The organism is Acidovorax sp. LjRoot118, from assembly GCF_964253575.1.
In the GTDB taxonomy this organism is placed as follows: Bacteria; Pseudomonadota; Gammaproteobacteria; order Burkholderiales; family Burkholderiaceae_C; genus Acidovorax.
In genome coordinates this window covers 5,099,682-5,323,241 of the sequence record NZ_CAXURB020000001.1, presented here as the reverse complement: position 1 = coordinate 5,323,241, position 223,560 = coordinate 5,099,682, and the positions used below count along the sequence as shown (strand labels likewise).

205 protein-coding genes, 1 tRNA gene, 1 other RNA gene and 1 riboswitch (2 of these 208 running past the window's edge) are annotated in these 223,560 nt (G+C 66.4%); of the genes, 138 read left to right on the top strand and 69 right to left on the bottom strand.

The window, feature by feature from the left end; genetic code table 11:
- The 9 genes from cysK to ACSQ9E_RS24970 all read right to left on the bottom strand — a co-directional run.
- On the bottom strand, positions 1-649 hold the 5' portion of the coding sequence (gene cysK / locus ACSQ9E_RS25010) for a cysteine synthase A (protein ID WP_436219460.1). 269 nt of this gene lie to the left of the window's left edge; 649 of the gene's 918 nt are visible here — the first part of the coding sequence; the start codon lies at positions 647-649; the stop codon falls past the left edge of the window.
- An 88-nt stretch (positions 650-737) separates the two neighbouring features.
- A complete protein-coding gene (gene rtcA, locus ACSQ9E_RS25005) occupies positions 738-1,826 on the bottom strand; it encodes an RNA 3'-terminal phosphate cyclase (protein ID WP_436219459.1) in 1,089 nt (362 codons plus the stop codon).
- Positions 1,826-3,655, bottom strand: coding sequence for a vWA domain-containing protein (locus tag ACSQ9E_RS25000; protein ID WP_436219458.1), 1,830 nt, complete (start codon positions 3,653-3,655; stop codon positions 1,826-1,828). Before ACSQ9E_RS25000 ends, rtcA begins: the two co-directional genes overlap by 1 nt.
- Before the next feature lie 12 nt (positions 3,656-3,667).
- Positions 3,668-4,732: an AAA family ATPase gene (locus ACSQ9E_RS24995; RefSeq protein WP_057200126.1), complete on the bottom strand. Its 1,065-nt coding sequence runs from the start codon at positions 4,730-4,732 to the stop codon at positions 3,668-3,670.
- A gap of 19 nt (positions 4,733-4,751) precedes the next feature.
- Positions 4,752-5,585, bottom strand: a complete 834-nt coding sequence (locus ACSQ9E_RS24990; RefSeq protein ID WP_428002520.1) for a nucleotidyltransferase domain-containing protein — start codon at positions 5,583-5,585, stop codon at positions 4,752-4,754.
- Positions 5,586-5,655: 70 nt separating this feature from the next.
- Positions 5,656-6,873 (bottom strand): RtcB family protein, encoded by a 1,218-nt coding sequence (locus ACSQ9E_RS24985; protein ID WP_436219457.1) that lies wholly within the window; start codon positions 6,871-6,873, stop codon positions 5,656-5,658.
- A 40-nt stretch (positions 6,874-6,913) separates the two neighbouring features.
- On the bottom strand, positions 6,914-7,726 hold the full coding sequence (locus tag ACSQ9E_RS24980; protein WP_436219456.1) for a hypothetical protein: 813 nt from the start codon (positions 7,724-7,726) through the stop codon (positions 6,914-6,916).
- Positions 7,727-7,775: 49 nt separating this feature from the next.
- Positions 7,776-8,513, bottom strand: a complete 738-nt coding sequence (locus tag ACSQ9E_RS24975) for a hypothetical protein (RefSeq protein WP_436219455.1) — start codon at positions 8,511-8,513, stop codon at positions 7,776-7,778.
- A 24-nt stretch (positions 8,514-8,537) separates the two neighbouring features.
- Entirely contained in the window at positions 8,538-9,677 is a 1,140-nt protein-coding gene (locus ACSQ9E_RS24970; RefSeq protein ID WP_436219454.1) for a slipin family protein, read from the bottom strand.
- Between the two features lie 721 nt (positions 9,678-10,398).
- On the opposite strand from ACSQ9E_RS24970, the gene rtcR reads away from it, so the two are divergent.
- On the top strand, positions 10,399-12,030 hold the full coding sequence (gene rtcR, locus ACSQ9E_RS24965; RefSeq protein WP_436219453.1) for an RNA repair transcriptional activator RtcR: 1,632 nt from the start codon (positions 10,399-10,401) through the stop codon (positions 12,028-12,030).
- Between the two features lie 10 nt (positions 12,031-12,040).
- Positions 12,041-12,477: RNase P RNA component class A (gene rnpB, locus ACSQ9E_RS24960), an RNA gene on the top strand.
- Between the two features lie 73 nt (positions 12,478-12,550).
- On the opposite strand, the gene ACSQ9E_RS24955 is transcribed toward rnpB, so the two are convergent.
- The 6 genes from ACSQ9E_RS24955 to ACSQ9E_RS24930 form a co-directional block, all read right to left on the bottom strand.
- Positions 12,551-13,786 carry a M48 family metallopeptidase gene (locus ACSQ9E_RS24955; protein ID WP_428002517.1) on the bottom strand — a complete coding sequence of 412 codons (1,236 nt, stop codon included), beginning with the start codon at positions 13,784-13,786 and terminating at the stop codon, positions 12,551-12,553.
- Positions 13,786-15,051, bottom strand: coding sequence for a YjgN family protein (locus tag ACSQ9E_RS24950; RefSeq protein ID WP_436219452.1), 1,266 nt, complete (start codon positions 15,049-15,051; stop codon positions 13,786-13,788). Before ACSQ9E_RS24950 ends, ACSQ9E_RS24955 begins: the two co-directional genes overlap by 1 nt.
- Positions 15,052-15,153: 102 nt before the next feature.
- Entirely contained in the window at positions 15,154-15,942 is a 789-nt protein-coding gene (locus tag ACSQ9E_RS24945) for an rRNA pseudouridine synthase (RefSeq protein WP_057200135.1), read from the bottom strand.
- Positions 15,935-17,602, bottom strand: a complete 1,668-nt coding sequence (locus ACSQ9E_RS24940) for an MBL fold metallo-hydrolase (RefSeq protein ID WP_057200136.1) — start codon at positions 17,600-17,602, stop codon at positions 15,935-15,937. Before ACSQ9E_RS24940 ends, ACSQ9E_RS24945 begins: the two co-directional genes overlap by 8 nt.
- 72 nt (positions 17,603-17,674) lie before the next feature.
- Positions 17,675-18,427: a maleate cis-trans isomerase family protein gene (locus tag ACSQ9E_RS24935; RefSeq protein ID WP_057200137.1), complete on the bottom strand. Its 753-nt coding sequence runs from the start codon at positions 18,425-18,427 to the stop codon at positions 17,675-17,677.
- 92 nt (positions 18,428-18,519) lie between these two features.
- Positions 18,520-19,482, bottom strand: coding sequence for a Bug family tripartite tricarboxylate transporter substrate binding protein (locus tag ACSQ9E_RS24930; protein ID WP_436219451.1), 963 nt, complete (start codon positions 19,480-19,482; stop codon positions 18,520-18,522).
- A gap of 99 nt (positions 19,483-19,581) precedes the next feature.
- Between ACSQ9E_RS24930 and ACSQ9E_RS24925 the strand changes: the two genes are divergently transcribed.
- Entirely contained in the window at positions 19,582-20,451 is an 870-nt protein-coding gene (locus tag ACSQ9E_RS24925; RefSeq protein WP_436219450.1) for a LysR substrate-binding domain-containing protein, read from the top strand.
- Between the two features lie 9 nt (positions 20,452-20,460).
- Here the strand turns inward: ACSQ9E_RS24925 and dkgB are convergent, their stop codons facing one another.
- Positions 20,461-21,273: a 2,5-didehydrogluconate reductase DkgB gene (gene dkgB / locus ACSQ9E_RS24920; RefSeq protein ID WP_436219449.1), complete on the bottom strand. Its 813-nt coding sequence runs from the start codon at positions 21,271-21,273 to the stop codon at positions 20,461-20,463.
- 40 nt (positions 21,274-21,313) lie between these two features.
- Positions 21,314-22,516 (bottom strand): MFS transporter, encoded by a 1,203-nt coding sequence (locus ACSQ9E_RS24915; RefSeq protein ID WP_436219448.1) that lies wholly within the window; start codon positions 22,514-22,516, stop codon positions 21,314-21,316.
- A 114-nt stretch (positions 22,517-22,630) separates the two neighbouring features.
- On the opposite strand from ACSQ9E_RS24915, the gene ACSQ9E_RS24910 reads away from it, so the two are divergent.
- Complete coding sequence (locus tag ACSQ9E_RS24910; protein ID WP_436219447.1) at positions 22,631-23,515, top strand: LysR substrate-binding domain-containing protein; 885 nt, start codon at positions 22,631-22,633, stop codon at positions 23,513-23,515.
- A gap of 10 nt (positions 23,516-23,525) precedes the next feature.
- Here the strand turns inward: ACSQ9E_RS24910 and ACSQ9E_RS24905 are convergent, their stop codons facing one another.
- Entirely contained in the window at positions 23,526-24,230 is a 705-nt protein-coding gene (locus ACSQ9E_RS24905; protein WP_428002510.1) for a glutathione S-transferase N-terminal domain-containing protein, read from the bottom strand.
- A gap of 127 nt (positions 24,231-24,357) precedes the next feature.
- On the opposite strand from ACSQ9E_RS24905, the gene dapF reads away from it, so the two are divergent.
- The 3 genes from dapF to ACSQ9E_RS24890 are packed head-to-tail and all read left to right on the top strand — an operon-like array spanning position 24,358 to position 26,951.
- Positions 24,358-25,236: a diaminopimelate epimerase gene (gene dapF / locus ACSQ9E_RS24900; RefSeq protein WP_436219446.1), complete on the top strand. Its 879-nt coding sequence runs from the start codon at positions 24,358-24,360 to the stop codon at positions 25,234-25,236.
- Positions 25,233-25,931 (top strand): DUF484 family protein, encoded by a 699-nt coding sequence (locus tag ACSQ9E_RS24895; RefSeq protein WP_057200144.1) that lies wholly within the window; start codon positions 25,233-25,235, stop codon positions 25,929-25,931. Before dapF ends, ACSQ9E_RS24895 begins: the two co-directional genes overlap by 4 nt.
- Before the next feature lie 21 nt (positions 25,932-25,952).
- Positions 25,953-26,951, top strand: a complete 999-nt coding sequence (locus ACSQ9E_RS24890) for a tyrosine recombinase XerC (protein WP_436219445.1) — start codon at positions 25,953-25,955, stop codon at positions 26,949-26,951.
- A 17-nt stretch (positions 26,952-26,968) separates the two neighbouring features.
- Here ACSQ9E_RS24890 and ACSQ9E_RS24885 read toward each other — a convergent pair whose 3' ends face one another.
- Positions 26,969-29,326, bottom strand: a complete 2,358-nt coding sequence (locus ACSQ9E_RS24885) for a putative bifunctional diguanylate cyclase/phosphodiesterase (protein ID WP_436219444.1) — start codon at positions 29,324-29,326, stop codon at positions 26,969-26,971.
- A gap of 288 nt (positions 29,327-29,614) precedes the next feature.
- On the opposite strand from ACSQ9E_RS24885, the gene lepB reads away from it, so the two are divergent.
- The 22 genes from lepB to ftsZ all read left to right on the top strand — a co-directional run bounded on the left by lepB (position 29,615) and on the right by ftsZ (position 55,926).
- Positions 29,615-30,280 carry a signal peptidase I gene (gene lepB, locus ACSQ9E_RS24880; protein WP_436219443.1) on the top strand — a complete coding sequence of 222 codons (666 nt, stop codon included), beginning with the start codon at positions 29,615-29,617 and terminating at the stop codon, positions 30,278-30,280.
- 52 nt (positions 30,281-30,332) lie between these two features.
- Complete coding sequence (locus tag ACSQ9E_RS24875) at positions 30,333-31,568, top strand: class I SAM-dependent rRNA methyltransferase (RefSeq protein WP_057200147.1); 1,236 nt, start codon at positions 30,333-30,335, stop codon at positions 31,566-31,568.
- A 219-nt stretch (positions 31,569-31,787) separates the two neighbouring features.
- On the top strand, positions 31,788-32,867 hold the full coding sequence (locus ACSQ9E_RS24870; protein ID WP_436219442.1) for a CobW family GTP-binding protein: 1,080 nt from the start codon (positions 31,788-31,790) through the stop codon (positions 32,865-32,867).
- 457 nt (positions 32,868-33,324) lie between these two features.
- A complete protein-coding gene (dksA, locus tag ACSQ9E_RS24865; protein ID WP_436219441.1) occupies positions 33,325-33,873 on the top strand; it encodes an RNA polymerase-binding protein DksA in 549 nt (182 codons plus the stop codon).
- A 53-nt stretch (positions 33,874-33,926) separates the two neighbouring features.
- A complete protein-coding gene (locus tag ACSQ9E_RS24860) occupies positions 33,927-35,648 on the top strand; it encodes an STAS domain-containing protein (RefSeq protein ID WP_436219440.1) in 1,722 nt (573 codons plus the stop codon).
- A gap of 77 nt (positions 35,649-35,725) precedes the next feature.
- A complete protein-coding gene (hslV, locus tag ACSQ9E_RS24855; protein ID WP_057200150.1) occupies positions 35,726-36,289 on the top strand; it encodes an ATP-dependent protease subunit HslV in 564 nt (187 codons plus the stop codon).
- Positions 36,290-36,395: 106 nt separating this feature from the next.
- The gene (gene hslU, locus ACSQ9E_RS24850) at positions 36,396-37,727 is read left to right on the top strand and encodes an ATP-dependent protease ATPase subunit HslU (RefSeq protein ID WP_436219439.1); all 1,332 of its coding nucleotides are present in this window, start codon (positions 36,396-36,398) and stop codon (positions 37,725-37,727) included.
- A gap of 252 nt (positions 37,728-37,979) precedes the next feature.
- Positions 37,980-38,408, top strand: a complete 429-nt coding sequence (gene mraZ, locus ACSQ9E_RS24845; protein ID WP_057200254.1) for a division/cell wall cluster transcriptional repressor MraZ — start codon at positions 37,980-37,982, stop codon at positions 38,406-38,408.
- A 9-nt stretch (positions 38,409-38,417) separates the two neighbouring features.
- Entirely contained in the window at positions 38,418-39,347 is a 930-nt protein-coding gene (gene rsmH, locus ACSQ9E_RS24840) for a 16S rRNA (cytosine(1402)-N(4))-methyltransferase RsmH (protein ID WP_057200152.1), read from the top strand.
- Positions 39,344-39,670 (top strand): cell division protein FtsL, encoded by a 327-nt coding sequence (ftsL, locus tag ACSQ9E_RS24835; RefSeq protein WP_057200153.1) that lies wholly within the window; start codon positions 39,344-39,346, stop codon positions 39,668-39,670. The genes rsmH and ftsL overlap by 4 nt, the downstream gene beginning before the upstream one ends.
- Positions 39,667-41,412 (top strand): peptidoglycan D,D-transpeptidase FtsI family protein, encoded by a 1,746-nt coding sequence (locus ACSQ9E_RS24830; RefSeq protein WP_057200154.1) that lies wholly within the window; start codon positions 39,667-39,669, stop codon positions 41,410-41,412. Before ftsL ends, ACSQ9E_RS24830 begins: the two co-directional genes overlap by 4 nt.
- On the top strand, positions 41,409-42,908 hold the full coding sequence (locus tag ACSQ9E_RS24825) for a UDP-N-acetylmuramoyl-L-alanyl-D-glutamate--2,6-diaminopimelate ligase (protein WP_436219438.1): 1,500 nt from the start codon (positions 41,409-41,411) through the stop codon (positions 42,906-42,908). The genes ACSQ9E_RS24830 and ACSQ9E_RS24825 overlap by 4 nt, the downstream gene beginning before the upstream one ends.
- Positions 42,905-44,338, top strand: coding sequence for a UDP-N-acetylmuramoyl-tripeptide--D-alanyl-D-alanine ligase (locus ACSQ9E_RS24820; protein ID WP_436220262.1), 1,434 nt, complete (start codon positions 42,905-42,907; stop codon positions 44,336-44,338). Before ACSQ9E_RS24825 ends, ACSQ9E_RS24820 begins: the two co-directional genes overlap by 4 nt.
- A 48-nt stretch (positions 44,339-44,386) precedes the next feature.
- Positions 44,387-45,565 (top strand): phospho-N-acetylmuramoyl-pentapeptide-transferase, encoded by a 1,179-nt coding sequence (mraY, locus tag ACSQ9E_RS24815; protein ID WP_057200156.1) that lies wholly within the window; start codon positions 44,387-44,389, stop codon positions 45,563-45,565.
- 2 nt (positions 45,566-45,567) lie between these two features.
- On the top strand, positions 45,568-47,652 hold the full coding sequence (locus ACSQ9E_RS24810) for a Mur ligase family protein (RefSeq protein WP_436219437.1): 2,085 nt from the start codon (positions 45,568-45,570) through the stop codon (positions 47,650-47,652).
- The gene (gene ftsW / locus ACSQ9E_RS24805; protein ID WP_436219436.1) at positions 47,652-48,932 is read left to right on the top strand and encodes a putative lipid II flippase FtsW; all 1,281 of its coding nucleotides are present in this window, start codon (positions 47,652-47,654) and stop codon (positions 48,930-48,932) included. The genes ACSQ9E_RS24810 and ftsW overlap by 1 nt, the downstream gene beginning before the upstream one ends.
- Positions 48,933-48,934: 2 nt before the next feature.
- A complete protein-coding gene (gene murG / locus ACSQ9E_RS24800) occupies positions 48,935-50,002 on the top strand; it encodes an undecaprenyldiphospho-muramoylpentapeptide beta-N-acetylglucosaminyltransferase (RefSeq protein WP_436220261.1) in 1,068 nt (355 codons plus the stop codon).
- A complete protein-coding gene (gene murC, locus ACSQ9E_RS24795) occupies positions 49,999-51,441 on the top strand; it encodes a UDP-N-acetylmuramate--L-alanine ligase (protein ID WP_305741827.1) in 1,443 nt (480 codons plus the stop codon). The genes murG and murC overlap by 4 nt, the downstream gene beginning before the upstream one ends.
- Complete coding sequence (locus ACSQ9E_RS24790) at positions 51,438-52,427, top strand: D-alanine--D-alanine ligase (protein WP_057200160.1); 990 nt, start codon at positions 51,438-51,440, stop codon at positions 52,425-52,427. Before murC ends, ACSQ9E_RS24790 begins: the two co-directional genes overlap by 4 nt.
- Positions 52,427-53,221 (top strand): cell division protein FtsQ/DivIB, encoded by a 795-nt coding sequence (locus tag ACSQ9E_RS24785; RefSeq protein WP_436219435.1) that lies wholly within the window; start codon positions 52,427-52,429, stop codon positions 53,219-53,221. The genes ACSQ9E_RS24790 and ACSQ9E_RS24785 overlap by 1 nt, the downstream gene beginning before the upstream one ends.
- A 61-nt stretch (positions 53,222-53,282) precedes the next feature.
- On the top strand, positions 53,283-54,512 hold the full coding sequence (ftsA, locus tag ACSQ9E_RS24780; RefSeq protein ID WP_057200162.1) for a cell division protein FtsA: 1,230 nt from the start codon (positions 53,283-53,285) through the stop codon (positions 54,510-54,512).
- 154 nt (positions 54,513-54,666) lie between these two features.
- Positions 54,667-55,926 carry a cell division protein FtsZ gene (gene ftsZ / locus ACSQ9E_RS24775; protein WP_428002500.1) on the top strand — a complete coding sequence of 420 codons (1,260 nt, stop codon included), beginning with the start codon at positions 54,667-54,669 and terminating at the stop codon, positions 55,924-55,926.
- 77 nt (positions 55,927-56,003) lie between these two features.
- Here the strand turns inward: ftsZ and ACSQ9E_RS24770 are convergent, their stop codons facing one another.
- Both ACSQ9E_RS24770 and ACSQ9E_RS24765 read right to left on the bottom strand, forming a co-directional pair.
- Positions 56,004-57,857, bottom strand: a complete 1,854-nt coding sequence (locus ACSQ9E_RS24770) for a sensor histidine kinase (RefSeq protein WP_436219434.1) — start codon at positions 57,855-57,857, stop codon at positions 56,004-56,006.
- A 12-nt stretch (positions 57,858-57,869) separates the two neighbouring features.
- Entirely contained in the window at positions 57,870-58,565 is a 696-nt protein-coding gene (locus ACSQ9E_RS24765) for a response regulator (protein WP_436219433.1), read from the bottom strand.
- Between the two features lie 297 nt (positions 58,566-58,862).
- Between ACSQ9E_RS24765 and ACSQ9E_RS24760 the strand changes: the two genes are divergently transcribed.
- The 9 genes from ACSQ9E_RS24760 to ACSQ9E_RS24720 all read left to right on the top strand — a co-directional run bounded on the left by ACSQ9E_RS24760 (position 58,863) and on the right by ACSQ9E_RS24720 (position 68,424).
- Complete coding sequence (locus ACSQ9E_RS24760) at positions 58,863-59,228, top strand: COG4315 family predicted lipoprotein (RefSeq protein WP_436219432.1); 366 nt, start codon at positions 58,863-58,865, stop codon at positions 59,226-59,228.
- Between the two features lie 60 nt (positions 59,229-59,288).
- Positions 59,289-60,113, top strand: coding sequence for a hypothetical protein (locus tag ACSQ9E_RS24755; protein ID WP_057200167.1), 825 nt, complete (start codon positions 59,289-59,291; stop codon positions 60,111-60,113).
- Between the two features lie 91 nt (positions 60,114-60,204).
- Positions 60,205-61,815 (top strand): DUF4384 domain-containing protein, encoded by a 1,611-nt coding sequence (locus ACSQ9E_RS24750; RefSeq protein WP_057200168.1) that lies wholly within the window; start codon positions 60,205-60,207, stop codon positions 61,813-61,815.
- Positions 61,812-62,405, top strand: coding sequence for a sigma-70 family RNA polymerase sigma factor (locus tag ACSQ9E_RS24745; protein WP_082607996.1), 594 nt, complete (start codon positions 61,812-61,814; stop codon positions 62,403-62,405). Before ACSQ9E_RS24750 ends, ACSQ9E_RS24745 begins: the two co-directional genes overlap by 4 nt.
- A complete protein-coding gene (locus tag ACSQ9E_RS24740; RefSeq protein WP_436219431.1) occupies positions 62,402-63,136 on the top strand; it encodes an anti-sigma factor in 735 nt (244 codons plus the stop codon). Before ACSQ9E_RS24745 ends, ACSQ9E_RS24740 begins: the two co-directional genes overlap by 4 nt.
- 57 nt (positions 63,137-63,193) lie before the next feature.
- Entirely contained in the window at positions 63,194-64,117 is a 924-nt protein-coding gene (gene lpxC / locus ACSQ9E_RS24735) for a UDP-3-O-acyl-N-acetylglucosamine deacetylase (protein ID WP_057200171.1), read from the top strand.
- Between the two features lie 9 nt (positions 64,118-64,126).
- On the top strand, positions 64,127-64,300 hold the full coding sequence (locus ACSQ9E_RS24730) for a hypothetical protein (protein ID WP_164470706.1): 174 nt from the start codon (positions 64,127-64,129) through the stop codon (positions 64,298-64,300).
- 132 nt (positions 64,301-64,432) lie between these two features.
- Positions 64,433-64,556: riboswitch (TPP riboswitch) on the top strand.
- A 115-nt stretch (positions 64,557-64,671) separates the two neighbouring features.
- The gene (gene thiC / locus ACSQ9E_RS24725; protein WP_436219430.1) at positions 64,672-66,567 is read left to right on the top strand and encodes a phosphomethylpyrimidine synthase ThiC; all 1,896 of its coding nucleotides are present in this window, start codon (positions 64,672-64,674) and stop codon (positions 66,565-66,567) included.
- 174 nt (positions 66,568-66,741) lie between these two features.
- The gene (locus tag ACSQ9E_RS24720; RefSeq protein ID WP_436219429.1) at positions 66,742-68,424 is read left to right on the top strand and encodes a methyl-accepting chemotaxis protein; all 1,683 of its coding nucleotides are present in this window, start codon (positions 66,742-66,744) and stop codon (positions 68,422-68,424) included.
- Between the two features lie 106 nt (positions 68,425-68,530).
- On the opposite strand, the gene ACSQ9E_RS24715 is transcribed toward ACSQ9E_RS24720, so the two are convergent.
- The 10 genes from ACSQ9E_RS24715 to gspG form a co-directional block, all read right to left on the bottom strand.
- The gene (locus ACSQ9E_RS24715) at positions 68,531-69,919 is read right to left on the bottom strand and encodes a GspE/PulE family protein (RefSeq protein ID WP_436219428.1); all 1,389 of its coding nucleotides are present in this window, start codon (positions 69,917-69,919) and stop codon (positions 68,531-68,533) included.
- A gap of 3 nt (positions 69,920-69,922) precedes the next feature.
- The gene (gene gspD, locus ACSQ9E_RS24710) at positions 69,923-72,532 is read right to left on the bottom strand and encodes a type II secretion system secretin GspD (RefSeq protein ID WP_436219427.1); all 2,610 of its coding nucleotides are present in this window, start codon (positions 72,530-72,532) and stop codon (positions 69,923-69,925) included.
- 4 nt (positions 72,533-72,536) lie between these two features.
- Positions 72,537-73,355, bottom strand: a complete 819-nt coding sequence (gene gspN, locus ACSQ9E_RS24705) for a type II secretion system protein N (protein WP_057200258.1) — start codon at positions 73,353-73,355, stop codon at positions 72,537-72,539.
- A gap of 17 nt (positions 73,356-73,372) precedes the next feature.
- A complete protein-coding gene (gene gspM / locus ACSQ9E_RS24700) occupies positions 73,373-74,047 on the bottom strand; it encodes a type II secretion system protein GspM (RefSeq protein ID WP_057200175.1) in 675 nt (224 codons plus the stop codon).
- Positions 74,044-75,297, bottom strand: a complete 1,254-nt coding sequence (gene gspL, locus ACSQ9E_RS24695) for a type II secretion system protein GspL (RefSeq protein WP_436219426.1) — start codon at positions 75,295-75,297, stop codon at positions 74,044-74,046. The genes gspM and gspL overlap by 4 nt, the downstream gene beginning before the upstream one ends.
- Before the next feature lie 50 nt (positions 75,298-75,347).
- Positions 75,348-76,346 (bottom strand): type II secretion system minor pseudopilin GspK, encoded by a 999-nt coding sequence (gspK, locus tag ACSQ9E_RS24690; protein ID WP_057200177.1) that lies wholly within the window; start codon positions 76,344-76,346, stop codon positions 75,348-75,350.
- Positions 76,346-77,062, bottom strand: a complete 717-nt coding sequence (locus ACSQ9E_RS24685) for a prepilin-type N-terminal cleavage/methylation domain-containing protein (protein ID WP_428002494.1) — start codon at positions 77,060-77,062, stop codon at positions 76,346-76,348. The genes gspK and ACSQ9E_RS24685 overlap by 1 nt, the downstream gene beginning before the upstream one ends.
- A gap of 17 nt (positions 77,063-77,079) precedes the next feature.
- Entirely contained in the window at positions 77,080-77,454 is a 375-nt protein-coding gene (gspI, locus tag ACSQ9E_RS24680; RefSeq protein WP_235514243.1) for a type II secretion system minor pseudopilin GspI, read from the bottom strand.
- Positions 77,451-77,876, bottom strand: a complete 426-nt coding sequence (locus ACSQ9E_RS24675) for a prepilin-type N-terminal cleavage/methylation domain-containing protein (RefSeq protein WP_057200179.1) — start codon at positions 77,874-77,876, stop codon at positions 77,451-77,453. Before ACSQ9E_RS24675 ends, gspI begins: the two co-directional genes overlap by 4 nt.
- A gap of 278 nt (positions 77,877-78,154) precedes the next feature.
- Positions 78,155-78,619, bottom strand: a complete 465-nt coding sequence (gene gspG, locus ACSQ9E_RS24670) for a type II secretion system major pseudopilin GspG (RefSeq protein ID WP_057200181.1) — start codon at positions 78,617-78,619, stop codon at positions 78,155-78,157.
- Between the two features lie 47 nt (positions 78,620-78,666).
- Between gspG and ACSQ9E_RS24665 the strand changes: the two genes are divergently transcribed.
- Positions 78,667-79,122: a type II secretion system protein N gene (locus ACSQ9E_RS24665; protein WP_057266225.1), complete on the top strand. Its 456-nt coding sequence runs from the start codon at positions 78,667-78,669 to the stop codon at positions 79,120-79,122.
- A gap of 263 nt (positions 79,123-79,385) precedes the next feature.
- On the opposite strand, the gene ACSQ9E_RS24660 is transcribed toward ACSQ9E_RS24665, so the two are convergent.
- From ACSQ9E_RS24660 to ilvA, 3 genes are read right to left on the bottom strand one after another with little or no spacing between them, the layout of a single operon-like run.
- Entirely contained in the window at positions 79,386-79,952 is a 567-nt protein-coding gene (locus ACSQ9E_RS24660) for a histidine phosphatase family protein (RefSeq protein ID WP_436219425.1), read from the bottom strand.
- A gap of 10 nt (positions 79,953-79,962) precedes the next feature.
- A complete protein-coding gene (locus tag ACSQ9E_RS24655) occupies positions 79,963-80,769 on the bottom strand; it encodes an adenosylcobinamide-GDP ribazoletransferase (RefSeq protein ID WP_428002493.1) in 807 nt (268 codons plus the stop codon).
- A gap of 28 nt (positions 80,770-80,797) precedes the next feature.
- On the bottom strand, positions 80,798-82,357 hold the full coding sequence (gene ilvA / locus ACSQ9E_RS24650) for a threonine ammonia-lyase, biosynthetic (protein ID WP_436219424.1): 1,560 nt from the start codon (positions 82,355-82,357) through the stop codon (positions 80,798-80,800).
- 380 nt (positions 82,358-82,737) lie between these two features.
- Between ilvA and ACSQ9E_RS24645 the strand changes: the two genes are divergently transcribed.
- The gene (locus tag ACSQ9E_RS24645) at positions 82,738-83,187 is read left to right on the top strand and encodes an OsmC family protein (RefSeq protein WP_057200184.1); all 450 of its coding nucleotides are present in this window, start codon (positions 82,738-82,740) and stop codon (positions 83,185-83,187) included.
- A 36-nt stretch (positions 83,188-83,223) separates the two neighbouring features.
- On the opposite strand, the gene coq7 is transcribed toward ACSQ9E_RS24645, so the two are convergent.
- The gene (gene coq7, locus ACSQ9E_RS24640) at positions 83,224-83,841 is read right to left on the bottom strand and encodes a 2-polyprenyl-3-methyl-6-methoxy-1,4-benzoquinone monooxygenase (protein WP_436220260.1); all 618 of its coding nucleotides are present in this window, start codon (positions 83,839-83,841) and stop codon (positions 83,224-83,226) included.
- 329 nt (positions 83,842-84,170) lie between these two features.
- Between coq7 and ACSQ9E_RS24635 the strand changes: the two genes are divergently transcribed.
- The 8 genes from ACSQ9E_RS24635 (at position 84,171) to ACSQ9E_RS24600 (ending at position 94,338) form a co-directional block, all read left to right on the top strand.
- On the top strand, positions 84,171-85,217 hold the full coding sequence (locus ACSQ9E_RS24635) for a porin (RefSeq protein ID WP_436219423.1): 1,047 nt from the start codon (positions 84,171-84,173) through the stop codon (positions 85,215-85,217).
- Positions 85,218-85,714: 497 nt separating this feature from the next.
- Entirely contained in the window at positions 85,715-87,295 is a 1,581-nt protein-coding gene (locus tag ACSQ9E_RS24630) for an ABC transporter substrate-binding protein (protein WP_057200186.1), read from the top strand.
- 132 nt (positions 87,296-87,427) lie between these two features.
- Positions 87,428-88,408: an ABC transporter permease gene (locus tag ACSQ9E_RS24625; protein WP_057200187.1), complete on the top strand. Its 981-nt coding sequence runs from the start codon at positions 87,428-87,430 to the stop codon at positions 88,406-88,408.
- A gap of 1 nt (position 88,409) precedes the next feature.
- Complete coding sequence (locus tag ACSQ9E_RS24620; RefSeq protein WP_057200188.1) at positions 88,410-89,627, top strand: M20 aminoacylase family protein; 1,218 nt, start codon at positions 88,410-88,412, stop codon at positions 89,625-89,627.
- A 71-nt stretch (positions 89,628-89,698) separates the two neighbouring features.
- Positions 89,699-91,276, top strand: a complete 1,578-nt coding sequence (locus tag ACSQ9E_RS24615; protein ID WP_428002491.1) for an ABC transporter substrate-binding protein — start codon at positions 89,699-89,701, stop codon at positions 91,274-91,276.
- A 112-nt stretch (positions 91,277-91,388) separates the two neighbouring features.
- A complete protein-coding gene (locus ACSQ9E_RS24610) occupies positions 91,389-92,300 on the top strand; it encodes an ABC transporter permease (protein WP_007856606.1) in 912 nt (303 codons plus the stop codon).
- A 32-nt stretch (positions 92,301-92,332) separates the two neighbouring features.
- A complete protein-coding gene (locus ACSQ9E_RS24605; RefSeq protein WP_057200190.1) occupies positions 92,333-93,313 on the top strand; it encodes an ABC transporter ATP-binding protein in 981 nt (326 codons plus the stop codon).
- Positions 93,310-94,338: an ABC transporter ATP-binding protein gene (locus tag ACSQ9E_RS24600; RefSeq protein WP_057266214.1), complete on the top strand. Its 1,029-nt coding sequence runs from the start codon at positions 93,310-93,312 to the stop codon at positions 94,336-94,338. Before ACSQ9E_RS24605 ends, ACSQ9E_RS24600 begins: the two co-directional genes overlap by 4 nt.
- A gap of 83 nt (positions 94,339-94,421) precedes the next feature.
- Here ACSQ9E_RS24600 and ACSQ9E_RS24595 read toward each other — a convergent pair whose 3' ends face one another.
- Complete coding sequence (locus ACSQ9E_RS24595) at positions 94,422-95,027, bottom strand: TetR/AcrR family transcriptional regulator (RefSeq protein ID WP_428002490.1); 606 nt, start codon at positions 95,025-95,027, stop codon at positions 94,422-94,424.
- 110 nt (positions 95,028-95,137) lie between these two features.
- Here ACSQ9E_RS24595 and fabF point away from each other — a divergent pair, with 110 nt between their 5' ends.
- On the top strand, positions 95,138-96,463 hold the full coding sequence (gene fabF, locus ACSQ9E_RS24590) for a beta-ketoacyl-ACP synthase II (protein WP_436219422.1): 1,326 nt from the start codon (positions 95,138-95,140) through the stop codon (positions 96,461-96,463).
- Positions 96,464-96,475: 12 nt separating this feature from the next.
- Here the strand turns inward: fabF and ACSQ9E_RS24585 are convergent, their stop codons facing one another.
- Positions 96,476-97,321 carry a MurR/RpiR family transcriptional regulator gene (locus ACSQ9E_RS24585; RefSeq protein WP_057200264.1) on the bottom strand — a complete coding sequence of 282 codons (846 nt, stop codon included), beginning with the start codon at positions 97,319-97,321 and terminating at the stop codon, positions 96,476-96,478.
- Between the two features lie 270 nt (positions 97,322-97,591).
- On the opposite strand from ACSQ9E_RS24585, the gene ACSQ9E_RS24580 reads away from it, so the two are divergent.
- Genes ACSQ9E_RS24580 through tal form a run of 4 tightly spaced genes read left to right on the top strand, consistent with a single transcriptional unit; the run spans position 97,592 to position 102,908 of the window.
- Positions 97,592-98,605: an ABC transporter substrate-binding protein gene (locus tag ACSQ9E_RS24580; protein ID WP_057266210.1), complete on the top strand. Its 1,014-nt coding sequence runs from the start codon at positions 97,592-97,594 to the stop codon at positions 98,603-98,605.
- Positions 98,605-100,839: an ABC transporter permease gene (locus tag ACSQ9E_RS24575; RefSeq protein WP_436219421.1), complete on the top strand. Its 2,235-nt coding sequence runs from the start codon at positions 98,605-98,607 to the stop codon at positions 100,837-100,839. Before ACSQ9E_RS24580 ends, ACSQ9E_RS24575 begins: the two co-directional genes overlap by 1 nt.
- A gap of 31 nt (positions 100,840-100,870) precedes the next feature.
- Positions 100,871-101,935, top strand: coding sequence for an ABC transporter ATP-binding protein (locus tag ACSQ9E_RS24570; protein ID WP_436219420.1), 1,065 nt, complete (start codon positions 100,871-100,873; stop codon positions 101,933-101,935).
- Positions 101,936-101,960: 25 nt separating this feature from the next.
- Positions 101,961-102,908, top strand: coding sequence for a transaldolase (gene tal, locus ACSQ9E_RS24565; RefSeq protein WP_436219419.1), 948 nt, complete (start codon positions 101,961-101,963; stop codon positions 102,906-102,908).
- A gap of 182 nt (positions 102,909-103,090) precedes the next feature.
- Here tal and ACSQ9E_RS24560 read toward each other — a convergent pair whose 3' ends face one another.
- Both ACSQ9E_RS24560 and ACSQ9E_RS24555 read right to left on the bottom strand, forming a co-directional pair.
- Entirely contained in the window at positions 103,091-104,500 is a 1,410-nt protein-coding gene (locus ACSQ9E_RS24560) for a sensor histidine kinase (RefSeq protein WP_057266559.1), read from the bottom strand.
- A 40-nt stretch (positions 104,501-104,540) separates the two neighbouring features.
- Positions 104,541-105,269 carry a response regulator transcription factor gene (locus ACSQ9E_RS24555; protein WP_057200196.1) on the bottom strand — a complete coding sequence of 243 codons (729 nt, stop codon included), beginning with the start codon at positions 105,267-105,269 and terminating at the stop codon, positions 104,541-104,543.
- Positions 105,270-105,513: 244 nt separating this feature from the next.
- Here ACSQ9E_RS24555 and ACSQ9E_RS24550 point away from each other — a divergent pair, with 244 nt between their 5' ends.
- The 9 genes from ACSQ9E_RS24550 (at position 105,514) to ACSQ9E_RS24510 (ending at position 113,426) form a co-directional block, all read left to right on the top strand.
- Positions 105,514-106,764 carry an ABC transporter substrate-binding protein gene (locus ACSQ9E_RS24550; protein ID WP_057266206.1) on the top strand — a complete coding sequence of 417 codons (1,251 nt, stop codon included), beginning with the start codon at positions 105,514-105,516 and terminating at the stop codon, positions 106,762-106,764.
- A 91-nt stretch (positions 106,765-106,855) separates the two neighbouring features.
- Positions 106,856-107,974 carry a carbohydrate porin gene (locus ACSQ9E_RS24545; protein WP_057200198.1) on the top strand — a complete coding sequence of 373 codons (1,119 nt, stop codon included), beginning with the start codon at positions 106,856-106,858 and terminating at the stop codon, positions 107,972-107,974.
- A 168-nt stretch (positions 107,975-108,142) separates the two neighbouring features.
- Positions 108,143-109,027 (top strand): carbohydrate ABC transporter permease, encoded by an 885-nt coding sequence (locus ACSQ9E_RS24540; RefSeq protein WP_057266202.1) that lies wholly within the window; start codon positions 108,143-108,145, stop codon positions 109,025-109,027.
- Positions 109,017-109,886 carry a carbohydrate ABC transporter permease gene (locus ACSQ9E_RS24535; RefSeq protein WP_057266200.1) on the top strand — a complete coding sequence of 290 codons (870 nt, stop codon included), beginning with the start codon at positions 109,017-109,019 and terminating at the stop codon, positions 109,884-109,886. Before ACSQ9E_RS24540 ends, ACSQ9E_RS24535 begins: the two co-directional genes overlap by 11 nt.
- Before the next feature lie 12 nt (positions 109,887-109,898).
- A complete protein-coding gene (locus ACSQ9E_RS24530; RefSeq protein WP_057266197.1) occupies positions 109,899-110,960 on the top strand; it encodes an ABC transporter ATP-binding protein in 1,062 nt (353 codons plus the stop codon).
- A 172-nt stretch (positions 110,961-111,132) separates the two neighbouring features.
- Entirely contained in the window at positions 111,133-112,104 is a 972-nt protein-coding gene (gene glk / locus ACSQ9E_RS24525; protein WP_436219418.1) for a glucokinase, read from the top strand.
- A 3-nt stretch (positions 112,105-112,107) separates the two neighbouring features.
- The gene (gene gloA2 / locus ACSQ9E_RS24520; protein WP_436219417.1) at positions 112,108-112,521 is read left to right on the top strand and encodes an SMU1112c/YaeR family gloxylase I-like metalloprotein; all 414 of its coding nucleotides are present in this window, start codon (positions 112,108-112,110) and stop codon (positions 112,519-112,521) included.
- Positions 112,522-112,781: 260 nt separating this feature from the next.
- The gene (locus ACSQ9E_RS24515) at positions 112,782-113,075 is read left to right on the top strand and encodes a DUF4148 domain-containing protein (protein WP_145699468.1); all 294 of its coding nucleotides are present in this window, start codon (positions 112,782-112,784) and stop codon (positions 113,073-113,075) included.
- Positions 113,076-113,132: 57 nt separating this feature from the next.
- A complete protein-coding gene (locus ACSQ9E_RS24510) occupies positions 113,133-113,426 on the top strand; it encodes a DUF4148 domain-containing protein (protein WP_428000083.1) in 294 nt (97 codons plus the stop codon).
- Between the two features lie 149 nt (positions 113,427-113,575).
- Here ACSQ9E_RS24510 and zwf read toward each other — a convergent pair whose 3' ends face one another.
- Positions 113,576-115,030 carry a glucose-6-phosphate dehydrogenase gene (gene zwf / locus ACSQ9E_RS24505; protein WP_436219416.1) on the bottom strand — a complete coding sequence of 485 codons (1,455 nt, stop codon included), beginning with the start codon at positions 115,028-115,030 and terminating at the stop codon, positions 113,576-113,578.
- 190 nt (positions 115,031-115,220) lie between these two features.
- Between zwf and pgi the strand changes: the two genes are divergently transcribed.
- Both pgi and ACSQ9E_RS24495 read left to right on the top strand, forming a co-directional pair.
- Positions 115,221-116,783 carry a glucose-6-phosphate isomerase gene (gene pgi / locus ACSQ9E_RS24500; RefSeq protein ID WP_436219415.1) on the top strand — a complete coding sequence of 521 codons (1,563 nt, stop codon included), beginning with the start codon at positions 115,221-115,223 and terminating at the stop codon, positions 116,781-116,783.
- 87 nt (positions 116,784-116,870) lie between these two features.
- Positions 116,871-118,085: an AGE family epimerase/isomerase gene (locus ACSQ9E_RS24495; protein ID WP_436219414.1), complete on the top strand. Its 1,215-nt coding sequence runs from the start codon at positions 116,871-116,873 to the stop codon at positions 118,083-118,085.
- Between the two features lie 9 nt (positions 118,086-118,094).
- Here ACSQ9E_RS24495 and ACSQ9E_RS24490 read toward each other — a convergent pair whose 3' ends face one another.
- On the bottom strand, positions 118,095-119,012 hold the full coding sequence (locus tag ACSQ9E_RS24490) for an SMP-30/gluconolactonase/LRE family protein (RefSeq protein ID WP_436219413.1): 918 nt from the start codon (positions 119,010-119,012) through the stop codon (positions 118,095-118,097).
- 102 nt (positions 119,013-119,114) lie between these two features.
- On the opposite strand from ACSQ9E_RS24490, the gene edd reads away from it, so the two are divergent.
- The 3 genes from edd to ACSQ9E_RS24475 all read left to right on the top strand — a co-directional run bounded on the left by edd (position 119,115) and on the right by ACSQ9E_RS24475 (position 121,957).
- On the top strand, positions 119,115-120,884 hold the full coding sequence (gene edd / locus ACSQ9E_RS24485; protein WP_436219412.1) for a phosphogluconate dehydratase: 1,770 nt from the start codon (positions 119,115-119,117) through the stop codon (positions 120,882-120,884).
- A complete protein-coding gene (locus ACSQ9E_RS24480; protein WP_436219411.1) occupies positions 120,875-121,531 on the top strand; it encodes a bifunctional 4-hydroxy-2-oxoglutarate aldolase/2-dehydro-3-deoxy-phosphogluconate aldolase in 657 nt (218 codons plus the stop codon). The genes edd and ACSQ9E_RS24480 overlap by 10 nt, the downstream gene beginning before the upstream one ends.
- Positions 121,532-121,657: 126 nt before the next feature.
- Entirely contained in the window at positions 121,658-121,957 is a 300-nt protein-coding gene (locus ACSQ9E_RS24475) for a DUF805 domain-containing protein (protein ID WP_305741878.1), read from the top strand.
- 134 nt (positions 121,958-122,091) lie between these two features.
- On the opposite strand, the gene groL is transcribed toward ACSQ9E_RS24475, so the two are convergent.
- Both groL and ACSQ9E_RS24465 read right to left on the bottom strand, forming a co-directional pair.
- Positions 122,092-123,741, bottom strand: a complete 1,650-nt coding sequence (groL, locus tag ACSQ9E_RS24470; RefSeq protein ID WP_305741879.1) for a chaperonin GroEL — start codon at positions 123,739-123,741, stop codon at positions 122,092-122,094.
- Between the two features lie 167 nt (positions 123,742-123,908).
- Complete coding sequence (locus ACSQ9E_RS24465; RefSeq protein WP_057200209.1) at positions 123,909-124,199, bottom strand: co-chaperone GroES; 291 nt, start codon at positions 124,197-124,199, stop codon at positions 123,909-123,911.
- 570 nt (positions 124,200-124,769) lie between these two features.
- On the opposite strand from ACSQ9E_RS24465, the gene ACSQ9E_RS24460 reads away from it, so the two are divergent.
- Complete coding sequence (locus tag ACSQ9E_RS24460) at positions 124,770-126,269, top strand: RCC1 domain-containing protein (protein WP_436219410.1); 1,500 nt, start codon at positions 124,770-124,772, stop codon at positions 126,267-126,269.
- Between the two features lie 136 nt (positions 126,270-126,405).
- Here the strand turns inward: ACSQ9E_RS24460 and ACSQ9E_RS24455 are convergent, their stop codons facing one another.
- The 7 genes from ACSQ9E_RS24455 to ACSQ9E_RS24425 form a co-directional block, all read right to left on the bottom strand.
- Positions 126,406-126,882, bottom strand: a complete 477-nt coding sequence (locus ACSQ9E_RS24455; RefSeq protein ID WP_436219409.1) for a copper chaperone PCu(A)C — start codon at positions 126,880-126,882, stop codon at positions 126,406-126,408.
- A gap of 28 nt (positions 126,883-126,910) precedes the next feature.
- Positions 126,911-127,558 (bottom strand): SCO family protein, encoded by a 648-nt coding sequence (locus tag ACSQ9E_RS24450; RefSeq protein WP_057265259.1) that lies wholly within the window; start codon positions 127,556-127,558, stop codon positions 126,911-126,913.
- Positions 127,559-127,681: 123 nt separating this feature from the next.
- A complete protein-coding gene (locus ACSQ9E_RS24445) occupies positions 127,682-128,044 on the bottom strand; it encodes a hypothetical protein (RefSeq protein WP_436176810.1) in 363 nt (120 codons plus the stop codon).
- 75 nt (positions 128,045-128,119) lie between these two features.
- Positions 128,120-129,457 (bottom strand): MFS transporter, encoded by a 1,338-nt coding sequence (locus ACSQ9E_RS24440; protein ID WP_436219408.1) that lies wholly within the window; start codon positions 129,455-129,457, stop codon positions 128,120-128,122.
- Between the two features lie 50 nt (positions 129,458-129,507).
- The gene (locus tag ACSQ9E_RS24435; RefSeq protein WP_436219407.1) at positions 129,508-130,596 is read right to left on the bottom strand and encodes a hypothetical protein; all 1,089 of its coding nucleotides are present in this window, start codon (positions 130,594-130,596) and stop codon (positions 129,508-129,510) included.
- A gap of 9 nt (positions 130,597-130,605) precedes the next feature.
- Positions 130,606-131,391, bottom strand: a complete 786-nt coding sequence (locus ACSQ9E_RS24430; protein WP_057205189.1) for an SDR family NAD(P)-dependent oxidoreductase — start codon at positions 131,389-131,391, stop codon at positions 130,606-130,608.
- Positions 131,388-131,912 (bottom strand): ester cyclase, encoded by a 525-nt coding sequence (locus tag ACSQ9E_RS24425; RefSeq protein ID WP_057205188.1) that lies wholly within the window; start codon positions 131,910-131,912, stop codon positions 131,388-131,390. Before ACSQ9E_RS24425 ends, ACSQ9E_RS24430 begins: the two co-directional genes overlap by 4 nt.
- Before the next feature lie 218 nt (positions 131,913-132,130).
- On the opposite strand from ACSQ9E_RS24425, the gene ACSQ9E_RS24420 reads away from it, so the two are divergent.
- Positions 132,131-132,847 (top strand): Crp/Fnr family transcriptional regulator, encoded by a 717-nt coding sequence (locus ACSQ9E_RS24420; RefSeq protein ID WP_057205186.1) that lies wholly within the window; start codon positions 132,131-132,133, stop codon positions 132,845-132,847.
- 9 nt (positions 132,848-132,856) lie between these two features.
- Here the strand turns inward: ACSQ9E_RS24420 and ACSQ9E_RS24415 are convergent, their stop codons facing one another.
- Complete coding sequence (locus tag ACSQ9E_RS24415; RefSeq protein ID WP_057205185.1) at positions 132,857-133,594, bottom strand: TetR/AcrR family transcriptional regulator; 738 nt, start codon at positions 133,592-133,594, stop codon at positions 132,857-132,859.
- 310 nt (positions 133,595-133,904) lie between these two features.
- Between ACSQ9E_RS24415 and ACSQ9E_RS24410 the strand changes: the two genes are divergently transcribed.
- From ACSQ9E_RS24410 to ACSQ9E_RS24385, 6 genes are all read left to right on the top strand, one after another.
- Complete coding sequence (locus tag ACSQ9E_RS24410) at positions 133,905-135,254, top strand: NAD(P)-dependent oxidoreductase (RefSeq protein WP_057205182.1); 1,350 nt, start codon at positions 133,905-133,907, stop codon at positions 135,252-135,254.
- A gap of 45 nt (positions 135,255-135,299) precedes the next feature.
- On the top strand, positions 135,300-136,607 hold the full coding sequence (gene preA / locus ACSQ9E_RS24405; protein ID WP_057205180.1) for an NAD-dependent dihydropyrimidine dehydrogenase subunit PreA: 1,308 nt from the start codon (positions 135,300-135,302) through the stop codon (positions 136,605-136,607).
- 195 nt (positions 136,608-136,802) lie between these two features.
- On the top strand, positions 136,803-138,260 hold the full coding sequence (locus ACSQ9E_RS24400; RefSeq protein ID WP_057205178.1) for an NCS1 family nucleobase:cation symporter-1: 1,458 nt from the start codon (positions 136,803-136,805) through the stop codon (positions 138,258-138,260).
- An 82-nt stretch (positions 138,261-138,342) separates the two neighbouring features.
- A complete protein-coding gene (hydA, locus tag ACSQ9E_RS24395; protein ID WP_436219406.1) occupies positions 138,343-139,794 on the top strand; it encodes a dihydropyrimidinase in 1,452 nt (483 codons plus the stop codon).
- Between the two features lie 22 nt (positions 139,795-139,816).
- Entirely contained in the window at positions 139,817-141,073 is a 1,257-nt protein-coding gene (locus tag ACSQ9E_RS24390; RefSeq protein WP_057205173.1) for a Zn-dependent hydrolase, read from the top strand.
- A gap of 250 nt (positions 141,074-141,323) precedes the next feature.
- Entirely contained in the window at positions 141,324-142,847 is a 1,524-nt protein-coding gene (locus ACSQ9E_RS24385) for a methyl-accepting chemotaxis protein (protein ID WP_436219405.1), read from the top strand.
- 57 nt (positions 142,848-142,904) lie between these two features.
- On the opposite strand, the gene ACSQ9E_RS24380 is transcribed toward ACSQ9E_RS24385, so the two are convergent.
- From ACSQ9E_RS24380 to ACSQ9E_RS24365, 4 genes are read right to left on the bottom strand one after another with little or no spacing between them, the layout of a single operon-like run.
- The gene (locus tag ACSQ9E_RS24380; protein WP_057205167.1) at positions 142,905-143,951 is read right to left on the bottom strand and encodes a bifunctional nicotinamide-nucleotide adenylyltransferase/Nudix hydroxylase; all 1,047 of its coding nucleotides are present in this window, start codon (positions 143,949-143,951) and stop codon (positions 142,905-142,907) included.
- A 13-nt stretch (positions 143,952-143,964) separates the two neighbouring features.
- Positions 143,965-145,665: an NAD+ synthase gene (locus ACSQ9E_RS24375; RefSeq protein ID WP_436176813.1), complete on the bottom strand. Its 1,701-nt coding sequence runs from the start codon at positions 145,663-145,665 to the stop codon at positions 143,965-143,967.
- 19 nt (positions 145,666-145,684) lie between these two features.
- Positions 145,685-146,872 (bottom strand): nicotinate phosphoribosyltransferase, encoded by a 1,188-nt coding sequence (pncB, locus tag ACSQ9E_RS24370; protein WP_436219404.1) that lies wholly within the window; start codon positions 146,870-146,872, stop codon positions 145,685-145,687.
- 31 nt (positions 146,873-146,903) lie between these two features.
- The gene (locus ACSQ9E_RS24365) at positions 146,904-147,758 is read right to left on the bottom strand and encodes a cysteine hydrolase (RefSeq protein ID WP_436219403.1); all 855 of its coding nucleotides are present in this window, start codon (positions 147,756-147,758) and stop codon (positions 146,904-146,906) included.
- 330 nt (positions 147,759-148,088) lie between these two features.
- Between ACSQ9E_RS24365 and ACSQ9E_RS24360 the strand changes: the two genes are divergently transcribed.
- Entirely contained in the window at positions 148,089-149,330 is a 1,242-nt protein-coding gene (locus ACSQ9E_RS24360; protein ID WP_057205158.1) for a diguanylate cyclase, read from the top strand.
- 28 nt (positions 149,331-149,358) lie between these two features.
- Here the strand turns inward: ACSQ9E_RS24360 and ACSQ9E_RS24355 are convergent, their stop codons facing one another.
- From ACSQ9E_RS24355 to metK, 3 genes are all read right to left on the bottom strand, one after another.
- The gene (locus ACSQ9E_RS24355) at positions 149,359-149,814 is read right to left on the bottom strand and encodes a hemerythrin domain-containing protein (RefSeq protein WP_436219402.1); all 456 of its coding nucleotides are present in this window, start codon (positions 149,812-149,814) and stop codon (positions 149,359-149,361) included.
- 37 nt (positions 149,815-149,851) lie between these two features.
- Entirely contained in the window at positions 149,852-150,037 is a 186-nt protein-coding gene (locus ACSQ9E_RS24350; protein WP_305741901.1) for a DUF1328 domain-containing protein, read from the bottom strand.
- 461 nt (positions 150,038-150,498) lie between these two features.
- Positions 150,499-151,680, bottom strand: coding sequence for a methionine adenosyltransferase (gene metK / locus ACSQ9E_RS24345; RefSeq protein ID WP_057205150.1), 1,182 nt, complete (start codon positions 151,678-151,680; stop codon positions 150,499-150,501).
- A gap of 132 nt (positions 151,681-151,812) precedes the next feature.
- Between metK and ACSQ9E_RS24340 the strand changes: the two genes are divergently transcribed.
- Both ACSQ9E_RS24340 and ACSQ9E_RS24335 read left to right on the top strand, forming a co-directional pair.
- A complete protein-coding gene (locus ACSQ9E_RS24340; RefSeq protein WP_436176815.1) occupies positions 151,813-152,682 on the top strand; it encodes a lysophospholipid acyltransferase family protein in 870 nt (289 codons plus the stop codon).
- A complete protein-coding gene (locus ACSQ9E_RS24335; protein WP_057205145.1) occupies positions 152,679-153,545 on the top strand; it encodes a lysophospholipid acyltransferase family protein in 867 nt (288 codons plus the stop codon). The genes ACSQ9E_RS24340 and ACSQ9E_RS24335 overlap by 4 nt, the downstream gene beginning before the upstream one ends.
- A gap of 14 nt (positions 153,546-153,559) precedes the next feature.
- On the opposite strand, the gene ACSQ9E_RS24330 is transcribed toward ACSQ9E_RS24335, so the two are convergent.
- Together ACSQ9E_RS24330 and yihA are read right to left on the bottom strand one after the other, a co-directional pair.
- On the bottom strand, positions 153,560-154,465 hold the full coding sequence (locus tag ACSQ9E_RS24330; RefSeq protein WP_436219401.1) for an alpha/beta fold hydrolase: 906 nt from the start codon (positions 154,463-154,465) through the stop codon (positions 153,560-153,562).
- Between the two features lie 56 nt (positions 154,466-154,521).
- Positions 154,522-155,271, bottom strand: a complete 750-nt coding sequence (gene yihA, locus ACSQ9E_RS24325) for a ribosome biogenesis GTP-binding protein YihA/YsxC (protein WP_057205140.1) — start codon at positions 155,269-155,271, stop codon at positions 154,522-154,524.
- A gap of 73 nt (positions 155,272-155,344) precedes the next feature.
- On the opposite strand from yihA, the gene ACSQ9E_RS24320 reads away from it, so the two are divergent.
- From ACSQ9E_RS24320 to ACSQ9E_RS24300, 5 genes are all read left to right on the top strand, one after another.
- The gene (locus ACSQ9E_RS24320) at positions 155,345-155,986 is read left to right on the top strand and encodes a c-type cytochrome (RefSeq protein WP_057205138.1); all 642 of its coding nucleotides are present in this window, start codon (positions 155,345-155,347) and stop codon (positions 155,984-155,986) included.
- Between the two features lie 162 nt (positions 155,987-156,148).
- A complete protein-coding gene (locus ACSQ9E_RS24315; RefSeq protein ID WP_057205136.1) occupies positions 156,149-158,302 on the top strand; it encodes a cytochrome c biogenesis protein ResB in 2,154 nt (717 codons plus the stop codon).
- The gene (gene ccsB / locus ACSQ9E_RS24310; protein ID WP_057205133.1) at positions 158,299-159,639 is read left to right on the top strand and encodes a c-type cytochrome biogenesis protein CcsB; all 1,341 of its coding nucleotides are present in this window, start codon (positions 158,299-158,301) and stop codon (positions 159,637-159,639) included. Before ACSQ9E_RS24315 ends, ccsB begins: the two co-directional genes overlap by 4 nt.
- Positions 159,640-159,783: 144 nt before the next feature.
- Positions 159,784-160,782: a protein-methionine-sulfoxide reductase catalytic subunit MsrP gene (gene msrP, locus ACSQ9E_RS24305; RefSeq protein ID WP_436219400.1), complete on the top strand. Its 999-nt coding sequence runs from the start codon at positions 159,784-159,786 to the stop codon at positions 160,780-160,782.
- 29 nt (positions 160,783-160,811) lie between these two features.
- Positions 160,812-161,468, top strand: a complete 657-nt coding sequence (locus ACSQ9E_RS24300; RefSeq protein ID WP_436219399.1) for a sulfite oxidase heme-binding subunit YedZ — start codon at positions 160,812-160,814, stop codon at positions 161,466-161,468.
- Between the two features lie 7 nt (positions 161,469-161,475).
- On the opposite strand, the gene ACSQ9E_RS24295 is transcribed toward ACSQ9E_RS24300, so the two are convergent.
- Both ACSQ9E_RS24295 and lptM read right to left on the bottom strand, forming a co-directional pair.
- Complete coding sequence (locus tag ACSQ9E_RS24295) at positions 161,476-162,300, bottom strand: MBL fold metallo-hydrolase (RefSeq protein ID WP_436219398.1); 825 nt, start codon at positions 162,298-162,300, stop codon at positions 161,476-161,478.
- 122 nt (positions 162,301-162,422) lie between these two features.
- Positions 162,423-162,632 (bottom strand): LPS translocon maturation chaperone LptM, encoded by a 210-nt coding sequence (lptM, locus tag ACSQ9E_RS24290; protein WP_436219397.1) that lies wholly within the window; start codon positions 162,630-162,632, stop codon positions 162,423-162,425.
- Positions 162,633-162,644: 12 nt separating this feature from the next.
- Here lptM and cyaY point away from each other — a divergent pair, with 12 nt between their 5' ends.
- Positions 162,645-162,974 carry an iron donor protein CyaY gene (cyaY, locus tag ACSQ9E_RS24285; RefSeq protein WP_057205126.1) on the top strand — a complete coding sequence of 110 codons (330 nt, stop codon included), beginning with the start codon at positions 162,645-162,647 and terminating at the stop codon, positions 162,972-162,974.
- A 70-nt stretch (positions 162,975-163,044) separates the two neighbouring features.
- On the opposite strand, the gene ACSQ9E_RS24280 is transcribed toward cyaY, so the two are convergent.
- The gene (locus ACSQ9E_RS24280; protein ID WP_436219396.1) at positions 163,045-165,456 is read right to left on the bottom strand and encodes a penicillin-binding protein 1A; all 2,412 of its coding nucleotides are present in this window, start codon (positions 165,454-165,456) and stop codon (positions 163,045-163,047) included.
- A 266-nt stretch (positions 165,457-165,722) separates the two neighbouring features.
- Between ACSQ9E_RS24280 and ACSQ9E_RS24275 the strand changes: the two genes are divergently transcribed.
- From ACSQ9E_RS24275 to hisD, 25 genes are all read left to right on the top strand, one after another.
- Positions 165,723-166,802, top strand: coding sequence for a pilus assembly protein PilM (locus ACSQ9E_RS24275; protein WP_057205121.1), 1,080 nt, complete (start codon positions 165,723-165,725; stop codon positions 166,800-166,802).
- A complete protein-coding gene (locus ACSQ9E_RS24270; protein WP_057205118.1) occupies positions 166,799-167,407 on the top strand; it encodes a PilN domain-containing protein in 609 nt (202 codons plus the stop codon). Before ACSQ9E_RS24275 ends, ACSQ9E_RS24270 begins: the two co-directional genes overlap by 4 nt.
- Positions 167,408-167,410: 3 nt before the next feature.
- Positions 167,411-168,109 (top strand): type 4a pilus biogenesis protein PilO, encoded by a 699-nt coding sequence (locus tag ACSQ9E_RS24265; protein ID WP_057205116.1) that lies wholly within the window; start codon positions 167,411-167,413, stop codon positions 168,107-168,109.
- A complete protein-coding gene (locus ACSQ9E_RS24260; protein WP_057205113.1) occupies positions 168,106-168,651 on the top strand; it encodes a pilus assembly protein PilP in 546 nt (181 codons plus the stop codon). Before ACSQ9E_RS24265 ends, ACSQ9E_RS24260 begins: the two co-directional genes overlap by 4 nt.
- Positions 168,648-170,786, top strand: a complete 2,139-nt coding sequence (gene pilQ, locus ACSQ9E_RS24255; protein ID WP_157412664.1) for a type IV pilus secretin PilQ — start codon at positions 168,648-168,650, stop codon at positions 170,784-170,786. Before ACSQ9E_RS24260 ends, pilQ begins: the two co-directional genes overlap by 4 nt.
- 12 nt (positions 170,787-170,798) lie before the next feature.
- Positions 170,799-172,310, top strand: a complete 1,512-nt coding sequence (locus ACSQ9E_RS24250) for an Ig domain-containing protein (protein ID WP_235514769.1) — start codon at positions 170,799-170,801, stop codon at positions 172,308-172,310.
- A gap of 239 nt (positions 172,311-172,549) precedes the next feature.
- Complete coding sequence (gene aroB / locus ACSQ9E_RS24245) at positions 172,550-173,635, top strand: 3-dehydroquinate synthase (protein ID WP_436220259.1); 1,086 nt, start codon at positions 172,550-172,552, stop codon at positions 173,633-173,635.
- A gap of 66 nt (positions 173,636-173,701) precedes the next feature.
- A complete protein-coding gene (locus tag ACSQ9E_RS24240) occupies positions 173,702-174,874 on the top strand; it encodes a deoxyguanosinetriphosphate triphosphohydrolase (RefSeq protein WP_436219395.1) in 1,173 nt (390 codons plus the stop codon).
- Positions 174,875-174,975: 101 nt separating this feature from the next.
- Positions 174,976-175,608 carry a DUF1415 domain-containing protein gene (locus tag ACSQ9E_RS24235; protein WP_436219394.1) on the top strand — a complete coding sequence of 211 codons (633 nt, stop codon included), beginning with the start codon at positions 174,976-174,978 and terminating at the stop codon, positions 175,606-175,608.
- Complete coding sequence (locus tag ACSQ9E_RS24230) at positions 175,605-176,549, top strand: class I SAM-dependent methyltransferase (RefSeq protein WP_436219393.1); 945 nt, start codon at positions 175,605-175,607, stop codon at positions 176,547-176,549. The genes ACSQ9E_RS24235 and ACSQ9E_RS24230 overlap by 4 nt, the downstream gene beginning before the upstream one ends.
- Before the next feature lie 127 nt (positions 176,550-176,676).
- Positions 176,677-177,381: a transposase gene (locus ACSQ9E_RS24225; RefSeq protein ID WP_436176834.1), complete on the top strand. Its 705-nt coding sequence runs from the start codon at positions 176,677-176,679 to the stop codon at positions 177,379-177,381.
- Positions 177,382-177,560: 179 nt separating this feature from the next.
- Positions 177,561-182,297, top strand: a complete 4,737-nt coding sequence (locus ACSQ9E_RS24220; protein ID WP_436219392.1) for a glutamate synthase-related protein — start codon at positions 177,561-177,563, stop codon at positions 182,295-182,297.
- A gap of 53 nt (positions 182,298-182,350) precedes the next feature.
- Positions 182,351-183,829, top strand: a complete 1,479-nt coding sequence (locus tag ACSQ9E_RS24215) for a glutamate synthase subunit beta (RefSeq protein WP_428002429.1) — start codon at positions 182,351-182,353, stop codon at positions 183,827-183,829.
- A gap of 309 nt (positions 183,830-184,138) precedes the next feature.
- Positions 184,139-184,957, top strand: coding sequence for an ABC transporter ATP-binding protein (locus ACSQ9E_RS24210; protein ID WP_057265189.1), 819 nt, complete (start codon positions 184,139-184,141; stop codon positions 184,955-184,957).
- Positions 184,954-185,736 carry a lipid asymmetry maintenance ABC transporter permease subunit MlaE gene (gene mlaE / locus ACSQ9E_RS24205; RefSeq protein ID WP_436219391.1) on the top strand — a complete coding sequence of 261 codons (783 nt, stop codon included), beginning with the start codon at positions 184,954-184,956 and terminating at the stop codon, positions 185,734-185,736. Before ACSQ9E_RS24210 ends, mlaE begins: the two co-directional genes overlap by 4 nt.
- Positions 185,737-185,778: 42 nt before the next feature.
- Complete coding sequence (gene mlaD, locus ACSQ9E_RS24200) at positions 185,779-186,267, top strand: outer membrane lipid asymmetry maintenance protein MlaD (protein ID WP_057265185.1); 489 nt, start codon at positions 185,779-185,781, stop codon at positions 186,265-186,267.
- Entirely contained in the window at positions 186,264-187,097 is an 834-nt protein-coding gene (locus tag ACSQ9E_RS24195; RefSeq protein WP_436219390.1) for an MlaA family lipoprotein, read from the top strand. Before mlaD ends, ACSQ9E_RS24195 begins: the two co-directional genes overlap by 4 nt.
- A gap of 123 nt (positions 187,098-187,220) precedes the next feature.
- A complete protein-coding gene (locus ACSQ9E_RS24190; protein ID WP_057265301.1) occupies positions 187,221-187,868 on the top strand; it encodes an MlaC/ttg2D family ABC transporter substrate-binding protein in 648 nt (215 codons plus the stop codon).
- Complete coding sequence (locus ACSQ9E_RS24185; protein ID WP_057205081.1) at positions 187,849-188,160, top strand: STAS domain-containing protein; 312 nt, start codon at positions 187,849-187,851, stop codon at positions 188,158-188,160. Before ACSQ9E_RS24190 ends, ACSQ9E_RS24185 begins: the two co-directional genes overlap by 20 nt.
- Before the next feature lie 68 nt (positions 188,161-188,228).
- The gene (locus tag ACSQ9E_RS24180) at positions 188,229-189,191 is read left to right on the top strand and encodes an ABC transporter ATP-binding protein (RefSeq protein WP_436219389.1); all 963 of its coding nucleotides are present in this window, start codon (positions 188,229-188,231) and stop codon (positions 189,189-189,191) included.
- Positions 189,188-189,943, top strand: a complete 756-nt coding sequence (locus ACSQ9E_RS24175) for an ABC transporter permease (protein WP_057205075.1) — start codon at positions 189,188-189,190, stop codon at positions 189,941-189,943. The genes ACSQ9E_RS24180 and ACSQ9E_RS24175 overlap by 4 nt, the downstream gene beginning before the upstream one ends.
- A 76-nt stretch (positions 189,944-190,019) precedes the next feature.
- Entirely contained in the window at positions 190,020-190,262 is a 243-nt protein-coding gene (locus ACSQ9E_RS24170; protein WP_436219388.1) for a BolA family protein, read from the top strand.
- A gap of 47 nt (positions 190,263-190,309) precedes the next feature.
- A complete protein-coding gene (gene murA, locus ACSQ9E_RS24165) occupies positions 190,310-191,602 on the top strand; it encodes a UDP-N-acetylglucosamine 1-carboxyvinyltransferase (protein WP_057265299.1) in 1,293 nt (430 codons plus the stop codon).
- 43 nt (positions 191,603-191,645) lie between these two features.
- Positions 191,646-192,290, top strand: coding sequence for an ATP phosphoribosyltransferase (gene hisG / locus ACSQ9E_RS24160; protein ID WP_369819501.1), 645 nt, complete (start codon positions 191,646-191,648; stop codon positions 192,288-192,290).
- Between the two features lie 41 nt (positions 192,291-192,331).
- Positions 192,332-193,714, top strand: coding sequence for a histidinol dehydrogenase (hisD, locus tag ACSQ9E_RS24155; RefSeq protein WP_436219387.1), 1,383 nt, complete (start codon positions 192,332-192,334; stop codon positions 193,712-193,714).
- Positions 193,715-193,724: 10 nt separating this feature from the next.
- On the opposite strand, the gene ACSQ9E_RS24150 is transcribed toward hisD, so the two are convergent.
- On the bottom strand, positions 193,725-194,108 hold the full coding sequence (locus ACSQ9E_RS24150) for a DUF2917 domain-containing protein (protein ID WP_436219386.1): 384 nt from the start codon (positions 194,106-194,108) through the stop codon (positions 193,725-193,727).
- 153 nt (positions 194,109-194,261) lie between these two features.
- On the opposite strand from ACSQ9E_RS24150, the gene ACSQ9E_RS24145 reads away from it, so the two are divergent.
- The 9 genes from ACSQ9E_RS24145 to ACSQ9E_RS24105 all read left to right on the top strand — a co-directional run bounded on the left by ACSQ9E_RS24145 (position 194,262) and on the right by ACSQ9E_RS24105 (position 201,128).
- Positions 194,262-195,713, top strand: a complete 1,452-nt coding sequence (locus ACSQ9E_RS24145; protein WP_436219385.1) for a PLP-dependent aminotransferase family protein — start codon at positions 194,262-194,264, stop codon at positions 195,711-195,713.
- Between the two features lie 51 nt (positions 195,714-195,764).
- The gene (locus ACSQ9E_RS24140; RefSeq protein ID WP_179681935.1) at positions 195,765-195,989 is read left to right on the top strand and encodes a CopG family transcriptional regulator; all 225 of its coding nucleotides are present in this window, start codon (positions 195,765-195,767) and stop codon (positions 195,987-195,989) included.
- The gene (locus ACSQ9E_RS24135; RefSeq protein ID WP_436219384.1) at positions 195,986-196,441 is read left to right on the top strand and encodes a PIN domain-containing protein; all 456 of its coding nucleotides are present in this window, start codon (positions 195,986-195,988) and stop codon (positions 196,439-196,441) included. The genes ACSQ9E_RS24140 and ACSQ9E_RS24135 overlap by 4 nt, the downstream gene beginning before the upstream one ends.
- The gene (gene hisC / locus ACSQ9E_RS24130) at positions 196,438-197,550 is read left to right on the top strand and encodes a histidinol-phosphate transaminase (RefSeq protein WP_057205057.1); all 1,113 of its coding nucleotides are present in this window, start codon (positions 196,438-196,440) and stop codon (positions 197,548-197,550) included. Before ACSQ9E_RS24135 ends, hisC begins: the two co-directional genes overlap by 4 nt.
- Entirely contained in the window at positions 197,547-198,182 is a 636-nt protein-coding gene (gene hisB / locus ACSQ9E_RS24125; protein WP_057205054.1) for an imidazoleglycerol-phosphate dehydratase HisB, read from the top strand. The genes hisC and hisB overlap by 4 nt, the downstream gene beginning before the upstream one ends.
- Before the next feature lie 54 nt (positions 198,183-198,236).
- Entirely contained in the window at positions 198,237-198,905 is a 669-nt protein-coding gene (hisH, locus tag ACSQ9E_RS24120) for an imidazole glycerol phosphate synthase subunit HisH (RefSeq protein ID WP_057205052.1), read from the top strand.
- 62 nt (positions 198,906-198,967) lie between these two features.
- Complete coding sequence (gene hisA / locus ACSQ9E_RS24115; RefSeq protein WP_057205049.1) at positions 198,968-199,708, top strand: 1-(5-phosphoribosyl)-5-[(5-phosphoribosylamino)methylideneamino]imidazole-4-carboxamide isomerase; 741 nt, start codon at positions 198,968-198,970, stop codon at positions 199,706-199,708.
- A 38-nt stretch (positions 199,709-199,746) separates the two neighbouring features.
- Positions 199,747-200,547, top strand: coding sequence for an imidazole glycerol phosphate synthase subunit HisF (gene hisF, locus ACSQ9E_RS24110; protein WP_305741937.1), 801 nt, complete (start codon positions 199,747-199,749; stop codon positions 200,545-200,547).
- Complete coding sequence (locus tag ACSQ9E_RS24105) at positions 200,547-201,128, top strand: hypothetical protein (RefSeq protein WP_235514767.1); 582 nt, start codon at positions 200,547-200,549, stop codon at positions 201,126-201,128. Before hisF ends, ACSQ9E_RS24105 begins: the two co-directional genes overlap by 1 nt.
- Before the next feature lie 12 nt (positions 201,129-201,140).
- Here ACSQ9E_RS24105 and ACSQ9E_RS24100 read toward each other — a convergent pair whose 3' ends face one another.
- Together ACSQ9E_RS24100 and ACSQ9E_RS24095 are read right to left on the bottom strand one after the other, a co-directional pair.
- Entirely contained in the window at positions 201,141-203,081 is a 1,941-nt protein-coding gene (locus ACSQ9E_RS24100) for a sensor histidine kinase (protein WP_436219383.1), read from the bottom strand.
- Positions 203,082-203,179: 98 nt separating this feature from the next.
- A complete protein-coding gene (locus tag ACSQ9E_RS24095) occupies positions 203,180-203,869 on the bottom strand; it encodes a response regulator (protein ID WP_436219382.1) in 690 nt (229 codons plus the stop codon).
- Between the two features lie 162 nt (positions 203,870-204,031).
- Between ACSQ9E_RS24095 and ACSQ9E_RS24090 the strand changes: the two genes are divergently transcribed.
- The 9 genes from ACSQ9E_RS24090 (at position 204,032) to tatC (ending at position 210,137) form a co-directional block, all read left to right on the top strand.
- On the top strand, positions 204,032-205,723 hold the full coding sequence (locus ACSQ9E_RS24090) for an RCC1 domain-containing protein (protein WP_082607909.1): 1,692 nt from the start codon (positions 204,032-204,034) through the stop codon (positions 205,721-205,723).
- 120 nt (positions 205,724-205,843) lie between these two features.
- Positions 205,844-206,242 carry a phosphoribosyl-AMP cyclohydrolase gene (hisI, locus tag ACSQ9E_RS24085; RefSeq protein ID WP_428003736.1) on the top strand — a complete coding sequence of 133 codons (399 nt, stop codon included), beginning with the start codon at positions 205,844-205,846 and terminating at the stop codon, positions 206,240-206,242.
- A gap of 7 nt (positions 206,243-206,249) precedes the next feature.
- The gene (locus ACSQ9E_RS24080; RefSeq protein ID WP_057265158.1) at positions 206,250-206,627 is read left to right on the top strand and encodes a phosphoribosyl-ATP diphosphatase; all 378 of its coding nucleotides are present in this window, start codon (positions 206,250-206,252) and stop codon (positions 206,625-206,627) included.
- Entirely contained in the window at positions 206,624-207,010 is a 387-nt protein-coding gene (locus ACSQ9E_RS24075) for a DUF4870 family protein (protein ID WP_057205033.1), read from the top strand. The genes ACSQ9E_RS24080 and ACSQ9E_RS24075 overlap by 4 nt, the downstream gene beginning before the upstream one ends.
- Positions 207,003-208,043, top strand: a complete 1,041-nt coding sequence (locus ACSQ9E_RS24070) for a patatin-like phospholipase family protein (protein WP_436219381.1) — start codon at positions 207,003-207,005, stop codon at positions 208,041-208,043. The genes ACSQ9E_RS24075 and ACSQ9E_RS24070 overlap by 8 nt, the downstream gene beginning before the upstream one ends.
- Before the next feature lie 41 nt (positions 208,044-208,084).
- Positions 208,085-208,441, top strand: coding sequence for a histidine triad nucleotide-binding protein (locus ACSQ9E_RS24065; RefSeq protein ID WP_057205242.1), 357 nt, complete (start codon positions 208,085-208,087; stop codon positions 208,439-208,441).
- Positions 208,442-208,547: 106 nt separating this feature from the next.
- On the top strand, positions 208,548-208,790 hold the full coding sequence (gene tatA / locus ACSQ9E_RS24060) for a Sec-independent protein translocase subunit TatA (protein ID WP_057205028.1): 243 nt from the start codon (positions 208,548-208,550) through the stop codon (positions 208,788-208,790).
- Between the two features lie 22 nt (positions 208,791-208,812).
- Positions 208,813-209,274 carry a Sec-independent protein translocase protein TatB gene (gene tatB / locus ACSQ9E_RS24055; protein ID WP_436176843.1) on the top strand — a complete coding sequence of 154 codons (462 nt, stop codon included), beginning with the start codon at positions 208,813-208,815 and terminating at the stop codon, positions 209,272-209,274.
- 62 nt (positions 209,275-209,336) lie between these two features.
- Positions 209,337-210,137, top strand: a complete 801-nt coding sequence (gene tatC / locus ACSQ9E_RS24050) for a twin-arginine translocase subunit TatC (protein WP_057205022.1) — start codon at positions 209,337-209,339, stop codon at positions 210,135-210,137.
- 167 nt (positions 210,138-210,304) lie between these two features.
- Here the strand turns inward: tatC and ACSQ9E_RS24045 are convergent, their stop codons facing one another.
- Positions 210,305-211,468 (bottom strand): Do family serine endopeptidase, encoded by a 1,164-nt coding sequence (locus ACSQ9E_RS24045; protein ID WP_057205020.1) that lies wholly within the window; start codon positions 211,466-211,468, stop codon positions 210,305-210,307.
- Between the two features lie 314 nt (positions 211,469-211,782).
- Here ACSQ9E_RS24045 and ACSQ9E_RS24040 point away from each other — a divergent pair, with 314 nt between their 5' ends.
- Genes ACSQ9E_RS24040 through pdxA form a run of 3 tightly spaced genes read left to right on the top strand, consistent with a single transcriptional unit; the run spans position 211,783 to position 214,938 of the window.
- Complete coding sequence (locus ACSQ9E_RS24040) at positions 211,783-213,111, top strand: MFS transporter (RefSeq protein ID WP_428002410.1); 1,329 nt, start codon at positions 211,783-211,785, stop codon at positions 213,109-213,111.
- Positions 213,112-213,151: 40 nt separating this feature from the next.
- On the top strand, positions 213,152-213,910 hold the full coding sequence (locus ACSQ9E_RS24035) for a Nif3-like dinuclear metal center hexameric protein (RefSeq protein ID WP_082604372.1): 759 nt from the start codon (positions 213,152-213,154) through the stop codon (positions 213,908-213,910).
- Entirely contained in the window at positions 213,907-214,938 is a 1,032-nt protein-coding gene (gene pdxA, locus ACSQ9E_RS24030; protein WP_436219380.1) for a 4-hydroxythreonine-4-phosphate dehydrogenase PdxA, read from the top strand. Before ACSQ9E_RS24035 ends, pdxA begins: the two co-directional genes overlap by 4 nt.
- 12 nt (positions 214,939-214,950) lie before the next feature.
- Here the strand turns inward: pdxA and mscL are convergent, their stop codons facing one another.
- Positions 214,951-215,388 carry a large conductance mechanosensitive channel protein MscL gene (gene mscL / locus ACSQ9E_RS24025; RefSeq protein ID WP_057205012.1) on the bottom strand — a complete coding sequence of 146 codons (438 nt, stop codon included), beginning with the start codon at positions 215,386-215,388 and terminating at the stop codon, positions 214,951-214,953.
- 145 nt (positions 215,389-215,533) lie between these two features.
- Here mscL and petA point away from each other — a divergent pair, with 145 nt between their 5' ends.
- From petA to ACSQ9E_RS23995, 6 genes are all read left to right on the top strand, one after another.
- A complete protein-coding gene (gene petA / locus ACSQ9E_RS24020; RefSeq protein ID WP_057205009.1) occupies positions 215,534-216,130 on the top strand; it encodes a ubiquinol-cytochrome c reductase iron-sulfur subunit in 597 nt (198 codons plus the stop codon).
- Between the two features lie 13 nt (positions 216,131-216,143).
- Entirely contained in the window at positions 216,144-217,559 is a 1,416-nt protein-coding gene (locus ACSQ9E_RS24015; protein ID WP_057205007.1) for a cytochrome b, read from the top strand.
- Between the two features lie 16 nt (positions 217,560-217,575).
- Positions 217,576-218,331, top strand: a complete 756-nt coding sequence (locus ACSQ9E_RS24010) for a cytochrome c1 (protein ID WP_057205004.1) — start codon at positions 217,576-217,578, stop codon at positions 218,329-218,331.
- Between the two features lie 104 nt (positions 218,332-218,435).
- Positions 218,436-219,047 carry a glutathione S-transferase N-terminal domain-containing protein gene (locus ACSQ9E_RS24005; protein ID WP_007854512.1) on the top strand — a complete coding sequence of 204 codons (612 nt, stop codon included), beginning with the start codon at positions 218,436-218,438 and terminating at the stop codon, positions 219,045-219,047.
- A 41-nt stretch (positions 219,048-219,088) separates the two neighbouring features.
- Positions 219,089-219,628 carry a ClpXP protease specificity-enhancing factor gene (locus ACSQ9E_RS24000; RefSeq protein ID WP_057205238.1) on the top strand — a complete coding sequence of 180 codons (540 nt, stop codon included), beginning with the start codon at positions 219,089-219,091 and terminating at the stop codon, positions 219,626-219,628.
- Positions 219,629-219,690: 62 nt separating this feature from the next.
- Positions 219,691-219,766, top strand: a tRNA-Thr gene (locus ACSQ9E_RS23995).
- A gap of 56 nt (positions 219,767-219,822) precedes the next feature.
- Here the strand turns inward: ACSQ9E_RS23995 and ACSQ9E_RS23990 are convergent.
- Positions 219,823-220,122: a hypothetical protein gene (locus ACSQ9E_RS23990; RefSeq protein ID WP_057205002.1), complete on the bottom strand. Its 300-nt coding sequence runs from the start codon at positions 220,120-220,122 to the stop codon at positions 219,823-219,825.
- A gap of 32 nt (positions 220,123-220,154) precedes the next feature.
- On the opposite strand from ACSQ9E_RS23990, the gene ACSQ9E_RS23985 reads away from it, so the two are divergent.
- Positions 220,155-221,135, top strand: coding sequence for a M23 family metallopeptidase (locus ACSQ9E_RS23985; protein ID WP_436219379.1), 981 nt, complete (start codon positions 220,155-220,157; stop codon positions 221,133-221,135).
- A gap of 139 nt (positions 221,136-221,274) precedes the next feature.
- Positions 221,275-223,560, top strand: partial view of a preprotein translocase subunit SecA gene (secA, locus tag ACSQ9E_RS23980; protein ID WP_436219378.1) — the 5' portion only. The gene runs 480 nt beyond the window's last position; 2,286 of the gene's 2,766 nt are visible here — the first part of the coding sequence; its start codon is at positions 221,275-221,277; the stop codon falls past the right edge of the window.

Genomic DNA, 223,560 nt, shown 5'->3' with positions numbered 1-223,560 from the left:
GGTGCGGCGAGGGCGCACCGCCCGAGATCACGGGCGAGGCCGAGGGCTCCACCGCAAACACCTTGAGCTGCGGGAATTTCGCCTTGAGCACGCGTGCCACGCCCGTGAGGTGGCCGCCCGTGCCCACGCCGGTGATGATGGCGTCGAGGCCATCGGGAAAGTCCGCCAGGATCTCCTGCGCCGTGGTGCGCACGTGTACGTCGATGTTGGCGGGGTTCTCGAACTGCTGGGGAATCCAGGCGCCCGGCGTCTGGGCCAGGAGTTCCTGTGCGCGGGCGATGGCGCCCTTCATGCCCTTTTCGCGCGGGGTCAGGTCGAAGGTGGCGCCATAGGCCAGCATCAGGCGGCGGCGCTCGATGCTCATGCTGTCGGGCATCACCAGCACCAGTTTGTAGCCCTTGACGGCGGCCACCAGCGCCAGGCCGATGCCGGTGTTGCCCGAGGTGGGCTCGATGATGGTGCCGCCCGGCTGCAGCGAGCCCGAGCGCTCGGCGTCTTCCACCATCGACAGGGCTATGCGGTCCTTGATCGAGCCACCGGGGTTGGCGCGCTCGGCCTTGACCCAGACGTTGGCGGCACTGCCGAACAGGCGGTTGATGCGCACGTGCGGCGTGTTGCCGATGGTCTGCAGAATGGTGTCGACTTTCATGGCGTCTCCTGGTCAGGCGAAGGATGGAAGGGGAAATGCGAAAGAGTCATTTTGGCCCAGTCCGGAGCCCATGGGCACTGTTGGGCCTTCATGGCACGGGCAGGGGCTCAATGCGCACCAGGCTGGCGCCGTCCATGGCGTCGGTCGCCACGCGCACCGGCAGGCAGGCGTTGATCACCGCCGCATTCGTGCGCGTGTGGTCCGTGAGCTCGCTGGCCGTGAAGCTGGCAGCCCTGCCGGTGCGCCACACGGCCAGTGCCAGCGGCAGCATCCACTGGTCGGCCAGGTGCGGGCCCGTGGCCGCCGAGCTGTGCTGGAAGGCCAGCACCTCGTCGGCCAGTCGGCGTGCCTTAAGTTCGGACGACACCCCGCGTTCGCCGAACTGGCAGAACACTTCGGTCACCTGCGCATATTCCAGCGTGGCCAAGAGCACGTTGCCAGGCCCTTCGTGCTGGCGCACGCCGGGCGCGCGCAACTGGTCGGCCTCATGCGTCCAGCCCAGGCGCCGGCCCAGTTCCTCCAGTTCGCGTGCAGCCACGCTGCGCGCCAGCCCGGGGGCCAGCGCCTCGGCCCAGGCAGCCAGGGCCGCCCCGCGCTCGGTCAGGTCAAACGGCGTGAGCGCCTGCGTCGCAGGGGTGATCACGGCCTGCAGCAGGCCGCCGCCCGCAGGGTAGAAACCGCGCCGCTCCAGCGTGAGCGCCAGCCCCACGCCCAGGCGCGCCAGCAGCGGTACATAGGCGCGCTGCAGAAAGTCGAATGGCGGCGCCATCGGGTTGTGCGTGCCGCCCGCCAGCTGGATGCGGCTGGGCGCATCGGCCAGCATCAGCGCGGGCAGCACGGTCTGTAGCACCAGCAGGCAGCTGCCGGCCCCGGCGATGCGAAAGGTGTAGTCGCCCGCGCGCACCGCGCCGGGCGTGAACTGCAGCGACTGCGAGCCCAGCTCCGCACCCTCGGCCTGCCCGCCGCTGACCTCCACGGCGGCTTGGACGCAGGCCAAGTGCTGGCGCATCAGGCCGGGCTTGGCGCGGCCGGCACGGATGCGCTCGATGCGCAGCGGCCGGCCGGTGACCATGGACAGGGCCAGCCCCGTGCGCAAGATCTGGCCGCCGCCTTCGCCCTGGGAGCCGTCGAGAAGGATGGCCGGCAGGCCGTTGTGTTGTGAAAGAGTCGGGTTCATCAGGTCATGTAGAAAATGTCGCCCCGGGGCACGAACGGCAGCCGCCGTCCCGCAGGCAGCAAGTAGGCATGCGAGCGGCGCACGTCCAGGCGGTCGCAATCGGCATCGGTGATGATCAGCAGCGGCCCATCCTTGGGGAAGTCCGCGCTGCCCTCCAGCAGGGTGATGGCGGGCTGCAGCACGGTGCCCCCGCGCCCTTTGATTTCCACGCGGTGGGCAATGTCCTGTGCCTCCATGTAGCCCATGTCATAGGGGGCTGCATCGCAGCACACCACCCGCACGGCGGGCACCTCCTTGGCCTGCGCATAGCTGGCAATGCTGCCCAGGGCCTTGGCCAGGGTGTGCCTGTCCATGGAACCCGAGGTGTCCAGCACGACGCCGAACGTGCGGCCCTCCAGCCAACGGGGGTCCGGCCCCACGTGCGGACGGGGGATATCGGGTGTGGCGGACTGGCGCCGGCTCAGGCGTGCGTAGGTACGCCGGGTATCGATGGGCGGAAAATGGTGATCAAACCACCGCGCGAGTTCCACCTCCCAGGGGATGGGCGGCTGCAGCAAGGCGCGAATCTCCTCTAGCAGGCCTGCGGGGAGCAGGCCCCGACCTTGGGATTCGTGCAGCATCAGGCCCTTGCCCAATTGTTCCTTGTAGAAGGCGTCGAGATCGGTGAAGGGTGGCTGCCCAATGGACAGCCTGCGGTCGAGCATGTCGCCCTGTCGGCCCGCCAGCGTGAGCAGTTTGCGCATGCGGCGCAGGTCGACCACGATGCGGTCGTAGACTTCTTCCGCCGACAGGCCACGCAGCTCCAGGTCGTGCAGCAGTCCCAGCGCGGGCGGGCTGCCCACCTGCATCTGGATGAGCCAGTCGTTGATAACGTAGTCGCACGCCACGTTCCAGAGGTATGCGTCACGACCCTGCCGGCGCCCCATGTGCCGCAGTGCCACGTGCAGGATTTCGTGGGCGAGCACGAAGCGGGTTTCCTGCTCGGTCAATCCCGCGGCTGGGTTGAGGTAGATGGTGCGCAGGGTTTCGTCCACGGCCCCCACCATGATCTCCTCGCGCCGGCACAGCTCGGCATCCTCCAAGATGTCGAATGCGGCCACCATGGCCCCCAGCAGCGGAAAGCTGCCGATGAACCAGCTGCGCGCACGCTCGGTTGTGCTTCGGGGGGCGCTGCGGTTTTCGCCCCCCAGCGCGGTGCGGGTACCGGCGGCGATCTCTACCGCCTGGGTGACCGAGTTGGCGATCCCCGCCGCAAATACTTCACGCCAGGTCTGGCTGGCCTGGGTGTGGCCATGGCGTACGAATGCGGTGGGACGCTCGGTCCATGCCTCTGGTGATTGCAGGCTGGTCGCCTTGGGCCCCGCCAGCCCCAGGGCCTGCACCCAGGCCGGCGTGCCGCTTTCGGCGAACTGGCGGTACCAGCGGTCTTCATCCCATGAGGGGGCGTCTGCTGCCATCTGCATGTCCGCAGGGCATTGGCCGAACTTGACGGATGCCAGGAACCGTGTGGTCACGAGATCGCATGCAGCAGTCCATTGGGACCAATCGCCCCGGTCGGACTGGAACAGTTCCATGGCATAGCTGAGTACGCCACGAGCGAGGATGAACGCCCACTCGTCAGCCGGTGCATGGCGCTTGGGGTGCACGTGGATGCAGCTATCGCGCCGCACCACCAGCCAACCCGCAGCAGGGCACTGCGAGGAGGCGGCGGAGCGCACCCAGGTAACCCGTCGTGCAAGCGGGCCGAAGATCGGGTGTGCGAGCACCATGGCCATGCCTGCGTCATAGGCCTCAGTGGCCGGGCTGGGCTTGTGGGTCGTCTTTGCCATGGTCGTATGGGCTCAGGCCGCCTTGGCCTGGCGTTCAACCAGGCGCGGCAGGTCCCGCACGACCTCGATCATGTACCAGGCAGGAAGGGTCTGCCCGGCCTCCTCGGCGACGGCGATCTGCGCCATTTCCAGGCTGATCTGGGCAAGTTCCTTCAGCATGGACTTGGACCGGTGCACCAGTGCCTGCAGGTCTCCCACGCTGGCGCCCTTGTCCTGCGGCAGGGTCTTGAGCAGCCGCGCACGAAACGCCTGGGCCAGAAAGTACAGGACATCGCGGTCCTCGGGCGCATGGGGCCAGCGTGCATCGCCTTTGAATATGGCGTCCAGGCGGTGCCGGTCGGCCGCCAGCTTGCCGAACGCCTTGAACTGGGCAGCGTGCTGGGGCGTGAGGCAACCATAGGCTAGAGCCTCCACCATGGACGGGGAAGGTGCGTCTCCGAAGGAGCGCAGTGCGTCGCTCAGCATGTGCCAGGCTCGCGGCGTGGAAAACGGCTCCTCGTGCTTGGGAGGGGCGCTCCACAGGTGGTCGGGCCGTTGCTGCAGGTATTCGATCACCAGGGGATGGATGGCATTGGCCGATGCCCACTCCATCCATTCGGATGCGGATACCTTCATGTGCACGTGCACCATGCGGTTCATCAGCGCTGACGACATGGGTTTGACGATGGCCGAGTCCTGCGCGCGATTGCCCGCGCCGATCACGATGGAGCCTTTGGGGAGTGCGTACTCGCCGACGCGGCGATCGTGGATCAGGCTGTAGAACGCCTTCTGCACGTCCTGCGAGCACGCATTGAGCTCGTCCAGAAAAATGCAGTACGGCTCCTTGCGCGCGATCATCGCGGGCGGGCAGAAGCGGCTCACTCCGTCGATGATCTGGGGTACCCCCATCAGGTCCTCTGGCGCCAACTGGCTGCCCAGCAGCGAAACGCACTCCAGCCCCACGCTGTGCGCGAATTTTTCGACCAATGCCGACTTGCCAACCCCCGGAGGCCCCCAGATGAAGACCGGGCGGGTGATGGCGACGTTCAGCAAAAATTCGTTAAGCTGGGATGGGGACAGAGCGTGTGTGGCTTGCATGGGTGGCTTGTAGGGTCAATCAGGGCGTGTGGCGCAGCACCGTGTCGTGCAGCAATGCATCGAGCGCGGCATGGCCCGGCACGGGCAACGGCTGCACCGGCTCGGCCGCGTTGCGTGCCAGCTCGGCTTCGATGAAGGCGTGGATGCCGGGCCAGCGCGGGCTGGTCGCGGCCTCGCCCGCGCGCATCTTCACCTCCAGCAGCGCGTTGATCTCGGCGATCAGCGTGGCGTCGCCCGCCGGGTCCAGCGTGTGCTGGGCCAGTTCGGCAAAGCGCATGGGCGGCACGCCCGGGCGCGTGCGTATCCAGCGCGCGGCCAGCAGCGGGCGCAGCACGTACAGGTATTTCTTGTAGCGCACTTCGTCGGCCTGCAGGTGCTCGCGGAAGTTCTTCTTGGCCATGGATGCGTAGTGGTGCCAGCCCTTGGCGTTGGAGAACACGGTCTCGGCCAGCGCGCGAAAGCGATCCATGGTGGGCCCGTCCTCGCGGTAGACCACAGGCGAGCGCAGCCATTCGAGCAGCGTGGGGTTGGACTCGCGCATCAGGCCCAGCGCCTTGCGCAGGTCCCAGCCGTTGATGTCCAGGTCGCCGCTGATGGGCACTTCGATCACGTCGCGCCCTGGCGTGACCGTGAGGTACCAGGGCAGGCGGTTCACGTAGATGAATCGCACGTCGTAGTCGCTGTCGGGCGAGGCAAAGCCCCAGCCCCGGCTGCCCGACTCGCAGGCAAAGAGGATGGTGACCTGGTGCTGCGCCTCGATGGCGCCCAGGTTCTCCATGATCTGCGCGCGCATGGCGGGATCGATAGGGTGGGCCGATTGCAGAAATTCTTCTTGTTGCTGTTCTTGGTGCATGTGCTGATGCGGGCGCTGGTCTGGCCAGCGCCGGTTCCGTTCAATGGTTGCCGTGGAGGTGCAAAGGGGCCTATCCCTTCACGCAGACCACCTGCTTGAGCGTATAGACCACCTCCACCAGGTCCTGCTGCGCGGCCATCACGGCGTCGATGTCCTTGTAGGCCATCGGGATCTCGTCGATCACGTCGGCGTCCTTGCGGCATTCCACGCCCTCGGTGGCGGCGATCTGGTCGGCGATGGTGTACATCTTCTTGGCCTTGGTGCGGCTCATCTTGCGGCCCGCGCCGTGGCTGCAGCTCATGAAGCTCTCGGGGTTGCCCTTGCCACGCACGATAAAGCTCTTGGCGCCCATGCTGCCCGGGATGATGCCCAGCTCGCCGGCCTTTGCGCTCACCGCGCCCTTGCGGGTGATGAGTACGTCCTCGCCGAAGTGCGTCTCGCGGCTCACATAGTTGTGGTGGCAGTTCACCGCCTCCACATGCGCCTCGAAGGGCTTGGTGATCACCTTGCGGGCGGCCGCGATCACGCGCTGCATCATCACCTCGCGGTTGGCGCGCGCGAACTTCTGCGCCCAGCCCACGGCGCGCACATAGTCGCCAAAGTATTGGGCGCCTTCCTCGAAGTAGGCCAGGTCCTGGTCGGGCAGGTTGCGCTGGTGCAGCTCGGCGTCCTTCTTGGCCAGCTCGATGAAGTGGGTGCCGATGGCATTGCCCACTCCGCGCGAGCCCGAGTGCAGCATGAACCACACGCTGCCGTGCTCGTCCAGGCACACCTCGATGAAGTGGTTGCCCGTGCCCAGCGTACCCAGGTGCTTGTGGTTGTTGGTGTTGCGAAAGCGCGGGTAGTCCTCGCAGATCTCGTCGAACTCGCCTTTGAGCGCAGCCCAGGCCACGTCGGTCTCGTCGGGCGGCGTTTCCCACGCGCCCTTGTCGCGGCCCATGCGGCGCGGGTTGCTGCCGTGCGGCACGGCCTTCTCGATCGCCGAGCGCAGGGGCGCCAGGTTGTCGGGCAGGTCGTTGGCATGCAGCGTGGTCTTGCAGGCCATCATGCCGCAGCCGATGTCCACGCCCACGGCGGCCGGGATGATGGCCTTGAAGGTGGGGATCACCGAGCCCACCGTGGCGCCGATGCCGTAGTGCACGTCGGGCATGGCCGCCACATGCTTGAACACGATGGGCAGGCGCGCCGCGTTTTCCAGTTGCTTCTGGGCCTCTTCTTCTACAGGGACGCCCTGGGTCCACATCTTGATGGGGACGCCGTTTTCCACGTTGCGTTGCAGGTAGCTCATTTTTTTTCCTTCTATTCGTTGTTGTTCTGTTGGTTGATGTTCATTCGCTGATCATGTCAAACACAGATTCCAGTACCTGGCGCGGGCCCATGCAGTTGCCGCAGGTGCAGTGCGCGGGCGGGCCCATGGCGCTCGTATCCATCGCCAGGATCTTCTGCGCAAAGCGCTGCCGGTTGCCCGCGTCGAGCAGCCAGGCCTTCATCGTTTCGCGAAACTCCGGCTGGTCTTCTGCGAAGGCATTCTGTATTTCACGCTGGCCCCAGAAATCCCAGTAGCTGGCATTGGCGTAGTGCAGCACAGCGCTTTCCCGATCGTCCTGCAGCCAATGTGCCAGCAGGGGAGCGATGGATACGCCGCCCTTGTGGAACATCAGCAGGATATCGAAGGCGTTCGCGCCATCGAACGGGCTGGCCTCGCGCCCGGCAGATCCCAGTCCCTCGCGGAAGAAGGCCAGTGCGAAAGCGTCCAAAGCAGCTCTCTCCCCTGCCGACAGGGCGCCAGCCGGGCATTTGCCCAACCGGTCCAGGTACAGCTCGGTCGAGTGGTGCAACTCCTTGCCCTGGGCCAGCAGGTCCAGCATGCGGGGCAGGAAGTACAGCAGTTCATCCGCAGGCTGCTCGCTGCCCTTGGCCGAACCGTTGTACTCGTAGAAGTGGCGTGCCGTGAGCTGGCGCAGCGGCAGGCGGCGCAGTTCGCGCTCCGTGGCTTCGTCCACGCAGCAAGGCATGCAAACGTCCAGCGTCTGCGTGGGGGCGCTGTGGTGCTGGAAGGCGGCGTACGCAGCATCCACCGCCGCACGCAGCGCGGGTGGCAGGGCGGTGGCTTCCTCTTCAGCGGTTTGATGGGCTTTCATCGTCGTACTCTCCGTGGCGTCTTGTGCGCCGTTCTGTCATCCATCGCATCTACTGCACCATTCCCTGGGCGGCAGCGCGTGCATAGTTCTTCAGTTCCTCGTCGTGCGCCGGCACGCTGCGGATGAATAGCTCCACCCGTTCCTGCAATTCCCTCGGGCGCTGCAGGTAGCGGCCCTCGTGACCGATGCCATGCAGGGCAGAGACCTGCACCTCGCGACAGGGCACCTCCAGCATGTGGCAGAACACCGCCCATATCGCATCGCGCCATTCAGGAATATCTTTGACATTCCAGAAGGTTGGCCACACGTCGAACCACATGTAGCAGGCAAAGTGCAGCCGGTCGCTGCCGCTGCCGATGGTCTCGTGCACGTGGGCCATGCGCGGTGCGAAGCAGTCGCTCCACAGGCGTGGGAAGGCCTGCATCATGCGCATCGCATCGGCCAGCGGGACCGAGGGGTCGAGCACCATGGACGGTATGTCGCCGGCGTTGTTGCTCATCACATGCGTGAGGCCCATGCCCACCTGCTCATCGCTGTAGGGCGCCAGGTCGGTGCCCGCGTTGGCGAACAGCACGGTCTGGATGTGCGTCCATTGCAAAGGCGTGGCGGTGAAATCCGGCTCGTCGTTGTCCCAGTACCACTCCTGCTCCTTTTTGCCCGGCACAGGCCGGTCGAAAAGGTAGCGCACGGCATCGGCATACAGCGTGGCATCGAGTCCCATGGATTCGGGTGTCAGTGGCAACGGCGTCTGCGTGGCCAGGCGTTTCTCACGTGCGGTCTGCTTCATGGTGTTCTTCGTTCTTTCCCTTGCTCAGCTCATCTTCACCAGGCCGTTGAGCACCTGGTCCAGGCCACCGAACACCGAGATCTTGTCGATGCGCTCGGCCACGCGTTCCAGCGTTTCCAGCTCCTTCATGCGCAGTGCGACGGGGTTGTCCTCCATCACCTTGGCGGTGTTGAGCAGCGAGCGCGTCGCGGCCGTCTCTTCGCGGCGGCGGATCACATTGGCCTGGGCCTGCTTTTCCGCCTGCACCACCTGGGTCAGGATGGCCTTCATGTCGCCGGGCAGCACGATGTCCTTCACGCCGGCGCTCTCCAGCGCAATGCCGTAGGGCGCGAGCTTGGCGGCCATGTGGGCGCCCACCACGTCGTCGATCACTGTCTTGTTCTCCAGCAGCTCATCGAGCGTGCGGGTGCCCACGGCGGCGCGCAGTGCGAACTGCAGCTCGCGGTACAGGTGCTCCGCGGGCTTTTGCAGCTGGCTCCAGGCGCGCAGCACATCGGTGTAGCGGAAGGTGGCGCTCAGGTTGATGCGCAGGCCCACCTTGTCGCGGGTCATGATGTCCTGGCCCGAGACTTCCACCGATTGCAGGCGCAGGTCCACCTGCTCCACCGCCACCGTGCGGCCGTACTTCCAGAAGGCGTACGAGCCTGCGGCCAGCAGCCGCTCCACCTTGCCGTCCACCGTCAGCAGGCCGCAGGACGACTCGGGCACCTGCACCTGCAGCAAGCCGGCCAGGCCCGTCACCGTGCGGTGGCGCAGTTGCGTCTGCGTCAGGCGCGCCACCAGGGCGGCAGGCAGCTCGGCACCCGCGTTCAGGTCGACCACCTGCACGGACACGTCCACCAGGCCCTTCCAGTACAGGCGGCGCGTGCCAGGGGGCAGGATCTCGACCAGCACGCCGTTCTCGCTGCGCAGGCCGACCTCGTTCTCGGCCAGCTCCACACGCACGAACTCGGTGGCCACCACCTCGGGCTCACGGGCCATCAGGTAGTCGGCCAGGCCGTGGGTGAAGGCGGCTTGCTCCAGCGCGAAGGTTTCCACGCGCAATTGGTCCAGGCCGGCGAACAGCCAGTGCGTGCCGCTGTGCAGCACGCGGTCGAAATCGCCATTGCGCAGCAGCAGTGCGCGTTCGTTCTTCTTGACGGTGGTGCGTTGGATCTTCAGCATGTGTCTACCCTCGTTCTTTCTTTTTTCAATGTCGTTGGTCGCCGCATCAAACTTCTTGCATCGGGGCCGTTACAGCGGGGCAGTGGTCCCAGGGGGCACGGCTCGGGCCCTGCAGTGCGCCGTGGCGGTTGCCCCGAGGGGCTTTCGCTTGGGCTGGCTGCGGGCGCGGGCCGTGCCGGGTACTGGCACAAACCGCCACCGCTGACGGGGCAATGGCTTGCAGGCTGCGGCGCAACCTTTGGTCCTTCACCCCGCGTCCGGCGGGTGGTCTTTCGACCGTCTTCGATAGCCGGCCCGAAGGCCGGAAGAATGGGCAGGAGTCGAACCTGCGACAGTCCCTTTTCAGGGGTGCTCTACCAGACTGAGCTACCAGTGGTGCAGGCCGGGAGTCGAACCCGGCAACCCCTTTCGGAGCTGGCTTCCACAGCCCTGCAGTCACCCGGCGCTCGCAGCGTGCGGCATGCAGGGAATCCGACGGACCCCAAGGCCCTGGATCCCCGGCACCGGCAGGGCGGGCGTTGGCCCCAACCCTGGCCTGTGAGCGTTCGCTGTCTGCGCCGAGTGCCTTGGTATTTGCGAATTGCGTGCCAGCCGCGCGATCTGTTGTGTGGAATGTTGCAACCCATTGATTCGTAAAGAACTAATTCAAGTTGATGAAATTATTCAGTGTGCTGGTTTTTGAATTAAATAGAATGACAGCTAGTTTTATAGATTACTGGCGATGCGTAAAAACAGGGTTGTCATCGGTTTCATCGGTACTCAGCTCGACTCGGGCAAGGGTGCCGGGCGCTGGGAGAAGTGGCGGCCCACCGTGTCGCTGGTGCAGCACGAGGACATGGTGGTGCACCGCATGGAGCTGCTGTACACGCCGGCCCACCAGGAGCTGGCGCACCAGGTGCGCAACGACATCGCCATCGCCTCGCCCGAAACCACGGTGCGCCTGGTGCCCATGGAGATCGCCGACCCCTGGGACTTCGGCGAGGTCTACGCCAAGTTGTTCGACTGGACGCAGGCCTACCGCTTCGACACCGAGCGCGAGGAGTACTGGACCCACATCACCACCGGCACGCACGTGGCGCAGATCTGTCTGTTTCTGCTGGTGGAGTCGCGGCGCATCCCGGGCGTGCTGGCGCAGACCTCGCCGCCCCGGCGCCAGCAGATGGGCGACGCGGGCAGCTATGCGCTGATCGACCTGGACCTGTCGCGCTACGACGTCATCGCCCAGCGCTTCGGCGCCGAGCAGCGCGATGCGGTGGACTTCCTCAAGAGCGGCATCGCCACGCGCAATGCGAGCTTCAACGCGCTGATCGACGAGGTGGAGCGCGTGGCAGTGCGCTCGCGCGCGCCCATTTTGTTCACTGGGCCCACCGGAGCGGGCAAATCGCACCTGGCGCGGCGCATGTACGAACTCAAGAAGGCGCGCCACCAGGTGGAGGGTGAATTCGTCGAAGTGAACTGCGCCACCCTGCATGGCGATGGGGCCGCATCCACGCTGTTCGGGCACAAGAAGGGCGCTTTCACGGGCGCTGCGGCCGACCGCGCGGGCCTGCTGCGCACGGCGCACAAGGGCGTGCTGTTCCTTGACGAGATCGGCGAGCTGGGCCTAGACGAGCAGGCCATGCTGCTCAAGGCCGTGGAGGAAAAGCGCTTTTACCCCATGGGCAGCGACCGCGAGGTGGCCAGTGATTTCGAGCTGATCGCCGGCACCAACCGCGACCTGCGCACCGAGGTGGCGGCCGGGCGCTTTCGCGAAGACCTGTACGCGCGCATCAACCTCTGGAGCTACCAGCTGCCGGGCCTGGCCCAGCGCCCCGAGGACATCGAGCCCAACCTCGATCACCTGCTCGCGCGCACCGGCTCGGAGCTGGGCCGCACGGTGCGGCTGTCGGCCGAGGCGCGCACCGCCTACCTGCGCTACGCCCAGTCGCCCGACGCGCTGTGGAGCGGCAACTTTCGCGACCTGTCGGCCAGCGCCACGCGCCTGGCCACGCTGGCCGACAGCGGCCGCATCGGCCTGCCTCTGGTGGAGGCCGAGATCGCGCGCCTGCAGTGGCTGTGGCAGCCGGCCAAGGATGCACGCGATGGGCTCTCAAGCGCGCGCGCTGCCGATGCGATTGATCTGGGTGCCCTGTTGGGCGAAGAAGCAGTGAACGCCATGGACCTGTTCGACCAGCTTCAGCTGGCCGCCGTGCTGCGCGTGTGCCGCCAGGCGCGCACCCTGTCCGATGCGGGGCGGCAGTTGTTCCAGGCCTCGCGCGCGCAGCGCACGGTGGTCAACGATGCGGACCGATTGCGCAAATACCTGGGCCGTTTTGGCCTGGATTGGGGCTCGGCTATCCGCGCTGAACGATAATCCACCCCGTGAAGCGTGCCAGACCGCCGCTGGTGCAATCTGGGAAACCAGGCACTGGAGGAACGTCCGGACTGCACAGGACAGCGTAGCAGCTAACGGCTGCCCACCGTGAGGTGAGGATCAGAGCAACAGAGACGAGTTTGGGTACGGACCACCCTGGGGTGTTCTGTGGGTCGCCAGCGAAAGCTGGTGCCGGATGGCGCAAGCCAGACGGTTCCCGGCGAAAGCCGGGAAAGCCCACAGCCACCTTGGGCGCGTTCCGAGCCCAAGGTGAAACGGGCAATCTCTACGCGCAGCAATACCAAGTAGGCCAACGTTGATGTGGTTCCGCAGAGTTGGCGGGTAGGTAGCATCGAGCCGTGGTGGCGACACCCGGCCCAGAGTAATGGCGGTCACGCCGCGGGCAACCGTGGTGCACAGAATCCGGCTTATCGGCGCGCTTCACACTTTTGAATTCAAATCCGCGGCGACGGCGGTCGTCAATGCTGCTCAGGCCTGCCCTGTGCAAGCGATACGCGGATCAACCCCGCTTGGGGCAATGCATGGCATGCCCTTGTTCCAGTTCGGTGGCGCGCTCCACGGTGTCGGGGTGGCTGCTGAGCAAGGACCACACGGGGCCCAGTGCCTCCGGCGCCTTGGGTTCTGCGGTGGTGGATGCAGAGCCTTCGGCCGGTGCGCTGGCGCCTTCCTTGGCTGCGGTGGCGGCCTTCTTCCTGGCCGCCTTTTCCTCATCGTCCTCGTCCTGCGCAATGGCCAGCAGCAGCTTGCCCATGGGCGCCGTGGGCAGCTTCGCATGGGACATGACGGCGATGGCAAAGCAGTCGGCCTCACGCTCGTGGTTGCGGCTGTAGGCCAGGCCGGTGAGCACCGATGCGCCGGTGGAGACGATGCCCGACACGTCGCCCAGCGCCAGCCCCATGCCCATCTGCAGCACGCCTTGCTGCACCACCATGCGCGTGGTGTGGCGGTTGGCCACGTGGCCGATCTCGTGGGCCAGCACGCCGATGAGGGCGTCGTCGCTGAGCCCCTTCTTCTCTGCCGCCTTGGCCAGGCCATCGGTCATCACCACCGTGCCGCCAGGCAGGGCGAAGGCATTCGCCCCCATGCCGGAGCGGAACGACAGCGTGTAGGTGGGGGCGTAGCCAGGGTAGCGCTGCAACTGGGTGGGCAACGCTTGCACCAGCGTGTCGAAGCGTGCCTTCAGTGCGGCCTGGCGCTCCTGGGGCAGCTTGCTCGGCTTGAGCGTGCCCTTGTCCATCTGCGTGAGCACATTGCTGGCCACGCTGGTTTCCCAGGACAGGGGGACGAAGCGCGTGAGTTCCGTGGCCGCCCAGGGCGTGCCGTAGCGGTAGAACAGGGTCAGTCCGATGACGGCGACCGCTGTGACGCCGAGTAGCACGGGCCAGCGCGTCTGCATGCGCTCGGCCAGGCTGGGGCGGGCACCCGCTTCGGCCAGCGCAGCATGCCATTGGGCCACGGCGTCGATCTCCAGGCTGCCCTGGTCGCGCAGGTCCACCACCACCCGCTGCTGCGGGCGGCGCTCGCTCCAGGCCTCGGGCCAGCCCACCTCGCCCCAGGGGAATACGGTGGGGGCCGCACCAGGCTGGGACAGCGGGTGCAGCGCCAGCGACGGGCCCTTGGGCGTGCGCTGCAGGCCCACGAGCACCGGCCTGGCCTGGCTGCTCAGCCCATCGAACCAGCGCCCTGGCACCAGGGTGCCGGGGGGCGCAGCAGCAGAGGAGGGGGGTGCGTTCATCAGCCGATCAGGTCCAGCCCGGCCGCGTCGGCCAGTGCATCGCCAATGCCGCCTTGCTGCTGCTGGCGCACCATGGCACCGGCCACCTGGTCCACGCCACCCTTGACGTGCAGCGTCACGGATTCGACCTTCATGCGGTACTCGCTGACCCGTGCGAACGGGCGGTACAGGCCCAGCGTGAGCAGGGTCAGAAACAGGTTCTTAATACGCAGCAGCACGTAGCGGCCCGTGCGCAGCTGGCACTTGAAGCGCGCCACCTGGCTCAGGCCGATGTTGTCCCACATGAGCTGGAACATGCGGGCCTCGCGGTAGGCGCGCGCCGGTGCCGAGGCCAGGAACATCAGGAAGATGCCTGCGATGAACGCCACCGCGAAGACCACGAAAATCAGGGCGCCCCATTTGTCCTTCAAGCCGGCGATGAGCGCGAACGACCCCCCTGCCAGTACCGCCAGCCCTGCCGAGATGCCCACCACGAACAGCAGGAAAACGGCCACCGTGGCCGCCCAGACCTTGATGAAATCCATGTACACGGGTTTCCAGCGACCGGATTCGGCCCCCACCTGGGCGCGCAGCACCAGCAGGCTCTTGTAGTTGTATTCGAGGCGGATGAAGCACAGCACCGACAGCAGCAGGCCCAGCACCACCAGGCCCCAGATGGCGGCGGTCATGGTCGGCAGGTCGGCCTCGCCGCTTTCGTCGGCAGCCAGCTCCTGCAGCGCCCCGGCCGATTCGGGCGCGAGGTACTGGATGCCGAAGAACACGCCGATCCACACGAGGGCGATGGCGAACACGGGCCAGCTGGCCACGTACACCTCGCGCCAGGAGGCCGTGAACTGCAGGCGCAGGCCGCGCCAGCGCGTGGAGCCCAGGCGAAAACGCATGGCACTGCCCCAGATGAACGGGGCCAGCAGGGCGCCGGCAAGCAGGAAGAGGGACACCGCCGTGTCCTGCCCGGTGTTGACGGCAATGTTGTAGGCGATGGTGATCATCACCAGCATGACGAAGCCCATCACCATCCGACGCTGCTGCGCCGTGAATTCGAGCGGCCTGCCGGCCACCAGGGTGTGGCCATAGAAATACTGGGCGGTGCGCCGCCGTGCCCAGGGGGTGTAGAAGCCCAGGGTGAGGATGGTCAGCAGCACGTTGACGATCCATACCCGGAAGTACTCGCCGCCGCTGCCGGTGAATTCAAGCGGATGCGCATCGATCTCCTGCGCGAAGTTCGATGCGGGCGCCGCTCCTGCCCCTGATTGCTGATGGTCCATGGACTCCCTCCTGTTATGGAGGGCAGTGTATCAGCGGCCTGTGGCGGATCGCCTTCCCTCAAAACGCCTATTGCTCACCTTTTGATAGCTAGCGAGTGCCGTTCAGAATCGCTCCCAGGGCTGCAGGTAGCGCCACTGTCCCTCGGGCACCTTGGACAGTGGCACGCGGCCGATGCGGATGCGCTTGATGGCCACCACGCGCAGGCCCACGGCCTCGCACATGGCCGGAATCTGCCCCGGACGAATGCCTTTGAGCGCAAAGCGCAGCCGCGTCTCGTTCTGCCAGCTCACCTTGATGGGGGGCAGCGCGCGGCCATTGAATGACAGGCCGTGGCACAGGCGCTGCAGGCCGTTGGGTGCGATTTCGCCGGCCACCTCCACGATGCATTCCTGCTCCAGCGATTCGATGTCCTCGGCCAGCTTGCGTGCAATTCGCTTGTCCTGCGTATAGACCACCAGGCCGCTGGCCTCTGTGGGCAGGGGGGTGAAGCATTCGAGCTGGCGGAAATGGCGTTGCAGCACGCGGATGCCCGAGGCATCCTCGGGCAGGTGCGAGGCGAGGGCCAGCAGCGTGACGGCGGGCGTTGCACCCTGGCTACGGCTCGCATGGGCGGCGCCAGCCTGCCCCGGCGCACCCAGGCCGGCCTCGAAACCGGCGGGCTTGTGCAGCAGCAGGGTGACGGGGGTCAGCTCCAGCAGGCTCGCATCGGGGTCCACCGCCACGCTCTGGTGCGGTGCCACGCGTGCACCAGGCACCTCGACCACGGCGCCCTCCACGCTCACGAAGCCGCCCTCGATGAATTGTTCGGCCGTGCTGCGCGAGCAGTTGAGTTGCTCGGCCACGCGCTTGGCCAGCCGGACATGGCCGGCTTCAGGGTTTTTTTCAGTCATTACCGGGTTCCATAGCGCGGATGCGCTCTACATGTGCAAGCAGCGAACGCTGGGCGACGGGCCACATGCGCGGGGGCACGTCGTCGTAGGCGTGGCGCACCCAGTCGTCCATGCTGCCCTGGGGCAGTGCCTGCATGGCGGCCAGTACCTTGGCCTCGCGCGCCAGGCGGTGGGCCTTCAGGCGGGCAATGGCGCTGCGCGCCTCGCCCAATACGTAGCCGTGCGCGGGCAGGATGAAGTTCACGCCCTGCTTCTCGCAGGCCGCGTCCAGCGCGTCCAGCGAATCGAGGTAGTCGGCCATGTTGCCGTCCGGCGGGTCGACCACCGTGGTGCTGCCGTTGAGGATGTGGTCGCCGCTGAACAGCAGGCCATCCTCCTCCAGCAGCAGGCACAGGTGGTTGGCCGCATGGCCGGGGGTGTGGACCACCTGCAGGGTGTGGCTGGTGGCGGCATCGGCCACCTGGGCGGACAGCACCAGGCGCTCGCCATGGGCCAGCTCGCGCTCGGGCGTGAAGGCGCTGGCCACGCGGGCTGTGGGGGCCGAGCGCAGGCCCAGGATGGGGGGCGCCGGCTGCCCGGCCTGCACGCACAGTGCCTGCAGCGGCGCCGCGCCGGGAGAGTGGTCGGGGTGCGAGTGCGTGCAGACGATGGAGCGGATGTCGCCACCGGCGGCGCGCCAGAGCTTCTCCAGGTGCTCGGGGTCGGCCGGGCCGGGATCGATGGCGATATAGCCCGTGGCCGGGTCGCCCACCAGGTAGCTGTTGGTGCCCGGGCCGGTCATCACGCCCGAATTGGGGGCCGTGAGGCGCTGCACGTTCTTGAGCAGGGGCACGGGGTGGTCGGTCTGCCAGTCGAGCGGGTGCACGATCTGCCCGTCGGGGCAGACCAGCGCCAGCTCGCCGAAGGGCATCTCGTCTTCCATGTAGCGCGCTTCCTTGCCACCCAGCAGGCCGGCGCGCGGGCAGCTCACCCACAGGGGCTGTTCATTGGCCAGGGCGCCGAGCACGGCGTCGGAGTTCTTGAATTTCGCCAGCCGCTGCAGCGTTCGGATGGTCGGGAAGATCATGAAGAACTGGCCTGCCTCGTGCCGCGCCAGCGCATCGGCAGGGCGCACCCACACGGGCTCGAACTGCTCGGCCTCGTCGGCCACCGGGGTCTGGCCTTCGGGCATGCGTGCGGCCAGGAAGGGCACCTCGAAACGGCGCGGCAGGTCGCGGTCGGCTGTCCAGTAGGCCAGCAGGTACACGCTGTCGGCCGCCAGGCGCAGGCCCCGGGCTTCGCATTGCGTGGCAAACGGCGCGCTGCGGTCCAGCGCGGCAATGTCGGCGGCATCGGCCATGCGGCCGTCGGCGTGGCGCGCCAGCAGCACGCCCAGTTCCTCGAAGCTCTCGCGGATGGCGGCGATCGCCTGGGTCAGGTGCAGGTCGCTCTGGGCCGGGCGGCGGTCCGCCACCTGGTGCGACTGGGCATCGAGCGCATCGATGCCGCCGCCCGGAAAGACGTAGGCCCCTGGGGCAAAGCTCGCGTTGGGCGAGCGCCGCGTCATCAGCACCTCCAGCGCCCCGTCGCCTTCGGCGTCGCGCAGCAGCAGCACGGTGGCGGCCAGGCGGGTGGGAACGGGTTCGCGGTGGGGATGGAGTTGCTGGCTGATGCGGGGCATGGGCCCATTATCCGGCTTTGACCGCAGCCTGCCGGGCGCGTCATGCGGGAAAGCGCGGGGCTTTCCCGCGGATCAGTACTTGCCCGAGAGCAGGGCGCCGGCATGGGGCACCCGGGTCTCCAGCCCCAGGCGCCTGAGCATGGCCCAGGTGGTGCAAGCCGCAGCCGACACGACGGGGATGCCCAGCCGGTCCTGCGCCACCTGCACCGACGCCAGCGAGGGCATCTGCACGCATGCCGAGATCACCACCACGTCCACGCCGCGCGTGTCCAGGCGCTGCACGATCTGCGCCGGTGCCGCAGGGTCCTGTGCGCCCACTTCCAGGTTGTCGGCGATCTCCAGCGACAGGCTGTCGTGCACGGCGATGCCTTCGTGTTCGATGTAATCCACCACCAGTTGGGTGAGCGGCTTCATGTAAGGGGTGAGCACAGAGACCTTCTTCGCGCCCATGGCCTTCAGGCCTTCGACCAGCGCGCCGGCACTCGATACCACGGGCGCTGGCTTGCCGTTGGCGACCGTGACCTCGTGCAGCCGCTTTTCGGACGTGCGGTGGTAGCCCAGGCCCATGCTCATGATGGCCACCAGGCAGGCATAGCCCATCACGTCCATCTTTCCATCCGAAAGTTCCAGTGCGCAGCGGTCGGAGTCGCGGTCCATGGCGGCCAGCTCTTCCTGGGTGACCTTCTGCATGCGCATGCGGCTGGCATGGAAGCTGAAGCGCTCGGGCAGGATCTGCTCGCGGGCGCGCAGCATGGCGGGGATCTCGGTCTCCATGGTGGTGTTGGAGCTGGGCACGATCTGCCCAATGCGGTAGGTGCGTTGCATGGCGGTCTTTCGGGAAAAAATGGGCAAAGCGCTGCCCTGCCCGGCGCACGGGGCGCCGGGAATGGGATCACGCAGGGGAGGGGGCTGTCGGGTCAGTCGGCCTTGATGCCGGCGCCCTTGATGGTCTTGGCCCAGTAGGCGGTCTCGGTCTTCACGAGGTCGCCGAGCGCATCGGGCGGCAGGTAACGCAGCTCGATGCCGGCGGCGTCGGCGCGCTGGCGCGTCTCCGGCATCTCCAGCGCCTTCTTCACGTCGGCCGTGAGCTTGCTGATCACCGCCGGTGGCGTGGCCGCCGGGGCGAACAGGCCCACCCAGGCTTCGAGTTTGAAGTCGGGCATCCCGGCCTCGGCCACGGTGGGCACGTTGGGCAGGCCGGGGTGGCGCTTGGTGCCGGTCACGGCAAAGGCCTTGAGCTTGCCGCTGACCACATGCTGCATGACCGACGGCGGCGTGGTGATGAACACCTGCACCTGGCCGGCCAGCACGTCGGCCACGGCCGGGCCCGAGCCGCGGTAGGGGATGTGGGTCATGAAGGTGCCGCTCTGCTGCTTGAAGATCTCGGTGCCGATGTGCGAGAGCGAGCCGTTGCCTTGCGATGCGTAGTTGACCTTGCCGGGGTTCGCCTTGAGGTAGGCGATGAACTCCTTGAGGTTGTTGCCCGGCACCGAGGGGTGGGCCGCGATCACGTTGGTGGCCACGGTGAGCAGGGCCACGGGTGCGAAATCCTTGGCCTCCCAGGGCAGGCTGGGGGTCAGTGCCGGGTTGCCCACATGGTAGGCCGAGTACGAGATCAGCAGGTTGTAGCCGTCGGCCTTGCTGCGGGCCACGGCACCGTAGGCCACGTTGCCGCTGCCGCCTGCCTTGTTGTCGATCACCACCGGCTGGCCGAGCACGCGCGCCAGGGGTTCGTTGAGCAACCGGGCCGAGGTGTCCACCACACCGCCGGGCGGGTTGGGCACCGTGAGCGTGATGGCCTTGCTGGGGTAGTTGTCCTGCGCCGTGGCCAGGCCCGAAAGGGCCAGCGTGGCAGCCAGCAGGCTGTGCTTGATCGTCATGTTTGTCTCCGCCTGGATGTTGTAGTCAGGGTATTGTGGAAACAAGCGAACCAACAGTCCAATATATTGTTGGTCTTGATCAAGACTTGAAAAGTATCAATGGAACTGCGGCACCTGCGTTACTTCATCGCCCTGGCCGAAGAGCTGAGCTTCACGCGCGCCGCGCAGCGCCTGCATGTGTCGCAGCCGCCGTTGAGCCTGCAGATCGCCCAGCTGGAGGCGGAGCTGGGCGCCCAGTTGTTCGTGCGCACCAGCCGGCGCGTGGAGCTGACGCTGGCGGGCCAGGCCTACCTGGTGGATGCGCGCGCGGTGCTGGAGCGGCTGGACACGGCGCGCCAGCGCGTGGCGGCCATCGGCCAGGGGCAGGCGGGGCGCATCGAGGTGGGGCTGTCGGGCTCGCATTTTCTGGGGCCGTTTCCGGCAGCGCTGGCGCGCTACCGGCACAGCCACCCGGGCGTGGACGTGGTGCTGCACGAGATGCAGCCTTCGTTGCAGCAGGCGGCCCTGCGCGACAAGCGCATCGACGTGGGCATTTCGCGCACGGCGGTCAACGACGACCAGCTCGCGAGCACCCTGCTGTGGCCCGATCCTGTGGTGGCCGCCTTGCCGCCTGGCCACCCGCTGGCGGCGCGCAAGGCGCTGGCCCTGAAGGACCTGCGCAGCGAGGCCTTCGTGATGCTGCGCCGCGATTCATCGGCCCATGCCGAGCACATGGTGCAGTGCTGCGTGCAGGCCGGCTTTGCGCCCCGGGTGGCGCAGACCACGGTGGAGCTGGCGGCCTTGCTGAGCCTGGTGGCCGCAGGGCTGGGCGTGGCGCTGGTGCCGTCGTCGCTCGGCAGCCTGTTCGGCGCCCGCGTGGTGCTCAAGACCCTGGGGACCAAGGCACCGCGTGCCGACGTGCATGCGCTGCAGCGGCGCGACGACCTGCTGGGTGTGGTGCCGGCCTTTGTGCGCGTGGTGGCCGGCTGAGGGGATCGGTCAATCCCAAGACGGGGCGAGGCCTTCGGGATCGACCAGCCGGCCGCCACGGTCCAGTTCAGCGATCTGTGCCATCTCTGCATCGCTCAGACGCAGTTGCTGCGCCTTCAGATTGCTGGCCAGGTTCTCGCGCCGGGTGGACGAAGGGATCACTGCGTAGCCCAACTGCAGCGTCCAGGCCAGGGCCACCTGGGCCGTGGTGGCGCCGTGCGCGCGGGCAATGGCTTCGACCACCGGATCGTTCAGCACCTTGCCGTAGGCCAGGGTCATGTACGAGGTGATGGGGATGCCCTGGCTTCGGGCGAAGTCGGCCACGCTGCGGTTCTGCAGGTAGGGGTGCAGCTCCACCTGGTTGGTGGCGATGGTGCTGGCGCCCACGGCGGCAATGGCCTCCTGCATCAGCGCCACGTTGAAGTTGGAGACACCGATCTGCCGCGCCAGGCCCTGGGCCTTGGCTTCGGCCAGCGCACCCATGAACTCGGCCACGGGCACGGCGCCGCTGGGCGAAGGCCAGTGGATCAGCGCCAGGTCCACCTGCTCGGTGCGCAGTTTGGTGAGGCTGTCCTTCAGGCTGGGGATGAGCTTGTCCGCCGCCAGGTTCTCCGTCCAGACCTTGGTGGTGAGGAACAGCGCGCTGCGTGGCACACCGCTTTCTGCGATGGCCTGGCCGACCTCGGCCTCGTTGCCGTAGATCTGCGCGGTGTCGATGGCGCGGTAACCCAGGTCGAGCGCGTTGCGCACCGAGTCGATGACGACTTGGTCCTTGAGGCGAAAGGTACCCAGGCCGAAGGCGGGGATGGTAGAAGAATGCATGAAGAAAGACTCCGTGTGGATGTGCAGGAAAAAAGGGTGATCAGTGGCCGACGGGGACCGGGCCACTGGAGCGCACGGGGATGCCGGCTCGGCGGTCCAGCACGCCGCTGTAGTGCGTCAGGGCCAGGCAGCCCAGCACCACCACGGCACCGATCCAGGGCGTGTGCATGAGGCCCAGGTGCGTCACGATCAGGCCACCGGCCCAGGCGGCACCGGCAATGCCCAGGTTGAAGGCGGCGATGTTCAGGCCCGAGGCCACGTCCACCGCCTGCGGCTTGAAGCGCTCGGCCTGCTTGACCACGTAGACCTGCAGCCCCGGCACATTGCCGAAGGCCACGGCGCCCCAGAGCAGCACGGTCACCAGCGCCAGCCAGGGGTGCGGCGCGGTGAACTGCAGCAGCAAAAGCACGGCGGCCAGCAGGGCGAACACGATGCGCAGCGCCGGGATCGGGCCCAGCCGGTCGGCCAGCCGGCCACCCCAGATGTTGCCCACGGCCACCGACACGCCGTAGACCAGCATCACCCAGCCCACCGCACCGGCGCTGAACCCCGAGATGTCGGTCAGGATGGGTGCAAGAAAGGTGAAGGGAATGAAGGTGCCACCGTAGCCGATGGCCGTCTTGGCATAGACCAGCAGCAGGCGTGGCTCGGCCAGCACCTTGGCCTGCTGCAGCAGCGAGGCGGGTGGGGTATGGGCGATATTGCGCGGCACGAAGAGTGCGCTGCCGATGAAGGCGACCACGCCCAGTGCCGAGACGGCCAAAAAGGTCTCGCGCCAGCCGAAGTGCTGGCCGATGAAAGTGCCCAGGGGCACGCCGGTGACCAGCGCCACGGTGAGCCCGGTGAACATGATGGCAATGGCGCTGGCCGCCTTCTCGCGCGGCACCAAACCGGTGGCGATGGTTGAGCCGATGGAGAAGAACACCCCGTGCGCCAGGCCGGTGAGGATGCGCGCGGCCACCAGCGATTCATAGCTCGGTGCCTGCCAGGCCAGCAGGTTGCCGGCGGTGAACAGCGCCATCAGCGACAGCAGCAGCGCCTTGCGCGGCAGCTTGCCGGTCAGCGCGGTGAGCACCGGGGCGCCGACGGCGACCCCCAGGGCATACAGGCTCACCAGCAGGCCCGCTGAAGGGATGCTGATGGACAGATCGGCCGCCACGGTGGGCAGCAGGCCAACGATCACGAACTCCGTCGTGCCGATGGCGAATGCGCTGAGCGTCAGCGCGAGCAAGGCAATGGGCATGGAAACACTCCTGTGTGGATGCAGGGAAGTGTCGGGTTTGTAGCCTTGCAGAAAAAGAGGGTTCTACGCCATAGATAGTTGATTTGGAATCAACAATCGGCGAGCATTGCGCCCATGAAATCCACCCTGGAAGAGTTGCAGGCCTTCGTGGCCGTGGTCGACGGCGGCTCCATCACTGCGGCGGCGGACCAGTTGGGTCAGACGGTATCGGGCATCAGCCGGGCCCTTGGGCGCCTGGAAAAGAAGCTGGAGACTACGCTGCTGCGCCGCACCACGCGCCGCACCGAGCTGACCGAGGAGGGCCAGGCCTTCCTTCTGCGCACGCGCGCCATCCTGGCCTCCATCGACGATGCCGAGGAAAGCATGGCGGCACGCCGCCAGCAGCCCGCCGGCCGGCTGCGCGTGAATGCGGCCACGCCTTTCATGCTGCACGCCGTGGTGCCGCTGGTGCCGGCGTTCCGAGCCGCCTATCCGCAGATCACGCTGGAACTGAATACCGACGAGATGTACATCGACCTGCTGGAGCAGCGCACGGACGTGGCCATCCGCATAGGCCGGCTGCAGGACTCGACCCTGCACGCGCGTCCCCTGTGCACCAGCCGCCTGCGCGTGCTGGCCAGCCCGGAGTACCTGGCGCGCGCCGGCAAGCCCAAGGGCGTGGCCGAACTCTCCGGGCATACGCTGCTGGGCTTCAACGAGCCAGAGTCGCTCAACCGCTGGCCGCTGCGCGGCACGCACGGAGACGAATGGCGGATCGTGCCCAGCCTCACCGCGTCGAGCGGCGAAACATTGCGCCAGCTGGCGCTGGAACATGTGGGGCTGGTTTGCCTGTCGGATTTCATGACCGCAGGCGACCGCGAGGCCGGCCGCCTGGTGCAGGTGCTGGCGCGCGACACGGTGGACGTGCGCCAGCCCATCAATGCGGTGTACTACCGCAACACGCAGTTGGCCGCGCGCATTGTGTGCTTCCTGGACTTTCTCCAGGAGAGAATGGGCTGAGCTCGATCGCTCAGCCGCGCGCGGGAATGTTCAGCCCCTTGGCCACGGCCGGGCGTGCCACGAAGGCGTCCAGCACGCGTTTGATTTCCTTGAACTGGTCGAACTCCACCAGCTCGCCCGCGCCATAGAAGCCCACCAGGTTGCGCACCCAGGGCAGGATGGCGATGTCGGCAATGGTGTAGGTGTCGCCCATCACCCACTGGCGTCCGGCCAGGCGCTGGTCCAGCACGCCCAGCAGGCGCTTGGACTCGGCCACGTAGCGGTCGCGCGGGCGCTTGTCTTCATAGTCCTTGCCGGCGAACTTGTGGAAGAAGCCGAGTTGGCCGAACATCGGGCCTACGCCGCCCATCTGCCACATCACCCACTGCAGGGTTTCATAGCGGGCCGCTGCGTCCTGGGGCACCAGCTTGCCGGTCTTGTCAGCCAGGTAGATGAGGATGGCACCGGACTCGAACAGCGCCAGTGGCTTGCCGCCGGGGCCGTCGGGGTCGAGGATGGCGGGGATCTTGTTGTTGGGATTGAGCGACAGGAACTCGGGCGAGGTCTGGTCGTTGGTCTCGAAACTCACCAGGTGCGGCTCGTAGGGCAGGCCCATCTCTTCCAGCGCGATCGAGGCCTTCACGCCATTGGGCGTGGGCAGCGAGTACAGCTGGATGCGGTCGGGGTGCTGGGCGGGCCACTTGCGGGTGATGGGGAAGGCGGAAATGTCTGCCATGGGCTCCTCGTTCGTTGTTTTCAAAGACGCGTTAGCCTAAACCGCTTGGCCGCCCTGTGCCGGATGGGGGTATTGCCATTGCCACGGTGTCTGACAAGGCCGGCCCTGCACCGACGATAATCCGGGCATGAAGATCCACTTCACCAAAATGCAGGGCGCGGGCAACGACTTCGTCGTGCTCGACGAGACCCGCTCGCGGCTGAATCTCACCGCCGGCCAGTACCGCTACCTGGCGGACCGCCATTTCGGCGTGGGCGCCGACCAGATCCTCACCGTGCGGCCCTCGCCTGCCGCGGGCATCGACTTCGAATACGTGATCCACAACGCCGACGGCGGCGAGGTGGGCCAGTGCGGCAATGGCTCGCGCTGCTTTGCACGCTACGTGCGCGACAAAGGCCTGACGGACAAGGACACCATCCGCGTGCAGACCCTGAGCGGCGTGCTCTCGCCAAAGCTCAATGCCGATGGCCGGGTCACGGTGGACATGGGCGTGCCCGTGCTCGACGAGCCCCGCGTGCCTTTCGATACCGCGGCCCTGGCCCCTACGGTGCAGGGCAACGGCCGCACCTGGCCCCTGGCGTTCGACGTGCAGGGCATCTCCGTCACCGTGCCGGTGGCCGTGGTCTCCATGGGCAACCCGCATGCCGTGCAACTGGTGGACAGCGTGGACACGGCCCCTGTGGGCCTGTGGGGCCCGCTGATCGAGAGCCACTCGCGCTTTCCTGAGCGCGTGAACGCGGGCTTCATGCAGATCCTGGACCGCGGCCATGTGCGCCTGCGGGTGTTCGAGCGCGGCACCGGAGAGACCCTGGCCTGCGGCTCGGGCGCCTGTGCGGCCGTGGCCGCCGGAATTCGCCTTGGGCTGCTCGACAGCGAGGTGCATGTGGACATGCATGGCGGGCGCCTGACCATCGCCTGGAGCGGGCAGGATACCGATTCCCTTTTCATGACCGGCCCGGCCACCACCGTATTCGAAGGCCAGATCGACATTCCGGACGCAGCATGACCAATCCCAGCACCCATATCCCGCCCATCACCGAAGACGACATCGCCCAGTTCCTGGAGAACACCCCCGGCTTTTTCGAGCGCCACGCCGAGGTCCTGGCCAGCGTGCAGATCACCAGCCCCCACGGCGCGCGCGCCGTGAGCCTGCAGGAGCGCCAGGCCGAGATGCTGCGCGAGAAGATCAAGGGTCTGGAGCACCGCGTGATGGACATGGTGCGCAACAGCGGTGAGAACACCGCCATTGCGGCCAAGGTGCATCAGTGGACCAGCGCACTGCTGCAGGTCAAGGACCCGTTCGACCTGCCCGAAGCAGTGGTGGAGGGCATCCGCTCCCTGTTCGACGTGCCCCAGGCCACCGTGCGCGTGTGGGAAGTGGCCGGCCCCTACGTGGATGCCGACTTCGCCCAGGGCGCCAGTGAGGACGCGCGGGCCTTCGCTTCGTCGCTGACCATGCCCTTTTGCGGCCCCAACCTGGGCTTCGAGCCCGCCGGCTGGCTCAGCGCAATCGATGGCGTGCAGGCCCAGTCGCTGGCCCTGCTGCCGCTGCGCCAGGGCGCCATCGACAGCGCCACTCCGGCCTTCGGGCTGCTGGTGCTGGGCTCGCACGATCCCCAGCGCTTCGATGCCACCATGGGCACCGAATTCCTTTCGCGCATTGCCGAGCTGGCCAGCTCGGCGCTGGTGCGCCTGCGCTGACCTGCTGGCGGACGGCTGCACGTGACTACCACCGCACCCGTCGCCCCTGAGCCCGGCACCTTGGCGCCAGATCCGCTGGTGCTGCGCTACCTGGAGCATGTGCGCGTGGAAAAGCGCCTGGCGGCGCGCACGCTCACGCTCTACACGCTGGACCTCGAAAAGCTGGCGCAGTTCGCAGCCGGCGCGGGCCTGCCCCTGCTGCAGCTGCAGACGGCGCACATCCGCCGCTTCGTCGCGCAGATGCACAGCGGCGGGCGCAGCGGGCGTGGCATTGCGCTCATCCTTTCGGGCTGGCGCGGCTTTTTCATCTGGGCCGGGCGCCAGGGCCTGGTGCCGCACAACCCGGTGCAGGACGTGCGCGCGCCCAAGGCCCCCAAGCCCCTGCCCAAGGCCCTGGGGGTGGACGACGCCGTGCGCCTGGCCCAGTTCGACAACACCGGCGCCGACCCCTGGTTGGAAACGCGCGACGCCGCCATGGTGGAGCTGCTGTACGGTTGCGGCCTGCGCGTGGGCGAGCTCGCGGGGCTTGATGCCGTGCCCAGTGCCGAAACCCAGCGCCAGGGCCGCGGCTGGATCGACCTGCAGGCGGGCGAGGCGCATGTGTTCGGCAAGGGCAGCAAGCGGCGCAGCGTGCCGGTGGGCAGGTCCGCGGTCGAGGCCCTGCAGGCCTGGCTGGCGCTGCGCGCCGGCCCCTTCGGCGGCGGCGGATCGGCGCGCATGGATGCCGCGCTGTTCCTGGGCCAGCGCGGCGCGCGGCTCACGGCACAGTCCATCTGGCTGCGCCTGCGCCAGCGCAGCCAGCAGGCCGGGCTGACCACCCCCGTGCACCCGCACATGCTGCGCCATTCGTTCGCCAGCCACCTGCTGCAGTCCAGCGGTGACCTGCGGGCGGTGCAGGAGTTGCTCGGCCACGCCAACATCACCACCACTCAGGTCTACACGCGCCTGGATTTTCAGCACCTGGCCAAGGTGTACGACGCGGCACACCCGAGGGCCAGGCGCAAGCCAGGCTCTGAATAGTCCGATCCTGCAGGTGGTCAGGTGGCCGTCGCTGGCTGCGCAGCGATGAAGGCGGTAACCGCCGCCAGGTCCAGCGGCCGCGCAAAGTAGAAGCCCTGGCCGGTCACGCAGCCCAGGCCCTGCAGCAGATGGGCCTGTTCAGCGGTCTCGATGCCCTCGGCCGTGGTCTCCATGTGCAGCGCCTGCGCCAGTTCGATCACGGAGTGCACGATGGCCTTCGACTCAGAGCTGCCCTCTATGGGCGCGATGAAGGAGCGGTCGATCTTGAGCCGGTCGAACGGAAAGCTGCGCAGATAGGCCAGCGAGGAGTAACCCGTGCCGAAATCGTCCAGCGCGATGCGCACGCCCGCATGGCGCAGCCGGTGCAGCGTGGCCATCACATCGTCCGTGTCCTGCAGGAAGACCGATTCGGTGATCTCCAGCTCCAGCCGCTCGGGCGGCAGGCCGCAGCGCTCCACCACCGCCAGGATCTTGTCGGCCAGCAGGGCATCGTCGAACTGGCACACCGAGAGGTTGACCGACATCACCAGCTCGCCCGGCAACTGGAGCGCCGCCAGGCAGGCGTGTTCGAGCACCCACAGCCCGATGTCGCGGATCAGGCCTGCCTCTTCGGCCACGGGGATGAATTCCACGGGCGACACGCTGCCAAAGCGCGTGCTGTTCCAGCGCAGCAGGGCCTCCAGCCCCGCGATGCGGCCCGAGGCCAGGTGCCACTGGGGCTGGAAGGCCAGGTGCAGTTCACCCTGCGCCAGGGCAGAGCGCAGGCCGTCCTCGAGCGCGATGCGCCGGTGGGCGCGCTGGTCCATCTCGATGGAAAAGAACTGCACCTGTCTGCGGCCGCGTTGTTTGGCTTCGTACAGGGCCAGGTCGGCATGGTGCAGCAGGGCGTCCACGTGGGTGCCATCGCGCGGCAGGAAGGCCACGCCGATGCTCAGGTGCGGGGTGGTGGCCAGGCCCGAGAGGTCGCAGGGCTGCTCTACGGCGCGCATCAGCCGGTCGCAGAACACCTGTACTTCGGCCCGTGTGCTGGCACCGTCGAGCAGGATAGCGAACTCGTCCCCACCCAGTCGGGCCACCAGGTCGCGGCTGCGGATCTCCTGGTCCATGCGCTGCGCCACGGTCTTGAGAAGCAGGTCACCATTGCCGTGGCCATAGGCGTCGTTGACGCGCTTGAAATTGTCCATGTCCAGGCACAGCAGGGCTGCTGCGCTGGTGCCGGCGCTGTCCAGCGCGCACTGCTGCTGCAGCCGATGCTGGAAGTGGCGCCGGTTGGCAAGACCGGTCAGCGAGTCGAAGTGCGCCAGGCGGTGCATCTCGTCCTCGGCGTGTTTCTTGTGGGTGATGTCCACCCCCACGCCGCGCCAGTCCTGCAGGCGCTGATCCAGCCGCCAGATGGGTTTGGCGGTAAGCGCCCACCAGCGCAACTGGCTCTCGATCACAATGGGTACGGGCAGGTCACGAAACGGCTGTGGACCCCTGAGCGCGGCCTGCAGCGCCTGCAGGTGGCCGGCCGGGTCAACCCCATGGGTGGCGCCCTGGTGGGTGCGGGCGATCAGTTCCACAAGGCCCAGGTCCGGGTCGTCCTGGCGGCTGTAGCGCAGGGCCTGGTCCAGGCGGTTGGAGGAGTGGCGCAGCGTGCCTTCGCTGGAAACCTCCCAGAGGAAGTCGCTGGTGTTTTCCTCGAAATCGCGCAGCAGCAGGCCCACGATCTGTTGCTGGTGGGCGGCATCGGCCTCGGCCGCCAGGCGCGACCCATAGGACCGGGCCATCACGCGCACCGAGGCGATCACCACCAGGCCGTAGGTCACCAGCAGCACCAGCAGTGTCAGCGTGCCCGGCTGGTCCGCCGCCCGTGCCAGCCCCACGGCCGAGCCGCCCGCGAGCAGCAGCACATAGCTCAGGGCCGCCTCGGGCACCGTCACCAGCGCAAAGCCCCCCGCGCAGATCATTCCGCAGCTGATCGCCAGGATCATCATCTGGTCTGGCGCCGTGGCCGAGGCGAAGAGCGCCGCCGGTATGGCGCCCCACAGCAGGCCCAGCACGCCGGCGTGCCGGGCGGCGCGCCGGATCGCCTTCTTCGACGCCAGCAGGCGGGGAGGGTGGTTGCGTGCGCGCTGCCAGGCACGCAGTCCCTGTGCCGCCACAAACAGCAGCGCCAGCATCCAGACCCAGAGCCAGGGGGGCACCGTGGCCAGGCGCCAGGTGATGAAGCACCCGTTGAAGACATTGACCGCCATGGCCAGCGGGGTCAGGCGCAGCATGGCCTGCAACTGCTGGGCGCGAAAGCTCGCGGCCAGCGGTTCATCTGCCTCGTAGGGGGCTAGCCATTGCTGCACGCGCGCGGGCAGGAGTGTCAAAAGGCGGGGTTCTGCCATGCAGGCGGGTCCGTTGGGGCAGCCTCCGGCCTCTGCGCTCGGGCGGCTGCGTCATCACACAGGTTTCGGCAAAACACACTTTGCAACCATTGTGCACCCTCGGCTGTGTGCCTGCCCAGGGGTCAACCCAGGGGGCGCGCGGTCCGTTGCGCCGACCGCACGGCGTTCGGATTGCATGCGCATGGTGGCCGGGAACCTTTGGCGCGGTGGCGGGCTCCGAGCGCTGTGGCCGTGCAGCGCAGGGCCACACGAAAAGCCGTTCAAGGGACAACCCGAGGAGAAGAATCGATGGGACGCTGGATCAAGGCCAACAAGGGATTTCTGGTGCTGCTGATGTGCTTCGGCCTGTTCCGCACGGCCGTGGCGGACTGGAACCCCATTCCCTCGGGCTCGATGCGGCCCAACCTGGTCGAGGGCGATGTGGTGTTCGTCAACCGCCTGGCCTACAACGTGAAAATTCCGCTGACCGACGTGGTGCTGGCCCCGATGGGCGAGCCGCGGCGCGGTGACGTGGTGACCTTCTCTTCGCCGCTGGACGGCACGCGCCTCATCAAGCGCCTGGTGGCAGTGCCAGGCGATACGGTGGAGATGCGCGACGAAGTGCTCATCATCAATGGCGAAGCCGCCCGTTACGAGGCACCGCAGGCGCTGCAGGAAGCCATGGGCCTGGGCCGCACGGTCGACGCCACGCGCCTGACGGAGCAGGTTCAGGGCCACGAGCGCCGCGTGCAATGGCTGCATGGCGTGACGGCGCGCAGCAGCTTTGACCCCGTGACCGTGTCCGAGGGTGAGTACCTGGTGCTGGGCGACAACCGCGACAACAGCGCCGATTCACGCTACATCGGCCTGGTGCCGCGCCATCTGCTGATCGGCCGGGCCCTGGGCGTGCTGGTGTCGGCGGATACCGACCGGTATTTCATGCCGCGCTTCGAGCGCTTCGGCCAGAAGCTGTAATCCAGCCGCCCGTCTGGCGGGGGAGCGCTCCAACGGCGCGACAATCGGGGCCATGAAAACCCTTCGCCTTCGCCCTGGCAAGGAGCGCTCGCTCCTGCGCCGCCATCCCTGGATCTTCGAATCGGCCATCGCCAAGGGCGGTGGCGACAGCGGCGAGACGGTGCGTGTCGAGTCGCACGAGGGCCAGTTCCTGGCCTGGGCCGCGTTCAGCCCCAGCTCGCGCATCCGGGCCCGGGTGTGGAGCTTCGACGAGGCGCAGCGCATCGATGAGCCCTTCTTCATTGCCGCCTGCGCGCGCGCCATCATCGCCCGCGCGCGCTTCGATGTGCAGAGCGACGGCATCCGCCTGGTGCATGGCGAGTCCGACGGCCTGCCCGGCCTGATCGTGGACCGTTATGGCGACACGCTGGTGGCGCAGTTCACCAGTGCCGGCACCGAGCGCTGGAAAGATGTGCTGGCCGATGCCCTGCTGCGCGAGACCGGCCTCACCCGGCTGTACGAGCGCTCGGATGCGAGCGTGCGCGCTCTGGAGGGGCTGGAGCCCGCCACGGGCTGGCTGCGCGGCGGCCCGGTGGCCGGTGGCGAGGTGCCGCCGGTTGAGCTGACCATCCACGAGCACCAGTGGCAGCTCACGCTCAACATTGCCGAAGGCCACAAGACCGGCTTCTACCTGGACCAGCGCGACAGCCGCAAGCGTTTTGCCGACTACGCGCGCCGGCTGGGCTTCCAGCATGTGCTCAACTGCTTTTGCTACACCGGCGGCTTCAGCGTGGCAGCGTTGGCCGGCATGCGTGCGGCCGAGGCGGCGGGCGGCCCGGGAGGCGGCCACGTGACTTCCATTGACTCCTCCGGCCCCGCGCTGGAGCGGGCGCGCGCCCACGTGGCGCTCAACGGCTTCGACGTGAACCGCGCGAGCTTCCTGGATGCCGATGTGAACGCCTCGCTGCGCCAGTTCCTCAAGGAAGGCCAGCGCTTCGACGCCATCGTGCTCGATCCGCCCAAGTTCGCGCCCACCGCGGCGCATGCCGAACGCGCCGCGCGCGCCTACAAGGACATCAACCGTCTGGCGCTGCAACTGCTCACGCCCGGCGGCGTGCTGTTCACCTTCTCGTGTTCGGGCGGCATCAGCGCCGACCTGTTCCACAAGATCGTGGCCTCGGCAGGGGCCGATGCGGGGGTGGACGGCTACATCGTCGAACGCCTGGCAGGGGCTCCCGACCACCCGATGACGCTGGAGTTTCCCGAAGGCGAGTACCTCAAGGGGCTGGTGGTGATGCGCAAATCCTGAAATCCACAGCCTCCTGTCCGGGCACTAACGCAACTTCCTTTCGTCAAGAGATGCTTTTTTGCTCCTTGATCCATAGCTTCAAGGCAAAGACTGGTATGCGATTGAGCTCAAAAATGCGGGATCCCCATTGGTGCAGGGGTTCGGTGGGGTCTTGATTTCGTGGCTAAACTGCCGCAAGTCGTCCCCCTGGCACCCGCATCCTTTTCTAGGCTTTTCTCCATGTCCCTTATACCTGCCACCATCCTCACCGGCTTCCTGGGCTCGGGCAAGACCACCCTGCTCAAGCGCCTGCTCAGCGAAGCCCACGGCCAGAAGATCGCCGTGATCGAAAACGAGTTCGGCGAAGAGAACATCGACAACGACATCCTGGTGACCGAGTCCAAGGAGCAGATCGTGCAGATGAGCAATGGCTGCATCTGCTGCACCATCCGCGAGGACCTGCGCGAGACGCTGCAACTGCTGGCCGCCAAGAAGCGCAAGGGCCTGCTCGACTTCGACCGCATCGTAATCGAGACCACGGGCCTGGCCGACCCCGGCCCCGTGGCGCAGACCTTCTTCATGGACGAGGAGATCGCCGAGACCTACCTGATCGACTCCATCATCACGCTGGTGGATGCCAGGCACGCGCCCCAGCAGCTCAACGACCGCCAGGAGGCACGCCGCCAGGTGGGCTTTGCCGACCAGATCTTCCTGTCCAAGACCGACCTGGTGAGCGCCGAAGAGGCCGACGCCCTGATCCATCGCTTGAAGCACATGAACCCGCGCGCGCCCATCAAGGCCGTGCACTTCGGCGAAGTGCCGCTCAAGGAAGTGCTGGACCTGCGTGGCTTCAACCTCAACGCCAAGCTCGACATCGATCCCGACTTCCTCAAGGAAGAGGGCGATCACGACCACCACGACCATGGCCATGACCACCATGACCATGAACATGGTGAGCACTGCGACCACCCTTCGCACCAGCAGGGCCACGAAGGCGGTGGGCACCACCACCACCACGATGACGACGTCAAGAGCTTCGTCTTCCGCTCGACGCGCCCGTTCGATCCGGCCAAGCTCGAGGACTTCCTGGGCGCCATCGTCAACATCTACGGTCCACGCATGCTGCGCTACAAGGGCGTGCTGTACATGAAGGGCACCGAGCGCAAGGTGATCTTCCAAGGCGTGCACCAGCTCATGGGCAGCGACCTGGGGCCGCAGTGGGCCGAGGGCGAGGAGCGCCTGAGCAAGATGGTCTTCATCGGCATCGACCTGCCCAAGGACATCCTCCTGCAAGGGCTGGAACAAAGCCTTGTGGCTTGACGGGCGCTGAGCTGGTTGGGGATTGTCAACAAGCGTCCCCTTCGCGATTTGCCTCGGAAAACCGCGATATGGCTGGCAAGATGTGTCGTATCTGCAACGTTTTCGTTTGCGTCAGCCCAGGTCGATACAATCGCGCCCCGGTAAAACCCCGGAAGGCTTGCCATCCGCCCTTGGCTGCCAGCGCAGCCTGGGCCCGCCCGTATAGCGAGGAGACCAGGAAGTGAAAGCCGAAACCAGCAAATCCAAGGCGGCTGCGAAAGCAGCCCCGAGCGCGGGTAAAAGCGCTGCCGCACCAGCGGCAGCCAAAGCTGCTGCAAAGGCCCCTGCCAAGGCTGCTCCCAAGGCGACAGCCGCCCTGGTGCCCGTCGCCCCCGAACCTGTTCTGCAGGCGGGATCCCATGTACCCGTGCGCACGACCCGGCCTTCTTCCCGATTGGCCCAATTGACCGTACCATCCATGGCACAGGCAACGGCTTCCACCGCTGCCAAAGCCAGCTACCAACAGACCATGCCCACGACCGCGCAAGTGCATCCCACTTTCACTGCTGCCAAAAAAGACCCCAAGCTGGCCAACAACTGGAAAGCCAAGACGGCCCAGGAGCTGACCGACGCTGAAGTCCTGGCCATGCCTGACAGCGAATACATGAACGAAAAGCAGATGGCGTTCTTTCGCCTGAAGCTGGTCCAGCTCAAGCAGGACATCCACAACAGTGCCGGTGAAACCACCGAGCACCTGCGTGAAGACACCGTGGTGGTGCCGGACCCTGCCGACCGTGCCACCATCGAGGAAGAGCACGCCCTGGAGTTGCGCACGCGCGATCGCGAGCGCAAGCTGCTCAAGAAGATCGAGCAGTCCATCGCCCGCATCGACGCTGGCGACTATGGCTACTGTGACGAGACGGGCGAGCCCATCGGTGTCGGCCGCCTGATCGCCCGCCCCACAGCCACGCTGTCGCTCGAAGCGCAACAGCGCCGTGAACTCAAGCAGAAAATGTTCGGTGACTGAAGTCCGCCCGGCCTGAACGCACCCATGCGCACGCACCCTCTCTCGCCTACCCCATGAGCAAGGAAGAAACCACGCCCGGCGGCCTGCTGTCCAAGATGGTGCGGTTTGTGCGCAACCCGACGACAAACTGGACCGAGCTCGACTCGCTTCAGGACGACCGGGAGAGCCAGTACAGCAAGCAGATGCTCAAGGAGATGATCGAGCGCAAGCGCCGCAACGATTTCGTGCGCCGCCGCGAGTTCGATCAGCTGCGCAAGCTGCGCCAGCGCGAAGTGCTGCAAGGCCAGCGCACCGAAGACCCCACCGCACGCCCCTCGTTCTTCCAGAGCAGCATGGCCTCGCCCGACGAGCGCGCCGTGACGCTCAAGAAGATCGACGAGATCGAGGCGCAGATGTCGCAGCAGTGGTGGAAGAGCAAGGCCAACGCCGACGCCCCCACCCAGCCTGCGGATTTTCGCGGGGAGGACGAGGCCGCTGCACGCGCCTTCGCGCCCACCGCGCCCGTCAGCCTGGCCGCACCCATTGCTGCCGCCCCTGCGGCGGTCAAGCCCCTTTTTGACGACGACAGCATGGCGATCGGCCAGTTTGGCGGCATCGATGCGACCATGCGGGGGGAGCCGCCGCGGCAGGACGTACTGGCATCGTTTGACCCGAGTCCGGCACCAACGCCCGAAACCGCATCCGCACCGGAGGAATTCGTGCACGAACCCGACCTTGAAGAGGCCGCCATCCGCTTCGCCAACGGCGATCACGCAGGGGCGGAGTCCGGCTTGCTCGACGTGTTGGCACAGCACCAGCAGGACGAGCCGGCGCAGCAGCTGGAAATCTGGATGACGCTGTTCGATCTGTACCGCGCGACGGGCCAGCACGACCGCTTCGACACCCTGGCCATCGATTTTGCCGCCGGCTTCAGCCGCTCGGCGCCCTTGTGGTTCTCCATGCCCGAGCAGCTCGGTCTGGTGCAGGAGCAGGCGCCCGTAGCGGGTGCGGCCCGCCGGGATTTCAGCTGGAATGCGCCCCCGCGGCTTACGGTGTCATCCGTGGCGGCGCTGCAGGCCTCCATCGAGCGCTCTGCTGCGCCCTGGACGCTGGCCTGGACGCGCATCGCCGGCATCGACGATGCCGCCGTGCCCCTGCTGGCAGACCAGTTCACCAAGTGGGCGGACCGTGCGGGCCAGTTCGTGTTCTCGGGGGTGGACCGGCTCACGACGCTGATGGAGATCATGACCCAGTCGGGTGATCGCGCCTCAGGCCCCGAGTGGTGGCGCCTGCGCATGGCAGCGCTGCGCCTGATGGGCCGGCCTGACGAGTTCGAATTGGTGGCGCTCGACTACTGCGTGACCTATGAGGTGTCGCCGCCCTCCTGGGTGGCCCCCAAGATGGGCTATTCGGACGATGCTACAGCGACCAGCAGCCAGGCTGCGGCGCCCGCGGAGCGGGACATGCTGGCGTCGGACTTCGGTTTTGATGCCTCGGTTCCTGCGACGCTGGACAACACGCCTGTGGCCTCGCTCAGCGGCCACATCGATGGCGATGCCACCCCGCTGCTTGAGCCCTTCCAGGCGCTGATGCGCCCCGGGGTGCCGCTCACGGTGTCCTGCGACAAGCTGATCCGCGTCGACTTCGCTGCGGCCGGTTCGGTGCTCAACTGGGCCGCAGAGCAGCAGGGCCAGGGCCATGAGGTGCATTTCCACAACCTGCAGCGCCTGGTGGCCATCTTCTTCAACGTGATCGGTATCAACGAGCACGCCTGGGTGATCCCCCGCAAGAACTGACGGGCTGCGTGCCTGTGCCGGGCGGCGGGCGCTGCCCCGGCTTGAAAGCCGTGCCGGCGCCCCCATCTGCGGCAGCTATGGATTCCTCAAACAACCACCCGGTGTTTCACGGCACCACCATCCTGAGCGTGCGCCGCCAGACCCCTGCCGGCGTGCAGGTAGCCATTGGCGGGGACGGCCAGGTCACCCTGGGCAACATCGTCGTCAAGGGCACCGCCCGCAAGGTGCGCAAGCTGCACCATGGCAAGGTGCTGGCCGGCTTTGCGGGCGCCACGGCCGATGCCTTCACGCTGTTCGAGCGCTTCGAGGCCAAGCTCGACAAGCACCAGGGCCACCTGGTGCGTGCCGCCATCGAACTGACCAAGGACTGGCGCACCGACCGCGTGTTGCGCCGCCTGGAGGCCATGCTGGCGGTAGCCGACCTGGAGGCTTCGCTCATCATCACCGGCAACGGCGACGTGCTGGAGCCCGAGCAGGGCATCGTGGCCATCGGCTCGGGCGGGGCCTATGCCCACTCGGCCGCCAAGGCGCTGCTCAACCACACCGACCTGCCGGCGCAGGAGATCGTCAAGAAGTCCCTCGAGATCGCAGGTGAGCTGTGCATCTACACCAACATGCACCACACCATCGAGACGCTTTGATGGCTTTGCCCGGCGCGCGACTGCGCGACCCGGGCCCTCCCTTTCATGGTGCCGGCCGCAGTGTGATGCGGCGGCCGGTTCCCCCACCGAACCCAGGCGGATCCCCATGTCGTCCATGACCCCCCAAGAAATCGTCTCCGAACTCGACCACCACATCGTTGGCCAGGCCAGCGCCAAGCGTGCGGTGGCCATTGCGCTGCGCAACCGCTGGCGCCGCCAGCAGGTCGAGGGCGCATTGCGCCACGAGATCACCCCCAAGAACATCCTCATGATCGGTCCCACGGGCGTGGGCAAGACCGAGATCGCCCGGCGCCTGGCACGCTTGGCCGATGCGCCCTTCATCAAGGTCGAGGCCACCAAGTTCACCGAGGTGGGCTATGTGGGCAAGGACGTGGACTCCATCATCCGCGATCTGGCCGAGATCGCCGTCAAACAGACGCGCGATGCCGAGACCCGCAAGGTGCGCGCGCGTGCCGAGGATGCAGCCGAAGAGCGCATCCTGGACGTGCTGATCCCCGTGGCCCGCTCGGGCGCCGGCGGTGAAGCACCCCCTGCCACCGACAGCACGGCGCGCCAGGTGTTCCGCAAGAAACTGCGCGAGGGCTCGCTCGACGACAAGGAGATCGAGATCGACGTGGCCGAGAGCCGGCCGGCGCTGGAGATCATGGGCCCCTCGGGCATGGAGGAGATGACCGAGCAGTTGCGCGGCATGTTCAGCCAGATGGGCCAGGACAAGCGGCGCACGCGCAAGCTCAAGATCGCCGAGGCGCTCAAGCTCCTCATCGAGGAGGAAGCCGCCAAGCTCGTCAACGAGGAAGAGATCAAGGCCCGCGCCATCGCCAACGCCGAGCAGAACGGCATCGTCTTCATCGACGAGATCGACAAGGTGGCGTCGCGTCAGGAAAGCAGTGGCGCTGATGTTTCGCGCCAGGGCGTGCAGCGCGACCTGCTGCCGCTGGTGGAGGGCACCACCGTGTCCACCAAGTACGGCATGGTCAAGACCGACCACATCCTGTTCATCGCCTCGGGCGCCTTTCATCTGGCCAAGCCCAGCGACCTGATTCCCGAACTGCAGGGGCGCTTTCCGATCCGGGTGGAATTGGGCTCGCTCTCGGTGCAGGATTTCGAGGCCATCCTCGTGCAGACCCATGCCTCCCTGGTCAAGCAGTACCAGGCGCTGCTGGCCACCGAGGGGGTCACCCTGGAATTCGCCTCCGAGGGCATCACGCGCCTGGCGCACATCGCGTTCGAGGTCAACGAGCGCACCGAGAACATCGGCGCGCGCCGGCTTTCCACCGTGATGGAGCGGCTGCTCGATGAGGTGAGTTTCGACGCCACGCGGCTGTCGGGTCAGACGGTCACCATCGATGCGGCCTATGTCGATGCCCGGCTGCAAACCCTGAGCCAGAACGAGGACCTCTCGCGCTACATCCTGTGACCTTGGGCGCTGCCTTGAGGTAACACTTGCATAGGCTGCTCTAAGTGGTTCTTTTTCAACGACTTTTGCTTGTTTGGCGTCTTCGGAGTTGCGCCTAAGTCCTTGATTTCATTACAAAAGTTTGTTGTGCACCCCCTTGCTCGGTGTGCTTTTCCTGCTACAGTGCAAAAAAGTGCAATTAAGTGGTGAAAAGTGCCCTCGAAGACCCTTTGCACGGGTTGAGTGGATCCATACCGAGTGGGGATTTTTTTCGTGTTCCAAGGTGCCTCGTCGCTGAGTCTCGATGCGAAGGGTCGGCTGTCCGTGCCGACCCGGCATCGTGACGTCCTCGCCGCGACGGCCGCCGGGCAACTCACGATCACCAAGCACCCCCACGGCTGCCTGATGGTCTTCCCCCGTCCCGAGTGGGAAAAATTCCGCGAGCGCATCGCCGAGCTGCCCATGTCCGCCCAGTGGTGGAAGCGCATCTTCCTGGGCAATGCCCAGGACGTGGAGATGGACGGCACGGGGCGCGTCCTCGTTTCCCCCGAACTGCGCGAGGCCGCCGGCATTTCGCGCGAGACCATGCTGCTGGGCATGGGCAACCATTTCGAACTCTGGGACAAGGCCACCTATGACGAGCAGGAGGCCAAGGCCATGCAGGGTGAGATGCCCGACGTCTTCAAGGACTTCTCTTTCTAAAGGCGCGCGGTGACCGAGGCTTTGCAACATACGACCGTCCTGCTCGAAGAAGCGGTGGACGCGCTGCTCGGCGGCGCGGGCCCCGAGCCGTCCGGCACCTTTGTGGACGCCACCTTCGGGCGCGGGGGGCACTCGCGCCGGATCCTGCTGCGGCTGGGGCCAGAGGGGCGTCTTGTGGCATTCGACAAGGACCCCGAAGCCATCGCCGAAGCAACGCGCATCAACGATGCGCGTTTTTCCATTCGGCACGAAGGATTTCGCCACCTCGGTGAACTGCCTGCGGGCAGTGCCGCAGGCGTGCTGATGGACCTGGGCGTGAGCTCACCCCAGATCGACAGCCCCGAGCGGGGTTTCAGTTTCCGTTTCGATGGCCCGCTGGACATGCGCATGGACACCACGCGCGGCGAAAGCGTGGCCCAGTGGTTGGCAACTGCCGAGGTTCAACAGATTGCGGAGGTGATACGTGACTACGGTGAAGAACGGTTTGCTGGCCCCATTGCAAAGGCGATTGTTGCGCGGCGCGAAGAGCGGGGGCCTGTTGCAACCACCGGTGAACTGGCCAGTCTCGTGGCTGGCACGGTCAAAACCCGCGAGCAGGGCCAGAACCCTGCAACGCGCACATTTCAGGCTCTTCGGATTTTCATCAACGCCGAGCTTGAAGAGCTGCAACAGGCGCTAGAGGCCAGCCTGTCGGTGCTGCAGCCGGGCGGGCGCCTGGCGGTGATCAGCTTCCATTCGCTGGAAGACCGCATCGTCAAGCAGTTCATCGCCAAGCACTCCAAGGAGGTCTACGACCGCCGCGCACCCTTTGCCGTGCCCCAGGCCATGAGGCTGGTGGCGCTGGACCGCATCAAGCCCAGTGCGGCCGAAGTGGCCGGCAACCCCCGTTCGCGCAGCGCGATCATGCGTGTGGCCGAGCGCACCGAGGTGCCTGCATGACCCGGTTGAACCTAGTGCTGCTGCTGGCGGTGCTGGCCAGCGCGCTGTTCCTGGTGCACACCCAGTACCAGTCGCGCCGCCTGTTCACCGAGCTCGACCGCGCCACGGCCGAGGCCCGCCGGCTGGAAACCGAGCACCAGCGCCTACAGGTGGAAAAGCGCGCCCAGGCCACGCCGCTGCGCGTGGAAAAGCTCGCGCGCGCGCAGCTGCAGATGCGCACGGCCACGCCGGCCATCACCCAGTACGTGTCCGACCCGGCCGGTGTCACGGCCGCCGCCTCGCCCTCGCAGGCCGCGGCACCCGCCACAGGGGTGCAGCCATGAGCCGCAGCGTTCTGTACACCTCCAGCCCGCTGCTGGCCAGCAAGACGCCCGTCTGGCGCAGCAAGTTCATCGTGGCAATGATCGCGCTGGGCTTTCTGGGCCTGGGCGCGCGGGCGGCCTATGTGCAGGTGTTCGGCAACGCGTTCTTCCAGCGCCAGGGCGAGGTGCGCTTTGCCCGCACCCTGGAGATGCCGGCCAACCGCGGCAAGATCCTCGACCGCAACGGCCTGATCCTGGCCTCCAGCGTGCCGGCTGCCAGCATCTGGGCCATCCCCGAGGACGTGGAGCAGGACCAGCCCGAGGTCAAGGCCAAGATGAAGCAGCTGGCCAAGCTGCTGGAGATGCCGCTGTCCGAACTCAACGCCAAACTGGCCGATGAGGACAAGACCTTCGTCTGGATCAAGCGCCAGCTCGACTGGGAAGTGGGCCAGCAGATTGCCGCCCTGGGCATCAAGGGTATCTACCAGCGCAAGGAATACAAGCGCCAGTACCCTGAGGGCGAGGCTGCTGCGCACGTGGTCGGCTTCACCAACGTCGAGGACCATGGCCAGGAGGGCATGGAGCTGGCCTTCAACAAGGAGCTGGCCGGCAAGGCCGGATCGCGCCGCGTGATCAAGGACCGCCTGGGCCGCGTGGTCGAGGGCGTGGGCGAGACCGTGCCACCCGTGGACGGGCGCGACATGCAACTGTCCATCGACAGCAAGGTGCAGTTCTTCGCCTACCAGAAGCTGCGCGACCAGGTCGCCCTGCACAAGGCCAAGGCCGGCAGCGTGGTGGTGCTCGATGCCCACACGGGCGAATTGCTGGCCCTGGCCAACTACCCGAGCTATGTGCCCGACAAGCGCCAGCACCTCACTGGCGAGCAACTGCGCAACCGCGCGCTGACCGATGTGTTCGAGCCGGGCTCGACCATGAAGCCATTCACCATCGGTCTGGCGCTGGAGTCGGGGCGGGTCAAGCCCGACACGATCGTGGATACCAATCCCGGCCGCATCACCATCACGGGCTCCACCATTTCCGACACGAGCAACCATGGGGTGCTCACCGTCGAAGGCGTGATCCAGAAGTCGAGCAACGTGGGCACCACCAAGATCGCCATGCAGATGCCGGCGCGTGAAATGTGGGAGACCTTCTCGGCTGCGGGCTTTGGCCAGAAGCCGCAAATCACCTTTCCTGGCGTCGTCACCGGCAAGTTGCGTCCCTACAAGACCTGGCGCCCTGTGGAGCAGGCCACCATGTCCTACGGCTACGGCCTGTCGGCCAGCCTGTTCCAGATGGCGCGTTCGTACACCGTGTTCGCCAACGGCGGCAAGGTGATCCCGGCCACCATGTTCAAGACCGATGAGCCCGCCATCGGCGTGCCCGTGTTCTCCGAGCGCACGGCCGACCAAGTGCGCAAGATGCTGCAGATGGCCGCCGGCCCCGGCGGTACCGGCCAAAAGGCGCAGACCTTGGGCTACTCGGTGGGTGGCAAGTCCGGTACGGCGCGCAAGCAGGTGGGAAAGAGCTATGCCTCCGGCAAGTACCGCGCCTGGTTCACCGGCATGGCGCCCATCGACAAGCCGCGCATCATCGTTGCCGTGATGATTGACGAGCCCAACAACGGTGTGTACTACGGCGGCGCCGTGGCCGCCCCGGTGTTCAGCGAGGTGGTGCAGCAGACGCTGCGCATGATGGGCGTGCAGCCCGACATGGCTGTCAAGCCCCAGATCGTGGCCAACCCCGTGGAGGAATCCCTGTGACCCAGGTGCTGAACTCCCCCCGCGACGCAGTGCAGTGGCTGCGCGGCCGCGTCACCGGCACGCTGCAGACCGACAGCCGTCTGATCGGCCCGGGCGACGGCTTCATTGCCTGGCCCGGTGCGGCCACCGACGGGCGTGCCCATGTGTCCGATGCCTTGGTGCGCGGTGCCACGGCCTGCCTGGTGGAGCAGGCGGGCGTGGAGGTGTTTGCGCTGGAGGGCGAGCATATTGCCGCACTGCCGGGCCTCAAGGCCGCCACCGGCCCGATTGCGGCCGAGTGGTTCGACCATCCCACCCAGCGGCTCGATGTGCTTGCCGTAACGGGCACCAACGGCAAGACCTCCACTGCCTCGTGGCTGGCCGATGCGCTCAACCTGCTGGTGGGCCCGCAGTACGGCAAGGGCTGCGCCATCGTCGGCACCCTGGGGCTCGGGCGGCCACCGGCACTCACCTACACCGGCATGACCACGCCCGACCCCGTGCGCCTGCAGCGCGCCTTCGCGCAGTTCGCGGAGGAGGGAATGGGCGCTTGCGCCATCGAGGCTTCGTCCATCGGCATCGCCGAGCGGCGCCTGGACGGCACGCGCATCCGCGTGGCCGTGTTCACCAACTTCACGCAGGACCACCTGGATTACCACGGCAGCATGGCGGACTATTGGCTGGCCAAGCGCGAGCTGTTCGGCTGGGCCGGCCTGCAGGCCGCTGTGGTCAACGTGGACGACCCGGCCGGCGCGCAGCTGCATGCCGAGCTGGCAGGCACGGCGCTGGACCTGTGGGGCATAGCCCTTGAAGCCGACGCCCGCCTGGTCGCCCGCGACGTGGCGCTGGGCGAGCAGGGCCTGCGCTTCACCGTGGTGGAGGGCGCAGAGCGGCAGGTTCTGCAGACCCGCGTGATCGGCCAGTACAACATCCTGAACCTGCTGGGCGTGCTGGCCACGCTGCGCAGCCTGGGCGTGTCCCTGGCCGATGCCGTCGATACCTGCAGCCGCCTGCAGCCGGTGCCCGGGCGCATGCAGCGCCTGGTGGCGCCAGGGCAACCCCTGGTGGCTGTGGACTACGCCCACACCCCCGATGCGCTGGACAAGGCGCTGCGCGCGCTGCGCCCCCTGGCGGAGGAACGCGGTGGCCAGTTGTGGTGCGTGTTCGGCTGTGGCGGCGACCGCGACGCCGGCAAGCGCCCGCTGATGGGCGCCGTGGCGCAGCAGCAGGCCGACCGCGTGCTGGTGACCAGCGACAACCCGCGCAGCGAAGACCCCGCCCTGATCATCCACGAGATCCTGCAAGGCACGATTGCCGGCGCCTCGGTGCTGCCCGAGCCCGACCGCGCCGCCGCCATCGCGGCCGCCATCGGTGAAGCCGATGCCCTGGACGTGGTGCTGATCGCCGGCAAGGGACACGAAGACACCCAGGAGACGGCCGGCGTGCGCATGCCGTTCTCCGACATGGCCCATGCGCAGGCTGCGCTGCAGGCCCGAGGAGCCCGCACATGGGCATGATGATGAACCTGCGCCAAGCGCACGCCCTCATCCATCCGCGCATCGCTTCAGCGCGCCTGGTGGGCGATGGCGATACGGCCCTGCAGCGCGTGCACACCGATACCCGCAGCCTGCTGGCGGGCGACCTGTTCGTGGCGCTCAAGGGCGAACGCTTCGATGCGAATGCCTTCCTGGACCAGGCTCGCACGGGTGGGGCTGCCGCAGCGATTGCGCATGGCGGCCTCGAAGCGGCCGGCATGCCTGGTATCGAGGTGCCCGACAGCCTGGCTGCATTGGGTGCGCTGGCCACCGGCTGGCGCGCGCAACTGCGCCTGCCGCTGATCGGCGTGACCGGCAGCAACGGCAAGACCACGGTGACGCAGATGATCGCCTCCATCCTGCGCGCCTGGCAGGGCGAGGCCGCCTTTGCCACCGAGGGCAATTTCAACAACGACATCGGCGTGCCGCTGATGCTGCTGCGTCTGCACGGTGCACACCGCGCCGCCGTGATCGAGATGGGTATGAACCACCCCGGCGAGATCGCCGTGCTGGCCGCCATGGCCCAACCCACGGTGGCCCTGGTGAACAACGCGCAGCGCGAGCACATGGAGTTCATGCACACCGTGGAAGCCGTGGCGCGCGAGAACGGCTCGGTGTTCGCGGCGCTGCCCGCCGATGGCGTGGCGGTGTTTCCCGCCGCCGACCCCTTCACTCCGCTGTGGCGCGAGCTAGCCGGAGCACGCCGCTGCCTCGCGTTCGGCGAGGGGGGCGATGTGGCCTGCGCGTCTGCCGAATGGACACAGGGCGCCTGGGTTGTGCAGGTGCAGACACCCGCCGGGGCCCTCGATTGCCGCCTGCAGATCGCCGGCCGCCACAACGTGACCAATGCACTGGCGGGCACCGCCTGCGCCCTGGCCGCCGGTGTGCCGCTGGCCGCCATCGCCCGGGGGCTCGATGCTTTCGTGCCGGTCAAGGGCCGCTCGCGCGCCTTCAGCGTGCAGCACGCCGGGCGCGAGATCACCGTGGTGGACGACACCTACAACTCCAACCCCGATTCGCTGCAGGCCGCCATCCACGTGCTGGCGGCCTTGCCCGGCCCGCACCTGCTGGTGGTGGGCGATATCGGCGAGGTAGGCGAGCAAGGGCCGCAGTTCCACACCGAGGCAGGCGCCCAAGCCAAGGCGGCCGGCATCGCCACCCTGTATGCGCTGGGAACGCTGTCGGCACACACCGCGCGGGCCCACGGGGCTGCCACGCATTTCGAGGGCATGGAACAGCTGCAGTCTGCGGTCTGTGCCGCGCTGCCCACGGTGGGCAGTGTGCTCGTCAAGGGTTCGCGCTTCATGAAGATGGAAAGGGTGGTGCAGGCCATTGCCGCTGCCGCCGCCCCGCCAGCAACACAACAAGAACAACAAGGAAAGTCCGAGGGAACCCATGACGCAACGCACTGAATCGACAAGCGCTCGCCGGGCACGTTGCCTCTTGCAGGGAGGTGCCGCATGCTGCTGATCCTGTCGCAATGGCTGCAGGGGCTGTCGCCCGAGCTCGGTTTTTTCCGCGTGTTCCAGTACCTCACCTTCCGCGCGGTGATGGCCGCGCTCACGGCGCTGTTGATCGGCCTGGTGGCCGGCCCCAAGGTGATCCGCGTGCTCACCTCGCTCAAGATCGGCCAGCCCATCCGGGGCTACGCCATGCAGTCGCACCTGTCCAAGAGCGGCACGCCGACCATGGGTGGGGTGCTTATCCTGCTGTCGATCGCGATTTCCACGATCCTGTGGTTCGACCTGTCCAACCGCTTCGTCTGGATCGTGCTCATCGTGACGCTGGGCTTTGGCGCCATCGGCTGGGTCGATGACTGGCGCAAGGTGGTCAACAAGGACCCCGAGGGCATGCGCTCGCGCGAGAAGTATTTCTGGCAGTCCGTCATCGGCCTGATTGCGGCCGTCTACCTGGTGTTCAGTATCTCCGAGAGCTCCAACGCCAAGGTCTTCGAGCTGTTCATGACCTGGGTGCAGTCGGGCTTCTCGCTGGACCTGCCGCCCAAGGCCGGCCTGCAACTGCCCTTCTTCAAGGAAGTGAGCTACCCGCTGGGCGTGCTCGGCTTCGTGATCCTGACCTACCTGGTCATCGTGGGCTCGAGTAACGCCGTGAACCTGACCGACGGGCTCGATGGCCTGGCCATCATGCCGGTGGTGATGGTGGGCTCGGCCCTCGGTGTGTTCGCTTACGTCACCGGCAGCTCGGTCTACTCCAAGTACCTGTTCTTCCCGAACATCCCGGGGGCTGGCGAACTGCTGATCTTCTGCGCCGCCATGGCGGGTGCGGGCCTGGCCTTCCTGTGGTTCAACGCCCACCCCGCGCAGGTGTTCATGGGCGACGTGGGCGCGCTGGCGCTGGGCGCGGCCCTGGGCACCATCGCCGTCATCGTGCGCCAGGAAATCGTGCTGGCCATCATGGGCGGCATCTTCGTGGTCGAGGCCTTGTCGGTGATGCTGCAGGTGGTCTGGTTCAAGTACACCAAGAAGCGCTACGGCGAAGGCCGCCGCCTGCTCAAGATGGCGCCCCTGCACCACCACTTCGAGAAGAGCGGCTGGAAGGAGACCCAGGTGGTCGTGCGCTTCTGGATCATCACCATGCTGCTGTGCCTGATCGGCCTGTCCACGCTCAAGCTGCGCTGACCATGACGACCACGCCCCACGATCCCCACGCCAGCGGCACCGAGCCCGGCGATCACCTGCCTTCGTCGGTAGGCGATCACCTGCCTGTGCCAGGCGGTGAGGAGGCTGTTGTGCCGCAAGAGCGCGTGGATGAGGCCGGTGCCGAGTCGGTTGCCTTGCCCGGAGAAACGCCGGTCGAAGCGGTTCACGGCGACGAACCCGCCGCAGAGCCCGAACCTACGCCGGACGCCGCAGCCGTCCCTGCGCCTTCTGCGGTGCCAGCTGCCGATGGCTATGTGGCCCCTGCCATTTCGGCCGCCAAGGCAGCCGCTGATTTCGTGGCACAGATCTTTGCCGAGGTGAATGCGCCAGACACGACAGAGCCATCACCGCTGTTGGCCGTGCCCGTGGACGCGCCGGATGGCGAGGCCGAGCCAGCGCAACCCCTGGGCCGGCCGGGTGAGGGCATGCTGCCTTTTGAGGGCCAGCACTTCCTGGTGCTGGGCCTGGGTGCATCGGGCCTGGCCATGGCACGCTGGTGCGTGCGCTGCGGCGCCACCGTCACCGTGGCCGATACCCGCGCCGCACCGCCTCAACTGTCGGTGCTGCAGCAGGAACTGCCGGGCGTGCGTTTCGTGGCCGGTCCGTTCGATGCCAACCTCGTCGAGGGCGGCGCTGGCGTGCACGCCGTCTACCGCTCGCCCGGCCTGAGCCCGGCCACGGTGGCACCGGTCTGGGCGGCTGCGCAGGCCATCGGCCTGGCCACCGGCGGCGAGCTGGGCCTGTATGCCGCAGCGCTGCAGTACCTGCGCGCATCGCACGGCTACGCGCCGGCGGTGCTGGCCATCACCGGCACCAACGGCAAGACCACCGTCACCTCGCTCACCGGCCAACTGGTGGAGCGCGCCGGCAAGACCGTGGCCGTGGCCGGCAACATCGGCCCCACGCTGCTCGACACCCTGGCCGGGCACATCGACGCCGATACCCTGCCCGAAGTCTGGGTGCTCGAGCTTTCGAGCTTCCAGCTCGATGGCGCCACCGGCTTCGAGCCCACCGCCGCCACCGTGCTCAACATCACGCAGGACCACCTGGACTGGCATGGCGACATTGCCGCCTATGCCGGCGCCAAGGCGCGCATCTTCGGCGACACGGCGCTGATGGTGCTCAACCGGGACGACCCCACCGTCATGGACATGCTGGGCTCGGCTTCTGCTGCTGCGGCCCAGGCAGCGCAGGCTGCTGCACTGGCGGCATCCGGCAAGCCCGCCCCGACCTCGCGCAGCAAGCTGCCCGCGAAGGTGCCGCTGCGTGAACACCTGAGCTTCGGCATCGACATGCCCCGGCGTCCGGGCGACTTCGGCATGGAGATCGTGGGCGGTATGCCCTGGCTGGTACGCGCCCTGGAGGCCGACGAAACGCGCAAGCGCAGCACGCGCCGCCGTGCCGTGGTGCCGGCCCAGGGCGATGCAGCGGCCGTCGCGGTTGCGATGGATGAGGAAGACCTGCACATCCAGCGCCTGATGCCCGCCGACGCCCTGCGCATCCGCGGGCGCCACAACGCCTCCAACGCGCTGGCGGCGCTGGCGCTTGCATCGTCGGCAGGCTGCACGCTGTCGGCCATGCTGTTCGGCCTGCGCGAGTACCGGGGCGAGCCGCACCGCGTGGAGCCCGTGGCACTGATCGATGGCGTGGAGTATTTCGACGACAGCAAGGGCACCAACGTGGGTGCCACCGTGGCCGCGCTCAACGGCCTGGGGGCTGACCGGCGCATCGTGCTGATCCTGGGCGGCGACGGCAAGGGCCAGGATTTCGCACCCTTGGCCACGCCCGTGTCGCGCTATGCCCGTGCCGTGGTGCTCATCGGGCGCGATGCGCCGCTGATCCGCACGGCCCTGCACGAGGCCGGCGTGACGCTGCTCGATGCGGCCACGCTGCCCGAGGCCGTGCACCAGGCTGCGCAGCGCGCCCGCTCAGGCGATGCGGTGCTGATGTCGCCTGCCTGCGCGAGCTTCGACATGTTCACCGGCTACGAACACCGCGCACGCGTGTTCTGCGACACGGTGCTGGCCATGGCGCAGGACGCCGGCCAATCCCTGGAGGGCATGTGATGGCTGCAAGCAGCGCCAGCGCCCCCATCAGCTTCCCGCAACGCCTGGCCGGCTGGCTCGGCCGCCTCAGCGGCAAGGCCGGCGAGGTGCTGCCCGTGCGCGTGGGCGGTACCGAATACCGCCAGTCGACCACCACACCCGCGAGTGTGCTGGGTTTTGACCAGGCCTTGTTGTGGGTGGTGGTGGCGCTGCTCGCCTGGGGGTTGGTGATGGTGTATTCGGCATCGATTGCCATGCCGGACAACCCGCGCTTCGCCAACTACGCGCCCACGCATTTCCTTACCCGCCATGTGATGTACCTCGTGGTGGGTTTTGTCGCGGCGCTGCTGACCTTCCAGGTGCCCATGAAGCTCTGGGAGCGCGCCGCGCCCTGGCTCTTCGTGGCGGCGCTGCTGCTGCTGGTGGCCGTGCTTATTCCGGGCGTGGGCAAGGTGGTCAACGGGGCCCGGCGCTGGCTGTCCATCGGGCCAGTGGGCTTCCAGCCCTCCGAGGTGGCCAAGTTCGCCGTGCTCATCTATGCCGCCGACTACATGGTGCGCAAGATGGAGGTCAAGGAACGGTTCTTTCGCGCCGTGCTACCCATGGGCGCCGCCGTGGCCATCGTCGGAGTGCTGCTGCTGGCCGAGCCGGACATGGGCGCCTTCATGGTGGTGGCGGTGATCGCCATGGGCATCCTGTTCCTGGGCGGCGTCAACGCGCGCATGTTCTTCCTGATCGCGGGCGTGCTGGTAGGTGCCTTTGCCCTGATGATCGCCAGCTCCCCGTGGCGGCGCGAGCGGGTGTTCGCCTACCTCGACCCCTTCAGCGAACAGCATGCACTGGGCAAGGGCTACCAGCTGTCGCACTCGCTGATCGCCATCGGGCGCGGCGAGATCTTCGGCGTGGGCCTGGGCGGCAGCGTCGAGAAGCTGCACTGGCTGCCCGAGGCACACACCGACTTCCTGCTGGCTGTGATCGGCGAGGAATTCGGCCTGGTGGGCGTGCTGGTGCTCATCGTGCTCTTCATGTGGATGACGCGCCGCATCATGCACATCGGCCGCCAGGCGATCGCGCTGGACCGCGTGTTTGCCGGCCTGGTCGCCCAGGGAGTGGCGATCTGGCTAGGCTTTCAGGCCTTCATCAACATGGGCGTGAACCTGGGGGCGCTGCCCACCAAGGGCCTGACCTTGCCGCTGATGAGCTTTGGTGGGTCGGCCATCCTGATGAACCTGGTGGCGATTGCGGTGGTGCTGAGAGTCGACTACGAGAACAAGCACATGATGCGGGGAGGGCGCGTATGACGATGGCGCCCAAGACCGCTCTCATCATGGCCGGTGGCACCGGCGGCCATATCTTCCCCGGCCTGGCCGTGGCCGAGGAGCTGCGTGCGCGCGGCTGGCGCGTGCACTGGCTGGGTGCGCCCGGCAGCATGGAGTCGCGCATCGTGCCCGCGCAGGGCTTTGCGCTGGAAACCATCGATTTTTCGGGTGTGCGCGGCAAGGGCCTGGTCACCCTGGCCCTGCTGCCGCTGCGCCTGCTGCGCGCCTTCTGGCAGGCGCTGCAGGTGGTGCGCCGTGTGAAGCCCGACGTGGTGGTGGGCCTCGGGGGCTACATCACCTTTCCGGGCGGCATGATGGCCGTGCTGTGCGGCAAGCCGCTGGTGCTGCACGAGCAGAACTCCGTGGCCGGCATGGCCAACAAGGTGCTGGCCGGCGTGGCCGACCGGGTGTTCACCGCCTTCCCGAATGTCTTCAAGAAGGGCCGGTGGGTGGGCAACCCGCTGCGCGCCCCGTTCACCCGCCAGGGCGAGCCGGCCGAGCGGTTTGCCGGCCGCAGCGGCCCGCTGCGCCTGCTGGTGGTGGGTGGCAGCCTGGGCGCGCGTGCGCTCAACGAGATCGTGCCGCAGGCGCTGGCCCTTATCCCGGCCGAGAACCGGCCCGTGGTGACGCACCAGAGCGGCGCCACCCAGATCGACGCGCTGCGCGCCCACTATGCCGCCGCAGGCGTCGAGGCCGAACTGACCCCTTTCATCGACGACACCGCCAGCGCGTTTGCGCAGGCCGACATCATCGTCTGCCGCGCGGGCGCCAGCACCGTGACCGAGATCGCCGCCGTGGGCGCGGCCGCCCTGTTCGTGCCTTTTCCCTCGGCGGTAGACGACCACCAGACCACCAATGCCCGGTTCCTCGTGGCCAATGAGGGCGGCTGGCTGGTGCCGCAGCGCGAGCTCACGGCCCAGGGCCTGGCGGCGGTGCTGCGCAACACAGAGCGCCCGGAGCTGCTGCACCGGGCCACAGAAGCCAAGAAGATGCAAAAAACCAACGCCACCCATGAGGTGGTGACTGCCTGCGAGGAGCTTGCAACACCATGAAGCATGCCATTCGCCACATCCATTTCGTAGGCCTGGGGGGCGCCGGCATGAGCGGCATCGCCGAGGTGCTGTTCAACCTGGGCTACCGCATCTCCGGCTCGGACCTGGCCGACAGCGCCACCTTGCGCCGGCTGCAGGGCCTGGGCATCAAGACCTGCCTGGGCCATGCGGCTGCGCACATCGACGGTGCCGACGCCGTGGTCACCTCCACGGCGGTCACGGCCGACAACCCCGAGGTGCTGGCGGCACGCGACAAGCGCATCCCGGTGGTGCCGCGCGCGCTCATGCTGGCCGAGCTGATGCGACTCAAGCAAGGCATCGCGATTGCCGGCACCCATGGCAAGACCACCACCACCAGCCTGGTCACCAGCGTGCTGGCCGAGGCGGGGCTGGACCCCACCTTCGTGATCGGCGGGCGCCTGAACAGCGCCGGTGCCAACGCCAAGCTGGGCAGCGGCGACTACATCGTGGTCGAGGCCGACGAGTCCGATGCCTCGTTCCTGAACCTGCTGCCGGTGATGGCGGTGGTGACCAACATCGATGCCGACCACATGGAGACCTACGGGCACGACTTCGGTCGACTCAAGGGCGCCTTCGTCGACTTTCTGCACCGCATGCCGTTCTACGGCACGGCCATCCTGTGTGTGGACAGCCCGGCCGTGCGCGACATCCTGCAGAGCGTGACCTGCCCGATCACGAGCTACGGCTTTTCCGAAGACGCCCAGGTGCGTGCCATCGATGTGCGTGCCGAGGCCGGCCAGATGCGCTTCACCGTGCAGCGGCGCAACGGCGTCACCCTGCCCGACATGGAGATCGTGCTCAACCTCGCGGGCGAGCACAACGTGCTCAACGCGCTCTCGGCGATTGCCGTGGCGGTGGAACTCAACATCCCCGACGAGGCCGTGCAGCGTGCGCTCGCCGGCTTCAAGGGCGTGGGCCGGCGCTTCCAGAGCTATGGCGACCTGCCCGCCAGGGACGGCGGCAGCTTCACCGTCATCGACGACTACGGCCACCATCCGGTGGAGATGGCAGCCACGCTGGCGGCGGCGCGTGGTGCCTTCCCCGGACGGCGCCTGGTGCTGGCCTTTCAGCCGCACCGCTACAGCCGCACGCGCGACTGCTTCGAGGATTTCGTGAAGGTCATCGGCAACGCCGATGCCGTGCTGCTCACCGAGGTCTATGCCGCAGGCGAGGCCCCCGTGGTGGCGGCCGATGGCCGCTCGCTGGCACGCGCGCTGCGTGTGGCCGGCCGTGTGGAGCCGGTCTTCGTGGACGACGTGGCCGAGCTGCCGCAGGCCATTGCCGACAACGCGCGCAACGGCGACGTGGTGATGTGCATGGGAGCAGGCTCCATCGGTGCCGTGCCGGCCAAGGTGGTCGACATGCTGCAGAACAACAACCAATCCAAGCACAAGGCGCTGGCGGGGAGCGCGACATGACGATGACGACGAAACTGGGTTCCAACATCGACGTGAAGGCACTGGGCAAGGTCGCCGTGCTGATGGGCGGCGCCTCCGCCGAGCGCGAGGTGTCGTTGATGTCCGGCACCGGTGTGCTGCAGGCGCTGCGCTCGCGCGGCGTGGACGCGCATGCCTTCGATCCCTCGCAGAACGACCTGGGCGAGCTGCGCAGAGACGGCTATGCGCGCTGCTTCATCGCGCTGCATGGCCGCCATGGCGAGGACGGCACGGTGCAGGGCGCGCTGGAGCTGCTGCGCATCCCTTACACCGGCCCGGGCGTGATGGCCTCGAGCATCGCGGTGGACAAGATCATGACCAAGCGTATCTGGCGCGCTGAAGGCCTGCCCACGCCCGACTGGCGCCTGGTGGGCAGCGTGGCCGAGACCACGGACGCTTTGGCGGCGCTGGGCGCCCCGATGATCGTCAAGCCCTCGCGCGAGGGCTCCACCATCGGACTGACCAAGGTCACCTCGCCCGAGCAGTGTGCACAGGCCTATGCCCTGGCTTCGCGCTACGACCCCGAAGTGCTGTGCGAGCAGTTCATCGAGGGTGAGGAAACCACCTGCCCGATCCTGGGCGAGGGGGCTGGCGCCTATGCGCTGCCGGTGATCCGCATCGTGGCGCCCGAGGGCAACTACGACTACCAGAACAAGTATTTCACCGACGTCACGCAGTACCACTGCCCGAGCGGCCTGCCCGAGGCCGAAGAGCGCGAGATCCAGCGCCTGGTGGTGGCAGCGTTCCGCTCGCTGGGCTGCCGCGGCTGGGCGCGTGCGGACATCATGATCCGCGCCAGCGACCGCCAGCCCTTCCTGCTGGAGATCAACACCTCGCCCGGCATGACCGGGCACTCGCTCGTGCCCATGTCGGCACGCGCATCGGGCATCAGCTACGAAGACCTGTGCGTGGGGGTGCTGGCCACGGCCACCATGGACACGCCTGCCGGAAGCACCCTGGGGACCTGATGAACAACACGCTGCCCGCACCGCTGGACGTCAAGCTCATGAACATGACCGCATCGGTCCTGTTCGTGGGCTGCGCCATGCTCGTGCTGGCAGCGGGTGCCTGGTGGGTGCTGCGCTACCCGGGGTTTGCCATCGCGCGCATCGTCGTGCAGGGCGAGTTGGTGCACAACAACGCCGTCACCCTTCGGGCCAACGTGGCGCCGCACCTGGTGGGCAACTTCTTCACGGTGGACCTGCGCAAGGCGCGCGAGGCCTTCGAGCAGGTGCCCTGGGTGCGCAAGGCGTCGGTACGGCGCGAGTTCCCGGGCAGCCTGCACGTGGTGCTCGAAGAGCACGACGCCGTGGCGTACTGGGGGCCCGAGTCGGGCTCGGCCATGGTCAATACGCAGGGCGAGGTGTTCGAGGCCAATGTCGGCGACGTGGACCAGGACGGCCTGCCGCGCCTGCAGGGGCCGGGCGGCAGTTCGGGCGAGGTGCTGCAGATGTACGGCCTGCTGCAGCCGGTGTTCGAACCGCTGGGCATGGACGTCGAAGAGCTCGCATTGACTGGCCGGGGCGGCTGGCGCGCCACGCTGGACACCGGGGCGGTGGTGGAGCTGGGAGGCGGCACACCGCAAGAGGTGGTGGCCCGCGCCAAGCGCTTTGCACGCACGCTGACCCAGGTGGCGGCCCAGTACAAGCGCCGGGTGGACGCGCTCGAATCGGCGGACCTGCGGCACGCGGGGGGTTATGCGCTGCGCCTGAAGGGCGTGACCACGACGGAGGCGGCTGCGGGTGCCGCCCCACGGAGGTAGCGGCATGCATGCACGATCAACGCAGCGGCAAGAGCAGAACAACGAAGGGCAGTGACTGAATATGGCTAGAGAATACAAAGACGTGGTGGTCGGCCTGGACATCGGCACAGCCAAGATCATGGCGGTGGTGGCCGAAGTCTTGCCCAATGGCGAGCTCAAGCTCGCAGGCCTGGGCGTGGCCCCGAGCAATGGCTTGAAGCGTGGCGTGGTGGTCAACATCGACGCCACGGTGCAGAGCATCCAGCAGGCGCTCAAGGAGGCCGAGCTGATGGCCGACTGCAAGATCCAGCGCGTGTACACCGGCATCACCGGCAGCCACATCCGCGGCCTCAATTCCAGCGGCATGGTGGCCGTGAAGGACAAGGAAGTCACCTCGGCCGACGTGGCCCGCGTGGTGGAGACGGCCAAGGCCATCAACATCTCGTCCGACCAGCGCTTGCTGCTGGTGGAGCCGCAGGAGTTCGTGATCGACGGACAGGACGTCAAGGAGCCCATCGGCATGAGCGGCATCCGCCTGGAGGCCAAGATCCACATCGTGACCGGTGCCCAGAGCGCGGCCGAGAACATCATCAAGTGCGTGCGCCGTTGCGGGCTGGAGGTCGAGCAACTGCTGCTCAACCCGCTCGCATCGAGCCAGGCCGTGCTGACCGACGACGAGCGCGAGCTCGGCGTGGTGGTAGTCGACATCGGTGCCGGCACGACCGACGTGGCCATCTTCACCGGGGGCGCCATCCGCCACACGGCCGTGATCCCGATCGCAGGCGACCTGATCACCAGCGACATCGCGATGGCACTGCGCACGCCAACGAAGGACGCCGAGGACATCAAGGTCGAGAGCGGCTATGCCAAGCAGCTGCTGGCCGACCCCGAGAGCCAGGTGGAAGTGCCAGGCCTCGGTGACCGCAGCCCGCGCATGCTGAGCAAGCAGGCCCTGGCCGGCGTGATCGAGCCGCGGGTGGAGGAGATCTTCTCGCTGGTGCAGCAGGTGATCCGCGAGTCGGGCTATGAAGAGGTGCTGTCCTCGGGCATCGTGCTCACGGGCGGCAGTGCCGTCATGCCCGGCATGATCGAACTCGGCGAGGACATCTTCCTCAAGCCCGTGCGCCGCGGCATCCCCAAGTATTCGAGCGCCCTGTCGGACATGGTGGCCCAGCCCCGTGCGTCGACCGTGATGGGCCTGCTCGAAGAGGCGCGCCTGGCGCGCCTGCGCGGCTTCAAGGTGGCCCAGAAGAGCGGCTCCATGAAAACCGCGTTCGGCCGGTTCAAGGACTTCATCGTGGGGAACTTTTGATGACCATGAACCAGTGCCACCGATTTGCGCGCGCAGGCCCACGAATGCCCGGCGGGCGATGGCGATGCACAGGACCGCCATGCCGCCCGCGCCACCAGACAACACCGAACCCCATTTTGCAATTGCGTACGAAGACAGAACCAGGAGCTCCAACATGTCCATCGAAATGATCGAAGCCGAAACTTTCAACCAGGGCACCCAGATCAAGGTGATCGGCGTGGGCGGCGGCGGCAGCAACGCCGTCGAACACATGATCGCCCGCAGTGTGCAGGGCGTGGAATTCGTCTGTGCCAATACCGATGCGCAGGCCCTCACGCGCAGCTCCGCGCACAGCGTGATCCAGCTCGGTGCCAGCGGCCTGGGCGCCGGCAGCAAGCCCGACAAGGGCCGTGACGCAGCCGAAGCCGCAGCTGAGGACATCCGCGCGGCCATCGACGGCGCGCACATGCTGTTCATCACCGCCGGCATGGGCGGCGGCACGGGCACTGGCGCAGCGCCCGTGATCGCGCGCATCGCCAAGGAAATGGGCATCCTCACCGTGGGCGTGGTCACCAAGCCCTTCGACTGGGAGGGCGGGCGCCGCATGACCAACGCCGACAACGGCCTGGCCGAACTCGAAGCCAACGTCGATTCGCTGATCGTCGTGCTCAATGAGAAGCTGCTGGAAGTGCTGGGCGACGACATCACCCAGGACGAAGCCTTCGCGCACGCCAACGACGTGCTCAAGAACGCCGTTGGCGGTATTGCCGAAATCATCAACGAGTACGGCCAGGTGAACGTCGACTTCGAAGACGTGCGCACCGTGATGGGCGAGCCCGGCAAGGCCATGATGGGCACGGCAACGGCCAGCGGCCCCGACCGCGCCCGCATCGCAGCCGAGCAGGCCATCGCCTGCCCGCTGCTCGAAGGCATCGACCTGTCGGGTGCCAAGGGTGTGCTGGTGCTGGTCACGGCCAGCAAGGGCAGCCTCAAGCTGTCCGAGTCGCGCCTGGCGATGAACACCATCAACGCCTACGCGTCCAAGGATGCGCACGTGATCTTCGGCGCCGCCTACGACGACACCCTGGGCGACGAGATCCGTGTGACGGTGGTCGCCACCGGCCTGTCGCGCCAGAACGCGCGCCGCCAGCCCATCTCGGTGGTGCAGGGCGGCCTGCGCACCGGCACCGACAACATGGCCTACCAGATCCCCGTGGCAGGCGTTGCCGGTGCGATGGGCAATGCCATGGGCGTGCCCTCGGGCCAGACCGGCCATGGCGGCAGCAGCAGCTCGCAGGCCGACTACGGCAGCATGTCGGTGCCCAGCGTGTGGCGCACCAACCGAACGCAGGCAGCCGCCCGCGTGGACGCGCTGTCCTCGGGCGGCATGGACGACCTGGAAATCCCGGCCTTCCTGCGCAAGCAGGCGGATTGATGGAGTAGGGGACCGCCAGGCCCTGACTCTTCAGGGGCCTTCGGGCCCTTTTTTCATGGCCGATCTCCTGGGCGATATCAGGCCGCCGTGAGCGCAGGTGCATCCAGCGGCAATGACAGGCACACCGTGGTGCCACCGCTGTCTTCAAGGCGCAGCTCCAGCGCCGCGCCGATCAGCCCCGCCCGTTCGTGCATGGTGCGCAGGCCATTGCCGCAGGCGCCGTCCTGCCTGCCCACGCCATCGTCGCGCAGGTGGATGGTGATGGCCTGGCCGTCGGCGCGGGCGGTCAGTGCCAGTTGCCGCGCACGGGCGTGCTGCAGCACGTTGGAGATGGCCTCGAACACGATGTACTGCAGGTGGCGCATGGCCTCCTCGCTGCTGCCGGGCCACAGGGGCAGCAGCGCCACGTCCCACAGCAGCTCCAGACCCGAATCGCGGATGCGCTGCTCCAGGCGGAAGCGTAGGCTGGCCAGCAGTGCGTTGACATCGCCGTTGGGCAAGGACATCGCGTCCACCGACAGGCGCAGCTGGTCCAGCGACTCGCGCAGCGTCTGCATCACCTCGGCCTGCGATGCCACCCCGCCTTCGAGCTGGCGCATGGCCGTGATCAGGTGGGCGCCTGCGCCATCGTGCATGTCGCGCAGGATGCGTGCGCGCTCTTCGGATTTGGCGCTGATGCGCTCGAGCTTGCGCAGCGCCTGGTGCTGCTCGGCCAGCTTTTCCTCGCGCTGCAGAACGCGCTGCTCCAGCGACGCCGTGAGGTCGATCAGCGCATTGCGCGCCTGCTGAAAGCGTTGCCCCACGATGGCCAGCACGGCCACGCCCGCGAAGGCGGCGGCCCATTGCGTCCAGCCGCCGTCCATGTACTGCGCAGGCGCCAGGCGGGCCGCCGCGATATCGCGCACCAGGGCCGCCCAGCAGACGCACAGGGCCCCCAGCATCCACAGCCGCGGGCTGTCGCGGGTGTGCCTGCACTCCCATGCCAGCCGCAGGATCAGTGCCGCCCAGGCCACGACCAGCACCACGGTCCAGCCCAGCACCCAGTCGGCGCCGCCTGCCACGGCAAAGGGGCACAGCACGAAGATCGCTGACGCGACATATAGCTCTGCCCGTGGCCGGGGCCCCCAGACGGTGCGCGTGAGCCAGTAGGTGGCAAGGCAGCCGGCCCAGAACAGGCCCTGCACGGCCTGGAACCAGGTGGGCCAGGCCAGAAAGATCTCCTCCAGCCAGGCTGCGGTGATGCGGCAGGCCCATGCCAGCTCGCACAGCGCCGCAAACGCATACAGCGCCTGGCGCTGCTGCCACCACAGCAGCAGGCAGAAGATGCCCACCACCAGGCTGAACAGCGAGACCGCGCGCGGCAGCGTCACGCGCTGCCACTCCAGCGCGTGCCAGGTGCCCTGCAGCGCCGCCTCCGGCCCGAACTGGACGGACGAGATGCCGGCGCGCCGCAGATAGTCCGCGCGGATGGTGATCTCCAGCACGTTGTGCGCCTGCAGCAGCGTGCCCGGCAGCCGGATCCACAGCGGGCGCCGGCCGGTCCAGCCATCATTGGGCAGCAGCAGTTCGCCGCCAGTAGCCAGTTCCATGCCGTTGAGCGAGATGCGGTAGGCATTGCCCAGCCGGGGGATCAACAGGGCCTGGGGCTGCAGCCGCTGCGACTCCACGGCGTCGAAGCGCAGCGTGGCGGTGGCCCAGCCGGCTTTGCGCCGGTGCAGCACGTCCCAGTGCAGCGGAAGTGTGTGCGCCGTCGTGGTCTGGTTGGCGCTCTGGCGCAGGCGCACCGTCAGCTCGGCGTCGCGCAGCACCTGCACGCCCGGTGGCGGCGCAGCGTCCTGCGCCAGCGCCGGCAGAACCTGCAGACCCCAAAGGACCAGGCCGCACAGCAGGTGGCCGATGAACGACGCGGGCAGGCCCAGGGTGCGCTGCATGACTGTGAACTGTCAGGGAGAGCGACGGTGGCGGTCCAGCAGGCCCATGCGGCTGGCCTCGAAGACCGCCTCGCCACGCGAATGCACGGCCAGCTTGCTGTACAGGTTCTTGATGTGGCTTTGCACCGTGTGCTTGGAGATGTCCTGCAGGCGCGCGATCTCGGCGTACGAGTAGCCGCGCGCGATCAGCTCCAGCACGTCCGACTCGCGTGGCGTGAGTTCCAGGCTGGGAAGCGTCGGGTCCACGGTCTGGGGCTGAGGCTCCTCGCGCGCGCCCCGCTGGCGCAGCCGGGCCAGCAGCTTGCGCGCGATCATGGGCGATATGGGCGACTCGCCGTGCTTCACGCCGACGATGATCCGGCCCACGTCAGCGGGTGTGGAGTCCTTCTGGATATAGCCCACGGCACCGGCTTCCACGCAGGCGATCACGGTGTCCTCGTCGCCGAAGACCGACACCACCAGCACCTCGCACGCCGGCTGCGTGCGCACCACGTGCTGCAGCAGTGCCAGGCCATGGCCATCGGGCAGCGCCAGATCGGTCAGCAGCACGTCGGCAGGGTGCTCGTCCAGCCAGCGGCGCGCAGGCGCCAGCATGCCGAAGGAAGCGGCCAGCTCCAGATCGGGGTGGGCGGTGACGCAGCCTTCGAAGAATCTGCGCATCTCGGCATCGTCCTCTATCAGTACGACGCGCCAGCGGGGTGTGCTCATGGATGGCAGGGTAGGGAGGTCGGTGGGGGTGCGTCGCGCCATCTTAGCGCCCGCCTGCGCTGCGTCATCCCATCTTCGCGGCGGCGCCCCTCCCATGTTCATGGGGTGCGGGCAAAGCGCGCGGAACCTACGATTTTCCCGGTGCTGCAGGAGCCACAGGGCCTCGGCATGGGTGCAGGTCGAGATCAGGAAAAAAAGTTTTCTGCCCCCTGCATCCAAACGCTGCACCGCGCCGTTCCACAAGCAGGACGCCATGTGGCGCTCTTCAACCGGACCTACCGAGATACAGGAACCAACATGAAACAGCTCAAGTACTTCGCACCCGCACTGCTCCTGGGCCTGGCCACGCTGACCGCGCAGGCGCAGCCCGTCTTTCAGCAGGGCGTGCTCACCGACGCCGCCGGCCGCACGGTCTACACCTTCGACGACAAGGACGCTGCTGGCAAGAGCAACTGCAGCGGCGGCTGCCTGACCGCATGGCCGGCCTTTGCAGCCAAGGCCGGTGCCAAGGCCGAGGGCGACTTCGGCGTCATCGAGTCCGGTGGTGCGCGCCAGTGGAGCTTCAAGGGCAAGCCCCTGTACTACTACGCCAGCGATGCCAAGGCCGGCGACCGCCTGGGCGATGGCATGGGTGGCGCATGGCACGTGGTGCCCAAGCCCTGACCTGTTCCCACCCAAGGCCTTTCACCGATTGCATTCCCCCATTTCCTGAAGGACACCCCCATGAAGTTCTCTTCCATCGCCATCGCCTGCCTCACCCTGGCCGGTGCCGCTGTTTCCACCTCCGCCTTGGCCGACAAGGCCTCCCTGCTGCGCGCCACCGGCAACGTGCCCGAGCGCGCTGAATGCCCGGCCAACACCGAGGTCAACCGCAGCGGCGGCGTGCTCAAGTGCAGCGTGACCCTGGTGTTCGAGCGCGGCTCGATCTGCCCGCCCGCCAACAAACCCAACTACGTGACCATCCAGATGGCGGGCGCCGACAAATGCCTGCCGGCAGTGGCGGGCGACGTGATCAGTGTGCCGTCGGCCATGAACCCGGTGGCCGGGCCCCCCAAGCTCAAGGGCCAGTCGGGTCTGCCGGGCGACATCATGGGCTACCTCACGGCCGTCGGTCCGGCCGCGCTGCTCGGGCCTGATGAAGGGCGCTACCAGCGCGTCGTCAACCCCGGCGGCGCCGACAAATTCGTGGGCGAGAAGATCGTTCACCTGTGGCCCGCTAGCTACCCCGTGCACTACACCCTGGGCAAGAACCCCGCCAACGGCGTGAGCTGCCCCAATGGCTACACCGACGTCACCGGCCGCAGCCAGGACAGCCTGGGCTGCGAAAAGATCGAGAAGAAAAAGCCCATGTGCCAGAACGTCAACGGCATTGGCTGGCGCCTGGAGGTCAAGCGCGGTGAAGACCGCTGCCAGGGCCCCACCGAAGGCCCGACCAAGCCCGAGGGCGAGCATGCCGGCCCCGGCAATGACTGGGACCTGGACACCGACGCCGTCGGCAACGAGGACCGCTGGGTGCGCGTTTCCTACACCCGCCCCGTAGGCCGCTGACTTTCCGCACCAGCCCGCGCTGTGCGTGCACCGGCTTGGGTGCGCACCGCGGGCTGGCCTGTGCACGCCCATCCCCTTTGCCGAGATTGCCATGACCTTCAACCACTCCCCCGTGCACAGCCGTGCACGCCGCGCAGCCGCTGCGGCCGCCGTGCTGGCCCTGGCGGCGGCTCTGGCCGGCTGTGCCGGGGCACCCGACCGTGCCGCCCTCAATGAGGTGCGCGCCCAGGCCAACCCCACGGACAAGGCGCAGCGCACCATCACCAACTTCACGCCCGCGCTGCGCTGCATGGACGAAATGATGTTCGACATGGGCACGCGCGACGTGACCATGATGATGGAGGAGTTTCGCGACGCCACGCAGAAGGTGCCCATATCGGCACGCGACATGCTCACCTCTGCCGTGTCGGACATGACGCGGCGCTCGCGCGGCGTGCGCCTGTCGGTCTTCGGCAGCGACCAGCAGAACCTGGCCCAGGTGCTGGCACAGGCGCAGCGCACCAGCGCCTTCGGCGTGGTGCCGGCCTACAACATCCGCGGCACGGTGAGCCAGCTCGACGAATCGGTGCTCAAGAACGGCAGCTCCTTTGGCGCCACGCTGGCGCAATCGGTGTTCGGCGTGCGTTTTGGCAGCGAGACCAAGTTCTCGGTGCTGGGCCTGGACGCCGCCGTGGTGGAAACCGCAAGCATGACGCTGCTGCCCGGTGTGTCGTCCAAGAACACCACCGTGCTGGCCAGCCGCGACGCGAGCGCGGCCGATGGCCAGGCGCAACTGGTCAACCCCGGCATCGGCGTGGTGTTCTCGTTCTCGACCTCGCGCGCCGATGGCCCTTCGCAGGCGGCGCGCAACATGGTCGAGCTGGCCGCCGTGGAACTGGTGGGCAAGCTGCTTCGCGCGCCCTACTGGCAGTGCCTGGGCACCACCGACAGTGATGCCGAGGTGCAGCGCGAGCTGGCCGACTGGTTCCTGTCCATGGACGAGGCCGAACGCATCGCCTTCTACAAGGAGCGCATGCGCGAGCGGCGCTACTACGACGGCGCCATCGACGACCAGGCCGACGCCGCCTTTGCCACGGCGCTGCGCAGCTACCGCCAGGCGCTCGGCCTGCCTGCCCAGGGCGCGTTGGACGAGGGTTTTTTTCGCTCCTTCGTGCTCGCCAAGGTGCCACGCGGCCCGCTGAAGGCGCTGCCGCGCAATGCCTCCACGCGCGCATCGGGCGCCGCATTGGCCGCCGTGCCCGCCGCAGCACCAGCCCCCGGCGACGCCAGCGCAACTGCGGCCCCGCCACCGCCTGCACCCGCTGCGGCGCCCGAGGTTGCGGCCCTGGCCGTGGCGTTGGGTGCACCGCAGCGCGGCAGCGCCAGCCTGGACATCGCGGTGCTGCGCCCTGGCTATGTGTACTGCTACTCGCAAGACCCGGTGACGCGGCGCATCCAGCGCATCTTTCCCAACCGCTTCACGCGCGACCCGCGCATGGTGCCGGGCAAGCCGCAGCGCCTGCCGGGTAACGAGCGCTTCGTGCTCAACCCCGCAGCCGAATACGCCTGCCTGCATGCGCCGAGCGAGGTCTATGGCGACCTGCCGCCGCCGCTGCGCTGGGGTGACTTCGAGGACATCCGCGTAGGCACGTTCGACGAGATCCGTGCCGGTTTCGCACAGGCTTCGGGCATGCCCGTGCAGCTCTTCGCGGTGCCACGATGACTGGCGCTGCATTGCCCGCCGATGGGCTGCCCGACGCCGTGGCGCAGCTGCTGTCGCGCGTGGTGCTGCGCGACACATCGGCCTTCCAGCGCCTGTACCAGCTGGTGGCCAGCCGCCTGCTGGCGGTGGCCGTGCGCGTGGTGCAGGACCGCGCCCTGGCCGAAGACGTGCTGCAGGAGGTCTTCGTGCACCTGTGGAACCGGCCGCAGACCGGTGCGCCGGGGCAGGCGCTGAGCCTGTCGTGGCTGTGCGTGGTCACACGCAACCGCGCCATCGACGCACTGCGCAAGCGCCGGCCCGAAACGCCGCTGCACTGGCGCGATGCCGATGGCGAGGAACAGGTGCACGATGCCGCAGCCGAAGGCGGCTCGCCGCTGGAGCTGCTGCTGGCCGAGGAAGACGGCTCGCGCCTGGGGCGCTGCATGGGCCAGATCGACAGCGAACCGCGCAGCGCGCTGCTGCTGGTCTACTACGAAGGGCTCACCCATGCCGAGCTGGCCCAGCGCCTGGCCCGCCCCCTGGGCACGGTCAAGGCCTGGATGCGCCGCAGCCTGGCGCGCCTGCGCGACTGCATGGAGTCCTGCGCATGAAATGGCACCAGAACCCCCGGCTCGTGGACCTGCTGGCAGGCGAGTACGCCCTGGGCACGCTGCAGGGGGGCGCCCGCCGCCGCTTCAAGAAGCTGCTCGCGCGGCGGCCCGATCTGGCCGAAGCCGTGGCGCGCTGGAACGAGCGCATGGCGCCCGCGCTGCTGGCCCTGCCACCCCAGGCGCCGGCACCCGCTACCTGGCGCGCCATTGAGCAGCGCCTGGGGTTTCCTGCCCCTGGGGTGCGGGTGCCGTGGTGGAAACGGTTGTTGCAGCCAGCCCCGGCGGGCGCCTTGGCGCTGGGCCTGATGGTGGGGGTGCTGCTGCCGTCGCTCTGGCAGGCGCAGCACGGCGGGCCGGATGCACCGGCCTCCACCCAACTGCCCGAAAGCTATGTGGGGGTGCTGGGCCTGGCCGACGGGCGCCCAGGGCTCATCGTCTCCAGCCTGCGGCAGGGCCGCACGGTAGACATCAAGCGCGTGGCGGCCGTGCCCGTGCCTGCCGGCCAGGTGCTGTACCTGTGGTCGCTGGATGCGGCGGGCAAGGCCAGCCCGGTGGCGCCGCTGCCGCAAGGGGCGTTCGTGCACCTGCAACTGGGTGCCCCGTCCGAAACCGTGTTTGCCAAGGCGGTGGAGCTGGCGGTGAGCATGGAGCGAGAGGGCAGCAGCCCCGCAATGCCTTCCAGTGCCTATGTCTATCGGGGCCTTTGCGGGAAACTGTGGCGGGTGCCTTAGGGCCTTGCCATGGTCTTGCGGCGAGCAGGGACGGGCCCACCCTTTTACAATCGGGGGATGCTCCAGCAACGCACCCTCAAGACCTTGACCCGCGCCGTCGGCGTGGGGCTGCACAGTGGCCAGAGGGTCGAGCTGACCCTGCGGCCTGCGCAGCCTGACACCGGCATCGTGTTCCGCCGGGTCGATCTGCCCCAGCCCGTGGACATCCCGATCCGGGCCGATGCCGTGACGGACACGCGCCTGGCCTCCACCATCGGGGTCGGCAGTGCCAAGGTGCACACCGTGGAGCATCTCATGTCGGCGTGCGCCGGCCTGGGGCTCGATAACCTGTACGTGGACATCACGGCCGAAGAGGTGCCCATCCTCGACGGGTCGTCGTCCTCCTTCGTGTTCCTGCTGCAAAGCGCGGGGATCGAGCTGCAGAAAGCCCCCAAGCGCTTCATCCGCGTCAAGCGCCCGGTGGAGGTGCGCGAGGGCACTGGTGCCCAGGCCAAGTGGGCGCGCCTCGTGCCCTACCACGGCTACAAGCTGAGCTTCGAGATCGATTTCGACCACCCCGCAGTGGACTCCACCGGCCAGCGTGTGGAGTTCGACCTGGGCGAGGGCAACTACAGCCGCGATATCGCACGCGCGCGCACCTTCGGTTTCACGCGCGACGTGGAGATGATGCGTTCCAACGGCCTGGCCCTGGGCGGCGGGCTGGACAACGCCATCGTGATGGACGACTACAAGGTGCTCAACAGCGATGGGCTGCGCTACGACGACGAGTTCGTCAAGCACAAGATCCTCGACGCCATGGGCGACCTGTACATCATCGGCAAGCCCCTGCTGGCGGCCTACAGCGCCTTCCGCTCGGGCCACGCGATGAACAACCTGCTGCTGCGCGAGCTGCTGTCCCAGCCCGACGCCTGGGAAGAAGTCACCTTCGAGGACGAGCGCCAGGCACCGCGCGGCTTTGCGCAGCCGGCGCGCGCCTGGTAAGCACCCGCCATGGTGCTCTTTCGCTGGGCCGTCATGGCGCTGCTGCTGGCAGCCGCCGTATCGTTCGCGTTCTACGCGGGCACCGGTCAGCCCCATTACAAGCGCTGGGGCCTGGTGGTGCTCAAGTGGACCGTCATCGCAGCTGTGTTCTTCTTCGCCGTGGCGATCATCGGGCGCATCTGATACGGATTTGCCTTCAACCGTCTAACGTCGTTGGTTCGCCTTGCCGTGCTACAGCACTGTCTGCGGCTCCCGCCTAGTCATACGATCGAATGCAAATCCGTAGAAACAACGCAGGCCGGTATCGATATACTGGCGCCTGCTCCGGGGTGTGCGAAAGCGCTGAGATGCATGGGGCCTGACCAACAATCAGGCTGCCTGCGAACCCGACGAACTTGATCCGGTTCATACCGGCGGAAGAAGAGCCGACCTCTATGCCCGTGCGCGCCCCTGCTGGCCCGCAGGGTGGGCTGTACATGCGCCATGGCGCGTGTGCGGGGCGCAGGTCTATTCCGGAGCAATTCCCTTTGCCACCGGAACTGGAGACCCGCCCCATGAATGCACCCGATCCCCTCGCCCGTGAAAAATTCGCCGAGCTGCTGGCCGCCACGCGCGAGCCGTTCCCGGCCTCGCGCAAGGCCTACCTGCCAGGCCACCTGCACACCGACCTGCGCGTGCCCGTGCGCGACATCGCGCTGACCAATGGCGAGCAGGTCAGCGTCTACGACACCTCGGGCCCCTACACCGATCCCGACGCCGTGATCGACGTGCGCCGCGGCCTGGCCAGCGTGCGCGGCGGCTGGATCACCGGCCGTGGCGACGTGGAGCACTACGAGGGCCGCGCGCCCGTGGCGCTCGACGATGGCCAAAAGAGCGAGGACGCCGTGCGCCTGGCCCAGCTGCGTGCCGAAGCGGCCGCGCTGCAGCGCAAGCCCCTGCGCGCGCGCAGCGGTGCCAACGTGACGCAGATGCACTACGCCAGAAAGGGCATCGTCACCCCCGAGATGGAGTACGTGGCCATCCGCGAGAACGGCAAGCGCGAGTGGATGGCGCAGTACCTGGCCGATGCCGGGCGCGAGCAGCGCCTGGCGGGCAACCCGATGGGTGCCAGCATCCCGCGCACCATAACGCCAGAGTTCGTGCGCGACGAGGTGGCGCGTGGTCGCGCCATCATTCCGGCCAACATCAACCACCCCGAGGTGGAGCCCATGGCCATCGGGCGCAACTTCCTCGTGAAGATCAACGCCAACATCGGCAACTCGGCCGTCACCTCCAGCATCGAGGAAGAGGTCGAAAAGCTCGTCTGGGCCATCCGCTGGGGCGCCGACAACGTGATGGACCTGTCCACCGGCAAGAACATCCACACCACGCGCGACTGGATCGTGCGCAACAGCCCGGTGCCCATCGGCACCGTACCCATCTACCAGGCACTCGAGAAGGTCGGCGGCGTGGCCGAAGACCTGACCTGGGCGATCTTCCGCGACACGCTGATCGAACAGGCCGAGCAGGGCGTGGATTACTTCACCATCCATGCCGGCGTGCGCCTGGCCTACATCCACCTCACGGCGGCGCGGCGCACGGGCATCGTCTCGCGCGGCGGCTCCATCATGGCCAAGTGGTGCATGGCGCACCACCGCGAGAGCTTCCTGTACGAGCATTTTGAAGACATCTGCGACATCATGAAGGCCTACGACGTGTCCTTCAGCCTGGGCGACGGTCTGCGCCCCGGCTGTGCATCGGACGCCAACGATGAGGCGCAGTTTGCCGAGCTGCACACCCTGGGCGAGTTGACCCAGGTGGCCTGGAAGCACGACGTGCAGACCATGATCGAAGGCCCGGGCCACGTGCCCATGCACATGATCCAGGCCAACATGACCGAGCAGCTCAAGACTTGCCATGAGGCACCGTTCTACACCCTGGGCCCGCTGACCATCGACATCGCCCCCGGCTACGACCACATCGCCTCGGCCATCGGCGCCGCCATGATCGGCTGGATGGGCACGGCCATGCTGTGCTACGTGACACCCAAGGAGCACCTGGGCCTGCCTGACCGCGACGACGTCAAGCAGGGCATCATTGCCTACAAGATCGCGGCGCATGCGGCCGACGTGGCCAAGGGGCACCCGGGATCGCGCGCGCGCGACGATGCCCTGAGCCAGGCGCGCTTCGATTTTCGCTGGCAGGACCAGTTCAACCTGGGCCTGGATCCCGAGACTGCCAAGGAATACCACGACGAAACCCTGCCCAAGGACAGTGCCAAGGTGGCGCACTTCTGCTCCATGTGCGGGCCCAAGTTCTGCTCGATGAAGATCACGCAGGAAGTGCGCGAATTCGCGGCGCAGAAGGGCCTGGCAGAGAGCGAAGCGCTCTCAAATGGCATGGAAGCCAAGGCCGTGGAATTCCAGCGCGGCGGTGGCGAGTTGTATGTGCCCATCCACCCGGTGAAATAAGCGTGGCTACTGCCCCCGCAGTTTGGCTGCTGGGGGCAGGGGGGCGGTACATACCCTCTGGGGTGGAGCGTGCGGGGCGCATACAGTCGCGCCCACACACGCTCCGTAGGGACAAGCCACCCTATGGCACCAAAGTTGCTATGCTTGAGTTGTCAAAAAATGTAAGGAAGAGCGATGAACCTGCTCAGCCGTCTTTCCATCCGCGCACGTCTTTATTTCGGCACGATCTTCTCCCTGGTTCTGCTCGTGGTCATCGGTGCCATGGGGTATCTGGCGCTGGAGCGCACCCGCAGCACCCTGGACCAGCTGTTCTCCCAGCGGGTGCAGACCCTGACCGATGTGGCCGAGCTGCGCACCACCCTGGGTGACCTGCGCCGGTCCGAAAAAGACATCATCATCAGCTTCAACAACTCCGTCGAGGTCGCAGCCCTGCGCGAGAGCTGGAAGAAATCGCTCACCGCGCTGAACAAGGGCATGGCCGATGTGCGCCAGGTGCAGTCGGGCGATGCGGCCTTCGTCGAGTCCATCGACAAGTCCCTGGCCGAGGTCAAGGAGTACGAGGCCGGTATCTCTCCCGTGTTCGAGCAGATCGAGCGCGCCCAGATCGACGGCGCCGTGGGCGGTGCCTATGCCGACCGCCTCAAGAAGCATATGGAGGCCACCGACAAGCTGCTGTCCGACCTCTCGGTGACGGCACGCACCAAGATGGACGAGGCGCGCGAGGGCGTGAACACGCTGACCACTACCATGTCCGGCCTGATCGGCATCGTGCTGGTGCTCGCACTGGCCGTGCTCATCCCGCTGACCTTCTTCAGCGTGCGCTCCATCACCCGCTCGATTGCCCAGGCCAGCGAGCTGGCGGAACGCATTGCCGGCGGTGACCTGTCGCAGGACGTGCAGGTCACCTCGCAGGACGAGGTGGGCCAACTCGTGGCCTCCATGGCACGCATGCAGGATGCCTTGCGTGGCCTGGTGCACCAGGTGCAGGAGGCGGCCAGCAACATCTCCACGGCCAGTACCGAGATCGCCTCGGGCAACCATGACCTGAGCCACCGCACCGAACAGACGGCCGCCAACCTCGAAGAGGCCGCTTCGTCGATGGAGCTGCTCACCAGCACCATTGGCCAGAGCGCCCAATCGTCACGCCAGGCCAGCGACTTCGCTTCGTCGGCCGCCGAGGTGGCCGGGCGCGGCGGTGTGGTGGTCTCCCAGGTGGTGACCACCATGGACCAGATCACCACCAGCTCGCGCAAGATCGCCGACATCACTGGCGTCATCGACGGCATTGCCTTCCAGACCAACATCCTGGCCCTCAATGCGGCGGTGGAAGCCGCCCGTGCCGGAGAGCAAGGCCGGGGCTTTGCCGTGGTGGCCAGCGAGGTGCGCAGCCTGGCCCAGCGCTCGGCAGCGGCTGCCAAGGAGATCAAGGGCCTGATCGGCTCCTCGGTGGAGCGTGTCGAAGACGGCTCGCGCCTGGTGAGCCAGGCGGGAGCGACCATGAACGAGATCGTGGGCAGCGTGCGCCGCGTCTCGGACATCATCAGCGAGATCACGGCATCGTCCGCCGAGCAGCGCGACAACGTGGGCCACATCAGCCAGTCGGTGAGCCAGCTGGACAACATGACGCAGCAGAACGCCGCGCTGGTGGAGCAGTCCACCGCAGCCTCGGAGTCGCTGCGCGAGCAGGCACTGCAGCTGACCCAGGCCGTGAGCCAGTTCAAGCTGCAGCCGGGAGCCAGGGCCGCCAGCCCGGGTGCGGGCGGCAGCATGCCGACCCCACGCCAGGGCATCCCTGCGCCGGCCCAGCGGCCTGCCGTTCCGGTGCGTGCGCCCAAGCAAGCATTGCAGATCCGCTGACGGTCTGCCGGCTGGTAGAGCCCCTGGCTGCGCCCAGCAAAAAGCCCCTGTCGCCGGTTGGTGACGGGGGCTTTTCTCTTGGGGTCCCATACGGCGCGAAGGTCTGCTAATCCCGTGTGACGCGCAGCACTTCTTCGCGGCTGGTGATGCCGGCCGCGATCAGGCGCTCGCCGTCTTCGCGCATCAGCGCCATGCCGCCTGCGAGGGCCGCCGTGCGGATGTCCGCCTCGGAGGCCTGGTTATGGATCTGCGCGCGGATGGCGTCGTTGGTCACCAGCAGCTCGAACAGGCCGGTGCGGCCCGTATAGCCGGTCTGGCCGCAGTGCTCGCAGCCGGCACCCTGGCAGTGGCTGCAGTACTTGCGCACCAGCCGCTGGGCCAGCACGCCGAGCAATGAGGACGACAGCAGAAAAGGCTCCACGCCCATGTCGGTCAGGCGCGTCACGGCGCTGGCCGCGTCGTTGGTGTGCAGCGTGGCCAGCACCAGGTGGCCCGTGAGCGAGGCCTGGATGGCGATCTGCGCGGTCTCGAAGTCGCGGATTTCGCCGATCATGATGATGTCCGGGTCCTGGCGCAGGATGGCGCGCAGGGCCTTGGCGAAGGTCAGCTCGATCTTGCTGTTGACCTGGGTCTGGCCCACGCCGGGCAGTTCGTACTCTATGGGGTCTTCCACCGTCATGATGTTGTTGCGCGAGGCGTCCAGCCGCCCCAGGCCTGCATAGAGCGTGGTCGTCTTGCCCGAGCCTGTGGGCCCGGTCACGAGGATGATGCCGTGCGGCTGCGCAATCAGGCCCTCGAAGCGGCGCAGCGTGTCGCCCTGCATGCCCACGGCTTCCAGACTGAGCTTGCTTTCGCTCTTGTCCAAAAGGCGCAGCACGGCGCGCTCGCCATGGGCGCTGGGCAGGGTGGAGACGCGCACGTCGATGGCGCGCGTGCCCAGGCGCAGGCTGATGCGCCCGTCCTGCGGCAGGCGTTTTTCCGAAATGTCGAGGTCGGCCATGATCTTCAGGCGCGAGATCAGGGCGGCGTGCAGGGCGCGGTTGGGCTGCACCACCTCGCGCAGCGAGCCGTCGACGCGAAAGCGCACGCTCGAATGCCGCTCGTAGGGCTCGATGTGGATGTCGCTCGCGCCGTCGCGTGCGGCCTGCGTGAGCAGGGCGTTGAGCATGCGGATGATGGGCGCGTCGTCGGCCGTCTCCAGCAAATCTTCCACCGCCGGCAGGTCCTGCATCATGCGCGACAGGTCGGCGTCGGACTCGACTTCGCTCACCACGGTGGCGGCACTCGATTCGCCCTGGGCATAAGCGGCACTGATGCGCTGGGCCAGGGCCGGGGCCGCCAGTGACTGCAGGTGGCGGATCTTGTGCTTGCGCATCACTTCCGACAGAGCGGTCACATCGGGTGCAGGGCCGTGCCACAGCACAAGCTGCTGGCCATCGTCCTCCAGCAGCAGCTGGGAGGTGCGGGCAAAGGCGTAGGGCAGGGGGTGGCGCATGGGTCAGAGCGTCTGGCGGGTCACCGTGGCGGCGGGCGCGAGCTCGCGCACCATCGCGGCAGCGGAGTCGGCCGAAGCCGGGTTGTGGTACGGGCCTACGCGCACGCTGGTGCGGGGGCCCTGGCTGGTGTCCACCGGCTGCTCCGAGATGGGGAGTGCCGAATTGCGCAGCCTGGCCAGTGCGGCCTGCGAGGCCGAGTCATCGCCGAACACGCCGGCACGCACGTAGTAGGTCGGTGCAGTGGCCGCAGCGGGCGCCGGGGCTTCACTGATGGGCACGCCCGAAGGCGTCAACCGGGGTGCTGGTTGCACAGGCGTCACCAGGTCCTGCAGGGGGGCGGCGGGTTGCACGCGCGGTGCCGGGGTGCTGCGCTGGGGCAGTTCCGGCAGCACGGGGGCGCCCGATATCGACCGCAGTGGCAGGCTCGACGCGGGTTGCGTCACCTGCTGCAGCCCGCGGATCGCATCGTAGCGGTCGACCATCAGGGCTTCGCTCGTGGCCGCATCACGCACCACCACGGGGCGCAGGAAGACCATCAGGTTGGTCTTGTTGCGCTGGCGCTTCTCGCTGCGGAACAGGCCGCCCACCACCGGCAGGTCGCCCATGACCGGCACTTTGTCCTCGCCCTGGGAGTAGCTGTCTTCGAGCAGACCGCCGAGCACGATGATGCTGCCATCGTCCACCACCACGTTCGACTCGATGGAACGCTTGCTTGTGGTCGGGCCATTCACGGAGCTCAGGGTGTTCTCGTTGATCTTGGAGACTTCCTGGTAGATCGACATCTTGACGGTGCCGTTCTCGCTGATCTGCGGGCGCACCTTGAGCATCAGGCCCACGTCCTTGCGCTCCACCGTGGTGAAGGGGTTCACCGTGTTGCTGCCGCCGGTGTTGGCATACGAGCCGGTCGGGAAGGGCACGTTGTTGCCGATCACGATGCGGGCTTCCTCGTTGTCCAGCGTCATCAGGTTGGGGGTGGACAGCACGTTGGCGTCACCGCTGTTCTGCAGGAAGTTGGCCAGGGCTCCCAGGTAGTACTGGCCGTTGATGCGTGGCGCCAGCGCGAGGTTCAGCCCGTTGCTCAGGCCCCCCCCGTTGCCCGTGGGGAGCAGGCCGGTGTAGTTGCCGGCTGCCAGGTTGGCTGCCGCGCTCAGGATGTTGACGCCGCCACCCTGGGTGGAGTTGGTGCCGATGACGCCGACAGTGCCATCCCCTTGCTTGCCCAGCACGCCCTGCCACTGGATGCCGAACTCCGCCAGCTTGGTGGCGGAGACCTCCACGATCAGGCTTTCCACCAGCACCTGGGCGCGGCGGCCGTCGAGCTTGTCGATCACGGTGCGCAGCTGGCGGAACAGCGGCTCAGGTGCCGTGATGATCAGCGAGTTGGTGGTCGGGTCGGCCTGGATCTGGCCGCCGGTGGAGGGTTGGTTGCTGTTGCTGCTGCCCATGCCCGAGCTGCTGCCCATGCCGGAGCTGCTGCCCAGCCCGCCAAGGCTGCTGTTGCTGCTGCTGTTGGAGCCGCCGCTCAGGCCACCGCTGTTGCTGCCGCCGCCTGACAGCGAGCTGGACGAAGCACCGCTGGAAATGGCCGGCGTGCTGGCGCCGGCGCCGCCACTGGAGTTGCCGCCCATGCTGGCCATGGCCGCGCGCAGGGTGGTGGCGAGCTTGGTGGCATCGGCGTTCTTGAGGTAGACCACATGGATATTGCCCATGGAGGCGCTGCTGCCCGGCACCGGAGGCTGGTCGAGCTTGTCGACGAGCGCGCGCACCATGGCCACTCGCGCAGGGTTGGCCGCACGCAGGATCAGCGAATTGCTGCGCGGCTCGGCCAGCAGCGTGGTCTTGAACGAGGTATCTGCCTGGCCCTGGGCAGCGGCAGGCGCGGCGCCGCTGCCGCCATCAATGAGGCGTGCCACCAGGGGCGCGAGGTCGACCGCGAGGGCGTTGCGCAGCGGGATGATCTCCACATCGCTGGCGTTGGAGACGTCCATCGCCGCGATGATGCGGCCCAGGCGTTGCAGGTTGTCGGCGTAGTCGGTGATCACCAGCGAGTTGTTGCCGGGGTTCACGTTGATGGTGTTGTTGGGGCTGATCAGCGGGCGCAGCACCGGCACCAGGTTGCCCGCGTTTTCGTAATTGAGCTTGAAGATCTGCGTCACGATCTGCCCGCCGCCGGGCGTGCCGCGCGCAGAGCCCGACTCGCTCACGCCCACGCTGCCGCTCTGCAGCTTGGCGTCGGCCTCGGGCACCACCTTGTACAGGCCGGCCGATTCGACCACCGTGAAGCCCTGCAGGCGCAGTGCGGCCAGGAACTGCTGGAACGCGGCCGAGGGGGGCACGGCGCGCTCGGTGATCAACGTGAGCTGGCCCTTCACGCGCGGGTCGACCACCACGTTGCGCCCGGTGATGGTGGCCATGGTGCGGGCCACGGCCTCGATCTCGGCGTTGGCGAAGTTCAGCGTGACGGGTTCGTTCCCGCGCACGCTGCTGGTGCCCGTGCCAACGGCTGTCTGCGCCAGCGCCAGCGGGCTGCTGGTGAGCAGCATGGCGGCCAGGGTGATCGAGCTGACGGCGCATTGCAGGTGCGGCGAAAGGGAGGATGCGGAAGTCGTCATAGGGTCAACCCACGGTGATGAGGGAGCGCGCGCCGTTGCGCCGTCCGATGATGTTCAGAAGATTGGTGAGCGCCGCTTCGCGGTCGGGCGCTGCACTGGCCTCGCCCGCAAAGCGCAGGCGCTGGCCTACCCATTGGCCGGTGCCGCTCAATTGCAGGTGGCCGCTCAGGGTGGTCAAGGTCAGGATGGGCACCTCGCCACCCTGCACGGCCAGCCGGTAGCTGCCCATGGGGCGCAGGGTGGACAGGCGCGAGGACATGTCCAGCGCATCGAGCTGCACCTTGCCGTCCAGCACCATGCGGCCGGCCTGCCAGGCGGCTTGCAGCCCCTGGGTCTGCAGCACCAGCTGGCCTTGCGGCTGCAGCGTGTTCCAGGGCGTGCCCAGGCCCGATAGCAATGCGGCGGGCCAGTTGCTCTGGCCGTCGCCCACCGTCAGGCGCAGTTGCGAGAGGCCCAGCGCCAGCCGCGCCTGCAGCGGCTGCACGGTGCAGCAGGGGGCCTGCACCTGCGCGCGCACGCCATTCAGGGTGGGGCGCAATGTCCATTGCAGGCGCCCGGGCAGCGCCGTGCGGTCCTGGCTGGCGGTGCCGCCGGTCAGGACCAATTGAGCAGAGCCACTCCAGACCGTGCCACGCGCTTCCGACAGCAGCAGTTGCCCACCCGTGGCCCGGGCCAGGCCCTGCGCCAGCCATTGCGCCGGGGCAAAGACCACCAGCGCAGGCAGCAGGCCGGCCAGGGCGCCGCCCACCGCCCAGCCCCAGGGCGAGCGCGGTACGGCACCGGTGGTGCGCGAGGAGGTGCGTGTGCTGCGGGCTGGTGACACGGGGCGTTCCGTGGGGGTCACCGTGCAGGCAGGGCCAGCACCAGCGTGCCGTCCCAGCGCGGGGTTCCGGGGGCAGAGCCCTCGGGCGCATTGCCCTGTACGGGGTTGGCGCCCATGGCCGGCATGTTGCCGGGAATCGGCGGCATCAGCGGGCCGGAGGATATGGCGCCCGCACCCGGTGCGGGCAAGGCCGGCGCCATGGCCGGGCCTTGCGGGGCCGGGCGGGCATTGCCCGTCGCTGCGGGAGTGGTCGGGTTGGCGGTGCGGGTCAGGCGCGCCTCGATGGGCACGGCTCGGGCATTGCTGCGCGCCAGGGCCAGCCACTGCGCCAGGGCATCGGCAGGGGCGGCCTTGAGCGTCACGGTGGCACGGTCGCCGGTCACGTTGAGCTGGGCGGCTGTGCCCATGCGCTGGGTCAGGCCGTTGCGCAGGGCGCCGGTAGGGTCGCCCGTGCTGTTGCGCGGTGCGGCCTGCAACTGCTGAGCCTCGGCCTGCAGGCTGCGCATGCGCTGCAGCTGCGTGTCCAGTTCGGCGTGGCGCTTGGGGGCGGTGCGCAAGGTCTGCAGGGCAGGTGAAATGGCCACCCACCACACCAGGGCCAGGCCCACCAGGGCGGCAGCACCCAGCACGAAGTTCTGTTCGCGCGGGGCCATGGCCTGCCATTGGGTTTTCAAGGGGGCGAGCTGGCTCATGGGGCGGTCTCCGCACGCAGCACCAGGCTGCCATCGTCCAGGCGGCCGGTGTAGCCGGCAGCCCGCAGTCGGGTGGTGAGCACGGGTTCCTCTTGGGGTGCAAGCGGCAGGCCGCGCAGGCGCAGCTCGCCGGTGGTGAATTCCAGGCCGGTAGGGATGCGGCCATCGGGCAGCACGCTGCCCGCGGCGGCCATCATGGGCTCCAGGTCGCGCGGCGAGAAGCTGCCGGACGCCTGGCGCAGCAGCGCCATCTCGCGTTCCATCTGCTCCAGGGGGGCGATCACCGCCTGCACCTGCGGGAAGGTCTGCGTGAAGGTGCTGCGCAGGCTGGTCTGTTTGGCGGCCAAGGCCTGCCGCTCCTGCCAGGCCCAGACGTTCAGGCCCGCCAGGTGCGCCAGTACGAGCACGCCCAGCGCCCAGCGCGCTGCGCGCCACTGGGGGGCGTACAGCAGGGCGCTCAGCACGCCGCCGGCCTTGCGCAGGGCGCGCGAACGGCTGGTGCTGGACAGGTCGAACTGCGCCAGGTCCCAGTCGCCGCGGGCGGCGTCCAGGGCGCGGGCGCTGGCCGTGTGCAGGTCCACCGGGTGGCCCAGTGCGCGTTCGGCCAGTTCCGCCACGGCCGGGTCGGCGCGCAAGGGGGTGGGCGGCGCATCGCTGCCGGCAGCGCCTAGGCCTGCCAAGGCCAGCGTGGCCGGCGTCAGCGGCAGCACCGAAATCCCCTGGTCGGCGCCCAGCCCGCACAGGATCAACTGGGGGTCGTCCGCCGTGCCGATGGCCGACACCTCGGGGCCGCCACTGGCCGTGGGGCCGGGCGCGAACTCGGGCACCACGCGGGACACGCGCCGGCCTGCGGCCTCCAGGGCCTGCAGGTGGGCACGCAGCCAGGCACGGTCGCACACAGCCACCCACACCGGCACGCCGGCCTGGGCGCCCGGTTGCAGCGCAAAGTGCAGCTGGGCCGTGTCGTCGAGCAGGCGGTCTTCGAGCAGGCCGTCCAGCGCCGAGCGCAGGCGCGGTGTCTGCTGGCTGGCCCCCAGGGGCAGTCCGGGCGGCAACTGCACCTTTTGCCAGGACAGCGCCTCTATCGGCACCACGGCCACGACCTCGCCGGGGCGCGCGGTCTCGGGCAGCAGGGCGGCCTCGGTGAGCGCGTGGCGCTGTGCGGTGTGCCCGTCCGCAGTCAGCGTATAGCCGTACTGGGTCGATATCCCCGGAAGGGAGGGCGGCAGGGAAAGTATCAGCGTGCTCATGGGCGGGTAGTGCGGGCCATTTTAGGGTGTGCTGGGAGGGCTGCGCGCATTCAGCGCAGGCCCTGTTGCGCCGGGGCGGCAGTGTCCCGGTCGAAAGCGCCGCGTTCCCGCCACAGCGTCGTCACTTCCAGGCCCAGCTTGCGGACCAGGGAGCGCTCGTCCACAGTGGTGTTGTCCATGCGCAGCCGGCCCCGTACCTCGAAATAGGCCGAGGCGATGGCCAGGTCATTGGTGTCGAACGGGACCTTGCCCAGCACCTCGACCACTTCAGCCATGGAGCGGAAATGTTTCGATTCGCGGGCCTGCACCAGCTTCTGGGCACCGGCCATGTCCAGCCCGTCGATGCTGGCCCAGACCACGTCGATGCCCGCCGTGTTGAGGTTGACCGGTGTGCGCACCGGCAGGATGGTGACATGCGGCAGCAACGCCGCCACGGTGGGCGGCGACAGCCCCAGCCAGCCCAGCTGAGATACTGTCTGCGGCATGAGCGGGGCGCTGCCATCGGCCCCCGTGCGGGCCTGGGCCTTGCGCAGGTTTTCCAGCAGCAGCGCCAGCTCCTGCGAGGGCAGCCCCAGCCGCTCGAACAGCCGGGTGAACTGCTTCAAGGCCCCGGCCTGCACCTGCCCACCTTCGGCCAGGCTGGTGATGTTCAGGCGCGACTGCAGGTCGGTGATCTGCCCCGAGAGAAAGGCATCGGTGGTGTCGGTGCTGGCGTCTTCCACCTGCGCCACGCCGCGCTCGGCCGCGAGGAAGCTGGACAGCCGGGCTTCCTGCAGCGGCACCGCCCAGGGCTCGGCCAGGTGGTCGGCACCGCCGGCTCGGCCGTCTTCGCGCAGGATCAGGCGCGACCAGTCCAGCGCCCCCACCAGTATCCAGGCGGCCTGCACGCGGGCGCGCTCGGCGGTCTCGACCTCGATGGCGCGCCACTGCTGCCACAGGGAGGCGGCGGCAAACGTGGCCACCAGCGTCACTGTGAGCATGGCCGCGAGCAGCGCCGCGCCGCGCTGGGCCAGCGTTCGCCGTTGCCGGATGTTCGGTGCGCGGCGCATCAGGTGCGTCCCCCACCCAGTGTCGGGTTGACCCAGTCGCGCACGATGGCGCCGCTCAGTGCCTGGCCGGGTGACAGCGTGATCTGCAGCCGCACCCCATCGGGCAGGGTGGAGGCCGGGGTGCCTGCGGTCTGCCCGGCGCTCGACAGCGGGTTGGACCAGGCGCCGCCGCGGAAATAGAACAGCTGCCAGTTGGTGATGGGCACCAGGCTGATCTCGTAGCGCCGGGCCTGTTCGTCGGGCGTGCGCGCCCACTGCTCGGCCTGTTGCCAGGCCTGCTGCCATTCGGTTCGGTTGCGCACGGGCGGGGACTGCCAGCGCACCCACTGGCCGCCGCCCTCCACGCCCGGCGCATCACGCCGGGTCCAGGCCACCACCAGCGCGCCTTCGTCGGGCACGGCCGTGGTGCGGCGCGTGATGCGCAGCACCTGCCCGTCCCAGTCCATCGGGGTGGTGCTGGCCAGCGGCAGGATGGCGTCGAGGTCGGCGCCCCACTGCCCCAGGGCCGACTGGATCACCAGCATCTCATCGGCGCGCAGGCGCGTCTGCTCCTGCGCGCGCACCATGCCGTCGATGCCGCGCCAGCTCATGATGGCCAGGATGGACATCAGCGCAATGGCGACCAGCAGTTCGATCAGCGTGAAGCCGCCCGATGCCGCCGGCAACGGGCTGCGCTCGCGGCCTGGTGGCACAGCGAGGCGCGCAGGGTGGGTCATGGGCCTGGAGCGCATGGTCAATAGCGCCCCAGGATGGTCGATATGCGCAGGACGGAGTTTTCGCCGTCGAGCACCTGCGCATCCACCCGCCGAAAGCTCGGGTTGGGCGTGGGCCGCACGATCAGGCGCACGTCAAAGCGCCGGCCCGCCTGCTCGCAGGGCTGGGTGCTGTCACCCACGCTGGGCATCTGGCGCGACAGGCGCGTGCGCACCAGTTCGTTCTCGGCGCACAGCTGTGCCAGCACGATGTCGGACTGGCGCAGCGCATTGCGCGTGAGGGCATTCGTGGACTGCAGCCCGGCCATCAGCGCAATCGCCACGATGCTCAGGGCCACCAGCACCTCCACCAGCGTGAACCCCTGCTGGTGCGTGTTCATGGGAGTGCGGGTCATTGCACCGACTCCACACTGAAAGGCCGCAGCCCGTCCGTCACCACGCGCAGGGCCTGGTCGGGGTGGTCCTGGTGCGTGAGCAGCACCTGCTGCGCCCCGATCACCGGCTCGGGCCCGAGCAGCAGGATGGCATTGCCGCGCACCAGGGTGCCGGTGGCCAGCCACTGGTGCGGCAGCGCCTCGGGCGGCAGCCCCTCGAAATTGAAACCCTGCGGCCCGCCGCGCCAGCGCACCGGCACGCCACTGGCCCGCGACTGCGCCCGCCCCGATTCGAGCAGGGCAGCCAGCCGCGCCGCCTCGCGCTCGAGCTGCGTCTGCCCGTTGTCGCGCAGCGCCAGCGAAATACCCGCCGTCGCCAGCGCCATGATGCTGATGACCACCAGCAATTCGAGCATCGTGAATCCACGTGCACGGCGTGTCATGGGTGTTTGGAATGCCGGGCACACAGTGCTCGCAGCATCATCGCAGGCGTCAACGGTGTGCATGGGGCGCCGTTGCAACGGTCACAGCACCAGCCGAGGGCGGCCGGCCGCAGCGCCGGGCCGCCCCAAGCAAGGCCCGGCCCCCTCGGGGGGCAGCGACGACACGAAGTGCGGGAGCGTGGGGGCACCGGCCTTGCGCCGGGCCGCCCCAAGCAAGGCCCGGCCCCCCTGGGGGGCAGGGAGCGACACGCAGTGCGCGACCGTGGGGGCCAACATCCTTACTGCCAGCTGCCGATATCGGCATCCTTGCCTTCGCCGCCCGACTGCCCATCGGCACCGAAGGACATCACATCGATCTCGCCCTTGATGCCGGGGTTCAGGTACTGGTAAGGGCGGCCCCAGGGGTCGTTGTTGAGCTTTTCGAGGTACAGCTTCCAGTTGCCGGGAACCGGGCCGGACGTGGGCTTGGCCACCAGCGCCTGCAGGCCCTGCTCGGGCGTGGGGTAGCGCTGGTTGTCCAGCCGGTACAGCTTGAGCGCCTGCATGATGTTGGTGATGTCCGTCTTGGCGGCAGTGCTGCGCGCGTCGTCGGCGCGGTCGAGCACGTTGGGCACGATCAGCGCGGCCAGCACGCCGATGATGACCACCACCACCATCAGCTCGATCAGGGTGAAACCCCGGGCCAGGCTGCGGCGTGCGGAGCCCAGGGAGGCGGAGGAAGACAGGAAAGAAAGAGTGTTCACTGCAGGCGGTCTCGCTAGGGTCGTATCGGGTGAATCATAATCCCCGCATGGTGACCAATTCATACAGCAAATGGGGCGTGCGCCTGGGGACTCTGGCGTTCTGGGTCGCCGCGGGCGCCAGCGTGGCCTATTGGGGCCTGCGCCTGTCGAACCGGCCGGTCGCGCAAGCCGTTCCGGCGATGGCCTCCATGTCGGCGGTGCCCGATGCCCAGGCGGTCGCCCGGGTGCTGGGCGCCGTGCCGGCCGGCGCGGTGGCCGCCGTGGCGGCGCCAGTGGCCTCGCTGGCCAGCCGCTTTGCCCTGATTGGCGTGCTGTCCGGGCGCCAGAGTGGAGGCGGTGCCGCGCTGATCGCGGTAGACGGCAAGCCGCCCAAAACCTTCCGCGTGGGCACCCTGGTGGACTCCGGCATGGTCTTGCAGTCCCTCGGCCCGCGCCAGGCGCAACTGGGTGCCGATGTGGGCGGCCCGGCCATGCTCACGCTGGACATGCCGCGCAAGAACTGAGAGGCTGAGAATCTTTCGCCCATGCCCGCCTTGCACGCCAAAACACCCCGGCTCGTCGTTGCAAATGCTCGCCATAGCCCGAGCTATGGCTGTGCTTTGCGCCTAGATCCGGGGCGTTTTGACGCGCCCTTCGGGCAAGGCCAAAAAATTCCCAGCCTCTGACCCTTCCGGGGCTCAGCAGGCCTCGGGCGTGGACGCCCGTGCTTTCATGGTTTGCTTCTGCTTACCCTGCGGATCTGTTGGTATTTTGCCAATGAAGGCCTTCATCCCAGGTCGACGGTATCCCATTCACCCCAGGCGGGGGCATGCACGGGCCATTGGTCGGCGTATGGCGTGGCGTTGTCGCCATGGCGCAGCAGCCAGTCCACGCAGCGGGCCACGCCCGCATGGGTGAGCCACACCGCATGGGCCAGGCCGGCGGCCCGCGCTGCCGCCTGCGTGTCTTGCAGGGCCTGGGCCACGCGCTCCAGCATGTCCGCCAGCGGCTCGCCGCCGCCCGGGCGGTGGTGGGCGAATTCGGCGGTCCAGGCATCGATGTCGGCCTTGGCCAGACTGCTCCAGGCGCGGCCCTCCCAGGCGCCGAAATCCATCTCGCGCAGCCGGGCGTCGGGCCGGGGTTGCCAGTCGGGGCGGTTGGCCTGCACGGCCTGGGCGAGCTGCGCACACCGCTGCAGCGGCGAGTGCCAGACCAGTGCCGGGCCGGGCAGGGCCTGGCCCAGGCGCTGTGCACAGGCCAGGGTGGGGGCACTCTCTGCCGGCATGTCCAGCATGCCGTAGCAGGTGCCAGTGGCCACCACGGGCGGCGCATGCCGCACCAGCCAGAGCTGCACGGCCAGGCCCTCAGCCCGGCCCCAGGGCCAGCGCGGCACCCAGGTAAAAGCCGATCTCGCCGATCTGCTGGGTGGCGCCCAGGCAGTCGCCGGTAAAGCCCTGCAGGCGCCGTGCGAACCACCGGGCCATCCAGGCCGCGCCCAGAGCGCTCAGCGTGACGGCGGCGAGGGTGATGGCCGTGGAGCTCCAGAACCAGGCCAGCGCCAGCGGGGCCAGGCACCAGGCCGCCGCCACCACCAGTGCCGCGCCGGTGATCTGGTCGGCCAGCGGCTTGCTCTTGGATCGAGCGGTGTCGCCCACATGCGGCAGGCGGCGCACGATGAACAGCGGCCACAGGCGCGACAGCACATGCCCGCCCACCAGGGCCGCCAGCGCCGTGGCCAGACTGTGCACGCCGAGCAGCGCCAGCAAGCTTACCTTGGCCAGCAGGGCCAGCACCAGCGCCATGGCGCCGAAGGCGCCGACGCGCGAATCCTTCATGATGTCCAGCGCCCGTTCGCGGTCGTAGCTGCCGCCCAGGCCATCGGCCACGTCGGCCAGGCCGTCCTCATGGAAGCCCCCGGTGAGCAGCACCGTGGCCACGGTACAGAACACTGCCGCCACGGCCGGGGCCAGCGGGTTGGGCGCCAGGGCCATTGCCAGCGCCGCGTACACCCCCGCCGCCACAGCCGCAGCGAGCCAGCCCACGCCGGGCAGGTGCGCGGCGCTGGCACGCAGCATGGCGGGGCTGAAGCCCACCCAGCCGGCCAGCCGCCCGGTGACCGGGATGCGGGTGAAGAACTGCACGGCCAGCAGGTAGTGGCGCAGGGCTTGCATGGGGTGGCGCAGTGCGGGCCCTCTGGGCCTATTTGGCGCGCAGGAACAGGCGGTAGGCCGGGTTCAGCGTTTCTTCCACATAGGGGTAGCCCAGGGTGGCGAGGAAGGCGTCGAAGGTGGCCGAATCTTCGGGCGGTACCTGCATGCCCACGAGAATGCGGCCGTAGTCCGCGCCCTGGTTGCGGTAGTGGAACAGGCTGATGTTCCAGGTCGGCTGCATCAGGCTCAGGAACTTGAGCAGCGCGCCCGGCCGCTCGGGGAACACGAAGCGCAGCAGGCGCTCGTCCTGCGCCAGCGAAGAGTGCCCGCCCACCAGGTGGCGCAGGTGTTCCTTGGCCAGTTCGTCGTGCGTGAGGTCCAGCGCACCGAAGCCGTGCTCCGTGAAGATCTGCGCGAGCTTTTTCGATTCGCCCTTGCCCTGGGCCGTGAGGCCCACGAACACATGGGCCTCGGCCGAGTCGCTGATGCGGTAGTTGAACTCGGTCACGTTGCGCGGGCCGCCGGGCAGCCCACCCACCACCTCGCAAAAGCGCCGGAAGCTGCCGCGCTCTTCTGGGATGGTCACGGCCAGCAGGGCTTCGCGCTCCTCGCCCACCTCGGCCCGCTCGGCGACGAAGCGCAGGCGGTCGAAGTTCATGTTGGCGCCGCACAGGATGGCGGCGTAGGTCTCGCCCTCGGTCTGGTGCGTTTCCACGTACTGCTTGATGGCCGCCACGGCCAGCGCGCCCGAGGGCTCGACGATGCTGCGCGTGTCCACGAACACGTCCTTGATGGCCGCGCAGACGGCATCGGTATCCACCGTGATGAACTCGTCCACCAGGCCGCTGGCGATGCGGAAGGTTTCCTCGCCCACCAGCTTGACGGCCGTGCCGTCGGAGAACAGGCCCACGTCGGCCAGCGTGACGCGTTCATGCGCCCGCACGGACTGGATCATGGCGTCCGAGTCGTTCATCTGCACGCCGATGACCTTGATCTCCGGGCGCACGGCCTTGATGTAGTTGGCCACGCCGCTCACCAGGCCGCCGCCGCCGATGGCCACGAACACTGCATCCAGGCGGTTGCTGCCCAGGCGCTGCAACTGGCGCAGGATCTCCATGGCGATGGTGCCCTGGCCGGCGATCACGTCCGGGTCGTCGAAGGGGTGCACGAAGGTCAGGCCTTCCTTGGCCTGCAGCTCCGCAGCGTGCTGGTAGGCGTCGGAATAGCTCTCGCCATGCAGCACCACCTCACCCCCTAGCGTGCGCACGGCATCCACCTTGACCTGGGGCGTGGTGGTGGGCATCACGATCACGGCGCGGGCGCCGAGCTTGCTGGCGCTCATGGCCACGCCCTGGGCATGGTTGCCGGCCGAGGCGCAGATCACGCCACGCTGCAGCTGGCCGGGGGTGAGGTGCGCCATCTTGTTGTAGGCGCCGCGCAGCTTGAAGCTGAACACCGCCTGCTGGTCCTCGCGCTTGAGCAGCACGCGGTTCTTCAGGCGGCGGCTCAGGTCGCGGGCCGGCTCCAGGTCCGACTCGATCGCCACGTCATACACACGGGCGGTGAGGATTTTCTTGAGGTAGTCGGCGGGGGTCAGGTCGTGGGTCATGGCAAGGGGCAGGCTGTGGCGCGAGCCGCCCATGCGGGCGGGGCACACATCATAGGTGTTAGAACCTGTTCAGGCTCTTGGTCCTTGCCGCCCGGGATGCAGGCGGTGCCGATGGTCCCGTCCGGGCAAAAAAAAGCCCCAGGCCGCAAAGCCCGGGGCTGAATCCATCCTTTGAGGAGATGGAGGAGACAATCGGCGCGTTGGAGGTGGTGGAGATATCTCCCCAGAACCTGTCCCTTTTCGATAAAAGGGCAACGCATGACGCAATATTAGCGCAGAGGATGCTGCGATGCAGCAAAATCCAACGCATTTTTTGGAGTGGCCCATCCATTTCGTGAAAAAAGCCACGTTTTTTGATGAACTACTGAGGAGAAACACACATGGAATGCACAGTCAGCTGGACCGGCGGCGCCGGTACCCGCTCGGGAATGGGGTTTGTGGCGGAAACCGGCAGCGGCCACGTCCTGACCATGGATGGCGCGCCCGATGCGGCCAACCCGGCCAATGGCGGGCAGAACCTGGCGCCCCGCCCCATGGAGACCGTGCTGGCCGGCACGGGCGGCTGCACCGCCTATGACGTGGTGCTGATCTTGAAGCGCGGGCGCCACGACGTGCGCGGCTGCAGCGTCAAGCTGACCACGGAGCGCGCGCCGGTCGATCCCAAGGTGTTCACGAAGATCCACATGCAATTCACCGTGACCGGCAAGGGCATTCCCCCCGCCGCCGTGGAGCGCGCGATCGCCATGAGCCACGAAAAATACTGCTCGGCCAGCATCATGCTGGGCAAGACGGCCGAGATCACCACCGGCTTCGAGGTCTTGGAGGGCTGAAGCCTCTTTTCCTGGGCACCCGCGCAGACGCCAGCGTCAGATGTGGTGTGCCGTGGTCGTCATGACCTTGGCGGCCGCCCGCATCAGGGCGCGGGCCGGTGCCGGCAGCACGGTGGCGCCTTCGGCCAGCGCCTGCGCGGCATGGCGCTCCTCGTCGTCCTTCATGCGCGCCACCACGGCGCGCGAGGCCAGGTCCTCAGCAGGCAGGCGTGCCAGGTGCCCCTGCAGGTGGGCGGCCACCTGGTTCTCGGTTTCCGCCATAAAGCCCAGGCTGACCTGGTCGCTGATCTTGGCCGCCACGAGGCCCAGGGCGAATGCCCCCGCAAACCACAGGGGGTTGAGCACACTCGGCCGGGCGCCCAGGGCGTCCAGCCGCTCCTGGGTCCAGGCCAGGTGGTCGGTTTCCTCCCGTGCGGCCGCGAGCAGGTGCTGGCGCAGCGGTTCATTGCGGGTGACGGCGGCCTGGGCGGTGTAGAGCGCCTGCGCACACACTTCGCCCACGTGGTTGACGCGCATCAGGGATCCCGCCAGCTTCCGCTGCGCCGGGGTCAGTACGGCCTCGGCATGGGCGGTGGCGGGGGATGCCTGCGATGCGCGGGGTGTTGCAAAAAGGGTGCGCAAGGCGTTGTCGGCGGCGGTCAGGAAGGCGTCCATGGCGGGCGTGAAGAGAGGATGGATGTGGAAACAGGTGTTGCACATGGACACAAATGCCGCCACGCCAAAAAACGGCCGGAAGGCACTTTGCTGGTGCACAGGTGGGGGATTTTGCCGGGGTGCACTGAAATGTTGCAACACTGCAACGAAATCTCCCTTTCGGGCCAATTGTGGGTGAATTCCTTTGCGAAACGGGTCGGGCTCTGGTGCAATAAGAACAACTTCCCCACCAGGAGGTTGGCCCGGGGAACCGGCGGGACTGAGCAGGTGCAAGGCACTCCTAGACCCCCCGTACCGGCGCCCTATGTTTAACCTTGGAGTAACTCGCAATGAAAAAATCCCTGATTGCCCTGGCTGTGCTGGCTGCTTCCGGCGCTGCAATGGCTCAATCGTCCGTGACGCTGTTCGGCGTGGTTGACGCAACCTACGCCTACGGCAACGGCAGCGTGGCCAACCGTTCGCAACTGACGAACTCCGGCTACAACAGCAGCCGTCTGGGTTTCCGCGGCGTTGAAGATCTGGGCGGTGGCCTGTCTGCTTCGTTCTGGCTGGAAGCCGGTCTGAACAACGACAACGGTACCGGCGGTTCGACCAGCCTGAACAACCAAACCACGGCTCCTACCCAAGGCGGTCTGGTGTTCAACCGTCGTTCGACGGTCAGCCTGAACGGCGGCTTCGGTGAAGTGCGTCTGGGCCGTGACTACACCCCACAATTCTGGAACCTGACCGTGTTCGATCCGTTCGGCACGAACGGTGTTGGCACGACCCAAACGCTGAACTCCAGCCTGGGTGGCCCAACCACCATCCGCGCTTCGAACGCCATCGGCTACTTCCTGCCAGGCAACCTGGGCGGTTTCTACGGCCAGGCACAGTACTACATGGGTGAAAACCTGAGCAACGTTGCCAACAAGAAGGACGGCAACGGCCTGGCACTGCGCGCTGGTTGGGCCAACGGCCCCATCAATGTGGCTCTGGCCGTGTCACAAACCAAGTTCCTGAACGCCGACATCAAGGCTTGGAACCTGGGTGGTCAGTATGACTTCGGCATGGCCAAGGTCATGGCTCACTACAACAGCGACGACATCAAGAACGGCGCTGAAGGCCGAGGCTGGCTCATCGGTGGTCTGATCCCCGTGGGCGCTGGCGAAATCCGTCTGGCTTACTCCACGTACGAAGTGGACGTCGCTGGTCCTGACCCACGTAGCAACAAGTTTGCTCTGGGCTACGTGCACAACCTGTCGAAGCGCACCGCTGTGTACGCAACGGCTGCCGCTGTGAAGAACAAGAACGGCGCTGCTCAAGCCCTGAACAACTCCGTGACTGCAGCTGGCCGCAACTCCAGCGGTTACGACTTCGGTATTCGCCACAGCTTCTGATATTGACGGCTGGCTATATGCCAGCCATCAATGGATGAATATAAAAAAAGCCGCCTTCGGGCGGCTTTTTTTATTTCCGACGCTGATTGGTTTTATTGCGCGCTGCCATCGATTGGCAAGTGGGTTGCACTGGTCGGGCATTTTGAATGGGCCGATAGGTATCTCCCCTGGCCACGTGGCGCAAGGGTGATTGCGCGGGTGGAGGGTGGCTTGCTGCAGGGGGGCGGTGGCGGCCTTGCCTCGGCCCGGCAGGGCGGAAACCCCCAAGCCGTGGGCTGCCGTGGTGCAAATGCCCGGATCCAGGCCCTGCAAGGCCTGCCGACCGATCGCCCAGTGTTCGTGAAGGGCGGCATGGGGCTGGCACCTTACTTGCATGCCAATGTGCTTCACCGGGGCACAAATAGTCCCTCGCGAGGGGGCGGGATTCAGGGATTTCCCGTTGGCTGATGGCCGCTATTTACTGCATAGTAAAACTTTTACATTGTTGAAGAGGTTTCATGAAACTCAATCTCAGCCTGCTGTCGATTGCCGCAGCTGCCGCCATGCTGATGGCCACGGGAGCGCATGCCAAACCATTCAAATGGGCGAGCCAGGGCGAAATCGCTACGTGGGATATTCATTCCCAAAACAATGCATTGCAAAACGGCATCCATGCCAATGTGTATGAAAGCCTGGTGTACTACAACAGCAAGACTTTCGAGGTGGAGCCCGTTCTGGCAACCGCCTGGAAGGAAGTGACCCCCACGCAGGTGCGTTTCACGCTGCGCCAGGGCGTCAAGTTCCATGATGGCTCGGCGTTCACTGCCGACGATGCCGTGTACTCGCTGCAGCGGGCCATGGCCAAGACCTCCAACTTCACACCCTACGTGCAGGGCATCAGCAAGGTCAACAAGGTCGATGCACAGACCGTTGACATCATCTTGTCGGCTCCCAACCCCGTGCTGCTGCGCCAGATGACCGAGTTGCGCATGATGAGCAAGGCCTGGGCCGAAAAGAACAAGTCCGTGGAACCCAAGGACATCAAGGGCACGGACGAGAATTTTGCCCACCGCAATGCCATGGGCACGGGTCCCTACACGCTCGACTCCTGGCAGCCCGACGTGAAGATGGTGTTCAAGCGCAACCCCAACTGGTGGGGCAAGATGGACGGCAACGTGACGGAGATCGTCTACACCCCCATCAAGTCGGCTGCGACCCGCATCGCCGCGCTGCTCTCGGGTGAGGTGGACATGGTGCTCGACCCCGCACCCCAGGACCTGGGCCGCCTGCGCCAGGACACCAACCTGAAGGTGATCGACGGCCTCGAAAACCGCACCATCTTCCTGGGCATGGACCAGTTCCGCGAAGAGCTGCCCGGCTCCAACGTCAAGGGCAAGAACCCGCTCAAGGATGTCAAGGTGCGCAAGGCGCTGTACCAGGCCATCGACACGGCCGCGCTGGAGCGCGTCACCCTGCGCGGCCTGGGCAAGCCCACCGGCACGCTCGTGGCACCGCAGGTGGCAGGCTACACCGAAGCCGTGGGCAAGCGCTTCCCCTACAGCGTCGATGCCTCCAAGAAGCTGCTGGCAGAAGCCGGCTACCCCGATGGCTTCGAGGTGGACTTTGCCTGCCCCAACAACCGCTACATCAACGACGAAGCCATCTGCCAGGCCGTGACCGCCATGTGGTCGCGCATCGGCGTGAAGGCCAAGCTGCGCACGCTGCCGCTGGTGACCTATTTCCCCATGATCCAGCGCTACGAAGCCAGCATCTACATGCTCGGCTGGGGCGTGCCGACCTTCGACGCGCTGTACAGCCTGCAATCGCTGGTGCGCACCGTGGGCCAGGGCGGTGACGGCAACTACAACGTGGGCCGCTACAGCAACCAGCGCATGGACTACCTGGTGGACCGCATCAAGGCCGAGACCGATGCCCCCGTGCGCACCCGCATGCTGACCGAGGCGCTGCAACTGTCCAACGACACCGTCTCGCACATTCCCCTGTATGACCAGGTGATCCCATGGGCCATGAAGAAGAACATCGAGGTCGTCCACCGCGCCGATAACCGCGTGGACATGCGTACGGTCAAGGTGAACTGATCTATCCTTGCAGAGGGAGGGCAAGGGCCTCAGGGGCCTTTGCTCTCCCTGGTTTTTTCGACACGATCCCCACGAGCGCCCCGCCACCAAAAGTGGCCAAGGCGTCCCATCGAATACACACTCGACTCTCTGATGCTTGCCTTTATTTTGCGCCGCCTGATCCAGGCCGTGATCGTCATGGTCGCCGTGGCCTTCATCTCCTTCATGCTGTTCCAGTACGTCGGAGACCCCGTGGTGTTCTTGCTGGGCCAGGACGCAACCCCCGACCAGATCCGAGAATTGCGCGTGGCGCTGGGCCTGGACAAACCTTTCTTCGTGCAGTTCGGCCACTTCCTCGTGAATGCGGCCCAGGGCGAATTCGGCCTGAGCCTGCGCCAGGGCGCCAAGGTCTCGCGCCTGATCGCCGAGCGCTTTCCCGCCACGCTGGAGCTGTCGCTGGTAGCGGCCGTGATGGCCCTGGCGATCGGCGTGCCCATGGGCGTGTACGCGGCCTTGAAGCGCGGCACCTTCACCAGCCAGCTGTTCATGACGCTGTCGCTGCTGGGCGTCTCGCTGCCCACCTTCCTGATCGGCATCCTGCTGATCCTGGTGTTTGCCGTGCACCTGGGCTGGTTCCCGAGCTTCGGTCGTGGCGAGGTGGTGCAGATGGGCTGGTGGAGCACTGGCCTGCTCAAGGCCAAGGGCTGGCACCACATCGTCCTGCCGGCGGTGACGCTGGCGATCTTCCAGCTCACGCTGATCATGCGCCTCGTGCGCGCGGAAATGCTGGAGGTGCTGCGCACCGACTACATCAAGTTCGCGCGCGCCCGGGGCCTGTCCAACCGGGCCATCCACTTCGGCCATGCGCTCAAGAACACGCTGGTGCCCGTGATGACCATCACCGGCCTGCAGCTCGGTGGCCTGATCGCCTTTGCCATCATCACCGAAACCGTGTTCCAGTGGCCTGGCATGGGCCTCTTGTTCATCCAGGCCGTGACCTTTGCCGACATCCCCGTGATGGCCGCCTATCTGTGCCTGATTGCCCTGATCTTCGTGGTCATCAACCTGGTGGTCGATCTGCTGTACTTCGCGGTCGACCCGCGTCTGCGCGTGGGCAAGGCGGGAGGCCATTGAAATGCAGGTGCCTCGACTCAAGGCGGGCGGCCGTGCCTTTGCGCACATCGCCCAGTTCCATCCGGAGCTGACGGCCCTGCGCCGCGACCTGCACGCGCACCCCGAACTGGGCTTCGAAGAGGTCTACACCGGTGCCCGGGTCAAGGAGGCGCTCAAGGTCTGCGGCGTGGACGAGATCCACGACGGCATCGGCCGCACCGGGCTGGTGGCGGTGATCCGCGGGCGCAGCACGGCCAGCGGCTCCATGGTGGGCCTGCGTGCCGACATGGACGCGCTGCCGCTCACCGAGCACAACGACTTTTCCTGGAAGTCCTGCAAGCAGGGCCTGATGCACGGCTGCGGCCACGACGGCCACACAGCCATGCTGGTGGGCGCCGCCCGCTACCTGGCCGAAACCCGCAATTTCGACGGCAAGGCCGTGCTGGTGTTCCAGCCCGGCGAGGAAGGCTTTGCCGGCGCCCGCGTGATGATGGAAGACGGCCTGTTCGAGCGCTTTCCCGTGCAGTCGATCTTCGCCATGCACAACTGGCCGGCCATGGCGCCCGGCACGGTGGGCCTGAACTCCGGCGCCATGATGGCGGCGGCCGACCGCATCACCATCGAGATCACCGGCCGCGGCGGCCATGGCGCGCACGCCTACCAGACGGTGGACGTGATGCTGGTGGCCGCGCACATCATCACCGCCGCGCAGACCATCGTCTCGCGCAACGTGCGCCCGCTTGATGGCGCGGTGGTCAGCCTGTGCGCCATGCAGGCTGGTGACCTCGGGGCCTTCAGCGTGCTGCCGGGCTCGGCCACGCTGGTGGGCACCGTGCGCACCTTCAATCCGCTGGTGCAGGAGATGGTCGAAAAGCGCCTCAAGGAGCTGTGCAGCGCGATCGCGCTGGGCTTCGGCGCCACGGCCACCGTGCACTACGAGCGCATCTACCCGGCCACCATCAATTCCGAGGACGAGGCGCTCTTCGCCGGCAACGTCGCCGAATCGCTGCTGGGCGCGGACCACGTGGTGCGCGACCTGGAGCCCAGCATGGGCGCCGAGGACTTCTCCTTCATGCTGCAAGACAAACCCGGGGCCTACCTGCGCATAGGGCAGGGCACGGGCGCCAGCGGCAGCGCGCTGCACAACAGCCGCTACGACTTCAACGACGACATCCTGCCGCTGGGCTCGGCACTGCATGCCAGCCTGATCGAGCAGGCCATGCCCCTGCCCACGCTCTGACGGAGCAGCAGGTGCCGGCGCCTTTTTCCCCTTGTACCGCCACCCCCCCTTTCACCCACCAGGAGCATTGCATGACATTCCAGAAAAAAATCGCCATGACGGCCTTGTTTGCCGCGCTGGCTGCATCCAGCGTGGTGGCCCATGCGCAGACCATCCGCGTGGCCAACCAGGGCGACTCGCTGTCCATGGACCCGCATTCGCTCAACGAATCGCTGCAGCTGAGCGTCACCGGCAATGTGTATGAGCCGCTGGTCGGCCGCAACAAGGACCTGAGCCTGGCCCCGGCCCTGGCCACCAGCTGGAAGCAGACCTCCCCCACCGTGTGGCGCTTCGAGCTGCGCAAGGGCGTGCAATTCCATGACGGCACCCCCTTCACGGCCGACGACGTGCTGTTCAGCTTCGCCCGCACCCAGGTCGAAGGCTCGGACATGAAGAGCTACACCAACGACTTCAAGGAAGTGCGCAAGATCGACGACCACACCGTCGAGATCGAAACCAAAAGCCCCTTCCCCATCCTGCCCGACGTTGTCTCGCTGGTGTACATGATGAGCAAGAAGTGGTGCGAGACCAACCAGGCCACCGTCCCCGTGGACCGCCGCAAGGGTGTCGAGAACGCCGCATCGTTCAAGGCCAACGGCACGGGTCCCTTCCGCCTGCGCGAGCGCCAGCCCAACGTGCGTTCGGTGTTCACGCGCAACGGCAGCTACTGGGGCAAGATCGAAGGCAACGCCACCGAAGTGGTGTTCACCCCCATCGGCAACGATGCCACCCGCGTGGCGGCCTTGCTGTCGGGCGAAGTGGACGTGATGGAGCCGGTACCCGTGCAGGACATCGACCGCGTCAACACCAGCGCCAACACCCGCGCCATCACCGGCCCCGAGCTGCGCACCATCTTCCTGGGCATGGACCAGAAGCGCGACGAGCTGCTGTATTCCAACGTCAAGGGCAAGAACCCCTTCAAGGACAAGCGCGTGCGCCAGGCCTTCTACCAGGCCATTGACATCGAAGGCATCAAGAAGACCGTGATGCGTGGTGCGTCCAACCCGTCCGCATTGCTGGTGGGCCCCGGCATCAACGGCTTCCAGCCCGATGCCAAGCGTCTGCCCTACGACGTGGAAGCCGCCAAGAAGCTCATGGCCGAAGCCGGCTATCCCAACGGCTTCGAAGTGTCGATGAACTGCCCCAACGACCGCTACGTGAACGACGGCCGCATCTGCCAGACCGTGGCTGCCAACCTCTCGCGCATCAACGTCAAGATCAACCTGCAGGCCGAGACCAAGGGCACCTACTTCCCCAAGATCCTGCGCCGCGACACCAGCTTTTACATGCTGGGCTGGACGCCTGCTACCTACGACTCGCACAACGCCCTCAATGCGCTGGTGGCCTGCGTGGACGACAAGGGCACGGGCCAGTTCAACCTGGGCTCGTACTGCAACCCCAAGGTGGACGAGCTGACCAAGAAGATCCAGTCTGAGACCGACAAGACCAAGCGCAACGCCATGATCAAGGAAGCCTTCGACATCCATGCTGCCGACGTGGGCACGCTGCCCCTGCACCAGCAGGCGCTGGCCTGGGGCGTGAGCAAGAAGGTCACGCTGGTCCAGCTGGCCGACAACTTCATGCCCTTCAAGTGGATGAGCATCAAGTAAGCCCGCTGCAGTTGACCGAGTTAGTGAGTTAGTTAGAGACGGACATTTCAGCAGACAGCCACCACGACCGCTACCCGCGCCGTGCGTGCTGTCTGCCCACTGGTTTCCCACAATGAAAACAACCCTTGCCCGCTGGTTTGACAGCGACGTTGGCTACAGCTTTCGCACATCGCCAATGGCCATCGTTGCGGCAGTGATCGCCCTGATATGCCTGTTCTGCTCCCTGTTTGCAGGATGGGTCGCCCCCCACAACCCCTTTGACCTGGCGACGCTGGAACTCGGCGACGCCCGGTTGCCCCCCGCCTGGATCGCGGAGGGCTCCATGAAATACCCCCTGGGCACCGACGACCAGGGGCGCGACATCCTCTCGGCACTGATCTACGGCGCCCGCATCTCCCTGGTGGTGGGCTTCGCCTCGGTTCTGCTGTCGGTGGTCGTCGGCGTGGCCTTCGGCCTGCTGGCCGGCTTTCGCGGTGGCTGGATCGACGCGGTGCTCATGCGCCTGTGCGACGTGATGCTGTCCTTCCCCGCCATCCTGGTGGCGCTCTTGATCGCAGGCGTCGGCCGGGCGCTGTTCCCCAACGCGCACGAGTCGCTGGCCTTCGGGGTGCTCATCATCTCGATCTCGCTGACCGGCTGGGTGCAGTACGCGCGCACCGTGCGCGGCTCCACCCTGGTCGAGCGCAACAAGGAATACGTGCAGGCTGCCCGCGTCACGGGCGTTTCGTCGCTGCGCATCATGCGCAAGCATGTGCTGCCCAACGTCATGGGGCCGGTGATGGTGCTCGCCACCATCCAGGTGGCCACCGCCATCATCACCGAGGCCACGCTGTCCTTTCTGGGCGTGGGCGCCCCGCCCACCTCGCCATCGCTGGGTACGCTGATTCGCATCGGCAACGATTACCTGTTTTCCGGTGAGTGGTGGATCACGGTGTTCCCCGGCGCCATGCTGGTGCTGATCGCCTTGTCCGTGAACCTGCTGGGCGACTGGCTGCGCGACGCACTCAACCCGCGCCTGCGTTGAACAAGAACAAGAACAAGAAAAGCGATATTCCCATGAGTCTTCTTGAAGTCAAAAACCTCGTAGTCGAATTCCCGAGCCGCCGCGGTACCCTGCGCGCCCTGGACGACATCTCCTTTTCCATTGCGCCCGGCGAGATCCTGGGCGTGGTGGGAGAGTCCGGTGCGGGCAAGTCGCTCACCGGCGCGGCCATCATCGGCCTGCTCGAACCGCCGGGCCGCGTGGCCTCCGGCCAGATCCTGCTGGAGGGCCAGCGCATCGACAACCTCAGCAACGACCAGATGCGGCACATCCGGGGGCGGCGCATCGGCGCCATCTTCCAGGACCCGCTGACCTCGCTGAACCCGCTGTACACCGTGGGCCGCCAGCTCACCGAGACCATCCTCGCCCACCTGCCCGTGAATGCCGCCGAGGCGCGCCAGCGCGCCATCGCGCTGCTGCAGGACACCGGCATCCCGGCTGCGGCCGAGCGCATTGACCACTACCCGCACCAGTTCTCGGGCGGCATGCGCCAGCGCGTGGTGATCGCCCTGGCCCTGGCGGCCGAGCCCAAGCTCATCGTCGCCGACGAGCCGACCACGGCCCTGGACGTTTCCATCCAGGCGCAGATCATCACGCTGCTCAAGAACATCTGCAAATCGCGCGGTGCCGCCGTCATGCTGATCACGCATGACATGGGCGTGATCGCCGAGACCTGCGACCGCGTGGCCGTGCTGTACGCCGGCCGCGTGGCCGAGATCGGCCCCGTGCACGATGTCATCAACAAGCCTTCCCACCCCTATACCAGCGGCCTGATGGCCTCCATCCCCGACATGGCGGTGGACCGTGAACGCCTGAACCAGATCGACGGAGCCATGCCCCGCCTCAACGCCATCCCCAAGGGCTGCGCCTACAACCCGCGCTGCCCCAAGACCTTCGACCGCTGCATGGTCGACCGCCCCGACCTGATGCCTGCCGGTTCCACCCGTGCGGCCTGCTGGCTGCACGCCCCTGCCACGGCGGAGGTGTCCGCATGAGCGCCGTGCCTTCCACCACCGCAAGCCCCGGCAAGCCGCTCGTGCAGGCGCACGACCTGGCCAAGACCTTCGACGTCTCCGCCCCCTGGCTCAACCGCATGATCGAGCGCAAGCCGCGCACCCTGCTGCATGCGGTGGACGGCGTGAGCTTCGAGATCGAAAAGGGCAAGACCCTGGCCCTGGTGGGCGAGTCGGGCTGCGGCAAGAGCACCGTGGCCCGCCTGCTGGTGGGCCTGTATGAGCCCACGCGCGGTGGCCTCACCTTCGACAACCAGGACGCCCACGCCGCGTTCAAGGGCAACGATGCGCGCGCCATGCGCCGGCGCATCCAGATGATCTTCCAGGACCCCTACGCCAGCCTGAACCCGCGCTGGCTGGTCGAGGACATCATTGGCGAGCCGCTGCGCGAGCACGGCCTGATCACCGACAAGGCCGAGCTCAAGCAGCGCGTGGGCGAGCTGCTGAAGTCGGTGGGCCTGTCGCCGCTGGACATGGTCAAGTACCCGCACCAGTTCTCGGGCGGGCAGCGCCAGCGCATCTCGATTGCGCGCGCCCTGGCCACCGAGCCCGAGTTCCTGGTGTGCGACGAGCCCACTTCGGCGCTCGACGTGTCGGTGCAGGCGCAGGTGCTCAACATCATGAAGGACCTGCAGCGCGAGCGCCACCTGACCTACCTGTTCATCTCGCACAACCTGGCCGTGGTGCGCCACGTGAGCGACCAGGTCGGCGTGATGTACCTGGGCCGCCTGGTGGAGCTGGCCGACAAGCACACCTTGTTCGACAACCCGCGCCACCCCTATACGCGCATGCTGCTCGACGCCATCCCCAAGATGCACGACACCGGCAAGGCGCGCACCCCCGTGCAGGGCGAGGTGCCCAACCCGCTCAACCCGCCACCCGGCTGCGCCTTCAACCCGCGCTGCCCGCATGTGAACGACCGCTGCCGCACCGAGCGCCCCCAGTTGCTGAACATCGGCGGCATCCGCATTGCCTGCCATGCGGTGGAAGAGGGGCGCATCCAGTAAGTGCTGGCACGCCGTGCCGGTGAATCAAAGGGCTTCTTCGGGAGCCCTTTCCAATGCAGGCCCGCTCCTGCGGCGCCGGTCTTTCAGGACCGCCCGGGTTGTGCAATCAGGTGCTCGCGCAGCGTGGCCAGAATCTCGTCGGACAGGGCTGGCCGCCCGGCGGCCGTGGCGCGCGCCAGCGCCAGGCCGCCGACCATGGTGGCCAGTATCTGCATGGCGCGCGCCCGGCCTTCGGCACTGGGCTCGCCGTGTTCCAGGCCCTCGAGCATGCGCGCGAAGCGGTCGATGTTGCGCTCGATCCCCTGCGCGAACACTTCGGACAATTCGCCCCCGGCCCGTGCAGCGTCCACCGCCAGCGCTGCAGCGGGGCAGCCCTCGCCCGGGTGGTCGCGGTGCTGCGGTGAGAGGTAGCTTGTCACCCGCGCGGCCAGGCCCGCGTCACCGCTGCCCATGTCCTTTTCCATGCCGTCCAGCGGTGTGATCGTCCAGTCGAAGGCACGTGCGCAGGCCTCGCGCACCAGCGCGTCCTTGTTCTCGAAGTGGCGGTACAGGCCGCCGTGGGTCAGGCCCGCATCGCGCGTGATGTCGGCCACTCCCACGCCCGACAGGCCATGCTCGCGGTACAGGCGCGCCGCTGCATCCAGGATGCCCTGGCGGTTTTCTGCGGCCCGCGCCTTCGAGACTTTCATGGTGGAAACCTCTTTTTGATGATGGTCGTACGCAAAATGCGCCAACACACTTATGATGACGCCCGCAATCATAAATGCGTGGCCTGCGCCGCGCACTGAAAGGGTAAGCGATGGTGAATGAACTCAAGGGAACCCAGGAACCGGGCCAGGGCATGCGCCTGCCGCGTGTGGTGATCACGGGCATGGGCCTGGTCTCGCCCCTCGGAGTCGGGGTGGAACTGGCCTGGCGCCGCCTGTTGGCGGGCGCCTCGGGCTTGCGCCGCCTGCCCGATGCGGTGGTGGAGGGGCTGGCGGCCAAGGTCGGTGGCGCGGTGCCCACGAAGGAGCAGGACCCCGAAGGCGGCTGGGACCCCGACACCGTCGCTAGTTCCAAGGACCAGCGCAAGATGGACCGCTTCATCCCCTTCGCCCTGGGCGCCGCACAGCAGGCTCTGGCGCAGGCCGGCTGGGCGCCGACAGCAGAGAGGGAGCAGCAGCGCACGGCCACCGTGATCGCCTCGGGCATAGGGGGCTTCGGTGCCATTGCCGAGGCCGTGCGCACCACCGACACGCGCGGTCCGCAGCGCCTGTCGCCGTTCACCATCCCGTCCTTCCTGGTCAACCTGGCGGCCGGCCAGGTCTCCATACGCCATGGGCTCAAAGGGCCCATCGGTGCTCCCGTGACGGCCTGCGCGGCCAGCGTGCAGGCCATTGGCGACGCCGCGCGCATGATCCGCTGCGGCGAGGCCGACATTGCCGTCTGCGGTGGCACCGAGGCCACCATCGACCGCGTGAGCCTGGGCGGCTTCGCGGCGGCCAAGGCGCTGTCCACCGGCTTCGCGGAGCATCCCGAGCAGGCATCGCGCCCCTTCGATGCGGGCCGCGATGGCTTCGTGATGGGCGAGGGCGCGGGCATGCTGGTGATCGAATCGCTGGAGCATGCGCTGGCGCGCGGCGCCACGCCGCTGGCCGAGGTCGTGGGCTATGGCACCTCGGCCGACGCCCACCACATCACCTCCGGCCCGGAGGACGGCGATGGCGCGCGGCGCGCGATGGAGATCGCGCTGGCCCAGGCGGGCCTGGCGGCCAGCGAGGTGCAGCACCTCAACGCCCATGCCACCTCCACCTACGTGGGCGACCGGGGCGAGCTCGCTGCCATCCGGCGCGTGTTCGGCACCGGAAAATCGGTAGCCATCGCCTCCACCAAGGCGGCCACGGGCCACCTGCTGGGGGCGGCCGGGGCCGTGGCGGCCATCTTCACCACGCTGGCCCTGCGCGACCAGATCGTGCCCGGCACGCTGAACCTGGAGCAGCCCGATGAACTGGCCGAGGGGCTGGACATGGTGGCGCTCAAGAGCCGCCCGATGGCGCTGGAGCATGCCATGCTCAACGGTTTTGGCTTTGGCGGAGTCAACGCGACCCTGGTGCTCAAGCGCTGGGCACCGGCCGCTGCGTAAGAGAAGGAAGTGCTACGCGTAACGTTTGGCGCGCAGGTTCTCTTTCATCTGCTGCAGGATGGGTTGCAGCGGCGCGCCGATGCGCAGGGCCACGCAGGTGGCCAGCACGTCGATGATGAGCAGGTGCATGAGCCGCGACACCATGGGGCTGTAGCGGTCGTAGCCTTCGGGGTGGTCGGCGGCCAGGTGGATCTGGCAGGTGCTGGCCAGTGGCGAGCCGCTGGCCGTGATGGCGATGGTGGTGGCGCCGTTCTTGCGCGCGATGTCGGCCGAATCCATCAGGTCGCGCGTGCGGCCCGAGTTGGAGATGATCACCAGGCAGTCACCCGGGCCGAGCAGGGTGGCGCTCATCACCTGCATGTGGCCGTCGCTGGTGGCGATGGACGTCACGCCCAGGCGGAAGAACTTGTGCTGCGCATCCTGGGCCACGATGCCCGAATTGCCCACGCCATAGAACTCGATGCGCCGCCCCGTCTTCCAGGTGGCGGCGATGGCTTCCGCGGCGCGCTCCAGCGCCACGGTGCTGGCGGCATTGCGGTACTGCAAAAAGGCAGCCACGGCGTTGTCCACCACCTTCACCAGCACGTCGCCGGTCTTGTCGTCGGCATCCACGCTGCGGTGGATGAAGGGCACGCCCTCGCTCACGCTGCCCGCCAGCTTGAGCTTGAAATCGGCCAAACCGTCATAGCCCATGCTGCGGCAAAAGCGCACCACCGTGGGCTTGCTCACATGGGCGCGCTCTGCCAGCTCGCGCACGGGCAGGCGCGCAAAGCTGCGCGGGTCGGCCAGCACGAGCTTGCCCACGCGCTGTTCGGCCGGGGCCAGGGAGGTCAGGGAGGCGGTGATGCGGTCCAGCATGTCAGCAGCCCCCGCGGCCACAGGCCGGACGGCGCCCGGTGCCGCAAGGTCCGGCAGGGCGCACAGGTGCGGGAGTTGATGCGTGTGTGTTCATGGAGGCCTGTATGACAGGAATTGATGGTAACTGGGTTCCATCAATTTTGGTAACTGCGGTTCACGCTCGGGCGTGAATCACAGGTCTCGTTATCCCGCTGGCCCTTGGAAACGGAGTTCACTACGATGTTTGTCATTAAACTGTCACAAATCAAACGACTCCAGAGAGACAACTCCATGCAGAAATTCCTCGTGGGTACCGCCCTTGCCCTGGCCGCCTCCGGCGCCATGGCCCAGAGCCAAGTCAACATCATCTGCTCCGTGCAGGCCGAGTGGTGCAACCTGATGTCCACCGTGTACGCCAAGACCACGGGCACCAAGGTCAACATGACCGCCAAGGGCTCGGGCGAGGCCCTGGCCCAGCTCAATGCCGAGAAGGCCAACCCCAAGACCGACATCTGGTTCGGCGGCACGGGCGACCCGCACCTGCAGGCGGCCGAGCAGGGCCTGACGCTCGAGTACAAGTCCCAGCAGCTGGCGCAGCTCTACCCCTGGGCGCAAAAGCAGGCGGCAGATTCCAAGTACCGCACCGTCGGCGTGTACTTGGGCCCGCTGGGCTTTGGCTACAACAAGGAGTTGCTGGCCAAGCGCAAGCTCAACCCACCCCAGTCCTGGGCCGACCTGCTCAAGCCCGAGTTCAAGGGCGAGGTGCAGATGGCCAACCCCGCCTCCAGCGGCACGGCCTACACCATGATTGCCACGCTGGTGCAGATCATGGGCGAGGAGAAGGCGTTCGACTACCTCAAGGCCCTGCACCCCAACATCAGTGCCTACACCCGCTCGGGTACGGCGCCGGTCAAGGCGGCGGCGCGCGGTGAAACCACAGTGTCCGTCAGCTTCGTGCACGATGTGACCACCGAGGCCGTGAACGGCTTCCCCGTGGGCTCGGTCACGCCCTCCGAAGGCACGGGCGCCGAGGTGGGTTCCATGAGCATCGTCAAGAACGGCCCCAATACCGAGGCGGCCAAGAAGTTCTACGAATGGGCACTCACGCCCGGGGGCCAACAGTTCGGCCTGGCTGCCAAGCAGTTCCAGCTGCCCAGCAACATGCAGGTGCCCAAGGACCCGCGCATGACCGATCCGGCCAAGATGAAGCTCATCAACTACGACTACGCCAAGTACGGCGCGAGCGCCGAGCGCCGCCGCCTGATTGCGCGCTGGGAAAAAGACGTCCAGAACGCCGGGCGCTGATGTCGGCGCACGCTTTGCAGGCACCGCCGGCCGGCAGGCCCGCAGTCAACCAGCCTTTGTGGGTGTGGCTGGCCCTCGGCCTCGCGGGCTATGTGGCGCTGCCCTGGTATGCCCAGCAGGACGCCAATGGCCTCACCGTGCTGGGCCAGGTCTTCAGCCAGGCGCAGACGGGCAGCGGCCTCATGCAGGCCGCTGCCTTCGGGCGGCCCTGGCTCTGGCTGGCGCTGCTGGGGTTGGTGATCGCCGGCTTCGGCGCATTGCTGCCCGCCGGGCGCAGGCAGGGCGGTTTCCTGGTGCTGGGTGGCGGCCTGGGCCTCGTGTCCCTGCTGGTCAGCGGCTTTGCCATCGGCGCACGCGGCTGGGCTTTCGATGGGCTCAATGCCAGCTTTGGCGAACTCACCATGCGCCAGCCCGGCGTGGGCTGGGGCGGCTTCGTGGTCCTCACGGCCCTGCTGGTGCTGGCAGCGTTCGGCGTGGCGCGGCGCGGCTACTTCAAGGGCGACCTGTTCGTGGCTGCGGCTGTGCTCGGCATGGGCAGCCTGCTGGCGCTGTTCATCGTGTTTCCGGTGCTCAAGGCGCTCAGTGGCGCCTTCTTCCTCGAAGACGGCCCGTTCTCGCTGGCCGTGCTGTGGGAGCGCGTGGCGCACGAGCGCAACTTTGGCCTCGCGTGCCTGGCAGGCGGGCAGCGCTGCGGCGTGGCCTGGAACACGCTGTTCCTGGGCCTCATGACGGCGGCCAGCACTACGCTGCTCGGTACCCTCATGGCGCTGATGGCCGAGCGCGCCTCGCGCCGCTATGCGCGGCCACTGAACATCGTGGCGCTGCTGCCCATCATCACGCCGCCCTTCGTCGTGGGGCTGGGGCTGATCCTGCTGTTCGGCCGCGCTGGCGTGTTCAACCAGTTCCTCGAATACGCCTTCGGCATCACGCCTTCGCGCTGGTTCTATGGCTGGCTCGGTGTGTGGGTGGCGCAGACCTTCGCCTTCACGCCGATTGCCTTCATGATCATGCGCGGCGTGGTGCAGGGCATTGCGCCCAGCCTCGAAGAGGCGGCGCAGACCCTGCGCGCCAGCCCGCACCAGACCTTCATGACGGTGACCTTGCCGCTGCTCAAGCCGGGCCTGGCCAACGCCTTCCTGGTCGGCTTCATCGAAAGCATGGCCGACTTCGGCAACCCCATCGTCGTGGGCGGGCAGTTCTCGGTGCTGTCCACCGAGATCTTCTTTGCCATCGTCGGGGCGCAGTACGACCAGGGGCGTGCGGCCTCGCTGGCGTGGATCCTCACGCTGTTCGCGCTGGCGGTGTTCGCCATCCAGCGCGCGCTGCTCGGACGGCAAAACTTCACCACCGTCTCGGGCAAGGGCGATGCAGGCATTGCCATGCCGCTGCCCACCGGCGTGCGCCGCGTGGTGCATTCGGTGGCGCTGCCGTGGATGGCCTTCACCCTCGTCGTCTACCTGTTCGCGCTAGCGGGCGGCTTCGTGCAGACCTGGGGCCGCGACTACACCGTCACGCTGAACCACTTCCGCACTGCGTTCAACGTGGAGTGGGGCGAGTTCGGTGTGGTCTGGGCCGGCACGGCCTGGAACTCGTTCTTCACCACCATCAAGCTGGCCGCGCTGTCGGCGCCGCTCACTGCCACGCTGGGTATCGGCATCGCCTGGCTGCTGGCGCGCACGGAGTTCCGGGGGCAGGGGCTGTTCGAGTTCTCGGCGCTGCTGGCCTTTGCCATCCCCGGCACCGTGTTGGGCGTGAGCTACATCCTGGCCTTCAACGTGCCGCCATTCGAGCTCACGGGCACGGCGCTGATCATCGTGCTGTGCTTCATGTTCCGCAACCTGCCGGTGGGGGTGCGCGCCGGCACGGCGGCATTCAAGCAGCTCGACCGCTCGCTCGACGAAGCCTCGCTGATGCTGCGCGCCGGCAGCGTGCAGACGCTGCGCCATGTGGTGCTGCCGCTGCTCAAGCCGGCCCTGGTGGCCGCGCTGGTCTACAGCTTCGTGCGCGCCATCACCACTGTGAGCGCGGTGATCTTCCTGGTCACGGCCGAGAACGAGCTGGCCACCACCTACATCATCGGCCGCGTGGGCAACGGCGACTATGGCGTGGCCCTGGCCTATTGCACGGTGCTCATCGTGCTGATGTCGCTGGCCATTGCCCTCATCCAGTGGCTGGTGGGCGAGCGCAAGTTGGGCCGGCGCTCCGGCGCGGCCGCCATGCCCGCCCCCCACTGAACCCATGCTGAATGCGGAGAGAAACGACACCATGAACAACAGCGGCGCGGGCATCGTGTTTCGCGACATCACCAAGCGCTACGGGACCGACGCATCTGCGCCCCTGGCGGTCAAGGGCATCAGCTTCGAGGTGCCGCGCGGCACGCTCACCACCATCCTGGGGCCCTCGGGCTGCGGCAAGACCACCACCTTGCGCATGATCGCGGGGCTGGAGTCGCCGACCTCGGGCGAGATCCTCATCGGCGGCAAGGACGTCACCACGCTTGGGCCCGCACAGCGCAACGTGAGCATGATGTTCCAGAGCTACGCACTATTCCCGCACATGAACGTGGTGGAGAACGTCTCCTACGGCCTGCGGATGTCTGGCCTGGCGAAAGACGTGGCGCGCACCAAGGCCGTGGATGCGCTGCGCGGCGTGGGGCTCGTGGGTTTTGACGACCGCCTGCCCAGCGAACTCTCGGGCGGCCAGCAGCAGCGCGTCGCCCTGGCGCGCGCCCTGGTGCTGGAGCCCGAGGTGCTGCTGTTCGACGAGCCGCTGTCCAACCTCGATGCCCGGCTGCGTCGCGAGATGCGCGAGGAGATCCGTGCGCTGCAGCAGCGCCTGTCGCTCACAGTGGCCTATGTCACGCACGACCAGGCCGAGGCCATGGCGGTGAGCGACCAGATCATCGTCATGGACCAGGGCCTGATCGCGCAGGCAGGCACGCCCCAGGCCCTGTACGAGACCCCACGCACCGAGTTCGTCGCGGGCTTCATGGGCGAGGCCATGCTGTTCCCGGGAATCGCCCTGGCCGATGGCACGGTACAGCTTGGCCCGCTGGCGCTTCGCCCGCGCACCGCGGCCGCGCCGGGCCCGGTGAAGGTGGCGGTGCGGCCCGAGGCCTGGAGCATCCAGCGCCAGGGGATGGGCCTGCTGCCGGCCACGCTGCGCAAGCGCGCCTACCTGGGGGCGGTGCACGAGTACACCTTCGACACCGCGCTCGGCAGCATCTTCGTCGCCTCGGCAGACCTCGACGACGTGCTGGCCGTGGGCGACCAGGTGCAACTGGGCCTGGGCGTGCATGGCGTATCGGTGGTTGAAAGTACAGGTGCCTGACACTGCGATGCGGAATAATGGGGGCATGAACCAACTCGACGCCCTCAAACAGTTCACCACCGTGGTTGCCGACACCGGCGACTTCAAGCAACTGGCCCAGTTCCAGCCCCAGGATGCGACGACCAACCCGTCGCTGATCCTCAAGGCCGTGCAAAAGACCGAGTACGCGCCACTGCTCACCGAAACGGTCGACAAGTTCCGCGATCGCCCGATGGACGAGATCATCGACCGCCTGATCGTGCGCTTCGGCCGCGAGATCCTGGCCACCATCCCCGGCCGCGTCTCCACCGAAGTGGATGCACGCCTGAGCTTTGACACGCAGGCCACCATCACCCGCGGCGAACGCATCATCGAGCTGTACCAGGCCGAGGGCATCCACATCGACCGCGTGCTGATCAAGGTCGCCGCCACCTGGGAAGGCATCCAGGCCGCTGAGAAGCTCGAGCAGCGCGGCATCCACACCAACCTCACCCTGCTGTTCTCGTTCTGCCAGGCCGTGGCCTGCGGCCAGGCCAAGGTGCAGCTGATCTCGCCCTTCGTGGGCCGCATCTACGACTGGTACAAGAAGCAGGCCGGTGCCCAGTGGGACGAAGCCGCGCGTTCGGGCGCCAACGACCCCGGCGTGCAGTCCGTCGCGCAGATCTACCACCACTACAAGCACTTTGGCATCGCCACCGAAGTCATGGGCGCGAGCTTTCGCAACACGGGCCAGATCACCGCGCTGGCCGGCTGCGACCTGCTCACCATCGCCCCCGACCTGCTGGCCCAGTTGGCGGCCAGCGATGCGCCGCTGGCGCCCGCACTCGATGCCGCAGCCGCCAAGGCGATGGACCTGCCGGCGGTGAACTACGACGAGGCGGGTTTCCGCTACGCGCTCAACGAAGACGCCATGGCCACCGAGAAGCTGGCAGAAGGCATTCGCGGGTTTGCCGTGGATGCGATCAAGCTCGAGAAGCTGATCCTGTCAGCATAAGCAGGTACATCCCCCTGAGGCGCTGACGCGCCTTCACCCCTTCTCTCGAATCGCTGTGCGATTCGGGAAGGGGGACACCACTAGCGCGGCGGGGCGGCCCTTGCGCAGTGGTTCTGGCCTGGGCCGCGCCAGTTGCGGCGTGCGGGCAGACTGCGCAGTCCGCGAAAACCCGGAGTCACTATTCAGGTTCGAGGCGCCGCCGCGCTGAGCGGCACCTTCAGGCCCACGCGCAGGCCGTGCGGCAGCACCGGGTCGACGAAGGTCTGGCCGGCGTGCTGCAGAGCGATCTCCTCCACGATGGACAGGCCCAGACCGCAGCCGCCGGGCTTGTCCGACCCGCGCCAGAAGCGCGCGAACATGTCGCGCAGGTGGGCAGGCTCCATGCCGGGGCCGTCGTCTTCCACCGCCAGGGTGGCCATGCCCGCACCCGCAATGTCCACCCGCACCGTCACGGTGGCGCCATGGCCTGCGTAGTGCAGGGCGTTGTCGATGAGGTTGTTCAGGGCCTCGCGCAGCAGCAGCGGGTGGCCTTGCACGGCCAGTTGTTCCTCGCCCTCGTAGCCCAGGTCCACGCCGCTGGCCACGGCGCGTGCGGCCCAGTCGCGGGCCACCTCGCGTGCCAGGGCTGGCAGGTCCAGCGTCTGCATGGCCACACTGCTTTCCGAGCGCGCCAGCTGCAGCAGTTGGTGCACCAGGTGGGCACTGCGCCTGGCGGCCGACAGCACCTTGTGCAGCCGCTCCTGGACGGCCGGCTCGCGGCTCTCGTGCAGCGCCAGCTCGGTCTGGCCGATCAGGCCGGCCAGGGGCGTGCGCAACTGGTGAGCCGCATCGTTGAGAAAACGCTTTTCCTTTTGCTGGCCGCGCGCCACGGTCTCCAGCAGGCCGTTGATGGTGCTGGCCAGCGAATGCACTTCCTGCGGGGCCGAGGTGAGCTCGATGGGCGGCAGCGGGTCGGCCGTGTTGTGCTTGCGTGCGCCGGCCTTCTCGATCTGCGCTTCCAGGCGCTTCAGGGGCTGCAGGCCGCGCAGCACACCGGCATACACCACGGCACTCAGCGCCAGGCCCATCAGGCCCATGGGCAGCAGCATCTGCGCGAGCAGTTCCTGTGCGATGCGCTCGCGCACCGTGAGGCTTTGCGCCACCTGCACGCGCAGGCGCTGGCGCGTCTGTGGCGTGCCGTAGTCCACGTCGAGCAGCGCCACGCGCACCGGGCGGTCATCTACATGCGCCTGGTACAGAAAGGGTTCGCCCACGTCCACGCTCACCGGCGGGGGCGGGGGCAACTGGGCATTGCCCAGCAGGAAGCGACCGGGCGGCGAAGACACCATGTAGGTGAGGCGGTCGGCCGGGTCCTGCTCCAGGATGTCCTGCGCTGCCTTCGGGAAATCGACCAGCAGGCCGTCGCCGATGGGCTTGATCTGCCGCGCCAGTGCGCGCACCGACTGGGTCAACGTCTGGTCGATCCCTTTCTCGCCGTTCTGCAGCGCGATGCGCCAGGCCAGAAAACCGCCCGAGAGCCACAGCACGAGCTGCGGCAGCAGCAGCCACAGCAGCAGCTTGCGTTGCAGGGAGACGCCGGGAATCGGGCGCATCATGGTCATCCGGGGGTGGGCACGAGCGCGGCGGTCGCGTTCATTCCGCAGGCTTGGCCAGCATGTAGCCCAGCCCGCGGATGTTGCGGATCACCAGGTTCGATGCATCGAGTTTTCTGCGCAGTCGGTGCACATACACCTCCAGCGCATTCGAGTTGAGCGGGGCTGCTGCGGCCTGCCCGGGCTCGGGCGGGCCCGCGCGCCAGGCGGCGAGCACATCGTCGCGCGTGACCACTTCGCCGCAGCGGTTCACCAGCAGCTCCAAAAGCTCCCATTCGCGCTGCGTGAGCTCCAGCGGCTCGCCGCCGAGCACCGCGCTGCGGTTGCCATGGTCGATCTGCAGGCTGCCGATGGCCGTGCTCGGCCCCCCTGAGGCGCTGCTGGCCTGCGTGAACGCGGGCTGCCGCGCGCGGCGCAGCATGGCCTGCAGGCGGGCCTGCAGCTCCTGCATGTTGAAGGGCTTGGTGATGTAGTCGTCGGCCCCGGCGTTCAGGCCGTGGATGCGGTCGTCGATGCCGTCGCGTGCGGTCAGAATCAGCACCGGCAGGCCGGCAATGTGGGTGCGCGCCCAGGTCAGCAGCTCCATGCCGTCCGCGCCGCCCGGCAGCCCCAGGTCGAGGATGATGCCGTCCACCGCCTGGCCCTGCAGCAAGGTGGTGGCCTCGGCCACACTGGAGGCGGTGTACACGCTGAACTCCAGTTGCTGGAGCTGGCCCGTCAGTGCGTCCAGCAGCAGTGCATCGTCTTCGACTATCAGGATGGTGGGCATGGATAGAGGATAACAAAGGGCATTGCGGCGAGCCTGTCGCAGGAGCGCACAGCAGGGAAAGCACCGAGACGCAGGAAAACAGGGTGGTAATTCGATAACAGCCAAATTCCATTGGCACGTAACCCACACACTCGGGAAAGCCCTGATATGTTCATTAATTATTGTAATTAAAGTACCGACTGCGCTGAACGCCACCGGTAAGCCGGCGCACAAAACGGATTCACACAAACGAGGAGACAAGGGTATGTGGAAGTTGACACAAGTCGCCGCCGTCGCGGCGGTTCTGGCGGCATCGGCGTCCGCCGGTGCAGGGGAAGTGGAGGTCCTGCACTACTGGACTTCGGGCGGAGAAGCCAAGTCGGTGGCCGAACTCAAGAAGATCATGCAGGGCAAGGGCCACACCTGGCGTGACTTCGCCGTGGCCGGCGGCGGTGGCGACAGCGCCATGACCGTGCTCAAGAGCCGCGTGATCTCGGGCAACCCGCCGTCCGCAGCCCAGACCAAGGGCCCGGCGATCCAGGAATGGGCGTCCGAAGGCGTGCTGGCCAACATGGACGCACTGGCCAAGGCCGAGAAGTGGGACGACCTGCTGCCCAAGGTGGTCGCCGACATCATGAAGTACAAGGGCGCCTATGTGGCCGCCCCGGTCAACGTGCACCGCGTCAACTGGATGTGGGGCAGCTCCGAGGCCCTGAAGAAGGCCGGCGTTGCCGCCATGCCCAAGACCTGGGACGAGTTCTTTGCCGCAGCCGACAAGCTCAAGGCCGCAGGCCTGGTGCCCGTGGCCCACGGTGGCCAGAACTGGCAGGACTTCACCACCTTCGAATCCGTGGTGCTCGGCGTCGGTGGTCCCAAGTTCTACCAGGACGCGCTGGTCAAGCTCGATGACAAGGCCCTCAACAGCGACACCATGAAGAAGTCGCTCGAGACCTTCCGCCGCATCAAGTCGTACACCGACCCGGGCGCTCCCGGCCGCGACTGGAACCTGGCCACGGCCATGCTGATCCAGGGCAAGGCGGGCTTTCAGCTGATGGGCGACTGGGCCAAGGGCGAGTTCCTGGCGGCCAACAAGGTGCCGGGCAAGGACTTCATGTGCGCCGCAGCACCGGGCACGACCACGTCGTACACCTTCAACGTGGACTCGTTCATCCTGTTCAAGCTCAAGGATGCTTCCGCCCAGAAGGCGCAAAGCGACTTGGCCAGCTCCATCATGAGCCCCGAGTTCCAGGAGGTGTTCAACCTCAACAAGGGCTCCATCCCGGTGCGCGCCGGCCAGAAGATGGACAAATTCGACGACTGCGCCAAGGCCTCCGCCAAGGACTTCGCCGACACCGCCAAGAGCGGCAGCCTGCTGCCCAGCGTGGCCCACGGCATGGCGATTGCGCCCGCCACGGAAGGCGCCATCAAGGACGCCGTCAGCCAGTTCTGGAATGACGACAAGGTGAGCGTCGCCGACGCCATGAAGAAGATCGCGACCGCCGCGAAAACCAAGTAAACCAACACTGAGGGATCCCATCATGATGAAAAGAAACCGCCTCACGGCGGTGGCTTTGGCCGCCGCATGCGCGATGAGTAGTGCCATGGCAATGGATGTTGCCGGCTTCGAGTTCAACGGTTACTCCCGGGGTGGCCCGGTGTTCAACCACTCCGACGGCGTCAAGGGCAACCTGGCCCTGGGCGGCGAGCTGCAGAAGTACCGCCTGGGCAACGAAGGCGACAACGGCATCGAAGTCAACTTCGCCCGCAGCTTCGAGGCTGGCGGCATCAAGTGGAAGCTGAACTACATGCCCGCCAAGTGGGGCAGTGGCGACATCAGCACCGAGCAGGCCTACGTGGAAATGAGCGGCTTCTCGTTCTCTCCCGAAGCCAAGTTCTGGGTCGGTCAGCGCCGCCTGCGTATCCAGGACGTGCACATCGTCGACTACTTCCTGCTGAACTACGGCGACAACGTCGGTGCTGGCGTGACCGACGTGCCGATCGGCGGCATGAAGCTCGGCGTGGGCTTGTTCAGTGGCGACAAATTCGATGGCAACCTGCCCAACGACGTCAAGGCCCAGCGCCTGAATGTCGACTTGTCCGAGATCAACACCAACCCGAACGGCAAGCTGCGCGTGCTGCTGACGGCGGTGGGCGGTAAGAACCAGGTCAACGGCGGCTCGGGCTCGGGCCTCTCGCTGATGCACACGCAAAAGGACTTCCTGCTGTCGGGCGTGAGCAATACCCTGTACCTGCAAGGTTCGCGTGGCCATGCCCGCATCGATGGCGAGTTCGAGGCCATCGACGGCACCCGTGCCGGCCGGCGTTCCACGCGCATCGCCGACTCCATCAACTGGCAAAGTGGTCCCTTCGGTGGTCAGGCTCTGATTGGCTACCAGACCAACAAGACCGACCTGACGAATGTGGAGACCAAGGACTTCTCGCTGGGCGGACGCGGCTCGTACGCCATCACGCAGAACTTCAAGGCCCTGGCCGAAGTGTCGACCACCACGCGCAAGGGGACCGGTCCCGACCAGCGCCTGAGCAAGGTGACGCTGGCTGGCGCCCTGGCCATGAACGAGGACTTCTGGTCGCGCCCCGAGCTGCGTCTGTACGTGACCAAGGCCAACTGGAACCAGGCCGCCGCCGTGGCGAACGCCGCGACCTTCGGCGCCAATGGAAAGACCTCGCGCACTCTGGTGGGTGTGCAGTATGAGATCTGGTGGTAAGGAGGGAGTGAGTGTGAAAGCGAGTTAAGTCAGAGGTGACTTTGTTCTTGGGGGGCACTCCCTGTGTGCCCCCTTTTTTTCTTGTTGTTTTTCCTGTTGACGTGTTGATGGTCGGCGTGGCCGTCGCCCATGTCCCAGCAAGCGTATGCACCCGATTCCTCTTTTGCAATGACGACCAAGAACTCCTTTGAATCCTGGCTGCCCAAGCTGGTCGTGGCACCGGCCTTCGTGCTGGGTTTTGCCTTCATCTACGGCCTGATGGTGTGGAACGGGGTGCTGAGCCTTTCCGCATCGCGCATGCTGCCCAACTACGAATGGGCGGGCCTGGCGCAGTATGAAAAGCTCTGGGAGATGGACCGCTGGTGGGTCGCCCTCAAGAACCTGGGCATCTTCGGCGTCGGCTACGTGGGTGGCTCCCTTGCCATCGGCGTATTGCTGGCCGTGCTGCTGGACCAGAAGATACGCGCCGAAGGCGCGCTGCGCACCATCTACCTGTACCCCATGGCACTGTCGTTCGTGGTCACGGGCACGGCATGGAAGTGGCTGCTCAACCCGGGACTGGGCATCGAAAAAATGGTGCGCGACTGGGGTTTTCCCAATTTTGAATTCGGCTGGCTGGTGGACACCGAGATGGCCATCTACTGCGTGGTGATCGCCGGCATCTGGCAGAGCGCGGGCTTTGCGATGGCGCTGTTTCTGGCCGGCCTGCGCGGCATCGACGACAGCATCATCAAGGCCGCCCAGGTCGATGGCGCCTCGCTGCCGCGCATCTACTGGCGCATCGTGCTGCCGGCGCTGCGCCCGGTGTTCTTTTCCACGCTGATGGTGCTGTCGCACCTGGCGATCAAGAGCTTCGATCTGGTGATGGCGCTCACGGCCGGCGGGCCCGGCTATGCCACCGACGTGCCCGCCACCTTCATGTACACCATGTCGTTCTCGCGCGGCCAGATCGGCTTGGGCGCGGCCAGCGCCACCATGATGCTGGCCACCGTGGCTGCCCTGGTCATCCCCTACCTGTACAGCGAATTGCGCAGCAAACCCCATGACCGCTAAGCCCTCCTTTTTTCCTTCCATGGGCCGCCTGCTGGTCTATGCGGTGCTGGCCCTGGCCACCGCCTTCTTTCTGCTGCCGCTGTACGCGATGCTGGTCACCTCGTTCAAGGATGCCGAGGAGATCCGCAGCAGCTCGCTGCTGGCGCTGCCCGCTGCGCTCAACCTGTCTTCCTGGAGCACGGCGTGGTCCAGCGCCTGCACGGGGGTCGATTGCAACGGCCTGCGCCCCTTCTTCTGGAACTCGGTGGCCATGGCTGTGCCGGCCGTGATGGTCTCCACCGTCTGGGGTGCGCTCAATGGCTATGTGCTCAGCCTGTGGAAGTTCCGCGGCAGCGATGCGCTGTTCGGCATGCTGTTGTTCGGCGTGTTCATGCCCTTCCAGGTGGTGCTGCTGCCCATGAGCCAGGTGTTGGGCTGGCTCGGGCTGTCCAGCTCCATCACGGGCCTGGTGATGGTGCACTGCCTGGCGGGCCTGGCCGGCACCACGCTGTTCTTTCGCAACTACTACGCGGCGATACCGAAGGAGCTGGTGAACGCGGCGCGCATGGATGGCGCGAGCTTCTTCCAGATCTTCTGGCGCATCGTGCTGCCGCTGTCCACGCCCATCATCATGGTCACGCTGATCTGGCAGTTCACCAACATCTGGAACGACTTCCTGTTCGGTGTGGTCTTCTCGGGCACCGACTCCAAGCCCGTGACGGTGGGCCTGAACAACCTGGCCAACACCAGCTCCAGCGTGAAGGCCTACAACGTGGACATGGCGGCCGCCATCATCGCGGGCCTGCCGACCATGGTGATCTACGTTCTCGCAGGCAAGTTTTTTGTGCGCGGCCTGACGGCTGGCGCGGTCAAAGGTTAGAGGTAAGAAATCATGGCGTCTTCATTGGACATAGTGGGCATCAACAAGCGCTTCGGCAAGGGTGACAAGAGCGTGGAGGTGCTGCGCAAGATCGACATTCACGTGGCACCGGGCGAGTTCCTGATCCTGGTGGGGCCCTCGGGCTGCGGCAAATCGACCCTGCTGAACATCATCGCGGGGCTCGATGAGCCGACCGAGGGCGAGATCCGCATCGCCGACAAGAACGTGGTGGGCATGCCCCCGCGCGACCGTGACATCGCCATGGTGTTCCAGAGCTATGCGCTGTACCCCACGCTGAGCGTGGCGGACAACATCGGCTTTGCGCTGGAGATGCGCAAGATGCCCAAGCCCGAGCGCAAGAAGCGCATCGACGAGGTAGCCGCCATGCTGCAGATCACCCATCTGCTGGACCGCCGGCCCAGCCAGCTGTCAGGCGGGCAGCGCCAGCGCGTGGCCATGGGCCGGGCCCTGGCGCGCCAGCCGCAGCTGTTTTTGTTTGACGAGCCGCTGTCCAACCTTGACGCCAAGCTGCGCGTGGAGATGCGTGCCGAGATCAAGCGCCTGCACCAGGCCAGCGGCATCACCAGCGTCTACGTGACGCACGACCAGGTCGAGGCCATGACGCTGGGCTCGCGCATTGCCGTGATGAAGGGCGGGGTGGTGCAGCAACTGGGCACGCCCGACGAGATCTACAACCACCCGGCCAACACCTATGTGGCGACCTTCATCGGTTCGCCCACCATGAACCTGCTGCGCGGTACGCAGGCGGCCGGTCACTTCGCCATCCAGGGCGTGTCGCTGGACCTGGCGGCCCCTCTGGCCGCCCCCGAGGTGCTGCTGGGCGTGCGCCCCGAGCACCTGGTGATGCAGGACAGCTCGCCCTGGCGTGGCGAGGTCAGTGTGGTCGAGCCCACCGGCCCCGACACCTACGTGATGGTGGACACCGCCGCCGGCAGCATGACGCTGCGCACCGACGCGCAGACGCGCGTGAAGCCCGGCGACCGCGTGGGCCTGGCCGTGGCGCCAGCGCACGCGCACTGGTTCGACACCGGTACCGAGCAGCGCATCGCCTGATCCCGCAAGGCGGCAACCCCCGCCTGCCTTCGGCCTCGCTGTATGGGGGCTTTGGCCCGGCTGCAGTGGGCGTTCTGGGTTAAAAACCTGTTTGCGTCGGCTCTGCCGTTTTCAGCCATCCAATTTCGGGTGAGCGGTCCGCTGCCTTGTGGTGGACGCTGCCCCATCGACCATGCCCGCAACACGCCTTCTCGCCGACATCGGCGGCACCAACATCCGCCTGGCCTGGCAGGCCCCGGGCGACGACACCTTGCACGACACGCGCGTGCTGCAGTGCGCCCAGTACCCCACGGTGGATGCCGCCATCCGCACCTACCTGGCCGAGGTGGGCATCGCCGCGCCGCAGGAGGCGGCCTTCGGCATTGCCAACCCGGTCACGGGCGACGCCATCCGCATGACCAACCACAGCTGGAGCTTTTCGCAGAAGGCGGTGCGCGAGGCCTTTGGTTTTGCGCGGCTGGTGGTCATCAACGACTTCACTGCGCTGGCCCTGGCGCTGCCCCTGCTCACGCCCGACCTGCTGCGCCAGGTGGGCGGCGGCCATGCCGTGCCGGGCGAGGCCATTGGCCTCGTGGGGGCAGGCACCGGCCTCGGTGTCTCGGGTCTGGTCTTCCCGCCCCACTCGCCGGCTGGCGTGCCGCTGTCGGGCGAGGGCGGGCACGTCACGCTGGCGGCCGACACGCAGCACGAGTTCGACGTGCTGCGCGTGCTGCACGAGCGCTATGGCCATGTGTCGGCCGAGCGCGCCGTCTCAGGCGCGGGCCTGGTGGACCTGTACCACGCGGTGCGCACCGTGGCGCATGCCGGTGGCACCGAGGTCAGCTCGGCCGCGCAGGTGACCGAGATGGCCCTGCAGGCCAAGGACCCGCTGGCACTGCAGGCGCTGGACCTGTTCTGCGGCTTTCTGGGCAGTGTGGCCGGCAACCTGGCGCTCACGCTGGGTGCGCGTGGCGGGGTGTACATCGGCGGCGGCATGGTGCCGCGCCTGGGCGACTGGTTCGACCAGTCTTCCTTTCGCCAGCGCTTCGAGGCCAAGGGCCGCTTTGCGCCGTACCTGGCGTCGATTCCGTGCTGGATCATCGACCCGAGCGCCACCCCGGCGCTCTACGGGGCCTCGCGCGCGCTCGACATCGCGGGCGTCTGAGCCGTGGCGAGCCTGCCGCCGCTGGCGCTTGCGGGCGTGCACCATGTGGCCCTCATCGGCTCGGACTACACACGCTCCAGGCGCTTCTATACCGAGGTGCTGGGCCTGGCCGTGGTGAACGAGACGTACCGCGCCGAGCGCCATTCGTACAAGCTCGACCTCGCGCTGCCCGATGGCACGCAGATCGAGCTGTTCTCGTTTCCCGAGGCGCCGCCGCGCCCCTCCTACCCCGAGGCCTGCGGGCTGAGGCACCTCGCGCTGCGGGTGGGCGACCTCGACGCCAGCCTGCAGGCACTGGCCGCCCATGGTGTCGCGGCCGAGCCCGTGCGCATGGACCCGTTCACGGGTTGCCCCTTCACGTTTATTGCGGACCCCGATGGCCTGCCCATCGAACTGGTAGGCCCGCAGCCGGCATAGTCAGTCCTTTTTTGGAGAGGGCGATGCCGCGCAGGGAAACCTGGGCGGCATTTTTCATTGCGGCGTATGCACGACCGCTGCAGCATTGTTTTCAAAACTGGAACAGTCAGTTCGCGACTGGGTGGTTTCTCTTTGATCACCTGCGGCGTACAGTTCAACCCATCGATGAGCCGAACCCGCAAGGCGACTCACCGAACCCGGTTCGAAGTTGTTTTTGTCCCGGTTTTTATGAGCCGCTTCTTTTATTCAAGGATTTCATCATGAACACGACCGCACGCTTCCTCTCCATCGCCGCTGTTGCCGCTTTCGCTTCTTTCGGTGCCCAAGCCGACGAAGCCGATGCTTCGCAATTCGCCACCAAGTTCGAAACCAACCGCACCCGCGCCGAAGTGGCCGCTGAAGCCGCTACCGTGGCACAGACCCGCAGCATCGAGCCCGCTGGTTCGCGTGTGGTGACCTACAAGTCCACCGCCGACCGCGCTGCCGTGCGTGCCCAGGCTGCCGATGCCGTGCGCACCGGCCAGATCTCTTCCGGCGAAATCGGCGCTCTGTAAGCCGCCCCGGATTGAACTGACCCCCTACCCCCAATCAAATCAAGAATCGAGATCACCATGAACAAGACCGCACGTTTCCTCTCCCTGGCCGCTGTTGCCGCTTTCGTTTCCTTCGGTGCACAGGCTGACGAAGCCGATGCTTCGCAGTTCGCCACCAAGTTCGAAACCCAACGCACCCGTGCCGAAGTGGCTGCTGAAGCCGCCACCGTGGCACAGACCCGCAGCACCGAACCCGCTGGTTCGCGTGTGGTGACCTACAAGTCGACGGCCGACCGTGCTGCCGTGCGTGCCGCTGCTGCCGAGGCTGTTCGCACCGGCCAGATCCCTTCGGGCGAAATCAGCGCCATGTAAAGAATGCGGGCCTTCCCATGGTGGTGGTATCTCACGGTCGTGGGTGCCGCCACCATGTGGAAGTGTTTCCCCCCAATGCCGCAACCCGGCATGAATGACAAAAGGCTCCAACGGGAGCCTTTTTTCGTTGTGGGGCAGCGCGAGGAGCGTCAGACCTCCTCACTCCAGCAGTAGCCGTCGCGCGCGATCATCGCGCTGGCGGCGCTCGGGCCCCAGCTGCCGGCCGTGTAGGGCCGTGGGCCCAGTGCATCGTTGCGCCAGTGCTGCAGGATGGGTTCCACCCAGCGCCAGGCTTCCTCCTGCTCGTCGCTGCGCACGAAGAGGTTCAGGCGGCCGGCGATCACGTCGAGCAGCAGGCGTTCGTAGGCGCCCACGCGCTCTGTGCCGAAGCGCTGGTCGAAGTCGAGATTCAGGTACACCTGCGACAGGGCCGGTTCGGTCTGGTGCTGGGCGGCACCTTGGGCCAGCAGGTGCAGCTCCAGCCCGTCCTTGGGCTGCAGGTTGATCACCAGGCGGTTGGCTGCGCCGGCCGAGGTGCGGAAGATCGGGTGCGGCACGGGCCGGAAGTTGACCACGATGTGCGCGTCGCGCCCCGCCAGCCGCTTGCCGGTGCGGATGTAGAAGGGCACACCGGCCCAGCGCCAGTTGGAGATCTCGGTGCGCAGCGCGACAAAGGTCTCGGTGGTGCTGCCGGCGACCACGCCTTTTTCCTGCAGGTAGCCGGGCACGCTGGCACCGTGCGTCTTGCCGGCCACGTACTGGCCGCGGATCACGTGCTGGCCGATGGTCTCCACGCTCCAGGGCTTTAGCGACTGCAGCACCTTGAGCTTCTCGTCCCGGATGGCATTGGCGCTGGCGTTGATGGGCGGCTCCATGCCGATCGCGCACAAAAGCTGCAAGGCATGGTTCTGCACCATGTCGCGCAGGGCGCCGGTCTGGTCGTAGAAGGCGCCGCGCGTCTCCACGCCGAGTTCCTCGGCAATGGTGATCTGGATGTTGGCGATGGTTTCGCGCCGCCACAGGGGCTCGAACAATGCGTTGCCAAAGCGCATGGCGAACAGGTTCTGTACCGAGGGCTTGCCCAGGTAGTGGTCGATGCGAAAGACCTGCTCTTCCTTGAGCACGCGGCGCAGCGTGTCGTTGATGGCCTGGTTGGAGCGCAGATCGTGGCCCAGGGGCTTTTCGAGCACCACGCGGGTGGTCGGGCCGTTCAGGCCCACGGCAGCGATCTGCTCGCAGACATTGGTGAACAGGCTCGGCGCCGTGGCCACGTACATCACCACCGACTCGGCGTTGCGCTCGTGCAGCATGGCGGCCAGGCGGGCATAGTCCTGGGTTTGCGACAGGTCCATGCGCAGGTAGTGCAGCAGGGCGCCGAAGCGTGCGAACTCGTCGGGCGTGGGGCGCTTGGCCAGGTCCACGCCGTCGAAGCGCGACTGGATCAGGCTGCGGTATTGTTCATGGCTGAGCTCGTCACGGGCCACCGCGATGATGCGGCCCCCTTCGGGCAGCGTTCCGTGGCGGAACGCCTGGAACAGCGCCGGCATGAGCTTGCGCCATGCCAGGTCGCCGGTTCCGCCAAACAGGACAAGGTCAAAACTCATGGGGTCTCCGTATTCAGTGCATTGGTCGTCGTGCTTTCCCGCGAAATTGTAATCACGTTACATCGATTTGTGTAGGACAGAAGAGCAATTGGCGTTCCAAGCTGTGTCTGCAACAAAAAAGTACCAGGCTGTTTTGGTAATCAAGTTACTATTTCGCCGTTTTCCATTTTCCTGTCCAGGTAGCTCTCCCATGTCCCTTCGTTGTGACCAGACTCCCCAGTGGCCCGCGCTGCAGGCCTTGTTCCAGGCGCAAGGGCGCGCATTGGACCTTCGGCAGGCCTTCGCCGAGGATGGAGAGCGCTTCGCGCACTTCAGTCAGTCCGCCCCTGAGGTGTTCGCCGACCTCTCCAAGAACCTGTGGGACCGGCCCACCGAAGCCCTGTTGCTGGCCATGGCCGAGGCCTGTGGCCTTGCTGCACAGCGCGATGCCATGTTCGCGGGCCAGCCCATCAACCACACCGAAGGCCGGGCCGTACTGCACACGCTGCTGCGCCGCCCTGAGGGCCTGGCGCTGCCGGGTGACGGCCCGGATATCGCGCAAAAGCTGGCCGAGGTGCATGGCACGCAGGGCGCCATGCTGCAATACGCCGAGCAGGTGCGCGGCGATGCCGCCATCACCGACGTGGTGAACATCGGCATCGGCGGCTCGGACCTGGGGCCGCACATGGCGGTGCTCGCGCTCGATGCCTTTCGCGCTGCGGGCAAGCGCCTGCATTTCGTTTCCAACGTCGACGGGCACGAGTTGCATGGCGTGCTCCAGGGGCTCAAGGCAGAGAGCACGCTGTTTCTCATCGCCTCCAAGACCTTCACCACGGCCGAGACCATGGCCAATGCGCGCTCCGCGCTGGCCTGGTTCGGCGCAGAGGGCGGCAGCGACGTGGCACGCCACTTTGCGGCGCTGACCACCAACGTGGAAGCGGCAGGTGCCCTGGGCATCACCACCACCTTCGGCTTCTGGGACTGGGTGGGCGGGCGCTACTCGCTGTGGTCGGCCATCGGCCTGCCCATCGCCATCGCCATCGGTACGGCGGGTTTTCGCGAGTTGCTGGCTGGCGCGCATGCCATGGACGAGCATTTCCGCACCGCGCCGCTGGCCGCCAACCTGCCGGTGCGCCTGGGCCTGCTCGACCTCTGGTACCGCAACTTCCATGGTTTCACCAGCCGCTGCATTGCGCCCTACCATGCGGCACTGGGCCGGCTGCCGGCCTATCTGCAGCAGCTGGAGATGGAGAGCAATGGCAAGCGCGTGGGCGCCGACGGGCAGGAGCTGCCATACGCCACCTCGCCCGTGCTCTGGGGCGAGCCCGGCACCAATGGCCAGCATGCCTTCTTCCAGATGCTGCACCAGGGCACGGACGTGCTGCCGCTGGAGATCGTTGCCGTGCGCCAGGCGGCGCACCCGCTGCCGGGCCACCAGGACAAGCTGCTCGCCAACGCCCTGGCGCAGGCCCAGGCGCTGATGGTGGGCAAGGCCAGCCCCGAGGACGGGCACCGCCACTTTCCGGGCAACCGGCCCAGCACCTTCCTGCTGCTCGAGTCGCTGACCCCGGCATCGCTGGGCGCACTGATCGCGCTGCAGGAGCACCGTGTGTTCGTGAGCGGCAGCCTGTGGGGCATCAACAGCTTCGACCAATGGGGTGTGGAGCTAGGCAAGGTGCTGGCGCGCGACTTGGAATCGCGCCTGGCGTCAGGCGATGCTGCGGGGCTCGATGGCTCCACGGCAGGCCTGCTGGCGCGCCTGCGCGGCGGTTGAGCCGCAGCGCCGCGTTCACTGCATTTCACAACGAGGCGCTTCGAAGCGCCCAGGCCGCATCCGGCGGCCCAATGAGGAGACAAACCCATGACTGCACCGCAGCCGCCCGATTTCCGCTCGCCCGACTTCCTGCACGCGCACATCCGCCAGACCATGGCGTTCTACGAGCCCGTGGCCACCGATGCGGGCGGCGGCATGTACCACTTCTTCCTCGACGATGGCACCGTCTACGACGAGCGCACGCGCCATCTGGTGAGCGCCACGCGCTTCGTGGTCACGCATGCCATGTTGTTCAAGACCACCGGCGAGGCGCGCTACCGCCAGGGCGTGGAGCATGCGCTGCAGTTCCTGCGCACGGCCTTCCTTGACCCGGCCACTGGCGGCTACGCCTGGCTGATCGACTGGCATGGCGGCCACGCCACCTTGCTCGACGCCACGCGCCACTGTTACGGCATGGCCTTCGTGATGCTGGCGTATGCCCGTGCGCACGAAGCCGGCGTGCCCGAGGCGCGGCAGTGGCTGGCCGAGGCCTTTGATACCGCCGAGCAGCACTTCTGGCAACCGGTCGAAGGCCTCTATGCCGACGAGGCCACTCGCGACTGGGCCCTGGCGGACTACCGCGGGCAAAACGCCAACATGCACGCCTGCGAGGCGATGATCTCGGCCTTTCGCGCCACGGGCGAGCGGCGCTACATCGAGCGCGCCGAGTTGCTTGCGCAAAACATCTGCCAGCGCCAGGCAGCGTTGGCGGGCGGCTGGGTGTGGGAGCATTTCCGCGCCGACTGGTCGGTGGACTGGAACTACAACCGCCACGACCGCAGCAACATCTTCCGCCCCTGGGGCTACCAGATCGGCCACCAGACCGAATGGGCCAAGCTGCTGCTGCAGCTCGATGCGCTGGCGCCCGCGCCCTGGCACCTGCCGTGTGCCCGCTTCCTGTTCGATGCCGCGATGGACAAGGGCTGGGACACCGCCCATGGCGGCATCGTCTACGGCATGGCGCCCGACGGCAGCATCTGCGACGACGGCAGGTACCACTGGGTGCAGGCCGAGAGCATGGCCGCCGCAGCCGTGCTGGCCGTGCACACCGGAGAGCCGCGCTACTGGGATTGGTACGAGCGCATCTGGGCCTACTGCTGGCAGCACTTCGTGGACCACGAGCACGGTGCCTGGTTCCGCATCCTCGACGGGCGCAACCTCAACCACACGCGCGAGAAGAGCAATGCCGGCAAGGTCGATTACCACAACATGGGCGCCTGCTACGACGTGCTGCTGGCGCTGGGCGCGCAGCGCGCACCCTGAGCACGGGTCTTACATCGCCGCGCTGGCCTGGAAGAAGTTCACGGGCAGGCCCGGCACTTCGACGGGCAGGCTGAACAGCGAGCCCGCCGGAATGGCCGCATCCAGTTCCGCTTGCGGCCGGCCGGCGCGCGCCGAGGTGATGTACAGCGTGCGCAGGTCGTCGCCGCCAAAGCAGACCATGGTGGGGCATTGCACTGGCATGGCAACGCGCTGCAGCACCTGGCCTGCGGGAGAGAGCTGCAGCACGCAGGCACCCTCGTACATGGCCACCCAGTAGTTGCCCTGCACGTCCACGGCCGCGCCATCGGGGCGGCCGCCATAGGGCTCGCCCGCCACCTTGGGCGGGAAGGTCGCCCACGGCGCACGGCTTTCGATGCTGCCGGTGGCGGCATCGAACGCAAAGCGGTCGATGCGGTGCTCGGGTGTGTTGGACCAGTAGAGCCAGCGGTCGTCCGGGCTGAAGGCCAGGCCGTTGGCGGTGAAGTTCTCGCCCGCCATCTTCTGCACCCGAAAGCCGCCGGGCGCCGCCTCCAGCCGCCACAGTGCCGCGTCGGGCGCCGTGCGCGGGCTGATCACCGACCCAGCCCAGAACCGGCCCGCCGAATCGCAGCGGCCATCGTTCAGGCGCAGCACGCGGGTGTCGTGCACATCGCCGGGCAGCAGCGCCAGGCAGGTGAGGGCACCGCTGGTGGTGTCGAGCAGGTAGAAACCATCCCGTAACCCGATTACTAGTTTCTTGCCTGCCACAGGGGCGCAACAGCCCGGTTCGGAGGGCATGTCCCAGGTGCGCAGTTGCGCGCTGGCCGGCGCCCAGGCGTTCACCCGCTTTCCTTGGATGTCGCACCAGTAAAGGGATGTTTCATGGGGATGCCAGAACGGCGATTCGCCCAGTTCCGAGGGCGGCAAAAGCAGGGTCTGCAGGGACATTGGCTTGATCCGGGGTGGTTATCGAGTTACATTCTAGAGGCTCCCGTTGGAGCTGTAATCTCTTTTCCCCACTATCCAAATCCACCCCCGATGGAGCATCGCATGCATTCAGTCGTATCGCGCGTGACGGCCCGCATCATCGAGCGCAGCAAGGACACCCGCGCCGCCTATCTGGCCATGGTCGACGCCATGGTCCAGCGCAAGCCGCCGCAGGACCGCATGGGCTGCGCCAACCTGGCCCATGCCTATGCGGCGCTGCCGGGCTCTGAAAAATTCAAGGTCACGGTCGAGAAGGCGCCCAACATCGGCATCGTCACGGCCTACAACGACATGCTGTCGGCCCACCAGCCCTACCAGAGTTACCCGGCGCTGCTGCGCGACGAGGCCGCGCGCCACGGTGCCATGGCCCAGGTGGCCGGCGGCGTGCCCGCCATGTGCGATGGCGTGACGCAGGGCACACCCGGCATGGAGCTGTCGCTGTTCTCCCGGGACGCCATTGCCATGGCCACTGCGGTAGCGCTGTCCCACGACGTGTTCGACGGCGTGCTGCTGCTCGGCGTGTGCGACAAGATCGTGCCGGGCCTGCTGATCGGTGCGCTGCACTACGGCCACCTGCCCTGCGTGTTCGTGCCCGCCGGCCCCATGGGTTCGGGCCTGCCCAACAAGGACAAGGCCAAGGTGCGTGAGCTCTACGCGCAGGGCCTGGTCGGCCGGGATGAGCTGCTCAAGGCCGAATCGGCCGCGTACCACAGCCCCGGCACCTGCACCTTCTACGGCACGGCCAACAGCAACCAGATGCTGCTCGAGGCCATGGGCCTGCACGTGCCCGATGCGGCGTTCACCCCGCCAGGGACTGGTGAGCGCGAGGAATTCACGCGCCAGGCCATGCGCACCGTGCTCGACATCGGCAAGCGCGGCAAGCGCTTCACGCCCATCGCGCATGTGGTGGACGAGCGCTGCATCGTCAACGCCATGGCCGCGCTGCTGGCCACGGGGGGCTCCACCAACCACCTGATCCACTGGGTGGCGATCGCGCGCAGCGCCGGCATCCTGATCGACTGGACCGATTTCGACGACCTGTCTTCCGTGGTGCCGCTGCTGGCCCGCGTCTACCCCAACGGCGATGCCGACGTGAACCAGTTCCAGGCCGCGGGCGGCCCGCCCTGGATCCTGCGCGAGCTGCTGGCCAACGGCCTCATGCACCCTGACGTGCTGAGCGTGAACGAGGGCGGCATCGCGGCCGGTGGTGCGCCGGCGCCCGCCACTTCGGGCGACCTGGCCGTGCTGCGCCCGGTGGTCGAGCCGTTCTCGCCGACGGGCGGCCTGCGCCTGCTGCAGGGGCGCCTGGGCCGTGCCGTGATCAAGGTTTCGGCCGTGCCGGAAGACCGCCACATCATCGAGGCGCCTGCGCGCGTGTTCGACTCGCAGGAGGAGTTGCTCGCGGCCTTCGCTGCGGGCGAAGTGCAGCAGGACATGGTGGCCGTGGTGCGTTTCCAGGGCCCGCGCGCCAATGGCATGCCCGAGCTGCACAAGCTCACGCCGCCACTGGCCGTGCTGCAGAACCAGGGCTTCAAGGTGGCGCTGGTGACCGACGGCCGCATGAGCGGTGCCTCGGGCAAGGTCCCGGCCGCCATCCACGTGACGCCCGAGGCGCTGGGCGGCGGCCCGCTGGCCAAGGTGCGCGACGGCGACCTGCTGCGCGTGGACGCCGTGGCGGGCACGCTCGACGTGCTGGTGGACGATGCCGAATGGGCCGCGCGCACCCCTGACGAATGCAAGGCGCCCGTGGCCACCGGCTTCGGGCGTGAACTGTTTGCCAACTTTCGCCGCCATGCGGGCGGCGCTGAACAAGGAGCCTGTACATGGCTGTGAATGCCTCAACCCCCGCCCTGAACCCCCTCGAGATCGCCAGCTACGGCCCGGTGATCCCGGTGATCGTGATCGACCGTGTCGAAGACGCGATCCCGCTGGCCGAGGCCTTGCTCGCCGGTGGCGTCAAGGTGCTCGAGGTCACGCTGCGCACGCCCGCAGGCCTGCCCGCCATCGAGGCGATTGCTCGCCAGCTGCCCGAGGCCGTGGTGGGCGTGGGCACCGTGCTCAATGCCGAGGATGCGCGCCGCGCGAGCGAGGCCGGTGCCCGTTTTGCCGTGAGCCCGGGCTACACCTCGGCAGTCGGCTCGGCCTGCAAGGGGCTGAACCTGCCCCTGCTGCCGGGCGTGGCCACCTCCAGCGAGATCATGCAGGCGCTGGCCGATGGCTTCCAGTTCCTCAAGCTCTTCCCGGCCGAGGCCGTGGGCGGCATCCCGCTGCTCAAATCCTGGGCCAGCCCGTTCGGCCAGGTAAGTTTTTGCCCCACCGGTGGCATCACCAATGCCACGGCGCCGAATTACCTGGCGCTGCCCAATGTGCGCTGCGTGGGCGGCTCGTGGCTCACGCCGGCCGATGCCGTGCGCTCGGGCGACTGGGCGCGCATCACGCAGCTGGCGCAGGCCACGCAGGCGCTGCGGCAAGCCAGCTGAAGAAAGCCGGTTTCGATCGCTGCCCGCGGCGTGCTTTGGGGAGGTCATCCTTGCCGCTTATCATGGAGAGGGGCATTCGCTCCGCAACAGCAAGTACTCAACATTTCACCAAGAGAGGGCTTCTCCATGGATTTTGCTCAAGCTATCAAGTCGTGCTTCAGCCAGTACGCGGGCTTCACCGGCCGGGCGCCGCGCTCGGAGTTCTGGTGGTTCGCCCTGTTCCAGATTCTGGTGCTGCTGGTTACCGCCTTCATCAGCGAGATCGCCTACGCCATCGCGGCGCTGGCGCTGTTGCTTCCCGTACTGGCCGTTGGCGCCCGCCGGCTGCATGACATTGGCCGTTCGGGCTGGTGGCAACTGCTGTCGCTGACTGGCATCGGCGGCCTGGTGCTGCTGTACTGGTGGGTGCAGCCCAGCGGAGAGTGATCGATTCCGCATGAGGGATGTCAGCGCGCGGTACCAGAACCGCGCACCATGAAAAAAGCCCGCAGACCGTAAGGCCTGCGGGCTTTTTGCTGGTTGGCAGCGCAGTGAACGGGTCACTGCGCCGGGCCGGGCAATTACATGCCCATGCCGCCCATGCCACCCATGCCGCCCATGTCAGGCATGCCGCCGGCACCGGCTTCATCCTTGGGGGCTTCAGCAACCATGCACTCGGTCGTCAGCAGCAGCGATGCCACGGAGGCAGCGTTTTGCAGGGCCGTGCGGGTCACCTTCGTGGGGTCCAGAATGCCCAGTTCGAGCATGTCGCCGTAGCTGTCGTTGGCAGCGTTGAAACCGAAGTTGCCCGAACCGGCCAACACGGCGTTCACCACCACGGAGGCTTCGCCGCCGGCGTTGTTCACGATTTCGCGCAGAGGCGCTTCGATGGCCTTGAGCACCAGCTTGATACCGGCTTCCTGGTCAGCGTTGTCACCTTTGACGCGGTCGCCCACGGCTTGCTTGGCACGCAGCAGGGCCACGCCACCACCGGCCACAACGCCTTCTTCCACCGCTGCACGGGTAGCGTGCAGTGCGTCTTCCACGCGGGCCTTCTTTTCCTTCATTTCGACTTCGGTGGCAGCGCCGACCTTGATCACGGCCACACCGCCGGCCAGCTTGGCCACGCGTTCTTGCAGCTTTTCGCGGTCGTAGTCGGACGTGGCTTCCTCGATCTGCACGCGCACTTGCTTGACGCGGGCTTCGATGTCACCAGCAGCACCAGCGCCGTCGATGATGATGGTGTTTTCCTTGCCCACTTCGATGCGCTTGGCCTGGCCCAGGTCGGCCAGGGTCACCTTCTCGAGCGTCAGGCCCACTTCTTCAGCGATGACCTTGCCGCCCGTCAGGATGGCGATGTCTTCCAGCATGGCCTTGCGGCGATCGCCGAAGCCAGGGGCCTTCACAGCCACGACCTTCAGGATGCCGCGGATGGTGTTGACCACCAGCGTCGCCAGGGCTTCGCCTTCGACTTCTTCTGCCACGATCAGCAGAGGACGGCCGGCCTTGGCCACTTGCTCCAGCGTGGGCAGCAGGTCGCGGATGTTGCTGATCTTCTTGTCGAACAGCAGCACGAAGGGGTTGTCCAGAATCGCGGATTGCTTTTCGGGGTTGTTGATGAAGTAGGGCGACAGGTAGCCACGGTCGAACTGCATGCCTTCCACGACGTCCAGTTCGGAGTCGAGGGACTTGCCGTCTTCCACGGTGATCACGCCTTCCTTGCCAACCTTGTCCATGGCGTCAGCGATCAGCTTGCCGATGGTTTCGTCGGAGTTGGCCGAGATCGAACCGACCTGGGCGATTTCCTTGGAGGTGGTGGTGGGCTTGGAAGCCTTCTTCAGCTCTTCCACCAGGGCCGTCACGGCCTTGTCGATACCACGCTTCAGGTCCATCGGGTTGATGCCGGCGGCCACGTACTTGAAGCCTTCGCGCACGATGGCCTGGGCCAGCACGGTGGCGGTGGTGGTGCCGTCACCAGCGTTGTCGCTGGTCTTGGAGGCCACTTCCTTCACGAGCTGGGCGCCCATGTTCTGCAGCTTGTCCTTGAGTTCGATTTCCTTGGCCACGGACACACCGTCCTTGGTCACGGTAGGGGCGCCGAACGAGCGCTCCAGCACCACATTGCGGCCCTTGGGGCCCAGGGTCACCTTGACCGCATTGGCCAGGATGTTCACGCCTTCAACCATGCGTGCGCGGGCTTCGCCGCCGAAAACTACGTCTTTTGCTGCCATTTGGAGCTCCTGAAATTTAACTGAATCAATTACTGGCTTGGGGGAGAGGGGAAAGCGTAGCGAGCAGGTGCCAGGCTAGGCGCACGGAGCACAGCAACCGGAACGTACTTCCTGTACGTAAGGATTGCGAGCACCGCGCAACGACGCATGGCGCCTGCGCAGTAGCTTTACTTCTCCACCACGGCGAACAGGTCGTCTTCCTTCATGACCAGCAGCTCGTCGCCCTTGATCTTGACGGTCTGGCCCGAGTACTTGCCGAACAGAACGCGGTCGCCGACCTTCACGTTCAGGGCGAGCAGTTCGCCCTTGTCGTTCTTCTTGCCGGGGCCGACGGCCAGCACTTCACCTTGATCGGGCTTTTCAGCGGCGTTGTCGGGGATCACGATGCCGGAGGCGGTCGTGGTTTCGCTTTCGATACGCTTGACGATCACGCGATCGTGCAGGGGGCGAAGATTCATTGCATTGCTCCTGGGTCAAAAAATTACCGACAGTACGAAGCGCCTGAACAGGGCCAGGCGCTACCAAACTCCATCCAACAAGGGAGTGTTAGCACTCCGTTGCAGTGAGTGCTAATGATACGGGCATTTGTTGCCGTTTCAAGACATGGGGTGATTGGAAGGGTGTCAAACACGCTTCCAGTTGTGCCGATGGCTTGCAAGGGGTCGGGCCGATCCACCCCATTTTTGCGCAGGAGCAGGGAAATCCCTCACCCCTGCGGGGTGGGGCGCAGGAAGCCATCCATGGGTACCTTGCGCTGTCTTGACGCTCGTCGCCATCGCATTGCGGCTTGCCGCTTCGTGCCCCTGGCGCCGCTGGCTGGCTGAGGGGCACACGGGGCGCATCCCGCCACGGTCCGGCTCCCGGAGGTTGCGGTACGGCTTTTCCCGCCCCACGCGATCAGGCGCCAAGCGTCCAGCCAATCTTTCTTTTTTACTTTTTTGAGGGAACCGATGAAACATCTGATGACGAAAAAGCCTTTGAGCACTGCCGTTGCCCTGGGTGCTGCTGCCCTGTGCTGTGCTTTTGCGATGACTTCTGCCCACGCTGTGCAGCCCGCCATCTCCATGGGCTACGACCATGCCCTCGTGTTGCGTGCCGACGGCACGGTCTGGTCGTGGGGTTACGGCAATGGCGGGCAACTGGGCCTTGGCAATTCCAGCACCCGCACGTCGCCCACGCAGATCCCCTCGCTGCAGAACGTGGTCCAGGTGGTGGCACGGGGCTCATTCTCGATGGCGCTCAAGGCCGACGGCACCGTCTGGGCCTGGGGTGACAACTCGGGTGGCCGCACCGGCGGCAGTGGCACCAGCGTGCCGGTGCAGATCAACGGCCTGTCGAACATCGTCAGCATCAATGCCGGGACCAACACGGCGGCGGCCTTTGCAACCGACGTGTCTGGCCAGGTCTTTGCGTGGGGCAGCAACAGCACGGCGCAACTGGGTACCGGGCAGACCAGTGGCGGCGGCAACCCCGTGCCCCGCCTGGTGGCCGGCGCGCAGGGCGCTGTGGCGGTGAGCGCATCGGACGCAGCCGTGCTCGCGCTGCGCCAGGACGGCAAGGTGGTCGCCTGGGGATCCAACGGCAACAAGGCACTGGCCCCTGTTGCCGGGACCGCCACGGCCCCGGTCGTGATCGACGCCCTGGGCAGCGTGCAGGCCGTGGCCTCGACCTCCATCAACATCGCCGGTCAGTACTACGCCCTCAAGAGCGACGGCACCGTCGCCGTCTGGGGCCAGGCATCGACCAACGCCCCCTACTGCGGCCAGAAGGGCATCCAGAACGGCGGTTTTGCCCTGATCGACATCTCCCCCATCCTCGGCCTGTCGCGCATCCAGCAGATCGAGCCCGGCGACGGCCACACCCTGTTCGTCGATGCCGATGGCGCCGTGCATGCCTGCGGCGTCAACAGCGCCGGCCAGCTTGGCGATGGCACCCTGGTGAACCCCTCGACCGAAGTACCCAAGATCGCGCACATTGCGGGCCTGCCGCCTGTCGTGGCCGCAGCAGCGGGCTCGGCGATCTCCGCGGCGATCGGCGTGGACGGCAGCGTCTGGGTGTGGGGCAAGACCACCCACCTGGCCACAGGCGCCCCGGACAAATCCACGACTCCCGTGCGGGTGACGCTGGCCAATGGGGCACCATTCGATGCTGGCCGGGTGGGTGAAGCCCCCGGCACCTTTGCCGGAGGGCAGGATGGCCCCCTGAGCAACGTCACGGTGGACGTGGGCGCCCTGATATCGCCATTGCACCGCGGCAAGACGGGGCGGGTCTATGTGGCCGCACTCGCCGGATCGACGGCCCTCTTCCTGGGCCCGAACGGATGGGCGCCCTACACCGGAGGCGTCTTCCCGGCGTACGGACGTGGCCCGCTGCCCCGCACGGTGCCCGTGAACATTGCGTCCGGCCTGAACTTCAGCGGGCTGGAGGGTGTGCAGTTGGTGGTGGGGTACGGTGTGGGTGACGATGCCACGGCCGCAGCGGAGATGGTCCGTGCCGGCCGCTACAAGGTCGTCCACACGCTGAACTGAGCGGCACACCGTCGCTCGTTGGGTCGCCCTGCGGCGCTGTAGCAAGCGCCGTCAGCGGCTTTCCGTCGGATTGTTCGATTGGATGCAAATCCGTACCAGAGCGGCGGCGGACCCACTGTCCGCTTTGCCATGGCGTTCAGTGCTTGTGCGCACCCTGGGCCGCAGCTGGCGCTGCGGCGTTGAGCGGTCGCACGGGGGCCTTGACCTCCACCGATTCGCGCTTGCCGTCCTTGCCCTCGAAGACCAGGGTGATCGGCACCGTGTCGCCCTCTTTCACCTGCTGCTGGAGGTTCATCAGCATCACGTGGTAACCGCCGGGTTGGAGGTTCACTGCCTTGCCGGCGGGCAGCTCGACGGCGGGCACCTGGCGCATGCGCATGACGTTGTCCTGCATGGCCATCTCATGGACCTCGACGGCGCTCGTGAGCGGGGAACTGGCAGACACCAGTCTGCTGTCCTTGGCGGCCTGGATCTGCATGAAGGCGCCCGTGGCCTGCTGCTGGGGCACGGTGGCGCGCACCCACGCGTCCTCGACGGTGACCTGGGCGAAGGCCGGGATGGCGAGCGCGGCGAAGCAAGCGGCAGCCAGAATGGATCGTTGGATGGAATGCATGGGAATGGTCTCTGTGGATGGAAGGGGTTCAGGCGGAGTGCAGCAACTGGCGCAGGTCGTCGGCGCAGTCCTTGGCGCTTTGTTCGTGGCGCAGCACCAGGCGCGGCTTGCCTTGCGGGTCGAAGACATAGCTGAACGCGGAGTGGTCCATGGTGTAGGACGCGCCCGTGGGCACCTTCTTGTAATAGACCTTGAACTCCTTGGCTGCCGCGGCCGTCTGCTCCAGGTCGCCATACAGGCCGATGAAGCTCGGATCGAACACCTGCGTGTAGGCGCCCAGCACGGTCGGGTTGTCGCGCTCGGGGTCGATGGTGATGAAGACCACCTGCAGCCGATGGCCGTCGTCGCCGAGCAGGCGGCGGATCTCTGCCGCACGGGTGAGGGCCGTGGGGCACACGTCGGGGCACTGCGTGAAGCCGAAGAACAGCATCACCGCCTTGCCCCGGTAGTCGGCCAGTGTGCGCACCTGGCCCTGGGCATCCTTGAGCTGGAAATCCCGGGCGTACTCGGCGCCGGTGATGTCCATGCCCTTGTAGGCCACTGGCGCCTTCTTGCAGCCGGCGAGCGATGCCGCCAGCAGGGGCGCGAGCGCCAGGGCCAGCAGGCCGCGGCGGTGGTGGGAGGGGCCCGGCGCTGCGGCAGCGGCCAGGCGTGGTGGTGTCGATGGGGTGTTCATGGGGGTACGTATCGAGGATGGGACGGCGGGCTACCGCCGAGGCGCGCACCGGCGCCGCCAAGGCGCGGTGGCTACCGCTCAAAGCGCGCGCATGCCCTTGGTTGGCATGCAGCAGCGCAGGTGTCAGGCGAGCGAGGTCGGTGGCCCGCGGGCGGGCAGGGGGGCGCCAACGATGGCAGCGATGGCGGCAGCCACAGTGGGCGCGAGCATGTGCGCCAGGGGCCCATGGCGCTGTGCATGCTGCTGCACGGGTGGCGGCGGTGCGCTGGCGCCCAGGCACATGGCGCAATCGAGGGTGTGCTGCCCCAGTTCGGTGGCACCGCCATCTTCGCTGACCGCCACCAGCTTGACGGTGCTGCCCGTGGTGCAGACCATCTGCAGGGCCTGGGGATGGACGATGGGCGACGCGATCGCCGCGCCCACGGTCAGCACGAACCACGCCAGGATCAGGCGGGCCAGCAGTGACGAGGTGCGCAGCGCGTACATGGCCGCATTATCGTCCCGGCCCCCTGTGCGCGGGTGGGGTGGGGCAATTTGTCCCAGGCCCCGAGGGAGATGGGTTCAGCGCGCTGCCTGCCTGCCGCGCCCCACGGCCAGTACCATCAGCACCGCTGCCAGTACCAGGGCGCCACTCAGCAGGTACAGGCTGAGCGTGAAGCCGCCGGTCGCTGTCTTGATGGCGCCCACCATCACCGGCGCCACCACGCCGGCCGTGCCGCCAATGGTCGTGATGAGGGCGATGCCCATCGCCGCAGCGTTGCGGCTCAGCAGGCTGCCGGGCACGGCCCAGAGGATGGCGAAGGCGCTGGAGATGCCGACCGAGGCCAGCGACAGGCATGCCACTGCGGCCACCGGGCTCTGCATGAACAGGGTGGTGAGCGACAGCCCGGCCGCGCCGATGCAGGCCGTCACCGCGAAATGCCAGCGCCGCTCCTGCCGTCGGTCGGAATGCCCGGCGATGAGCAGCGTGGCCACGATGCCCGTGACTGCCGGCACCACCGAGTACAGGCCGATCTGCATCACCGACAGGCCCATGGACTGCAGCATGGTGGGCTGCCAGAACGACATGGCGTAGATGCCCAGGATCACCAGGAAGGAGATGAAGCCCAGCAGCCACACCTGCCCGTTGCGCAATGCGCTGCCAAAGCTGCTGCGCGCATCCGCGCCGCTGGCGGCCTGGTCGCGTGCCAGATCGTCCTGCACCTGGCGCTTTTGCGCGGGCGTGAGCCAGCGGGCGGCCTGTGGCCCGTCGTCGAGCAGCTTGTACGCCAGCACGGCCAACAGCACGCAGGGCACCCCTTCCACGAGAAACAGCCACTGCCAGCCCCGCAGCGACAGCAGGCCGTCCAGGTAGGTCATGCTGGCGCCCGCCAGCGGCCCGGCGACGATGGGCGCCGCGCCGTAGGCCATGAAGAACAACGCCGTGACCTTGGCCCGCCGCTGCGAGGGAAACCACAGCGTGAGGTAGAGCAGCACGCCGGGCGCAAAGCCCGCCTCGAATACCCCCACCAGGAAGCGCAGCACGTAGAACTGCGCCGGCGTGGTCACCCACAGCGTGGCGGCCGAGGCCAGGCCCCACAACCCCATGATGCGCAGCAGCGTGAGCCGAAAGCCCACGCGCGCCAGCAGCATGTTGCTCGGAATCTCGAACAGCGCGTAGCCGATGAAGAAGATGCCTGCCCCCAGGCCGAACACCGCGTCGCTGAAACCCAGGTCGCTCTTCATCTGCAGCTGGGCGTAGCCGATGTTGGTGCGGTCCAGGTAGTTGAACACGTAGCAGGCGAACAGCACCGGGATCAAGCGCCAGGCAATCTGGCGATAGGTGGCGTCGTCTGCAGCGGTGGCGGGCGCGTGCGAGGCGCCCGCATCAGCGGGAAAGATGGCGGCGGGGGAGTTCATGGCGTTTGTCTCGTGTTGTCTGTTTTATGGATGGAGATCAGCGAACCGGCTCAGGTGGGCCGCTGGAGCGCGCCCGAGGCGGTGGCGCCCCACAGATGGCTGGTGGGCGCCCCGGGAAACAGCCAGTGCGGTGAGCATTCGCTGGACGGCACCACGTTGCTGAAACCGTGCGTGGCCGACATGCCGGCGATGGTCTTCTCCAGCACCATCGACAGGTACTGGTCGACGCTGCCCTCCTGGGTGTTGCCGTTCAGGACCACCTCGGAGCCGGTGGCCTTCGCGTAGCGGCGTATGCCGTTGTGGCGCGAGGCCTCGGGCGCCCAGCTGTCGGCGCTCACGCCGTTCTCGCTGCTCACGCGGATGCCGTCGCCCGTGCGGTACACCAGCGAGTGGTTGCCCTCGGTATGGCCCGGCGTGTGCACCAGCGCGATGCCGCGCCCCAGTTGCACGCTGCCGTCGAAGGGCACGATGCGTTCGGGCGCCACGCCTTGCAACCCCTCGGGGCAGTACCAGTCGGCCTGCGTGGGCAGCAGGCCGGCCACGCTGGCCAGCTCCTGGCGGTGCACCAACAGGCGGGCGTTGGGCAGCAGGCCGCGCTCGCTGCCCGTGCCCAGCCAGCGGCGCAGGTTCTGGGTGTGCAGGTGGTCGTAGGTGATGAAATCGATCTGCTCCGGCGCCACGCCCACCGAGGCCAGGGCCTGCAGCACCGTGCCGTAGACCGGCGCGATCACGCCGTGCAAAAACTTCGGGGTCTGCTCGCTCAGGCGCTTGAAATAGGGTGTCTCGCTGCCCGTCTCGAAATCGGCGGGGGTGAACAGCAGGTTTCTGAGGTGCCCCTCGAAATCCTCTAACTGCACCAGCACCGTGCGTGCCAGCAGGTGCACCATGTGAGGCTTGAGCAACTGCTGCGAGTACACGCCGTTGAAGGCATACCAGGCCGGGTAGGGGATGCGCAGCAGGTCGAAGCTGCGCGCATAGCGCACGGCAGGTTCGCCGAGAAAGCGCTCGCGGAACTGCTCGCCCGCGCGGCGCAGCGCGCGCAGCCGGTCCTGCGGCGTGGGAGCGCTGCGTGCGCCGTCGAAGTCGGCCACGGGCTGCAGCAGGCTGGCCGGCGAGAGGGGTTCGGTCATCATGTTCATAAGGTCTCCTCAGTACAAAGAGCGGCCGCCCGAAATGTCGAAGACGGCGCCGGTGCTGAACGAGCAATCGGCAGACGCCAGCCAGGCCGCCATGGCGGCCACCTCGGCCGGTTCGACGAAGCGGGCCATGGGCACGCGCGACAGCAGGGCCTGGTGCAGCTGGGCGCGGTGTTCTTCGGGAACGCCGTCGAACACGCCGGTCTCGGCCGCCGACGGGGTGATGCAGTTCACCAGCACCCCGGTGGTGGCCAGCTCCTTGCCCAGCGACTTGGTCAGCGCGATCAGCCCGGCCTTGGAGGCCGAGTACGCAGCGTTCAGGCCATTGCCTTCCTTGCCCGCGACCGAGGCGATGTTGACCACGCGCCGCCCGACCGCGGGCGCGCGCTGACCGGCGATATCTGCCAGCATCTGCGGCACCAGCGCGCGGCAGCACAGGAAGGCGCCGGTGAGGTTGGTGTCCAGCACCGCACGCCACTGGGCCGCGCTGTGCTCCCAGGTGGGCACCAGCGGGCCGAGCACGCCGGCGTTGTTCACGAGCACGGTGGCCGGGCCCAGGGCTGTGGCGCTGGCCTGGGCGGCAGCCGTTACGGCGGCCTCGTCGCGCACGTCGGCGGCTGCGGTGAACATCCGACCCGGGGCGTCCAGCGCCTGCGCTGCGCCCTGCAACTGGCGGTCGCTGATGTCCCACAGCGAGACGCTGGCGCCCTCGTGCAGGAAGCGGCGTGCAATCGCCAGGCCAATGCCCTGGGCCCCGCCGGTCACCACCGCGTGGTGGCCCTGCAGGCGCCCGCTCATGCCGTGGCCTGCTCGGGTACCGATGTCTTGCCGGAGGTGGCTGCCTGGCCGCCGAGCAGCGAGCCGATGATGCCGGGCAGCGCGGCCGGTGGCACGCCCACCAGCAACTGGCGCAGCATGGTCAGCGTGTCGAAGTACACCCGCTCGCAGACCAGGTTCTCGGCCTCGTCGAAGATGAACAGCGCGATCATGCGGCAGCGGAAGGTGTTGCCTGTGGGGGGCAAGGCAGCGAGCGGGCCCTTGTGCGTGCCCAGCAGCCAGAACTCCACGATGACCGAGTCGCCGGCATGGCGCAGTTCGATGATTTCGTGCCGCTGGTCCGGGAAGGCCTGGCGCGTGGCGGTGTAGTAGCGGCGCACGTCCTCGTTGCCGTCGTGCACTTCGCCGGTGGGGATCAGTTCGTAGTGCGGGTGCGGAAAGGTGCCGAGCACGGCATCGAAATCCTGGCGGGTTTCGTCGGCGAAGTGGTCGAGCACGGTCTTCTCGCGGCGGGCATTGCGTTCGGTGGTGGGGGTGGTCATGGGGGCGTCCTTCAGGTCGATGGCGGTTCAAGGAGTGCGGCGACCCGAGGGGCCTGCCGCGCGCCGGTCCACTATCCGCAGGCCGCACTGGCGAGACTGTCCGGTGTTGGCAATTGGGGGGTGGTACAAACCCGGGGATGTCCGCTGCGCGTCGCCATGGCGACCTCCCTTGCCCACACAATGGCTGCCGCCAGCCATCTCGCCCCCAGGTGCACTCCATGCCTTCCCAGCCCGAACCGGCACCCGATACCGACCTTCCGGCCCACCTCGGGCACCGCGCCGACGAGCGATTGCGCTTGCCGCAGGAGGTGCAGGACGCCCTGCTGCAGGTGGCGCACCGCCGGCAACTGCAGCGTGGGGATTCGCTGTTCCTCAAGGGGTCGGCTCCCGACGCGCTGTTCGGCATGGTGCAGGGCGCGCTGCGCGTGAGCGTGGCCGCGCCGGACGGGCGCGAGGCCGTCATCGCCGTGCTGGAGCCGGGCCACTGGTTCGGCGAGGTCTCGCTGTTCGTGGGCCAGCAGCGCGTGTACGACACCTGCGCGGTGGAGCCGTCGGAGGTGGCCGTGGTCCAGGCGGCGGATTTCCACCACCTGATCGCCACGCAGCCGGCGCTGCACATGGCCTTCACGCGGCTGGTGTGCCTGCGGCTGCGCCAGGCCCTGGCCTGGATCGACGACGCCATCCTGCAGCCGCTGTCCGTGCGGCTGGCGCACCGGCTCGTGATGCTGGACAGCCGGCCCGCCAGCGCGGAATCCACCACGGTGGTGTTGGCCGTGTCGCAGGAGGATCTGGCCTTCATGCTCGGCGTCTCGCGCCAAAGCATCAACCGCCAGCTCAAGCAATGGGAAGAAGAGGGGATGCTGCGTGTGGGCTACCGCGTGGTCGAACTGCTCGACCGCGAACGCCTGGCCTGCTATGCCGCACAGCCCGCGTGATGCCGTCCGTCAGTCTGCCCCGGGCGGGTTGTCCCGCGCCGCGTCAGGTTCCAGTGCCTTGATCACCATGCGGCAGATCAGCTCCTCGGCCTTGCCGTAGTCGCGCTCGGTCAGCGCCGGCTTGCCCAGCAGCAAGGCGAACTGGGCTTCCTGCTCGGCATAGGCCTGGGTCACCGACCAGATGATGAACATCAGGTGCGTGAAGTTGACGCGCGCGATGCGGCCCTCGCGCGCCCAGCGCTCGAAGGTGCGCACCTCGGCCTTGAGCAGCGGCCCCACCCGCGCGGCGATGGCCTTGCCATAGCGTGGTGCACCGGCAATCACCTCTTTGGTGAATACCTTTGCACCATTGGGGCGCTCGCGCGAGTAGCGCAGCTTGGCGCGGATGTAGCGGCGCAGTGCCTGCTGGGGGTCGTCGCTGTGCGATAGGTCTTCCATCCCCGCGAGCCATTGGGTCAGCACGTCGTCCAGCACGCGCTGGTACAGCGCTTCCTTGTTCGGGAAGTAGTACAGCAGGTTGTGCCGGCTGATGCCGATGGCTGCAGCGATGTTCTCCAGTGAGGCGCCCTCGAAGCCGAACTGCGCGAAATGGTTCTCCGCCTCGGTCAGGATGCCTTGCTCCTTGAGCAGGCGCGACGCGGTGGGCGCCTTGGCGGCGGTTTCCGCAGCGGGGGCGGTCGCCGGGGGGCTGGGGGCTTCCGGGCGCCGCCGGGCGGAGGCGGAGGGGGGCTGTCGGGCGTCGGTCATTGCACCATTGTGTGTCAATGTGGCTGGCAAAAGCCTGGCATGCGGCTTGCTGTAGGGATTTTACTAATTGGTAAATTTTTACTGGTTGGTAAATTCAACAGCCAGCAGGGCACCGGTGCAGCCAAAGCACCGGGCACCTGCAACCCCTAGCGAGGCCCACGATGAAACCTCCGGAATTTGCGGCTGCATGCCCTTGTGCATGCACTGTTTGCGCAGCCCCCTGCCGCCGTCCGTGCGGATCGGGCCACGCCGCTGCGTTGCCGGCGTGCAGCGCCCCTGCCCCCACCCTGACCCTGCCGGAGGAAATCTGATGGACACACCCGCAAGCCACGCCTGCGGCATTCATGCCGCACGCCTGAACCTGGCCGACTACGCCACCCGCTTCGGCGACGCCCACCCGCCGCTGACGCGCCCGCAGGCGCTGATCGAGGCCGAACGCTGCTACTACTGCCACGATGCGCCTTGCGCCACGGCCTGCCCCACGGGCATCGACATCCCCTCCTTCATCCACCGCATCGCGCAGGACAACAACCGGGGCGCCGCCCGCGCCATCCTGGAGGCCAACCCCCTGGGTGGCATGTGCGCCCGCGTCTGCCCCACCGAGGTGCTGTGCGAGCAGGCCTGCGTGCGCAACACCAATGAGGACAAGCCGGTCGAGATCGGCTCGCTGCAGCGCTACGCCACCGATGCCTTCTTCGCCAAGCCCGGTGCCCCGTTGTTCCAGCGTGCCGCATCCACCGGCAAGCGCATCGCCGTGGTCGGGGCCGGCCCCGCAGGCTTGGCCTGCGCCCACGGCCTGGCGGTGCGCGGCCACGACGTCGTGCTGTTCGACGCCCGCACCAAGCTCGGCGGCCTCAACGAATACGGGCTGGCCAGCTACAAGACCACCGGCAACTTCGCCCAGAAGGAAGTCGAGTGGCTGCTGTCGATTGGCGGCATCGAGGTGCGCACGCACCAGTTGCTGGGCCGCGACATGACCCTCGACAGCCTGCTGGCCAGCCACGACGCAGTGTTCCTCGGCCTGGGCCTGTCGGGCGTGAACGCCCTGGGCATCGCCGAGCCCACGGCCACCGGTGTGCGCAATGCCGTGGACTTCATTGCCGAGCTGCGCCAGACGGCTGACCTGTCAACCCTGCCCGTGGGGCGCAGCGTGGTCGTGATCGGCGGCGGCATGACGGCGGTGGATGCCGCCGTGCAGGCGCGCAAGCTCGGTGCCGAGGAGGTGACGATTGCCTACCGCCGCGGGGCCGAGAGCATGTCCGCCTCGCACGTCGAGCAGGAATGGGCGCAGACCAACGGCGTCACCATCCGCCACTTCGCTGCGCCCAAGGAGGTGCTCAGTGCCGATGGCGCTGTGACCGGGGTGCGCTTTGCCGCCACGGCACTGGAAGGCGGCCGGCTCATTGAAACCGGTGAGAACTTCGTGATCCCGGCCGACATGGTGCTCAAGGCCATTGGCCAGACCTATGTGCCCGAGCCCGTGGGCCAGGCCATCGCGCTCACCGGCGGGCGCATCGCTACCGACGCGGACGGCCGCACCAGCCTGGCCCGGGTGTGGGCCGGCGGCGACTGCCGGGCCGGGGGGCGCGACCTCACCGTGGAAGCCGTGGAGCACGGCAAGGTGGCCGCCATCTCGATCCACGCCGCACTGGCCGCCTGAGCGCCGTTCAGCCGCCATCACCGCACATCACCGGAGCACCACACCATGGCCGACATCCGCAGCAATTTTCTGGGCATCAGCAGCCCCAACCCCTTCTGGCTGGCCTCGGCGCCCCCCACCGACAAGGAAGTCAACGTCACCCGTGCCTTCGAGGCGGGCTGGGGCGGCGTGGTCTGGAAGACCCTGGGCGAGGACCCCTCGGTGGTCAACGTCAACGGCCCGCGCTACGCCACGCTGATGTCGCAGGACCGGCACGTGATCGGGCTGAACAACATCGAGCTGATCACCGACCGGCCGCTGCACACCAACCTCGAAGAGATCAAGCGCGTCAAGCGCAACTGGCCCGACCGGGCCATGATCGTCTCTCTCATGGTGCCCTGCGAGGAGCAGAGCTGGAAGAGCATCCTGCCCCTGGTCGAGGACACCGGGGCCGATGGCATCGAACTGAACTTCGGCTGCCCGCACGGCATGAGCGAGCGCGGCATGGGCGCCGCCGTGGGCCAGGTGCCCGAGTACATCCAGATGGTCACGGCCTGGTGCAAGCACTACAGCCGCCTGCCGGTGATCGTCAAGCTCACGCCCAACATCACCGACGTGCGCCACCCCGCGCGCGCGGCCAAGGCCGGTGGGGCCGATGCGGTGTCGCTGATCAACACCATCAACTCCATCATGGGCGTGGACCTGGACCGCATGACCATGAGCCCCAGCACCGACGGCTGGGGTTCGCACGGCGGCTACTGTGGCCCGGCCGTCAAGCCCATCGCCCTGAACATGGTGGCCGAGATCGCACGCGACGCGCAGACCGCCGGCCTGCCCATCAGCGGCATCGGCGGCATCACCACCTGGCGCGATGCGGCCGAGTACATCGCGCTGGGCTGCGGCACGGTGCAGGTGTGCACCGCGGCCATGGTGTACGGCTTCAAGATCGTGCAGGACATGTGCGACGGGCTGTCCAACTTCATGGACGAGCGCGGCTACAAGACCATTGAAGACTTTAAGGGCCAGGCCGTGCCCACCGTCAAGGACTGGAAGAACCTCAACCTCAACCACATCGACAAGGCCGTCATCAACCAGGACGCCTGCATCCAATGCGGCCGCTGCCACGTGGTCTGCGAGGACACCTCGCACCAGGCCATCACCTTCACCAAGGAGGGCGGCGTGCGCAAATTCGAGGTCAACGATGCCGAGTGCGTGGGCTGCAACCTGTGCGTCTCCATCTGCCCCGTGCCCGAGTGCATCACGCTGCGCAGCCTCGCGCCCGGCGAGGTGGATGCGCGCACGGGCAAGGTGGTCACAGGCGAGTACGCGAACTGGACGACCCACCCCAACAACCCCCAGCGGGTTGCTGCGTGATGCAGTGCCTGGCGGACAGCGCACCCCGGTGCTGCGCTGCATCTGGCGCAGTGCGCTGTGCGCCGGTAGCATCGCTCGCTTCCCCTGGAGCGTGAACTTGCTCCGTCCCGCCATCTGCCTCCCACCGGAACGCCGGATCCGGCAGCGGCTTGTGTGCAACCCCAAGAAGTAAATATTTCACAGAGGAGTAAAGGCATGAACCACAGTACCGGCAGCGCCGCCCATGGGGCGGGGCATCTGCCCGGCGCAGCGTCCAATCCGCTGGCCAACGAAGATCTGCTCCCCACCACGCAGGCGCAGCGCCACTGGGCGTGGAAGGACTATGCCGCCCTGTGGGTGGGCATGGTGGTCTGCGTGCCCACTTACACCATGGCCAGTTCCATGCTGGACCAGGGCTTCACCTGGCAGATGGCGGTGTGGCTGGTGTTTTTGGCCAATTGCATCGTGCTGATTCCCATGGTGCTCATCGGCCGCGTGGGGCCGCGCTACGGCGTGCCGTTCCCGGTGCTGGCGCGCGCCTCTTTCGGCGTCAAAGGCGCCAACCTGCCGGCCGTGCTGCGCGGGCTGGTGGCCTGCGGCTGGTTCTCCATCAACTGCTACTTCGGCGCGCTGGCGCTGCACGGCTTCCTGAACATCCTGGGCATGGGGCTCGCGGGGCCGGCCGACGGGCAGACCATCAGCACCTCGCAGTTCACGTGCTTCCTGGCGTTCTGGGCGGTGCACCTCTGGTTCATCTGGAAGGGGCCGGAATCCATCCGCTTGCTGGAGGTGATCGCCGCGCCGCTGATGGTGGGCGCCTCGTTGCTGCTGGTCGTGGTGCTGATGATGAAGGTGCCTGCAGGTCAGTTGTTCAACCTGCCCGCCAAGGTGGTGGAGGGCGGGCCCAAGACCTGGGCGGCGCTGACCGGGCTGGTGGGCTTCTGGGCTACGCTGGCCCTGAACATCCCCGACTTCACGCGCTTTGCGCGTTCGCAGAAGGACCAGGTCATCGGCCAGGCCATCGGCCTGCCCATTCCCATGGCCCTCTTCTCCATGGTGGGCGTCATCGGCTTCTCGGCCTCGGCCATCCTCTACGGCAAGGCGCAGCTGTTCCCTGACGGCCTGCTCACGCAGATGGGCAGCGTGGCCGCCGGCATCGGCCTGCTGGTCATCCTGCTGGCCAACCTGACCACCAACGTGGCGGCCAACCTGGTCTCGCCCTCGTACGACTTCAGCCAGATCGCGCCATCGAAGATCAGCTTTCGCATGGGAGGCATGATCGCCGCGCTCATCGGCCTCTTGTTCATGCCCTGGAAGCTGCTGGCCACCTCGGGCGGCTACCTGTTCACCTGGCTCGGCGGCTACGGCACGCTGCTGGGTGCCATCGCCGGCATCCTGCTGGTGGACTACTACCTGGTGCGCAAGGGCGAGCTCAAGGTGGACGACCTGTACCGCCGTGGTGGCGAATACGAGTACAGCAATGGCTGGAACATCCATGCGCTGGTCGCGTTCTTCCTGGGCGTGCTGCCCTGCCTGCCCGGTTACCTGGCGGTGTCGGGCGTGCTCGACAAGGGCTCCGTCCCGGGCCTGCTGCAGTCGCTGTTCGACTTTGGCTGGTTCTTCAGCCTGGCTGTCGCCGGCACCTACTACTACCTGACCGCGAAGAAGAAATGACGTCCTGCCCTGCAGCGGCCTCACCCGGCCTGCTGCGGGCCTGCGGCCTCGGCCACCCCAGCAACCCCTGAAGGAGAACCCCATGAGCCAAGCCCTTGTGATCCGCGGTGGCACCGTGGTCAATGCAGACCGCGAGCAGCGCGCAGACGTGCTGTGTGTGGATGGCCGCATCGTGGCCGTCGGGGAGGGGGCGGCCGCGCAGGCGCCTGCGGGCGCGCAGGTGCTCGACGCCAGCGGCCAGTACGTGCTGCCCGGCGGCATCGATCCGCACACCCACATGCAGCTGCCGTTCATGGGCACCGTCACCATGGACGACTTCTTCACCGGCACGGCCGCGGCCCTGGCGGGTGGCACCACGAGCATCATCGACTTCGTGATCCCCGACCCGCAGGAGTCGATCATGGACGCCTACCGCAAGTGGCGCGGCTGGGCCGAAAAATCCGCGGCCGACTACAGCTTCCACGTCGCCATCACCTGGTGGAGCGAGCAGGTGCGCGCCGACATGGGCACGCTGGTGCAGGAGGAGGGCGTGAACAGCTTCAAGCACTTCATGGCCTACAAGAACGCCATCATGTGCGACGACGAAACCCTGGTGAACAGCTTCAAGCGCGCGCTGGAGCTGGGCGCCATGCCCACGGTGCATGCCGAGAACGGCGAGCTCGTGTACCTGCTGCAGCAGGAGGTGGCCAAGATGGGCATCACCGGCCCTGAGGGCCATCCGCTGTCGCGCCCACCCATGGTCGAGGCCGAGGCCGCCAACCGCGCGATTGCGATTGCCGACGTGCTGGGGGTGCCCATTTACGTGGTGCATGTGAGCTGCATGGAATCGGCTGACGCCATTGCCCGTGCCCGCGCGCGCGGCCAGCGGGTGTATGGCGAAGTGCTGGCCGGCCATCTGTTGATCGACGACAGCGTGTACCGCGACCCCGACTTTGCCAAGGCCGCCGCCTATGTGATGAGCCCGCCGTTTCGCCCCAAAGGGCACCAGGAGGCGCTCTGGCGCGGTCTGCAGTCGGGCCAACTGCACACCACGGCGACGGACCACTGTACCTTTTGCGCCGCTCAGAAGGCCATGGGCAAGGAAAGCTTTGCCAAGATCCCCAACGGTACGGGCGGTGTGGAAGAGCGCATGGCCGCCATCTGGGATGGCGGCGTCAACACCGGGCGCTTGACGCCCAGCGAGTTCGTGGCCATCACCTCGGCCAACGCGGCCAAGCTGTTCAACATCTACCCGCGCAAGGGCTTCATCGGCGAGGGCGCCGACGCCGACCTGGTGCTGTGGGACCCCGAGGGCACCAAGACCTTCTCGGCCAAGACCCAGCACAGCAAGGGCGACTTCAACATCTTCGAGGGTCGCACCGTGCGCGGCATTCCGAGCCACACCGTGAGCCAGGGCCGCGTGGTGTACGCCAACGGCGACCTGCGCGCCGAGCAGGGCCAGGGCCTTTACCTCAAGCGCCCGGCCTTCGGCGCCAACTTCCAGGCCGTGCAAAAGCGCGCCCAGGACCTGGCACCCACTGCGGTGGCCCGCTGACAGAACCGATCCGGAGAACACCATGGACACCAAAGTCAAGACTGACATCGACAGCCTGCGCATCAACGGCGAGCGCCTGTGGGCCTCGCTCATGGAGCTGGCGCAGATCGGCGCCACGCCCAAGGGCGGCGTGTGCCGCCTGACGCTGACCGACTTGGACAAGCAGGGCCGCGACCTCGTCACGCGCTGGGCGCGCGAGGCCGGCATGGCGGTCACCATCGACCAGATCGGCAACGGCTTCATGCGCCGCCCGGGGCGCAACAACAGCCTGCCGCCCATCATGACCGGCAGCCACATCGACACCCAGCCCACGGGCGGCAAGTTCGATGGCAACTACGGCGTGCTGGCCGGCATCGAAGTGGTGCGTACTTTGAACGACCACGGCATCGAGACCGAGGCGCCGATCGAGGTGGCCTTCTGGACCAACGAAGAAGGCTCGCGCTTCGTGCCGGTGATGATGGGCTCGGGCGTGTTCGCCAAGGCCTTCACGCTGGAGCATGCCTACGCCGCCACCGATACCGAGGGCAAGACCGTCAAGGGCGAGCTCGAACGCATCGGCTACATCGGCGAGCAGGTACCAGGCGACCACCCCATCGGCGCCTACTTCGAGACCCATATCGAGCAGGGCCCGGTGCTGGAGGACCACGACAAGACCATCGGCGTGGTCACCGGCGTGCTCGGCATCCGCTGGTACGACTGCACCGTGACCGGCATGGAGGCCCATGCCGGCCCCACGCCCATGGCCCTGCGCAAGGATGCGCTGCAGGTCGCCACGCACCTGATGCAGGAGGTGGTGGCCTGCGCCCACCGCCACCCGCCGCACGGGCGCGGCACCGTGGGCATGGTGCACGTGCACCCCAACAGCCGCAACGTGATCCCGGGCCAGGTCAAGTTCAGCATCGACCTGCGCAACGCCACCGATGCGCTGTGCGAGAGCATGGACCAGGACATCCGCGCCGTGGCCGCCAAGCTCAGCGCCGACACCGGCCTGCCGATCGTGATCGAGCAGGTCTCGGCCTACCCGGCGCAGGTGTTCCACGCCGACTGCGTGGACGCCGTGGCGCGCGCTGCCGCCAAGCTGGGCTACTCCAACATGCCCGCCGTTTCGGGCGCGGGGCACGACGCCGTCTACATGGCGCGCCTGGCGCCCGCCGGCATGGTGTTCATTCCGTGCAAGGACGGTATCAGCCACAACGAGATCGAGGATGCCAAGCCCGAGCACATCACGGCCGGCTGCAATGTGCTGCTGCATGCCATGCTGGAGCGCGCAGGCACCTGAGCATGCCCACCCTCGCCGGCGTTGTGGCTGCGCGACACGCCGGGCGGGTTTTACATTTGTCGTTGGAGCGGGCCCCGGTGGGGGGCTGCCTGGCCTCCTGCCCCGGTGCCAGCGGCTTGCGCAGGCAGAGGCGCCTGCCGTGCAAATGTGACAAAACCGTGACAAATCGAGGGTTTGATTAAAAATTGGGCAGCACGGGTGTATCTTCTGGTTACGTCTTGTTCCGTATCCTGAGAGAGAAAGCCTGCCCATGAAATTGCGAACCCGAATCCTATGGCTGTGCGCGGCCACCCTGCTGGGCCTGGTCGTGCTCTCCGCCGTGGCCTTGACCACGCTGTACCAGTCGATGATGAAGGAGCGCACGGCGCAGCTGTCCAACCTGGTGGTGCTGGCCCATGCGGCGGCGCAAAGGGCCCATGACCAGGAAAAGAGCGGGGCCCTTTCCAAGGAGGACGCGCAGAAGGAAGCCAAGCGCAACATCGGCAGCTTCGTCGACAAGGACAAATACTTCTTCGTGCGGGGCTTCACCGACGACGTGAACTATGTGCACCCCAACCCCAAGCGCATCGGCATCGTCGATGAAAAGGGCGGCAAGGAAGCCGGCGTGCGCTACCGCGCCGCGTTGCAGGGCAAGACCATCGGTACGGTGATCGCCAAGGGCACGCGCCCCGGTGCCAAGGACGAGGTGGAAAAGCTCTACGCCATCATCAAGTTCGAGCCCTGGGACTGGACCATCGGCTTTGGCGACTACATCGACGACATCGACCAGGCCTTCTGGCGCAACACGGCCATCCTGCTGTCCATCGGCGCTGTGCTGATGCTCATCGTCGCGCTCATGGCCTGGCAGATGCTGCGCACGCTGGTGCACCAGCTCGGCGGCGAGCCGCAGTATGCGGCCGACGTGGTCACGCAGATCGCCGAGGGCAACCTGGCCGTGGAGGTCATCACCCAGCCAGGCGACCAGACCAGCATCCTGCACGCCATCCGCGCCATGCGCGACAACCTGGCCCACCTGGTGCGCCAGGTGCGCGACAGCACCGATTCGATCAACACCGCCTCGGCCGAGATCGCTGCCGGCAACGGCGACCTCTCGGGCCGCACCGAATCACAGGCGAGTGCCTTGCAGGAGACGGCGGCATCGATGGAGCAGCTGACCTCCACCGTGCAGCAGAACGCGGCCAACGCACGCCGCGCCGATGAGCTGGCGCGTGCTGCCTCCGACATGGCTGTGCGTGGTGGCGACGTGGTGCAGCAGGTGGTGGGCACCATGGGCTCCATCGACCAGTCCTCGCGCAAGATCGTGGACATCATCAGCGTCATTGACGGCATCGCCTTCCAGACCAACATCCTGGCGCTGAATGCCGCCGTGGAAGCGGCGCGCGCGGGTGAGCAGGGCCGTGGCTTTGCCGTGGTGGCCAGTGAAGTGCGCAGCCTGGCGCAGCGCAGTGCCGCCGCCGCCAAGGAGATCAAGGGCCTGATCGACGACTCCGTGGCCAAGGTCGGTGTGGGCACCCAGCTCGTGGAGCAGGCCGGCTCCACCATGCGCGAGGTGGTCGACGGTGTGAAGAACGTGACCACCATGGTGGCCGAGATCAGCGCTGCCAGCGCCGAGCAGAGCGCCGGCATCGCCCAGGTGAACCAGGCCATTTCGCAGATGGACCAGGGCACGCAGCAGAATGCCGCGCTGGTCGAGGAGGCCCTGGCGGCGGCCCAGTCGCTGAGCCAGCAGGCCGTGGCGTTGGCGCAGACCGTGGGGCAGTTCCGCGTGGCCTGATCCGGGGCAGGCCCTCACAAAGGCAGGGTTCGCCCTGCCTTTTTTCGTTTCCAGGTGCTATGCGGGCCGGGCGGAGCCGGTCAGCCCCAGAAAATGGTCCAGCATGTGGAAATGGTCCTCGAAGAACTCCTCTTCCATGCCCGCCAGTTCGGCAATCGGCGTCCACTGCACCTGCTGGGCGTCGTCATCGGCCTGCACGGTGGGGAACGGGGCCTGGCCCAGGTCGAAGTAGTGCGCATGCGTGAGCGTGCGCCCGCGCTGGCTGCGGTCGGGGTGGTCGAACACGGCCACGGATTGCAGCGCGGCGCGCATGGTGCCTTCGGGCAGCTTGCAGTGGGTCTCTTCCACCAGCTCGCGCAGGCACGACTGCCACACCGTCTCGCGCTGCTCGATGAAGCCGCCGGGCACGGCCAGTTGCCCCTTGCCTGGTGCATGGGCGCGGCGGATCAGCAGCACATGGTCCTGGCAGCGCAGCACGGCGTCCACGGTCACGAACACGGGCGGGTAGGGCGCTGCAGACCAGGCCTCGCGGTAGCGGCGCAGCATGCGCCATTCTTCCTGCAGCGCCTCGAAGTGTGGCGTCAGTGCAAAGCTTTCAAGAAAGTCCAGCGTGCTTGCAGGCATCTCACCCGCCAGATCGTCGAGCTCTGTGCGCACGGTGGTCGGCGTGGCGCCGAAGTAGGCGTCGCGGATGGCGGTGGCGTCGATGCGGCCCTGGCGCTCCATGTTGATCAATTCCCAACCTGGGAAGGCGCCCAGGTAGCTGCTGGTGGCGTCCTTGAAGTGGCCCACCAGGCCGATGCGGCCGGCCGCAGGCGCAATGCGGGCGACGCCCTCGCGCACAGCCTGCACCCACACGGCTTCGTTGTAGTAGTCGCGCACCGGCAGGACCTGCACACGGGCACGGTCGGCCTCGGGCAGGGCCTCGCGCAGCATCTGCTCGCGCTCGCCGGCAGTGAAGGGGTTCTTGGGCGAGCGGGCCTGCCAGGCCGAGCCCATGACCACGATGACCTGGCGCGCGCTGTCCAGCGCGTGCTGCAAAAGGGCCATGTGGCCCTGGTGGACGGGCTCGAAGCGGCCGATATAGAGGGCGGTGTCGTACATGGGGTGCATTGGATCAGACGTAGCGGGCAGCGATCGGCATCTGCCGCCCGCTGCCGAAGGCGCGCGCACGCACGCGCACGATGGGGGGCGCCTGGCGGCGCTTGTATTCGTTGCGGGCGACCATCATGCGCACGCGCTGCACTAGCGTGCGGCCGTCGTCACCCTGTTCGAGTTGCTGTACGAAGGCCAGGGCGGCATCGTACTCGGCAGGTGCCAGGCGGTCGCCCTCGATCAGCATCTTGAGGACCTCGTCGAGCACCGGGTAGGGCGGCAGGCTGTCCACGTCGCGCTGGTTGGGGGCCAGCTCGGCCGAGGGCTCCTTGTCGATGATGGCCTCGGGTATCAGCTCACGGCCCGCATGCGCGTTGATGTGGCGCGACAGGGCGAAGACCTCCGTCTTGTACAGGTCGCCAATCAGCCCCAGGCCACCGTTGGTGTCGCCGTACAGCGTGCAGTAGCCCACCGAGATCTCCGACTTGTTGCCCGTGGTGAGCAGCAGGTGGCCGAAGGCGTTGGAATACTCCATCAGCACCGTGCCGCGGATGCGCGCCTGCAGGTTCTCGAGCGGCAGGCCTTGCAGCACCTGACCAAAGCTAGCTTCGAACTGCTGCGCATAGACGGCCACCAGGTCGGCGATGGGGTGGGTAAGCAACTGCACGCCCAGGTTCTGGCACAGGGCCACCGAGTCGTCCACCGAGCCGCTGGATGAAAAGCGCGAGGGCATGGTGATGCCCACCACGTTCTCGGGGCCCAGCGCCTGGGCAGCGAGCGCCAGGGTGAGCGCGCTGTCGATGCCGCCCGAACTGCCCACCACCACCTGCTTGAAGCCGCAGCGCCGCGCATAGTCCGACAGGCCCAGCATGATCTGCTGGCGGTAGAACTCCATGGTGGGGAGGCCCTGCGCGGGCACGGGCTCGGGCGTCTCCCCTTCGGCGGTGAGGAAGCGCCCGTTGTCGAACTGCAGGGTGCGCACGTCCTCCACGAAACGCCGGGCCTCGAAGACGATGCCGGCCTCGGGCTCCACCGCGAACGATGCGCCGTCGAACACGATCTGGTCGTGCCCACCGATCTGGTTCACGTACAGGATGGGCAGGCCGTTGCGGCGCGAGGCGTCGCCAAAGATCTGGTGGCGCTGCTCGCGCTTGGCGATGTGGCTGGGGCTGGCGTTGATGCTCACCACCAGATCGGGCGCGGCATCGCGCATGCGGTCGAAGGGGTTGGTCGCGTAGTCGGCGCCACTGTCGTTCCAGCCGTCCTCGCAGATCAGCAGGCCCACCTGGGCATTGCCGATGCGCAGCACCTTGGCCACGTCGGGGCCTGGCTCGAAGTGGCGGCGTTCGTCGAAGATGTTGTAGGTGGGCAGGAGCTGCTTGGCATAGCGCAGGCGCACCTCGCCGGCTTGCAGCACCAGCAGGCTGTTGTGCAGCCGCTTGCCGGGCCCTTGCGCGGGCGTGGGCGCGCCCACCACCCAGTGCAGGCCGGGCAGCTCGGCCGATGCCTGCTGCAGCGCGGCCAGCCCGGCGGCCACGCGCTGCTGGAAGGCGCTTTCGTCGAGCATGTCGCCCGGGTAGTAGCCGCACAGCGCGAGCTCGGTGAAGACCACCAGATCGGCCTGCTCGCTGGCGGCCTGGCGCGCGGCGGCGACCATGCGCGCGACATTGCCTTCGATGTCGCCGACGGTGAAGTTGAGTTGGGCAAGGGTGATGCGGAGCATGGAAAATCCTCGGGATTGCTTACGCTTTCACGTTGAAAACCTGGCGGAGATAGGCAAGGAAGGTCTCATCGTCGCACAGCGTCTTGCCGGGCGTGTCCGACAGCTTGGCCACGGGCTGGCCGTTGGCGCGCGTGAGCTTCATCACGATGTTCAGCGGCGTCTGCCCCATGTCGTTGGTGAGGTTGGTGCCGATGCCGAAGCCCAGTTGCGTGCGGTCGCCGAAGTGCTGGTACAGCGCCAGGGCGCGCGGCAGGTCCAGCCCGTCGGAGAACACCAGGCGCTTGGTGTGTGCGTCGATGCGCAGGCGCGCATAGTGGGCCAGCGCCTTCTCGCCCCAGGCCACCGGGTCGCCCGAGTCGTGGCGCAGGCCATCGAACAGCTTGGCGAAGTACAGGTCGAAGTCGGCCAGGAAGGCGTCCATGCCCACGGTGTCGGTCAGCGCGATACCGAGGTCGCCCCGGTATTCCTGCACCCACTCTTCGAGGGCCGTGTTCTGGAAGTCGCGCAGCCGCACGCCCAGGGCCTGGTAGGTCTGCAGGTACTCGTGGGCCATGGTGCCGATGGGCACCAGGTTCAGGTCGCGCGCCAGCAGCACGTTGGATGTGCCCTTGAACCACTGCGGTGTTTCCTGGGCGAAGGTCTGCACCACCTCGCGCTGCCAGGCGCCGCTGTAGCGCCGGCGCAGGCCGAAGTCGAACAGCTCGAACGGGTGCTGCCGCGTGGCCTGCTGTGCCAGGTCCTTGAGTGTCTGCACCTTGGCGGCCAGGCGGCGGCGGCCTTCGGCGAGGGCCGCGTTGGGGTCAAAGCGGCGAAAGTACAGCTCGTTGACGATGGCCAGCACAAAGATCTCGAAGCCCATCACGTGCACCTGCGGGCCGCGTGCCACGATGTGCAACTGCCCGTCCTCGGCAGACGCCTCGATGAAATTGCGCTGGAACTGGAAGATGCGCAAAAAATCGATGAAGTCGCTCTTGATGTAGCGCAGCCCGCCCACGTAGGCCAGTTCGTCGGGCGCGAAACGCAGCGTGCACAGGTGGTCGAGTTCGGCGTTCACGTCGGCCAGCAGATCGGTGAGCGGGTAAGCGCTCTGGTTGCGGCAGACGAAGCGGTACTCGCTCTGCGTCTGCGGGTGGCCGTGCAGCAAGGCCTGCCACATGGTGAACTTGTAGAGGTCGGTATCGAGCAGGCTGTGGATGACGTGGCTCATGGTGGTTCCTCGGGAATGGGGTCGCTGGGGTCTAAAGGGCGTCGGTGCTCTGCGCCAGCCGCACACCCTGTGCGCGCATGGCATCGAGAAAGGCCGTGTGCTGCGCCTCGAAGCCGCCCACGGGGCTCATGCAGTCGGTCAGCAGGGTGATGCGCGCGGGCGCCCAGCCTGGCTGCAGCCGCGGCAGGTGCTGCACGATGTGTTCGGTGGTGGCGCGCACGCAGTGGCTGCTGGTCTCGCCGGCAATGAACAGCCGGTCGGCCGTGCCCAGCGCTGCAAGCAGGCGGGTGTTCAGGGCCGTGTCCGGGTCGCTCGCATCGGGCACCTCGGCTTGGATGGCGCTGTAGTGCTCGGTGAAGGGATTGGTGCCCTTGAACACGTTGCGCACCGCGCGCTGGCGTTGCAGCTGCCACTCGCCGCAGGCAGCCAGCACTTCGGCATGTATGCCATGGCCCCAACTGCCGATCTCGCAGTGCACGGGCCACACCATGTGGGTATAGCGGCCTTGCCGTTCTAGCGCGTCCAGGTACTGCAGGGTGCGCGGCAGCAGAGCACCATTGCGGGGCGCGAAGGCGCCGGCGCGCACCTGGGCTGCCGTGATGGGCGTGAACGCCGCCACGGCCCGCCCATCCGTCTGCTGCCAGTACCCGGGGTGGGCGATGTCGAACTGCTGGTGTGAATCGAGGGTGACGGTGATGCCGTCAAGCAGTGCACCGCAAGCACGAACGAAGGCGGCCGTGCGCTGCATGTCGGCATGGGCGCCCGCGACCGGCAGCGAGGGGGCGCTGCGCATGCCGGTGACCGGGTGGGCGGGTTGCCAGGCAGCGGGCAGGTCGCAGAAATCGTTTTGCGGGTCGATCACCAGAAGCTGGGTGGTGTGTGCCATGGTTCTTGTCCTTGTCTGTCGGTGGCGCCAGTGTAAATCAGTTAATTCAACCGTGAAACTAAGTTGTTGGAAGCCAATGGTGGATGCGTGGCCAGATGACCGGATTGCGCCCCAGGGTGGAGAGGGTGTTCCACCCAGCACGCCCCTGGGCGAATTTCATTGGACCGGGCGTGCAAAATCTGGCACAAACGAAAACTTTGTGTCTTGTTGCAATGGGCCTTTCGGTCCTGGGATGGGCACGACACCACCACGATGGGGTGCGCCGCGGCTGCCAAGGCTTGCTTGCCATCCGTCATACATGCTGGCTACAGTCGGCTACGAGGGTTATCCATGTCATTGCGGCTCAAATTCAATCTGGTGCTGGCCTGCGTGCTGCTGGTGGCGGCGGCAGGCACGGGCCTGTACGTGCACCGCTTCCTGCAGAAGACGGCCATCGAGGAGGTGCAGCACAACTCGCAGCTCATGATGCACGCTGCCATGGCCATCCGCGACTACACGACCGAACTGGTCAAGCCGCACCTCGATGTAACGCTGGCCGAGCAGTTCCTGCCGCAGACGGTGCCGGCCTTTGCCGCCACCGAAACGCTGCGCCGGCTGCAGAACCGCTTTCCGGGCTACGAGTACAAGGAGGCGGTGCTCAACCCCACCAATGTGCGCGACCGTGCCAACGAGTGGGAGGAGCGCATCGTCAAGGATTTCCGCGAAGGCCGTGCAGACCTCAAGAAGGAAGTGACCGGTGAGGTGGGCGAGGGCATGCACCGCACGCTGTACGTGGCGCGCCCCATCACGATCAAGCAGGCGCAGTGCCTGGCCTGCCACAGCACGCCCGCTGCTGCGCCCCCAACCATGCTCAAGATCTACGGCGACAAGAACGGCTTTGGCTGGCAGATGAATGAAACCATCGGCATCCAGGTGGTGCGGGTGCCCATGTTCTACCCGCTCGAGAAGGCGCGCACGACCTTCAACACCGTGATGACGGCGCTGGCGGGCAGCTTTTTGCTGCTGTTCGCGATACTGAACCTGTCGCTGTCGTCGCTGGTGATCGAGCCCATGGCACGCCTGAACCGCAAGCTCGAAGACCTGGCGACCAAGGACTTTCTGACCGACCTGGTGAACCGCCGCAAATTCTTCGAGCGGCTGGAGGCCGAGATGGCCGACACGCGCATCAAGAAGAGCAGCCTCTCGGTCGTGATGTTCGACATCGACTTCTTCAAGCGCATCAACGACACCTTCGGCCACGATTCGGGCGATGTGGTGCTCAAGGCCACGGCCTTGCGGGTGCGCGAGCTGCTGCGCTCGTCCGATTGCGCGGCGCGCTTCGGTGGCGAGGAGTTCATTTTGCTGCTCAAGGAAACGCCGGTTGACGCTGCCATGGCCATGGCCGAAGCCGTGCGCGCACGCATCGCCACCGTGCCTTTCGACGCGGTGGGCCATGTGAGTGCCAGCTTCGGTGTGGCCACCTGGAACCAGGTGGAAGATGCGCACGCGCTGATCAAGCGCGCCGACACGGCCCTGTATGTGGCCAAGTCCAGCGGCCGCAACTGCGTGGTGCAGGCCAAGGACGCGGTCTGAAACCAGGGCTCGCAGCGCCACGGCCAGATTAGGCCGTGGCTGCCTTGGCCTCGTCGTAGTCGGTCAGGTAGTCGCCAGCGAGCGAGGTCTTCTGCTTTTCGGTCAGCAGCTTGCCGGCCATCTGGAAGAAGCGGTGTTCCTCTTCCTTGAGATGGTGCTCCACCTTCTCGGCCAGTTTTTTCGCCAGAGGCAGCCAGGCAGGGGTGGCGGGGTCGGCTTCTTCCAGGGATTCCACCAGTTCATCGATCTGGTGGTGCTCCGAAATCGCGTGGCGCGACAGGTCCATGCCGGCGTCGAGCTGCATCAGCGGCGCATAGAAATTCCGGTCTTCGGCCAGCTCGTGGGCTGCCAGTTCGGTCTTGAGCTGCAGGAACAGTTCCTGCCGTTCGGGCGTATCGCCACTGGTTTCTGTCAGGCGGCGGTACAGGTCGCGCTGCAGCTCGTGGCTCTCGCGCAGGGCTTCAAAGATATTCTGTTGGCTCATGGGGATCCTTGGCAGTGAGGGGTGCAGGCAATGCGGCTTACTTGAGGGCCTTGCGGGCCGCACCGACACCGATGGCCGCCAGGACCACGAAAATCACGGCCAGCACCAGGAACAACACGAACAGGATCTTGGCAATGCCTGCCGTGCCCGCCGCCACGCCGGTGAAGCCCAGTGCACCGGCAACCAGCGAGATCAGGGCAAAAATGATGGCGTACTTGAGCATGTTGGTTCCTTGCAGTAGGGGCAGCATCTGCTGCGAATTAGATGTGACTGAAAGATACCGGAGTGGCCGTGCTGGGAGCGTCGGCAGGTGCGGAGTGTGGGTGTAGGAGAGCGCCGATCCGATGGAGCTCGGGCCCGGAAACGACAAAGCCGCAGCGCGGTGAGCGCTGCGGCTTTGTTTTACAGAAGTTTCCCGAAGAGGGGGAGCGCCGGGCATACAGCCCTGCTGCTGCACGCAGTGCAGCAGCCTTGTCCGTACTTTGGCTTCGGCCGGCCCTGCGTGCCTTCACATCGCTGCGCGGTATGAGCCTGCACCCGAAGACCGAAAACCGCGCGGCGGGCTTACAGCCCGGCTGCTGCGCGAAGCGCAGCAGCTTTGTCGGTCTTTTGGTCTGCGCTCACATCGCTGGCGCGATATGAGCTTCGCCCACGTGCGGAAAGCCGCGCTGGTGCGCGGAGGGCTTACAGCCCTGCTGCTGCACGCAGTGCAGCAGCCTTGTCCGTACGTTCCCAGGTGAACTCGGGTTCTTCGCGGCCGAAGTGGCCGTAGGCGGCGGTCTTTTCGTAGATCGGGCGCAGCAGGTCCAGCATCTGGATGATGCCCTTGGGGCGCAGGTCGAAATGCTCCTGCACCAGTGCGGCAATCTTGTCGTCGGGGATCACGCCCGTGCCTTCGGTGTAGACGGTCACGTTCATGGGGCGTGCCACGCCGATGGCGTAGGCCACCTGGATCTGGCACTGGCGCGCCAGGCCGGCGGCGACGATGTTCTTGGCCACGTAGCGTGCGGCGTAGGCGGCCGAGCGGTCCACCTTGGTTGGGTCCTTGCCGCTGAAGGCGCCGCCGCCGTGGGGGCAGGCACCGCCGTAGGTGTCGACGATGATCTTGCGGCCGGTCAGGCCGCAGTCGCCTTGCGGGCCGCCGATGACGAAGCGGCCGGTGGGGTTGATCAGGTACTTGGTGTCCTTGAGCCACTCGCTGGGCAGCACGGGCTTGATGATCTCTTCGATCACGGCCTCGATGAAGCTGGCCTTCATCGTCTTGGCGGTTTCGCTCTGGTCGGGGTGGTGCTGGGTGGAGAGCACCACGGTGTCGATGCTGTGTGGCTTGCCGTCCACATAGCGCATGGTCACCTGGCTCTTGGCATCGGGGCGCAGGAAGGGCAGGCGCCCGTCCTTGCGCAACTGGGCCTGGCGCTCCACAAGGCGGTGCGCATAGTAGATAGGCGCGGGCATCAGCTCGGGCGTTTCGTCGCAGGCGTAGCCGAACATCAGGCCCTGGTCGCCGGCACCGGTGTTCAGGTGGTCGTCGCTGGCCTGGTCCACGCCCTGGGCGATGTCGTTCGATTGCTTGTCGTAGGCCACGAGCACGGCACAGCCCTTGTAGTCGATGCCGTAGTCGGTGTTGTCGTAGCCGATGCGCTTGATGGTGTCGCGCGCGACCTGGATGTAATCCACGTGGGCGTTGGTGGTGATTTCACCCGCCAGCACCACGAGGCCGGTGTTGGTCAGCGTTTCGGCGGCGACGCGGCTGCGGGGGTCCTGCTTGAAGATCGCATCGAGGATCGCATCCGAGATCTGGTCGGCCACTTTGTCGGGGTGGCCTTCGGAGACGGATTCCGAGGTAAAAAGAAAGTCGTTCGCCATTTGAATAAACTCCTGTGTTCCGGCATTTGGGGCGTTGCCCTCACCCCGAAGGAGCTTTGGCGAACGCTTTAGCAGATTTATTTAACGTCGCCCTGCAAGTTGCTCATTTAACTCAGCGACCCCGTCATTTTAATGCCATCTTTGTTCCGTCTCTTTTCCGTGTTGCCACTGTGGCTGCTCCATGGCCTGGGCGCGGCCATGGGCTGGGTGGCATTTCTGGCCTCTCCCATCTACCGCAGGCGCTTTCGGGCCAATGCGTCGCAGGCCGGCTACCGCTTCGGTGATGTGAGCGCCGCCGTGGGCCATGCAGGCCGCATGGTGGCCGAGTTGCCGCGCCTGTGGCTGGGGGCCCCGCTGCCGTTTCGCATCGAGGGCGGGGCCTGCGTGGAGGCGGCCTATGCCCAGGGCCGTGGCATCCTGTACCTCACGCCCCACCTGGGCTGCTTCGAGTTCTCGGCCCAGGCGGCCGCCCTGCGCTGGAGTGCCGACCACGGCCCCATCACCGTGCTCTACCGCCCTGCGCGCCAGCCCTGGCTCGCCAAGGTGATGGAGACGGCCCGCAACCGGCCCGGAATGCAGGCCGTGCCCACCAACCTCTCTGGCGTGCGCCAGATGATCAAGGCGCTGCGCCGGGGCGAGGCCGTGGGCCTGCTGCCTGACCAGGTGCCGCCACAGGGCCAGGGCCAGTGGAGCCCTTTCTTCGGCAAGGACGCCTACACCATGACGCTGGCCGTGCGCCTTGCCCACCAGACGGGCGCGGTGGTCGTCCTGGCGCGCTGCGAGCGCCTGTCCTGGGGCCGTGGCTACGTGGTGCATTTCGAACCCCTGCCCGCCGCACCGCTGGCGCAGGACGCCGACGCAGCACTGCTGCAGATCAACCAGGCCATGGAACATCTGATACGACAATCCCCAGGCCAGTACCTCTGGGGCTATGGCCGCTACAAGCAGCCCCGTGTGGAAGCCGCTGCCGCTGCTGCAACGCCTGCCGGAGGTGCCGCATGACCGGGCGCCTGGGGGTGTTGTTCATGCGCCTGCTGGCCTTGCTGCCGCTGCGCGTGCTGCGGGGCATGGGCTGGTTCATCGGCCAGGCGCTGTACCTGGTGGCGGCGCCGCGGCGCAAGGTGGCGCTGCGCAATCTGGCGCTGTGCTTTCCCGATGCCACCGAGGCCCAGCGGCGCCAGTGGGCGCGCGAAAGCTTCGTCGGTTTCTGCCAGACCTGGCTGGACCGCAGCTGGCTGTGGTTCGCCCCGCGCGAGGTGGTGCTGGACCGTGTGAAGCTGCAAGGCGCGCTGGACGAGTTGCTGGGGGACACGCCGACCATCATCTTTGCGCCGCATTTCTACGGCATGGATGCCGGGGGCTCCGCGCTCACCTTGCACACCGACCGGGCCTTCACCTCCATCTTCACGCCCCAGCCCGATCCGGCGGTGGATGTCTGGATCCGCAACGGGCGCCAGCGCTTTGGCAATGTGCGCATGCTCAACCGGGGCGATGGCGTCAAGCCCATCCTGAGCGGGCTGCGCAAGGGCGGCCTGCTGTACCTGTTGCCCGACATGGATTTCGGACGCAACGATTCGCTGTTCGTGCCCTTTTACGGCGTGACAGCAGCCACGGTGCCGTCGCTGTCGCGCTTCGCCCGGCTGGGGCGTGCCAAGGTGATCTCCATGGTCACGCGCATCACGCCCGCGGGCTATGTGGCCGAGCTGTCGCCCGCCTGGCCCGGATACCCCACCGACGACGCCGAGGCCGACACGGCGCTGATGAACCAGTACCTGCAGTCGTACATCGACGTGACGCCGGGGCAGTACTACTGGGTACACAAGCGCTTCAAGACCCGGCCCGAGGGCGAGCCTTCGATCTATTGAAGCGAAGCGGGGGCTCAGCCTCCGCGCAGAAAGCCCGCGAGCGCGCTCGCTACCCGATCCGGCTGCTCATGCACCACCCAGTGCGATGCGCCTTCGATCTTGTCGATCTGCAGTTGGGGAATCCAGCCCGGCAGGCCATCGAGCAGTCCGGGCAGCAAAGCGGGGTCGTCCATCGCCCAGACCACCAGGGTGGGCACCGACACGGTGAGCATGCTGTCGGGCAGGGTGATGTTGGCGATGGTGTTGTCGTCGCCTCGCGGCGGTCGCAGGGGGCTGGCGCGGTAATAGTTGCAGGCGCCGGTCAGGCCCTGCTGCCACAGGGTGCGGTATTGCGCGCGCACCCCGTCGGTCAACCACTGCGGCGCCCGGCCTTCGGGATCGTCGAAAAACGCGAACAGGCGCGCGAAATCATTCTCGGCCAGCAGGGCTTCGGCGTCCGGCCGGCACAGGAAATGTATGTACTGGCTGCTGGCCTGTTGCGCGGCGTTGTGCTGCAGTTCGCGCAGGAAGGTGCCGGGATGGGGTGAGTTGACGATGGCCAAGCGCTTCATGCGCTGCGGCTGTTGGTTGGCCAGATTCCAGGCTACTGCCCCGCCCCAGTCGTGGGCCACCAGGCATTCGAGCGGCTGGCCGGGGCTCACGATCTCGATCAGTGCCGCAAGATCCTGCACCAGGTGCTTGGCCCGGTAGGCATCGACGGCTGCGGGGCTGCTCGATTCGCCAAACCCGCGCAGATACGGGGCCACGCAGTGGTAGCCGCCGTTTTCGGGCAGCGCGAAGTGCGACAGCATGGCATCCCAGATGAAGGCGCCTTCGGGAAAGCCGTGCAGGAACAGCAGCACGGGCCGCCCGGCGGCGCCGCTTTCGCGGCAGTGCAGGGTCGTGCCGTGGGACAGGGGAATGGTGCGGTTGCTGATCATGGCGCTATTGCTATCGTTTGTGTAGCTGCCAGCGCGCATGGGTCCAGCACTGGCGTTCAATCTTCCTCGGGTTCCTGGTCGTCGGCGCTGTCGGCGTCCGGCGCAGGTTCGTCGCCCTGCGCCAGCTCGGCACCAGGCACCGGGTGTGCCCACTGCCACAGCAGTTGGGCCACCTCGTCTACCCCCTGCTTTTTGAGGGCAGAGAACATCTTGACGTCGCCGCCGCCGGCGTGCAGTCGCGTGATCGACAGTATCTTGGCCTGCTCTGCACGGGTAAGCTTGTCGGCCTTGGTGAGCACGATGAGGAACTTGAGCCCTTCCTCGACCCGGGGGCGCACCACTTCGAGCAGGGCTTCGTCGAGTTCGGTGAGGCCCAGGCGGGGGTCGCACAGCAGCACGATGCCCGTGAGGCCCGGGCGGCTGACCAGGTAATTGACCATCACCTGCTGCCAGCGCACCTTGTCCGAGCGCGAGACGGCGGCATAGCCGTAGCCCGGCAGATCGGCGAGCACGGCGTCCATCACACCCTGTTTTCCCAGAGAGAACAGGTTGATGTGCTGGGTGCGGCCGGGCTTCTTGGAGGCGAATGCAAGCTGTTTTTGCTGCGTGAGCGTGTTGATGCAGGTGGATTTACCGGCATTGGAACGGCCCACGAACGCAATCTCGGGCACCGTGATGGGGGGCAGGTGGTGCAGTTGCGCCGCCGTGGTCAGGAACCTGGCCGTGTGCATCCAACCCATGGCGACTTTGGCGTCGGGTGCGGGCGGGAGAGAGCCAGCAACTGGCGCAGAAGGAGTGGTCGTCATGGGGAGTTGAGGTGCTTGCGGGGCCTCATTGTAGAATCGTGCGGTTTCGCGCACATAAACACAGACCCTCGATATGAAGTTGCTCGCCTCTATGCTGATGGCTGCCGTGCTGGCAGTGCCCGCTTTCCCGGCTTTTTCTGCGGGCGAGACTCCCGCTGCGCCACCCAAGGCCGCCAAGCCCGACCTTGTCAAAGGCGAGGCCAGCTTCACTGCGGTGTGCGCTGCCTGCCACGGCGCGGACGGCAACTCGGCCATCGCTGCCAATCCCAAGCTGTCGCAGCAGCACCCCGAGTACCTGGTCAAGCAACTGCAGGAATTCAAGTCCGGCAAGCGCAACGATCCCGTGATGAAGGGCTTTGCCTCGGCCCTGTCCGACGAGGACATGAAGAACATCGCCTACTGGGTGACGGCCAAGGCGGCCAAGCCGGGCTTCGCCAAGGACAAGGCCTTGGTCTCCATGGGCGAGCGCATTTACCGCGGCGGCATTGCCGACCGCCAGATCGCGGCCTGTGCCGGCTGCCACAGCCCCAATGGCTCCGGCATCCCGGCCCAGTACCCGCGCCTGTCCGGCCAGCATGCCGACTACACCGCCACGCAGCTCGTCGCCTTCCGCGACGGCAAGCGCGGCAACAGCCTGCAGATGACGCAGGTGGCAGCCAAGCTGAACGACCGCGAGATCAAGGCCGTGGCGGATTACATCGCCGGCCTGCGTTGATGGATCGACTGATCGACTGATCGACTGATCTTTCTCAAGCAAGGCCCACACAGCGCGGGCCGACCGGAACCAACCGCCAATAACAAACCCAAAAAGGGCGGGTCCATCGAGCAGATGGTCCCGTCCTTTTTCTTTGCCTGCCCCATCGCCCCTCTTTCCTCCATGTCTGACAACACCCAAGGCGTTCGCGTCCAGTACGGCTCCAAGGCCTTGCGCGCCGTGATCGAGATGCTGTCTTCGATGCGCTTCGCGATCTCGCTGCTGACGGTGATCTGCATCGCCTCGGTGATCGGCACCGTGCTCAAGCAGCACGAGCCGGCGGCGAACTATGTGAACCAGTTCGGCCCCTTCTGGGCAGCGCTGTTCAGCGCCATCCAACTCAATGCGGTGTACAGCGCCTGGTGGTTCCTGCTGATCCTGGCGTTTCTGGTGCTGAGCACCTCGCTGTGCATCGCCCGCAACACGCCCAAGATCCTGGTGGACATCCGGGTGTACAAGGAAAACATCCGCGAGCAGAGTCTCAAGGCCTTCCACCACAAAGCCGAGGCCGATCTGCCCGAGGGCCCCGAGGCCGAGGCCAAGCGCATCGGCGCCCTGCTGGCCGGTGGCGGCTGGAAGGTGCGCCTGCAGCAGCGCGATACGCCGGCTGGCGCTGGCACGGGCTGGATGGTGGCGGCCAAGGCCGGCGCGGCCAACAAGATCGGCTACATCGCTGCGCACAGCGCCATCGTGCTGGTGTGCGTGGGCGGGCTGCTCGATGGGGACCTGATCGTGCGTGCGCAGATGCTGCTGGGCGGCAAGACGCCCTATACCGGTGGCGGACTGATCGCGGACGTGAAGCCCGAGCACCGGCTGTCCGAGCGCAACCCGACCTTTCGTGGCAACCTGCTGGTGGCCGAGGGCACGCAATCGAGCACGGCCCTCCTGAACCAGTCCGATGGCGTGTTGCTGCAGGACCTGCCGTTCGCCATCGAGCTCAAGAAATTCATCGTCGAGCACTATTCCACGGGCATGCCCAAGCTGTTTGCCAGCGAGATCGTCATCCACGACAAGGCCACGGGCGAGAAGACGCCGGCGCGCGTGGAGGTGAACCACCCGGCCAGCTACAAGGGCGTGGAGATCTACCAGTCGAGCTTCGACGACGGCGGCTCACACCTGAAGCTGCGCGCCGTGCCCATGGCGCCGGGCGCCAAGGCCTTCGACGTCGAAGGGGTGGTGGGTGATTCGACCCAACTGACCAACAAGGGCGGCGCGGCGGGCAGCGACACCATGACGCTGGAGTTCACGGCGCTGCGCACCATCAACGTCGAGAACTTCGGCGGTGCCGGCCCGGGCGCCACGGGTGTGGACGTGCGCAAGGTCGACCTGCGCGAGGCCGTGGAGTCGCGCCTGGGCGCCGCCAACAAGACCGTGACCAAGAAGGAACTGCGCAACGTGGGCCCGAGCGTGAGCTACAAGCTGCGCGATGCGGCAGGCCAGGCGCGCGAGTTCCACAACTACATGCTGCCCGTGGACACAGGCGATGGCGTGCCGGTGTACCTGCTGGGTGTGCGCGACATGCCGGCAGACCCGTTTCGCTACCTGCGGGTGCCTGCCGATGACCAGGGCGGGATGGACGGATTCCTGCGCCTGCGCGTGGCGCTGGCCGACCCGGCGGCGCGCGAACAGGCGGTGCGCAGCTATGTGGCGCAGGCCATCGATCCATCGCGGCCCGACGTGGGCGAGCAATTGGCGCAATCGGCCTTGCGCGCGCTGGCGCTGTTTGCCGGCAATGGCATCGTGGACGGCAAGCCCACGGGCGGGTTGCAGGCGATTTCCGACTTCATGGAATCCAACGTGCCGGAGGCCGAGCGGGGCCGCGCAGGCGAGGTGCTGATCCGCATCCTGAACGGCACCTTGTTCGAGCTGGCGCAACTGTCGCGCAAGAATGCGGGCCTGCAGCCCCTGCCGCCGGACGACAAGACGCGCGGCTTCATGACGCAGGCCGTGCTGTCGCTGAGCGATGCGCAGATCTACCCGGCGGCCATTGCCTTCGAACTCAAGGACTTCACGCAGGTGCAGGCCAGCGTGTTCCAGGTGGCCCGCGCGCCCGGCAGGAACATCGTCTACCTGGGCTGTGCCTTGCTCATTCTGGGCGTTTTTGCCATGCTCTACATCCGCGAACGCCGCATCTGGGTCTGGGTGGCGCCGCAGGGTGATAAGGCGCATGCCATGATGGCGCTCTCGACGAATCGCAAGACCATGGACGGCGACCGGGAGTTTGTAGAGCTCGCAGAAAAACTGATCGGGGCACCGCCCCTGCAAGGCAACCCATGAACACGGCCACCCGCAACACCACGATCACCCTGAACGAAGGGTTCTTCTCCCGCCGCAACTGGCTGGACTGGGCCTTTGCGGCCATCGTCGCTGTGGGGGCGCTGTATGCGCTGCAGCGCTATGGCAGCTTCATGGATGTGTACGAAAAGGGAATCCTGCTCGGGGCCATTCCCTCGACCATCTGGCTGGGCTGGTTCTGGCGCCCGCTGCGCACGCTGATGCTGGTGGTGACCGCGGTGGCGCTGATGGCCATCGGCCTGTACCAGGTCGATGGGGCGGGCAGCCTGGCGCGCGCCGACACGGTGTTCGGGCTCAAGTACTTCTTGTCGAGCCAGTCGGCCATTCTGTGGATGAGCATGCTGTTCTTCATGAGCACGGCCTTTTACTGGATCGGCATGTTCGCGCGGGGCGAGGGCCACACCATGAACCTGATCGGCTCGCGCCTTGCCTGGGTGGCGGTGGGCATGGCGCTGATCGGTACCCTGGTGCGCTGGTACGAGAGCTACCTGATCGGGCCCGACATCGGCCACATCCCGGTCAGCAACCTGTACGAGGTGTTCGTGCTGTTCTGCTGGATGACGGCTGCCTTCTACCTGTACTACGAAGCCCAGTACAAGACGCGCGCCCTGGGTGGCTTCGTGATGCTGGTGGTGAGTGCAGCCGTGGGCTTTCTGCTGTGGTACACGGTGGTGCGTGAGGCGCACGAGATCCAGCCGCTGGTGCCTGCGCTCAAGAGCTGGTGGATGAAGCTGCACGTGCCAGCCAACTTCATCGGCTACGGCACTTTCGCGCTGTCGGCCATGGTGGCATTTGCCTACCTGATCAAGCAGCAGGCCACGGAGACGCGCTGGTACAAGCTGGCGCCGCTGTGGCTGCTGGGCGTGGTGCTGTGTTTCGAGCCCATCGTGTTCCGCCAGGGCGCGACGGAGAACGGCGGCAGCTACTGGATGGTGTATTTCGGCATCTCGGCGCTGATCGTGGCCGGCATCCTGCTGGGGCGCAAGCGCATCGCCGAGCGCCTGCCCTCGTTCGAGATCCTGGACGATGTGATGTACAAGGCCATCGCCGTGGGCTTTGCCTTCTTCACCATCGCCACGGTGCTGGGCGCCCTGTGGGCGGCCGAGGCCTGGGGCGGCTACTGGAGCTGGGACCCCAAGGAGACCTGGGCGCTGATCGTCTGGCTCAACTACGCCGCCTGGCTGCACATGCGCCTCATGAAGGGCCTGCGTGGCACAGTGTCGGCCTGGTGGGCTCTGGTGGGCCTGGCGGTTACGACCTTCGCCTTCCTCGGGGTCAACATGTTTCTGAGTGGGCTGCACAGCTACGGTACGCTGTAGGACGAGCACGCGAGGCGGCGGATACGGGGAGCGGGCCCTGCAAAGATTGCATCCACGGTGTAACCTGATCCGTATTTGGAACGAACTAGGGGTGGTATCGCTCTACCCGTAGACGATTCCATCACCGCCTGACCGGAGCCCCCCATGCCATTTCACTCCCGCGACTCGGGTTTCAACCACCCGCACTCTTCCGACATCACGCCGCGCGCGACCTACGAAGGGCGCCGCGACATGCTGCGCCTGATGGCCGGTGGCGCAGCCGGTGCGGCAATGGCCACCTGGGCCGGCCGCGAAGCCCTGGCGCAGGCCCCGGCCCGGCCCGGCAAGCTGGCAGCGCTGGCGGGCAGCAAATCTTCCGTGGCGGGCGCGGTGTCGATGGAGAAGGTGACCGACTACAAGGACGCCAGCACCTACAACAATTTCTACGAGTTCGGTACCGACAAGGCCGACCCGGCGCGCAATGCGCACACCCTCAAGACCTCGCCCTGGACAGTGGAAGTGGAGGGGCTGGTCAAGAAGCCGGGCAAGTACGGCATCGAAGACCTGCTAAAGCTGAGCGCGCAGGAAGAGCGCATCTACCGCCTGCGCTGCGTGGAGGGCTGGTCGATGGTGATCCCGTGGGTGGGTTACTCGCTGGCCGAACTCATCAAGCGTGTGGAGCCGCAGGGCAGCGCCAAGTACGTGGAGTTCGTGACCCTGGCGGACAAGGCCACCATGCCTTTCGTGGGCTCGCGCGTGCTGGACTGGCCGTACGTGGAAGGCCTGCGCATGGATGAGGCCATGCATCCACTGACGATGTTGGCCTTCGGCATGTATGGCGAGGTGCTGCCCAACCAGAATGGTGCGCCGGTGCGCCTGGTGGTGCCGTGGAAGTACGGCTTCAAAAGCGCCAAGAGCATCGTCAAGATCCGCTTCACGGACAAGGAACCGGGTACGGCCTGGAACAAGGCGGCGCAGCAGGAGTACGGCTTCTATTCGAACGTGAACCCCACGGTAGACCACCCGCGTTGGAGCCAGGCGACCGAGCGGCGCATCGGCGAGGATGGGCTGTTCGCCAAGAAGCGCAAGACGCTGATGTTCAACGGCTACGAGGCCCAGGTCGGCCAGCTGTACGCGGGCATGGACCTCAAGAAATTTTTCTGAGCCTGCCAGAAACCGACCCCTTCGCCGCCATGCGAAAGTTCCTGCTCCACCCCTTGGCCAAGCCTGTGGTGTTCGTGCTGTGCCTGCTGCCGCTGGCGTGGCTGGTGTATGCCGCCGTGGCCAACCAACTGGGTGCGAATCCGGCCGAGGCGCTGATCCGCGCCACGGGTGACTGGACCCTGCGTGCGCTGTGCCTGGTGCTGGCGGTGACGCCTGTCCGCGTCATGACGTCCACGCCCCAATTGGCACGCTTTCGGCGCATGCTGGGGGTGTTCGTGTTCTTCTATGCACTGCTGCACCTGCTGAGCTACAGCTGGTTCGACATGGGCTTCGAGGTAAACGACATTGCCGTGGACATTGCCAAGCGGCCTTTCATCCTGGTGGGTTTCCTGGCGTTCGTGCTGCTCACCCTGATGGCGGCCACCTCGTTCAACCGCGCCATCCGCGCGCTGGGTGCCAAGCGCTGGCAGGTGCTGCACCGCACGGTGTATGCCGTGGCGGGCCTGGCGATCCTGCACTTCTTCTGGATGCGCGCTGGCAAGAACAACTTCGGCGAGGTGGCGGTGTACGCGGCCATCCTGGCGGTGCTGCTGGGCTGGCGGGTGTGGCAGGCCTTGCGCAAGCGGGCAGCCAAGGCGGCTGCCGGCGTCGCAGCAGCGCGGCAAGGTGCCGCTGCGCAGCGCTAGCGGCGTCTCAGCCGACGGCACGCAGCGCAGGCCGCATCTGCCGGGTGACGGGGTCGATGAAGGCCGTCGGGATCTGGTAGGCGCGGTCGTCGAAGAGGTCGATGCCGCACATCAGGTTCTCCACCCAGTCGAAGAAGTCGTTGATGGCCTTCTTGCCCAGGATGGGCGCGCCATGCTGCGGCACGAGCATGGCAATGTCCAACTGCCGCGCCATGCGCACCCACAGCCGCAGGATCTTGTTGGAGACCATGTAGCGGCGGTGGAAGCCCTCCATGCGCGGAATGTGCGCGGCCAGGTCGGTGACGGGAATACCCGCTTGCGCGCCCGAGGTCATCGATACGGCCAGGTCGCCCGTGAACAGGATGCGGCTGATGGGGTCGTAGAAGTGGAAATTGCCTTCGGAGTGCAGGAAATGCGCGGGCAGCAGCATCAGCTCGCTGCGGCCCAGTGGCAGCCGGCCGCCGCTGTCGGGTACGCCGATCACCCGGTTCTCGGTCTTGCCGACCTTGGTGAAGTGCGGTGCGAAGCGCTCCCAGACGCGCGAGATCACCAGTGAGGCCTTGGTGCTGGTCATCCAGCGGTCCAGCGAGGCGATGATGTCCGGGTCGGCGTGCGAGGCGATCAGGTAGGACAGCTTGTGCGGCGGGAAGTGCTGGGTCATGCCCATGAACAGCTCGTTGAATGCGAGGTTGCCGCCGGGGTCGATGATGGCCCCGGTGCCGTCGTCGACGATCAGGAACTGGTTGGCCTGTACCGCCTGGCCATCCTCCTCGATCAGATCGGTGAACATCAGGCAGGCGTGGTTCTTGTCTCGGTACAGTTCGATGGCCATGGCAATGCTGCAGTGCAGTGAAAAACCGACTGTAGGACGGCACATGGTCAGGCGGCTTGATGGAAATCAAGCCATTGGCAATCAAGGGCCGGTGGATGCCCGGTTCCCGAAGACGGACGGGGTCAGCGTGCCGTAGAAGCGGGGGGCTGGGGCGCTGATGTGGCCGTCGAGGGAGCGGCGCCAGGCGTGAGGGTTTCGGGCAGGGTGGCGCGCTGCGCGGCCGCAGGACCGGAGGGCAGGAACAGCGGGCCGCGCTGACCGCAACCCGTGATGGCCGCCGCACTGGCAGCAAGGACAAGCGTCCTGACTAGAATTTGGGATGCTTTCAACATGCGCGAATTGTAATGACTGACCTTGAATTCCAGGACCATGCCGAGAAACTGCTGGCGGCCGTTGAGCGCAGTTGCGATGAACTCAATGACACCACGGACGCCGACATCGACAACCAGCGCTCGGGCGGCATGATCACGCTGAGTTTCGCGAACCGCAGCCAGATCGTCATCAACCTGCAAAAACCGCTGCACGAGGTGTGGATGGCTGCGAAGTCGGGTGGCTACCATTACAAGTTCGATGGCTCGGCCTGGCAGGACACCAAGGGGGGCGGCGAGTTCTTTGCGCGGCTGACCGAGGATGCGCGCACCCAGTCGGGGATGCCGCTGGCCTTTTCCGCCTGACGCGCGCGAACCAGCCGCGCGCAATGGAAAAGGGCCGCACGCGGCGGCCCTTGATCTCAAGCGGTGGCGCTCAGTTGCGGAACAGGTCGAGTATGCGGTTGCGCTCTTCCGTCGGTGGCGGCGCATGCGGCGCCACATCAGGTCCGCCGGTGGTGCGCTGCTGTTCCTCCAGTCCGACGCTGGCAATGCCTGCGTTGCGCGCATATTCCTCGTAGAACCATTCTCCACCGACGTTGACCACGCCGGGTGGCACGACCGGCTCGCTCACGGGAACGCCCTTGAGCGCGCGTTCCATGAAGCTGATCCACACCGGAAGGCTCAGGCCGCCGCCGGTTTCGCGGCTGCCCAGGTTGCGCGGCGTGTCGTAGCCGATCCAGGTCACTGCGGCGATGGTCGATTGGTAACCGGCAAACCAGGCGTCCACCGAATCGTTGGTGGTGCCCGTCTTGCCGCCGATGTCCGGGCGCTTCAGGGTGCCCTGCGCGCGTGCGGCCGTGCCGGAGCGGGTGACCTCCTGCAGCAGGCTGTTCATCACGAAGGCGTTGCGTGCGTCGATGGCGCGCGGCAGTTCGGACACGGCCGGTGGCGTGACTTCGGAAATGACGCGACCCTTGTGGTCGGTGACCTTGGCGATCAGCCAGGGGTTCACGCGGTAGCCGCCGTTGGCGAACACCGAGTAGGCCGAAGCCATCTGCAGCGGTGTGACCGAGCCTGCGCCCAGGGCCATGGTCAGGTAGGCGGGGTGCTTCTCGGCATCGAATCCAAAGCGCGATACCCATTCCTGCGCGGTCTTGGGGCCCACGGCCTGCAGGATGCGGATGGAGATCATGTTCTTGGACTTCGCAAGGCCCGTGCGCATGGTCATGGGGCCGTCGTACTTGCCGTCGTAGTTCTTGGGTTCCCATGGCTGGCCGCCGGTGGTGCCCGCGTCGAAGAACAGCGGGGCGTCGTTGATCACCGTAGCCGGGGTGAAGCCCTTTTCCAGCGCCGCCGAGTAGATGAACGGCTTGAAGCTGGAGCCGGGCTGGCGCCAGGCCTGGGCCGCATGGTTGAACTTGTTCTTGTCGAAGTCGAAGCCACCCACCAGCGCGCGGATGGAGCCGTTGCGCGGGTCGAGCGCCACGAAGGCGCCCTCGACCTCGGGCAACTGGGTGATCTCCCAGGCGCCCTTGGGGGTCTTGACCACGCGGATCACGGCGCCGCGGCGGATCTTGATATTGGGAGGTGCCTTGTCGCTCAGGCCGGACTGGGCGGGCTTGAGGCCGTCACCCGTGATCTCCAGATTGTCGCCATTGGCCCGGGCGGCAACGATCTTGCGCGGCCCGGCTTCCAGAACCACGGCCGCCAGCACGTCACCGTTGTCGGGGTGGTTGGCCAGGGCATCGTCCACAGCATCTTCGACGTCCTGGGCGGTGGTGGGCAGTGCCACGAATTTTTCGGGGCCGCGGTACTGCTGGCGGCGCTCGTAGTCCATGATGCCTCGGCGCAGTGCGGTGTAGGCGGCTTCCTGCTCCCCCGCATTCAGGGTGGTGTACACGTTCAGGCCCCGGGTGTAGGCCTCGTTGCCATACTGCGTGAAAATGAGCTGGCGCGCCATTTCGGCCACGTACTCGGCATGGATGCGGGTGGCATCCGGGCCGCTGCGGATCTTGAGGTCTTCCTTCTTGGCGGCGATGGCTTCCTGCGCGGTGATGAAGCCGTTTTCTTCCATGCGCTCGATGATGTACAGCTGGCGCGAGCGGGCACGCTTGGGGTTGCTGATGGGGTTGTAGGCTGAAGGCGCCTTGGGCAGGCCGGCTAGCATGGCTGCTTCGGCAATCGAAATGGATTTAAGTGGTTTGCCGAAGTAAGCCTCTGCAGCCGCAGAAAATCCATAGGCGCGGTTGCCCAGGTAAATCTGGTTCATGTAAATCTCAAGGATCTGGTCCTTGGTCAACATATGCTCCAGCTTGAATGTCAGTAATATTTCGTAAATTTTGCGAGTAAATGTTTTTTCTGAGGACAGATAAACATTGCGCGCCACCTGCATTGTGATAGTCGAAGCCCCTTGGCTTTTGACGCGGCCCAGATTGGCCAGAGCGGCGCGAATCACACCCTTGTAGTCCACACCCCCATGCTGGAAGAAGCGCGAATCTTCAATGGCCAGCACCGCGTCCTTCATGACCTTGGGGATCTCCTGGATGGGCGTGAGGTTGCGTCGCTCTTCGCCGAATTCACCCAGCAACGCGCCCTCGGAGGAGTAGACCCGCAGAGGCAGTTTGGGGCGGTAGTCCGCCAGATCGGAGATGTCCGGCAGGTTGGGGTAGGCCACCGACAGCGCCACCGCAATGGTCAGCAGCAGCCCGAGCACGCCCGCGACGGCGAGACCCGTGGTCCACAGCACGAAGCGAATCAACCAGCGAAGCCAGGTGGGGCGGGAGGGCGCGGAAGCGGCAGTCGAAGGGTCGGTTGGCTTTTGCTGAGAAGAAGAGGGCGGCGGCATATCGCTCCGATTGGTGGAGCCTGCATTATAAAAATGTCGGAGCCTCTTTCAGTGCAAACGACCAAAAGGCCCCGACCAACGGTCATGGCGGCCGCTTTGCGGTCTTGCAATTGCGCAGAAGCCACTCAGGAGATCGTGTGGTTTTGGCAACGCTTCGAACAGATCAGATGGGGAAAATTCTTTGCCGGTGAACTATCTTACTGATAGCATTCATGTGAAGTGTTAAGTTTTGTTGCGTCATTTAGACAAGTTACAGGGGACCCATCTTGATCTCAACGGGATCTTTGTTCAGTCGCCAGGCTGCGCCTCTGCTGGGTATCGACATCAGCTCATCCAGCGTCAAGTTGGTCGAGTTGGGGCGGGACAAGGCGGGAGGCCTGGTCCTTGAGCGCTGCGCCATCGAGCCGCTGGAACGCGGCTGGATCACCGATGGCAATATCGAAAAATTCGACGAAGTGGCGGAAGCCCTGCGTCGCCTCGTCAAGAAAAGCGGCACCCGCACCAAAAATGTGGCGCTCGCTTTACCGCCCTCGGCCGTGATCACCAAAAAGATCACGCTGCCTGGCGGCATGACCGAGCAGGAACTGGAAGTGCAGGTGGAGTCTGAAGCAAATCAGTACATTCCTTTCTCTCTGGACGAGGTGAGTCTGGACTTTTGTGTCATAGGACCCAGCAAGAGTTCCCCGGGTGATGTGGAAGTGCTCATTGCCGCATCCCGCAAGGAAAAAGTGCAGGACCGGCAGGGGCTGGCAGAAGCCGCCGGGCTCAAGCCGGTGGTGGTGGACATTGAATCGAATGCCTCCCGCTTGGCGGCCAGCCGCCTGATCGAAGCCTTGCCCAACAAGGGTACGGACGCCCTGGTGGCATTGTTCGAGGTGGGCGCCGTGACCACCAGCATGCAGGTCATTCGCAATGACGAGGTGGTGTATGACCGCGACCAGGCATTCGGCGGCGCGCAACTGACCCAATTGATTGTCCGGCAGTATGGTTTTTCGGTCGAAGAGGCCGAGAACAAGAAGCGCAACGGCGATCTGCCCGAGGATTACCAGGCAGCGGTGTTGCGGCCCTTTGTGGACAACATGGCCCAGGAAATCGCCCGGGCATTGCAATTCTTTTTCACCAGCACGCCGCACAACCGCATCGATCACATCGTGTTGGCGGGCGGTTCTGCTCCGCTGCCCGGCTTGACGGAAGCGGTCACCCAGCAAACAGGTTTCGCCTGCAGTCTGGCCAATCCTTTTGATGGCATGGAAATCGGAAGCTCGGTACGGCTCAAGAAGATGGTGCGCGAGGCGCCGTCCTATCTGACGTCGTGCGGCCTTGCCATGCGGAGGTTCCTGCAGTGATATTGATTAACTTACTCCCCCACCGGGAAGCCGCCAGAAAGCGCCGCCGCGAAGGATTTCAGGCGACGATGGTGGCTTCTGCCATCGTCGGCTTGCTGATCGCCGGGCTGATTTACTGGGTTCTGCAAACGCTGATTGCGGACCAGCAGGCCAAAAATGGGGTTCTCAAGGCTGAAATTCAGGTGCTTGAGGGCCAGATCAAGGAAATCGCCACGATCGAAGAAGAAATCGCTGCGCTGCGCGCCCGCCAGAAAGCCGTGGAAGATCTGCAGGCGGACCGCAATCTGCCGGTTCACTTGTTGACGGAGCTGGTCAAGCAACTGCCTGACGGGGTGTATGTGACAAGTTTGAAGCAGACCAACCAGTCGATCGAAATCAAGGGCGTTGCGCAGTCCAACGAGCGCATCTCGGAAATGCTGCGCAATCTTTCCAACAACACGCCCTGGTTGTCCAAGCCTGAGCTGGTTGAGATCGTGGCTAGCAACGTGGCGTTGACTCCACGCGATACCCGTCGGGTGGCGTCATTCAATCTGCGCTTCCAATTGGTGAAATCCAGCGAAGCCCGCAAGGCGATGGAAACAGCGGCAAGCTCTGCTAAAGGCTGACCCATGGCAAAAAACAAAGTTCAAAAAGTCGACGTGTCTGAGCAGTTTGCAAATCTGCAGCGCCAGTTCACCAATCTGGACACAAAGGACCCTTCGCTGTGGCCGCCGCTTCCGCGGTTCCTCCTGTGTTTATTCATTGCTATAGCGGTTGCTGCTGCGCTCTGGTTCATCAAGCTGACGGACTACGAGACAGAATTGCAGACGGAAAAGGCGACCGAGTTGACACTGCGCGAGGATTACAAAAAGAAGCTCCAAAAGGCAGTAAGCCTGGATGCATTGAAGAAGCAGCGCGAGCAGGTCCAGCAATACGTTATCCAGTTAGAAAAACAACTGCCCAGCAAGGCGGAGATGGCCGCGCTTCTTTCTGATATCAACCAGTCTGGCTTGGGGCGTAGCTTGCAATTCGAGCTGTTTCGGCCAGGGCAGGTCGTTGTGCGCGAATATTATGCAGAGCTGCCTATCGCCGTTCGGGTTACAGGTAGATACCACGATATGGGAGCATTTGCTTCAGATATTGCTCATTTGTCGCGTATCGTCACTTTGAATGATGTGGCAATTAGTATGCCGCAGGGAAAAGATAAAGACCGAGACATGGCCAACGGTGTTTTGATCATGGACGCCACAGCGCGGACCTTCCGCTATCTGGATACTGAGGAAATTCAAGCCCAACGCAAGACGGCGGCGAAGGGACCTGCAAAATGAGAGCGCTTAAAAGCAGTTTGATTCTGGCCTGTATTGCGGTGCTGACGGGTTGCGTTGCGTCCGGTGAAGATGAAGTGCGGCAGTGGATCAGTGAAGAGCGCGCTCAGGCCAAGTCCCGCGTCACTCCGATCACAGAGCCCAAACAATTCAGGCCTGAGGCCTATACGGCAGATGCGCAGCTGGAGCCTTTCAATCCTCTGAAGCTGACACAGGCTTTGCGCAGGGATTCGTCGCAACTCGCCTCCAACGCGGCGTTGATTGCACCAGAGATGGCGCGCCGCAAAGAACCCTTGGAGGCGTATCCGCTGGACACCATCAAGATGGTTGGCAGTCTGCAAAAGAAAGGCCAACCAGCCGCCTTGGTCACGGCCGACAAGTTGCTGTACCAGGTCACGGTTGGGCAGTACCTTGGGCAGAGTTATGGACGAATCACGTCCATCAATGAAACAGCCATTCAACTGCGTGAGATCGTGCAGGATGCGACTGGGGACTGGATTGAACGTACGACGTCGCTTGAGTTGCAAGAAGGGGTGAAAAAATGAAGCAGAACAGTTTTGGTATGGTGCGATTTTTTAATCGAAGCGCACTTTTTGCGGCGTCTGTTGCAGTGTCTTCGCTGGCGTGGGCGCAAGGCTCCATTGAAAATATCTCGGGTGCGATGCAAGGCGGAGTCGAGATTGTCCGCATTGATTTTTCAGAGCCAGTGGCAGTATTGCCAACCGGCTTCGTGATTCAATCGCCTGCTCGCATTGCCTTGGATTTTCCTGACACGACCAGTGCCTTAGGTAAATCGACAGTGCAGATCAATCAGGGAAATATCCGTTCGGCCAATCTGGTGCAGGCCCCTGGACGGTCAAGGGTGGTGCTGAATTTGAAGCAGGCGTCTTCGTACCGTACGGAACTTCAAGGCAAGTCCGTGCTGGTTTATCTAGATACCACTGCGGCTCCAGCGGCCGCGACCACCTCGCAGCCAGTGAGTTTTGCAGAAAGCGCAAATGCTGAAGTAATGGCTATCAAGGATGTTGATTTTCGCCGTGGTGCGGATGGCTCAGGCAGGGTTGTCGTGACGCTGCCCAGCAACCAAGTTGGCGTGGATCTGCGGCCCGTTGGTAAGGGCTTGACGGTTGATTTCCTGAAGTCCTCCCTATCTGAAGGCTTGCGCAGGCGCCTGGATGTCACGGACTTTGGGACCCCCGTACAGATCATATCGACCACCCAGCAGGGTGAGCGAGTCCGCATGGTGATCGAACCGGTGGGCGAGTGGGAGCACAGTGCTTACCAAAGCGACAATCAGTTCGTGATCGAAGTGCGCCAGAAAAAGGTCGATTTGACCAAACTAACCCAGGGGCCTGGCTACAGTGGTGAAAAGCTGTCGCTCAATTTTCAGAACATTGAAGTCCGTTCATTGCTGCAGGTGATTGCCGATTTCACCAATTTCAATATCGTGACCTCTGACACCGTCACGGGTGCGCTGACGTTGCGACTCAAGGATGTTCCTTGGGATCAGGCTCTGCAGATCATCATGGACGCCAAGGGCCTTGGAATGAGAAAAAACGGCTCGGTGCTCTGGATCGCTCCCAAAGACGAAATCGATGACCGGACCAAGAAGGACTTCGAAGCCGCGTTGGCCATCCAGAAGCTGGAGCCTCTCAGAACCCAGGCATTCCAGATGAACTATGCAAAGGCGGTGGATATGGTGGTGCAACTTTCCACCACGGCTAGTGGTGGTGGTAGCACCTCCAATCGATTTCTGAGCGAGCGTGGGAGTGCAATTGCCGAACCCCGGACCAATCAACTGTTCGTGACGGATACGGCCAATAAGCTGGAAGAGGTGCGACAGCTTCTCTCCACCTTGGATGTGGCGGTCCGCCAGGTAATGATCGAAGCGCGTATTGTGGAGGCATCGGACACTTTCGGGCGCTCTCTTGGTGTGCGTCTCGGGGCTACAGACCTTCGCGCCGCTCGCGGTGGAGATGGCGGATACTCGTTGGGAACCAGCGGCAACCGGATTGGATTTGGCACCAATTACAGCAATGCAGTAGCCTCTACGTCCGCTGGTGGTGCTGTCAACACAAATGGTAACTTTGTCAATCTGCCTGCGACTGCCATTGGCGGCTACGATCCATCCAGTTTTGCTATATCTATTTTCAACTCGGCTGCCAATCGGTTTTTGAATCTTGAGATTTCTGCTTTGGAGGCAGATGGCAAAGGTAAGATCGTATCCAGCCCCCGGGTTGTGACTGCGGACCAGACCAAGGCATCCATTGAGCAAGGTACGGAGTTTCCTTATCCGGTAACTGCGCCCAACGGCGGTACTGTGATTGCGTTCAAGAAGGCTGTTCTTAAATTGGAAGTGCTCCCTCAGATCACTCCCGAAGGAAACATCATTCTTGATCTGGATGTCAACAAGGACAGCCCTGGTGAAGTGCTGAACAATGTCCGGGCAATCAACACCAAACACATCAAGACACAAGTGCTGGTGGAGAATGGTGGAACTGTTGTGATTGGTGGTATTTTTGAGTTGTTTGAGGACAATACGGAGACCAAGGTCCCACTGTTGGGCGATATTCCGGGTGTGGGGAATCTTTTCAAAACACGCACGAAATCAGCCAACAAGCAGGAAATGCTGATTTTCATCACGCCAAAAGTCATCACCGATCGCTCGGCATTCCGCTAAAGTTTTTTTGAAATGGGAAAGAAAATGAAAAAATTATGGAAGACCTTTCTCCTCTCTTCCGCTGCAGCCTTACTGGCGGCTTGTGGTGGCGGTGGGGGGAGCGGAGGAGAGTCCAATCTCCAATACCGCATCACTTTGAGCACTGCGAAGTCTCAACTCCCTATAAATATCGCTCATGTAAGGGCTAACACAGGCGCGTTTGCTCCTTACACCACCACCTTGTATGTGGATGCGCGCGTAGGTTCCAATGCGATTCCTGGTGGCGAAGATATCTTCGCCTGTAATATCGTACAGGGTTTGGATTCTGGTGCCTTGTATTATCTGGATGGTGATAGTGAGCATGAAGACGACGATGGAAATGCGTTGGCATATCGTGCAGTGGTTCTCGGCGCCAATGCTGGCGGTGCTTCCTTCCACTTCCACTCCAGCGACCAGGCAGGGACAGCGCGCGTGGTGTGCTCGGTGACTGATCCTCGTGATAAGCGGGTTTATAGCGCGAGCGTGGATATTGTGGTGGGTGCTGCGACAGGCAAGGTCTCCAGCGTCACAGGTATTGCTGAAGCGCCGGGCGTTCTGCTTTCGCGAGACAGCATTAGTCGGGCGCCCTATCGGAACAATATCGGTGTGCAGGCGTTTGTCATGGATGATGCGAACCAACCCATTCCCGCGCCTTCGGCTCCGAATCTTCAAGTAAGCATTCGTCCGATCGGTCAGGCTGCAGTGGGTGCGCGCTTGCTGCAGGGAAACCAGTCGGGTAGCGTATTGCAGGTGCGCACGATTGGTGGCGTGGGGCTATTCTCACTTGCAAGCGGCCCCAACAATGGCTCCATCGTGCTGGAATATGTCACCGACCGGTTTGACAATGACGTCACCAATGGTATCCAGGATCCGGTGACAGCGCTTCATGCGGTTCCTGTCGTGGACAACGTGGCCTTGGCGCCCTTGACCCTGCCCACGCCAACGGACCAAGACGCGGTCGTTGGCCTGCCTTTCGCCGCAGTGTTCCCTGTTCAAGGGGGAGTTGGTCCCTATACGTGGTCTGCCATTGCACTGCCAAGTGGTCTTTCCATCAGCAATGACGGTATCGTGAGTGGCGTGCCCCAGGGACCCGGCTCGTACACCGGTGTAATCACGGTGGTCGATTCTCTTGGTGCCAAGGCATCGGGCAATGTGAAGTTCACGGTAGCTGCTGGTGCTTCAGTGCCGAATCCCCTGACAGTGAACGGCTGTGTGAGCACGGGAACCACGGTGTGTTCGTTGCCTGCAGCGAATGTCGGTGAAGCCTACCTGTACAGCCTGTCGGTTTCCGGTGGAAATTCTACGGACCCTGTAGTTTGGACTTTCGCTCCTACTCCTTTGCCAGCAGGCTTGAGAGGTGGCAGCACGGGCAACAGCGGCGTGATCAGCGGCACCCCCACCGCATCGTGCAATGCCAGGTTCTTGGTGACGGCCACCCGCGGTACGGTCACCGTGACCCAGCAGGTGTCTGTGCAGATCGGTGCCAACACGGCAGCTTGCCCTTGACAGGGTCCAAGAGGGCGTTCGGCAGGATTCGAAGGTCTCGGATCTGCTGAGCGCCTCGCAGGAAAATTTAAAAGCCCCGTGGGTCCTGACCCACGGGGCTTTTTCCATGGGAAAGTGCCGCCCGTGCTGTCTCCTTGACGGGGGCGTTGGCATTCTGCGTAAACTAGGGGCTTATGTCTGAAACCGTCGATCTGACCCCCGCTTCTCGCCCCGCACCCACGGCAGGCATCGTCTCCCACATGGTCTCCATTGATCTGGGAGATCGCAGTTACAACATCGAAATCGGTGCAGGCCTCCTTGGCGGCCTGCAAGAAGGTCTCGAGCTGCCCAGCGGCACTTCGGCGCTGGTCGTCACCAACGAAACCGTAGGCCCTTTGTATGGGACCGCTGTGGTGCAGGCATTGCGCAAGCGCTACCCCGTTGTGCACACGGTGCAACTGCCGGATGGCGAGGAGTTCAAAGGGTGGGAGACCCTCCAGCGCATCTTCGATGCCTTGCTGACCCATGGCTGCGACCGCAAGGCCGTGCTGTTTGCGCTCGGTGGCGGTGTCATCGGCGACATGACCGGCTTTGCCGCCGCGACCTACATGCGGGGCGTTCCCTTCGTGCAGATCCCCACCACCTTGCTCGCGCAGGTGGACTCATCGGTGGGGGGCAAGACGGCCATCAACCACCCGCTGGGCAAGAACATGGTGGGTGCGTTCTACCAGCCCCGGCTGGTGGTTTGCGACCTGGCCACGCTCGACACCCTGAGCGCGCGCGAGATGAGCGCTGGGCTGGCTGAAGTGCTCAAGTACGGGCCCATCGCCGACATGGAGTTCATGCAGTGGCTGGAAACTTCTGTGGATGCGCTGCGCGCCCGTGACCGGGTCGCGCTGGCCCATGCCGTGCGCCGTAGCTGCGAGGTCAAGGCCTGGGTGGTCAGCCAGGACGAACGCGAAGGAGGCCTGCGAGCCATCCTGAATTTCGGCCACACTTTTGGCCATGCCATCGAGGCGGGCATGGGCTATGGCGTGTGGCTGCATGGCGAAGGCGTGGGTGCCGGCATGGTGATGGCAGCCGAACTCTCGCTCCGGCTGGGCTTGGTCGATGGTGCATTCGTGCAGCGGCTCGTCGCACTGATCGAGCGGGCGGGTCTGCCCACCAGGGGCCCGGTGCTCGATGCGGCGGACAATGCCGGCCGTTACCTGGAACTCATGCGCATCGACAAAAAATCCGAGGCGGGTGAAATTCGCTTCGTGCTCATCGATGGTCCCGGCAAGGCGATTGTCCGCGCCGCTCCCGACAAGTTGGTCCGGGAGGTGATTGATGCGTGCTGCCGGTAACGGCGTGGCGGGCCTCTGTCCTGTCCGCGCAGTTGCACCATTACCTATCAAGTGGCAACAGGCACTTTGACCAGTAGAGCCGGTCTTGCCGCCTATGCCAGCCTGTCGTCGCAGAGCAGGGGGCGGCGGTATCCTGAGGCGCCGGCACCGACCCGAACGGAGTACCAGCGCGACCGCGACCGCATCGTGCATTCCACGGCGTTTCGCCGGCTGGTCTACAAGACCCAGGTCTTTCTCAACCACGAAGGCGATCTGTTCCGAACGCGCCTGACCCATTCGCTGGAAGTCGCGCAGTTGGGCCGGTCGATTGCGCGCTCGCTGCGCATCGACGAAGACCTCGTCGAGGCCATCTCGCTGGCGCACGACCTGGGCCACACCCCATTCGGCCACGCCGGGCAGGATGCGCTACACACCTGCATGGCCGACCATGGTGGATTCGAGCACAACCTGCAAAGCCTGCGGGTCGTGGACAAGCTGGAGGAGCGCTACCCCCAGTTCGACGGCCTGAACCTCAGCTTCGAGACGCGCGAGGGCATCCTCAAGCATTGTTCGCGTGTACACGCACAGCAGCTCGAAGACGCGGAACCCGGTGGGGTCGGTGGGCGCTTCCTGCGCCGCGAACAGCCCAGCCTGGAGGCCCAGCTGTGCAACCTCGCCGACGAGATCGCCTACAACGCCCATGACATTGATGATGGCGTGCGCTCGGGCCTCATCACCCTGGCGCAACTGCTCGAGGTGCCCCTGTTCGACCAGTACCGCCATGCGGCCCAGGCCGCGCACCCGCACCTGAACGATGCCGCCATGCACCGCCGCCTGCTGTTCGAGGCCATCCGCCTCATGCTCAGCGCCCAGGTGTACGACGTGATCGACGCCACCTCTGCAGCGCTGGTGCAGGCGGCGCCGGACAGCGCCGACGCGGTGCGGCGGTCTGCGCCGCTGGTGATGTTCAGCGATTCCATGCGGGAGCAGTCCACGGTGCTCAAGCGCTTCCTGTTCAAGAACCTGTACCGCCACCCCCAGGTGATGAAGACCACCGGGCGTGCGCAGCAGATCGTGCGTGACCTCTTCGCCGCCTATGTGCAGGCGCCACAGGAGATGAATCCCTCCTTTGCGCAGCAGGCCAGCACCAGTGACGGCACGGTCAAGGCGCGGGCGATTGCCGACTTCATCGCGGGCATGACGGACCGCTTCGCCGCGCGCGAGCACGAGCGCCTGACGGGGCAACGCCTGCTCGACTGACGGATGGGCGCTGGATCGGGTCGAAAGGGGACCAAAAGACCTGATTGGGGCCTGCCCGTTAAAATTGCCAGCCACCCCACGCGCGCGCCCAGCGCCTTTGCATGAAATCCCTTTCTTCTGCGGCCTTGCCATCGACCGAAGTCTCTTCCTCGCTTGCCACGCATCCGGTCGTTCGCGACACGGTGCAATGGCTGGAGCGGGCCGTCATCGGCCTGAACCTGTGCCCTTTTGCCAAGGGGGTGCACGCCAAGGGGCAGATCCACTACGTGGTGAGTGCCGCCGTTGATCCGCAGCAGTTGCTCATCGATCTGCGTGAAGAACTGCTTGCTTTGGCGAGGATGGAGGCAGCCGTCCGGGACACCACCTTGCTTGTTGTGCCCACGCCGCTGCTGGCGGATTTCCTGGATTTCAACGATTTTCTCGGCGAGGCAGACGTTCTGCTCGAAGAACTCGAACTCGACGGCACGCTGCAGATCGCCAGTTTCCATCCACAGTTCCAGTTTGCCGGCACCAGCGTGGATGACGTGACCAACTGCACCAACCGCTCCCCGTACCCCACACTGCATCTGCTGCGCGAAGAAAGCATCGACCGCGCGGTGGAAGTCTTTCCCGAGGCCGAGACCATCTACGAACGCAATATCGAAGTGCTTGAAAAACTGGGCATGCCGGGGTGGGGGGCTCTGCAGGTCGGTGCGGGCTGCACGGCTGCGCCTGCGACGGGAGGTGCAGCATGAATGCGCCTCGCAACAAACCGGGAGCCAGCAAGCCTGCAAATAAGGGCAAGGGCGCGGCAGCGCCGCATGCCGACCTGCTGTCCGAGCTGCGCCCTGGCCAGTCGCTGGAGCTGCTGCAGGAGCTGCACATCCTAACGCGCGATGGTCGGCTCAACCAGGATTCGCGGCGCAAGCTCAAGCAGGTGTACCACCTGTTCAACTTCATCGAGCCCCTGCTCACCGAGCTGTCGGCCGAAGGGCACAGCCCCAGCCTGGCCGACCATGGGGCGGGCAAGTCCTACTTGGGCTTCATCCTCTACGATCTGTATTTCAAGGCGCTCTCGCGCGGCCACATCTATGGCATCGAGACGCGCAGCGAGCTGGTGGACAAGGCGCGCGCGCTGGCCCAGCGGCTCGGTTTTGGCCGCATGTCCTTTCTGAACCTGTCGGTGGCCGAATCGGCCGATGCCGCTGAACTGCCTGAGCAGGTCGACATCGTCACCGCGCTGCACGCCTGCGATACCGCCACCGACGATGCCATCGCCTTCGGCCTGCAAAAGCGTGCCCGCGCCATGGTCCTGGTGCCCTGCTGTCAGGCCGAAATGGCGGCCTGCCTGCGCCAGGGCAAGGCGCTGCAGCTGTCGCGCACGCCGCTGGCCGAGCTGTGGCGCCACCCCTTGCACACGCGCGAGCTGGGCAGCCAGGTCACCAACGTGCTGCGCTGCCTGTACCTGGAGGCCAGCGGCTACCAGGTCACGGTGACCGAGCTCGTCGGCTGGGAGCACAGCATGAAGAATGAGCTCATCATCGCGCGTTACACCGGCCAGAAGAAGCGCAGCGCGGCTGAGCGGCTGCGCGCCATCCTGCGCGAAATGGGGCTGGAGCAGGCGATGGCCGGGCGGTTCGGGCTGCAGCCCCTGGCCGAGGCACAGGTGGATAGCGCCGAAGCTGCTGCGCCTTAGCGCCTCGCCGGATGCCCGTGGAGCGCGGACATCGTCGGCCAGTTGGCGGCCCTCGCGGCATGGCGACGGAAATGGGGACAGGTATATCATGCCTATCCCGCACCATTCTTCCGACCATCTGCCTTCCATGGCCCGCCTGCCCCGACTGACACTGCCCGGCTTTCCCCACCATGTGATCCAGCGGGGCAACAACCGCCAGGCGATCTTCCTGGATCGGGCCGACTTCGAGGCCATGCTGGTACTCCTGGACGAAAACGCGCGCAAGTTCCAGGTGGCCCTGCATGCCTATGTGCTCATGGACAACCACTTCCACCTGCTGGCCACTCCGTCCACCGGCGACGGTCTGCCACAGATGATGCAGTCCATCGGCCGCAGCTACGTGCGCTATTTCAACCAGCGCCATGGCCGCACGGGCACCTTGTGGGAGGGGCGCTACCGCTCCACCGTCATCCAGTCGGAGCGCTACCTGCTGGCCTGCATGGTCTACATCGACCTCAACCCCGTGCGCGCCGGCATGGCTGCGCGCGCAGCGGACTACCCCTGGTCCAGCCATGGCCACTGGCTGGGGCTGCGCACCGACAAGCTGCTCACCACCCATGCGTTGTACTGGGCGCTGGGCAACACGCCTTTTGCGCGTGAAGCTGCCTACGCGGCGTTGGTGCAGTCGGGCCTGGGCGACAAGCAGATCCAGTCCATCACGCAATCCGCGCTGAGCGGCTGGGCCATGGGCGAGCCCGACTTCGTGGCCGACCTGCAAAAGCTGACTCCCCGCAGGGTGGCCAAGGCCAAGCCGGGTCGACCCGCAATGTCAGCAGATTCCGAGGAGGCCTGAGCCTGCCTGCCAAAGCGCTCACCTCCATTCGAATTCGTGTATTTTGATATGTCCCCAATTAAATCCGACTTATTCAGTTGGTTAATTTAATAAGAATCTGACCCCAATTAATATGCTTGCCTTGCATGTTGCAATGCACTAATCTTGAACTCCCTGCGAAAATTCATGAGGAGTGCGCCATGACCACGGCTGCCGAGATCCAGCATCTCCAACAAAACGGTTTGTATTCATCGTCCAACGAACACGACGCCTGCGGCCTCGGTTTCGTCGCCCATATCAAGGGCGTCAAGCGCCACGACATCGTGACGCAGGCCTTGAAGATCCTGGAGAACATCGACCACCGTGGCGCCGTGGGTGCCGACAAGCTCATGGGCGACGGCGCAGGCATCCTGATCCAGATCCCCGACGCGCTGTACCGCGAAGAGATGGCCAAGCTGGGCGTCACGCTGCCTGCGGCCGGCGAGTACGGCGTGGGTATGATCTTCCTGCCCAAGGAGCATGCCTCGCGCCTGGCCTGTGAGCAGGAGATGGAACGCGCCATCAAGGCCGAAGGCCAGGTGCTGCTCGGCTGGCGCGATGTGCCAGTGAACGTCGACATGCCCATGTCGCCCACCGTGCGCAAGAAGGAGCCCATCCTGCGCCAGGTCTTCATCGGCCGTGGCAACGACGTGATCGTGCAGGACGCGCTGGAGCGCAAGCTGTACGTGATCCGCAAGACCGCCAGCGCCGCCATCCAGAACCTCAAGCTCAAGCACAGCAAGGAATACTACGTTCCCAGCATGTCCAGCCGCACCGTGGTCTACAAGGGCCTGTTGCTGGCCGACCAGGTGGGCACCTACTACATGGACCTGCAGGACGAGCGCTGCGTCTCGGCCATCGGTCTGGTGCACCAGCGTTTTTCCACCAACACCTTCCCCGAATGGCCGCTGGCCCACCCGTACCGCTACGTGGCGCACAACGGTGAAATCAACACCGTCAAGGGCAACTACAACTGGATGAAGGCGCGCGAAGGCGTGATGGCCTCGCCCGTGCTCGCGGCCGACCTGCACAAGCTCTACCCCATCAGCTTCGCCGACCAGTCCGACACCGCCACGTTCGACAACTGCCTCGAGTTGCTGACCATGGCCGGCTACCCCATCAGCCAGGCCGTGATGATGATGATCCCCGAGCCCTGGGAGCAGCACACCACCATGGACGAGCGCCGCCGCGCCTTCTATGAATACCATGCCGCGATGATGGAGCCCTGGGATGGCCCGGCCTCCATCGTCTTCACCGATGGCCGCCAGATCGGCGCCACGCTGGACCGCAACGGCCTGCGCCCCTCGCGCTACTGCATCACCGACGACGACCTGGTCATCATGGCCTCGGAATCGGGCGTGCTGCCCATCCCCGAGAACAAGATCGTGCGCAAGTGGCGCCTGCAGCCCGGCAAGATGTTCCTGATCGACCTGGAGCAGGGCCGCATGATCGACGACGAGGAGCTCAAGGCCAATGTCGTCAACACCAAGCCCTACAAGCAGTGGATCGAGAACCTGCGCATCAAGCTTGACAGCATCGACGCTGCCGCCGATGCGCCTGCGCCCGAAGCTTCCACGCTGCCGTTGCTCGACCGCCAGCAGGCCTTCGGCTACACGCAGGAGGACATCAAGTTCCTGATGGCCCCCATGGCCCGCAATGGCGAGGAGGGCATCGGCTCCATGGGCAACGACAGCCCGCTGGCCGTGCTCTCGGGCAAGAACAAGCCGCTGTACAACTACTTCAAGCAGCTGTTCGCCCAGGTGACCAACCCGCCGATCGACCCGATCCGCGAAGCCATCGTGATGTCGCTCAACAGCTTCATCGGCCCCAAGCCCAACCTGCTGGACATCAACCAGGTCAACCCGCCGATGCGGCTTGAAGTGAGCCAGCCCGTGCTCGACTTTGCCGACATGGCCAAGCTGCGCGACATCGAAAAATACACGCAGGGCAAGTTCAAGAGCGCCACCATCGACATCACCTACCCGCTGGACTGGGGCCGTGAGGGCGTGGAAGCCAAGCTCGCCTCGCTGTGCGCGCAGGCAGTGGACGCCATCAAGGGTGGCGCAAACATCCTGATCGTCAGCGACCGCGCCGTGAGCGCCACGCAGGTGGCCATCCCTGCGCTGCTGGCCTTGTCGGCAATCCACCAGCACCTGGTGGGCGCAGGCCTGCGCACCACCGCCGGCCTGGTGGTCGAGACGGGCACCGCGCGCGAAGTGCACCACTTCGCCGTGCTGGGCGGCTACGGCGCCGAAGCCGTGCACCCCTACCTCGCGATGGAAACCCTGGCCGAGATGCACAAGAACATGCCCGGCGACCTGTCGCCGGACAAGGCCATCTACAACTATGTCAAGGCCATCGGCAAGGGCCTGTCCAAGATCATGTCCAAGATGGGCGTGAGCACCTACATGAGCTACTGTGGCGCGCAGTTGTTCGAGGCCATCGGCCTGAACACCGACACCGTGGGCAAGTACTTCACCGGCACCGCCAGCCGCGTGGAAGGCATCGGCGTGTTCGAGATCGCCGAGGAAGCCATCCGCATGCACAAGGCCGCCTTCGGCGACGACCCCGTGCTCGAAACCATGCTCGACGCTGGCGGCGAATACGCCTGGCGCGCCCGTGGCGAAGAACACATGTGGAGCCCCGACGCCATTGCCAAGCTGCAGCACTCCACGCGTGCCAACAACTGGAACACGTACAAGGAATACGCCCAGCTCATCAACGACCAGAGCAAGCGCCACATGACGCTGCGCGGCCTGTTCGAGTTCAAGATCGACCCGGCCAAGGCCATCCCCGTGGACGAGGTCGAGCCTGCCAAGGAGATCGTCAAGCGCTTTGCCACCGGCGCCATGTCGCTGGGCTCCATCTCCACCGAGGCGCATGCCACGCTGGCCGTGGCCATGAACCGCATCGGCGGCAAGAGCAACACCGGCGAAGGCGGCGAGGATGCCGCGCGCTACCGCAACGAACTCAAGGGCATCCCGATCAAGCTGGGGGACACCTTGAAGAGCGTGATCGGTGCCGAGAACGTCGAGGTCGACCTGCCGCTGCAGGACGGCGACTCCCTGCGCAGCCGCATCAAGCAGGTGGCCTCGGGCCGCTTCGGCGTCACGGCCGAGTACCTGTCCTCGGCCGACCAGATCCAGATCAAGATGGCCCAAGGTGCCAAGCCTGGCGAAGGCGGCCAGCTGCCCGGCGGCAAGGTCTCCAACTACATCGGCAAGCTGCGCCACAGCGTGCCCGGGGTGGGCCTGATCTCGCCCCCGCCGCACCATGACATCTACTCCATCGAGGACTTGGCGCAGCTCATCCACGACCTGAAGAACGTGGCACCGCACGCCAGCATCAGCACCAAGCTGGTGTCCGAAGTCGGCGTGGGCACGATTGCCGCAGGTGTCACCAAGTGCAAGAGCGATCACATCGTGATCGCCGGGCACGACGGCGGCACGGGCGCCTCGCCCTGGTCGTCGATCAAGCACGCAGGTGGCCCCTGGGAAATCGGCCTGGCCGAAACCCAGCAGACCCTGGTGCTCAACCGCCTGCGCGGCCGAGTGCGCGTGCAGGCCGACGGCCAGATGAAGACCGGCCGCGACGTCGCCATCGGCGCGCTGCTGGGTGCCGACGAGTTCGGCTTTGCCACGGCGCCCCTGGTCGTCGAGGGCTGCATCATGATGCGCAAGTGCCACCTGAACACCTGTCCGGTGGGCGTGGCCACGCAGGACCCTGCGCTGCGCGCCAAGTTCTCTGGCAAGCCCGAGCACGTGGTCAACTACTTCTTCTTCATCGCCGAAGAAGTGCGCCAGATCATGGCCCAGCTGGGCATTCGCAAGTTCGATGACCTGATCGGCCGCGCCGACCTGCTCGACACGCGCTCCGGCATCGCCCACTGGAAGGCCCGCGGCCTCGACTTCGGCCGCCTTTTCGCCCAGCCCAACGTGCCCGCCGACGTGCCGCGTTTCCATGTGGACGTGCAGGACCACAACATCGAGAACACGCTCGACCGCAAGCTCATCGAGCGCAGCCGCCCCGCCATCGACAAGGGCGAGCGCGTGCAGTTCATCGAGGTGGCGCGCAACGTCAACCGCTCCGTGGGCGCCATGCTCTCGGGTGCCGTGACGCGTGCCCACCCCGAAGGCCTGCCGGACGACACCATCCGCATCCAGCTCGAAGGCACGGGCGGCCAGTCCTTTGGCGCCTTCCTCACGCGTGGCATCACGCTGTACCTGATCGGCGACGCCAACGACTACACGGGCAAGGGCCTGTCGGGCGGCCGCGTCGTCGTGCGCCCCAGCATCGACTTCCGTGGCGACTCGGTGCGCAACACCATCGTGGGCAACACGGTGATGTATGGCGCCACCACGGGCGAAGCCTTCTTCAGCGGCGTGGCCGGCGAGCGCTTTGCCGTGCGCCTGTCGGGTGCCACGGCGGTCGTCGAAGGCACGGGCGACCATGGCTGCGAATACATGACCGGCGGCACCGTGATGGTGCTGGGCAAGACCGGCCGCAACTTCGCGGCCGGCATGAGCGGCGGCGTGGCCTACGTCTACGACGAAGATGGCCAGTTCGACACGCGCTGCAACATGTCCATGGTCACGCTCGAACGCATCCTGCCCTCGTCCGAGCAGGAATCCACCGTGCCACGCGCCATCTGGCACAACGGCCAGACCGACGAAGCCCAGCTCAAGAAGCTGCTGGAAGACCACAACCGCTGGACGGGCAGCAAGCGTGCGCGAGAACTGCTCGACAACTGGGCGGCATCGCGCAGCAAGTTCGTCAAGGTCTTCCCGACCGAGTACAAGCGCGCGCTGGCCGAAATTTATGAACGCAAGGTGCTCGAGGAGCCTGCCACCCCCGCGGTGGCACCGGCCTCCAAGAACGTGGCCGTACCCGCCAAGTAAGGCGCTGCCCCACCGAACACCTGCACAGCATTCATAGATAAGGACACGCAATCATGGGAAAGACCACCGGCTTCATGGAATACGAGCGCATCGAAGAGGGCTACAAGCCCGTCGGCGAGCGCCTGAAGCATTACAAGGAATTCGTCATCGGCCTGGATGAATCCCAGGCCAAGGTACAGGGCGCGCGCTGCATGGACTGCGGCACGCCGTTCTGCAACAGCGGCTGCCCGGTGAACAACATCATTCCGGACTTCAACGACCTGGTCTACCAAGCCGACTGGAAGAGTGCCATCGCCGTGCTGCACAGCACGAACAACTTCCCCGAGTTCACCGGCCGCATCTGCCCCGCACCCTGCGAGGCAGCCTGCGTGCTCAACGTGAACGACGACGCAGTGGGCATCAAGTCCATCGAGCACGCCATCATCGACCGCGCCTGGGAAGAAGGCTGGGTCAAGCCCCTGCCGTCCAAGCACAAGACCGGCAAGAAGGTCGCAGTGATCGGCGCCGGCCCGGCCGGCATGGCCGCAGCCCAGCAACTGGCGCGCGTGGGCCACGACGTGACCCTGTTCGAGAAGAACGACCGCATCGGCGGGCTGCTGCGCTACGGCATCCCCGATTTCAAGATGGAGAAGACTCACATCGACCGCCGTGCCGACCAGCTCAAGGCCGAAGGCGTCACCATCCGCACCAGCGTCTTCGTCGGCGCCGCCAAGGACGGCTTGGGCAAGGGCTCCAAGGTCACCAACTGGGCCAAGGAAACCGTCACCCCCGAGCAACTGCAGGCCGAGTTCGACGCCGTGCTGCTCACCGGCGGCGCCGAGCAAAGCCGCGACCTGCCCGTGCCCGGCCGCGACCTCGACGGCATCCACTTCGCCATGGAGTTCCTGCCCCAGCAGAACAAGGTCAACGCTGGCGACAAGCTCAAGAACCAGCTGCGCGCCGACGGCAAGCACGTCATCGTGATCGGTGGCGGCGACACCGGCAGTGACTGCGTGGGCACCAGCAACCGCCATGGTGCCGTCAGCGTCACGCAGTTCGAACTCATGCCCCAGCCGCCCGAGGTCGAGAACCGCCCCATGACCTGGCCCTACTGGCCGATCAAGCTGCGCACCAGCTCCAGCCATGAAGAAGGCTGCGAGCGCGAATTCGCCATCTCCACCAAGGAGTTCATCGGCGAAAAGGGCAAGGTCACCGGCCTGAAGACCGTGCGCGTGGAGTGGAAGGACGGCAAGATGGTCGAGGTCGCCGGCTCCGAGCAGATCCTCAAGGCCGACCTGGTGCTGCTGGCCATGGGCTTCGTGAGCCCCGTGGCGGCCGTGCTCGAAGCTTTCGGTGTCGACAAGGACGCCCGTGGCAACGCCCGCGCCACCACCGAGTTCGATGGCGGCTACGCCACCAGCGCCCCCAAGGTGTTTGCCGCAGGCGACATCCGCCGTGGCCAGTCCCTGGTGGTCTGGGCCATCCGCGAAGGCCGCCAGGCCGCGCGTTCGGTCGATGAGTTCCTCATGGGCTACTCGGACCTGCCGCGCTGATTGTTGGCAAGGCAACGGCTGAGAGCGGCGCCCTGGTGGCGCCGTTTTTCATGGTGTGCCGCAGGGTGCCCATCCAGGAAAGACCGTTGCGCACGCGCGACGCTGGATATAGGCACAATTGGAAGCAATGTCCCTTCGGGAATACCAGACACTGGTGTACTGGGCAGGTCTGCACAACCCGTATCGGGAAACTGCAAACATACATGTATGTATGTTTGCGGATTCGGCTACCATCGCTGCTGTATTGCGCGCGGTGATTGCCGTGCGTGCGGACCACCGTTTCTGCATACAACCCCTTTTTTCTTCTGCATGCCTGAGCCCTCGCCTTTCGCCGAATTGCGCAACGTCACCTTCTCCTACGGTGACCGCGCCATCCTGCGCGACGTGTCGCTCACCGTGCCGCGCGGCAAGGTCACGGCGCTCATGGGGGCTTCGGGCGGGGGCAAGACCACGGTGCTGCGCCTGATTGGTGGGCAGCAGCAGGCGCAGCAGGGCGAGGTGCTGTTCGATGGCCAGAATGTGGGGAAGATGGACGCAGCCGGCCTTTATGCGGCGCGGCGGCGCATGGGCATGCTGTTCCAGTTCGGCGCCCTGTTCACCGACCTCGATGTGTTCGAGAACGTCGCCTTTCCGCTGCGCGAGCACACCGATCTGCCCGAGGCGCTGGTGCGCGATGTGGTGCTCATGAAGCTCAATGCCGTGGGCCTGCGCGGTGCGCGCGACCTCATGCCCAGCGAGATATCTGGCGGCATGGCCCGGCGCGTGGCGCTGGCCCGTGCCATCGCGCTCGACCCTGAACTCGTCATGTACGACGAGCCCTTTGCCGGGCTCGACCCCATTTCCCTGGGCACGGCCGCCCAGCTCATCCGCCAGCTCAACGATGCCATGGGGCTGACCAGCATCGTGGTCTCGCACGACCTGGAGGAGACCTTCCGCCTGGCCGACCACGTGATCATCCTCGGCGAAGGCGTGGTCGCCGCGCAGGGCACGCCCGACGAGGTGCGCGCCAGCAAGGACCCGCTGGTGCACCAGTTCGTGCACGCGCTGCCCACCGGGCCCGTGCCCTTCCATTACCCGGGGCCCACGGCGGAGCAGGACTTCGGCCCTGCCGGGGGGATAGGCCTGTGAGCTGGTACCAACCTTCCGACGTGGGCCTGGCCGTGCGCCAGCAACTGGCCGACATCGGCGCCGCGGCGCACCTGTTCGTGCGCCTGGTGCGCCTGTTCGGTGCCACCTTCATGCGGCCGTCGCTGGTGCGCGACCAGGTGCACTTCCTGGGCAACTATTCGCTGGCCATCATCGCCGTCTCGGGCCTGTTCGTGGGCTTCGTGCTCGGCCTGCAGGGCTACTACACGCTGCAGCGCTACGGCTCGTCCGAGGCGCTGGGCATGCTCGTGGCGCTGTCGCTGGTGCGCGAGCTCGGGCCCGTGGTCACGGCGCTGCTTTTTGCAGGACGTGCAGGCACCTCGCTCACGGCCGAGATCGGGCTCATGCGCGCGGGCGAGCAGCTCAGCGCCATGGAGATGATGGCCGTGGACCCCGTGCGCCGCATTTTGGCGCCGCGTTTCTGGGCCGGCGTCATCACCATGCCGCTGTTGGCCGCCGTGTTCAGCGCCGTCGGTGTGATCGGTGGCTGGGTGGTCGGCGTGGTGCTCATCGGCATCGACCCCGGCGCCTTCTGGAGCCAGATGCAGGGGGGGGTGGATGTGTGGAAGGATGTCGGCAACGGCGTTCTCAAGAGCGCGGTGTTCGGTGTCACCGTCACCTTCGTGGCGCTGCTGCAGGGCTATGCCGCCAAGCCCACGCCCGAGGGCGTGTCGCGCGCGACCACGCGCACGGTGGTGATGGCATCGCTGGCAGTGCTGGCGTTGGACTTCCTCCTCACCGCCCTGATGTTCAGTATCTGATGCCGGGCAACCACCGGCAGACGAAGAAATGAGACCTTAACGATGCAACGCTCCAAGAATGATGTCTGGGTAGGCCTGTTCGTGATGCTGGGCATCGCGGCGCTGGTGTTCCTGGCCCTGCAATCGGCCAACCTCTTGACCCTCAATTTCCAGCGCGGCTACCAGCTCACCGCGCGCTTCGACAACATTGGGGGCCTCAAGCCCCAGGCGGCCGTGCGCAGCGCCGGCGTGGTCGTGGGCCGGGTCGAGTCCATCGCCTTCGATGACAAGACCTACCAGGCGCGCGTCACGTTGGCGATGCAGGACCGCTATGCGTTCCCCAAGGACAGCTCGCTCAAGATCCTCACCAGCGGCCTGCTGGGCGAGCAGTACATCGGCATCGAGGCTGGCGGCGACGAGAAGAACCTCGCGGCGGGCGACATGATCACCGCCACACAGTCCGCCGTGGTGCTCGAAAACCTGATTGGACAATTTCTTTACAGCAAAGCCGAAGACGGCAGTAAGCCCGCAGGGGCAGGTAGCAAAAAATGATGAACAGGACGCAAGCGGGCACGGCCCGCGACGATAAAAGCCACCCCGCGAATGGCGCCGCAACGCTGCGTCGTGCCGGCCGGGCCCTGGTGGCCGTGCTGGGGCTCGCCTTGCTGGTCGGCTGCGCGAGCGGCCCCCGCAACGACCCGCGCGACCCGCTGGAACCCTACAACCGCGGGGTCACCAAGTTCAACGAACAGGTCGATGCCCTGGTGCTCAAGCCCGTGGCCACGGCCTACAAGGAAGTCACGCCCGCTCCGGTGCGCACCGGGGTGAGCAACTTCTTCGCCAACCTGACCGACGTCTGGTCCTTCGTGAACAACGTGCTGCAGTTCCGGCTCGAAGGTGCCGCTTCCAGCTTCATGCGCGTGAACGTGAACACCTTCCTCGGCCTGGGGGGCGTGCTGGATGTCGCCAGCGAGCTGGGTATCGACCGTTACCGCCAGGACTTCGGCCTCACGCTGGGCCGCTGGGGCGTGGACACCGGTCCCTATGTGGTGCTGCCCATTCTCGGGCCCTCCACGGTGCGCGATACCTTTGCCCTGCCGGTCGACATGATGGGCAACCCCGTGCGCTACGTGGACCCGACTTCGGCCCGCAATTCGCTGTATGCCTTGCGCGCGGTGGATGTGCGTGCCAACCTGCTGCGTGCGGGTTCCGTGCTCGACAGTGCTGCGCTCGACAAGTACAGCTTCACGCGCGACGTGTTCCTGCAGGTGCGCAGCCAGGCCGGCGAGGCGCCGTACGACAAGGACAAGGATGATGGTGCCCAGGACTCCAAGGACGGCATGCTGCCCGAGGAGCCCCCTGCAGACGCCAAGAAGCGTTGATTTTCCCGCCGGGTAGGTGTTGCACTTGCTTGCACACCGCAACCTGGCCGAAGCATATGGACGGCCCCTCGGGCCCACAATGAAATCAAGGGTGCCTTGCCCGCCCCAATGAAAGCAGATGACATGATGATGAATCGACGACTCGTGGGCCACATCGCCCTGGCCCTGGCGGCCACCGCAACACTGGGCCTGCCCCTGTCGGCCCTGGCCGCAGATGAAGCCCCCGACGCCTTGATCAAGCGCCTGTCCACCGACGTGCTGAACACCGTCAAGGCGGACAAGGCCATCCAGGGCGGAGACCTGTCCAAGGTGATCGCGCTGGTGGACAAGACGGTCATGCCCAACGTGAATTTCCGCCGCATGACCGCCGCCGCCGTGGGCCCGGGTTGGCGCCAGGCCACGCCTGAGCAGCAAAAGCGCCTGCAGGACGAATTCAAGATTCTGCTGGTGCGCACCTATGCGGGTGCGCTGGCCCAGGTGAATGACCAGACCATCCAGGTCAAGCCCCTGCGCGGCGATCCCGCCGACAAGGACGTGGTGGTGCGCACCGAGATCGTGGGCCGCGGCGACCCGATTCAGCTCGACTACCGTCTGGAGAAGACCCCGGGCGATGGCGCCGGCTGGAAGATCTACAACCTCAACGTGCTCGGCGTGTGGCTGGTGGAAACCTACAAGGGCCAGTTCGCGCAGGAAATCAACGCCAAGGGCGTGGATGGCCTGATTGCCTCGCTGGAAGCGCGCAACAAGTCCAATGCCGGCACCAAGGGCTGACACAGGGCCTTCCACCGTGCCTGTCCTGGTCCTTCCGCAGGAGCTGACGCACCGCCAGGCACCGGCGTGCCTGCGCATGCTGCTGCAGGGCCTGAAGGTGCACAAGGAGCCGGGCGTGGTGGTGGATGCCCAGGCGCTGTCCGTGTTCGACACCTCCGCGCTGGCAGTGCTGCTCGAATGCCGGCGCGAGGCGCTCTCGGACCGCAAGACCTTTGCCGTACAGGGACTGCCCGCAGCGCTGACCAGCATGGCCGGGCTGTACGGCGTTGCAGATCTGCTGCCTGCAGCCTGACCCGTCTTGCAGGGGCTACCGGGGCCGGCACAGCAGGTTTGTGCACCAGGCCTTAAAATCAGCGGCTCATGCCCGCAGTCTCATTCCAAGCCGTTTCCAAGACCTTTGATACGCCCAAAGGCCCTTTCCAGGCACTCAACCAGGTCAGCCTGGACATCGAGGAAGGGGAGTTCTTCGGACTCCTCGGCCCCAATGGTGCCGGTAAAACCACCCTGATCAGCATCCTCGCCGGCCTGGCCCGGCCCAGCAACGGCCGTGTGCTGGTGCAGGGCAGCGACGTGCAGGCGCAGTTCGCCGAGGCCCGGCGCAAGCTCGGCGTGGTGCCGCAGGAGCTGGTGTTCGACCCCTTCTTCAACGTGCGCGAGGCGCTGCGCATCCAGTCCGGCTACTTCGGTGTGAAGAACAACGATGCCTGGATCGACGAGCTGCTGCACCACCTGGGCCTCACGGACAAGGCCAACGCCAATATGCGCCAGCTGTCGGGTGGTATGAAGCGGCGCGTGCTCGTGGCCCAGGCCCTGGTGCACAAGCCGCCCATCATCGTGCTCGACGAGCCCACCGCCGGGGTGGACGTGGAGCTGCGCCAGACCCTGTGGCAATTCATCGCCCGCTTGAACAAGGAAGGGCATACCGTGCTGCTCACCACGCACTACCTTGAGGAGGCAGAAGCTTTGTGCAACCGCATTGCCATGCTCAAGACCGGGCAGGTGGTGGCCCTGGCCGATACCAGCGAACTGCTCAAGGCCGCCTCGGGCAATGTGCTGCAGTTCAAGGCCGACGTGGAGCTGCCGCCCGCACTGGCGCGCCTGGCGCGCGTCACCGGCCGCATCGTGCAGATACCGGCGCACGACGCGCGCGAGATCGAGGAGCACCTGGCCGCGCTGCGCGTGGCGGGTGTGGAGGTGCATGACATGGAGATCCGCCGCCCCGACCTGGAGGATGTGTTCCTGCAGGTGATGGCCGGCACGTCGGCGTCGCACCCGCCGCCTGCGGCCTCTGCCGCTCCCGCAGCCCTGGGAGCCCACGCATGACCGGCTGGCAAACCCTGTTCTACAAGGAACTGCTGCGCTTCTGGAAGGTGGGCTTCCAGACCGTGGCCGCGCCGGTGCTCACCGCCGTGCTGTACCTGCTGATCTTTGGCCACGTGCTCGAAGACCATGTGAAGGTCTATGACCGCATCAGCTACACCGCCTTCCTGGTGCCCGGCCTGGTGATGATGAGTGTGCTGCAGAACGCCTTCGCCAACAGCTCGTCGAGCCTGATCCAGAGCAAGATCATGGGCAGCCTGGTGTTCGTGCTGCTCACGCCCCTGTCGCACTGGGCCTGGTTCGTGGCCTATGTGGGCTCCTCCATCGTGCGCGGGCTGGCCGTGGGGCTGGGGGTGTTCATCGTCACCGTCGCCTTCGCGCGACCGGAGTTCGCAGCGCCGTTGTGGATCATTGCATTTGCCGTGCTGGGGGCGGGCCTTCTGGCCACGCTGGGGCTCATCGCCGGGCTGTGGGCCGACAAGTTCGACCAGATGGCCGCGTTCCAGAACTTCGTGATCGTGCCGATGACCTTCCTGTCCGGCGTGTTCTACTCCATCCAGTCCCTGCCGCCGTTCTGGCAGACCGTGAGCCACCTGAACCCGTTCTTCTACATGATCGACGGTTTCCGCTACGGTTTCTTCGGCCAGAGCGACACCTCGCCCTGGCTCAGCCTCGGTATCGTGGGCGTGGCCTGGCTCGCGGTCAGCTGGCTGGCCGTGCACCTGCTGCGCACCGGCTACAAGATCCGCCATTGACCGATATTGAACCGTCCGGGAGCGGTTCGCGGTACCCTTGCCGCCCGCCCCGGATGCAGACAACCACGCCCCACCCATGACCGCCGACCAACTCCAAGACCTCATCGCCGCCGGCCTGGCCTGCGAGCACATCGACCTGCAGGGCGATGGCCGCCACTGGTACGCCACCATTGTCTCGGCCGAGTTCGAGGGCAAGCGCCTCATCCAGCGCCACCAGCGCGTGTACGCCACGCTGGGCACGCGCATGCAGACGGACGAGGTGCATGCCCTGTCCATGAAGACCTTCACGCCCGCCGAATGGGCAACGCAGCCGCGCTGAGCCGCTGCTACCTCGGCACCTTCCACTACTTTTTCACTGGTTTCGTGATGGACAAACTCCTCATCCGTGGTGGCCGCACCCTGCAGGGCGAGGTGCTGGTCTCCGGCGCCAAGAATGCCGCGCTGCCCGAACTGTGCGCCGCGCTGCTCACGGCCGAGCCGGTCACCCTGCTCAATGTGCCCCAGTTGCAGGACGTGAGCACCATGCTGACCCTGATCCGCAACATGGGCGTGGCGGCCGAGCGTGCACCCGACGGCACCGTGCGCATCGACGCCAGTGGCCTGAACACGCCCGAGGCCCCGTACGAGCTGGTCAAGACCATGCGCGCCTCGGTGCTCGCCCTGGGCCCGCTGCTGGCGCGCTTCGGCGAGGCCACGGTGTCGCTGCCCGGCGGCTGCGCCATCGGCTCGCGCCCGGTGGACCAGCACATCAAGGGCCTGGCCACCATGGGGGCCGAGATCGTGGTCGAGCACGGCTACATGATCGCCAAGCTGCCCGCCGGCGCCACGCGCCTGAAGGGCGCGCGCATCACCACCGACATGGTCACGGTGACCGGCACCGAGAACTTCCTCATGGCCGCGGCGCTGGCCGAGGGTGAGACGGTGCTGGAAAACGCCGCGCAGGAGCCCGAGATCATCGACCTGGCCGAGATGCTGATCGCCATGGGCGCGAAGATCGAAGGCCACGGCAGCAGCCGCATCCGCATCCAGGGCGTGGAGCGTCTGAACGGCTGCACCCACCGTGTGGTGGCCGACCGCATCGAGGCCGGCACCTTCCTGTGCGCGGTGGCGGCCACCGGCGGCGACGTGGTGCTGCGCCATGGGCGCGCCGACCACCTCGATGCCGTGATCGACAAGCTGCGCGAGGCCGGCGTGCAGGTGCAGGCTGTGGATGGCGGTATCCGGGTGCAGAGCCCCGGTGCCGGCAAGCTGCGTGCCCAGGGCTTTCGCACCACCGAATACCCCGGGTTCCCCACCGACATGCAGGCCCAGTTCATGGCACTCAACTGCGTGGCGCAGGGCACCTCCACGGTGACGGAGACCATCTTCGAGAACCGCTTCATGCATGTGGACGAGCTGGTGCGCCTGGGTGCCCGCATCCAGACCGATGGCAAGGTGGCCGTGATCGAGGGCCTGGGCAACGCCGAGGCCGTGAATCCACCCCTGTCGGGCGCCACCGTGATGGCCACCGACCTGCGCGCCTCGGCCAGCCTGGTGATTGCCGGCCTGGTGGCCGACGGCGAGACCGTGGTGGACCGCATCTACCATCTGGATCGTGGCTACGATTGCATGGAAGCCAAGCTGCGCGGCATCGGAGCGGACATCGAGCGCATGTCCTGACCGCCACACCGCCCGCGCCCCTTTTCAGAGAACCCGTATGACCATGATCACCCTCGCCCTGTCCAAGGGCCGCATCTTCGACGAGACCCTGCCGCTGCTGGCCGCCGCCGGCATCGAGGTGCTCGAAGACCCAGAGAAGTCGCGCAAGCTCATCCTGCCCACCAACCAGCCCGACGTGCGTGTGGTGCTGGTGCGTGCCACCGACGTGCCCACCTATGTGGAGTACGGCGGCGCGGACATCGGCGTGACCGGCAAGGACACCCTCATCGAGCATGGCGGCCAGGGCCTGTACCAGCCGCTGGACCTGCAGATCGCCAAATGCCGCGTGAGCGTCGCCGTGCGCAACGACTTCGACTACGAGCGCGCCGTCAAGCAGGGCTCGCGCCTGAAGGTGGCCACCAAGTACACCTCCATCGCGCGCGACTTCTTCGCCACCAAGGGGGTGCACGTGGACATGGTCAAGCTCTACGGCAGCATGGAGCTGGCGCCGCTGATCGGCCTGTCCGACGCCATCGTCGACCTGGTGTCCACCGGCAACACCCTGCGCGCCAACCACCTGGTGGAAGTCGAGCGCATCATGGACATCAGCTCCTACCTGGTCGTCAACCAGGCCGCGCTCAAACTCAAGCAAGCCCCGCTGCGCCGCATCATCGATGCGTTTGCCGCAGCCACTGCGGCGCGCGCCTGAACGAACCACCGATTTCCCACAGCGACAGAGACCCGAAAGCCATGCAAGCCAAGCCCGTACGCCTGAGCACCGACAGCGCCGATTTCGAAGCCGCCTTCCGCGATCGCCTGCATTGGTCCGCCGACACGGATGCGGCCATTGAGCAGCGCGTGGCCGACATCCTGGCCGATGTGCAGGCGCGTGGCGATGCCGCCGTGCTCGACTACACGGCGCGCTTCGACGGCCTCGCCGCCGATTCCATGGCCGGGCTTGAACTCACGCAGGCCGATTTCAAGGCCGCGTTCGACGCCATTCCTGCGGCCCAGCGCGATGCCCTGCAGGCCGCCGCCCGGCGCGTGCGCAGCTACCACGAGGCGCAGAAGAAGGCCTCGGGCGAGAGCTGGAGCTACCGCGACGAGGACGGCACCTTGCTGGGCCAGAAGGTCACCCCGCTCGACCGCGTGGGCATCTACGTGCCCGGCGGCAAGGCGGCCTACCCGTCGAGCCTGCTCATGAACGCCATCCCCGCCCATGTGGCCGGTGTGCAGGAGATCATCATGGTGGTGCCCACGCCCGTGCGCGGCAGCGTCGCCACCGGGGGCTCGGGTGCGCAACTGGCGTCCACCAAGGGCGAGCGCAACGAGCTGGTGCTGGCGGCGGCCTACGTGGCCGGCGTGACGCGCGCCTTCACCATCGGCGGGGCGCAGGCCGTGGCCGCGCTGGCGTATGGCACCGACACGGTGCCCAAGGTCGACAAGATCACCGGCCCGGGCAACGCCTACGTGGCCAGCGCCAAGAAGCGCGTGTTCGGCACGGTGGGCATCGACATGATCGCCGGCCCCAGCGAAATCCTGGTGCTGGCCGACGGCAGCACCCCGGCCGACTGGGTGGCGATGGATCTGTTCTCCCAGGCCGAGCACGACGAGCTGGCGCAGAGCATTCTGCTGTGCCCCGACGCGGCCTACATCGACGCCGTGCAGGAGGCCATCGACCGCCTGCTGCCCACCATGCCCCGCGCCGAGATCATCGCCAAGAGCCTGAACGGCCGGGGCGCCCTGATCCACACGCGCAGCATGGAAGAGGCCTGCGCCATCAGCAACCGCATCGCCCCCGAGCATCTGGAGGTGAGCAGCAACGAGCCGCACCGCTGGGAGCCCCTGCTGCGCCACGCGGGCGCCATCTTCCTCGGGGCCTATACCAGCGAAAGCCTGGGCGACTACTGCGCCGGTCCCAACCATGTGCTGCCCACCAGCGGCACGGCACGCTTCAGTTCGCCACTGGGCGTCTACGACTTCCAGAAGCGCAGCAGCCTCATCGAGGTGAGCGAGGCCGGTGCCCAGGCCCTGGGCACCATCGCGGCCGAACTCGCCTATGGCGAAGGCCTGCAGGCCCACGCGCGCGCTGCCGAGCTGCGGCTCAAGCCCGTGCCGCCAGCCCGGGGCTGATAGCCTTTTTTCAGGCCGCCTGCAGGCGGATGGACGCGCCCGGCGCGGGCACATCGGCCGCCGCTGAACGGCCCGATACATCCGAATTCCGGTGCCGCGCCCAGCTCAGGCGCGCCGGCCGGCCACCCTCGGCGCTCACGCGCAGCCGCACCGGCCCGGCGAACGACAGGCGCTGGCCGGCATCGAGGAAGTAGTCTTCCAGCAGGCCATCGCAGGTGACCCAGACACGGCCCTGCTCGACTTCGAGCAGGCCGGTTTCGCCCGTGCGGAATTCGAGCGCCTGCACGGCCTGCAGAGGCGGCAAGGGTTGGCGGTTCCACTGCAGCGCCAGGGCCTGTGGCCGCAGCGGTGGGACAGTGGGCAAAGCGGGGGAGGGGGTGTGCAGTGAGTTCATGCCTTGCACTGTGCGCGCCCGGGCCCCGGGCCACCAGCCACAGCACGGCGCGAGCTGGTGCAGTACAGATCCCCCGCTGCGAGGCTCTGTGTCGTACTGACTGGGGTCAATCTGTACTGGCCACCGCTGGCCCTGCCAGTACAGAATGAAGCCATGGACGCCGTGGAAACCACCCCCCTCTACCTGCAGATCGCGGCCCAGCTGGCCGAGCTGGTGCGCAACGGCACCCTGGCGCGTGGCGAGAAGATGCCCTCGGTGCGCGAACTGGCGCGCCAGCGCGGCGTAGCCCAGAGCACCGTAGTGCAGGCCTACCACTGGCTCGAAGACGCGCGGCTGATCACTGCCCGCCCGCGCTCGGGCTTCTTTGTGGCGGCGCGCCCGGTCAACCTGCCCGAGCCCACCACCCCACGCCCGCTGCGCCGCCCGCGCGAGGTGTCGGTGGACTGGCTGGGCCAGCGCATCATGGGCCGTGCCCAGCCGGTGGACATGCTCTCGTTCAGCAGCGGTACGCCGGGGCCCGACATGCTCAACCCCGACCGCGTGCGCCGCGCCGTGGTGCGCTCCGTGCAGCGCAACCGCCAATTGCTGTGCACCTACCCATCCTCGGCCGGGCAGGAGGAGGCGCGGCGCGCCCTGGCGCGCTATGCCGTGGGCCTGGGTTGCAGCCTGGACCCCGAGAACATCGTGATCACCGGAGGCTGCATGGACAGCATCGCCCTGTGCCTGCGCGCCGTCACCCAGCCGGGCGACGTGGTGGCGCTGGAGTCGCCCACGCACTTCTCCTTCCTCGAAGTGCTGCAGGGCCTGCACCTCAAGGCGCTGGAGATCCCCACGCACCCGCGCCATGGCATCTCGCTCGATGCGCTGCAGCTTGCGCTCGATACGCAGCCCGTGAAGGCCCTGATGGTGGTGCCCACGCTGAGCAACCCGCTGGGCAGCTGCATGCCCCAGCCCGAGCGTCGGCGGCTGGCGCAGATGGCCTCGCGCCACGGCATGGCGGTGATCGAGGACGCGATCTACGCCGACCTGGCCGAGTCCGACGAGATGCGCCGCACCGTCAAGTCCTACGACACGACGGGCCACGTGATGCTCTGCGACTCGTTCTCCAAGACCCTGGCCCCGGGCCTGCGGCTGGGCTGGGTCGAGGCCGGGCGCTGGACGGAGCAGCTGCGCAGCATCAAGGACATGCAGGCTGGCGGCCAGTCGGCCGTGCTGGAGCTGGCGCTGGCCGACCTGATCAACCAGAGCGGGCATGCGGCCGCCATGCGCCAGCTGCGCGCGGCAGCTGCGGCCCGGCTTGACGAGGTGCGCCACACCATCGGCGCGCACTTTCCGCCGGGCACGCGGGTCAGCGACCCGCCTGGCGGCATGCTGCTGTGGGTGGAGTTGCCGCGCTCGCTCGACTCGGTGCAACTGCATGAGGCCTGCCTGGCCGAGCACATCCTGATCGCCCCCGGCACCGTGTTCAGCGCCAGCGGGCGCTTTCGCAACTGCCTGCGCATCGGCGTGGGGGGCGACTGGACCCCTGCGCATCTGGTGGCCCTGCGCACCGTGGGCGAGATGGCCTGCCGCGTGCTCCAGGCCAGCACACGAAAAGCAGCCTGAAATTGATTACACGAACTTCGTGGAGCACGAAGTTCGTGTAATATTGCCCCCATGAAAAACGTCACCATCACCATGGACGACGCCGCTGCTGAATGGGTGCGCATCGAAGCCGCCAAGCGCGGCAGCAGCGTGTCGCGCCTGGTGGGTGAGTGGCTGGCCGAGAAGATGCGCCAGGAAGATGCCTACGCCCAGGCCATGCGCGAGGCCTTGGGCTTCGAGAGCTGGGGCGCATCGAGCGGCCCCTATGTGCCGCGCGAGATTCTGTTCAAACGATGAGTACCACCGTCCCCCTCTTTGTCGACACCGAGCTGCTGCTCGCCAGCGTGGACGACCGCGACCCAGTGCGCCAGGCGCGGGCCCGCGAGTGGCTGGGCTTTTGCTGGCAGACGCGCAGCGGGCGCATCAGCTCCCAGGTGCTCAACGAGCTGTACAACCAGGCCATCCAGCGCTTCGAGGGCCCGCGCACCGTGCCCCTGGTGCGCGCCCAGGTGCGGCGCCTGCGCGTGTGGCTGCCGCCGCACCTCGACGCCTACACCGTGGACGGCGCCTGGGACCTGCAGGACCGCTATGGTCTGGGCTACTGGGACGCGCTCATCGTCTCCTCGGCCCACCAGCAGGGCTGCCGCTACCTGCTCACCGAAGCACTGCCGCACGACCAGGTGTTCGATGCCGTGCGCGCCGTCAACCCTTTTCTTGTCGCCCCCCACGAACTGGACACCGCCGAATGACCACCACTGCCCCGCCTCTGGCCGCCCTGAACCGCATCCGTGCCGACGTGCGCGCCATGCATGCCTATGCCGTGCAGCCGTCCACCGGCATGCTCAAGATGGACGCGATGGAAAACCCGTTTCGCCTGCCCGCCCACCTGCAGGCCGCGCTGGGCCAGCGCCTGGGCGCGCTGGCGCTCAACCGCTACCCGGGCGAGCGCCTGAACGACCTGAAGGCCGCGTTGGCGAAGTACGCCGGCATGCCCGAGGGTCACGGCATCGTGCTGGGCAATGGGTCCGACGAACTCATCACCCTGCTGGCCCTGGCCTGCGCCCAGCCCGGCGAGCGTGCCACCATGCTGGCGCCCATGCCCGGCTTCGTGATGTACCCGCTGAGCGCGCAACTGCAGGGCCTGGATTTCGTGGGCGTGCCGCTCACTGCCGATTTCGAGCTCGACGAGCCGGCCATGCTGGCCGCCATCGCCCAGCACCGCCCGGCCATCACCTACATCGCCTACCCCAACAACCCCACGGCCACGCTGTGGGATGAGGGCGCGGTGCAGCGCATCATCGACGCGGTGGGCGCACAGGGCGGCTTCGTGGTGATGGACGAGGCCTACCAGCCCTTCGCCAGCCGCACCTGGATCGACCGCATGCGCGCCGAACCGGCGCGCAACGGCCATGTGCTGCTCATGCGCACGCTCAGCAAGTTCGGCCTGGCCGGGGTGCGCCTGGGCTACCTCATCGCGCCAGCGGCCGTGACCACCGAGATCGACAAGGTGCGCCCGCCCTACAACGTGAGCGTGCTCAACTGCGAGGCAGCGCTGTTCGCGCTGGAGCATGCCGACGTGTTCGCCGACCAGGCGGCCGAGCTGCGCGCCCAGCGCACACTGCTGGTGCAGGCCCTCAGGGCCCTGCCAGGCATCGAAAAGTGCTGGGACAGCGAGGCCAACATGGTGCTGGTGCGTGTGGCCGATTCCGCCACAACCTGCGAGGGCATGAAAAAGCGCAAGGTCCTCGTCAAGAACGTTTCTACAATGCACCCCATGCTGGTGAACTGCCTGCGCCTCACGGTGGGCAACGCCGACGACAACGCGCAGATGCTTGCTGCGCTCCAAGCCTCCCTATGACTTCTTCTGCACTCGTTCCCTCCGCCTCGACCGATCCCCAGGCCGACCGCACCGCCGAGGTCAGCCGCAACACCGCCGAGACGCACATCACCGTGCGCATCAACCTCGACGGCACCGGCCAGGCCAAGCTGCACACCGGCATCGGCTTTTTCGACCATATGCTCGAACAGATCGCCCGCCACGGGCTGATCGACCTGGAGGTCGACTGCGACGGCGACCTGCACATCGACGGCCACCACACGGTGGAAGACGTGGGCATCACCCTCGGCCAGGCCTTCGCGCGCGCCGTGGGCGACAAGAAGGGCATCACCCGCTACGGCCATGCCTATGTGCCGCTGGACGAGGCGCTGAGCCGCGTGGTGGTCGATTTCTCGGGCCGCCCCGGGCTGCACCTGCACATCCCGTTCACGGCGGGCAGCATCGGCGGCTTCGACACGCAGCTCACCTACGAATTCTTCCAGGGCTTCGTGAACCACGCGGGCGTGACGCTGCACATCGACAACCTCAAGGGCATCAACGCGCACCACCAGTGCGAAACAGTGTTCAAGGCCTTTGCCCGCGCGCTGCGCTCGGCCCTCACGCGCGACCCGCGCGCCGCCGGCACCATTCCGTCCACCAAGGGCAGTCTCTGATTCCCCCACGCTGAAAAAAGGCCGCTACCGATTTTTCGCCAAGCGCCGATAGCTATGAATATGGAAGCAAAAACCGTCGCCGTGGTTGATTACGGCATGGGCAACCTGCGCTCGGTGTCGCAGGCCGTGCAGGCTGCGGCCGAAGGCTCGGGCTGGACCGTGGTCGTCACCTCGCGCCCTGAAGAGGTGCGCGCCGCGCAGCGCATCGTGCTGCCGGGGCAAGGTGCCATGCCCGACTGCATGCGCGAGCTGCGCGACTCGGGCCTCTCGGAGTCCGTGCTCGAAGCTGCGGCCAGCAAACCGATGTTCGGAGTGTGCGTGGGCATGCAGATGCTGCTGGACCACAGCGCCGAGGGCGACACGCCCGGCCTGTCGCTGATCCCTGGCGAGGTGCGCAAGTTCGATCTCGCCGGCCGCACCCAGCCCGATGGCAGCCGTTTCAAGGTGCCGCAGATGGGCTGGAACCAGGTGCGCCAGATGGCGCACCGCGGTGCGGCACATCCGGTATGGACCGGTGTGCCCGACGGCAGCTACTTCTATTTTGTGCACAGTTTCTATGCCCGGCCGCAGAATGCAGCGCACTGCGCGGGCGAGGCCGACTACGGCGGTGTGTTCGCCGCGGCGATTGCACGCGATAATATTTTTGCCACGCAGTTCCACCCCGAGAAAAGTGCGGAGCACGGCCTGGCGCTGTACCGCAATTTCCTGCACTGGAACCCCTGAGTTTTCATTTCCAACCCTGTTCGGGCCGAGCCCGGCCTCGCCCTTTTTCACCCGAACCCACCATGCTGCTCATTCCCGCCATCGACCTCAAGGACGGCCACTGCGTACGCCTCAAGCAAGGCGACATGGACCAATCCACCACCTTCGGTGAAGACCCTGCCGCCATGGCGCGCAAGTGGCTGGAGGCGGGCGCACGCCGCCTGCACCTGGTGGACCTGAACGGCGCCTTTGCCGGCGTGCCCAAGAACTTCAGCGCGATCAAGTCCATCCTGCAGGAAGTGGGCGAGGACATTCCGGTGCAGCTCGGTGGCGGTATCCGCGACCTGGACACCATCGAAAAATACATCGATGGCGGCCTGCGCTACGTGATCATCGGCACGGCGGCGGTGAAGAACCCCGGCTTCCTCAAGGACGCCTGCAGTGCCTTCGGCGGCCACATCATCGTCGGCCTCGATGCCAAGGACGGCAAGGTCGCCACCGATGGCTGGAGCAAGCTCACCGGCCACGAGGTCGTGGATTTGGCCAAGAAGTTCGAGGACTGGGGCGTCGAGTCCATCATCTACACCGACATCGGCCGTGACGGCATGCTCTCGGGCATCAACATCGAAGCCACCGTCAAGCTCGCGCAGTCGCTGAGCATCCCCGTGATCGCCTCGGGCGGCCTGTCGAACATGGCCGACATAGAGAAGCTCTGTGCGGTCGAGGGTGAGGGCGTCGAAGGCGTGATCTGCGGGCGCGCCATCTACAGCGGCGACCTCGACTTCGCGGCCGCGCAGGCGCGCGCCGACGAACTGAATGGATAACCCCCGGGGTGGCAGTGCCGCCCCATTGGACCTCTGACATGCTTGCCAAACGCATCATCCCCTGCCTGGACGTGACCGGAGGCCGCGTGGTCAAGGGCGTCAACTTCGTCGAGCTGCGCGATGCGGGCGACCCCGTCGAGATCGCCGCGCGCTACAACGCGCAGGGCGCCGACGAGCTGACCTTTCTCGACATCACCGCCACCAGCGATGGGCGCGACCTGATCCTGCCCATCATCGAAGCGGTGGCCAGCCAGGTGTTCATTCCGCTCACCGTCGGCGGAGGCGTGCGCACGGTGGCCGATGTGCGCCGCCTGCTCAATGCGGGCGCGGACAAGACCAGCTTCAACTCGGCCGCGATTGCCGACCCCGACGTGATCAATGCGGCATCGGACAGGTACGGTGCGCAGTGCATCGTGGTGGCCATCGATGCCAAGCGCCGCTCTGAAGAGGATGCGCAGCGCACCGGGGCCGACGGCAAGGCCGTGGGCCCGGGTTGGGATGTGTACAGCCATGGTGGGCGCAAGAACACCGGCCTGGACGCCGTGGCCTGGGCCACCGAGATGGCGCGCCGCGGCGCGGGCGAGATCCTGCTCACCAGCATGGACCGCGACGGCACCAAGGCCGGCTTCGACCTGGCGCTGACGCGTGCCGTGAGCGATGCGGTGAGCGTGCCCGTGATCGCCTCGGGCGGCGTGGGCAACCTCGACCACCTGGCCGACGGTATCCAGATCGGCGGCGCCGACGCGGTGCTGGCCGCCAGCATCTTCCACTATGGCGAGTACACCGTGGGCCAGTCCAAGCAGCACATGGCGGGGCGCGGCATCCCCGTGCGGCTGTGATGAGGGGTTCCTTGCGGGCCCTGGCCGCTGCCATGGCCCTGTGCGCCGGCTTTGCCGCCATGCCAGCCGCAGCACAGCAGGTGCCGGCGCCGTCCTATGCGCGCGGCTATTTCGACCGCATTCCCTGCGTGGACCGCATCGGTCGTTGCTTTGACGCGACCATCGGCGGCAAGGCGGTGCAGGTGATTGCCGACAAGGCCGAGTACGAAAAGCTCAAGGCCCTCCTGGCCGAGCTCAACGACAACGTGCGCGAGGTCTACTGGATCGTGCGCGAACCGGTCGACGGCAAGGTGGCGCTCGACGTGCTCACACGCCCCAACGCCATGGGCCTGGCCCATGTGGGCGAAGAAAAGGAAGAGCCCGACGTCACGGTCTACGGGCTCGATGGCCAGGATCTGGAGAGCGAGACCGAAATGGTGGCGCAACAGAGCGTGCGCGTGAACGGCCAGCCGGTCGTCACGCAGCAAGAGACGCTGACGCAGGACTTTCTGCCTCCCGGCCGCTACGTGATCGCCATCAAGTACCTGGGCCGCAAGAACTGGGACCGCAAGCGGGTCTTCCTCACGGTGGCAAAGCCCTGAGGGGCTGAGTGGCTAGGGTGCAGGCCAGCGTGAGTGCCTGAATCCATCGGTGGCAGGGGGCGGCGGGCCTTCTAGCGGCAGCCACAGCTGCACCACCGTGCCGCCCCGGTGACCCGGAAGTATCCGCGCATGGCCACCCAACTGGCGCGCACGTTCGTCAATGTGGTTCAGCCCCCGCCCCGGGGTGTTGCCTGCCAGGGAGGGCAGCCCGCGGCCATCGTCCTCGATCTGAACGCAGACCCCCGGCCCCGTGTCCACAGTGGCCGATAGCGTGACATTGGCCGCCCCGGAGTGCTTGACCACGTTGGCCAGCGCCTCCTGCACGATGCGCAGCACGTGCAGCGCTGCGGGCGCATCCAGCCAGGGCAGCGGCGGCAGGTCGTCCATGTGCCAGTGCAGGGTGATGCCGCCCTGTGCCAGCCGGTGGCCCACGCGCTGGCGCAGGGTGGCCAGCAGGGTGGTCAGGTCCTGGTCGATGGGCTCCATCGAATCGATGGTCAGGCGCAAGTCTTCCAGGCAGTCGCGCAGCACCTGGGCCACATCGCCCTGCGACAGGCGTCCTTGTTCCATCTGTCCCAGCGACGACACCAGCATGGCACCCAGGCCATCGTGCATGTCGCGCGTGAGCCGCTGGCGCTCCGTCAGCCGCACGCGCTCGTTTTCCACCTCGGCCAGCAGGGCGAAATTGCCCTGCAGCGCGCGCTGCTGCTCCGAGAGCTTGTCCTGCAGCACCTGGGCCGCGCCTTCCGCGTGCTCCAGCGCGCCGATGTAGCGGCGGTTCACGGCGTACAGGAAAGCGCCCAGCACCAGCACCATGGCGTAAGGCATGAGGTACAGGCTCTCGGGCGATATGCGCAGCTGCAGCAGCGCCAGGTCGTGCACGCCCAGGCCCAGGCAGATGCACAGCGCCAGCGCCAGCACCCGCAACTCGCGGCTGCCCCGCCAGGCCGACCCGGCGATGAGCAGGGTCACGCCCATGGCGACCAGCGTATTGGCGGCATGCAGCAGCAGCGGCGTATCCAGAGCCCAGGGCAGGAACGGCATGGACATGGCCGATACCAGGACCGCAAAGCCCAGCAGCAGGCGCTCTACCCACGGAAAGCGACGCGTGGCAAAACGCAGCGAAAACAGGTAGACCAGCAGCATGACCCAGGTCATCGAGGCATCGGTGGCCCACCAGAACCAGCGCAGGGCGTCGAGGTTCTGTGGCAGCTCGATGCCGTAGTGCAGGTTGCGCAGCCACCAGGCCAGCGATGCCAGGCCGAAGTACAGGTAGGCCGTGTCCTTGCGGCGGCGCCACCAGAACGCCAGCGAGAACAGCCCGAGCATGACGAGCGTGGTGCTGGCCGCCAGGGGCACGGTGACGACCCAGCGCTGGCGTGCCGACCACAGGCTCTGCAGTTCAGTCTCCGCTCCCAGCCACAGACGGCTCAGTGCATAGCTGCCGTCGGCGCGCGGTGGCAGCGCGAGGAACAGCAGGCAACTGCCGTGGGGCTGGGCGGCGGCGCTGGGCAGCCGCAGCAGGATGGGCTGGTTCCACTGCGAGGGCCAGGCCGGGCTGTTGTCCAGCAACTGGCGCGTGGCCTGTGCATTGCGCAGCCATACCTGCAGGGGGCCGCCGTTCACGCGGGGCAGGTACAGGGCCAGCGTCTCCTGGGCTGCCGGCACAGGGCATGCCGTGCGGTACCAGACCGTGGGCAGGGGCAGATTGACGGCTGCCCGTGTGGTGGCCTTGCGCTGTATGGCCTGGGGCAGGTCGACAGGGTGCCACTGCCCCTGCGCTCCCTCCCCCGGCGGGCCGATGGAGGGCTCGGACCCCGGCACGGGCTCCCAGCGCTCCACGCGCGAAACCATGGCATTGGTGATGTCGGTGGCCGGTTCCAGCAGGCTTGCATGCGCCAGCGATGGGGCCCAATCCAGCAAGTGCGCCAGGGCCAGGCAGGCAGATGCCATCCAGCGCAAACCCTGTCGGCCTGGGGCTGGCGTGCCGGGCTGCAGGGTGCGGGGGGGGCGGGCCACGGAAATGCCGGTGCTGTGCTGGGCTGGGGCCGTCAGTCGCCCATCAGCCCGCGCTTGCGGGCTTCGTAGACCGCCTCGGAGCGGGAGTGCACCTGCAGCTTGCGGTAGCTGCGCTTGACGTAGGTGAGCACGGTCTGCTGGCTCACGCCCATCATCTGTGCGATCTCGCGGTAGCTGTAGCCCTTGGCGGCCAGGCCGAGCATCTCGCATTCGCGGTCGCTGAGCAGGCCTGCGTCGGCCTCGCTGGCGACGGTATCCGGCAGGCTGGCCTGCGCGCGCTGGCGCGAGCTGCCCGCAGGGGCCAGCCGGGTCAGCAGGCGCCGGGCGATCACCGGGCTGATGGGGCTGCCGCCTGCGTGCACGGCGCGCACCATCTCGGCCAGGTCCAGGGCCGGTGTGTCCTTGAGCACGTAGCCCGTGGCGCCGGCTGCCAGTGCCTGCATGACATGGGCCTCGTCGCCGAACACGGTGACCACCACCACATCGCAGTGGGGCGCAATGCCCGCGCTGCGCGCGATCACCTCGATGCCGTTGAGGTCGGGCAGGCCCAGGTCCAGCAGCAGCACCTGGGGCTGGTGCCGGGCCAGCAGGGCCAGGCCCGAGGCCGCGTCACCGGCGGCACCCACCAGGCGCAGGTCGGGCGCGGCGGCAATGCTGTCGCACAGGCGCTGCCTGAACGGGGGGTCGTCCTCGATCACGAGCACGGAGAGCAAAGCGGACATGGGGGGCGGGCCTTGGAAGCTCGGCGGTGGATTTCATGATACGCGCGGCCTGCTGTCACAGCTGCTTGCATATGAACCGTTTTGTCCCGTGTTCGAGGGACAGACGGGCGCGGCGCGTGGCGGAAGAATCCATGCACCTTCACTGCTCGCAGGAGTTGCTCCATGTCTGATTCCTTGAACAGGTTCTTGCGCCGGGCCCTCGTGCTGGCCGGCTCCCTGGCCGGGCTGGCCTGTCCGGCGCTGGCCGCCATTCCGCATGTCGTCATCGGCGACTACCACATGCTTCTGCTCAACGCCGACGGCAGCGTCACCTCCTGGGGGCGCGGGGACTCGGGGCAATTGGGCCGTGGCCAGGCCGACCGCAACAACCCCGCGCCCGCGAAGATCGCATCGCTGGGCACGGAGGTGGTGGCCCTGACCGCCGGGGGACAACTGTCCGCAGCCGTGAAGCGCGACGGCAGCGTCTGGGTCTGGGGCAATGTCTCCGACGGGCTGATCGGCTCCAACACCTCGGGCGGGCAGTTCCGCTACGAGCCCGTCCAGGTGCCTGGCCTGTCGGGCATCGTCTCGGTGCTCGCCGCCACCAACGGCTATTCGCTCTATGCCACGGACAGCAATGGCCAGATCTGGGCCTGGGGTTACGACAATGGCTACGGCAACCTGGGCCTGGGCCCCGGTGGGCCGCAGCAGCGGGGCCAGCCGCAGCCCGTTGCCGGCGCCACCGGCATCGTGCAGCTGGCGGTGACAGGCACGCAAATGATCGGCCGCCGCCAGGACGGCAGCCTGATCGGCTGGGGCAGCAACGCCGTGCGCGACAACCCCATCCAGGCGGTGGCGGCCGCCACGGATCCCCTGGGCGTGACGGCGCTCAAGCCCACGGGTCTGGCCTTCATTGACGCGACGGCCACGGGCAACGCGGCCGGTCTGTACTACGGCATCAAGAACGGCCAGGCGCTGGCCTGGGGCGACACCAACAGCGGCATGCTGACCTGCGGCCAGGAGAACGCGCAGACGGCGGCCCAGCCCTACACCATCAAGAACCTGGCCAACCTGCGCCAGATCGCTGCAGGCGGGGGCTCCGCGCTGTTCGTCGACGGGGCCGGCAGCGTGTTTGCCTGCGGCCAGGGCAGCAATGGCCTGCTGGGCGACGGCACGACGGCCTCCACCAAGTGGGATTCGGTGCCGGCCAACGCCAAGGCGGGCCCGGTGCGGGTGCAGGGCCTGCCCGGCCCGGTGTCGTACGTCTTCACGGGCGCCTTCGCTGCGGCGGCGCTCATGCCCGATGGCGCGGTCTACACCTGGGGCCGCACCGACGGAGGTGTGCTGGGCAACGGGGTCACCACCTCCAACGGCGTCGTGAGCACGCCCACGCGCATCGCGCTCAACGCCGGGGTGGACAACAGCAGCAACCCTGGCAACACCGGCAATCCAGGGACTCCGGGAACCGGTGGCCCTGGCACCGGCACGCCCGCGCCGGGCACCGAGCCCGCCTTCAGCACCGCCCAGAGCGGCCCGCTGAACAACCTGACGGCCCGGGCCGGCGTGACCCTGCCTGCGGCGCACGCGGGCCAGCCGGGCGCGATCTTCGTGGTTCTGGCGCTGGCGGATGGCCGCGTGCTCATGCTGGACGGGGCTCAGTCGACCTTCGTGCCCTACAACCCCTTCGCGACCGCTGCGCTGTACGTGGGGGCGCTGCCGGTGTCGGCGCCCATCCTCAACATCAACGGCATGGACCTGAGTGCGCTGGTCGGCAGCAGCATCTTCCTGGGCTATGGCCTCGGGGTGAATTCCCAGGCCGCCGTGAACGAGATGCTGCGCGCGGGGCGCTTCTCCAACGTGCTGACACTGCGCTGAGCGGTCCTGCCTCCACGCGGTCCACGCCTTCGCCCGGATCCGTGCGGGCGGGCGTGGACCGCTTGCGTCGGGAGGCCCGTGCAATGCCCTGCCTGGGGTCGGTCATTCAAATCGCCGACAATCCGGGCCATGAACTGGCTCAACGAAGTGAAATGGGATGCGCAGGGCCTGGTGCCCGTGATCGCGCAGGAGCAGGGCACGGGCGACGTGCTGATGTTTGCGTGGATGAACCGCGAGGCGCTGGAAAAGACCGCAGAACTCGGCCGCGCCGTGTACTTCAGCCGCTCGCGTGGCAAGCTGTGGTTCAAGGGCGAGGAGTCGGGCCACGTGCAGACGGTGCACGAGATCCGCCTGGACTGCGACAACGACGTGGTGCTGCTCAAGGTGACCCAGTTGGGCCACGAGCCCGGCATCGCCTGCCACACGGGCCGACACAGCTGTTTCTTCAGCGTGCTCAGCGACGGTGCATGGAAAGCCGTCGATCCGGTCTTGAAAGACCCCGAATCCATCTACAAGTAACAAGACCATGAGTTCCAATGACTCCCTGGCGCGCCTGGCGGCCGTCATCGAAAGCCGCAAACCCGCGAACGGGGGCGACCCCGAGAAGAGCTACGTCTCGCGCCTGCTGCACAAGGGGCCTGATGCCTTTCTCAAGAAGATCGGCGAAGAGGCCACCGAGGTGGTCATGGCCGCCAAGGACGTGGACCATGGGGCCCATGCCAGCAAGCTGGTCTACGAGGTGGCCGACCTGTGGTTCCACTCCATGATCGCGCTGGCCCACTATGGCCTGACGCCCGCCGACGTGATCGCCGAGCTGGAGCGCCGCGAGGGCACCAGCGGCATCGAGGAGAAAGCCCTGCGCAAGGCCGTTGCGCGTGCAGCCCACGAAGAAGGATCCCCATGAGCGACATCATCGACGTGCGAACCAATGACCAGAAGGCCGAAAGCCTCAAGAACATCGGCTGGATCAGCTATGCGCTGCACCTGATCGTGGCCCTGGGCGCCGTGTTGCCGGGCACGCAGGCCAGCGCGTTGCTGCTGGTGATCGCCCTGGTGCTCGACCTGGTCAAGCGCGGCGATGCCCAGGGCACCTGGCAGGAGAACCATTTTTCCTGGCGCATCCGCTCCGTCCTCTGGGCCGGCGCGCTGTACGCGGTGACTGCGCCGCTGTGGCTGCTGTTCCTGCTGCCCGGCTGGATCGCCTGGGGCATCATCTCGCTGTGGTTCCTGTACCGCATCGTGCGCGGCATGCTGGCCATGAGCAAGAACCAGGCGGTGGATGGCTGAACCGCCTGCGCTGCGGCGCCTGAACCTGGCGTTGCAGGGCGGGGGCTCGCACGGCGCGCTGACCTGGGGCGTGCTCGATGCCTTGCTGGAAGACGGGCGCTGGCAGATCGACGGCATCAGCGGCACCAGCGCCGGCGCGATGAACGCCGTGGCCCTGGCCCATGGCTTTGCCCAGGCGGCGCAGGCCCACGAGGACCCCGAAGAGGCGCGCCAGGCCGGCTGCGCCCTGGCACGCGCGTCGCTCACCCGGCTGTGGGAGGGCGTGGGGTCTCTGGGCAGCCTGACCTGGGGCACGCCGCTGTCGGCAGCCAACCCGCTGGTGGGCATGATGGCCCAGTGGCTATCGCCCTACCAGACCAACCCGCTCGGGTTCAATCCCTTGCGCCAATTACTGGAGCGCGAGGTGGATTTTGGCCTGCTGTGCTCGGCCCGTTCCAGCATCGAGAGCGTGGTGCCGCAGGTGTTCGTGTGCGCGACCAACGTGCGCACGGGGCGCGGTGAGATCTTCTCGGGCCCGCGGCTGAGTGCCGACGCCGTGATGGCCTCGGCCTGCCTGCCCATGGTGTTCAAGGCGGTGGAGGTCGATGGCGAGCACTACTGGGACGGTGGATATTCGGGCAACCCGGCGCTGCACCCGCTGATCTACCAGACCCAAACCTCGGACATCCTGCTGGTGCAGATCAACCCGATCGAGCACCTCTCCGTACCCGACAGCGCGCATGAAATCGTGGAGCGCATGAACGAGGTCACCTTCAACGCCAGCCTGCTGGCCGAGCTGCGCGCCATCGAGTTCGTGCGCCGGCTGCTGGCCGAGGGCAAGCTCGACGCGCGCCGCTACAAGAACGTGCTGATGCACCGCATCGACGGGGGCGCGGTGCTCGCACCCTTGGGTGCGGACAGCAAGGCACGTGCCGACACCGCCTTCGTGCGCCAGCTGTTCGAGCTGGGGCGCCAGGCGGGTAAAAGCTGGATGAAGGCCCACCGCAAGGACGTGGGCGTGCGCCCGAGCATCAAGATCGCAGACAATGCGTGAATGTGCCGCCTGGCAACGACAACACCGCCTTTTTTCTCACCATGCACGATCCGAACTGCCTTTTCTGCAAAATCATCGCGGGCCAGATTCCATCGAAGAAGGTCCATGAGGACGATGACATGTTCGTCTTCCATGACATCCATCCGTGGGCCCCAGTGCACTTCCTGATGGTGCCCAAGGTGCATATCCCTTCCATGGCCCAGGTCACCGAGGCGGATGCCGGGGTGCTGGGGCGCATGATGGCGCTGGCGCCGAAGCTGGCCCAGGAGCAGGGCTGCAACCCCTACCCGGAAGGCGGCTTTCGCATCGTGGTAAACACGGGGCTTGAAGGCGGCCAGGAAATCCACCACCTGCACATCCACGTGATGGGCGGTCCCCGCCCTTGGCTCAAAGGCTGACCCTGGCTGACGTCCGGGGCCGATAGACCCCTGGTTCGCGACAGGGGGTGTGAACTTCGGTCACGGCCGGGGTCTAAAATGATTGCAATTCGTTAGGAGATATTCCATGGGCTCTTTTTCCATCTGGCACTGGCTGATCGTGCTGCTGATCGTCGTCATGGTGTTCGGCACCAAGAAGCTCAAGAACATGGGCTCCGACCTCGGAGGCGCCGTCAAGGGCTTCAAGGACGGCATGAAGGACGGTTCCACGGCCGACAGCGGTGCTGTCAATCCCCCCGCTGGCCAGGTGACCAGCAGCCAGGCGGCCGACAAGACCACCATCGATGTCGAAGCCAAGCAAAAGAGCTGACCGCTGAGCGGACACCTGCTTCATGATTGATATTGGCCTGTCCAAGATGGCGCTGATCGGCGCCGTGGCGCTGATCGTCATCGGCCCCGAAAAGCTGCCGCGCGTGGCCCGCACGGTGGGCACATTGCTGGGCAAGGCGCAGCGCTACGTGGCCGACGTCAAGTCCGAGGTCAACCGGTCCATGGAGCTCGACGAGCTGCGCAAGATGAAGGACACGGTGGAAGGCGCCGCGCGCGACGTGCAGCAGTCCATCCAGACCGGTGCCAGCGAGTTCGAAAAGGACTGGGCTGCAGCGACGGACATGACCACCCCCGAGTCCTTCGAGACTTCGGTGGTGGTGCCCGCCTACAAGAACCCCGGCAAGAACTGGCGCCTCAAGCGTGGCGCCACGCCCCAGTGGTACAAGTCGCGCAGCGGGGTGCGCACCAAGGCGCAGTCCGGCGCGGCGCGCGTCGCCCGGTACCGGCCCCAGAAATTCCATTGACGATGCCGCGCAGCCTTTGGTGCGCGCTGCATGGGCGGCCCCCACGCCCCTGAAAATCCAACATGTCCGAAACTCCCCCCAAAGAAGACGAGCTGGCCGGTACCGAGCAGCCGTTTGTGCAGCACCTGATGGAGCTGCGCGACCGGCTGGTCAAGGCCATCATTGCCATCGCTATCGCGGCGGCAATCCTGTTCTTCTTTCCCGGCCCTGGCGCGCTCTATGACTTCCTGGCGGCGCCCCTGGTGGCCCACCTGCCCAAGGGCGCCACGCTGATCGCCACCTCGGTGATCTCGCCCTTCATGGTGCCGCTCAAGATATTGTTGATGTCGGCCTTCCTGCTGGCGCTGCCCGTCGTGCTGTGGCAGGTCTGGGCCTTCGTGGCGCCGGGCCTGTACTCGCACGAGAAGAAGCTGGTGCTGCCGCTGGTGGTGTCCAGCACGCTGCTGTTCTTCATCGGCGTGGCGTTCTGCTATTACTTCGTGTTCGGGCAGGTGTTTGCCTTCATCCAGAGCTTTGCGCCCAAGAGCATCACGGCCGCGCCTGACATCGAGGCCTACCTGAGCTTCGTGCTCTCGATGTTCCTGGCCTTCGGCATGGCATTCGAGGTGCCTATCGCGGTGGTGGTGCTGGCCCGCATGAACATCGTCAGCGTGGAAAAGCTCAAAAGCTTTCGCGGCTACTTCGTAGTGGGGGCCTTTGTCGTGGCGGCCATCGTGACGCCACCGGACGTGGTCTCGCAGCTCGCGCTGGCCGTGCCCATGTGCATCCTGTACGAGGTGGGCATCTGGGCCGCGCAGATCTTCATCAAGCACACCAAGGCGCCGGAAGATGCCGATGAAGCTGCGTCCTCGTCGTCTTCCTGATCAGAAAACCGACCTGCAGCCTCAGGGCGAAAAAAGCAACTGCCGCTCGAAGCGCCAGTTGCTTTTTTCATGGGGCCGCCAGCGAAAGGCGCCTTCAGAAAACGGCATTCAGGATTTGCCAGGCCAGGGGGTTGCGGCCCCCTGGGCGCACGAAGCGCCTCAGGGGCTTATCTCTTCACGTTGCGTTGCGGCCGGGGGCGCACGCCCGGGGTGATGTTCAGTTCCACCAGGGCATCGGCGCGCTTCACGTTGAAGGGGGCGGCCGCTCCGGGCTTGAGGGCCGCCACGGCGGTGAGCAGTTCGGAGACATTGCCCACGTTCTTGCCATCCACCTTCACGATCACGTCGCCAGGGCGCATGCCGGCCTGGGCGGCGGGGCCGTCCTGCAGCACGCCGGTGATGATGACGCCCTCGGAGGCCTTCACTCCAAAGGTTTCTGCCAGCTCGGGCGAGAGCTCGTTGGGCTCCACGCCGATCCAGCCGCGCGTGACCTGGCCGTCCTTGACGATGCCGTCCAGCACCAGGCGCGCGGTGGAGACCGGGATGGCAAAGCCGATGCCCATGCTGCCGCCCGAGCGGGAGTAGATGGCAGTGTTGATGCCCATGAGGTTGCCATTGACGTCCACCAGGGCCCCGCCGGAGTTGCCGGGGTTGATGGCCGCGTCGGTCTGGATGAAGTTCTCGAAGGTGTTGATCCCGAGCTGGGTGCGACCCAAGGCGCTGACGATGCCGCTGGTCACCGTCTGGCCCACGCCGAAGGGGTTGCCGATGGCCAGCACCTGGTCGCCCACGTCCAGGGCGTCCGAGTTGCCCAGCACGATCACGGGCAGCTTGTCGAGCTCGATCCTGAGGATGGCCAGGTCGGTGTCGGGGTCGGTGCCGATCACGCGTGCGCGGGCGCGCCGGCTGTCGGTGAGGGTGACCTCGATCTCGTCGGCGCCTTCCACCACATGGTTGTTGGTGAGGATGTAGCCATCGGGGCTGACGATCACGCCGCTGCCCAGGCCCGCCTGCTGTTGCTGGCTGTTGTTGCCTTGGTCGCCGAAGAAGAACTGGAACCACGGGTCATTGCTGCGCGGGTGGCGCACGGCCTTGCTGGTGTTGATGCTCACCACGGCCGGCGCGGCCTTGCGCGCGGCGCCGCTGAAGCTGCCGGCGGCCGGCTGCTGGCCGGCGGAGGGTGTATTGGCGGGCGCTTCGATCAGCGCGATGCCCGCGCCCGAGCGCACGTTGCCGCGCCCCAGCCAGCCGGGCTGCAGGGTGGCCACGACGAAGTACGCCGCGACGAGCACCGTCACGGTCTGGGAAAACAGCAGCCAGATGCGTTTCATGGAGTGGGAGTCAAGGGGTCAGCAAAGACCGCCATTGTGCGTCATCGCCTGCGAAGCGCCGCCGCGCAGGCCACTCGGCGCCTGGATTTGCGGGCAGGGGAATCGCGGAGCACGCTGACGAAATCCTAGGGAAAACCCTATAATTGTGCACGACTGCCCCTGCTGCCTGTGTTCTCTTGTGGCCCGCTACCCGCCTGGCCACCCGCGACAATCTCCCCTATCCGGAAACTGCCGACGAACGATGGCCTGCGGCACGCCACCGCTGCCGCCGCACCCCGCAGTCCTGTGCACGCATCTTCTGGAGCTTTCCCCTCATGACCTCGATCACCGCGGCGGACGGCGCGTCCGCGTCCGCCAGTCCCTCCCATCGTCCCCTGAACCGCAGCGATTACAAGACCCTCGGTCTGTCCGCGCTGGGCGGGACGCTGGAGTTCTACGACTTCGTCGTTTTCGTCTTCTTCGCCAACGTCATCGGCTCGCTGTTCTTTCCGGCCGACATGCCGGAATGGATGCGCCAGCTGCAGACCCTGGGCATCTTCGCCGCCGGCTATCTGGCGCGCCCGCTGGGCGGCATCGTGATCGCCCACTATGGCGACAAGCTGGGCCGCAAGAAGATGTTCACGCTGTCCATCTTCCTGATGTCGGTGCCCACCCTGGTCATCGGCATTCTGCCCACCTACGCCACCATCGGCATCGCTGCGCCGCTGCTGTTGTTGGCCATGCGCGTGCTGCAGGGCGCGGCCATCGGCGGCGAGATGCCCGGCGCCTGGGTGTTCGTGGCCGAACACGCGCCAGCCAGGAACTACGGCTTTGCCATCGGCACGCTGACCTCGGGCATCACCGGCGGTATCTTCCTGGGCTCCATCATGGGCGTGTGGCTCAACACGACCTACAGCCAGGCCGAGGTGCATGACTGGGCCTGGCGCATTCCCTTCATCCTGGGCGGCGTGTTCGGCCTGGTGTCGGTGTACCTGCGCAAATTCCTTGAGGAGACCCCCATCTTCCGCGAGATGCAGGCCCGCAAGGCCGCAGACCGTGAGATGCCGCTCAAGACCATCCTGCGCGACCACCGTGAAGCCTGTGTGCTCGTGGCCCTGATGACCTGGGTGTTGTCCACGGCCGTGGTGGTGGTGGTGCTGTTCACGCCCTCTTACCTGCAGAAGGTGTTCCACATCGTGCCCGCAGCCGCCATGAAGGCCAATGCCGTGGCCACGGTGACGTTGACCATCGGCTGTGTGTTCTGGGGCTGGCTGTCCGACAAGGCCGGCACGCGCACGGCCATGGTGCTGGGGTGGGGTGGCATGACCGCCACTGCCTATCTGTTCTACATGGGCCTGCCGGGCACCGAAGCCTCGCTGGTCGGGTCCTACGCCCTGGTGGGCTTTTTCGTCGGCAGTATCTCGTTGCTGCCCGTGGTGGGCGTGCGCGCCTTCCCTGCGCCCGTGCGCTTCACCGGCCTTTCCTTTGCCTACAACATGGCCTATGCCGTGTTCGGCGGTCTCACACCCATGCTGGTCGCCACCTGGCAGCAGGCGGATGTGCTGGCACCGGCCCACTACGTGGCCGCCATGGGGGTGCTGGGCGCGGCCATCGGCCTGTTCTGGCCCCTGGCTGCCAAGGGGTGGCAGCCCGCCAAGGCCTGAAGGCCTGACACGCGGCGCTGCCCTTGGGCACAATCGGGGCATGAGCATTCAGCGACAAGAACTCCTGGCCCTTCTGGATGGGCTGCTGCAGCCCGCGCGCTTCAAGGACTATGGTCCCAATGGCCTGCAGGTCGAGGGCAAGGAAACCATCACCCGCATCGTGAGCGGCGTGACGGCCAGCCGGGCCCTGATCGAGGCGGCCATCGACGCGCGCGCGGACGCGATCTTCGTGCACCACGGCCTGTTCTGGCGTGGGCAGGACGGCCGCGTGGTCGGCTGGATGAAGCAGCGTCTGCAGCTGCTGCTGGCGCACGATATCAACCTCTTTGCGTACCACTTGCCGCTCGATGCCCACCCCGAGCTGGGCAACAACGCGCAACTGGGCCGGGTGCTGGGCCTGGCGGCCGATGCGCGCTTTGGCGAGCAGGAGCTGGGCTGTGTGGCCAGCGCGCAGTTTGCCGATGGCCAGGCCCTGGCCGACCATGTGGCCGGCGCCCTGGGCCGTGCCGTGACCCTGGTGCAGCCTGAAGGAGTCCTGCGGCGGCCCATCCGCCGCGTGGCCTGGTGCACGGGCGGGGCGCAGGGCTATTTCGAGCCGGCCATTGCCGCCGGGGCCGATGCCTTCATCACGGGCGAGATCTCCGAACCCCAGGCCCATCTGGCGCGTGAGACGGGTGTCTGTTTCATTGCGGCGGGGCACCATGCGACGGAGCGCTACGGCGCCCCGGCGGTGGCCGCGCATGTGGCGCAGCAGGCGGGTGTGGAGCATGTCTTCATCGAGGTGGACAACCCCGCATGAGCACCGCCATCGCCATTACCCAGGGCGATCCCTCCGGAATCGGCCCCGAAATCATTGCCAAGGCTTTTCGCGATGCGCCGCACGACCTGTGCGGCTGCTTCGTAGTGGGTGACGTGGCCACGCTGCGCCGTGCTGCGCAATGCATCGAGCGCCCTGGCATGCCGTCCCTGCCGGTGGCGGTAATCGATACACCGGCGCAGGCCCTGCAGGCGCTGGCGCGTTGTGTGCCGGTGTTGCCGTTGCCAGGCCTGCCGGGGCCGCAGCCCTGGGGGCAGATAGGCGCCGAGGCCGGTCGCGCCGCGGCGGACTGCGTGGTGTGGGCGGCGCGTGCTGCGCTGCGCGGCGAAGTGGCGGCGCTGGTGACGGCCCCCCTGCACAAGGAGGCGATGTCGGCCGCCGGTGTGGACTACCCCGGCCATACCGAGCTGTTGCAGGCCGAGTCCGCCCGGCACCAGGGCGTGCCTTTGGCTGCCATGCCGGTGCGCATGATGCTGGCCAGCGACGAACTGCGTACGGTGCTGGTCAGCATTCACGTTTCGCTGCGCGATGCGATCGAGGCCGTGACACCTGCCAACGTGGCGCAGACGCTGCAGATCACCCATGCGGCCCTGCGGCGCACCCTGGGCCGTGCGCCGCGCATCGGCGTGGCGGGGCTCAACCCGCACGCGGGGGAGGGTGGCCTGTTCGGCCGCGAGGAGATGGACACCATCGCCCCGGCGATTGCCGCAGCCAGGGCGCAGGGCATGGATGTGCATGGCCCCTTCGCGCCCGATACGGTGTTCATGCGCGCGCGCCACGCCCCTGGCCACCCGTGCGAATTCGATGTGGTGGTGGCCATGTACCACGACCAAGGCCTGATCCCCGTGAAGTACCTGGGCGTGGACAAGGGCGTGAACGTGACCCTGGGCCTGCCGCTGGTGCGCACCAGCCCGGACCACGGCACGGCCTTCGACATCGCCGGCCAGGGCATCGCGGATGCCTCCAGTCTGGTGGAGGCCGTGCGCATGGCGCGGCAGCTGGCGCGGTAGCGCCAGGGCCGGTCAGGGCTGCCGGTTTTTCAGGCTGTCGCGGATTTCGCGCAGCAGTGCGATGTCTTCGGGCGGTGCGGCGGGCGCAGCGGGTGCGGCCGGGGTTTCGCGCTTCAAGCGGTTGATCTGCTTGATCATCATGAAGATGATGAACGCGAGGATGATGAAGTTCACCGCCACGGTGATGAAGTTGCCGTAGGCGAACACCGGCACCCCGGCCTTTTTCAGGGCGTCGAGCGTCATGGCCGTGCCGGCTGGCACGTTGCCCAGCACGATGAACAGGTTGGAGAAATCGAGCTTGCCAAACACCAGCCCCACCACGGGCAGGATCAGGTCGGACACGACTGAATCCACGATCTTGCCGAAGGCGCCGCCGATGATGACCCCCACGGCAAGGTCGATCACGTTGCCCTTGACCGCAAATTCCCGGAACTCTTGTGCAATGCCCATGGATAACCCCTCTTGATAATAGACAAGAAGCCGAGTATTGCCCAGGTCTGTGCCCTGTCAAGGCGGACTGTCCGCCTGCAATGACCCTTTTCACTCCGCTACAATTCGCGGTTGACCCCAATAGCGATGTACATCGAGGATCCCCATGAGTGACACCCCAATCGACTCCAGCAAGCGGACGTGGCTGATTGCGTCCGGCTGTGCTGGTGCGGTGGGCGGCGTGGCAACCGCCGTTCCTTTCGTGAGTACCTTCCAGCCTTCCGAGCGGGCCAAGGCTGCAGGCGCGGCCGTCGAGGTGGACATCTCCGCGCTCAAGCCCGGAGAAAAAGTCACCGTGGAGTGGCGTGGCAAGCCTGTCTGGATCGTCAAGCGCACGCCGGAGCAGCTCGCCGAACTGCCCAAGCTCGATGGCCAACTGGCGGATCCCAAGTCCGAGCGCAAGCCCTCAGAGCTGACGCCCGAATATGCCCGCAACGAAGGCCGTTCCATCAAGCCCGAAATCCTGGTGGCTGTGGGCATCTGCTCGCACCTGGGGTGCTCGCCGTCGGACAAGTTCCAGACCGGCGCGCAGGCCTCGCTGCCCGACGACTGGAAGGGCGGGTTCCTGTGCCCATGCCATGGCTCCACTTTCGACATGGCCGGCCGCGTCTTCAAGAACAAGCCGGCACCCGACAACCTGGAAGTGCCGCCCCACATGTACCTGTCGGAGACCCGCCTCCTGATCGGTGAAGACAAGGCTTGAGGGATATAAAAACATGGCCCACGAATTCAAGGAACTCTCCCCCAACGCCTCGGCAGGCGCGAAGGTCACCAACTGGTTCGAGAACCGGTTTCCGACCGCATTCGACGCCTACCGCGTGCACATGTCGGAGTATTACGCCCCGAAGAACTTCAACTTCTGGTACATCTTCGGCTCGCTGTCGCTTCTGGTGCTGGTGATCCAGATCGTCACCGGGATCTTCCTGGTGATGCACTACAAGCCCGACGCCGCCAAGGCCTTCGAGTCGGTCGAGTACATCATGCGCGACGTGCCCTGGGGCTGGCTGATCCGCTACATGCACTCCACAGGGGCCTCGGCCTTCTTCGTGGTGGTCTATCTGCACATGTTCCGCGGGCTCATCTACGGCAGCTACCGCAAGCCGCGTGAGCTGGTGTGGGTGTTCGGCTGTGCGATCTTCCTGTGCCTGATGGCCGAGGCCTTCATGGGATACCTGCTGCCATGGGGCCAGATGTCGTACTGGGGCGCCCAGGTGATCGTGAACCTGTTCGCCGCGATTCCTTTTGTCGGCCCCGACCTGGCGCTGCTGATCCGTGGCGACTACGTGGTGGGCGATGCCACGCTGAACCGCTTCTTCAGCTTCCACGTGATCGCGGTGCCGCTGGTGCTGCTGGGCCTGGTGGTCGCCCACTTGCTGGCGCTGCACGATGTGGGCTCGAACAACCCCGACGGCGTGGAGATCAAGGGCCCCAAGGCGCCCAAGGATGCCAATGGCAAGCCGCTGGATGGCGTGCCCTTCCACCCTTACTACACGGTGCATGACATCTTCGGTGTCTGCGTGTTCCTGATGGCCTTCACGGCGGTGATCTTTTTCGCCCCCGAGTTCGGCGGCTACTTCCTCGAATACAACAACTTCATCCCGGCAGATCCGCTGAAGACGCCTGCGCACATTGCGCCGGTCTGGTACTTCACGCCGTTCTACTCGATGCTGCGTGCCATCACCAGCGAGATGATGTATGCGCTGATCCTGTGCGTGGTGGGCGGTGCCGTGCTGGCTTCGGTCAAGCTCAAGCTGCCAAGCTTCATCAAGGCCGGTGCCGTGGTGGCCTCCCTGGTGGTCGCCGCGCTGATGCTGGCCATCGACGCCAAGTTCTGGGGTGTGGTGGTGATGGGCGGTGCCGTGATCATCCTGTTCTTTCTGCCATGGCTGGACTACAGCCCGGTCAAGTCGATCCGCTACCGTCCCGACTGGCACAAGTACCTGTACGGCATCTTCGTGATCAACTTCCTGATCCTGGGTTACCTGGGCGTGCAGCCGCCATCGGCCATCGGTGAGCGCGTGTCGCAGGTCGGTACGCTGTTCTACTTCGGCTTCTTCATCCTGATGCCCGTGTGGAGCCGCCTGGGTACGCCCAAGCCGGTGCCTGACCGTGTGACCTTTGCCGCGCACTGAGCGGGAGACAAGAACAATGAAGAAACTCATTCTCACTCTGATCGCAGCCCTGGGCATTGTTTCGGGTGCGCAGGCCGCAGAAGGCGGCATTGCATGGGACAAGGCGCCCAACAAGACCAATGACCTCGCATCGCTGCAAAACGGTGCCAAGATCTTCGTCAATTACTGCCTGAGCTGCCATTCGGCGGCGTTCATGCGTTACAACCGCCTGCGCGACATCGGCCTGACCGAGCAGGAGATCAAGGACAACCTGTTGTTCGCGACCGACAAGGTCGGCGAGACCATGAAGGCGTCCATCGATCCCAAGCAGGCCAAGGAGTGGTTCGGCGCCAATCCGCCCGACCTGACCGTGATCGCGCGTTCGCGTGCCGGCCATGGCGGCACCGGTGCCGATTACCTGTACACCTTCCTGCGCACTTTCTACCGCGACGAGACCAAGGCCACGGGTTGGAACAACCTGGCTTTCCCGAGCGTCGGCATGCCCCACGTGCTGTGGGAAATGCAGGGCGACCGCCGCCCGGTCTTCGAGGAGCACGAAAGCCATGGCCACAAGACCCAGGTCTTCAAGGGCTGGCAGCAGGTGACCCCTGGAACGGTGACGCCTTTGCAGTTCGAACAGAATATCGGCGATCTCGTGAACTACCTGCAATGGATGGGTGAGCCCGCGCAGAACACACGCATCCGTGTCGGTGTCTGGGTGCTGCTCTTCCTGGGTGTGTTCACGGTCATTGCCTGGAGACTGAACGCGTCGTTCTGGAAAGACGTCAAATAACACGCCAGATCCATATGCCCCACCCCTTTGCCGGGATGGGGCGGGGTCTTTACAGAGTGGGTGCTTTTAGCCCCCACTCTTTTGATTTTTAGGAGCCTCCCACCATGATGGTGCTTTACTCGGGAACGACCTGTCCCTTCTCCCACCGCTGCCGCTTTGTCCTGTTCGAAAAGGGCATGGACTTCGAAATCCGCGATGTGGACCTGTACAACAAGCCCGAAGACATCAGCGTGATGAACCCCTACGGCCAGGTGCCCATCCTGGTCGAGCGCGACCTGATCCTGTACGAGTCGAACATCATCAACGAGTACATCGACGAGCGCTTCCCGCACCCGCAGCTGATGCCCGGCGACCCGGTGGACCGTGCCCGCGTGCGCCTGTTCCTGCTCAACTTCGAGAAGGAACTGTTCGTGCACGTGAACATCCTGGAGTCGCGTGCGACCAAGGGCAACGAGAAGGCGCTGGAAAAGGCGCGGGCCCACATCCGCGACCGCCTGACGCAGCTGGCCCCCGTGTTCCTCAAGAACAAGTACATGCTGGGCGACAACTTCTCCATGCTGGACGTGGCCATTGCCCCGCTGCTGTGGCGCCTGGACTACTATGGCATCGACCTGAGCAAGAATGCCGCCCCGCTGCTCAAGTACGCCGAGCGCATCTTCTCGCGCCCTGCCTACATCGAAGCGCTGACGCCCTCCGAAAAGGTCATGCGCAAGTAATGCGCGTGCGTCCCTAGCCTGTCTCTGATCGCCATTTGCCCATGAATGCCACGGAATCCACGTCCACACGCCCCTACCTGATCCGCGCCCTCTATGAGTGGTGCACGGACAATGGGCTCACGCCCTACGTGGCGGTGCGCGTGGACGATTCCGTGCAGGTGCCGCGCGAGTATGTGAACGATGGCGAGATCGTGCTGAACATCAGTTACGACGCCACCAGCTCGCTGCAGCTGGGCAATGACTTCATCGAGTTCAAGGCCCGTTTTGGCGGCAAGCCGCGCGAGATCCTGGTGCCTGTGGGTCGGGTGATCGCGATCTATGCCCGCGAGAACGGGCAGGGCATGGCGTTTCCCCCGCCGGTGGACAACCTGGCGGGCGGTGCCCAGCCACAGATCCTGCCGTCCTCGGCTCCCGCCGAGCTGTCCCAGGTGCCGATGGCCGTGCCGTCGGCGTCGCCTGCGGACGACCGGGTGGTGCATCTGGTGCCAGGGGAGTCCCCAGCCGCCGATGGTGGAGACGGCAACCCGCCGCGTCCTTCGCCTGCTGGCGGTGGCCGCCCCGCGCTCAAGCGGGTGAAATAAGCCAGCGCACACCTTCCCGGTTCATTTTTCGGGTTGTTTTTGCAGGATAAAATCCAGCCTTCGCCGGTTTAGCTCAGTTGGTAGAGCACCCGCCTTGTAAGCGGTAGGTCATCAGTTCGATTCCGATAACCGGCACCATCTTTCGCCTCTTTTTTCGTCCATTCGCTGCACCTGGCAGGCCTATCGCCTGTTTTTCAGGTTTGAACTTTCAGCCGAATGGAGTTAACCTCCCACCCCCGGCTGCGCAAGTGCGCCTGCAATGCAGGCAGCAGTTGCCGGATCTTGGCCGCGGCGGCATTGCTCTTGACCAGCAGGCACCAGGTGGACCCATCGATGGGCCCTGCCTGGACGGACTGGCGCAGGCCGGCAGGTATCAACAATTCAATGGCCTTGAGCCGTTCGCTGGAGTCGCGTGTCAATGCGGTGAGCATGTGCAGCGTGGGAGATTCCGCGCTGGCTTGCTGCAGGGTGACGGCGTGGTGGCGGCGGGTCATGGGGATGCGCCGGTGGGCGTGGAGATGTCGTAGTGCACCTGATTATCACGGACGCCCGTTTGGCGCGCAGCCGCGCCATTCACCTTTCCGGGGTTCGCCTTCTGCTGGCGGGCCTGGTTCTTTCCCTCGGACTCATGGTGACGGCCGCCGGCCTGTACCACTGGGTCTTCCTCAAGGGCGCGCGCGAGGGCTGGCCGGTGTTCGGCGCCCTGGTGCGCCTGGTGGTGAAGGATGAATTCGCCGAGCGCGACCGCTTCATGCGCGCCAACCTGGATGCCATGGCGCGGCGGGTCGGCGAAATGCAGGCGCGCATGGTGCAACTGGAGTCCCTGGGCGAGCGCGTGCTGGGCCTGGCAGGCATGCCGGCCACCGAGTTGCGCAGCGACGGGCGTGGCGGTGCGCTGGTGAGCGCCCACAACATGAGCATGGAAGAGCTGCAGGCCACGCTCGATGACCTGGAGCGCCTGACCAACCAGCGCGTGGATCTGATGACGGTGATGGAGTCGCGCCTGTTCGACCAGCACATCCGCAAGAAGATGGTTCCCACGCATGCGCCTGTGGCCGGCAAGGCGCCGGGGTCGTCCTTTGGCTGGCGCATCGACCCCATTACCGGGCAGTCGGCACTGCACACGGGGCTGGACTTCCAGGCCGACACGGGGACGGCCATCCTGGCCGCTGCCGGCGGTGTGGTCGTGACGCAGGAATACCATCCGGCCTACGGCAACATGATCGAGGTGGACCATGGCAACCAGTTGGTGACGCGCTATGCCCACGCCTCTCGTACCCTGGTGAAACAAGGGGACATCGTGCGGCGTGGCCAGAAGATTGCCGAGGTGGGCACCACCGGGCGTTCCACGGGTCCGCACCTGCACTTTGAAGTGCTGGTGCAAGGGGTTTTCCAGGACCCGCAGAGGTTTCTCAGTGCCGGCAGCGCCGTCGCGGGAGGCCAGGTTGCCACGGCGCAAAGGCCGGGCCTGGTGGCTGCTTCCGGCAGCCCTGCGGCAGGCAGGTAAAATCGCGGGTCCGGCGTTCGCAGCCCACGGTAGTGCAGTCCTTGCAATACCCGGCGGCGGACCCACCTGATCACAATTCATCTTAGGGGTTTCGGTCGCTTTGCGCGCTGATTGCAGCGGGTGAGGCGGTCCTGTTCGCATGGCCACCAACTTCCTTACCAAAATATTCGGCAGCCGCAATGACCGGCTTCTCAAGCAATACCGCAAGACGGTGACTCACATCAATGCGATGGAGCCCGACTACGAGAAGCTGACGGACGAGCAGCTCCGCGCCAAAACGCAGGAGTTCAAGGACCGGGTGGCCAAGGGCGAGTCGCTGGACGACATCTTGCCCGAGGCGTTTGCGGTGGTGCGCGAAGGCTCCAAGCGCATCATGAAGATGCGCCACTTCGACGTGCAACTGCTGGGCGGCATGGCGCTGCACTTCGGCAAGATCGCCGAAATGCGCACCGGTGAAGGCAAGACCCTGACCGCCACGCTGCCGGTGTACCTGAACGCGCTGTCCGACAAGGGCGTTCACGTGGTGACCGTGAACGACTACCTGGCCAACCGCGATGCGCAGTGGATGGGCCGTCTGTACAACTTCCTGGGCCTGTCGGTGGGTATCAACCTGCCCAACATGCCCCGTGAGGAAAAGCAGGCTGCCTACCGCTCGGACATCACCTACGGCACGAACAACGAATACGGCTTCGACTACCTGCGCGACAACATGGTCTACGAGGCCGCAGACCGCGTGCAGCAGGGCCTGAATTTCGCCATCGTCGACGAGGTGGACTCGATCCTGATCGACGAGGCGCGCACGCCCCTGATCATCAGCGGCCAGGCCGAGGACCACACGGCCATGTACATCGCCATGAACAAGGTGGTGCCGCTGTTGATCCGCCAGGAAGGCGAAGCCGATGCCCGCACTGGCGAGGGCGTGACCAAGCCGGGCGACTTCACGCTCGACGAGAAGACCCACCAGGTGTTCCTGACCGAGCAGGGCCACGAGAGCGCCGAGCGCATCCTGGCCAGCCACGGCCTGATTGCCGAAGGCGCCTCGGTGTACGACCCGGCCAACATCACGCTGATGCACCACCTGTACGCAGCACTGCGTGCCAACCACCTGTACCACCGCGACCAGCACTATGTGGTGCAAAACGGTGAGATCGTGATCGTGGACGAGTTCACCGGCCGCCTGATGTCGGGCCGCCGCTGGAGCGAAGGCCTGCACCAGGCCGTGGAAGCCAAGGAAGGCGTGAACATCCAGGCCGAGAACCAGACGCTGGCCTCGATCACCTTCCAGAACTACTTCCGCCTGTACAACAAGCTCGCGGGCATGACCGGTACGGCCGACACCGAAGCCTACGAGTTCCAGGAAATCTACGGCCTGGAAACCACGGTGATCCCGCCGAACCGCCCGAGCCGCCGCGACGACCAGCTCGACCGCGTGTACAAGACCACGCGCGAAAAGTACGAAGCCGCCATCAAGGACATCCGCGAATGCCACGAGCGTGGCCAGCCGGTGCTGGTGGGCACGACGTCGATCGAGAACTCCGAAATCATCGACCAGTTGCTCAACAAGGAAGGCCTGCCGCACCAGGTGCTCAACGCCAAGCAGCATGCTCGTGAGGCCGACATCGTGGCCCAGGCCGGGCGTGCCGGCATGATCACCATCGCCACCAACATGGCAGGGCGCGGTACCGACATCGTGCTGGGCGGCAACATCGAAAAGCTGATCGCCGAGGTCGAAGCCGACGAGTCGCTGGACGCAGCCGGGCGCGAAGCCCGCATCGCCCAGGTGCGCGCCGACTGGTCCGTGGACCACGAGAAAATCAGGGCCCTGGGCGGCCTGCGCATCATCGCCACCGAGCGCCATGAGTCGCGCCGCATCGACAACCAGTTGCGTGGCCGTTCGGGCCGCCAGGGCGACCCTGGTTCCTCGCGCTTTTATCTGAGCCTGGACGATTCGCTGATGCGCATCTTCGCGGGCGACCGCGTCAAGGCCATCATGGACCGCCTGAAGATGCCCGATGGCGAGGCCATCGAGGCGGGCATCGTGACCCGCAGCATCGAGTCGGCCCAGCGCAAGGTGGAGGCCCGCAACTTCGACATCCGCAAGCAATTGCTGGAATACGACGATGTGGCCAACGACCAGCGCAAGGTGATCTACCAGCAGCGCAACGACATCCTCGATGCTTCCGAGCTGTCGGACGTGATTGCCGCCATGCGCGACGATTGCATGACCGACCTGGTGCGCCAGTACGTGCCGGCCGAATCCGTGGAAGAGCAGTGGGACCTCCCCACGCTGCAGAAGGTGCTGGCCGACGAGTGGCATGTCGATATCGACCTCAAGGCACTGGTGGAAGGCTCGAGCGCGATCACCGACGACGAGATCCTGGAAAAGGTCGTGCAGGCTGCCCAGGCCGCGTTCGACGCCAAGGTG

What these genes read in the sequence shown, in the direction of transcription:
- ACSQ9E_RS24005 (WP_007854512.1), top strand. Translation starts at nt 218,436, where the DNA reads ATGATGGTGCTTTACTCGGGAACGACCTGTCCCTTCTCCCACCGCTGC.
- ACSQ9E_RS24785 (WP_436219435.1), top strand. Translation starts at nt 52,427, where the DNA reads ATGAACAACACGCTGCCCGCACCGCTGGACGTCAAGCTCATGAACATG.
- ACSQ9E_RS24740 (WP_436219431.1), top strand. Translation starts at nt 62,402, where the DNA reads ATGAAATGGCACCAGAACCCCCGGCTCGTGGACCTGCTGGCAGGCGAG.
- rtcA (WP_436219459.1), bottom strand. Translation starts at nt 1,826, where the DNA reads ATGAACCCGACTCTTTCACAACACAACGGCCTGCCGGCCATCCTTCTC.
- ACSQ9E_RS24905 (WP_428002510.1), bottom strand. Translation starts at nt 24,230, where the DNA reads ATGGCAGACATTTCCGCCTTCCCCATCACCCGCAAGTGGCCCGCCCAG.
- ACSQ9E_RS24330 (WP_436219401.1), bottom strand. Translation starts at nt 154,465, where the DNA reads ATGATCAGCAACCGCACCATTCCCCTGTCCCACGGCACGACCCTGCAC.
- ACSQ9E_RS24235 (WP_436219394.1), top strand. Translation starts at nt 174,976, where the DNA reads ATGAAATCCCTTTCTTCTGCGGCCTTGCCATCGACCGAAGTCTCTTCC.
- ACSQ9E_RS24210 (WP_057265189.1), top strand. Translation starts at nt 184,139, where the DNA reads ATGCCTGAGCCCTCGCCTTTCGCCGAATTGCGCAACGTCACCTTCTCC.
- ACSQ9E_RS24265 (WP_057205116.1), top strand. Translation starts at nt 167,411, where the DNA reads ATGGCAAAAAACAAAGTTCAAAAAGTCGACGTGTCTGAGCAGTTTGCA.
- ACSQ9E_RS24100 (WP_436219383.1), bottom strand. Translation starts at nt 203,081, where the DNA reads ATGGCATCTGCCTGCCTGGCCCTGGCGCACTTGCTGGATTGGGCCCCA.
- mraY (WP_057200156.1), top strand. Translation starts at nt 44,387, where the DNA reads ATGCTGCTGATCCTGTCGCAATGGCTGCAGGGGCTGTCGCCCGAGCTC.
- lpxC (WP_057200171.1), top strand. Translation starts at nt 63,194, where the DNA reads ATGCTCCAGCAACGCACCCTCAAGACCTTGACCCGCGCCGTCGGCGTG.
- lepB (WP_436219443.1), top strand. Translation starts at nt 29,615, where the DNA reads ATGGGACGCTGGATCAAGGCCAACAAGGGATTTCTGGTGCTGCTGATG.
- ACSQ9E_RS24615 (WP_428002491.1), top strand. Translation starts at nt 89,699, where the DNA reads ATGACATTCCAGAAAAAAATCGCCATGACGGCCTTGTTTGCCGCGCTG.
- dapF (WP_436219446.1), top strand. Translation starts at nt 24,358, where the DNA reads ATGAAGATCCACTTCACCAAAATGCAGGGCGCGGGCAACGACTTCGTC.
- ACSQ9E_RS24250 (WP_235514769.1), top strand. Translation starts at nt 170,799, where the DNA reads ATGGGAAAGAAAATGAAAAAATTATGGAAGACCTTTCTCCTCTCTTCC.
- ACSQ9E_RS24465 (WP_057200209.1), bottom strand. Translation starts at nt 124,199, where the DNA reads ATGAATCTTCGCCCCCTGCACGATCGCGTGATCGTCAAGCGTATCGAA.
- ACSQ9E_RS24280 (WP_436219396.1), bottom strand. Translation starts at nt 165,456, where the DNA reads ATGCCGCCGCCCTCTTCTTCTCAGCAAAAGCCAACCGACCCTTCGACT.
- ACSQ9E_RS24300 (WP_436219399.1), top strand. Translation starts at nt 160,812, where the DNA reads ATGCGAAAGTTCCTGCTCCACCCCTTGGCCAAGCCTGTGGTGTTCGTG.
- ccsB (WP_057205133.1), top strand. Translation starts at nt 158,299, where the DNA reads ATGAACACGGCCACCCGCAACACCACGATCACCCTGAACGAAGGGTTC.
- ACSQ9E_RS24875 (WP_057200147.1), top strand. Translation starts at nt 30,333, where the DNA reads ATGAAAACCCTTCGCCTTCGCCCTGGCAAGGAGCGCTCGCTCCTGCGC.
- ACSQ9E_RS24915 (WP_436219448.1), bottom strand. Translation starts at nt 22,516, where the DNA reads ATGCCCATTGCCTTGCTCGCGCTGACGCTCAGCGCATTCGCCATCGGC.
- gspD (WP_436219427.1), bottom strand. Translation starts at nt 72,532, where the DNA reads ATGACGACTTCCGCATCCTCCCTTTCGCCGCACCTGCAATGCGCCGTC.
- ACSQ9E_RS24620 (WP_057200188.1), top strand. Translation starts at nt 88,410, where the DNA reads ATGCAGGTGCCTCGACTCAAGGCGGGCGGCCGTGCCTTTGCGCACATC.
- ACSQ9E_RS24600 (WP_057266214.1), top strand. Translation starts at nt 93,310, where the DNA reads ATGAGCGCCGTGCCTTCCACCACCGCAAGCCCCGGCAAGCCGCTCGTG.
- ACSQ9E_RS24000 (WP_057205238.1), top strand. Translation starts at nt 219,089, where the DNA reads ATGAATGCCACGGAATCCACGTCCACACGCCCCTACCTGATCCGCGCC.
- ACSQ9E_RS24435 (WP_436219407.1), bottom strand. Translation starts at nt 130,596, where the DNA reads ATGAACATGATGACCGAACCCCTCTCGCCGGCCAGCCTGCTGCAGCCC.
- tatC (WP_057205022.1), top strand. Translation starts at nt 209,337, where the DNA reads ATGTCCGAAACTCCCCCCAAAGAAGACGAGCTGGCCGGTACCGAGCAG.
- ACSQ9E_RS24095 (WP_436219382.1), bottom strand. Translation starts at nt 203,869, where the DNA reads ATGTCCGCTTTGCTCTCCGTGCTCGTGATCGAGGACGACCCCCCGTTC.
- ACSQ9E_RS24950 (WP_436219452.1), bottom strand. Translation starts at nt 15,051, where the DNA reads ATGGACCATCAGCAATCAGGGGCAGGAGCGGCGCCCGCATCGAACTTC.
- ACSQ9E_RS24820 (WP_436220262.1), top strand. Translation starts at nt 42,905, where the DNA reads ATGATGATGAACCTGCGCCAAGCGCACGCCCTCATCCATCCGCGCATC.
- hisD (WP_436219387.1), top strand. Translation starts at nt 192,332, where the DNA reads ATGCAAGCCAAGCCCGTACGCCTGAGCACCGACAGCGCCGATTTCGAA.
- ACSQ9E_RS24955 (WP_428002517.1), bottom strand. Translation starts at nt 13,786, where the DNA reads ATGAACGCACCCCCCTCCTCTGCTGCTGCGCCCCCCGGCACCCTGGTG.
- gspM (WP_057200175.1), bottom strand. Translation starts at nt 74,047, where the DNA reads ATGAGCCAGCTCGCCCCCTTGAAAACCCAATGGCAGGCCATGGCCCCG.
- ACSQ9E_RS24455 (WP_436219409.1), bottom strand. Translation starts at nt 126,882, where the DNA reads ATGCATTCCATCCAACGATCCATTCTGGCTGCCGCTTGCTTCGCCGCG.
- groL (WP_305741879.1), bottom strand. Translation starts at nt 123,741, where the DNA reads ATGGCAGCAAAAGACGTAGTTTTCGGCGGCGAAGCCCGCGCACGCATG.
- ACSQ9E_RS24685 (WP_428002494.1), bottom strand. Translation starts at nt 77,062, where the DNA reads ATGACCCACCCTGCGCGCCTCGCTGTGCCACCAGGCCGCGAGCGCAGC.
- hydA (WP_436219406.1), top strand. Translation starts at nt 138,343, where the DNA reads ATGAGCCAAGCCCTTGTGATCCGCGGTGGCACCGTGGTCAATGCAGAC.
- edd (WP_436219412.1), top strand. Translation starts at nt 119,115, where the DNA reads ATGCATTCAGTCGTATCGCGCGTGACGGCCCGCATCATCGAGCGCAGC.
- ACSQ9E_RS24545 (WP_057200198.1), top strand. Translation starts at nt 106,856, where the DNA reads ATGGATGTTGCCGGCTTCGAGTTCAACGGTTACTCCCGGGGTGGCCCG.
- ACSQ9E_RS24675 (WP_057200179.1), bottom strand. Translation starts at nt 77,876, where the DNA reads ATGACACGCCGTGCACGTGGATTCACGATGCTCGAATTGCTGGTGGTC.
- ACSQ9E_RS24610 (WP_007856606.1), top strand. Translation starts at nt 91,389, where the DNA reads ATGAAAACAACCCTTGCCCGCTGGTTTGACAGCGACGTTGGCTACAGC.
- hisF (WP_305741937.1), top strand. Translation starts at nt 199,747, where the DNA reads ATGCTTGCCAAACGCATCATCCCCTGCCTGGACGTGACCGGAGGCCGC.
- ACSQ9E_RS24535 (WP_057266200.1), top strand. Translation starts at nt 109,017, where the DNA reads ATGACCGCTAAGCCCTCCTTTTTTCCTTCCATGGGCCGCCTGCTGGTC.
- pncB (WP_436219404.1), bottom strand. Translation starts at nt 146,872, where the DNA reads ATGAGCCACGTCATCCACAGCCTGCTCGATACCGACCTCTACAAGTTC.
- ACSQ9E_RS24980 (WP_436219456.1), bottom strand. Translation starts at nt 7,726, where the DNA reads ATGAAAGCCCATCAAACCGCTGAAGAGGAAGCCACCGCCCTGCCACCC.
- ACSQ9E_RS24105 (WP_235514767.1), top strand. Translation starts at nt 200,547, where the DNA reads ATGAGGGGTTCCTTGCGGGCCCTGGCCGCTGCCATGGCCCTGTGCGCC.
- ACSQ9E_RS24140 (WP_179681935.1), top strand. Translation starts at nt 195,765, where the DNA reads ATGAAAAACGTCACCATCACCATGGACGACGCCGCTGCTGAATGGGTG.
- ACSQ9E_RS24665 (WP_057266225.1), top strand. Translation starts at nt 78,667, where the DNA reads ATGGTGACCAATTCATACAGCAAATGGGGCGTGCGCCTGGGGACTCTG.
- ACSQ9E_RS24860 (WP_436219440.1), top strand. Translation starts at nt 33,927, where the DNA reads ATGAGCAAGGAAGAAACCACGCCCGGCGGCCTGCTGTCCAAGATGGTG.
- ACSQ9E_RS24555 (WP_057200196.1), bottom strand. Translation starts at nt 105,269, where the DNA reads ATGCCCACCATCCTGATAGTCGAAGACGATGCACTGCTGCTGGACGCA.
- ACSQ9E_RS24755 (WP_057200167.1), top strand. Translation starts at nt 59,289, where the DNA reads ATGAAGTTCTCTTCCATCGCCATCGCCTGCCTCACCCTGGCCGGTGCC.
- dkgB (WP_436219449.1), bottom strand. Translation starts at nt 21,273, where the DNA reads ATGCATTCTTCTACCATCCCCGCCTTCGGCCTGGGTACCTTTCGCCTC.
- fabF (WP_436219422.1), top strand. Translation starts at nt 95,138, where the DNA reads ATGGTGAATGAACTCAAGGGAACCCAGGAACCGGGCCAGGGCATGCGC.
- murC (WP_305741827.1), top strand. Translation starts at nt 49,999, where the DNA reads ATGAAGCATGCCATTCGCCACATCCATTTCGTAGGCCTGGGGGGCGCC.
- ftsW (WP_436219436.1), top strand. Translation starts at nt 47,652, where the DNA reads ATGGCTGCAAGCAGCGCCAGCGCCCCCATCAGCTTCCCGCAACGCCTG.
- ACSQ9E_RS24995 (WP_057200126.1), bottom strand. Translation starts at nt 4,732, where the DNA reads ATGCAAGCCACACACGCTCTGTCCCCATCCCAGCTTAACGAATTTTTG.
- ACSQ9E_RS24810 (WP_436219437.1), top strand. Translation starts at nt 45,568, where the DNA reads ATGACGACCACGCCCCACGATCCCCACGCCAGCGGCACCGAGCCCGGC.
- ACSQ9E_RS24895 (WP_057200144.1), top strand. Translation starts at nt 25,233, where the DNA reads ATGACCAATCCCAGCACCCATATCCCGCCCATCACCGAAGACGACATC.
- ACSQ9E_RS24320 (WP_057205138.1), top strand. Translation starts at nt 155,345, where the DNA reads ATGAAGTTGCTCGCCTCTATGCTGATGGCTGCCGTGCTGGCAGTGCCC.
- ACSQ9E_RS24220 (WP_436219392.1), top strand. Translation starts at nt 177,561, where the DNA reads ATGACCACGGCTGCCGAGATCCAGCATCTCCAACAAAACGGTTTGTAT.
- pgi (WP_436219415.1), top strand. Translation starts at nt 115,221, where the DNA reads ATGTCCCTTCGTTGTGACCAGACTCCCCAGTGGCCCGCGCTGCAGGCC.
- ACSQ9E_RS24350 (WP_305741901.1), bottom strand. Translation starts at nt 150,037, where the DNA reads ATGCTCAAGTACGCCATCATTTTTGCCCTGATCTCGCTGGTTGCCGGT.
- ACSQ9E_RS24225 (WP_436176834.1), top strand. Translation starts at nt 176,677, where the DNA reads ATGGCCCGCCTGCCCCGACTGACACTGCCCGGCTTTCCCCACCATGTG.
- ACSQ9E_RS24145 (WP_436219385.1), top strand. Translation starts at nt 194,262, where the DNA reads ATGGACGCCGTGGAAACCACCCCCCTCTACCTGCAGATCGCGGCCCAG.
- ACSQ9E_RS24990 (WP_428002520.1), bottom strand. Translation starts at nt 5,585, where the DNA reads ATGCACCAAGAACAGCAACAAGAAGAATTTCTGCAATCGGCCCACCCT.
- ACSQ9E_RS24910 (WP_436219447.1), top strand. Translation starts at nt 22,631, where the DNA reads ATGAAATCCACCCTGGAAGAGTTGCAGGCCTTCGTGGCCGTGGTCGAC.
- ACSQ9E_RS24360 (WP_057205158.1), top strand. Translation starts at nt 148,089, where the DNA reads ATGTCATTGCGGCTCAAATTCAATCTGGTGCTGGCCTGCGTGCTGCTG.
- ACSQ9E_RS24885 (WP_436219444.1), bottom strand. Translation starts at nt 29,326, where the DNA reads ATGGCAGAACCCCGCCTTTTGACACTCCTGCCCGCGCGCGTGCAGCAA.
- ACSQ9E_RS24380 (WP_057205167.1), bottom strand. Translation starts at nt 143,951, where the DNA reads ATGTACGACACCGCCCTCTATATCGGCCGCTTCGAGCCCGTCCACCAG.
- mscL (WP_057205012.1), bottom strand. Translation starts at nt 215,388, where the DNA reads ATGGGCATTGCACAAGAGTTCCGGGAATTTGCGGTCAAGGGCAACGTG.
- ACSQ9E_RS24540 (WP_057266202.1), top strand. Translation starts at nt 108,143, where the DNA reads ATGACGACCAAGAACTCCTTTGAATCCTGGCTGCCCAAGCTGGTCGTG.
- hisB (WP_057205054.1), top strand. Translation starts at nt 197,547, where the DNA reads ATGACTTCTTCTGCACTCGTTCCCTCCGCCTCGACCGATCCCCAGGCC.
- ACSQ9E_RS24930 (WP_436219451.1), bottom strand. Translation starts at nt 19,482, where the DNA reads ATGACGATCAAGCACAGCCTGCTGGCTGCCACGCTGGCCCTTTCGGGC.
- ACSQ9E_RS24595 (WP_428002490.1), bottom strand. Translation starts at nt 95,027, where the DNA reads ATGAAAGTCTCGAAGGCGCGGGCCGCAGAAAACCGCCAGGGCATCCTG.
- dksA (WP_436219441.1), top strand. Translation starts at nt 33,325, where the DNA reads ATGGCACAGGCAACGGCTTCCACCGCTGCCAAAGCCAGCTACCAACAG.
- ACSQ9E_RS24575 (WP_436219421.1), top strand. Translation starts at nt 98,605, where the DNA reads ATGTCGGCGCACGCTTTGCAGGCACCGCCGGCCGGCAGGCCCGCAGTC.
- pdxA (WP_436219380.1), top strand. Translation starts at nt 213,907, where the DNA reads ATGAGCACCGCCATCGCCATTACCCAGGGCGATCCCTCCGGAATCGGC.
- tatA (WP_057205028.1), top strand. Translation starts at nt 208,548, where the DNA reads ATGGGCTCTTTTTCCATCTGGCACTGGCTGATCGTGCTGCTGATCGTC.
- ACSQ9E_RS24340 (WP_436176815.1), top strand. Translation starts at nt 151,813, where the DNA reads ATGCCATCTTTGTTCCGTCTCTTTTCCGTGTTGCCACTGTGGCTGCTC.
- ACSQ9E_RS24635 (WP_436219423.1), top strand. Translation starts at nt 84,171, where the DNA reads ATGAAAAAATCCCTGATTGCCCTGGCTGTGCTGGCTGCTTCCGGCGCT.
- mlaD (WP_057265185.1), top strand. Translation starts at nt 185,779, where the DNA reads ATGCAACGCTCCAAGAATGATGTCTGGGTAGGCCTGTTCGTGATGCTG.
- ftsL (WP_057200153.1), top strand. Translation starts at nt 39,344, where the DNA reads ATGACCCGGTTGAACCTAGTGCTGCTGCTGGCGGTGCTGGCCAGCGCG.
- ACSQ9E_RS24190 (WP_057265301.1), top strand. Translation starts at nt 187,221, where the DNA reads ATGATGATGAATCGACGACTCGTGGGCCACATCGCCCTGGCCCTGGCG.
- yihA (WP_057205140.1), bottom strand. Translation starts at nt 155,271, where the DNA reads ATGACGACCACTCCTTCTGCGCCAGTTGCTGGCTCTCTCCCGCCCGCA.
- ACSQ9E_RS24425 (WP_057205188.1), bottom strand. Translation starts at nt 131,912, where the DNA reads ATGACCACCCCCACCACCGAACGCAATGCCCGCCGCGAGAAGACCGTG.
- tatB (WP_436176843.1), top strand. Translation starts at nt 208,813, where the DNA reads ATGATTGATATTGGCCTGTCCAAGATGGCGCTGATCGGCGCCGTGGCG.
- ACSQ9E_RS24390 (WP_057205173.1), top strand. Translation starts at nt 139,817, where the DNA reads ATGGACACCAAAGTCAAGACTGACATCGACAGCCTGCGCATCAACGGC.
- ACSQ9E_RS24630 (WP_057200186.1), top strand. Translation starts at nt 85,715, where the DNA reads ATGAAACTCAATCTCAGCCTGCTGTCGATTGCCGCAGCTGCCGCCATG.
- ACSQ9E_RS23990 (WP_057205002.1), bottom strand. Translation starts at nt 220,122, where the DNA reads ATGACCCGCCGCCACCACGCCGTCACCCTGCAGCAAGCCAGCGCGGAA.
- cyaY (WP_057205126.1), top strand. Translation starts at nt 162,645, where the DNA reads ATGACTGACCTTGAATTCCAGGACCATGCCGAGAAACTGCTGGCGGCC.
- ftsA (WP_057200162.1), top strand. Translation starts at nt 53,283, where the DNA reads ATGGCTAGAGAATACAAAGACGTGGTGGTCGGCCTGGACATCGGCACA.
- lptM (WP_436219397.1), bottom strand. Translation starts at nt 162,632, where the DNA reads ATGTTGAAAGCATCCCAAATTCTAGTCAGGACGCTTGTCCTTGCTGCC.
- rtcR (WP_436219453.1), top strand. Translation starts at nt 10,399, where the DNA reads ATGCGTAAAAACAGGGTTGTCATCGGTTTCATCGGTACTCAGCTCGAC.
- ACSQ9E_RS24215 (WP_428002429.1), top strand. Translation starts at nt 182,351, where the DNA reads ATGGGAAAGACCACCGGCTTCATGGAATACGAGCGCATCGAAGAGGGC.
- hisG (WP_369819501.1), top strand. Translation starts at nt 191,646, where the DNA reads ATGATCACCCTCGCCCTGTCCAAGGGCCGCATCTTCGACGAGACCCTG.
- ACSQ9E_RS24870 (WP_436219442.1), top strand. Translation starts at nt 31,788, where the DNA reads ATGTCCCTTATACCTGCCACCATCCTCACCGGCTTCCTGGGCTCGGGC.
- ACSQ9E_RS24625 (WP_057200187.1), top strand. Translation starts at nt 87,428, where the DNA reads ATGCTTGCCTTTATTTTGCGCCGCCTGATCCAGGCCGTGATCGTCATG.
- ACSQ9E_RS24195 (WP_436219390.1), top strand. Translation starts at nt 186,264, where the DNA reads ATGATGAACAGGACGCAAGCGGGCACGGCCCGCGACGATAAAAGCCAC.
- zwf (WP_436219416.1), bottom strand. Translation starts at nt 115,030, where the DNA reads ATGAGTTTTGACCTTGTCCTGTTTGGCGGAACCGGCGACCTGGCATGG.
- ACSQ9E_RS24445 (WP_436176810.1), bottom strand. Translation starts at nt 128,044, where the DNA reads ATGTACGCGCTGCGCACCTCGTCACTGCTGGCCCGCCTGATCCTGGCG.
- ACSQ9E_RS24065 (WP_057205242.1), top strand. Translation starts at nt 208,085, where the DNA reads ATGCACGATCCGAACTGCCTTTTCTGCAAAATCATCGCGGGCCAGATT.
- hisC (WP_057205057.1), top strand. Translation starts at nt 196,438, where the DNA reads ATGACCACCACTGCCCCGCCTCTGGCCGCCCTGAACCGCATCCGTGCC.
- ACSQ9E_RS24040 (WP_428002410.1), top strand. Translation starts at nt 211,783, where the DNA reads ATGACCTCGATCACCGCGGCGGACGGCGCGTCCGCGTCCGCCAGTCCC.
- ACSQ9E_RS24080 (WP_057265158.1), top strand. Translation starts at nt 206,250, where the DNA reads ATGAGTTCCAATGACTCCCTGGCGCGCCTGGCGGCCGTCATCGAAAGC.
- ACSQ9E_RS24180 (WP_436219389.1), top strand. Translation starts at nt 188,229, where the DNA reads ATGCCCGCAGTCTCATTCCAAGCCGTTTCCAAGACCTTTGATACGCCC.
- ACSQ9E_RS24925 (WP_436219450.1), top strand. Translation starts at nt 19,582, where the DNA reads ATGGAACTGCGGCACCTGCGTTACTTCATCGCCCTGGCCGAAGAGCTG.
- ACSQ9E_RS24335 (WP_057205145.1), top strand. Translation starts at nt 152,679, where the DNA reads ATGACCGGGCGCCTGGGGGTGTTGTTCATGCGCCTGCTGGCCTTGCTG.
- tal (WP_436219419.1), top strand. Translation starts at nt 101,961, where the DNA reads ATGAACCAACTCGACGCCCTCAAACAGTTCACCACCGTGGTTGCCGAC.
- ACSQ9E_RS24985 (WP_436219457.1), bottom strand. Translation starts at nt 6,873, where the DNA reads ATGAGCTACCTGCAACGCAACGTGGAAAACGGCGTCCCCATCAAGATG.
- ACSQ9E_RS24375 (WP_436176813.1), bottom strand. Translation starts at nt 145,665, where the DNA reads ATGCTCCGCATCACCCTTGCCCAACTCAACTTCACCGTCGGCGACATC.
- ACSQ9E_RS24830 (WP_057200154.1), top strand. Translation starts at nt 39,667, where the DNA reads ATGAGCCGCAGCGTTCTGTACACCTCCAGCCCGCTGCTGGCCAGCAAG.
- ACSQ9E_RS24295 (WP_436219398.1), bottom strand. Translation starts at nt 162,300, where the DNA reads ATGGCCATCGAACTGTACCGAGACAAGAACCACGCCTGCCTGATGTTC.
- gspL (WP_436219426.1), bottom strand. Translation starts at nt 75,297, where the DNA reads ATGAGCACGCTGATACTTTCCCTGCCGCCCTCCCTTCCGGGGATATCG.
- ACSQ9E_RS24430 (WP_057205189.1), bottom strand. Translation starts at nt 131,391, where the DNA reads ATGAGCGGGCGCCTGCAGGGCCACCACGCGGTGGTGACCGGCGGGGCC.
- ACSQ9E_RS24420 (WP_057205186.1), top strand. Translation starts at nt 132,131, where the DNA reads ATGCCTTCCCAGCCCGAACCGGCACCCGATACCGACCTTCCGGCCCAC.
- ACSQ9E_RS24355 (WP_436219402.1), bottom strand. Translation starts at nt 149,814, where the DNA reads ATGAGCCAACAGAATATCTTTGAAGCCCTGCGCGAGAGCCACGAGCTG.
- murA (WP_057265299.1), top strand. Translation starts at nt 190,310, where the DNA reads ATGGACAAACTCCTCATCCGTGGTGGCCGCACCCTGCAGGGCGAGGTG.
- ACSQ9E_RS24720 (WP_436219429.1), top strand. Translation starts at nt 66,742, where the DNA reads ATGAACCTGCTCAGCCGTCTTTCCATCCGCGCACGTCTTTATTTCGGC.
- ACSQ9E_RS24945 (WP_057200135.1), bottom strand. Translation starts at nt 15,942, where the DNA reads ATGACTGAAAAAAACCCTGAAGCCGGCCATGTCCGGCTGGCCAAGCGC.
- ACSQ9E_RS24515 (WP_145699468.1), top strand. Translation starts at nt 112,782, where the DNA reads ATGAACACGACCGCACGCTTCCTCTCCATCGCCGCTGTTGCCGCTTTC.
- ACSQ9E_RS24490 (WP_436219413.1), bottom strand. Translation starts at nt 119,012, where the DNA reads ATGTCCCTGCAGACCCTGCTTTTGCCGCCCTCGGAACTGGGCGAATCG.
- ACSQ9E_RS24570 (WP_436219420.1), top strand. Translation starts at nt 100,871, where the DNA reads ATGAACAACAGCGGCGCGGGCATCGTGTTTCGCGACATCACCAAGCGC.
- ACSQ9E_RS24175 (WP_057205075.1), top strand. Translation starts at nt 189,188, where the DNA reads ATGACCGGCTGGCAAACCCTGTTCTACAAGGAACTGCTGCGCTTCTGG.
- ACSQ9E_RS24035 (WP_082604372.1), top strand. Translation starts at nt 213,152, where the DNA reads ATGAGCATTCAGCGACAAGAACTCCTGGCCCTTCTGGATGGGCTGCTG.
- ACSQ9E_RS24645 (WP_057200184.1), top strand. Translation starts at nt 82,738, where the DNA reads ATGGAATGCACAGTCAGCTGGACCGGCGGCGCCGGTACCCGCTCGGGA.
- ACSQ9E_RS24940 (WP_057200136.1), bottom strand. Translation starts at nt 17,602, where the DNA reads ATGCCCCGCATCAGCCAGCAACTCCATCCCCACCGCGAACCCGTTCCC.
- ACSQ9E_RS24170 (WP_436219388.1), top strand. Translation starts at nt 190,020, where the DNA reads ATGACCGCCGACCAACTCCAAGACCTCATCGCCGCCGGCCTGGCCTGC.
- gspI (WP_235514243.1), bottom strand. Translation starts at nt 77,454, where the DNA reads ATGACCCGCACTCCCATGAACACGCACCAGCAGGGGTTCACGCTGGTG.
- ACSQ9E_RS24400 (WP_057205178.1), top strand. Translation starts at nt 136,803, where the DNA reads ATGAACCACAGTACCGGCAGCGCCGCCCATGGGGCGGGGCATCTGCCC.
- ACSQ9E_RS24475 (WP_305741878.1), top strand. Translation starts at nt 121,658, where the DNA reads ATGGATTTTGCTCAAGCTATCAAGTCGTGCTTCAGCCAGTACGCGGGC.
- ACSQ9E_RS24260 (WP_057205113.1), top strand. Translation starts at nt 168,106, where the DNA reads ATGAGAGCGCTTAAAAGCAGTTTGATTCTGGCCTGTATTGCGGTGCTG.
- hslU (WP_436219439.1), top strand. Translation starts at nt 36,396, where the DNA reads ATGTCGTCCATGACCCCCCAAGAAATCGTCTCCGAACTCGACCACCAC.
- ilvA (WP_436219424.1), bottom strand. Translation starts at nt 82,357, where the DNA reads ATGACCCACGACCTGACCCCCGCCGACTACCTCAAGAAAATCCTCACC.
- ACSQ9E_RS25000 (WP_436219458.1), bottom strand. Translation starts at nt 3,655, where the DNA reads ATGGCAAAGACGACCCACAAGCCCAGCCCGGCCACTGAGGCCTATGAC.
- ACSQ9E_RS24415 (WP_057205185.1), bottom strand. Translation starts at nt 133,594, where the DNA reads ATGACCGACGCCCGACAGCCCCCCTCCGCCTCCGCCCGGCGGCGCCCG.
- ACSQ9E_RS24745 (WP_082607996.1), top strand. Translation starts at nt 61,812, where the DNA reads ATGACTGGCGCTGCATTGCCCGCCGATGGGCTGCCCGACGCCGTGGCG.
- ACSQ9E_RS24480 (WP_436219411.1), top strand. Translation starts at nt 120,875, where the DNA reads ATGGCTGTGAATGCCTCAACCCCCGCCCTGAACCCCCTCGAGATCGCC.
- coq7 (WP_436220260.1), bottom strand. Translation starts at nt 83,841, where the DNA reads ATGGACGCCTTCCTGACCGCCGCCGACAACGCCTTGCGCACCCTTTTT.
- ACSQ9E_RS24970 (WP_436219454.1), bottom strand. Translation starts at nt 9,677, where the DNA reads ATGCTGAAGATCCAACGCACCACCGTCAAGAAGAACGAACGCGCACTG.
- ACSQ9E_RS24450 (WP_057265259.1), bottom strand. Translation starts at nt 127,558, where the DNA reads ATGAACACCCCATCGACACCACCACGCCTGGCCGCTGCCGCAGCGCCG.
- ftsZ (WP_428002500.1), top strand. Translation starts at nt 54,667, where the DNA reads ATGTCCATCGAAATGATCGAAGCCGAAACTTTCAACCAGGGCACCCAG.
- ACSQ9E_RS24935 (WP_057200137.1), bottom strand. Translation starts at nt 18,427, where the DNA reads ATGCAACGCACCTACCGCATTGGGCAGATCGTGCCCAGCTCCAACACC.
- ACSQ9E_RS24075 (WP_057205033.1), top strand. Translation starts at nt 206,624, where the DNA reads ATGAGCGACATCATCGACGTGCGAACCAATGACCAGAAGGCCGAAAGC.
- gspK (WP_057200177.1), bottom strand. Translation starts at nt 76,346, where the DNA reads ATGCGCCGCGCACCGAACATCCGGCAACGGCGAACGCTGGCCCAGCGC.
- preA (WP_057205180.1), top strand. Translation starts at nt 135,300, where the DNA reads ATGGCCGACATCCGCAGCAATTTTCTGGGCATCAGCAGCCCCAACCCC.
- ACSQ9E_RS24440 (WP_436219408.1), bottom strand. Translation starts at nt 129,457, where the DNA reads ATGAACTCCCCCGCCGCCATCTTTCCCGCTGATGCGGGCGCCTCGCAC.
- ACSQ9E_RS24365 (WP_436219403.1), bottom strand. Translation starts at nt 147,758, where the DNA reads ATGGCACACACCACCCAGCTTCTGGTGATCGACCCGCAAAACGATTTC.
- petA (WP_057205009.1), top strand. Translation starts at nt 215,534, where the DNA reads ATGAGTGACACCCCAATCGACTCCAGCAAGCGGACGTGGCTGATTGCG.
- ACSQ9E_RS24385 (WP_436219405.1), top strand. Translation starts at nt 141,324, where the DNA reads ATGAAATTGCGAACCCGAATCCTATGGCTGTGCGCGGCCACCCTGCTG.
- ACSQ9E_RS24230 (WP_436219393.1), top strand. Translation starts at nt 175,605, where the DNA reads ATGAATGCGCCTCGCAACAAACCGGGAGCCAGCAAGCCTGCAAATAAG.
- ACSQ9E_RS24510 (WP_428000083.1), top strand. Translation starts at nt 113,133, where the DNA reads ATGAACAAGACCGCACGTTTCCTCTCCCTGGCCGCTGTTGCCGCTTTC.
- ACSQ9E_RS24760 (WP_436219432.1), top strand. Translation starts at nt 58,863, where the DNA reads ATGAAACAGCTCAAGTACTTCGCACCCGCACTGCTCCTGGGCCTGGCC.
- ACSQ9E_RS24315 (WP_057205136.1), top strand. Translation starts at nt 156,149, where the DNA reads ATGTCTGACAACACCCAAGGCGTTCGCGTCCAGTACGGCTCCAAGGCC.
- ACSQ9E_RS24605 (WP_057200190.1), top strand. Translation starts at nt 92,333, where the DNA reads ATGAGTCTTCTTGAAGTCAAAAACCTCGTAGTCGAATTCCCGAGCCGC.
- ACSQ9E_RS24790 (WP_057200160.1), top strand. Translation starts at nt 51,438, where the DNA reads ATGACGATGACGACGAAACTGGGTTCCAACATCGACGTGAAGGCACTG.
- ACSQ9E_RS24975 (WP_436219455.1), bottom strand. Translation starts at nt 8,513, where the DNA reads ATGAAGCAGACCGCACGTGAGAAACGCCTGGCCACGCAGACGCCGTTG.
- pilQ (WP_157412664.1), top strand. Translation starts at nt 168,648, where the DNA reads ATGAAGCAGAACAGTTTTGGTATGGTGCGATTTTTTAATCGAAGCGCA.
- thiC (WP_436219430.1), top strand. Translation starts at nt 64,672, where the DNA reads ATGAATGCACCCGATCCCCTCGCCCGTGAAAAATTCGCCGAGCTGCTG.
- hisH (WP_057205052.1), top strand. Translation starts at nt 198,237, where the DNA reads ATGAATATGGAAGCAAAAACCGTCGCCGTGGTTGATTACGGCATGGGC.
- ACSQ9E_RS24010 (WP_057205004.1), top strand. Translation starts at nt 217,576, where the DNA reads ATGAAGAAACTCATTCTCACTCTGATCGCAGCCCTGGGCATTGTTTCG.
- ACSQ9E_RS24070 (WP_436219381.1), top strand. Translation starts at nt 207,003, where the DNA reads ATGGCTGAACCGCCTGCGCTGCGGCGCCTGAACCTGGCGTTGCAGGGC.
- ACSQ9E_RS24495 (WP_436219414.1), top strand. Translation starts at nt 116,871, where the DNA reads ATGACTGCACCGCAGCCGCCCGATTTCCGCTCGCCCGACTTCCTGCAC.
- hslV (WP_057200150.1), top strand. Translation starts at nt 35,726, where the DNA reads ATGGATTCCTCAAACAACCACCCGGTGTTTCACGGCACCACCATCCTG.
- murG (WP_436220261.1), top strand. Translation starts at nt 48,935, where the DNA reads ATGGCGCCCAAGACCGCTCTCATCATGGCCGGTGGCACCGGCGGCCAT.
- ACSQ9E_RS24045 (WP_057205020.1), bottom strand. Translation starts at nt 211,468, where the DNA reads ATGAAACGCATCTGGCTGCTGTTTTCCCAGACCGTGACGGTGCTCGTC.
- ACSQ9E_RS24560 (WP_057266559.1), bottom strand. Translation starts at nt 104,500, where the DNA reads ATGCGCCCGATTCCCGGCGTCTCCCTGCAACGCAAGCTGCTGCTGTGG.
- glk (WP_436219418.1), top strand. Translation starts at nt 111,133, where the DNA reads ATGCCCGCAACACGCCTTCTCGCCGACATCGGCGGCACCAACATCCGC.
- ACSQ9E_RS24770 (WP_436219434.1), bottom strand. Translation starts at nt 57,857, where the DNA reads ATGCAGCGCACCCTGGGCCTGCCCGCGTCGTTCATCGGCCACCTGCTG.
- ACSQ9E_RS24655 (WP_428002493.1), bottom strand. Translation starts at nt 80,769, where the DNA reads ATGCAAGCCCTGCGCCACTACCTGCTGGCCGTGCAGTTCTTCACCCGC.
- ACSQ9E_RS24585 (WP_057200264.1), bottom strand. Translation starts at nt 97,321, where the DNA reads ATGCTGGACCGCATCACCGCCTCCCTGACCTCCCTGGCCCCGGCCGAA.
- ACSQ9E_RS24185 (WP_057205081.1), top strand. Translation starts at nt 187,849, where the DNA reads ATGCCGGCACCAAGGGCTGACACAGGGCCTTCCACCGTGCCTGTCCTG.
- aroB (WP_436220259.1), top strand. Translation starts at nt 172,550, where the DNA reads ATGGTCTCCATTGATCTGGGAGATCGCAGTTACAACATCGAAATCGGT.
- ACSQ9E_RS24765 (WP_436219433.1), bottom strand. Translation starts at nt 58,565, where the DNA reads ATGAGCACACCCCGCTGGCGCGTCGTACTGATAGAGGACGATGCCGAG.
- ACSQ9E_RS24410 (WP_057205182.1), top strand. Translation starts at nt 133,905, where the DNA reads ATGGACACACCCGCAAGCCACGCCTGCGGCATTCATGCCGCACGCCTG.
- ACSQ9E_RS24715 (WP_436219428.1), bottom strand. Translation starts at nt 69,919, where the DNA reads ATGCGCCACCCCCTGCCCTACGCCTTTGCCCGCACCTCCCAGCTGCTG.
- ACSQ9E_RS24090 (WP_082607909.1), top strand. Translation starts at nt 204,032, where the DNA reads ATGTCTGATTCCTTGAACAGGTTCTTGCGCCGGGCCCTCGTGCTGGCC.
- hisA (WP_057205049.1), top strand. Translation starts at nt 198,968, where the DNA reads ATGCTGCTCATTCCCGCCATCGACCTCAAGGACGGCCACTGCGTACGC.
- ACSQ9E_RS24750 (WP_057200168.1), top strand. Translation starts at nt 60,205, where the DNA reads ATGACCTTCAACCACTCCCCCGTGCACAGCCGTGCACGCCGCGCAGCC.
- ACSQ9E_RS24580 (WP_057266210.1), top strand. Translation starts at nt 97,592, where the DNA reads ATGCAGAAATTCCTCGTGGGTACCGCCCTTGCCCTGGCCGCCTCCGGC.
- ACSQ9E_RS24550 (WP_057266206.1), top strand. Translation starts at nt 105,514, where the DNA reads ATGTGGAAGTTGACACAAGTCGCCGCCGTCGCGGCGGTTCTGGCGGCA.
- ACSQ9E_RS24460 (WP_436219410.1), top strand. Translation starts at nt 124,770, where the DNA reads ATGACTTCTGCCCACGCTGTGCAGCCCGCCATCTCCATGGGCTACGAC.
- ACSQ9E_RS24150 (WP_436219386.1), bottom strand. Translation starts at nt 194,108, where the DNA reads ATGAACTCACTGCACACCCCCTCCCCCGCTTTGCCCACTGTCCCACCG.
- ACSQ9E_RS24730 (WP_164470706.1), top strand. Translation starts at nt 64,127, where the DNA reads ATGGTGCTCTTTCGCTGGGCCGTCATGGCGCTGCTGCTGGCAGCCGCC.
- ACSQ9E_RS24530 (WP_057266197.1), top strand. Translation starts at nt 109,899, where the DNA reads ATGGCGTCTTCATTGGACATAGTGGGCATCAACAAGCGCTTCGGCAAG.
- metK (WP_057205150.1), bottom strand. Translation starts at nt 151,680, where the DNA reads ATGGCGAACGACTTTCTTTTTACCTCGGAATCCGTCTCCGAAGGCCAC.
- ACSQ9E_RS24135 (WP_436219384.1), top strand. Translation starts at nt 195,986, where the DNA reads ATGAGTACCACCGTCCCCCTCTTTGTCGACACCGAGCTGCTGCTCGCC.
- msrP (WP_436219400.1), top strand. Translation starts at nt 159,784, where the DNA reads ATGCCATTTCACTCCCGCGACTCGGGTTTCAACCACCCGCACTCTTCC.
- ACSQ9E_RS24015 (WP_057205007.1), top strand. Translation starts at nt 216,144, where the DNA reads ATGGCCCACGAATTCAAGGAACTCTCCCCCAACGCCTCGGCAGGCGCG.